Source organism: Streptomyces sp. R-07, from assembly GCF_049913175.1.
GTDB lineage: Bacteria > Actinomycetota > Actinomycetes > Streptomycetales > Streptomycetaceae > Streptomyces.
This window is the reverse complement of the sequence record NZ_CP183978.1, coordinates 7,343,893-7,571,165: the sequence shown is the minus strand read 5'-3', so window position 1 is coordinate 7,571,165 and position 227,273 is coordinate 7,343,893. Positions and strand designations below refer to the sequence as shown.

The 227,273-nt window shown below is 73.0% G+C and carries 189 protein-coding genes and 6 pseudogenes (2 of these 195 only partly in view); 103 read left to right on the top strand and 92 right to left on the bottom strand.

Going from position 1 to position 227,273, the window contains the following annotated elements; genetic code table 11:
* The 3 genes in view from ACN9M0_RS34520 to ACN9M0_RS34510 are tightly spaced (each overlapping or abutting the next) and all read right to left on the bottom strand, a layout consistent with a single transcriptional unit that may run on beyond the window.
* Positions 1-50, bottom strand: the 5' end (the start) of a protein-coding gene (locus ACN9M0_RS34520) for a TetR/AcrR family transcriptional regulator (protein WP_366041291.1). It extends 538 nt beyond the left edge of the window; only the first 50 of its 588 coding nucleotides appear in the window; the start codon lies at positions 48-50; its stop codon lies beyond the left edge, outside the window.
* Entirely contained in the window at positions 47-835 is a 789-nt protein-coding gene (locus ACN9M0_RS34515) for an SDR family oxidoreductase (protein WP_366041290.1), read from the bottom strand. The genes ACN9M0_RS34520 and ACN9M0_RS34515 overlap by 4 nt, the downstream gene beginning before the upstream one ends.
* Positions 832-1,998, bottom strand: a complete 1,167-nt coding sequence (locus ACN9M0_RS34510) for an acyl-CoA dehydrogenase family protein (protein WP_426404828.1) — start codon at positions 1,996-1,998, stop codon at positions 832-834. The genes ACN9M0_RS34515 and ACN9M0_RS34510 overlap by 4 nt, the downstream gene beginning before the upstream one ends.
* Before the next feature lie 45 nt (positions 1,999-2,043).
* On the opposite strand from ACN9M0_RS34510, the gene ACN9M0_RS34505 reads away from it, so the two are divergent.
* The 5 genes from ACN9M0_RS34505 to ACN9M0_RS34485 all read left to right on the top strand — a co-directional run bounded on the left by ACN9M0_RS34505 (position 2,044) and on the right by ACN9M0_RS34485 (position 7,672).
* A complete protein-coding gene (locus ACN9M0_RS34505; RefSeq protein WP_426404827.1) occupies positions 2,044-2,904 on the top strand; it encodes an enoyl-CoA hydratase in 861 nt (286 codons plus the stop codon).
* Complete coding sequence (locus tag ACN9M0_RS34500; RefSeq protein ID WP_426404826.1) at positions 2,904-4,073, top strand: acyl-CoA dehydrogenase family protein; 1,170 nt, start codon at positions 2,904-2,906, stop codon at positions 4,071-4,073. The genes ACN9M0_RS34505 and ACN9M0_RS34500 overlap by 1 nt, the downstream gene beginning before the upstream one ends.
* Positions 4,073-5,089, top strand: a complete 1,017-nt coding sequence (locus ACN9M0_RS34495) for an acyl-CoA dehydrogenase family protein (RefSeq protein ID WP_426405367.1) — start codon at positions 4,073-4,075, stop codon at positions 5,087-5,089. The genes ACN9M0_RS34500 and ACN9M0_RS34495 overlap by 1 nt, the downstream gene beginning before the upstream one ends.
* Positions 5,090-5,219: 130 nt before the next feature.
* Entirely contained in the window at positions 5,220-6,602 is a 1,383-nt protein-coding gene (locus ACN9M0_RS34490; protein WP_426404825.1) for an MFS transporter, read from the top strand.
* Positions 6,599-7,672 carry an acyl-CoA dehydrogenase family protein gene (locus tag ACN9M0_RS34485; protein WP_426404824.1) on the top strand — a complete coding sequence of 358 codons (1,074 nt, stop codon included), beginning with the start codon at positions 6,599-6,601 and terminating at the stop codon, positions 7,670-7,672. The genes ACN9M0_RS34490 and ACN9M0_RS34485 overlap by 4 nt, the downstream gene beginning before the upstream one ends.
* Positions 7,673-7,764: 92 nt before the next feature.
* Here the strand turns inward: ACN9M0_RS34485 and ACN9M0_RS34480 are convergent, their stop codons facing one another.
* Positions 7,765-8,976, bottom strand: coding sequence for a glycosyltransferase (locus ACN9M0_RS34480; protein ID WP_426404823.1), 1,212 nt, complete (start codon positions 8,974-8,976; stop codon positions 7,765-7,767).
* Positions 8,977-9,061: 85 nt separating this feature from the next.
* Here ACN9M0_RS34480 and ACN9M0_RS34475 point away from each other — a divergent pair, with 85 nt between their 5' ends.
* Positions 9,062-9,271 carry a hypothetical protein gene (locus tag ACN9M0_RS34475; RefSeq protein WP_426404822.1) on the top strand — a complete coding sequence of 70 codons (210 nt, stop codon included), beginning with the start codon at positions 9,062-9,064 and terminating at the stop codon, positions 9,269-9,271.
* A 17-nt stretch (positions 9,272-9,288) separates the two neighbouring features.
* Here ACN9M0_RS34475 and ACN9M0_RS34470 read toward each other — a convergent pair whose 3' ends face one another.
* A complete protein-coding gene (locus ACN9M0_RS34470; RefSeq protein WP_366041282.1) occupies positions 9,289-9,978 on the bottom strand; it encodes a class I SAM-dependent methyltransferase in 690 nt (229 codons plus the stop codon).
* 268 nt (positions 9,979-10,246) lie between these two features.
* Here ACN9M0_RS34470 and ACN9M0_RS34465 point away from each other — a divergent pair, with 268 nt between their 5' ends.
* Positions 10,247-11,842, top strand: coding sequence for a hypothetical protein (locus ACN9M0_RS34465; RefSeq protein WP_426404821.1), 1,596 nt, complete (start codon positions 10,247-10,249; stop codon positions 11,840-11,842).
* A gap of 100 nt (positions 11,843-11,942) precedes the next feature.
* Here the strand turns inward: ACN9M0_RS34465 and ACN9M0_RS34460 are convergent, their stop codons facing one another.
* Entirely contained in the window at positions 11,943-12,137 is a 195-nt protein-coding gene (locus ACN9M0_RS34460) for a hypothetical protein (protein WP_426404820.1), read from the bottom strand.
* A gap of 487 nt (positions 12,138-12,624) precedes the next feature.
* Here ACN9M0_RS34460 and ACN9M0_RS34455 point away from each other — a divergent pair, with 487 nt between their 5' ends.
* Together ACN9M0_RS34455 and ACN9M0_RS34450 are read left to right on the top strand one after the other, a co-directional pair.
* On the top strand, positions 12,625-15,987 hold the full coding sequence (locus tag ACN9M0_RS34455) for a S8 family peptidase (protein ID WP_366041279.1): 3,363 nt from the start codon (positions 12,625-12,627) through the stop codon (positions 15,985-15,987).
* 187 nt (positions 15,988-16,174) lie between these two features.
* Positions 16,175-16,345 (top strand): annotated as a pseudogene (locus ACN9M0_RS34450) (arginine deiminase family protein); the annotation flags it as partial.
* Between the two features lie 93 nt (positions 16,346-16,438).
* On the opposite strand, the gene ACN9M0_RS34445 reads toward ACN9M0_RS34450, so the two are convergent.
* Positions 16,439-16,939 carry a DUF1269 domain-containing protein gene (locus tag ACN9M0_RS34445; protein WP_366041278.1) on the bottom strand — a complete coding sequence of 167 codons (501 nt, stop codon included), beginning with the start codon at positions 16,937-16,939 and terminating at the stop codon, positions 16,439-16,441.
* A gap of 233 nt (positions 16,940-17,172) precedes the next feature.
* Positions 17,173-18,123, bottom strand: a complete 951-nt coding sequence (locus tag ACN9M0_RS34440) for a nucleoside hydrolase (RefSeq protein WP_366041277.1) — start codon at positions 18,121-18,123, stop codon at positions 17,173-17,175.
* A 301-nt stretch (positions 18,124-18,424) separates the two neighbouring features.
* On the opposite strand from ACN9M0_RS34440, the gene ACN9M0_RS34435 reads away from it, so the two are divergent.
* Entirely contained in the window at positions 18,425-19,816 is a 1,392-nt protein-coding gene (locus ACN9M0_RS34435) for a M1 family metallopeptidase (RefSeq protein ID WP_426404819.1), read from the top strand.
* Between the two features lie 80 nt (positions 19,817-19,896).
* Here ACN9M0_RS34435 and ACN9M0_RS34430 read toward each other — a convergent pair whose 3' ends face one another.
* The 4 genes from ACN9M0_RS34430 to ACN9M0_RS34415 form a co-directional block, all read right to left on the bottom strand.
* On the bottom strand, positions 19,897-21,087 hold the full coding sequence (locus ACN9M0_RS34430) for a cytochrome P450 (protein ID WP_366041275.1): 1,191 nt from the start codon (positions 21,085-21,087) through the stop codon (positions 19,897-19,899).
* Between the two features lie 183 nt (positions 21,088-21,270).
* Entirely contained in the window at positions 21,271-22,773 is a 1,503-nt protein-coding gene (locus tag ACN9M0_RS34425; RefSeq protein ID WP_426404818.1) for an APC family permease, read from the bottom strand.
* Positions 22,774-22,937: 164 nt separating this feature from the next.
* Entirely contained in the window at positions 22,938-24,290 is a 1,353-nt protein-coding gene (locus ACN9M0_RS34420) for an aspartate aminotransferase family protein (RefSeq protein WP_426404817.1), read from the bottom strand.
* A gap of 74 nt (positions 24,291-24,364) precedes the next feature.
* Positions 24,365-25,837: an aldehyde dehydrogenase gene (locus tag ACN9M0_RS34415; protein ID WP_426404816.1), complete on the bottom strand. Its 1,473-nt coding sequence runs from the start codon at positions 25,835-25,837 to the stop codon at positions 24,365-24,367.
* A gap of 244 nt (positions 25,838-26,081) precedes the next feature.
* Between ACN9M0_RS34415 and ACN9M0_RS34410 the strand changes: the two genes are divergently transcribed.
* Entirely contained in the window at positions 26,082-26,702 is a 621-nt protein-coding gene (locus ACN9M0_RS34410; RefSeq protein ID WP_426404815.1) for a TetR/AcrR family transcriptional regulator, read from the top strand.
* Between the two features lie 78 nt (positions 26,703-26,780).
* Here ACN9M0_RS34410 and ACN9M0_RS34405 read toward each other — a convergent pair whose 3' ends face one another.
* The 7 genes from ACN9M0_RS34405 to ACN9M0_RS34375 form a co-directional block, all read right to left on the bottom strand.
* A complete protein-coding gene (locus ACN9M0_RS34405) occupies positions 26,781-27,707 on the bottom strand; it encodes a LysR family transcriptional regulator (protein ID WP_426404814.1) in 927 nt (308 codons plus the stop codon).
* 79 nt (positions 27,708-27,786) lie between these two features.
* A complete protein-coding gene (locus ACN9M0_RS34400; RefSeq protein WP_426404813.1) occupies positions 27,787-28,053 on the bottom strand; it encodes a hypothetical protein in 267 nt (88 codons plus the stop codon).
* A 23-nt stretch (positions 28,054-28,076) separates the two neighbouring features.
* Positions 28,077-28,715 (bottom strand): lyase family protein, encoded by a 639-nt coding sequence (locus tag ACN9M0_RS34395; protein ID WP_426404812.1) that lies wholly within the window; start codon positions 28,713-28,715, stop codon positions 28,077-28,079.
* Positions 28,712-29,890, bottom strand: a complete 1,179-nt coding sequence (locus ACN9M0_RS34390) for a M20 family metallopeptidase (RefSeq protein ID WP_426404811.1) — start codon at positions 29,888-29,890, stop codon at positions 28,712-28,714. Before ACN9M0_RS34390 ends, ACN9M0_RS34395 begins: the two co-directional genes overlap by 4 nt.
* A complete protein-coding gene (locus ACN9M0_RS34385; RefSeq protein ID WP_426404810.1) occupies positions 29,887-30,561 on the bottom strand; it encodes a DUF1028 domain-containing protein in 675 nt (224 codons plus the stop codon). Before ACN9M0_RS34385 ends, ACN9M0_RS34390 begins: the two co-directional genes overlap by 4 nt.
* Positions 30,558-31,046 carry a RidA family protein gene (locus tag ACN9M0_RS34380; protein ID WP_426404809.1) on the bottom strand — a complete coding sequence of 163 codons (489 nt, stop codon included), beginning with the start codon at positions 31,044-31,046 and terminating at the stop codon, positions 30,558-30,560. The genes ACN9M0_RS34385 and ACN9M0_RS34380 overlap by 4 nt, the downstream gene beginning before the upstream one ends.
* The gene (locus tag ACN9M0_RS34375; protein WP_426404808.1) at positions 31,043-32,530 is read right to left on the bottom strand and encodes a flavin-containing monooxygenase; all 1,488 of its coding nucleotides are present in this window, start codon (positions 32,528-32,530) and stop codon (positions 31,043-31,045) included. Before ACN9M0_RS34375 ends, ACN9M0_RS34380 begins: the two co-directional genes overlap by 4 nt.
* Before the next feature lie 562 nt (positions 32,531-33,092).
* On the opposite strand from ACN9M0_RS34375, the gene ACN9M0_RS34370 reads away from it, so the two are divergent.
* From ACN9M0_RS34370 to xdhC, 3 genes are read left to right on the top strand one after another with little or no spacing between them, the layout of a single operon-like run.
* A complete protein-coding gene (locus tag ACN9M0_RS34370; protein WP_426404807.1) occupies positions 33,093-34,568 on the top strand; it encodes a xanthine dehydrogenase small subunit in 1,476 nt (491 codons plus the stop codon).
* On the top strand, positions 34,565-36,940 hold the full coding sequence (gene xdhB / locus ACN9M0_RS34365) for a xanthine dehydrogenase molybdopterin binding subunit (RefSeq protein WP_426404806.1): 2,376 nt from the start codon (positions 34,565-34,567) through the stop codon (positions 36,938-36,940). Before ACN9M0_RS34370 ends, xdhB begins: the two co-directional genes overlap by 4 nt.
* Before the next feature lies 1 nt (position 36,941).
* On the top strand, positions 36,942-37,751 hold the full coding sequence (xdhC, locus tag ACN9M0_RS34360) for a xanthine dehydrogenase accessory protein XdhC (RefSeq protein WP_426404805.1): 810 nt from the start codon (positions 36,942-36,944) through the stop codon (positions 37,749-37,751).
* 144 nt (positions 37,752-37,895) lie between these two features.
* Here xdhC and ACN9M0_RS34355 read toward each other — a convergent pair whose 3' ends face one another.
* Positions 37,896-40,739, bottom strand: coding sequence for an AfsR/SARP family transcriptional regulator (locus tag ACN9M0_RS34355; RefSeq protein ID WP_426404804.1), 2,844 nt, complete (start codon positions 40,737-40,739; stop codon positions 37,896-37,898).
* Positions 40,740-40,914: 175 nt separating this feature from the next.
* On the opposite strand from ACN9M0_RS34355, the pseudogene ACN9M0_RS34350 reads away from it, so the two are divergent.
* A pseudogene (locus ACN9M0_RS34350) lies at positions 40,915-41,391 on the top strand (IS630 family transposase); the annotation flags it as partial.
* 15 nt (positions 41,392-41,406) lie between these two features.
* On the opposite strand, the gene ACN9M0_RS34345 reads toward ACN9M0_RS34350, so the two are convergent.
* Positions 41,407-41,946 (bottom strand): hypothetical protein, encoded by a 540-nt coding sequence (locus tag ACN9M0_RS34345; protein ID WP_399697556.1) that lies wholly within the window; start codon positions 41,944-41,946, stop codon positions 41,407-41,409.
* 105 nt (positions 41,947-42,051) lie between these two features.
* Positions 42,052-42,150: pseudogene (locus ACN9M0_RS34340) on the bottom strand (transposase); the annotation flags it as partial.
* 499 nt (positions 42,151-42,649) lie between these two features.
* Here ACN9M0_RS34340 and ACN9M0_RS34335 point away from each other — a divergent pair.
* On the top strand, positions 42,650-43,564 hold the full coding sequence (locus ACN9M0_RS34335) for a DUF1684 domain-containing protein (protein WP_426404803.1): 915 nt from the start codon (positions 42,650-42,652) through the stop codon (positions 43,562-43,564).
* 172 nt (positions 43,565-43,736) lie between these two features.
* Positions 43,737-44,285 (top strand): annotated as a pseudogene (locus ACN9M0_RS34330) (rhodanese-like domain-containing protein).
* Between the two features lie 24 nt (positions 44,286-44,309).
* On the opposite strand, the gene ACN9M0_RS34325 reads toward ACN9M0_RS34330, so the two are convergent.
* Both ACN9M0_RS34325 and ACN9M0_RS34320 read right to left on the bottom strand, forming a co-directional pair.
* Entirely contained in the window at positions 44,310-45,665 is a 1,356-nt protein-coding gene (locus ACN9M0_RS34325) for a uracil-xanthine permease family protein (RefSeq protein ID WP_426404802.1), read from the bottom strand.
* Entirely contained in the window at positions 45,662-46,786 is a 1,125-nt protein-coding gene (locus ACN9M0_RS34320; RefSeq protein ID WP_366041649.1) for an aryl-sulfate sulfotransferase, read from the bottom strand. The genes ACN9M0_RS34325 and ACN9M0_RS34320 overlap by 4 nt, the downstream gene beginning before the upstream one ends.
* A 168-nt stretch (positions 46,787-46,954) precedes the next feature.
* Here ACN9M0_RS34320 and ACN9M0_RS34315 point away from each other — a divergent pair, with 168 nt between their 5' ends.
* Together ACN9M0_RS34315 and ACN9M0_RS34310 are read left to right on the top strand one after the other, a co-directional pair.
* The gene (locus ACN9M0_RS34315; RefSeq protein WP_366041650.1) at positions 46,955-47,512 is read left to right on the top strand and encodes a helix-turn-helix domain-containing protein; all 558 of its coding nucleotides are present in this window, start codon (positions 46,955-46,957) and stop codon (positions 47,510-47,512) included.
* Positions 47,509-48,039, top strand: a complete 531-nt coding sequence (locus ACN9M0_RS34310; protein WP_366041651.1) for a DinB family protein — start codon at positions 47,509-47,511, stop codon at positions 48,037-48,039. Before ACN9M0_RS34315 ends, ACN9M0_RS34310 begins: the two co-directional genes overlap by 4 nt.
* A 48-nt stretch (positions 48,040-48,087) precedes the next feature.
* Here ACN9M0_RS34310 and ACN9M0_RS34305 read toward each other — a convergent pair whose 3' ends face one another.
* The 6 genes from ACN9M0_RS34305 to ACN9M0_RS34280 form a co-directional block, all read right to left on the bottom strand.
* Complete coding sequence (locus ACN9M0_RS34305) at positions 48,088-49,974, bottom strand: AMP-dependent synthetase/ligase (protein ID WP_366041652.1); 1,887 nt, start codon at positions 49,972-49,974, stop codon at positions 48,088-48,090.
* A gap of 413 nt (positions 49,975-50,387) precedes the next feature.
* On the bottom strand, positions 50,388-51,002 hold the full coding sequence (locus tag ACN9M0_RS34300) for a hypothetical protein (RefSeq protein ID WP_399697310.1): 615 nt from the start codon (positions 51,000-51,002) through the stop codon (positions 50,388-50,390).
* Positions 51,003-51,154: 152 nt separating this feature from the next.
* Entirely contained in the window at positions 51,155-51,355 is a 201-nt protein-coding gene (locus ACN9M0_RS34295; RefSeq protein WP_366041654.1) for a hypothetical protein, read from the bottom strand.
* Between the two features lie 164 nt (positions 51,356-51,519).
* Positions 51,520-52,146, bottom strand: a complete 627-nt coding sequence (locus tag ACN9M0_RS34290) for a class I SAM-dependent methyltransferase (protein ID WP_366041655.1) — start codon at positions 52,144-52,146, stop codon at positions 51,520-51,522.
* 101 nt (positions 52,147-52,247) lie between these two features.
* Positions 52,248-53,540 carry a serine hydrolase domain-containing protein gene (locus ACN9M0_RS34285; RefSeq protein ID WP_426404801.1) on the bottom strand — a complete coding sequence of 431 codons (1,293 nt, stop codon included), beginning with the start codon at positions 53,538-53,540 and terminating at the stop codon, positions 52,248-52,250.
* Between the two features lie 223 nt (positions 53,541-53,763).
* The gene (locus ACN9M0_RS34280; RefSeq protein WP_426404800.1) at positions 53,764-55,215 is read right to left on the bottom strand and encodes an MFS transporter; all 1,452 of its coding nucleotides are present in this window, start codon (positions 55,213-55,215) and stop codon (positions 53,764-53,766) included.
* A gap of 92 nt (positions 55,216-55,307) precedes the next feature.
* On the opposite strand from ACN9M0_RS34280, the gene ACN9M0_RS34275 reads away from it, so the two are divergent.
* From ACN9M0_RS34275 to ACN9M0_RS34265, 3 genes are all read left to right on the top strand, one after another.
* Positions 55,308-56,234 carry a LysR family transcriptional regulator gene (locus ACN9M0_RS34275; protein ID WP_426404799.1) on the top strand — a complete coding sequence of 309 codons (927 nt, stop codon included), beginning with the start codon at positions 55,308-55,310 and terminating at the stop codon, positions 56,232-56,234.
* Positions 56,235-56,305: 71 nt separating this feature from the next.
* Positions 56,306-57,103 carry a VOC family protein gene (locus tag ACN9M0_RS34270; RefSeq protein ID WP_366041659.1) on the top strand — a complete coding sequence of 266 codons (798 nt, stop codon included), beginning with the start codon at positions 56,306-56,308 and terminating at the stop codon, positions 57,101-57,103.
* Positions 57,104-57,240: 137 nt separating this feature from the next.
* Entirely contained in the window at positions 57,241-58,038 is a 798-nt protein-coding gene (locus tag ACN9M0_RS34265; RefSeq protein WP_426404798.1) for a crotonase/enoyl-CoA hydratase family protein, read from the top strand.
* A 152-nt stretch (positions 58,039-58,190) separates the two neighbouring features.
* Here the strand turns inward: ACN9M0_RS34265 and ACN9M0_RS34260 are convergent, their stop codons facing one another.
* From ACN9M0_RS34260 to ACN9M0_RS34250, 3 genes and pseudogenes are all read right to left on the bottom strand, one after another.
* The gene (locus ACN9M0_RS34260; RefSeq protein ID WP_426404797.1) at positions 58,191-59,234 is read right to left on the bottom strand and encodes a 5-methyltetrahydropteroyltriglutamate--homocysteine methyltransferase; all 1,044 of its coding nucleotides are present in this window, start codon (positions 59,232-59,234) and stop codon (positions 58,191-58,193) included.
* A 206-nt stretch (positions 59,235-59,440) separates the two neighbouring features.
* Entirely contained in the window at positions 59,441-59,692 is a 252-nt protein-coding gene (locus tag ACN9M0_RS34255) for a PucR family transcriptional regulator (protein ID WP_426405366.1), read from the bottom strand.
* A 164-nt stretch (positions 59,693-59,856) separates the two neighbouring features.
* Positions 59,857-60,195, bottom strand: a pseudogene (locus tag ACN9M0_RS34250) (PucR family transcriptional regulator); the annotation flags it as partial.
* A gap of 519 nt (positions 60,196-60,714) precedes the next feature.
* Between ACN9M0_RS34250 and ACN9M0_RS34245 the strand changes: the two are divergent.
* Positions 60,715-60,996 (top strand): annotated as a pseudogene (locus ACN9M0_RS34245) (aldehyde oxidase); the annotation flags it as partial.
* A gap of 217 nt (positions 60,997-61,213) precedes the next feature.
* A complete protein-coding gene (locus ACN9M0_RS34240) occupies positions 61,214-61,675 on the top strand; it encodes a molybdopterin-dependent oxidoreductase (protein ID WP_366041677.1) in 462 nt (153 codons plus the stop codon).
* On the opposite strand, the gene ACN9M0_RS34235 is transcribed toward ACN9M0_RS34240, so the two are convergent.
* The 3 genes from ACN9M0_RS34235 to ACN9M0_RS34225 form a co-directional block, all read right to left on the bottom strand.
* Positions 61,650-61,823 (bottom strand): hypothetical protein, encoded by a 174-nt coding sequence (locus tag ACN9M0_RS34235; protein ID WP_366041662.1) that lies wholly within the window; start codon positions 61,821-61,823, stop codon positions 61,650-61,652. The two genes, ACN9M0_RS34240 and ACN9M0_RS34235, sit on opposite strands and share 26 nt — an antisense overlap.
* Positions 61,816-66,714, bottom strand: coding sequence for a DNA repair ATPase (locus tag ACN9M0_RS34230; protein ID WP_426404796.1), 4,899 nt, complete (start codon positions 66,712-66,714; stop codon positions 61,816-61,818). Before ACN9M0_RS34230 ends, ACN9M0_RS34235 begins: the two co-directional genes overlap by 8 nt.
* 97 nt (positions 66,715-66,811) lie before the next feature.
* Complete coding sequence (locus ACN9M0_RS34225; protein ID WP_366041664.1) at positions 66,812-68,869, bottom strand: flotillin family protein; 2,058 nt, start codon at positions 68,867-68,869, stop codon at positions 66,812-66,814.
* 219 nt (positions 68,870-69,088) lie between these two features.
* Between ACN9M0_RS34225 and ACN9M0_RS34220 the strand changes: the two genes are divergently transcribed.
* Positions 69,089-70,150: a PucR family transcriptional regulator gene (locus ACN9M0_RS34220; RefSeq protein WP_399697330.1), complete on the top strand. Its 1,062-nt coding sequence runs from the start codon at positions 69,089-69,091 to the stop codon at positions 70,148-70,150.
* A gap of 195 nt (positions 70,151-70,345) precedes the next feature.
* On the top strand, positions 70,346-71,377 hold the full coding sequence (locus ACN9M0_RS34215; protein ID WP_366041666.1) for a terpene synthase family protein: 1,032 nt from the start codon (positions 70,346-70,348) through the stop codon (positions 71,375-71,377).
* 27 nt (positions 71,378-71,404) lie between these two features.
* Here ACN9M0_RS34215 and ACN9M0_RS34210 read toward each other — a convergent pair whose 3' ends face one another.
* The 6 genes from ACN9M0_RS34210 to ACN9M0_RS34185 form a co-directional block, all read right to left on the bottom strand.
* Positions 71,405-72,877 carry a cytochrome P450 gene (locus ACN9M0_RS34210; protein ID WP_366041667.1) on the bottom strand — a complete coding sequence of 491 codons (1,473 nt, stop codon included), beginning with the start codon at positions 72,875-72,877 and terminating at the stop codon, positions 71,405-71,407.
* Positions 72,874-73,497, bottom strand: a complete 624-nt coding sequence (locus ACN9M0_RS34205) for a GTP-binding protein (protein ID WP_366041668.1) — start codon at positions 73,495-73,497, stop codon at positions 72,874-72,876. Before ACN9M0_RS34205 ends, ACN9M0_RS34210 begins: the two co-directional genes overlap by 4 nt.
* Positions 73,478-73,837 (bottom strand): DUF742 domain-containing protein, encoded by a 360-nt coding sequence (locus tag ACN9M0_RS34200; RefSeq protein ID WP_366041669.1) that lies wholly within the window; start codon positions 73,835-73,837, stop codon positions 73,478-73,480. The genes ACN9M0_RS34205 and ACN9M0_RS34200 overlap by 20 nt, the downstream gene beginning before the upstream one ends.
* The gene (locus ACN9M0_RS34195) at positions 73,834-74,241 is read right to left on the bottom strand and encodes a roadblock/LC7 domain-containing protein (RefSeq protein WP_366041670.1); all 408 of its coding nucleotides are present in this window, start codon (positions 74,239-74,241) and stop codon (positions 73,834-73,836) included. Before ACN9M0_RS34195 ends, ACN9M0_RS34200 begins: the two co-directional genes overlap by 4 nt.
* A 1-nt stretch (position 74,242) precedes the next feature.
* Positions 74,243-75,703, bottom strand: coding sequence for a sensor histidine kinase (locus tag ACN9M0_RS34190; RefSeq protein ID WP_366041671.1), 1,461 nt, complete (start codon positions 75,701-75,703; stop codon positions 74,243-74,245).
* Positions 75,704-76,167: 464 nt separating this feature from the next.
* The gene (locus ACN9M0_RS34185) at positions 76,168-76,743 is read right to left on the bottom strand and encodes a sortase (protein WP_366041672.1); all 576 of its coding nucleotides are present in this window, start codon (positions 76,741-76,743) and stop codon (positions 76,168-76,170) included.
* Between the two features lie 322 nt (positions 76,744-77,065).
* On the opposite strand from ACN9M0_RS34185, the gene ACN9M0_RS34180 reads away from it, so the two are divergent.
* Together ACN9M0_RS34180 and ACN9M0_RS34175 are read left to right on the top strand one after the other, a co-directional pair.
* Entirely contained in the window at positions 77,066-78,130 is a 1,065-nt protein-coding gene (locus ACN9M0_RS34180; RefSeq protein ID WP_366041673.1) for a right-handed parallel beta-helix repeat-containing protein, read from the top strand.
* A gap of 52 nt (positions 78,131-78,182) precedes the next feature.
* Positions 78,183-79,211: a methyltransferase gene (locus ACN9M0_RS34175; protein ID WP_366041674.1), complete on the top strand. Its 1,029-nt coding sequence runs from the start codon at positions 78,183-78,185 to the stop codon at positions 79,209-79,211.
* An 81-nt stretch (positions 79,212-79,292) separates the two neighbouring features.
* On the opposite strand, the gene ACN9M0_RS34170 is transcribed toward ACN9M0_RS34175, so the two are convergent.
* The 7 genes from ACN9M0_RS34170 to ACN9M0_RS34140 form a co-directional block, all read right to left on the bottom strand.
* Complete coding sequence (locus ACN9M0_RS34170; RefSeq protein WP_366042702.1) at positions 79,293-79,625, bottom strand: TcmI family type II polyketide cyclase; 333 nt, start codon at positions 79,623-79,625, stop codon at positions 79,293-79,295.
* A gap of 37 nt (positions 79,626-79,662) precedes the next feature.
* The gene (locus ACN9M0_RS34165) at positions 79,663-80,142 is read right to left on the bottom strand and encodes an SRPBCC family protein (RefSeq protein WP_366042703.1); all 480 of its coding nucleotides are present in this window, start codon (positions 80,140-80,142) and stop codon (positions 79,663-79,665) included.
* A gap of 1 nt (position 80,143) precedes the next feature.
* A complete protein-coding gene (locus ACN9M0_RS34160; protein ID WP_366042704.1) occupies positions 80,144-80,401 on the bottom strand; it encodes an acyl carrier protein in 258 nt (85 codons plus the stop codon).
* A 24-nt stretch (positions 80,402-80,425) separates the two neighbouring features.
* Positions 80,426-81,673: a ketosynthase chain-length factor gene (locus ACN9M0_RS34155; protein ID WP_366042705.1), complete on the bottom strand. Its 1,248-nt coding sequence runs from the start codon at positions 81,671-81,673 to the stop codon at positions 80,426-80,428.
* Positions 81,670-82,938 carry a beta-ketoacyl-[acyl-carrier-protein] synthase family protein gene (locus ACN9M0_RS34150; RefSeq protein WP_426404795.1) on the bottom strand — a complete coding sequence of 423 codons (1,269 nt, stop codon included), beginning with the start codon at positions 82,936-82,938 and terminating at the stop codon, positions 81,670-81,672. The genes ACN9M0_RS34155 and ACN9M0_RS34150 overlap by 4 nt, the downstream gene beginning before the upstream one ends.
* Positions 82,935-83,390, bottom strand: coding sequence for a cupin domain-containing protein (locus ACN9M0_RS34145; protein ID WP_366042707.1), 456 nt, complete (start codon positions 83,388-83,390; stop codon positions 82,935-82,937). Before ACN9M0_RS34145 ends, ACN9M0_RS34150 begins: the two co-directional genes overlap by 4 nt.
* Positions 83,391-83,494: 104 nt before the next feature.
* Complete coding sequence (locus ACN9M0_RS34140) at positions 83,495-84,616, bottom strand: SchA/CurD-like domain-containing protein (protein ID WP_426404794.1); 1,122 nt, start codon at positions 84,614-84,616, stop codon at positions 83,495-83,497.
* Between the two features lie 231 nt (positions 84,617-84,847).
* On the opposite strand from ACN9M0_RS34140, the gene ACN9M0_RS34135 reads away from it, so the two are divergent.
* On the top strand, positions 84,848-86,539 hold the full coding sequence (locus ACN9M0_RS34135) for an FAD-dependent oxidoreductase (RefSeq protein ID WP_399697343.1): 1,692 nt from the start codon (positions 84,848-84,850) through the stop codon (positions 86,537-86,539).
* A gap of 169 nt (positions 86,540-86,708) precedes the next feature.
* Positions 86,709-87,416: an adenosylcobinamide amidohydrolase gene (locus ACN9M0_RS34130; protein WP_426404793.1), complete on the top strand. Its 708-nt coding sequence runs from the start codon at positions 86,709-86,711 to the stop codon at positions 87,414-87,416.
* Between the two features lie 43 nt (positions 87,417-87,459).
* Here ACN9M0_RS34130 and ACN9M0_RS34125 read toward each other — a convergent pair whose 3' ends face one another.
* Positions 87,460-88,107 (bottom strand): alpha/beta hydrolase, encoded by a 648-nt coding sequence (locus ACN9M0_RS34125; RefSeq protein ID WP_366042710.1) that lies wholly within the window; start codon positions 88,105-88,107, stop codon positions 87,460-87,462.
* 499 nt (positions 88,108-88,606) lie between these two features.
* Between ACN9M0_RS34125 and ACN9M0_RS34120 the strand changes: the two genes are divergently transcribed.
* Positions 88,607-90,844, top strand: coding sequence for an alpha-N-acetylglucosaminidase (locus ACN9M0_RS34120; RefSeq protein WP_426404792.1), 2,238 nt, complete (start codon positions 88,607-88,609; stop codon positions 90,842-90,844).
* 55 nt (positions 90,845-90,899) lie between these two features.
* Here ACN9M0_RS34120 and ACN9M0_RS34115 read toward each other — a convergent pair whose 3' ends face one another.
* A complete protein-coding gene (locus ACN9M0_RS34115; RefSeq protein WP_426404791.1) occupies positions 90,900-92,462 on the bottom strand; it encodes a TerD family protein in 1,563 nt (520 codons plus the stop codon).
* A gap of 181 nt (positions 92,463-92,643) precedes the next feature.
* Between ACN9M0_RS34115 and ACN9M0_RS34110 the strand changes: the two genes are divergently transcribed.
* From ACN9M0_RS34110 to ACN9M0_RS34100, 3 genes are all read left to right on the top strand, one after another.
* Positions 92,644-94,701, top strand: a complete 2,058-nt coding sequence (locus ACN9M0_RS34110) for a DUF4139 domain-containing protein (protein ID WP_426404790.1) — start codon at positions 92,644-92,646, stop codon at positions 94,699-94,701.
* An 8-nt stretch (positions 94,702-94,709) separates the two neighbouring features.
* Complete coding sequence (locus ACN9M0_RS34105) at positions 94,710-96,272, top strand: mucoidy inhibitor MuiA family protein (RefSeq protein ID WP_426404789.1); 1,563 nt, start codon at positions 94,710-94,712, stop codon at positions 96,270-96,272.
* 91 nt (positions 96,273-96,363) lie between these two features.
* The gene (locus tag ACN9M0_RS34100) at positions 96,364-97,575 is read left to right on the top strand and encodes a nitric oxide synthase oxygenase (RefSeq protein WP_426405365.1); all 1,212 of its coding nucleotides are present in this window, start codon (positions 96,364-96,366) and stop codon (positions 97,573-97,575) included.
* Here ACN9M0_RS34100 and ACN9M0_RS34095 read toward each other — a convergent pair.
* Entirely contained in the window at positions 97,540-98,157 is a 618-nt protein-coding gene (locus tag ACN9M0_RS34095) for a helix-turn-helix domain-containing protein (RefSeq protein WP_426404788.1), read from the bottom strand. The genes ACN9M0_RS34100 and ACN9M0_RS34095 overlap by 36 nt on opposite strands.
* A 118-nt stretch (positions 98,158-98,275) precedes the next feature.
* Between ACN9M0_RS34095 and ACN9M0_RS34090 the strand changes: the two genes are divergently transcribed.
* From ACN9M0_RS34090 to ACN9M0_RS34080, 3 genes are all read left to right on the top strand, one after another.
* Positions 98,276-99,112, top strand: a complete 837-nt coding sequence (locus ACN9M0_RS34090; protein WP_426404787.1) for an EamA family transporter — start codon at positions 98,276-98,278, stop codon at positions 99,110-99,112.
* 38 nt (positions 99,113-99,150) lie between these two features.
* Positions 99,151-99,873, top strand: a complete 723-nt coding sequence (locus ACN9M0_RS34085; protein ID WP_399697357.1) for a B3/4 domain-containing protein — start codon at positions 99,151-99,153, stop codon at positions 99,871-99,873.
* 61 nt (positions 99,874-99,934) lie between these two features.
* Entirely contained in the window at positions 99,935-100,231 is a 297-nt protein-coding gene (locus tag ACN9M0_RS34080; protein WP_366042482.1) for a hypothetical protein, read from the top strand.
* Between the two features lie 100 nt (positions 100,232-100,331).
* On the opposite strand, the gene ACN9M0_RS34075 is transcribed toward ACN9M0_RS34080, so the two are convergent.
* The 4 genes from ACN9M0_RS34075 to ACN9M0_RS34060 form a co-directional block, all read right to left on the bottom strand.
* A complete protein-coding gene (locus tag ACN9M0_RS34075) occupies positions 100,332-100,679 on the bottom strand; it encodes a DUF190 domain-containing protein (RefSeq protein WP_366042483.1) in 348 nt (115 codons plus the stop codon).
* Positions 100,680-100,846: 167 nt separating this feature from the next.
* Complete coding sequence (locus tag ACN9M0_RS34070) at positions 100,847-100,972, bottom strand: ALQxL family class IV lanthipeptide (RefSeq protein WP_366042484.1); 126 nt, start codon at positions 100,970-100,972, stop codon at positions 100,847-100,849.
* A gap of 67 nt (positions 100,973-101,039) precedes the next feature.
* Positions 101,040-103,805 carry a class IV lanthionine synthetase LanL gene (lanL, locus tag ACN9M0_RS34065; RefSeq protein WP_426404786.1) on the bottom strand — a complete coding sequence of 922 codons (2,766 nt, stop codon included), beginning with the start codon at positions 103,803-103,805 and terminating at the stop codon, positions 101,040-101,042.
* Between the two features lie 132 nt (positions 103,806-103,937).
* Entirely contained in the window at positions 103,938-104,096 is a 159-nt protein-coding gene (locus tag ACN9M0_RS34060; protein WP_366042486.1) for a hypothetical protein, read from the bottom strand.
* A 220-nt stretch (positions 104,097-104,316) separates the two neighbouring features.
* Here ACN9M0_RS34060 and ACN9M0_RS34055 point away from each other — a divergent pair, with 220 nt between their 5' ends.
* The 10 genes from ACN9M0_RS34055 (at position 104,317) to ACN9M0_RS34010 (ending at position 115,026) form a co-directional block, all read left to right on the top strand.
* Positions 104,317-105,444, top strand: coding sequence for a hypothetical protein (locus ACN9M0_RS34055; RefSeq protein WP_426404785.1), 1,128 nt, complete (start codon positions 104,317-104,319; stop codon positions 105,442-105,444).
* 45 nt (positions 105,445-105,489) lie between these two features.
* Positions 105,490-107,370, top strand: a complete 1,881-nt coding sequence (locus tag ACN9M0_RS34050) for a serine/threonine-protein kinase (protein WP_426404784.1) — start codon at positions 105,490-105,492, stop codon at positions 107,368-107,370.
* A gap of 134 nt (positions 107,371-107,504) precedes the next feature.
* Positions 107,505-109,382, top strand: a complete 1,878-nt coding sequence (locus ACN9M0_RS34045; RefSeq protein ID WP_426404783.1) for an ATP-binding protein — start codon at positions 107,505-107,507, stop codon at positions 109,380-109,382.
* Complete coding sequence (locus tag ACN9M0_RS34040; RefSeq protein WP_365223493.1) at positions 109,379-109,780, top strand: roadblock/LC7 domain-containing protein; 402 nt, start codon at positions 109,379-109,381, stop codon at positions 109,778-109,780. Before ACN9M0_RS34045 ends, ACN9M0_RS34040 begins: the two co-directional genes overlap by 4 nt.
* Complete coding sequence (locus tag ACN9M0_RS34035) at positions 109,777-110,130, top strand: DUF742 domain-containing protein (RefSeq protein ID WP_030690507.1); 354 nt, start codon at positions 109,777-109,779, stop codon at positions 110,128-110,130. Before ACN9M0_RS34040 ends, ACN9M0_RS34035 begins: the two co-directional genes overlap by 4 nt.
* Complete coding sequence (locus tag ACN9M0_RS34030; protein ID WP_399697368.1) at positions 110,111-110,740, top strand: GTP-binding protein; 630 nt, start codon at positions 110,111-110,113, stop codon at positions 110,738-110,740. Before ACN9M0_RS34035 ends, ACN9M0_RS34030 begins: the two co-directional genes overlap by 20 nt.
* Positions 110,737-111,966: a cytochrome P450 gene (locus ACN9M0_RS34025; protein ID WP_366041837.1), complete on the top strand. Its 1,230-nt coding sequence runs from the start codon at positions 110,737-110,739 to the stop codon at positions 111,964-111,966. The genes ACN9M0_RS34030 and ACN9M0_RS34025 overlap by 4 nt, the downstream gene beginning before the upstream one ends.
* Positions 111,963-113,207, top strand: coding sequence for a cytochrome P450 family protein (locus ACN9M0_RS34020; protein ID WP_426404782.1), 1,245 nt, complete (start codon positions 111,963-111,965; stop codon positions 113,205-113,207). The genes ACN9M0_RS34025 and ACN9M0_RS34020 overlap by 4 nt, the downstream gene beginning before the upstream one ends.
* 204 nt (positions 113,208-113,411) lie before the next feature.
* The gene (gene trpS, locus ACN9M0_RS34015) at positions 113,412-114,533 is read left to right on the top strand and encodes a tryptophan--tRNA ligase (RefSeq protein ID WP_399697372.1); all 1,122 of its coding nucleotides are present in this window, start codon (positions 113,412-113,414) and stop codon (positions 114,531-114,533) included.
* 55 nt (positions 114,534-114,588) lie between these two features.
* Complete coding sequence (locus tag ACN9M0_RS34010; RefSeq protein ID WP_426405364.1) at positions 114,589-115,026, top strand: Lrp/AsnC family transcriptional regulator; 438 nt, start codon at positions 114,589-114,591, stop codon at positions 115,024-115,026.
* Positions 115,027-115,041: 15 nt separating this feature from the next.
* Here the strand turns inward: ACN9M0_RS34010 and ACN9M0_RS34005 are convergent, their stop codons facing one another.
* Entirely contained in the window at positions 115,042-115,494 is a 453-nt protein-coding gene (locus ACN9M0_RS34005; protein ID WP_366041834.1) for an SRPBCC family protein, read from the bottom strand.
* Between the two features lie 189 nt (positions 115,495-115,683).
* On the opposite strand from ACN9M0_RS34005, the gene ACN9M0_RS34000 reads away from it, so the two are divergent.
* The 5 genes from ACN9M0_RS34000 (at position 115,684) to ACN9M0_RS33980 (ending at position 120,388) form a co-directional block, all read left to right on the top strand.
* Positions 115,684-116,448 carry a hypothetical protein gene (locus tag ACN9M0_RS34000; RefSeq protein WP_366041833.1) on the top strand — a complete coding sequence of 255 codons (765 nt, stop codon included), beginning with the start codon at positions 115,684-115,686 and terminating at the stop codon, positions 116,446-116,448.
* 160 nt (positions 116,449-116,608) lie between these two features.
* Positions 116,609-117,697 (top strand): substrate-binding domain-containing protein, encoded by a 1,089-nt coding sequence (locus ACN9M0_RS33995; protein ID WP_366041832.1) that lies wholly within the window; start codon positions 116,609-116,611, stop codon positions 117,695-117,697.
* 72 nt (positions 117,698-117,769) lie between these two features.
* Entirely contained in the window at positions 117,770-118,552 is a 783-nt protein-coding gene (locus tag ACN9M0_RS33990; protein ID WP_366041831.1) for an ATP-binding cassette domain-containing protein, read from the top strand.
* Positions 118,549-119,823 (top strand): sugar ABC transporter permease, encoded by a 1,275-nt coding sequence (locus tag ACN9M0_RS33985; protein WP_366041830.1) that lies wholly within the window; start codon positions 118,549-118,551, stop codon positions 119,821-119,823. The genes ACN9M0_RS33990 and ACN9M0_RS33985 overlap by 4 nt, the downstream gene beginning before the upstream one ends.
* Positions 119,824-119,860: 37 nt before the next feature.
* Positions 119,861-120,388, top strand: a complete 528-nt coding sequence (locus ACN9M0_RS33980) for a DUF6328 family protein (protein ID WP_366041829.1) — start codon at positions 119,861-119,863, stop codon at positions 120,386-120,388.
* Between the two features lie 4 nt (positions 120,389-120,392).
* On the opposite strand, the gene ACN9M0_RS33975 is transcribed toward ACN9M0_RS33980, so the two are convergent.
* On the bottom strand, positions 120,393-122,126 hold the full coding sequence (locus tag ACN9M0_RS33975; protein WP_399697377.1) for a BCCT family transporter: 1,734 nt from the start codon (positions 122,124-122,126) through the stop codon (positions 120,393-120,395).
* Positions 122,127-122,225: 99 nt separating this feature from the next.
* Positions 122,226-123,233, bottom strand: coding sequence for an aminoglycoside phosphotransferase family protein (locus tag ACN9M0_RS33970; protein ID WP_426404781.1), 1,008 nt, complete (start codon positions 123,231-123,233; stop codon positions 122,226-122,228).
* A 231-nt stretch (positions 123,234-123,464) separates the two neighbouring features.
* Between ACN9M0_RS33970 and ACN9M0_RS33965 the strand changes: the two genes are divergently transcribed.
* Positions 123,465-124,748 carry an amidohydrolase family protein gene (locus tag ACN9M0_RS33965; RefSeq protein ID WP_426404780.1) on the top strand — a complete coding sequence of 428 codons (1,284 nt, stop codon included), beginning with the start codon at positions 123,465-123,467 and terminating at the stop codon, positions 124,746-124,748.
* Between the two features lie 77 nt (positions 124,749-124,825).
* Positions 124,826-125,467 carry an amidohydrolase family protein gene (locus tag ACN9M0_RS33960; RefSeq protein ID WP_426404779.1) on the top strand — a complete coding sequence of 214 codons (642 nt, stop codon included), beginning with the start codon at positions 124,826-124,828 and terminating at the stop codon, positions 125,465-125,467.
* 83 nt (positions 125,468-125,550) lie between these two features.
* On the opposite strand, the gene ACN9M0_RS33955 is transcribed toward ACN9M0_RS33960, so the two are convergent.
* The gene (locus ACN9M0_RS33955; RefSeq protein ID WP_399697384.1) at positions 125,551-125,925 is read right to left on the bottom strand and encodes a VOC family protein; all 375 of its coding nucleotides are present in this window, start codon (positions 125,923-125,925) and stop codon (positions 125,551-125,553) included.
* A 384-nt stretch (positions 125,926-126,309) separates the two neighbouring features.
* Between ACN9M0_RS33955 and ACN9M0_RS33950 the strand changes: the two genes are divergently transcribed.
* On the top strand, positions 126,310-127,869 hold the full coding sequence (locus tag ACN9M0_RS33950; protein ID WP_366041825.1) for a pectate lyase family protein: 1,560 nt from the start codon (positions 126,310-126,312) through the stop codon (positions 127,867-127,869).
* A 15-nt stretch (positions 127,870-127,884) separates the two neighbouring features.
* On the opposite strand, the gene ACN9M0_RS33945 is transcribed toward ACN9M0_RS33950, so the two are convergent.
* From ACN9M0_RS33945 to ACN9M0_RS33935, 3 genes are all read right to left on the bottom strand, one after another.
* Positions 127,885-128,571 carry a hypothetical protein gene (locus ACN9M0_RS33945; RefSeq protein WP_426404778.1) on the bottom strand — a complete coding sequence of 229 codons (687 nt, stop codon included), beginning with the start codon at positions 128,569-128,571 and terminating at the stop codon, positions 127,885-127,887.
* 107 nt (positions 128,572-128,678) lie between these two features.
* The gene (locus tag ACN9M0_RS33940; RefSeq protein ID WP_426404777.1) at positions 128,679-129,398 is read right to left on the bottom strand and encodes a TetR/AcrR family transcriptional regulator; all 720 of its coding nucleotides are present in this window, start codon (positions 129,396-129,398) and stop codon (positions 128,679-128,681) included.
* A 102-nt stretch (positions 129,399-129,500) separates the two neighbouring features.
* A complete protein-coding gene (locus tag ACN9M0_RS33935; protein ID WP_426404776.1) occupies positions 129,501-131,048 on the bottom strand; it encodes an FAD-dependent monooxygenase in 1,548 nt (515 codons plus the stop codon).
* Between the two features lie 156 nt (positions 131,049-131,204).
* Between ACN9M0_RS33935 and ACN9M0_RS33930 the strand changes: the two genes are divergently transcribed.
* Together ACN9M0_RS33930 and ACN9M0_RS33925 are read left to right on the top strand one after the other, a co-directional pair.
* Positions 131,205-131,909: a DUF6882 domain-containing protein gene (locus tag ACN9M0_RS33930; RefSeq protein ID WP_366041820.1), complete on the top strand. Its 705-nt coding sequence runs from the start codon at positions 131,205-131,207 to the stop codon at positions 131,907-131,909.
* 344 nt (positions 131,910-132,253) lie between these two features.
* Positions 132,254-132,976 (top strand): beta-glucanase, encoded by a 723-nt coding sequence (locus ACN9M0_RS33925; protein ID WP_399697394.1) that lies wholly within the window; start codon positions 132,254-132,256, stop codon positions 132,974-132,976.
* A 24-nt stretch (positions 132,977-133,000) separates the two neighbouring features.
* Here ACN9M0_RS33925 and ACN9M0_RS33920 read toward each other — a convergent pair whose 3' ends face one another.
* Both ACN9M0_RS33920 and ACN9M0_RS33915 read right to left on the bottom strand, forming a co-directional pair.
* The gene (locus tag ACN9M0_RS33920; protein WP_426404775.1) at positions 133,001-134,206 is read right to left on the bottom strand and encodes an aminotransferase class V-fold PLP-dependent enzyme; all 1,206 of its coding nucleotides are present in this window, start codon (positions 134,204-134,206) and stop codon (positions 133,001-133,003) included.
* Positions 134,203-136,164, bottom strand: a complete 1,962-nt coding sequence (locus ACN9M0_RS33915; RefSeq protein WP_426404774.1) for a hypothetical protein — start codon at positions 136,162-136,164, stop codon at positions 134,203-134,205. Before ACN9M0_RS33915 ends, ACN9M0_RS33920 begins: the two co-directional genes overlap by 4 nt.
* 211 nt (positions 136,165-136,375) lie before the next feature.
* Between ACN9M0_RS33915 and ACN9M0_RS33910 the strand changes: the two genes are divergently transcribed.
* The 9 genes from ACN9M0_RS33910 to ACN9M0_RS33870 all read left to right on the top strand — a co-directional run bounded on the left by ACN9M0_RS33910 (position 136,376) and on the right by ACN9M0_RS33870 (position 146,454).
* Positions 136,376-137,680 (top strand): ABC transporter substrate-binding protein, encoded by a 1,305-nt coding sequence (locus ACN9M0_RS33910; protein WP_426404773.1) that lies wholly within the window; start codon positions 136,376-136,378, stop codon positions 137,678-137,680.
* Positions 137,677-138,588, top strand: a complete 912-nt coding sequence (locus tag ACN9M0_RS33905; RefSeq protein ID WP_366041815.1) for a carbohydrate ABC transporter permease — start codon at positions 137,677-137,679, stop codon at positions 138,586-138,588. Before ACN9M0_RS33910 ends, ACN9M0_RS33905 begins: the two co-directional genes overlap by 4 nt.
* Positions 138,585-139,412 carry a carbohydrate ABC transporter permease gene (locus ACN9M0_RS33900; RefSeq protein ID WP_399697401.1) on the top strand — a complete coding sequence of 276 codons (828 nt, stop codon included), beginning with the start codon at positions 138,585-138,587 and terminating at the stop codon, positions 139,410-139,412. The genes ACN9M0_RS33905 and ACN9M0_RS33900 overlap by 4 nt, the downstream gene beginning before the upstream one ends.
* 8 nt (positions 139,413-139,420) lie before the next feature.
* Positions 139,421-141,223: a glycoside hydrolase family 36 protein gene (locus ACN9M0_RS33895; protein WP_399697403.1), complete on the top strand. Its 1,803-nt coding sequence runs from the start codon at positions 139,421-139,423 to the stop codon at positions 141,221-141,223.
* Entirely contained in the window at positions 141,220-142,215 is a 996-nt protein-coding gene (locus ACN9M0_RS33890) for a LacI family DNA-binding transcriptional regulator (RefSeq protein ID WP_366041812.1), read from the top strand. The genes ACN9M0_RS33895 and ACN9M0_RS33890 overlap by 4 nt, the downstream gene beginning before the upstream one ends.
* A gap of 130 nt (positions 142,216-142,345) precedes the next feature.
* Complete coding sequence (locus ACN9M0_RS33885) at positions 142,346-143,077, top strand: hypothetical protein (protein ID WP_366041811.1); 732 nt, start codon at positions 142,346-142,348, stop codon at positions 143,075-143,077.
* A 193-nt stretch (positions 143,078-143,270) separates the two neighbouring features.
* Entirely contained in the window at positions 143,271-144,323 is a 1,053-nt protein-coding gene (locus ACN9M0_RS33880) for an iron-siderophore ABC transporter substrate-binding protein (protein WP_366041810.1), read from the top strand.
* A gap of 14 nt (positions 144,324-144,337) precedes the next feature.
* On the top strand, positions 144,338-145,369 hold the full coding sequence (locus ACN9M0_RS33875; RefSeq protein WP_426404772.1) for a FecCD family ABC transporter permease: 1,032 nt from the start codon (positions 144,338-144,340) through the stop codon (positions 145,367-145,369).
* On the top strand, positions 145,366-146,454 hold the full coding sequence (locus tag ACN9M0_RS33870; RefSeq protein ID WP_426404771.1) for a FecCD family ABC transporter permease: 1,089 nt from the start codon (positions 145,366-145,368) through the stop codon (positions 146,452-146,454). The genes ACN9M0_RS33875 and ACN9M0_RS33870 overlap by 4 nt, the downstream gene beginning before the upstream one ends.
* A gap of 44 nt (positions 146,455-146,498) precedes the next feature.
* Here ACN9M0_RS33870 and ACN9M0_RS33865 read toward each other — a convergent pair whose 3' ends face one another.
* Entirely contained in the window at positions 146,499-147,074 is a 576-nt protein-coding gene (locus tag ACN9M0_RS33865; protein ID WP_366041394.1) for a histidine phosphatase family protein, read from the bottom strand.
* 305 nt (positions 147,075-147,379) lie between these two features.
* Between ACN9M0_RS33865 and ACN9M0_RS33860 the strand changes: the two genes are divergently transcribed.
* The 6 genes from ACN9M0_RS33860 to ACN9M0_RS33835 all read left to right on the top strand — a co-directional run bounded on the left by ACN9M0_RS33860 (position 147,380) and on the right by ACN9M0_RS33835 (position 154,525).
* A complete protein-coding gene (locus tag ACN9M0_RS33860) occupies positions 147,380-147,607 on the top strand; it encodes a CbtB domain-containing protein (protein ID WP_356904422.1) in 228 nt (75 codons plus the stop codon).
* A gap of 14 nt (positions 147,608-147,621) precedes the next feature.
* Positions 147,622-148,449, top strand: a complete 828-nt coding sequence (locus ACN9M0_RS33855; protein WP_366041395.1) for a CbtA family protein — start codon at positions 147,622-147,624, stop codon at positions 148,447-148,449.
* Positions 148,450-148,632: 183 nt separating this feature from the next.
* Positions 148,633-153,057, top strand: coding sequence for an SNF2-related protein (locus tag ACN9M0_RS33850; RefSeq protein WP_426404770.1), 4,425 nt, complete (start codon positions 148,633-148,635; stop codon positions 153,055-153,057).
* Complete coding sequence (locus tag ACN9M0_RS33845) at positions 153,054-153,710, top strand: hypothetical protein (protein WP_366041397.1); 657 nt, start codon at positions 153,054-153,056, stop codon at positions 153,708-153,710. The genes ACN9M0_RS33850 and ACN9M0_RS33845 overlap by 4 nt, the downstream gene beginning before the upstream one ends.
* Before the next feature lie 72 nt (positions 153,711-153,782).
* Positions 153,783-154,184: a VOC family protein gene (locus tag ACN9M0_RS33840; RefSeq protein WP_366041398.1), complete on the top strand. Its 402-nt coding sequence runs from the start codon at positions 153,783-153,785 to the stop codon at positions 154,182-154,184.
* Positions 154,181-154,525, top strand: coding sequence for a VOC family protein (locus ACN9M0_RS33835; RefSeq protein WP_366041399.1), 345 nt, complete (start codon positions 154,181-154,183; stop codon positions 154,523-154,525). Before ACN9M0_RS33840 ends, ACN9M0_RS33835 begins: the two co-directional genes overlap by 4 nt.
* Before the next feature lie 57 nt (positions 154,526-154,582).
* Here the strand turns inward: ACN9M0_RS33835 and ACN9M0_RS33830 are convergent, their stop codons facing one another.
* On the bottom strand, positions 154,583-159,397 hold the full coding sequence (locus ACN9M0_RS33830) for a hypothetical protein (protein ID WP_426404769.1): 4,815 nt from the start codon (positions 159,395-159,397) through the stop codon (positions 154,583-154,585).
* Between the two features lie 198 nt (positions 159,398-159,595).
* Between ACN9M0_RS33830 and ACN9M0_RS33825 the strand changes: the two genes are divergently transcribed.
* Complete coding sequence (locus ACN9M0_RS33825) at positions 159,596-160,621, top strand: LacI family DNA-binding transcriptional regulator (protein ID WP_366041401.1); 1,026 nt, start codon at positions 159,596-159,598, stop codon at positions 160,619-160,621.
* Positions 160,622-160,854: 233 nt separating this feature from the next.
* On the opposite strand, the gene ACN9M0_RS33820 is transcribed toward ACN9M0_RS33825, so the two are convergent.
* The gene (locus ACN9M0_RS33820; protein ID WP_366041402.1) at positions 160,855-161,589 is read right to left on the bottom strand and encodes a dienelactone hydrolase family protein; all 735 of its coding nucleotides are present in this window, start codon (positions 161,587-161,589) and stop codon (positions 160,855-160,857) included.
* Positions 161,590-161,983: 394 nt separating this feature from the next.
* Entirely contained in the window at positions 161,984-164,752 is a 2,769-nt protein-coding gene (locus tag ACN9M0_RS33815; RefSeq protein WP_426404768.1) for a glycosyl hydrolase, read from the bottom strand.
* 262 nt (positions 164,753-165,014) lie between these two features.
* Here ACN9M0_RS33815 and ACN9M0_RS33810 point away from each other — a divergent pair, with 262 nt between their 5' ends.
* The 4 genes from ACN9M0_RS33810 (at position 165,015) to ACN9M0_RS33795 (ending at position 169,747) form a co-directional block, all read left to right on the top strand.
* Positions 165,015-166,319 carry an extracellular solute-binding protein gene (locus ACN9M0_RS33810; protein WP_366041405.1) on the top strand — a complete coding sequence of 435 codons (1,305 nt, stop codon included), beginning with the start codon at positions 165,015-165,017 and terminating at the stop codon, positions 166,317-166,319.
* Between the two features lie 142 nt (positions 166,320-166,461).
* The gene (locus ACN9M0_RS33805) at positions 166,462-167,424 is read left to right on the top strand and encodes a carbohydrate ABC transporter permease (RefSeq protein ID WP_399697425.1); all 963 of its coding nucleotides are present in this window, start codon (positions 166,462-166,464) and stop codon (positions 167,422-167,424) included.
* Positions 167,421-168,287 (top strand): carbohydrate ABC transporter permease, encoded by an 867-nt coding sequence (locus ACN9M0_RS33800; protein ID WP_366041406.1) that lies wholly within the window; start codon positions 167,421-167,423, stop codon positions 168,285-168,287. The genes ACN9M0_RS33805 and ACN9M0_RS33800 overlap by 4 nt, the downstream gene beginning before the upstream one ends.
* Before the next feature lie 56 nt (positions 168,288-168,343).
* Positions 168,344-169,747 (top strand): GH1 family beta-glucosidase, encoded by a 1,404-nt coding sequence (locus tag ACN9M0_RS33795; protein WP_366041407.1) that lies wholly within the window; start codon positions 168,344-168,346, stop codon positions 169,745-169,747.
* A gap of 18 nt (positions 169,748-169,765) precedes the next feature.
* Here the strand turns inward: ACN9M0_RS33795 and ACN9M0_RS33790 are convergent, their stop codons facing one another.
* Together ACN9M0_RS33790 and ACN9M0_RS33785 are read right to left on the bottom strand one after the other, a co-directional pair.
* Positions 169,766-170,473, bottom strand: a complete 708-nt coding sequence (locus ACN9M0_RS33790; RefSeq protein ID WP_399697429.1) for a hypothetical protein — start codon at positions 170,471-170,473, stop codon at positions 169,766-169,768.
* Positions 170,474-170,505: 32 nt separating this feature from the next.
* Positions 170,506-171,423, bottom strand: coding sequence for a LysR family transcriptional regulator (locus tag ACN9M0_RS33785; protein WP_366041409.1), 918 nt, complete (start codon positions 171,421-171,423; stop codon positions 170,506-170,508).
* A gap of 62 nt (positions 171,424-171,485) precedes the next feature.
* Here ACN9M0_RS33785 and ACN9M0_RS33780 point away from each other — a divergent pair, with 62 nt between their 5' ends.
* Positions 171,486-171,836: a DoxX family protein gene (locus tag ACN9M0_RS33780; protein ID WP_366041410.1), complete on the top strand. Its 351-nt coding sequence runs from the start codon at positions 171,486-171,488 to the stop codon at positions 171,834-171,836.
* Positions 171,837-171,853: 17 nt separating this feature from the next.
* Here the strand turns inward: ACN9M0_RS33780 and ACN9M0_RS33775 are convergent, their stop codons facing one another.
* Positions 171,854-173,272 carry a chondroitinase-B domain-containing protein gene (locus tag ACN9M0_RS33775; RefSeq protein ID WP_426404767.1) on the bottom strand — a complete coding sequence of 473 codons (1,419 nt, stop codon included), beginning with the start codon at positions 173,270-173,272 and terminating at the stop codon, positions 171,854-171,856.
* A 521-nt stretch (positions 173,273-173,793) separates the two neighbouring features.
* Here ACN9M0_RS33775 and ACN9M0_RS33770 point away from each other — a divergent pair.
* Positions 173,794-177,552 (top strand): choice-of-anchor D domain-containing protein, encoded by a 3,759-nt coding sequence (locus ACN9M0_RS33770; protein ID WP_426404766.1) that lies wholly within the window; start codon positions 173,794-173,796, stop codon positions 177,550-177,552.
* A gap of 42 nt (positions 177,553-177,594) precedes the next feature.
* A complete protein-coding gene (locus ACN9M0_RS33765; RefSeq protein WP_426404765.1) occupies positions 177,595-178,950 on the top strand; it encodes a hypothetical protein in 1,356 nt (451 codons plus the stop codon).
* A gap of 18 nt (positions 178,951-178,968) precedes the next feature.
* Here the strand turns inward: ACN9M0_RS33765 and ACN9M0_RS33760 are convergent, their stop codons facing one another.
* The 3 genes from ACN9M0_RS33760 to ACN9M0_RS33750 form a co-directional block, all read right to left on the bottom strand.
* Positions 178,969-179,919 (bottom strand): DUF4232 domain-containing protein, encoded by a 951-nt coding sequence (locus ACN9M0_RS33760; RefSeq protein WP_426404764.1) that lies wholly within the window; start codon positions 179,917-179,919, stop codon positions 178,969-178,971.
* A gap of 707 nt (positions 179,920-180,626) precedes the next feature.
* Positions 180,627-182,018 carry an NAD(P)/FAD-dependent oxidoreductase gene (locus ACN9M0_RS33755; RefSeq protein WP_399697439.1) on the bottom strand — a complete coding sequence of 464 codons (1,392 nt, stop codon included), beginning with the start codon at positions 182,016-182,018 and terminating at the stop codon, positions 180,627-180,629.
* A gap of 140 nt (positions 182,019-182,158) precedes the next feature.
* Positions 182,159-183,010, bottom strand: coding sequence for a PaaX family transcriptional regulator (locus ACN9M0_RS33750; protein WP_366041419.1), 852 nt, complete (start codon positions 183,008-183,010; stop codon positions 182,159-182,161).
* Between the two features lie 156 nt (positions 183,011-183,166).
* Here ACN9M0_RS33750 and ACN9M0_RS33745 point away from each other — a divergent pair, with 156 nt between their 5' ends.
* From ACN9M0_RS33745 to ACN9M0_RS33730, 4 genes are read left to right on the top strand one after another with little or no spacing between them, the layout of a single operon-like run.
* Positions 183,167-184,078, top strand: coding sequence for an SDR family NAD(P)-dependent oxidoreductase (locus tag ACN9M0_RS33745; RefSeq protein WP_366041420.1), 912 nt, complete (start codon positions 183,167-183,169; stop codon positions 184,076-184,078).
* 14 nt (positions 184,079-184,092) lie between these two features.
* Positions 184,093-184,962, top strand: a complete 870-nt coding sequence (locus tag ACN9M0_RS33740; protein WP_399697443.1) for an amidohydrolase family protein — start codon at positions 184,093-184,095, stop codon at positions 184,960-184,962.
* Positions 184,963-184,972: 10 nt separating this feature from the next.
* Entirely contained in the window at positions 184,973-186,493 is a 1,521-nt protein-coding gene (locus tag ACN9M0_RS33735) for a long-chain fatty acid--CoA ligase (RefSeq protein WP_399697445.1), read from the top strand.
* 32 nt (positions 186,494-186,525) lie between these two features.
* Positions 186,526-186,981 (top strand): MaoC family dehydratase, encoded by a 456-nt coding sequence (locus ACN9M0_RS33730; RefSeq protein WP_366041422.1) that lies wholly within the window; start codon positions 186,526-186,528, stop codon positions 186,979-186,981.
* 67 nt (positions 186,982-187,048) lie between these two features.
* Here ACN9M0_RS33730 and ACN9M0_RS33725 read toward each other — a convergent pair whose 3' ends face one another.
* The 7 genes from ACN9M0_RS33725 to ACN9M0_RS33695 all read right to left on the bottom strand — a co-directional run bounded on the left by ACN9M0_RS33725 (position 187,049) and on the right by ACN9M0_RS33695 (position 193,989).
* A complete protein-coding gene (locus ACN9M0_RS33725; protein ID WP_366041423.1) occupies positions 187,049-188,230 on the bottom strand; it encodes a 4-hydroxybenzoate 3-monooxygenase in 1,182 nt (393 codons plus the stop codon).
* 47 nt (positions 188,231-188,277) lie between these two features.
* On the bottom strand, positions 188,278-189,417 hold the full coding sequence (gene pcaD / locus ACN9M0_RS33720) for a 3-oxoadipate enol-lactonase (protein ID WP_366041427.1): 1,140 nt from the start codon (positions 189,415-189,417) through the stop codon (positions 188,278-188,280).
* Between the two features lie 395 nt (positions 189,418-189,812).
* Positions 189,813-191,219, bottom strand: coding sequence for a 3-carboxy-cis,cis-muconate cycloisomerase (gene pcaB / locus ACN9M0_RS33715; RefSeq protein WP_399697451.1), 1,407 nt, complete (start codon positions 191,217-191,219; stop codon positions 189,813-189,815).
* Positions 191,206-191,781 carry a protocatechuate 3,4-dioxygenase subunit alpha gene (gene pcaG, locus ACN9M0_RS33710; RefSeq protein ID WP_366042863.1) on the bottom strand — a complete coding sequence of 192 codons (576 nt, stop codon included), beginning with the start codon at positions 191,779-191,781 and terminating at the stop codon, positions 191,206-191,208. The genes pcaB and pcaG overlap by 14 nt, the downstream gene beginning before the upstream one ends.
* Positions 191,778-192,533, bottom strand: coding sequence for a protocatechuate 3,4-dioxygenase subunit beta (pcaH, locus tag ACN9M0_RS33705; RefSeq protein ID WP_426404763.1), 756 nt, complete (start codon positions 192,531-192,533; stop codon positions 191,778-191,780). Before pcaH ends, pcaG begins: the two co-directional genes overlap by 4 nt.
* Positions 192,530-193,234: a CoA transferase subunit B gene (locus tag ACN9M0_RS33700; protein WP_399697453.1), complete on the bottom strand. Its 705-nt coding sequence runs from the start codon at positions 193,232-193,234 to the stop codon at positions 192,530-192,532. Before ACN9M0_RS33700 ends, pcaH begins: the two co-directional genes overlap by 4 nt.
* Positions 193,231-193,989: a CoA transferase subunit A gene (locus tag ACN9M0_RS33695; protein WP_366042861.1), complete on the bottom strand. Its 759-nt coding sequence runs from the start codon at positions 193,987-193,989 to the stop codon at positions 193,231-193,233. Before ACN9M0_RS33695 ends, ACN9M0_RS33700 begins: the two co-directional genes overlap by 4 nt.
* 181 nt (positions 193,990-194,170) lie before the next feature.
* On the opposite strand from ACN9M0_RS33695, the gene ACN9M0_RS33690 reads away from it, so the two are divergent.
* A complete protein-coding gene (locus tag ACN9M0_RS33690; RefSeq protein ID WP_426404762.1) occupies positions 194,171-196,012 on the top strand; it encodes an IclR family transcriptional regulator domain-containing protein in 1,842 nt (613 codons plus the stop codon).
* Positions 196,013-196,297: 285 nt separating this feature from the next.
* Here ACN9M0_RS33690 and ACN9M0_RS33685 read toward each other — a convergent pair whose 3' ends face one another.
* Positions 196,298-197,008 (bottom strand): TetR/AcrR family transcriptional regulator, encoded by a 711-nt coding sequence (locus ACN9M0_RS33685; RefSeq protein WP_366042140.1) that lies wholly within the window; start codon positions 197,006-197,008, stop codon positions 196,298-196,300.
* 95 nt (positions 197,009-197,103) lie between these two features.
* Here ACN9M0_RS33685 and ACN9M0_RS33680 point away from each other — a divergent pair, with 95 nt between their 5' ends.
* Positions 197,104-198,738: an amidohydrolase gene (locus tag ACN9M0_RS33680; protein ID WP_366042141.1), complete on the top strand. Its 1,635-nt coding sequence runs from the start codon at positions 197,104-197,106 to the stop codon at positions 198,736-198,738.
* Between the two features lie 7 nt (positions 198,739-198,745).
* On the opposite strand, the gene ACN9M0_RS33675 is transcribed toward ACN9M0_RS33680, so the two are convergent.
* A complete protein-coding gene (locus ACN9M0_RS33675) occupies positions 198,746-199,801 on the bottom strand; it encodes a LacI family DNA-binding transcriptional regulator (RefSeq protein ID WP_366042142.1) in 1,056 nt (351 codons plus the stop codon).
* A 131-nt stretch (positions 199,802-199,932) separates the two neighbouring features.
* On the opposite strand from ACN9M0_RS33675, the gene ACN9M0_RS33670 reads away from it, so the two are divergent.
* Genes ACN9M0_RS33670 through ACN9M0_RS33650 form a run of 5 tightly spaced genes read left to right on the top strand, consistent with a single transcriptional unit; the run spans position 199,933 to position 205,184 of the window.
* The gene (locus tag ACN9M0_RS33670) at positions 199,933-201,570 is read left to right on the top strand and encodes an ABC transporter substrate-binding protein (protein ID WP_366042143.1); all 1,638 of its coding nucleotides are present in this window, start codon (positions 199,933-199,935) and stop codon (positions 201,568-201,570) included.
* The gene (locus tag ACN9M0_RS33665) at positions 201,567-202,520 is read left to right on the top strand and encodes an ABC transporter permease (RefSeq protein WP_366042144.1); all 954 of its coding nucleotides are present in this window, start codon (positions 201,567-201,569) and stop codon (positions 202,518-202,520) included. Before ACN9M0_RS33670 ends, ACN9M0_RS33665 begins: the two co-directional genes overlap by 4 nt.
* On the top strand, positions 202,517-203,386 hold the full coding sequence (locus tag ACN9M0_RS33660; RefSeq protein ID WP_366042145.1) for an ABC transporter permease: 870 nt from the start codon (positions 202,517-202,519) through the stop codon (positions 203,384-203,386). Before ACN9M0_RS33665 ends, ACN9M0_RS33660 begins: the two co-directional genes overlap by 4 nt.
* Positions 203,387-203,391: 5 nt before the next feature.
* Positions 203,392-204,375 (top strand): ABC transporter ATP-binding protein, encoded by a 984-nt coding sequence (locus ACN9M0_RS33655; RefSeq protein WP_366042146.1) that lies wholly within the window; start codon positions 203,392-203,394, stop codon positions 204,373-204,375.
* A complete protein-coding gene (locus ACN9M0_RS33650) occupies positions 204,372-205,184 on the top strand; it encodes an ABC transporter ATP-binding protein (protein WP_426404761.1) in 813 nt (270 codons plus the stop codon). The genes ACN9M0_RS33655 and ACN9M0_RS33650 overlap by 4 nt, the downstream gene beginning before the upstream one ends.
* A 72-nt stretch (positions 205,185-205,256) precedes the next feature.
* Here ACN9M0_RS33650 and ACN9M0_RS33645 read toward each other — a convergent pair whose 3' ends face one another.
* Positions 205,257-206,756 carry an alpha/beta fold hydrolase gene (locus ACN9M0_RS33645; protein WP_426404760.1) on the bottom strand — a complete coding sequence of 500 codons (1,500 nt, stop codon included), beginning with the start codon at positions 206,754-206,756 and terminating at the stop codon, positions 205,257-205,259.
* Between the two features lie 151 nt (positions 206,757-206,907).
* On the opposite strand from ACN9M0_RS33645, the gene ACN9M0_RS33640 reads away from it, so the two are divergent.
* From ACN9M0_RS33640 to ACN9M0_RS33630, 3 genes are all read left to right on the top strand, one after another.
* Positions 206,908-207,840, top strand: coding sequence for a MerR family transcriptional regulator (locus ACN9M0_RS33640; RefSeq protein WP_366042149.1), 933 nt, complete (start codon positions 206,908-206,910; stop codon positions 207,838-207,840).
* A 143-nt stretch (positions 207,841-207,983) separates the two neighbouring features.
* Positions 207,984-208,805: a VOC family protein gene (locus ACN9M0_RS33635; protein WP_399697467.1), complete on the top strand. Its 822-nt coding sequence runs from the start codon at positions 207,984-207,986 to the stop codon at positions 208,803-208,805.
* 126 nt (positions 208,806-208,931) lie between these two features.
* Positions 208,932-209,888: an SMP-30/gluconolactonase/LRE family protein gene (locus ACN9M0_RS33630; RefSeq protein WP_426404759.1), complete on the top strand. Its 957-nt coding sequence runs from the start codon at positions 208,932-208,934 to the stop codon at positions 209,886-209,888.
* A 29-nt stretch (positions 209,889-209,917) separates the two neighbouring features.
* On the opposite strand, the gene ACN9M0_RS33625 is transcribed toward ACN9M0_RS33630, so the two are convergent.
* Positions 209,918-211,387 carry an MFS transporter gene (locus ACN9M0_RS33625; RefSeq protein WP_366042152.1) on the bottom strand — a complete coding sequence of 490 codons (1,470 nt, stop codon included), beginning with the start codon at positions 211,385-211,387 and terminating at the stop codon, positions 209,918-209,920.
* Positions 211,388-211,509: 122 nt separating this feature from the next.
* On the opposite strand from ACN9M0_RS33625, the gene ACN9M0_RS33620 reads away from it, so the two are divergent.
* A complete protein-coding gene (locus tag ACN9M0_RS33620) occupies positions 211,510-211,965 on the top strand; it encodes a MarR family winged helix-turn-helix transcriptional regulator (protein ID WP_366042154.1) in 456 nt (151 codons plus the stop codon).
* Between the two features lie 116 nt (positions 211,966-212,081).
* On the opposite strand, the gene ACN9M0_RS33615 is transcribed toward ACN9M0_RS33620, so the two are convergent.
* Positions 212,082-212,450 (bottom strand): YrdB family protein, encoded by a 369-nt coding sequence (locus tag ACN9M0_RS33615; protein ID WP_426404758.1) that lies wholly within the window; start codon positions 212,448-212,450, stop codon positions 212,082-212,084.
* Between the two features lie 203 nt (positions 212,451-212,653).
* Between ACN9M0_RS33615 and ACN9M0_RS33610 the strand changes: the two genes are divergently transcribed.
* Positions 212,654-215,632 (top strand): carbohydrate binding domain-containing protein, encoded by a 2,979-nt coding sequence (locus tag ACN9M0_RS33610; protein ID WP_366042156.1) that lies wholly within the window; start codon positions 212,654-212,656, stop codon positions 215,630-215,632.
* Between the two features lie 60 nt (positions 215,633-215,692).
* Here ACN9M0_RS33610 and ACN9M0_RS33605 read toward each other — a convergent pair whose 3' ends face one another.
* Entirely contained in the window at positions 215,693-216,268 is a 576-nt protein-coding gene (locus tag ACN9M0_RS33605) for a TetR/AcrR family transcriptional regulator (protein ID WP_366042158.1), read from the bottom strand.
* Positions 216,265-216,627 (bottom strand): DUF1304 domain-containing protein, encoded by a 363-nt coding sequence (locus tag ACN9M0_RS33600; protein ID WP_366042159.1) that lies wholly within the window; start codon positions 216,625-216,627, stop codon positions 216,265-216,267. The genes ACN9M0_RS33605 and ACN9M0_RS33600 overlap by 4 nt, the downstream gene beginning before the upstream one ends.
* 323 nt (positions 216,628-216,950) lie before the next feature.
* On the opposite strand from ACN9M0_RS33600, the gene ACN9M0_RS33595 reads away from it, so the two are divergent.
* From ACN9M0_RS33595 to ACN9M0_RS33585, 3 genes are all read left to right on the top strand, one after another.
* Positions 216,951-218,726, top strand: coding sequence for a S8 family serine peptidase (locus tag ACN9M0_RS33595; RefSeq protein ID WP_426404757.1), 1,776 nt, complete (start codon positions 216,951-216,953; stop codon positions 218,724-218,726).
* Between the two features lie 202 nt (positions 218,727-218,928).
* A complete protein-coding gene (locus ACN9M0_RS33590) occupies positions 218,929-219,831 on the top strand; it encodes an AurF N-oxygenase family protein (RefSeq protein ID WP_426404756.1) in 903 nt (300 codons plus the stop codon).
* A 33-nt stretch (positions 219,832-219,864) separates the two neighbouring features.
* Positions 219,865-221,526: an FAD-dependent oxidoreductase gene (locus tag ACN9M0_RS33585; protein WP_426404755.1), complete on the top strand. Its 1,662-nt coding sequence runs from the start codon at positions 219,865-219,867 to the stop codon at positions 221,524-221,526.
* 61 nt (positions 221,527-221,587) lie between these two features.
* Here ACN9M0_RS33585 and ACN9M0_RS33580 read toward each other — a convergent pair whose 3' ends face one another.
* Both ACN9M0_RS33580 and ACN9M0_RS33575 read right to left on the bottom strand, forming a co-directional pair.
* Positions 221,588-222,169, bottom strand: coding sequence for a Type-2Aa cytolytic delta-endotoxin (locus ACN9M0_RS33580; RefSeq protein WP_366042163.1), 582 nt, complete (start codon positions 222,167-222,169; stop codon positions 221,588-221,590).
* Between the two features lie 125 nt (positions 222,170-222,294).
* Positions 222,295-223,125, bottom strand: a complete 831-nt coding sequence (locus ACN9M0_RS33575; RefSeq protein WP_366042164.1) for a LysR family substrate-binding domain-containing protein — start codon at positions 223,123-223,125, stop codon at positions 222,295-222,297.
* A 64-nt stretch (positions 223,126-223,189) separates the two neighbouring features.
* Here ACN9M0_RS33575 and ACN9M0_RS33570 point away from each other — a divergent pair, with 64 nt between their 5' ends.
* The 4 genes from ACN9M0_RS33570 (at position 223,190) to ACN9M0_RS33555 (ending at position 226,322) form a co-directional block, all read left to right on the top strand.
* On the top strand, positions 223,190-223,588 hold the full coding sequence (locus ACN9M0_RS33570; protein ID WP_366042165.1) for a DUF5997 family protein: 399 nt from the start codon (positions 223,190-223,192) through the stop codon (positions 223,586-223,588).
* Positions 223,589-223,679: 91 nt separating this feature from the next.
* Positions 223,680-224,630 carry a universal stress protein gene (locus tag ACN9M0_RS33565; protein ID WP_366042919.1) on the top strand — a complete coding sequence of 317 codons (951 nt, stop codon included), beginning with the start codon at positions 223,680-223,682 and terminating at the stop codon, positions 224,628-224,630.
* A gap of 294 nt (positions 224,631-224,924) precedes the next feature.
* Positions 224,925-225,425, top strand: coding sequence for a nucleotide triphosphate diphosphatase NUDT15 (locus tag ACN9M0_RS33560; protein WP_366042918.1), 501 nt, complete (start codon positions 224,925-224,927; stop codon positions 225,423-225,425).
* 96 nt (positions 225,426-225,521) lie between these two features.
* Positions 225,522-226,322 (top strand): VOC family protein, encoded by an 801-nt coding sequence (locus ACN9M0_RS33555; RefSeq protein ID WP_399697484.1) that lies wholly within the window; start codon positions 225,522-225,524, stop codon positions 226,320-226,322.
* Positions 226,323-226,367: 45 nt separating this feature from the next.
* On the opposite strand, the gene ACN9M0_RS33550 is transcribed toward ACN9M0_RS33555, so the two are convergent.
* On the bottom strand, positions 226,368-227,273 hold the 3' portion of the coding sequence (locus tag ACN9M0_RS33550) for a hypothetical protein (protein ID WP_399697486.1). 684 nt of this gene lie beyond the right edge of the window; the window shows 906 of its 1,590 coding nt (coding positions 685-1,590); its start codon lies off the right edge, out of view — the gene reads right to left on this strand; its stop codon occupies positions 226,368-226,370.

Below are 227,273 nucleotides of genomic sequence, written 5' to 3'. Positions count from 1 at the left end.
TCGGCCGCCGTGTCCAGGATCTCGCGGCGCCGTTCCGGCGCCGGTCTCACGGGTGCTGGCTGCTGACGGAGAGGACCTCGCCCGTCAGGTACGAGGAGTAGCCGCTGGCCAGGAAGACGATCACGTTGGCCACCTCCCACGGCTCGGCGTAGCGCCCGAAGGCCTCGCGGGAGGTCAGTTCCTCCAGGAGTTCGGGGGTGGTGACCTTCACCAGGTGCGGGTGCATGGCCAGGCTCGGGGAGACGGCGTTGACTCGTACCCCGTAGTCGGCGGCCTCCAGGGCGGCGCAGCGGGTGAGGGCCATGACGCCGGCCTTGGCGGCGGCGTAGTGGGCCTGTCCCTTCTGGGCCCGCCAGCCGATCACCGAGGCGTTGTTGACGACGACGCCCCCGGCGCCCGCGTCCTTCATCCGGCGCAGCGCGGCCCGGGTGCAGCGGAAGGTGCCGTTGAGGGTGACGTCGAGGACCTTGTCCCACTGCTCGTCGGCCATGTCGACGAGGTCGGCGGTGCCGCCGAGGCCGGCGTTGTTGACGACTATGTCGAGGCGTCCGTGGCGTTCCACGGCAAGGTCGAAAAGTGCGGCGACCTGGGTCTCGTCGGTGACGTCGCAGGGCAGGGCGGCGACCCGGTCCGCGCCGAACTCCGCGGCCAGCTCGGCCTCGGTCTCCTTGAGTCTGCGGGCGTGGGCGTCCGAGACGACGACCCGCGCGCCTTCCTCCAGGAGCCGTCTGGCGGTCGCGCCACCGATGCCGGCGCCCGCGGCGGCGGTGACGACGGCGTCGCGGCCGGTGAGCAGACCGTGGCCCGGCACGTAGGGGGGTGGTGTGCCGGTCATGGGCGGACCTCCTTGGGCAGGCCGAGGACGCGCTCGGCGATAATGTTCCGCTGGATCTCGTTGGAGCCGGCATAGATGGTGTCGGAGCGGGAGAAGAGGTAGAGCCGCTGCCAGTCGGTGAGGTCGTACGGTTCGCCGTCGGCGAGCATCCCCGCGGCGCCGCAGACGTCCATGGCGAGTTCGCCGAGCTCCCGGTGCCAGGTGGCCCAGAAGATCTTCCCGATGGACGCCTCGGGGCCCGGGGCTCCGGCGGCGACGCCGTCGAGCATGCGCAGGGCGTTGAACCGGATGGTCTCCAGGCCGATCCAGGCGCGGGCGATGCGGTCGCGGATCAGCGGGTCGGCGGCGGCGCCGTTGCGCCGGGCCAGGTCGATGAGGGCTTCCAGCTCGCGGCGGAAGCCGACCTGCTGGCCGAGGGTGGACACGCCCCGCTCGAAGCCGAGGGTGGCCATGGCGATCCGCCAGCCGTCGCCGGGGGCGCCGACGACGTGGGAGGCGTGGGTGCGGGCTCCGTCGAAGAAGACCTCGTTGAATTCCGAGGTCCCGGTCAGCTGGACGATCGGCCGGATCTCCACGCCGGGCTGGTCCAGGGGGACGAGCAGGTAGGACAGGCCGCGGTGGCGGGCCGATCCGGGCTCGGTGCGGGCGACGACGAAGCACCAGTCGGCCTCGTGCGCGAGTGAGGTCCACACCTTCTGTCCGGTGACCACCCACTCGTCGCCCTCAGCCTCGGCGCGGGTCCGCACATTCGCCAGGTCCGAGCCGGCGTCCGGCTCGGAGTAGCCCTGGCACCACAGCTCCTCGACGGCGACGATCGGCGGGAGGAACCTCTCGCGCTGTTCGGGGGTGCCGAAGGCGATGAGGGTGGGGCCCAGGAGCTGTTCGCCGATGTGGCTGACGCGGGCGGGGGCTCCGGCGAGGGCGTACTCCTCGTGGAAGGCGACCTGCTGTTCGAGGGTCGCGCCCCGTCCGCCGTACTCCTTGGGCCAGCCGACGCAGGTCCATCCCCCGGCGGCCATGTGCCGTTCCCAGGCGAGGCGTTCGGCATGGGCCTCGTGTTCCCGTCCGGGGCCGCCGCGCCCGCGGAGGGCGGCGAACTCGCCCGTGAGGTTGGCGCGCAGCCAGCCGCGGACCTCTCTGCGGAACTCCTCGACGTCGCTCATGGCCGTACGTTAACCTACCAAACACTTGTTAGGGAAGGAGGGCGGATGTCCGCTGCCCGCACCGCATCCACCACGGAACCGGTCCGCTACGAACGACTCGGCCCGGTGGCCGTGGTCACGATGGACCGGCCCGATTACCGCAACGCCCAGAACTCCGCGATGACCTACGCCCTCGACCGCGCCTTCTACCGAGCGGCCGACGACGACGAGGTCAAGGTCGTCGTGCTCGCCGGAGCGGGGAAGCACTTCTCCGCCGGCCACGACATCGGCACCCCCGAGCGGGACGCCCACGTGCCGTTCGACCGGCGCGCCGGGCTCTGGTGGGACCACTCGGACAAGCGGGGCGCGGAGAGCCGCTTCGCCCGCGAGTCCGAGGTCTACCTCGGCATGTGCCGCCGCTGGCGCGAACTGCCCAAGCCCATGGTCGCGTCGGTGCAGGGCGCCTGCGTCGCGGGCGGCCTGATGCTCGCCTGGGTGTGCGACCTCATCGTCGCCGCCGAGGACGCCTTCTTCGCCGACCCCGTGGTCCGCATGGGCATCCCCGGCGTCGAGTACTTCGCCCACCCGTGGGTGATGCCGCCGCGCATCGCCAAGGAGTTCCTCTTCACCGGCGACCGGATGGACGCCCGGCGCGCCTACGACGTCGGCATGGTCAACCGGGTCGTCCCGCCACGCGAGTTGACGGATCGGACCATGGAACTCGCCGCCAGGATCGCCGAGATGCCCCGCATGGGCCTGGCGCTGACCAAGCGCGCCGTCAACCAGGCCGAGGACCTCCAGGGCCTGCACACCGGCATGGACTCGGTCTTCGGGCTTCACCACCTCGCGCACGCGCATAACGCCGAGACCGCGCCCGACGCGCTCGGCGGCATGGACATACGAGCAATGAAGGCGGCGGGAGCCTGATGGATCTCGACTTCTCCGCGGCGGAGGACGCCTTCCGGGCCGAGGCCCGCGCCTGGCTCACCGCCCACGTGCCCGACACCCCCCTGCCCTCGCTGGAGACGGAGGAGGGCTTCGCCGCCCACCGGGCGTGGGAGCGGACCCTGTCCGCCGACTGCTGGTCGGTGGTCTCCTGGCCCGAGGAGTACGGCGGCCGGGGCGCCTCCCTCCTCCAGTGGCTGGTCTTCGAGGAGGAGTACTACGCTGCCGGCGCCCCCGGCCGGGTCAGCCAGAACGGCATCAACCTCCTCGCCCCCACCCTCTTCGAGCACGGCACCGACGAGCAGCGCGCCCGCGTCCTGCCCCCCATGGCGAGCGGCGAGGTCATCTGGGCGCAGGCCTGGTCCGAACCCGAGTCCGGCTCCGACCTCGCCTCGCTGCGCTCCACGGCCGTACGGACCGACGGCGGCTGGCTCCTGCGCGGCCAGAAGACCTGGTCGTCCCGGGCGGCCTTCGCGGACCGCGCCTTCGGCCTGTTCCGCAGCGACCCCGACGCGGGAAAGCCGCACCAGGGCCTGACGTACCTGATGTTCCCGCTGGACGCCGACGGCGTGACCGTACGGCCCATCGGGCGACTCGACGGCAAGCCCGCCTTCGCCGAGCTCTTCCTCGACGACGTGTTCGTGGCCGACGAGGACGTGATCGGCGCGCCGGGACAGGGCTGGCGGGTCGCCATGAGCACCGCGGGCAACGAGCGGGGGCTCACCCTGCGCAGCCCGGGCCGGTTCACCGCCGCCGCCGAGCGGCTGACCGCGCTGTGGCGGGAGACCGCCGACCCCGCCGACTCCGCCACGCGCGACCGGGTCGCCGACGCGGTCATCGGCGCGCGTGCCTACCGCCTGTTCGCCTACGCGGGCGCCTCACGCCTCGCCGCCGGAGGCTCGATCGGCGCCGAGTCCAGCCTCAACAAGGTCTTCTGGTCCGAGCTGGACATCGCGCTCCACGAGACCGCCCTCGATCTGCTCGGGCCGTACGGCGAACTGTCCGACGCGGCCTCGGACGCACCCGCGCACGGCGGCTGGGCCGAAGGCTTCACGTTCTCCCTCGCCGGGCCCATCTACGCCGGCACCAACGAGATCCAGCGCGACATCATCGCCGAGCGGCTGCTCGGCCTCCCGAAGGGACGCCGGTGATGCGGTTCCTCCTCGACGACGAGCAGCGGGAGTTCGCCCGCTCCCTCGACGGCATGCTCACGGCGGCCGACACCCCCGCGGCCGTACGGGCCTGGGCTGCCGGGGACACCGCGCCCGGCCGCGCGCTCTGGTCACGGCTCGCGGAGGCGGGGGTCCTCGCCCTCGCCGTACCGGAGCGGCACGACGGCCTGGGTCCGCTGCCCGTCGAACTGACCGTCGCCTTCACCGAGTTGGGCCGCCACACCGTGCCCGGCCCGCTCGTGGAGACGGTCGCCGCGGCGGCGCTCCTCGACCGCCTCGGCGGCGCCGACGCCCTCGGCGGAGCTGACGCGGCGGAGGCCGCCGCGGTGCGGCTGCCGCAGATCGCCTCGGGGAAGGCGGTCGTCTCCCTGTGCGTGCCGGCCGCCGGGAGCCCCTACGCCCTGGACCCGGACGCCGCCGACGCCGTGCTCGTCGTCGAGGGCGACACCGTACGCCTGGCGGAGTCCGCCGGCCCCGTGCAGCCCTCGGCCGACCCCGCGCGCCGGCTGGCCCGGCCGCTCGGCGGAACCGTCCTGGCGCGCGGCCCGGCCGTGACGGCCGCCGCCGCGCACGCCTGCGAGGTCGCCGCGCTCGCCACCGCCGCCCAGTCCCTCGGACTCGGCCGCGCCCTGCTCGACCGGACGGTGGAGTACGTGAAGCAGCGCACCCAGTTCGGGGTCGCCATCGGCTCCTTCCAGGCGGTGAAGCACCGTCTCGCGGACACGCTCATCGCCCTGGAGTTCGCCCAGCCCCTGCTCCACTCGGCCGCCCTGGCCCTCGCGCAAGGGGCGGACCACAGCGCCGCCGAGATCGCCGCGGCGAAGGTCACGGCGGGCGAGGCAGCGTACGCCGCCGCCCGCACCGCCCTGCAACTGCACGGTGCCGTCGGCTACACCGAGGAGCTGGACCTCGCCCTGTGGATCCGCAAGGCCCGTCCCCTCCGCGACGCCTGGGGCACCCCCGCGGCCTGCCGCGCCCGCGTCCTCGGAGCCTGAAGCACCCGGAGCACAGAAACACCCTGAACGGGGCCCGCTGCCCCGGGCCGGGCAGCGGGCACCCGCTCCCCCTTCCGTCCCCGTACCGCTCAGCGGTCCCCAGCATCCCTACCGCACCTGGGAGTCAGCCGTGTCCCCCGCACCGTCCCCGCACGCCCCCGACAGACCCTCGGACCCCGCCCTGCTGCGCAGGGTGGCGCTGTCGAGCCTGCTCGGCACCGTCATCGAGTACTACGACTTCCTGCTCTACGGCACGATGGCCGCGCTCGTCTTCGGCGAGCTGTTCTTCCCCGAGACCGATCCCACCGTCGGCACGATCGCCGCCTTCGGGACACTCGCCGCCGGCTATGTGGCGCGCCCGCTCGGCGGCGCCGTCTTCGGACACTTCGGCGACCGGCTCGGCCGCAAGTCCATGCTCGTCCTCACCATGGCCCTCATGGGCGTGGCGAGTTTCCTGATCGGCGTCCTCCCGACGTACGGGACCATCGGCGTCGCCGCTCCCGTCCTCCTCGTGCTGTTCCGCGTCGTCCAGGGCCTCGCCATCGGCGGGGAATGGGCCGGTGCCACGCTCATGGTCGTCGAGCACGCCGACCCGCGCCGCCGCGGCCTGTGGAGCGGCGTGATGCAGATGGGCTCCCCGATCGGATTCCTGCTCTCCACGGTCGCGGTCACGCTCGTCTCGACGCTCCCCCGCGAGTCGTTCCTCGCCTGGGGCTGGCGCGTCCCGTTCCTGTTCAGCGCGGTGCTCCTCGGCGTCGGGCTCTACGTGCGCGTCAGCATCACGGAGAGCCCGCTGTTCCGGCAGGCGGCGCGGGCGGCGAGCGCCGGTGAGGCTCCCGGCGTGCCGCTGGCGCAGGTGCTGCGCGCACCCCGCAACCTCGTCCTCGCGTGTGCCGTCGGCATCGGCCCGTTCGCCCTGACGGCGCTGATCAGCACCTTCATGCTCACGTACGCCACGGCCATCGGCTACGCCACCTCCGAGGTGATGACCGGACTCCTCTTCACCTCGGTCGCGGGTCTCGCCTGCATCCCGCTCTTCTCCGCGCTCTCCGACCGCGTCGGCCGCCGGGCCGTCGTGATGGGCGGCGCGGCGGGCGTCGTCCTGCTCGCCTTCCCGGTCTACGCCCTGGTCGACGCGCGCTCCCCCGCGCTGCTGATCCTCGGCATGGTCCTCGGCCAGGTGGTGCAGTCCGCGATGTACGCGCCTCTGGGCCCGCTGCTCTCGGAGATGTTCGGCACGCGCGTCCGCTACACCGGCGCCTCGCTCGGCTACCAGCTGGCCGCCCTCATCGGGGGCGGATTCACCCCGATGTTCGCCGGCAGTCTGCTCTCCGCCTCCGACGACATCCGCAGCACACCCCTCGTGGTGCTCGCCGTCGTCTGCGGGCTCGTGACCGCGCTCGCCGTCTGGCGCACCGCCGAGACCCGGGGCCGGGACCTGTCTGCGGAGGACCCTGCGGCACCGGACGAGCAGCCCCGTACCCGTACGACATCGAGAGGAGCCCAGGCATGAGGCCGACGGAGGAACAGGAGGAACTGCGGTCCGCCGTACGGGCCGTGCTCGGGCGCCACCCGGGAGACACGGCCTGGCGGCCGCTGACCGAACAGATCGGCGTCGCGGGGCTCGCCGTTCCGGAGGAGTACGGCGGTGCCGGGTACGGGGCCCGGGAGGTCCACGTGGTGCTCGAGGAGCTGGGGCGGGAGCTGAGCCCCGTCCCGTACCTCGGCTCGGCGGTGCTCGCGGTGCGGGCGCTGCTCGCCTCGGGCGACCGTACGGCGTGCGAGCGGCTGCTGCCGGACCTGGCCTCGGGTGCCGTGGTGGGGGCCCTGGCGTGGGCCGAAGGCGGTTCCTGGGATCCGTCGGCCGTACGGGCCGAGGCCGCCGCGGGGCCCGGCGGGACGTGGCGGCTCACCGGGACCAAGGAGCACATCCTCGACGGTGCGCGAGCCGGCGTCCTGCTCGTCGCGGCCCGTTCGGGAGCGGGGGTCTCGCTCTTCGAGGTGCCGGCGGACGGCTCCGGCGTGGACCGTGAGGCGACGGTGACGATGGACTCCACCAGGACGCAGGCGCGGGTGGTGCTCGCGGAGGCGGAGGGCCGGCTCGTGGGCGCGGAGGGCGAGGGCTACCGGGTCCTTTCTCACGTACTGGACCTGGCCTGCACGGCGCTCGCCGCCGAACAGGTCGGCGCCGCCGCGCGCTGCCTCGAGCTCACGCTGGCCTACGCCAAGGAACGGGTCCAGTTCGGCCGGCCCATCGGCTCCTTCCAGGCGGTCAAGCACCGGCTCGCGGACGCGTACGTCCTGGTGGAGTCGGCGCGCTCGGTCGCGCTCGGCGCCTCCTTCGCCGCCGCGGCGGACGACCCGGAGCTGTCGCGGCACGCGGCCGCCGCCAAGTCCGCGTGCTCGGAGGCGTTCTCGGCGGTCGCGGGCGAGATGATCCAGCTGCACGGCGGCATCGGCATCACCTGGGAGCACGACGCCCACCGCTACTTCAAGCGGGCGCACGGCTCGGCCCAGCTCTTCGGCCCACCGGCCTGGCACCGCGCCCGCCTGGCGGCGGACCTGGGCCTGACCTCGGTCTGACGGCGCCCCTCGCCCCGCCTGGAAAGCCCGCCGGTCGTCCGGTCCGGCCCCTGACGCGTCTCGGGCCCGGCCGGGTTCCTCGTTCCGCCGGTTCACCCTTGTCCCGAGCCGATGTGGGCGAGAAGCGCGGCGGCTCCGTCCTCCGCGGCGAGTCCGTGGGCGAGTTCGGCCGCGCGACGGCGGTGGGAAGGCTGGGACAGGCAGGCCGTGATCGCGTCGCCGAGGGCTTCGGCGGTGAGGGCGTCGAACGGCACGGGCCGCGGGGCGACGCCCAGTGCGTGCAGCCGATCCGACCAGAACGGCTGGTCGTACATGACCGGTACGGCCACGGCGGGTACGCCGGCGCGCAGTCCGGCCGCGGTGGTGCCCGCGCCGGCGTGGTGGACGACGGCGGCGGTGCGCGGGAACAGCCAGTCGTGCGGGACGTCGCCGACGGCCAGGACGTCGGGGCCGCAGCCGGCCAGCTCGGCCCACCCCGCCTGCACCACCGCACGCACGCCCGCCCGCCGCACCGCCGCGGACACCAGTTCACCGAGCCGTTCCCCCTCCCCCACGGCCATGCTGCCGAACCCGATGAACACCGGGGGCGGACCGGCCTGGAGGAAGTCGGCCAGTTCGGCCGGGGGTTGCCAGCCGTCCGGACGCGCGGGCCACCAGTAACCCGTCACCTCGACCCCGGACGGCCAGTCCCCCGGGCGCGGCACCACCAGCGGGCTGTAGCCGTGGAAGGCCGGCCGGATGTCCTCCGCGGCCGAGGGCGTGCCGGCGGGAAGCCCGAGGCGTTCGCGCAGGCGGGTCACGGCGCCCGCGAAGACCCCTTCGGCGCGCCGCAGCACGTCCCGGCCCGCCGCGAGGTTGGCCTCCGGCCCCGTGCCGTCGGTGTTCCGGGCGTTGGGCAGCGGGAACTCCCGGGTGGCGAACGACGGTACGAGGTAGGTGCCGATGACGGGGATGCCGAACGCCGCGCCGGCCGTCCGGCTGAGCGGTGCCGGGCCGTGGGCGGTGAGCAGCAGGTCGGTTCCGCCCGCCACGGCCTCCGCCACCCCGTCGGCGAGCCCGTCCGCGTACGCCCGTGTCATCGCCTGGGCCTCCTCGCGCGAGGCCGCAGCGGCCCAGTCGCGGATCAGCTTCTGCGGGTCTCCCGGCACGGTCCGGAAGTCGAGACCGCACCCGCCGATGAGCGCGGCGAAGGACGGGTGGGCGGCCACGGCGACCTGATGGCCCGCGTCCAGCAGACGCCGACCGAGGCCGGTGAAGGGTGCGACGTCGCCCCGGGATCCGGCGGTGATGATCAGAATGCGCATGGAGGGATTCTCCCCGGCGCCTGCCGCGTCCGTCGGGCGACGGTCGTGCTCAGTACGTCTGATCGAAGGTCAGGACCGCCTTGGCGTGCAGGTCTCCGGAGGGGCGGGCGGCGCTGGCCGGCCGCCACCGCGGCTGATCACCCACCGCGGCCCGGCGGTCCAAGGGCGCTGCCACCCCGACGACGGCTGCGCCTCTGACGTCCCGTACCAGGGCCCGGACTTCGCCCATCTCGCCGCCAACGTGACCGAACGCGGCAGTACGACCCCGCTGTTCAAGGGGTACACGCGCTCGTGAATTCCCTGCCTGAGACGCTAGCTTTCGCCACCGGCAAGGCCGTCGGGTCGCTTGGCCATGACGACCACGCCGGGGCCGGTGTGTTCGTCCGCCGGGAGGCGGAGTTCGGCGACCGGGTGCAGGCCCGCCTGTTCGATCAGGTCCACGAGTTGTTCCGGCTGCCATTTGTGGGTCGTCCAGCGGACCGGTACGCCTCCGTACGCCTCGGTGCGCGCCAGGTCCTCGTCGCCGACGTGCGTCGCGGTGATGAAGTGTCCGCCCGGCTTCAGGGCGCGCGTGAACATGGCGAGGACCTGAGGGAGGACCTCGCGGGGGAGGTTGAACAGGGACCACCATCCGAGGACGCCGCCGAGGGACTCCTCGTCGAGGTCGAGTTCGGTGGCGGAGGCGACGCCGAAGCGGCACTGCGGGTGAAGGCGGCGCGCGTTCTCGATCATGCGGGGGGAGAGATCGACCCCGGACACGTCGAGTCCGCGTTCGGCGAGGTAGCCGGTCACCGTTCCGGGTCCGCAGCCGACGTCGAGGACGGGCCCGAGACCGCTCACGGTGTCGGCGAAGGCGTCGATCGACGCCTTGAGCCAGGGATGGCGGCGAATGTCACCGATCCCGGTCGTCAGCACCATGTGGGCGTAGTTGTCGGCGACCCGGTCATAGGACTCACGGACGACGTCGAGATCCGTCGGACGATCGATACGGTGCGCGCTCATCGGCCCATGCTAGGGCCCGCGGTCCGCCGTGTGGATCTCGTGGGGATCGGCGGCAGGTCTTGCACCGATCGACCCCCGGACCGTCGACTCCCGACCGTGCCGACCTCCGGACCCACGCCCGCCGCCGCCGTGCGATTCACCCATTTCGCCATCAACTACCGTACGTTCACGCCGTATTGGGGCTGATCGATCACGTTTGCCATTCGCTCCGGCGTTCTGGAACCCTCCGTTCAACTTGTCCACCCATCAGCAACGGAGGCAACCTTCCATGCCCTCACGGCGAATATGCCGCGCCTGGCTCACGGCAGCCGCCGCGGCCTCGCTCGCGTTCACCGGCCTCGCGGCTCCGGCCCAGGCCGAGGACGTCCCACGGGACGTCTCTGACCCCACGGTCCAGCAGCCCCTCACGACCGAAGCCGCCCCCTCGACGTTCGCCGCCACCGACTGGACCGGGCCCGGCGGCGCGGCCTCGCCCGGTGACTTCACGATGTCGCCCGGCGCCCTGAACTCCGAGACCACCACGCGGGTCAACCGCCTGGACTCGGTGCTCCCCAAGTCGGGTGTGCAGAACCTGCTGGCCGGCGCGAACCGCACCGTGACGCCGTGGTGCTCCCGCGACCCGTTCGGCACCGCCGCGGACCCCGACATCAAGTACTGCCTGCAGGACGACGACTCCACCTCGCGGGAGTGGGTGCCCCAGGGCTTCACCGGCGTCTCCGACGCCAAGGACAACGAGCTGTGGGGCGAGGCCGGGAACATCCAGCTGTTCGCCTCGTACGACGGCTGGGACCCGGGCCGGGAGGACGACCCGGACCCGGCGACCGGTGACTGCACCGAGGCCGAACTGGAGGCCGACGACGCCTGCAACCAGAAGGGCGTCCGGATCACCTTCGTACAGAGCCGGGTCAACCCGGCCTCCGGCATCTCCGAGACCAAGTACCGGCACGTCCTGCTGGGCTGGACCTACATCAACGCGGCCGACCACGTCTCCTTCGACGGGCTGCACGCCTCCGAGTACCCGATCCAGAAGGGCGTCCACGCCGGCGGCATCGTCTGGTACGGCAACTACCTGTACGTCGCCGACACCCGGAACGGCGTGCGTGTCTTCGACATGCGCTACATCATGGACCTGGACCCGGACGGCGACCCGAGCACGCACGACGCGATGGGTGCCGACACCGACGGCGTGCAGACCACCGCCGACACCCAGGACAAGACGAAGGTCGGCCGGCACGACAACGTCTGGTACAGCTTCGGCTACCGCTACGTGATGCCGCAGGTCGCCGCGTGGAAGTTCAAGGCGACGCAGAGCAACCCCGCGGGCTCCTACGCCTGCGTCCCCACCGGAGCCCCGAAGGCCTCCTACATCTCCCTGGACCGCAGCACCACCCCGGACCGGATGATCATGGGTGAGTACTGCCGTCCGGAGAGCGGCTACCCGTCTACGGGTCGCATCGCCTCGTACCCGATCGCGGACCTGGAGGGTCGGTCGGCGGACGTGGCCGCGGAAGGCTGGGCCAACTACCTGCCGTTGACGAACGGCGGCGCCCAGGGAGCGGCGGCCTACAACGGCACGCTGTACGTGAACGAGTCGAAGGGCACGGACGAGCCCGGCAACCTCTGGCGCTACAACTGGAGCAACGGCCAGCTGGTCCAGAACGGCCAGGCCGTCAAGACCGCCCGGGGCGCCGAGGATCTCTACGTGGAGCGCGGCACGGGCCGGTTGTGGTCGCTGTCCGAACACCGTCCGGGCTCGGCCTCCGACTGCACGTCGAACCGGGACGCCGCCGACCCGGTGGGCACGGACTACTGCCAGCGGGTGCTGTACGGGCACAAGCTGAGCTGGATCGACGGCCAGCCGTAGTGGCAGGAGGCGTCCCCGCCGGACGCGCCGGACATGTCCGGCGGGGACGCCTCGGGCCGCCGCGCCTCAGCCGGACGCCGATGCCAGGCCCGCCTCCGCCTCAGCCGGACGTCGATGCCAGGCCCGCCTCGTAGACGCGGGTGACGCTGGGCGCGATCAGTGCGTCGCCCCGCGATAGCCACGCGGCCTCGATGCCGTTCACGCCGGGCATGCGGATGTCCCTCACCACGACGTCGGGTGCGAGGTCCGCCGCGAGTTCGACCGCCTCCGGTACGTCGCCTACGGCGGCGCCCACACTCGCCGCCTGCGCCGTCGCGGTGACGGCCCTACGCCGCCGCGGCGACGGCCCCACGCCGCCGCGACGTCTGAGCCGACGGGTACCGGAGCGCGACCGTGCTCCGTGCGCGGACGGAGAGCCGTTCCCTCCGGGTGTGGATACGGCCAATCGGAGGGGCGTGCTCCGAGCGCGCGGGCGCCGGCGGCCGAAAAGGCCGCGAGGCCTGCCGCGGAGGGCGATCCGGCGGGCCCGACGTGGGCCGCTGTCGCGCAAGGATCTCCCCGCCGTCACGCGCTCGTCACAGTGCCATCGTCGTCCCATCAAACTCGCCGAGTTCAGGATGGCCGGAAACCATGTGATTCAACCTCCCGCGCGCCTACGGCCGTTGATCAGGCGTTTCTCCCCTCACATACTGCGCTGACCGGCGACGGGCGCCAAGGTGCCCCTGTCCGGAACCGACCACTCGACCTCATCCCAAGCTCCTGGGGGAGACTTGCGCGCACACGTGCAGAAAGCACGCGCCTTCAGCATCGCGGCAGCCACATCGGTGGCCCTCGTCGCAGGCATGACCGGCCCCACGACGGCGATCGCCGCGAACGTGGCGGCCGCTTCGGACACCACCACACGTATCGACGGCACCCAGCGGATCCCGCTCATCACGGGAGACCGCGTGGTCGTGAACGCCAAGGGCCGGATGGTGGGCTTCGAGTCCGCCCCGGGCCGTGAGCACATACCCGTACAGGTGCAGCGCACCGGGGACCACACGCTCGTGGTGCCCGCCGACGCGCAGCGCCTGATCGCCGCGGGCCGCCTCGACCAGCGGCTCTTCGACCTCGACGTGCTCACCGACCCGCGGCTGCGCAAGAGCCAGCGCGCGGGTCTCAAGCTGATCGTGCAGTACGAAGGGGGTGCCGGAGCCGCACGCGCCGAGGTGCGTGCGGCCGGTGACACCCAGTTGCGGCGCACGTTCCCGACGCTGAACGCCGACGCGATCCGTACGCCCCAGGACGACGTGGCCCAGGTGTGGGACGCGCTGACCAGCGGGCAGAACAGCTTCGCCCGTGCCACCGCCGCCGGCATCGGCAGGGTGTGGCTGGACGGGGTGCGCGGAGCGCGCCTGGACCGCAGCGTCCCGCAGATCGGCGCCGACAAGGCGTGGGAGTCCGGGTACGACGGCACGGGCGTGAAGATCGCCGTGCTCGACACCGGTGTCGACAAGACCCACGACGACCTCAGGACCCAGGTCGTCGGCGAGAAGAACTTCTCCACTTCCGCCGACGCCGTGGACCGCGTCGGGCACGGCACGCACGTCGCGTCGATCGCCGTCGGCACCGGCGCCAGGTCCGGCGGCCGGTACAAGGGCGTCGCCCCCGGCGCCAAGGTGATCAGCGGCAAGGTCCTCGACGACGAGGGTTACGGGGACGACTCCGCCGTCATCGCGGGCATGGAGTGGGCCGCCGCCGAAGGCGCGGACGTGGTCAACCTCAGCCTCGGCGGCCCCGACAGCCCCGGCGTGGACCCGCTGGAGGCGACGGTCGACCGGCTGACCGCCGAGAAGGGGATCCTGTTCGCCATCGCGGCGGGCAACGAGGGCGAGTCCGGTGCGTCGTCCGTCGGTTCGCCGGGCACCGCGGACTCCGCGCTGACCGTCGGCGCCGTCGACAAGGACGACAAGCTGGCGCCGTTCTCCAGCACCGGCCCGCGCGTCGGCGACGGCGCCGTCAAGCCGGACGTGACCGCGCCGGGCGTCGCCATCACCGCGGCCGCCGCCCCCGGCAGCCTCATCGACCTGCGCCCCGGCACCCCGCACCCGGCACCGGGCTACCTCCAGATCGACGGCACCTCCATGGCGACCCCGCACGTCGCCGGTGCGGCCGCGATCCTCAAGCAGAAGCACCCCGACTGGAAGTCCGCCGAGCTCAAGGGCGCGCTGACCGGGTCCACCAAGGGCGGCGACTACACCGCCTTCCAGCAGGGCTCCGGCCGGATCCAGGTCGACAGGGCGCTGGGCCAGAGCGTGATCGCCGAGCCGGTGTCGCTGAACTACGGCACGGCGCTGTGGCCGCACGCCGACGACAAGACCGTCACGAAGAAGCTCGTCTACCGCAACCTCGGGGCCACCGACGTCACGCTCGACCTGTCGGTGTCCACCCTGGACCCGGCGGGCAAGCCGGCTCCGGCGGGGTTCTTCACGCTCGGCGCCTCGAAGCTGACCGTGCCCGCCGGCGGCACCGCCGCGGTCGACCTCGTGGCCGACACCCGGATCGGCGACGCCGACGGCACCTATTCGGGTTACGTCACCGCCGCCGGCGCGGGCCAGTCCGTCCGCACGGCCGCGGTGGCCGTACGGGAGGCCGAGTCGTACGACCTGACCATCCGGACGCTCGGTCGCGACGGCACCGACGCGCAGAACTTCTCCAACACCCTGAACGGCGTCGGCGGCCCCGCCGCGGGCTTCGGGAGCCGCATCGACAACGAGCCGGGCGCCCACACGATCCGTGTCCCCAAGGGCACGTACACGCTCAACACGGCCGTCTACGAGGACCCGTCGGACTACACCAAGGGCACCGACTGGATCGCCCAGCCGAAGCTGGACGTCTCCGCCGACACCACGGTGACCGCCGACGCGCGCACCACCAAGCCGGTGGACCTCACGGTGCCCGGCATCGACAAGGCGGACTACGCGGGCACGTACTACGAGCTCGCCACCGAATCCGGTCGCATCGGCAACGGCTGGGTCCTGAGGGGCTTCACCGGATTCCGCACCGCCCACGCGGGTCCGGCCGTCACCGACGGCTCCCTCCTGCAGACCTGGGACGCGCACTTCCTGAAGGACGCCACCAGCCAGTACTCGGTGGCCTTCGGCGGCAAGGCGAGCACGGTCGCGACGGGCTACACCAGGCACGTGAAGGCGAGCGAGCTGGCCACGCTCAAGGTCGGTCTCGGCGCCTCCGTCCCCGGTAAGACCGCGCTGGCCTCCCCGTACGCCCATCTGCCGGGCGCGCCGGAGGGCAACGGGTTCTCCGCGCCGCAGCCGGTGCCGGGCACGCGCACCTTCTACGTCTCGACCGGCGACGGCGCCACGTGGCTCACCCGGTACAACCAGCTGGGCGACCCCGACCAGTGGGGCTACCCGGCCTTCGAAGGCGCCTGGGAGATGCTCCGGCCGAAGCGGTACGAGGCAGGCAGGACGTACCGGGAGACCTTCAACACCGGTGTCGCCGGCCCGCTCCTGGGCGAGGGCATGGGTGTCTTCCGCACCGCTCCCGACCCGGTCACCGGGGAGCAGCAGCTCGTCGGCGCCGTGCCGCTGTTCTCCGACGGCGCGGGTCACGCGGGGTCCGTCCCGGCCGGCTCGGCCACGTCCACGCTGTACCGCGACGGTGTCAAGGTCGCCGAGAACGACGACCCGCTGAGCGGCTCGCGGCCGTTCACGGTCGACGCGGCCGACGCGCAGTACCGGCTGACGACCTCGGTGGAACGCCCGGCGAAGGCCGCCGCGGCCTCCACCCGGATCGACGCCGAGTTCACGTTCCGTTCGCAGCAGGTCGCGGCGACCACGGCGCTGCCGGTGTCGACGGTCCGCTTCGCGGCCCCCGTCGACCTGGCCTCGCGCGTCCCGGAGCGCACGACGGTCCTGGTCCCGGTGACCGTGCAGGGCTCGGCGGCCGGGGCGAACCTCAAGTCGCTGACCGTGTCGGTGAGCTACGACGGCGGGAAGACCTGGCAGGCCGCGAAGGTCGTCGGCGGTCTGATGTCCGTGAAGAGCCCGGCGAAGGACAGCGGCATCTCCTTCTCCGCCAAGGTCACGGACAAGCAGGGCAACACCTCGGCGCTGACGATCCACAACGCGTGGCTCGGCAAGTGACGCCACTCCGGTAACCACTCCCCCCTCACGCGGCGTCACCACCTCTGGTGGTGACGCCGCTCTTCCTTCCCCCTCGCGCGGCCGGGTGTGCGAAGTTCTGGAGCGTGGACAGCGTGGACCACTTCAAAGAACAAATGTCCCATACCGGCATAGATTGCTGAACCAGTGGGCAGGCCGGTCCCCGGCGCCCGTCGTCGTCTTCGAACAGGGCCGCCATCCGGGGTCTTCTCCCTCCCGCGAGCTGCTGCGCAAGGCGGGTGACGAGGTCATCACCATCGTCGGCGCCGAGCCCGGCCGGGGTCGCCGCGGCGGCCACTGCATGACCTGCCCGCTGAGCCGCGACGCCGTCGGCTTCTGAACCGGCGGCTCCCGGGAGACAGCGAGGAGTGATGCGGCCCTTCTCCGGGGGGCGGCATCACTCCGCTGGGTACGAGGTCGAATCGTCCGCCCGTCAGCCCTCCGACGCCGGGCCGGCGAGCTGGTCGGCGAGCTCGCGTTCGCTCTCCTCCGAGAGCGAGGTCTTGAGCACCGTTCCGCCGTACTGCCCGATGGCCTCGGCGAACTTGTCCTCCGTGAGCTTGGACGCCATGATCACGACGGCTGCCGAGCCGGGACGGAGCAGTTCCTGCACCTTGCCGCGGAACTTGTTGTCGACACCCATCTGGTTCAGCTTGCCGATGAGGCCTCCGACGGCAGCGCCCACCACGCCCATGGCGGGGGTCAGGATCAGCATGCCGAAGACCATGCCCCAGAGAGCGCCGGCCGTGGCCGAGATCGCCACCTCCTCGCTCCGGGCCGGGGTGTCGACATGCGTCTTGCCGTCCTGGTCCACCGTGACGACGGCGAGTCCGCTGAGCTCCACGACGTGGTCGTCGCGCAGCTTCAGCACGGCCGCGAACGCCTTGTCGGCAACTGCCCGGTCCTCGTATCCGAGGACGATGAGTTCGGACATACGGGTTCTCCTTCGGTCTCCAGAGGTGTTGTCGGTAACGCTGTGCCTTGGTGAGCCGAACCGTCAGCACGGGCTCGGCGGGCCGACCGCTGGTGACCAGGGGCGGTGGCATCGGTCTTGTCGGGCCCACAAAACGCCATCCTGTCCCGATATACACAGCGTCGCGACTCGATGAACCCGGGAGCCGACCGGTTCGCCGCCGTCCGGCGGGCTGGTACGCCCGCCACCAGGTACTAGGCGGCGGTGCCCCCGAGCACGCGCACGGCCTCCACGATCAGTTCCCAGAACGCGTCCGTGTCGACCTCCATGCCGACCTCGGTGTCGGCGGGCCGGTCGGTCACCCCGTGCAGGTCGACCACCGTCGCGCCCCGGGTGTGCGTTCCGTTGAGCTCCACCCTCACCGCCGCCCGCACCAGGCTGACCAGCGAGGGGTTGATGAGGTGGGCGACCGTGAGCGGATCGTGCAGAGGGGGCGCGTCGAATCCGTACACCTCGCGGTAGGTGGACGCGAAGTAGGTCAGCAGGTCGACGCAGAGCGCGCTCAGCGGGGTGCCGAGCGCCGCGATCCGGGCGACGACCTCGGCGGTGGCCCGCACCTGATGCGTCGCGTTGAGGCCGAACATCGTCACCGGCAGACCGCTGCGGAAGACGATGTCCGCCGCCTCCGGATCGCACAGGACGTTGAACTCGGCCGCGGGTGTGGTGTTGCCCCGTCCCGTCGACCCGCCCATGAGCACGATCCGCTCGATCCGCCCGGTGAGCTCGGGGTGGGCGAGCAGGAAGACCGCGATGTTGGTGAGCGGCCCGGTCGGCACGAGGGTCACCGGCCACGGGTGCGCGAGCAGGGTGTCCCGGATGAGGGTGAGGGCGTCGCGCGGGTCCTGCGGCACGTCCGGCTCCCCCTCGCCGAAGCCGGGCCCGTCGAGTCCGGAGCCGCCGTGGATGTTCTCGGCGACCCGGGGCGGTCCGTGCAGCGGCCGGTCGCGGCCCGCCGCGATCGGGACGCCCCGGATCCCGGCCGCCGCACAGACCCGGCGGGCGTTGAGGGTGGTCTTCTCCAGCGTCTGGTTGCCCGCGACGGTGGTGATCGCGAGCAGGTCGATCGCGGGGTGCGCGGCGGCGAGCAGGATGTTGAAGGCGTCGTCGTGACCGGGATCGCAGTCGAGAATCACGGGGACCGGCATGGGTTCACCGTCCCACATCCGACCGCGCATGCGAAGGACGCGCGCTCCGGACCGCGGGCGTCGGGCGGTACGGCCGCACCACACCTGGCCACGCGCCTGGGTACGCGCCTGGGTACGCGCCTGGGTACGCGGTCACCTGGACCTGACCACCGACCGCCGGCGGTACGCGAGCACCGGACCTGACCACCGACCGCGGGCGACCGGCAGTACGCGAGCACCCGGACCTGACCACCCGCCACGGGTGCCCGGCAGTACGCGGAACGCACCCGTCCGGGCGTACGGGCGTTCTAGCGTGCCTGGCATGACCTCGCTCAGGTTTTGGCGTGCGCCGTTGCTCGCCCTCGTAGCGGTCCTGACGCTCCTCCCCCAGTCGGCCGCGGCGCGGGACCCCGCGGACGCCGCGGTCCCCGTACCGGCGGCGACACCGGATCACCCCTCGTACGACGTGTCTCTGCGGGCCGACGCCGACGGCTCGCACTGGACGGGCCGCCAGACGGTGTCCTTCCGCAACTCCGCCCGAACTCCCCTGCGTTCGGTCGACGTACGGCTCTGGGGCAACGGCGCCGACGGCTGCGGAGCCCCCGGCAAGCCGTCCCCGGTCCGGGTGAGCGGGGTCGCCGGAGGCACCCCGCGACCGCTCGCCGTCGGCTGCACAGCGCTGCAGATCGACCTGCCGAAGCCGCTGCCGTACCGGGCGCGTGCGAGCGTCTCCTTCGACGTCTCGATCACCGTCCCGGACCGCGTCCACCGCTTCGGACGGGACGGCGCGTACCGCTTCCTGGGCAACGCGCTGCCGCTGCTGTCCGTACGCGACGCCCAGGGCCGGCACCTCGACCCGGACGTCGGCTTCGGCGAGAGCTTCTACACCCTGACCGGCGACTTCCGGGTCGTGCTCGATCACCCGGACACGCTCGTCGTTCCCGCGACGGGCACCACGAGCCGGCACGCGGGCGCCCCCGGCCGGACGGTCAGCACGAGCGTCGCGCACGGGGTGCGGGACTTCGCGTGGGCGGCGGGCCCCTTCCGGTCGAGGACGGTGACGACGCCCGGCGGGGTACGGCTGAACGCGTACTGGACCGCTTCGACGTCGCCCGAGGGTGTCGCCGTCGACATGAAGAACGCCGTCGGCGCGGTGGACGAGTTCGGGCGGCGGTTCGGGCGCTATCCGTACGGCGAACTCGACCTCGTCATGAGCGACCACCTCGACGACTTCGGCAGCATGGAGTTCCCGGGCCTCGTACTGCTCTGGACCGAACCGGAGGGTTCGGCCGTCGTGCACGAGATCGCCCACCAGTGGTTCTACGGCATCGTCGGCAACGACGAGTTCACGTCGCCGTGGCTGGACGAGTCCTTCGCGCAGTACGCGAACCGGACGTACTACCGGGACGACACCGCCACCTGCTGGGAGGACGCGGGCGCGTGGCCCAGCGGTACGGCCGCCCTCACCCGGTCCATGGGGTACTACGGGGACGGCCACCGCTCCGAGTACGTCCGCGTCGTCTACATGCGCGGCTCCTGCGCCCTGCACGATCTGGAACGGGTCCTGGGCGGCCCGGCGATGGCGGCCGTGCTGCGCGGTTACGTGCGGGACCACTGGCTGGGCGTCGCCACCACCGCGGACTTCAAGCGCGCGGCGCAGGCGGCGACGGCGCAGGACCTCGGCCCGTTCTGGACGGAGCACAGGATCCTCTGACGGCGGGAACGACGGACGAGGCCGGGCACGCGTACATCAGGTACGCGTGCCCGGCGTGTTCCTTCCGGGCGGGTCCGCGGTCACACGTCCCAGGTGACCGGGAGGCTCTTCACCCCGTAGATGTCCGCGAGCTCCGGGCGCAGGGCGACCTTCTCGGCCGGCACGGCCAGGCGCAGCGTGGGAAAGCGCTCCAGCAGGGCGGCGAACGCGACCCGCATCTCGACGCGGGCCAGTTGCGCACCGAGGCACAGGTGGATGCCGTGGCCGAAGGCCAGGTGACCGGCGGGCTCCCTGCGGAGGTCGAGCTCATGGGGGTCGGTGAAGCGCTCGGGGTCGCGGTTGGCGGTGTTGTACGAGAGGACGACCGTGGTGCCGGCCTCGATGAGCTGTCCGCCCACCTCGACGTCCTCCAGCGCCGTCCGCATGAAGGACTTGGCGACGGTCAGATACCGCAGCAGTTCCTCGACGGCCCCGTCGGTGAGCGCGGGGTCGGCGCGCAGCGCGTCGAGCTGCTCCGGGTTCTGCAGCAGTGCGAAGGTGCCGAGCGAGAGCATGTTGGCGGTGGTGTCGAATCCGGCCGCGAGGAGGATCAGGCTGATCCCCTTCAGTTCCTCGTCGGTGAGGTCGCTGTCGGTGAGTTCGCTGAGCACGTCGTCGGTGGGGTTCGCCCGCTTGGCCTTCACCAGTCGGGCGAGGTACTCCTGGGTCGCGGTGTAGGCCGCGATCAGCTCCTCGTCGCTCACCTCCCCGCCCATGAACTTGTCGATCTGTTCCTGGAAGGAAGCGCGGTCCTCGTACGGCACCCCGAGGATCTCGCAGATCACGATGGTGGGGATGGGTTTGGCGAACGCGGTCACGAGGTCCGCCGACGGCCCGGCCGCCTCCATGGCGTCCAGGCAGTCGGCGGTGATCTCCTCGACGCGCTCGGCGAGCAGGCGCATCCGCCGCGCGGTGAACCTGCCGACGAGCGGCTTCCGGTAGCGGCTGTGCTGCGGCTCGTCCATGAGGAGGAACTCACCGGGCGGCGCCGGAGGAAGCTCGAAGTCGACCACGTTCATGAGGTCCTTGCGCGAACTGAACCGCGGGTCGGCCAGGACCGACTTCACCAGGTCGTATCCGGTGATCAGCCAGCCGGACTTCCCCCCGGGGTGGGTGTAGCGGCTGATCGGGCCGTGCCGGCGGGCGTCGATCAGCTCGGCCGGCGGGTCGAAGGGACAGCCGGAGGGACGCTCGGTCGGCAGCGTCGTGACGGTGTGGAGGGACTCGGTCATGGTCATCCTCAGCTCGCGACATCGGGTGTTGAAGTAATCCGAAAGCTACGTTGCGTTCAGACTTCCGTCAATCACCGAGGAGACATAACCACTGGTGAGCCTCGCTAAATTGATGCAATGACCCTGCGCTTGAATGCAACGTCGCGTTGCAATGAAGCTTGCCGGGGGAAACGCAACACCCGTCTAGGCGCCCGTTTCCGCCGCGGGGAGCGGCTCCGGCTTCTCCCGGCGGGCGATCCTCAGGCCGACGGCTCCGACCAGGAGCAGTACGGCGACCGTGCCGAGGGTGAAGGCCTCGAAGGCCGCCCGGGACATGCCCCACGTGTCGTCGAAGGCGTACTCGATGCCGAAGAGCGCTTCGAGGGTTCCGGGGAAGAGGGCGCACCAGGAGCCGACGAGGATCCAGGCGTAGACCAGCGCCGCGCAGGTCATGAAGCCGCGGCGTCCGAAGGGGACGCGGTAGGGACGTACGACATCGGGCCGGCGCAGGCGCAGCAGGACGAGGGCGGGGACGATCACCAGGTACGACAGCAGCAGGGTGGTGACCGCCACGGTGAGCACGACGGCGAACACCGCGCCCGCGTCGCCTTCCGCGACCCGCATGGCCACGATCATGAACACGGTGGCCACCGCTCCGGAGAGCAGGTTGGTGCGCACGGGCGTGCCGAGCCGGGGGTGGAAGGCACCGAGCTTGCGGGTGAAGGAGCCGCCGTCGGCGGCGGCCATCGCCTGCATGCGGTCGCTGACGATCATCCAGGCGCTGCCCTGGGTGAGGAGGGCGAAGACGAACATGACGGCGGTGAGTGTCAGGAGCGGGCCGCCTGCGGCGCCGTAGATGCCGAAGACGAGGCGGGCGCCCTCCATGAAGCCGCCGATGCCGGTGACCTGGTGGGCGGGGACGACGGCGAGCAGCGCGAGGACCGGCAGCAGGTAGCAGCAGGCCGCGACGCTCGCGGACCGTCCGAGTGCGGCGGGCACGTCGCGCTGCGGGTCGTGCATCTCCTCGCCGGCGGCGTTGGGGGCCTCGAAGCCGACGTACGCGAACAGCAGGATCGGGACGAGGCCGAGGAAGCCGGCGGTCGTCGGGGTGAAGTGGGCGTCCGTGAGGCCGTGGAAGCCGTGTTCCGTCCCGTAGAAGACGGCGGTCAGGGTGAACCCCGCGAGGGTGAGTACCTTCACCGCGGCGCCGAGCGTGGTGATCCATTTGCCGCGGCGCAGCGAGACGACGGCGGTGAGGATGGCCGTCCAGACGAACAGCAGCTTGAACGTGTAGTCGGCGAGGGTGCCCGAGCCCAGGGGGAGGACGAAGCCGTCCCAGGTCTCGGCGGCGAGGAAGACCAGGGAGCCGCCCAGCCAGATCGGGTTGGTCACCCAGTAGAGCAGCGTGGTGAGCGCGGCCGCCGAACGTCCGAGGGTGAGCTTGACCCATACGTACGGGCCGCCCTCCTGCGGGAACGCGGCCCCGGTCTCGGCGAACAGCAGGGCGTAGGGGACGAGGAAGAGGAGCGCGAGGGCCGCCGTCCAGGTGGCGGCCTCACCGCCACCGGTGGCGATCTGTCCGACGGTGTCGAAGGAGATGACGGCGGCGATGGCGAGGGCGGTGATGTCGAGGCGCTTCAGGCTGCGCCGCAGGACGGTCGTCGTGTGGGGAGCGCGCGAGTCGGTGGACGACAGGTGGGAGGACACGGGCAGTTCCTTGCGGGGAGAGGGGTACTGCGAGCAGGTGCGCGCGAGCGCGGTGACGGCGTGGCGTCCGTGTCGGGGAGGCCCGGCGGGGCTCCGTGCCTCCCTGGAGGGGCAGGGCCTGTCGGACCCTTCCCGCCGGCCCCGACGGGAAGGGTCCGACGGCCCTAGGCGGGGCGGATCTCGCCGGTGGGTCCGGTGCGCTCCAGGACGCCGCGCAGCGCGGTGGCCACTTCCTTGGCCTCGGTCTCCGTCATGACGAGCGGCGGGGACAGGACGAGGCTGTGGGCGGAGTCGCGTACGATCACGCCGGCTTCGCGGCGGATGACGTCGTGGGGCATGCGGTCGGGATCGAGGGGCAGGGGTGCGCGGGTGGCGCGGTCCTGGACCAGTTCGACGGCCAGCATCATGCCGACGGAGCGGATCTCGCCGACGATCGGCAGGTCGCCCAGCTGCGCCTGCAGTTCGCCGTGGAGGAAGGAGCCCAGGGTCGTGGCGCGGGCGAGCAGGCCTTCCCGTTCGATGATGTCGAGGTTGGCGGTGGCGACGGCGGTGGCGACGGGGTGGCCGTTGTAGGTGTAGCCCATGGGGAATCCGTGGTCGCGCAGGAGCACCTCGGCGAGGTGGTCGCTGACCAGGAGCGCTCCGAGCGGGACGTAGCCGGAGGTGATGCCCTTGGCGGTGACGATGATGTCCGGGGTGACGTCGAAGTACTGGGCGGCGAACCACTCGCCGACACGGCCGTACGCGGTGACGACCTCGTCGAAGATCAGCAGGATGCCGTGCCGGTCGAGGACCTCCCGCACCCGGGGCCAGTAGTCGGCCGGCGGCACGAGCATGCCGCCGACGCCCATGATGGGCTCGCCGATCATCGCGGCGATGTTCTCCGGGCCGATCTCGGCGATGCGCTCCTCGAGTTCGCGGATGAGGAAGTCGGCCGGGTCCTCGCCGCCGTAGAGCTCGCTGCGGTACGGCCACGGGGGCGTGAGGTGCGAGACGTGCGGCATCATCGGGGCGAAGCCCTCGTGGTACAGGGGGAAGCCGGTGGCCGAGCCGCCGCCGTAGCCGATGCCGTGGTACGCCTTGCTGCGCGCCAGGATCCAGGTCCGGCTGCCCTCGCCCCGCCGGTGGTGGTAGTAGCGGGCCATCTTGATGGCCGCCTCGTTGCCCTCCGAGCCGCCGGAGGTGAAGTAGACGTGGTTGAGCGGCTCGGGGGCGATGTCGGCGAGACGGGCGGCGAGTTCGATGGCCCGCTCGTTGGAGAACTCCCAGAAGCTGGTGAAGTACTCCAGCTTCTTCATCTGCTCGTGCGCGACGTCGGCCACCTCCGTGCGGCCGTGGCCGATCTGGGCGAGCCAGAGGCCGCCGGTGGCGTCCAGGTAGTCGCGGCCCTCGGTGTCGGTGAGCCGGCAGCCGGAACCGGAGGCCATGACGACGCGCTCGGTGGCGCCGCCCGGAAGGTAGGGGTGGATGATGTGCGCCCGGTCGAGGCGGACGAGGTCTTCGGTGCGGGTGGTCATCGTGGTGGGTCCCTTGTTCGGGTGAGGGTGTGGGGTCGGGTGAGGGGCCGGTGGCCTGTGCGCTGCCGGCACGGTCAGCCGTACGCGATCCAGGTCGTCTTCAGGCCGGTGTACTTGTCGAAGGCGTGCAGGGAGAGGTCCCGGCCGTGGCCGGACTGCTTGAAGCCGCCGAAGGGGGTGTACGGACTGAGCGCGTCGACGGTGTTGACGGACACGGTGCCCGCGCGCAGGACGTCGGCCACGCGGTGGGCGCGGCCGAGGTCCCGGGTCCATACGGAGGCGGCCAGGCCGTAGGCGGAGTCGTCGGCGAGGCGGATCGCCTCGGCCTCGTCCCGGAAGGGCAGCACCGTGAGGACGGGGCCGAAGAGTTCCTCCCGGACGAGCGGGGCGTCGGGGGCGAGGCCGGTGACGACGGTGGGGTCGAGGTAGGCGCCGTCCCGGTCGGGTCGTGTGCCGCCGCACACGAGCCTGCCGCCGGATGACCGCACGGCGTCGAGGACGCGTGCCACCTGGGCCTCGTCGACGAGCGGGCCGAGACGGGTCGCGGGGTCGAGCGGGTCGCCCGGCAGCCAGGTGCGGGCGTGTGCGGCGACGCGGGCCGTGAACTCCTCGGCGACGGAGGCCTCGACGAGCAGCCGTGTGTTGGCGGAGCACACCTGCCCGGCGTTGTAGACGAAGCCCCAGGCCGCGCGTTCCGCGGCCGTGTCCAGGTCGGCGTCGCCGAAGACCACGTTGGGGCTCTTCCCGCCGGCCTCGGGCCAGACCTGCTTCATGTTCGACTCGGCCGAGTAGGCGAGGAACCGCTTGGCCACGGCGGTGGACCCGGTGAAGACCAGGGTGTCCACGTCCGGGTGGAGGCCGAGAGCCCGTCCGGTGCTCTCGCCCGGGCCGGGGACGACGTTCAGCACGCCGTCGGGCAGGCCGGCCTCCGCGGCGAGTTCCGCGAGGAGCAGAGCGGAGAGCGGGGACTGCTCGGCGGGCTTCAGGACGACGCTGTTGCCGACGGCCAGGGCGGGCGCCAGCTTCCAGCTCGCGAGGTCGAGGGGGAAGTTCCAGGGCACCACCGCGCCCACGACGCCCAGCGGGGCGCGGCGCACGAGGGCGAGGTTGCCCGGCGGCGCCGGGGCGACCTCGTCGTAGAGCTTGTCGACGGCCTCGGCGTACCAGGCGAAGACGCCGGCCGCGCCGGGGACGTCGGTGCCGTGGGAGTCCGCGATGGGCTTGCCCATGTCGAGGGTGTCGCACAGGGCCAGCTCCTCGCCGCGCTCCTCGATGAGGCGGGCGAGGGCGAGCAGGACCCGCTTGCGCTCAGCGGGCACGGTGCGCGACCAGCGGCCGTCCTCGAAGGAGGTGCGGGCCGCCTTCACGGCCCGGTCGACGTCGGCGGCGGAGCCGGCCGCCACGTGGGCGGTGGTCTTTCCGGTCGCGGGGTTCACGGTCGGGATCCACCGGTCACCGGCGGGGTCGGTCCACGCTCCGTCGATGAACAGGCGTGTACGTGGGGTGAGTTCGGCGGCGCGCTGCCGCCAGTGGGCGTACGTCTGCATGGGGTGGCCTTCGAAGCGTCGTGGGACGTGGGCGAGCCGGTGCCGGGTCGGGCGGGGTGCGGCCCGGGCTGTGTCGGGGGTGTGCCGGCCGGATGCGGCGGGGCGACGAGGAGGGCGGGGCCCGCTGCTGGGCGTCCGTACCGAGTTCTTTGAGTCGGAATTCAAACAATAGGTGAACCAGCCGTCAATGCTCCCGGCGAGAACTTCTTGCACAACCTGAGACGGGCATCAGAGAATGGGGCTCATGATGAGGAAAGCCGGCAGACCACGCGACCAGACGGCACGCAGGGAGGCCCTCGTCTCGGCGGCGGGGCGGGCCATCGCGGAGCGCGGCCTCGAAGCCCTGCGCATCAAGGACATCGCGGAGGCCGCGGGCGTCTCCCAGGGCTCGGTCCTGTACTACTACCCCGAGCTCGACGACCTCGTCCTGGATGTGCACCGGGGTGCCGTGGAGAGCTACCTGGCCTCTCGGCAGCAGGCCTACGACGAGGCGCCCGCCGGCGATCCCGCCGCGCGGCTGCGGGCCCTCCTGAACAGCGGCCTGCCGAGCATGACGGACGATCCCGTCCACGGGCTGCTGTACGAACTGCACCGGCGCGCCGGCCGCAGCCCCGGCCACGCCGAACTGATGGCCTCGCTCTTCGCCCGGGAGGTCGCGCTCTACACCACCGCCCTCGCGGTGGGCGCCGCGACCGGCGGGTTCTCCCTCGCCGCGTCCGCGCCCGACCTGGCACACGGCCTGGTCGCCCTGGAGGACGGATACGGACTGCACATCGTCAGCCGCAACGCGGCACTGCGCCCCGACAGGGCCCGCGAGCTGGTCCTGGCCCATGCCCGGGCGGTGACGGGCCGCGCCGATCTGTAGCGCGTGCGGGTCGCCGTTCAGACCCCGCGGGGCCCGTCGGCGGCCGGCTCAAGCCTCGGCGGGCCCGAGCACGGCGGCTCAGGCCTCGGCGGGCCCGAGCGCGATCTCCCGCAGCACGTCCATCACCGCTCGGGCGCGGGCCGTCTGCGTCACGCCGCCCACCGAGGCGATCTTGACCTCGAGCGGCGGTCCGCCGTCCCTGAGCCTCAGTTCCGCGATCTCTCCCCCGCCGTACGTCTGGCTGGTCGCCGGCCGCTGGTTGAGCACGGAGTAGCCGAGTCCGCGTGCCACCAGGGAGCGCACGGTCTCGTAGCTCTGGGTGCGGTAGCGCACGTCGGGCGCGGTGCCGGTGGCGGCGACCAGCGAGCGGAAGTAGTCGCGGCTGTGGGGCAGGTCGAGGAGGACGAGCGGTTCCGCGGACAGTTCGGCCAGCTCCACGCCGTCCCGGCCGGCCAGGGGGTGGGCGGCCGGGACGATGACGTACGCGGGGGCGCGGGCGATCGTCTCCCCGTGCAGGTCCGGCTCGGCGGACAGGCCGAGGTCGTAGGTGAGCGCGAAGTCGACGCGTCCCGCCGTCAGGGCCCGCACGAGCTGGTCCGACTCCGCCTCCACGACGTCGAGCTCGATGCCCGGATGGCGCCGGGTGCACTCGCTGAACAGGGCCGGCAGGTAGTAGGGGGCCAGGGTCACGAAGCAGCCGACGGTGACCGGTCCGGTGAGGGACTCGCCCCCTCCCCGGGCCTCCTGCTCGATCTCGCGGGCGCGGGCGAGGAGTTCCCTCGCCTGCTGCCGGAGCCGCTCGCCGCCGGGGGTGAGGGTCAGCCCCCGGCCCCGGCGGCGGATGAACAACTGCACGCGCAGGTCCTGCTCCAGGTTGTGGACGGCCGTGGACACGGCGGACTGCGCGATGTGCAGCTCCGCCGCCGCCTCCGTCATCGATCCGCGTTCGGCGGCGACGAGGAAGTAGCGGAGCTGTACGAGTGTGAAACCCACTGGTGACGTCATGCGTGGCCCTCGCGCCTGGTGATCCGGTCGGTTCCGACCTTATGCGGCACGGGGCGGCGGGCCCGACGACACGGCGTGCTCAGAGCGCCGGCCGGCCGGTGAGGGCGGCGGGGCTGGTGAGCTCGCGGAGTTCGGCCTCCGTCAGCAGTTCCCGCTCACGTACGAGATCGAGCGCGGGCCTGCCGGTGTGGTGCGCCTCCAGCGCGAGGGCGCAGGCGGTCTCGTAGCCGAGTGCGGGTCCGAGCGCGGTGACCAGGCCGGTGGCGGCGGCCACGGTCTCCGCGAGCCGCGCCCGGTTGGCGGTGATGCCCCACACACAGTGTTCGGCGAGGATGGCGACGCCCACGGTGAGGTGGTCGAGGCCGGCGCTCAGACTCCGGTGGATGACCGGCCCGAAGGCGTTGAGCTGGAGCTGGCCGCCCTCGGCGGCACGGCCAGGGCGGCGAGCAGTTCGGCGAGGTGCGCGTCGAGGGCCAGCTTCAGGGCGATCGGATGGACGTCGTTGGTGCTCTGGCCGAGGTCGACGTGGTCGAGCGGGTGCAGGACCGCGTACTCGCCCCGGGAGCGGCCGAGCAGTTCCAGGGCGCGGTTGGCGATCACCTCGTTGGCGTTCATGTTGGTCGAGGTGCCCGCGCCGCCCTGGATGAGGTCGACCACGAACTGGTCCCGCAGCGCCCCGTCGCGTATCTCGGCGCAGGCGTGCGCGATCACCGAGGCGCGCGTGCCGTCCAGGGCGCCGACCTCGGCGTTGGCGCGGGCCGCGGCGCACTTGACCGCCGCCAGGGCGCGGATCATGTGCGGCCGGTCGGCGAGGGTCTCCCCGGTGAGGGGGAAGTTGGCCAGCGCTCGGGCGGTGTGCGCACCGTAGTAGGCGTCGGCCGGGACGTCGACGTCGCCGAGCATGTCGTGCTCCGTCCGGTGGCCGTGGTGGGTCGGGTGGGCGTGGTCCGGCGGCGACGGCGGGACGGCGCACCGGGGCCCCGGGGTCGGGGTCGGGGTCGGGGTCATCGGGGTCCTTCGGGGGTGGAGGGAATCACGGGCGCGGCGCGGTCCAGGCCGGTCCAGGCCAACGCGATCGCCCCGTCGAGCAGGGCCCGTTGCGCCGTGCCGCCCACGCAGTACGCGGCGAACTCGTGCTGGTGGTTGGTGGCGGGCAGCGAGCCGATGCCGATGTACGGGTGGATGGCCGGCACCACCTGCGAGACGTTGCCCATGTCGGTGGAGGCCCGGTTCATCCGTGCGGCCTGACCGGGCGGCGCGAACTCCCTGCCCAGGGCGAGGGCGTTCGCGCGGTAGTGGCCGAGGGCGGTCGCGTCCGTGCGGAACTCCGCGTACGGCCTGCTCTCCGGCTCGATCCGGAGGTCGCAGCCCGTGGCGAGGGCGCCGGCCTCGAAGGCCCGCATCACGCGTGGTTCGAGGACGGCCAGTTCGGCGAGCGTCTCCGCCCGGACGTACCACCGTCCGGTCGACCGCTCCGGGATGGCGTTGGGGGCGTCCCCGGCGTGGGTCACGACGCCGTGCACCCGGGCCGAGGCCGGCAGTTGCTGGCGGAGCAGACCGATCGCGACCTGGGCCACGGTGAAGGCGTCGGCGGCGTTGACCCCGGCTTCCGGATAGGCCGCGGCGTGCGCGGACTTCCCGGTGTACGAGATCCGGGAGTGGCTGACCGCGAACGGTCGGGCCTCGGCGACGTCGACCGGCGCCGGATGCACCATCATCGCGAGGTCCACCCCGGCGAAGGCGCCGCGGTCGAGCAGCTCGATCTTGCCGCCACCGCCCTCCTCGGCCGGGGTGCCGTAGACCTCGACGGTCAGGCCCGCGTCGTCGGCGACGGCCGCGAGACCGAGCGCGGCCCCGACGGAACTGGCCGCGATGAGGTTGTGCCCGCACGCGTGGCCGAGGCCGGGCAGCGCGTCGTACTCGGCGCACAGGGCGATCCGGACGGGCCCGCTGCCGAACCGGGCGTGGAACGCCGTCTCCAGACCCAGATAGGACGAGGTCACGTCGAATCCGGCCCGGTCGAGGAGTTCCGGCACGGCGGCCGCGGCCCGGTGCTCCTCCCAGGCGGTCTCCGGATCGGCGTGCAGCCGCTCGGAGAGGCCGATCAGTTCCTCGGCGTGACGGTCGACGGCCTGCCGGGCCGCCTTCTTCAGCGCGCCCGCTGCTTCCCGCGCGCCCCTCACAGGTCGCCCGGGACGCCGTACGAGGGTGCCGAGGCCGGGTCGATTCCGCGCCGCACGTAGTCGTCGCGCTGCGGCAGCCAGACGTCGAGGAGTTCGCCGAGCCGGTCCACGGGATCGTCGGCCCAGTCCACGCGCAGGTCGGTCACCCGCCACTCCACGTCCGCGACGACCGCCAGGCCCGCGGAGCGCAGCGGCCCCTCCTCGCCACCGGCCGCGACGGCGGCCTGCAGGGCGGCGAGGAGCCGCTCTTCGAGTGCTCCGCCGGCCGCGGCGTAGGCGTCGAGGAGAACACCGGGGATGTGCTTCCCGGACAGCATGTTGCCGGCGGCCACGGCGCCGTCGGCGGTGGCCGAGGCGTACGTGCCGAGCGTCCGCGCGCCGCTGTGCGCGAACCCCGCGCCGGTGCGGCCGAGGACGGTCAGCTGCCGGTACCCGATGGTGTCGGCGTTGCGGGCCGCGCCGGTGACGTCGGCGAGGGCGCGTTCGGCGTCCGAGTGGTCCGCGAGGCCGGCGAGGAGGCTAGTGCCGAGCGTGGGGTCGGTGATGTTCTGCGAGGTCGCCGCCCCGACCCCGGGCCGCAGATGGGCGACCCGGGCGAACACGGCCGGACTCGACGAACTCGCCACGACGCCGAACCGGTCACCGTCGCGTACGACGAGGGAGAAGGTCATGACGTTCCCTCCTCGGCGGGCCGGGGGATCACGGCGATCGCGTCGATCTCGCACAGCCACTCCGGGCGGGCGAGGGCGGAGACCACCAGGCCGGTGGAGATGGGGTGCACGCCCTCGGTCCAGCGGCCCACGGTCCGGTACACCGGCTCGCGGTAGCGCGGGTCGATCAGGTAGATCGTCAGCTTGACCAGGTGTTCCATCCGGCCGCCCGCTTCTTCCAGCAGCATCTTGATGTTGGCCATGGCCCGCTGGGCCTGGGCCTCGGCGTCGCCGATGCCGACGGACTCGCTGGTGTCGAGGTCCTGGCCGATCTGGCCCCGGACGTACACCGTGTTCCCGGCGACGACGGCCTGGCAGAGGTCGTTGTCGAGGCTCTGCTCGGGATAGGTCTCGCGGGTGTTGAACGGGCGGATCCGGGTGTGCCCGCCGACGACGATCGGGGCCTTCGCCCGGGCGCCGTCAGGGGTCGACGTCGTGGAGGTCATCGTCCGCTCCTCAGTTCTTCCGGCCCGCGGGCGCGGCGCCGGTCCAGTCGGTCGGTCGGGCCGGTCGGGCCGGTCGGATCGGTCGGGTCAGTCGGATCGGTCGGGTCAGTCGGATCGGTCGGGTCAGTCGGATCGGTCCGGTCAGTGGGGCCGGTCCGGTCAGTCGGGTCAGTCCGGTCAGTCGGGTCAGTCCGGTCAGTGGGGCCGGTCGGGCCGGCGGGGCCGGTGGGTTCGTACGCGAGGTAGCCCCGCTGTGTCGTGATGTGGTCGGCCACGTACCGGGCGTCGTGCCAGACGCCCCAGATGAAGCTCGACCCGCGCCGGGACTGCCAGGGCAGGCCCAGGAAGTACACGCCGGGCTCGGAGGACACCCCGCGTCGCTGGTCCGGCCGGCCGTCCTCGTCGAACGCCCCGACCTCCAGCCAGCTGTAGTCGGTCGCGTAACCCGTCGCCCAGAGGATGGAGGTGACACCGGCCGCGGCCAGGTCGAGTTCCGCGCGGGGGCTGGTCACGCAGTCGGGGTCCGGGCCGAGGACGTGGGCCTCCGGCTCCTCGGGGAGGTCGAGCCCGTTGCGCTCGACGTACGCGTCGGCGGCGCGGAGGAACTCCAGGTGCTGGGCGTCGCCGTGGGCGATGTTCGCTGCGAGGTCCGGCGCGAAGCGCAGGACGCCGCCGTCGTAGGACGTGGTCATGCCGACGAGTTCGACACCGGAGGCGGCCAGGTCCCGGAAGTCCACGGTGTGACCGCCGTGCGCGCCGCTGACGGCGATGGTGACGTGCTCGGCACCCTGGGGAGGGGTCTGCGCGTCCCAGATCCCGAGCACGCCGAGCCACCAGCAGAAGTCACGCCCGCGGTACGCGCGGGGCGGACGGTCGTGCGGTCCGACGGAGAGGAAGACCCGACGGCCGGACCGCCGCAGTTCGTCGGCGATCTGGACCCCCGAGGAACCGGCACCGACGACGAGCACCGCGCCCTCGGGCAGCTGCCGCGGGTTGCGGTATCCGCTGGAGTGGATCTGGGTGGGGACGGCGCCGTCCGGCACGACCGGCGGGATCACGGGCCGCTGGAACGGTCCGGTCGCGGCCACGACGAAGCGGGCGTCGATCGGGCCCGCGGACGTCTCGACGCGGAAGCCCGGCCGGCCGTCGTGCCTGCGGACCGAGGTCACCTCGACGCCGCTGCGGATCGGGGCGCCCATCTTCTCGGCGTACGCGACGAAGTAGTCGGCGACCCGCTCCTTCGACGCGAAGGCGTCGGGGGCGATGCCGGGGGCGACGTCGGAGAACTCGAGGCCGGGGAACCGGTCGTGCCACGCGGGCCCGTTGGCGACCAGGGAGTCCCACCGCTCGGAGCGCCACCGCTCGGCGATGCGGTGCCGCTCCAGGACGATGTGCGGGATGCCGTGGGAGCCCAGGTGCTCGCTCATCGCCACGCCTGCCTGGCCCGCCCCGACGACGACTACTTCGGTCTCTTCATGCGGCATGTGCGCCTCCACTCGGGCGGTAGGCCATCCCGGCGTCTCGTTGACCCGGCTACCGCACGGCCCATCCTTGGGCGCGCCCGCGAAACCGTCCAACAGATGTTTTCGTTGTGGGCGATCTGATTTTCAGATGCTCCAGCGCGAGACGCTCTTGACCTCTGCGAGGGCGGGCCACTAATTTGCGGTCAGCATCGACCTGTGACGACCGAGAGGAGGCGACCGCCGGATGAACACCAGCTCCGACCTGAGTCGCCTCGCCCACAGCACGGTCTGGGTTCCGGGTCGCATCGCCCACGGCTGCTGACGGCGCCGTTCGCCTGTGCCGTCCGAGGCACGTTCCCTGTTCAGTGTTCGTGCCCGTCCGAGGCACGTTCCCTGTTCAGGGTCCGTGCCCGTCCGAGGCCCGCTCCCGTTTCCGGGTTTCCCTTCACCACTTCCTGGCACGCCGTTGTCGCGTGCCCTTCTGCGCCCGTTTCTCTCATGTGGCGCGCCTGAACACAGAAAGCTGCCCGACATTGGCGAACATGATGAATCGACCCATCGCGCACCGAATCGAGGGCCCGTCATGGTAGCGGCGCGTATCACCGTCAACGGGAATGAAGCGCCGATCGCACCGGCCGCGCCCCACACCACGGTGCTGGACTTCCTGCGCGAGCGCGGTCTCACCGGCACCAAGGAGGGCTGCGCCGAGGGTGAGTGCGGCGCCTGTTCGGTGCTGGTGGCCCGGCCCGGGGTGAACAGGCCGACCGACTGGGTGGCGGTCAACGCCTGCCTGGTCCCGGTCGCGGCGCTCGACGGTCAGGAGATCGTCACCTCCGAAGGCCTCGCCACCCCCGGCGAACCCGGCAGGCCGCCCACCCTGCACCCGGTGCAGGAGGAGATGGCGGTCCGCGGCGGCTCCCAATGCGGTTACTGCACACCGGGGTTCATCTGCAGCATGGCCGCCGAGTACTACCGGCCGGACCGCTGCGCGCAGGCCGCCGATGAGGCGCGTACGGCCCCCGGCACCGACGCCGAGCACGGCCCCAACGGTTTCGATCTGCACGCGCTGAGCGGAAACCTGTGCCGCTGCACCGGCTACCGCCCCATCCGCGATGCCGCGTTCGCCGTCGGCGCGCCCACCGACGAGGACCCGCTGGCACGGCGTCGCGAGCAGACTCCGCCGGCACCGGTCGCCACCGCGTACGCCCAGGACGACAGCGTCTTCCTGCGGAAGAGCACCCTCGCCGAAACGCTGGGGGTACTGCGCGAGCGGCCCGACGCGGTGGTGGTCGCCGGCTCCACCGACTGGGGCGTGGAGGTGAACATCCGTTCCCGGCGGGCCGGTTGTGTGGTCGCCGTCGACCGTCTTCCCGAACTGCGGGAGCTGCGCGTCGAGTCCGGCCACATCGAGATCGGGGCGGCGCTGACCCTCACCGAGATCGAACGCCGCCTCGACGGCGAAGTCCCGCTCCTCGCGGAGCTGTTCCCCCAGTTCGCCTCCCGGCTCATCCGCAACGGTGCGACCCTCGGCGGCAATCTGGGCACCGGCTCCCCCATCGGCGACAGCCCGCCGGCCCTGCTCGCGCTCGACGCGTCGGTGGTGCTGGCCGACGCCGACGGTGAACGCGAGGTCCCCCTGGCGGACTACTTCACCGGCTACCGGCAGAGCGTGCGCCGCCCCGGCGAGCTGATCCGGGCGGTACGCGTCCCGCTGCCGCTGTCGCCGGTCGTGGCCTTCCACAAGATCGCCAAGCGGCGCTTCGACGACATCTCCAGCGTGGCGGTCGCCTTCGCGCTCGACGTCGACGGCGGCATCGTCCGCAAGGCGCGCATCGGCCTGGGCGGTGTCGCCGCCACCCCGATCCGCGCCCTCGCCACCGAGGCGGCCCTGGAGGGCAGGCCGTGGACGCCGGAGACCGTCGAGGCCGTGGCCGCGGTGCTGCGGGAGGAGGGCACGCCGATGGACGACCACCGCGCCAGCGCCGCCTACCGCTCCGCGATGCTCGGCCAGAGCCTGCTGAAGCTGTACACGCGAACCACCGAGGCGGTGTCGTCATGAGCCAGTTGTCCGAGCGTCCCGAGAAGTCCGTCGTCGGCCTCCCGCTGCCGCACGAGAGCGCCGCCCAGCACGTCACCGGCACCGCGCTCTACACCGACGACCTGGTCCACCGCACCAAGGACGTCCTGCACGCCTACCCGGTCCAGGTGATGAAGGCCCACGGCAGGATCACCGCTCTGCGCACCGGGCCCGCGCTCGCGGTGCCCGGTGTCGTCCGGGTGCTGACCGGTGCCGACGTGCCCGGCGCCAACGACGCCGGGATGAAGCACGACGAGCCGCTGTTCCCCGACGAGGTCATGTTCCACGGCCACGCGGTCGCCTGGGTGCTCGGCGAGACGCTGGAGGCGGCCCGGCTCGGCGCCGCGGCCGTCGAGGTGGAACTCGACGAACTGCCCTCCCTCATCACCCTGCGGGAAGCGATCGAGGCCGGCAGTTTCCACGGCGCCCGGCCCGCGATGCTGACCGGCGACGTCGACGCCGGCTTCGCCGACTCCGCGCACGTGTTCACCGGCGAGTTCCAGTTCTCCGACCAGGAGCACTTCTACCTGGAGACGCACGCGGCGCTGGCCTACGTCGACGAGGCCGAGCAGGTCTTCGTCCAGAGCAGCACCCAGCATCCTTCCGAGACCCAGGAGATCGTCGCCCACGTGCTCGGTCTGCACAGTCACGAGGTGACCGTGCAGTGCCTGCGGATGGGCGGGGGCTTCGGCGGCAAGGAGATGCAGCCGCACGGGTTCGCGGCCGTCGCCGCGCTCGGTGCCAGGCTGACCGGCCGGCCGGTCCGGCTGCGGCTCAACCGGACCCAGGACCTGACCATGTCCGGCAAGCGGCACGGGTTCCACGCCCGATGGCGGATCGGCTTCGACGCCGAGGGCCGCATCCAGGCCCTCGACGCGACCCTGACCGCGGACGGCGGCTGGAGCCTGGACCTGTCCGAGCCGGTGGTGGCCCGCGCGCTGTGCCACATCGACAACACGTACTGGATCCCCAACGCCCGCATCGAGGGGCGCATCGCCCGGACCAACAAGGTCTCCAACACCGCCTTCCGCGGCTTCGGCGGACCGCAGGGCATGCTGGTGATCGAGGACATCATGGGCCGGTGCGCGCCGCTGCTCGGCCTCGATCCGACGGAGCTGCGGGAGCGCAACTTCTACCGGCGGGGCCAGTCGACGCCGTACGGACAGCCGGTCGTCCAGCCGGAGCGGATCACGGCCGTCTGGGAGCAGGTCAAGGAGAACGGCGACATCGCCGGGCGGCTGCGTGAGATCGCCGCCTTCAACGCCGCGCATCCGCACACCAAGCGGGGCCTCGCGCTCACCGGCCTCAAGTTCGGCATCTCCTTCAACCTCACCGCCTTCAACCAGGGCGGCGCGCTCGTGCTGATCTACAAGGACGGCTCCGTCCTGATCAACCACGGCGGCACCGAGATGGGCCAGGGCCTGCACACCAAGATGCTGCAGGTGGCCGCGACCACGCTCGGCATCCCGCTGCACAAGGTGCGCCTCGCCCCGACGCGTACCGACAAGGTGCCCAACACCTCCGCCACCGCCGCCAGCGCGGGAACGGACCTCAACGGCGCGGCGGTGAAGAACGCCTGCGAGCAGCTGCGGGAACGGCTGCTTCAGGTGGCCGCCACCCAGCTCGGTACGAACGCCTCGGACGTACGCATCGTCGAGGGCGTCGCACGCGGCCTCGGCAGCGACAAGGAGCTGGCCTGGGACGACCTGGTGCGCACCGCGTACTTCCAGCGGGTGCAGCTGTCGGCGGCCGGTTTCTACCGGACCGAGGGCCTGCACTGGGACGCGAAGGCGTTCCACGGCTCGCCGTTCAAGTACTTCGCCCACGGCGCCGCCGCGGCCGAGGTGGAGGTGGACGGCTTCACCGGCGCGTACCGCATCCGGCGGGTCGACATCGTGCACGACGTCGGCGACAGCCTGTCCCCGATGATCGACATCGGTCAGGTCGAGGGTGGCTTCGTACAGGGCGCGGGCTGGCTGACCCTGGAGGACCTGCGCTGGGACGCGGGTGACGGGCCGCACCGCGGCCGGCTGCTCACGCAGGCGGCGAGCACGTACAAGCTGCCGAGCTTCTCGGAGATGCCCGAGGAGTTCCATGTGACGCTGCTCCAGAACGCGAGCGAGGAGGGCGCGGTCTACGGGTCCAAGGCGGTGGGCGAGCCCCCGCTGATGCTGGCGTTCTCGGTACGGGAAGCGCTGCGGCAGGCCGCCGCCGCGTTCGGTCCGGGCGGTGTCGGCGTCGAGCTGGCCTCGCCCGCGACGCCGGAGGCGGTGTACTGGGCGATCGAGGCGGCCCGCCGGGGCGGCGACGCCTCCGCCGTCGGGGCCGGCTCGGCAGCGTTGAGCGGTGCCTGACATGACGTGGTTCGCCGCGGTCGCGCGGCTGCGGGCACGCCGGGAGTCCGGCGTGCTCGTGACCGTCGCGACCGTGCGCGGCCACGCCCCGCGCGACGCCGGTGCGAAGCTCGTCGTCGGGCGGACCGAGACCTGGGGCTCGATCGGCGGCGGCAACGTGGAGGCCGTCGCGATCGACCGGGCCCGGGAGATGATCGCCGCGACCCGGCCGGAGCCGGAACTGATCGACTTCGCCCTGAACGACAAGGTGACCAACCGGCACGGCGTGCAGTGCTGCGGGGGCACGGTCTCGGTACTGCTCGAACCGCTGCCGGTGGTACGGGCGGTGGCCATCTTCGGCGTCGGACACGTCGGGCTCGAACTGGCGCGCATCCTGGCACGTCAGGACCTCGACCTCCATCTGATCGACAGCCGCTCCGACACCCTGGCCGAGCGGCGGCTCGGCGTGCTCGCGGACGCGGTGGCGCAGGTGCGGGTGCACCACACGCCGCTGCTGCCGGAGGAGGTCCTGGAGGAGCTGCCGCTCGGCACTCACGTCCTGATCATGACCCATGATCACGCGGAGGACGCCGCCCTGTGCGACGCCGCTCTGCGGACGAAGCATCTCGGCTCCATCGGCCTCATCGGGTCCGCGGCCAAGTGGGGGCGGTTCCGCAAGCGCCTCGCCGGCGAGGGCGGCCACGACGAGGCCACCATCGATCGGATCAAGACCCCGATCGGCCTGGCCGACATCACCGGCAAGGAACCCGCGACGATCGCCGTGAGCGTCGCCGCGGATCTGCTGCGCACCTTCGAGACCGAAGGCGCCTGAAGGCTGCCCCGCACGCGCGCGTGCGGGGCAGCCTCACGTCGGGGAGGCCGGCTGCGGTCTCGGCTGTCTGCGCGGCGTCGACCGTTCGGTCGAGGGTCACGATGCACGTCCCGAACGGGGCGGACTCCCCCGTGACATGGCGGCTCACCGGCCCAGCTTGCGACCGACCGCCTCGGCGTCGTCGTGCCGGAGCACGTCGAGCAGCTCCCAGGCCCCCTGCCAGGCCTCCCGGGCCCTTTCGGGCCGGCCGGCCGCCGACTCGACGTCGCCGAGGTGGTCGAGCGCGACGGCCTCGTGGTACGCGGCACCGACCTCGCGCAGCCCCGACGCAGAGACCCGGAAACAGTGCGCGGCCCGCTCCAGGTCGCCCGTCTCCTGGTGCACCACGCCCAGGCTGTCCCAGGTGAGGGCCAGGCTCCGCCGGTCCCCGAGCTCCTCGAAGACCAGCCGGGCGGCGTCGCACATGGCCAGGGCCTCGGCGTGGTTGCCGAGCAGGGCCTGGAAGTAGCCCACGTTGTTGAGGGCTTTGGCCTCGCCGCTCCGGTGCCCGAGGGCCCGGAAGAGGTCGAGCGCCCGCTGGTTGTGGTTCAGCGCCTCATCGGGGCGTTCCCGCTGCTCGTACCGGCCCGCGAGGTCGAGGTGGACGTCCGCCTGGCCGAGCAGGTCCTCCTCCGCGGAGAACAGGTCGAGCGCCCGGCGCAGATGCGTCCCGGCCTCGGGGTCCCGGGCGGTCCAGCGCAGGGCCGCGGCCAGACTGCGGTGCGCCCGTGCGCGGGCCGTCGCGTCGCCCATGCGCTCCGCCGCCTCCAGGGCGGCCGTCTGGACCTTCGCCCCGTCCGCCCAGTGCCCGCCCCAGGAGAGGTACGTCTTCAGTACGTAGGCCAGCTGCCAGCAGGCCAGGTCGAGACCGGCCGCGCCGGCCCGGACGACCGTCTCGACGAGGGCCGGGTGTTCGCCGGTGAACCACTCCCTGGCCTCGCCGATGTCCGCGAGGTGCTCGGGGTCCACTCCACGCCCCGCCTTCGGGGGCAGGCCGACGGGGGCCAGTTGGGGGTCCATGAGCAGCGCACCCCGCTGCGCGGTGTGGAGGTAGTGCTCGGTCATCCGTCGCAGGGCGGTGCGGCGGCTCGTCCCGGCGTCGGCCTGTTCGCCGAGTTCCACCGCGTAGGTGCGCAGGAGGTCGTGGAAGGCGTACCTGCCGTCGGCGCCCTCGGTGACCAGGTTGGCCTCGGCCAGCTCGGTCAGCAGGGCGTGCACCCGGGGCGACGGGAGCGCCGCGAGGCTGCCGGCCACGGACACGGTGATCGCGGGCCCGGGGTGGACGGCGAGCAGCCGGAAGAGGTGTGCGGCGTCGGTGCTCAGCGTCTCGTACGACCAGGAGAGCACCGCGCGGACGTCGCTCCAGGCGTCGCTGCCGGTGAAGGCGTCGAGACCGCGGGCGCGGCGCAGCCGCTCGACGAGCCGGGTCAGGCTCAGGGCGGGGGTGACCGCCGCCCGGGCGCCGACGACCGCGAGGGCCAGCGGGAGGCGGGCGGCCAGCTCGACGGCCTCGTCGACCGCGCCGGGGTCGGCGGCGACGCGGGCGTGGCCGACGCGGGCGGTGAGGAGTTCCCGGGCCTCGTCGGGTGACAGCACGTCGAGGGCCACCGGCTGGGCGTCCTCGACGGCGACGAGGCCGAGCAGCTGGTCCCTGCTCGTCACGACGGTCAGGCTGGTCGTGGAGCCGGTGAGCAGGGGCCGTACGTGTGCGGCGTCGCGGGCGTTGTCGAGGAGGATCAGGTAGCGGCGTCCGTCCGTCAACGTGCGGAAGAGAGCGGTCCGGGCCTCCTGGGACGCCGGGACGCGGGCGCGCGGCACGCCGAGGCCTTCGAGGAGGCTGCGGAGGGCGCCGTCCGGTGTGACGGCGGATCCGTCCGGTGCGAAGCCGCGCAGGTTGAGGTGGAGCTGGCCGTCGGGGAAGTCCGTGCGGACGCGGTGCGCCCAGTGGACCGCGAGGGTCGTCTTGCCCACGCCTCCGGGGCCTGAGACGACGATCGGTCCCGTGCCGGCGTGTCTGCGGGCGTCGTCGAGGAGCGCGTCGAGCCGGGCCAGCTCGGCCCGTCTGCCCGAGAAGTAGCGGGAGACGGGGGGAAGCTGGGCCGGTATGTGGCCCGTCGCGGGCGAGGCCGTACCGTCTCCCGCGGTCTGCGCGGTGGCCGGTGCGGGGGCGGGCGCGGAGGCCGGAGCCTCGCTCGTGGGCTCGCCGTGGCCCCGCAGGATGTCCGCCAGTGCCTCCTGCACGGCACGACCGGGTGAGACGCCGAGCTCGTCCGCCAGGATCCTCCGGAGCCGGTGGAAGACGGCCAGGGCCTCCGCCTGGCGGTCGGTGCGGTGCAGGGCCAACATCAGATGGCGGTGGAACCCCTCGCGCAGCGGATGCTGTTCGGTGAGCGCGTACAGCTCCGCGGCCAGTCCGTCGTACCGGCCGAGCCACAGGTCGGCCTCGCAGCGCCATTCGAGGGCGACGAGCCGGGCCTCGTCGAGGGCCTGGAGGCCCGGCCCGTACTGCAGGCTGTGGCCGAGTCCGGGAAGGTCCGCGAGCGGGCTGCCCCGCCAGAGCTCCAGGGCTGCCGCGCACGCGCGACGTACGGTGGGCCAGTCCTCGCGGAGCCGAGCGGTACGGGCGGTGCCGAGGAGTTCCTCGTGCCGGTCGCTGTCGAGCGCGCCGCGGTCCACGTCCAGGACGTATCCGGGTGGCACCGAGCGGAGGCGGGCGGCGCCCTCGGGGCCCAGCGTTCTGCGCAGGCGCGTCACGTGGTTGTGCAGGGAGCTGGAGGCCGTCGCGGGGAGGGCCGTTCCCCACAGGGCGGCCTTGAGGTCGTCGGAGGAGACCACCTGACCGCGTTTCAGGAGCAGGATGCCGAGCAGGATCCGGACCTTCGTGCTGCCGATGACGAGAGGGCCGGCGGCGTCCTGCGCCGTGAGAGGGCCGAGCAGACCGAAACGCATCTGTGTGACTCCAGGGCTCGGTGGTTCGGATGATCGCGTACGTCGGTGAACGGACTGGTCACAGGTTGTACGCCACACCACACGGCCCACGCGAACCGGACACGCGCTCACGCCTCAAGCGCACGTTCGGACAAGGGACTTCTACGTGCCGGTGCCCGGTTTCGGGTGAAACGCCTGGAAAGCCTCGCGCGACCCCGACTGCGCGGCCAAGAAGGCCCGTGTGGAGCACCTCTACGCCGTCGCCGACGGCGAGTGCCGGGGCGGGGCGGCAGGCAGGCAGGCAGGCAGTGGACCGAACGCGGCGCCAGGCGCAAGGAGCAGCTGCGCGAGCCCAGGCCGAGACGGCGGCCCCACGGGGTGAGGGACCTGTTCGCCGCCTACGACCTGGGCAAAGACCGGCCTTACGGTCATACCGAGAAGACCAGGAACCGCTCGAAGTTCCTGGAGTTCTGCCGCCGCCTGCGCTCACTGCATCCGGTCGAGAAGCGCATCGCGATCGTCTGCGACAACCACTCCCCACACCTGGCGACGAAGCGGTGTCAGAGGGTCGGGACCAGTTCACCGCCCGGCGCCACTTCGCCCTCGACGGCACCGACCCTCCAGCCACACAGTGCAAGGCAGCATGATCCGCCGCTCCATCATCTGGCGGAACACACGTTGCCTCATGCTAGGAACGGCCACCTGCGTCGACGGCGTGTTCCTTGAGGAAGACGCCCGCGTGGGCTGCGGCTTCTTCCGCGGTCGCGTAGCGCGTCCCCTCGGTGACCGCGGCGGATGCTCCATCAGCGCCCACGCCGGTCCAACTCCAGTCGCCGGAAGGCGCCTGCACGAGTTCGGCAGTCCCCCCGAAGAGTACGAGCGTGCTCCTGCCCGCCGTCGCGGGCACTGAGCGGCTGACGGCGTCGGGCCATTTCTTACGGGCACCCTGCCGGGTGATGCCCCAGACAGCCCCCATCTGCTCGTAACTGGCGCCGTAGGAGCCGGCGGTTGCTGCCGCGTGCGCGGTCAATCGCCTGACCTCGGCATCCATCACCTTCCAAGCGGCCAGGACGGACAGTGCCACTTCGATGGGGTGCGCTTCCCACATACGTTCCGCGGGCAGCCCGGTCTGTCGGGAGCGAATCGCCGAGGCCAGCGGATTCAAGGCGTCGTACAGCGCCTTGTCGAGTTCTGCCTGCTCTTCCGGGGTGATCTCAGAGACCATCATGCGACAACTATAGTTTACGAATCGCCATTCGTAAACCAAAGTTTCCATACCGTCTCGCTCGCGTCCCGGCCGCATCAGCGAGACAGGCCCTCCAGGGCCGTGCCAGGCGCCGTTCACCCCGGGGACGACTTGGCGGAGGCGTTCGTCGGCAGCGTGCTTGTTCCGCCAGATGATCTGGCGGCGGACCATGCTGCCCTGTTCCTCAGTGGGCGGGCTCGGCACCATGAAGGGCGAACGTTGCTCGATGGGGCCACGGTCGCGAACCCGGACGATCCGACCGGCCGCTGTACGGTGACGGCGTCCTGCCGCACCTGAGGCCCGTACGCCGGACGCCGCGGCCGTGGCGAACCTCGTCCGCGGCTTCCGCGAACGCATCCCTCACTGCGGGTATCCCTGGCGCCGTGCACGGGACTTGTGTTTTCCTGAGGTCATGAGCCTTCTCGTGATGCGTCGACACGTGGACTACGTGCGCGTCACGACCATGGCGTGTTCCCGCTGACACCGAGGCCTCGACCCGGCGTCCGGACCACACCGACGCACTCGCCCCGACGGCTCCTGGGCGCCTCCTGACGGCCTCGTCCTGCCCCGCGGTCCGCTTCGCCGCCTTCCTCCCGAACTCCTGCATCAGGTTCTCGGCTCCCCGGCGGCGGACAGGCGACCACGCGCGGCACACCACACCATCCACCGCAGCAGGAGGAGACGCATGAGCGTCCGTGGCATCCCCAGCACCCCCGAAGCCCCCGAAGCCCCCGAAGCTCCCGAGACCGTCGGCAGTGTTCTCGACGGCGGTCGAACCTACGGCCCCGGTGTTCCCGGTCCGCGGCGCTTCGCCGAGGAGTGGGAGGCGTGGCACCGGGACAAGGACGCCCGGCTCGCCTCGGAGCACGGCTTCCTCGCGATCACCGGTCTGCACTGGCTCTCCGCCGAGCCCCAAGCGTTCCCGGGCGTACCGGGCACCTGGTCGACGGGAGACGAAGGCGTCGTCGTGGAACTCGACGAGGACGTGGAACTCGTCGTCGACGGCGTGGTCGTACGAGGGAGGCACCTCTTCGGCGTCATTCCGGAGCGCGGCGGCGTCGACGCCGTCTGGGGCGACACCGTGATCGAGGTCGCCCGGCGCGGCGGCCACGACGTGGTGCGCCCGCGGGACCCCGGCCACCCGCTGCGGGTCGCCTTCACGGGTACGCCCGCGTACGCGCCCGATCCGCGCTGGGTGGTCACGGGCCGGTACGAGGCCTTCGACGAGCCGCGACCGACCACGGTCGGCGCCTCCGTCGAGGGCCTCCGGCACGTGTACGACGCTCCGGGCCGCGTCGTCTTCCGGCTCGACGGCCGGGAGCTGAGCCTGACCGCGTTCAACGGGCACGCGCCCGGCAGCCTCACGGTGCTGTTCACCGACGAGACCTCGGGCGTCACCACGTACGCGGCCAACCGCCATCTCGGTGTGGAGGCTCCCGGGCCCGGCGGCACGGTCGTCCTCGACTTCAACCGGGCGACCAATCTGCCCTGCGCCTACACCGACTTCGCGACCTGCCCGCTGCCGCCGGCCGAGAACCGGCTGCCCGTGGCGGTCGAGGCCGGGGAGAAGATCCCCCACGAGCGCGGCCCGGTCGCCTAGCGGTGCCTGCGGACGGCGCCTGCACGGTGTCGTCGCGGCGTGACGGCGTCGTGGCGACCCCGTGGCGATCCCGTCCGCCTCGTGGCGGCGCCGTCCGGTGTCGCCCAGTATCCGGGTGGACGGCCGTGCTGCTGCGGGGCCGTCTCCCGTCACTCGCAAGGACAGGTTCCTCATGGCGATTTCCAGCACTCTCACTGTCGACGAAGCGCTGCCACGTCTCGCCGGTCTCACCGTGGTCGACGTCCGCTCTCCCTGAGAGTTCGCCTCCGGCCGCCTGCCGGGTGCCGTCAACATTCCCCTGGACCGCGTCGACGGCAGCCTGGCGGAGCTCCGGCACGCCGCCGAGACCGGACCCCTGCTCGTCGTGTGCGCGTCCGGCGCCCGCTCCGGCAAGGGCGCGGCTGTCCTCGCCTCCCACGGGATCGCCGCCGCGAGCCTCACCGGCGGCACCCGCGCCTGGGCCGCCGCCGGTCACCCGCTCGAGTACCCGCCCGGCCCCGTACGCAGGGTCTGGGGGATGGAGCGTCAGGTGCGTTTCGCCGCGGGCGCCCTGGTGCTCCTCGGCCTGGTCCTCGGGCTGCTCGTGCATCCGGCGTTCCAGCTGCTTTCGGCGGCGATCGCCGGCGGCCTCGTCTTCTCGGCGCTCACCGACACCTGCGGCATGGCGGTCGTCCTCGGCCGGCTTCCCTTCAACCGGCGCGGCCCGGCGGATCGCGGGTGACCCGTGCCGCCGCTTGCCGCACGGTCATTCCCGCGCGGGCGGTCCCGACGGGGAGGGCGTACGGCTCCTCCGGCCGACCCGGCCGAGCAGCGCGGTGAGGAGTACGGCCGTCAGGGTGCCGGCGACGACGCCACTGCCCAGGATCGTCCGGGCCCAGCCAGGGAACCCGGCGTAGAGGTCGGGGCTGAGCAGCGGCAGCAGTCCCGCGGTGAGCGCGAGCGCGGCCGTCAGTGAGCCCGGTCCCGTGCCGGACAGATCGGCGCGGCGGAGCATCTCGACGCCCATGACGGCGATCACGGCGTAGACGACGAGGGCGGAGCCGCCCACGACGGCCTCGGGGATCCCGGCCAGCGCCCGCGAGACGGGCGTGGCCAGACCGAGGACGACGAGGAGCGCTCCGGCGCCGGCCGTCACGAAGCGGCTGCGCACCCCGGTGAGGCGGCCGATGCCGATGTTCTCGGCGCTGGTGACCATGAGGGAGGTGCCGAACAGTCCGCCGGCGAGGGACATCAGGGCATCGGCGCGGGCGACACGGGGAACGTCCCGCTCGGGGGCGGGAGTCCGCCCGACGGTCTCGCTGTTGAGCACGGTCTGGCCGGTGATCTCGGCCAGGGTGGTGAGGCTGAACACGAGGAGCGGGAGCGCGGCCACGAGGTCGAACCGCGGCGCGCCGAAGGGCAGGAACACGGGCAGCGCGAAGCCTCCGGCGGCCGCGGGGCCGAAGGACCCCAGGCCGGTCCCCACCGCGACGGCCGTTCCCGCCGCCATCCCGATGAGGACGGACGTCTGTCGCCAGACGCCGCGCAGGAACACGTACGCGGCGACGGTCGCCGCCACGGTGAGCGCGGCGAGGAGCACCGCGCGCGGCTCCCCCGTGCCGTCGGGCCCGGTGACGAGCCGGGCGGCGACCCGGATCATCGCGATCCCGATGAGCAGCACGGTCACGCCCATGACGAGCGGCGGGAAGAGCCGTACGACACGGGCGTACAGGGGCAGCACGGCGAGCAGCAGGCCGGCCGCCAGGAGGACGGCACCGGCGGCGGTCGGCGGCCCGTGTTCCTGGGCGATCTGGAGGAACAGCGCTGTCGCGGCGCCGCCGGGCAGCATCACGAACGGCAGGCGGCCGCCGATGCGCCACACGCCGAGGGACTGGAGGAGGGCGCCGGCTCCGCACAGCAGCAGGACGGTGCTGAGCAGCGAGGCCGTCGCACCGGGCGACATCTTCAGGGTCCCGGCGACGAGGAAGACGGTGGAGACCGGGGCGGCGATCATCGCCAGGACGTGCTGGGCCGCCAGCGGGAGGAGGCGGCGCGGCGGCACCCGGGCGTCGACGTCCTCGGTCACCGTCCCGCCGGTGGAGGTGGTGGTGATGGTCGTCATGCCCGGGCCTCCAGCCACGGGATGTCCGCCGCGGTGTAGCGGTAGGCGCGGAAGACGGCGTTGGGCTGGGACGGGAAGAGGCTGCGGACCTCGCTCTCGCCGTAGCCGGCGAAGTACGGGACGACGTACTCCCAGCACAGGTAGCCGTCCTTCGTCACCTCGAAGAGGCGCCCGGACGGAGAGTCGGTGACGAGTGTGTTGCCGTTCGGCAGGCGCTGCGCGGAGCCCATGAAGGGCGCGAAGAAGAACTCGCGGGCCGGGTCGTGGTACTCCCACACGATGTCGCCGTCGGTCCGGTCGATCTCGATGACGCGGGAGTACGGCACGTCGTGGCCGGGCCGGAAGACGCCGTTGTCGAAGACCAGCAGTCGGCCGTCGTCCAGTTCGGTGGGCGCGTGCTGCTGGCTGACGGTGCCGGGGCGGCTGCGCCAGAGGATCTCGCCGGTGTCCCGGCTGATGACGACGACGGCCGAGACGCTCCGCAGACTGGCCAGGATGTTGCCGTCCCGCAGGGGGCTGACGCTGTTGATCAGCGGCCAGTGCTCGCGGGCGTAGGCCTCGTGCAGCGCGAAGGAATCGCGGTCGAGGTGCTCCGCGGCCCGCCAGGACCAGAGGAGTTCGCCGTCCGGGCCGACCTCCTTGATGGTGTCGGCCCAGACCACGCCGCCCGCGGCTTCGGAGCCGGGCACTCCGCCGCGTACCGCGGCGGCCTCGGTCCCGGCGAGGGGTTCCAGGGCGGTGTAGAGGATGCGGCCGTCGTCGAGGTGGTGGGCGTCGTGGTGCTGGAGGGGGTCCCGGTGCTCCCGCAGCACGGTCCCGTCGGGTGCCGCGCGGAGCATGACGCCGCCCCGGTACTTGTGCCACATCGGGAAGAGGGCCTGTTCTCCCGGGAGTACGCCGTTGTAGGCGAGGGTGCCGTCGGCGAGCAGCCGGGCGTGGCGTCCGGGGCGGTAGGGGAGGTCCCACCGGTGGACGGTGCGGCCGTGGAGGTCGACGAGGTGGACCTCGCCGGTGCCGGTGAGCGGCGCGTAGAGGGTGTAGCCCTCGGACGCGGCGGTCTCGTCGAGGGCGATGAGGCCGGTGGGACGTCGGCGGCGTGAGTTCTGGTCGATCGCGGGCACGTCGGGACTCCTCCTTCAAACTTTCTTTGATGAGAACAACCGACTTTGACGTTAGGGACGTTGTGTGACGGGCGTGTGTCGGGCGTACGAAACCGTCTCGGGGCTCCGGCCGTGCGCCGCGTAAGGTGCGGTCATGCGCAGCGGGGCGGGGAAAGGACGGGACCATCCATGGAGACCGGGAACACACCGCGGGTGGGCGCGGCCGTGCGCCGCCGGCGACGGGCGCTCGATCTGACGCTCGCCGACGTGGCGCGGAGCAGCGGGCTCTCCTCCCCGTTCCTCAGTCAGATCGAGAACGACCGGGCGCGCCCCAGCATGCGTTCGCTGCAGCGGATCGCGGACGCCCTCGGCACCACGGCGGTGCAGCTGCTCGCGGCCTCCGACGAGACCCGCACGGTCGACGTGGTGCGCGCCGGCGACGACAGCGGCCTCGACCGGGAGGCGCGCGTGCGACCGGTGGTGCGCGGCCGCCATCAGCTGCACGCGCTGGAGTTCGTCGGCGCGCACGAGGCGGACCGCGAGTTCCGGCACCGCAACGACGAGCTGCTGTACGTGGCGGACGGCTCGGTGGAGGTGGAGGCCGACGGCCGGATCCACCGGCTGGGCCGCGGGGACACCCTCCTGCTGTCCGGCGGCGTCCGCCACCGCTGGCGCACCACCGAACCGGGCTCGCGGGTCCTGACCGTCGCGGTCGGCGACCACGTCGAAGTGCTGGAGACCTCATGACGTGGACGGCACCACCGGTGCAGCGCTCCCAACAGCTGGGGAGCCTGGGTACTGTGACCGAACGTCAGATGCTCGAGGGGTGGCTGACCTGGCACCGGGAGACGCTGCTGGCCAAGTGCGCCGGCCTGGAGGCGGACCAGTTGGCGCGCGCCACCGTGGAGCCGTCGGGCCTCAGCCTCCTCGGCCTGGTCCGGCACATGGCGGAGGTGGAGCGGTCATGGTTCCGGCGCGGCTTCGCGGGCGAGAGCGTCGGCAACGTCTTCACCGGCCCGTCGGACGGCGACGAGGGGCTCGACGGTGTCGAACCCGCCGATGCGGAGCGGGACTTCGGGCTCCTCCGGGCCGAGATCGAGGCCTGCGACGCGGCGGCGGCCGGGCACGGCCTCGACGAGACCTTCCTGTCCTCGCGCGGGGTCGCCCTCAGCCTGCGCTGGGTCTACATGGTGATGATCCAGGAGTACGCCCGCCACAACGGCCACGCCGACTTCCTGCGGGAGCGCACGGACGGGGTGACGGGGGACGAGTGAGGTCCGGTACGGCGCTGAGGGTGCCGTACCGGACGGAACGGGGCGATCTCAGGCCTCGCGGGCGCCCTCGTACATCGCCTCGACGACCTCCGCGTACTCGCGCTCCACGACCGGCCGCTTGACCTTGAGGCTCGGGGTCAGCTCGCCGTGCTCGACGTCGAGGTCGCGCGGCAGCAGTGAGAACTTCTTGATGGTCTGCCACCGCTGCAGGTCGCCGTTGACGCGCTGGACGAAGCCGTCGACCAGCGCGTGCACCTCCGGCGCGGCGACGACCTCGGCGTAGGTGCGGCCTCCGAGGCCGTTCGATGCCGCCCAGGGCATGATCACGCTCTCGTCGAGTGCGATCAGGGCGGTGCAGTAGTTGCGGCCGTTGCCGATGACCAGGATGTTGCTGACGAACGGGCAGACGGCCTTGAACCGGCCCTCGATCTCCGTCGGCGCCACGTACTTGCCGCCGGACGTCTTGAACAGGTCCTTCTTGCGATCGGTGATGCGGACGAAGCCCTCCTTGTCGACCTCGCCGATGTCACCGGTACGGAACCACCCGTCGCTCTCCAGGACTTCGGCGGTCTTCTCCGGAAGGTTGTGGTAGCCGCGCATGATGCCGGGCCCCCTCAGGAGGATCTCCCCGTCCTCGGCGATGCGGACCTCGGTGCCGGGCAGGGGCCTTCCGACCGTGCCCACCCGATAGTCGTCGACCGGGTTGACGGTGCAGGCCGCACTGGTCTCCGTCAGGCCGTAGCCCTCGAGGACGGGCACGCCCGCGCCGGCGAAGAAGTAGCCGATGTCGGGGGCGAGTGCGGCACTGCCCGAGGCGCTGCCCCGGAGTTCTCCTCCGAACGCCGCCCGGATCTTGCCGTAGACGAGCTTGTCGGCGAGGGCGTGCTGCACGGTGAGCCACAGGGGCACCGTGCGGCGTCCCGTCGCCACCATGCTCTCCTGCCCGGTCCTGGCGTAGTCGCGGGCGACCTGCGCCGCCCACCGGAAGATCCTGTACTTGGCGCCGCCCTCGGCCCTCGCCCTCGCCGCGATGCCGTTGTAGACCTTCTCGAAGACCCTCGGCGCCGACGCCATCACGGTGGGCTTGACGACGGGCAGGTTGGTGACGATGCGGTCGATGCGCCCGTCCACCGCCATCACGTGTCCGGTCTGCACCTGACCGGAGATCAGGGCCTTGCCGAAGACGTGGGACAGCGGAAGCCACAGGAACTGCACGTCGTCGGGTTGCAGCAGCCCGCTGACCTCCTGCGCGGCGCCCTGGTAGGACCAGCAGTCGTGCACCAGGCGCACCCCCTTGGGGCGGCCGGTCGTTCCGGAGGTGTAGATCAGGGTGGCGAGCTGATCCGGTTCGATGGCTCCGACGGTCGTGTCGATCGCCTCCGGGCGTTCCTGGAGGTACGCCTTTCCGCGCTTCTCCAGCTCGGCGAGGGTCAGCACGTCCAGCCCCTCGACCTGGGGAAGGTCCGGCTCCGGGTCGAAGAGGATCGCGTGGCCGAGGCCGGGCAGGCGGTCGGTGTGTTCGACGACCTTGGCCAGCTGGGCGGCGTTCTCGACGAAGATCGCCCGGCTGTCGGAGTCGGCGAGGATGTACGCCGTCTCATCGGCGTTCGTGCTCGGGTAGACGGCGGTCGCGGCGGCGCCCGCGCACATCACGCCCATGTCGGCGAAGATCCACTCGACCCGGGTCGAGGAGGAGATGGCCACCCGCTCCTCGGGCCGCAGCCCGAGGGCGAGCAGACCGGCCGCGATCGCCGTGACGCGCTCCGCGGCCTGGGCCCAGGTCAGCGAGCGCCACTCCTCGGCCCCGGGAGCGCCGTTGCCGGTCGCGACGGGGTAGCGGTAGGCCTCGCCGTCGGGTGTGGCCTCGACCCGCGAGAGGAACAGGTGCGCCACCGAGTGCGGCCGGTTTTCGAGCAGGTACTGCGCGGAACTCATGCGACCTCCGGGCCCAGTGCGGCCATCAACATGTATTGACCGGCGGGTAACTTACGAGTGGTGGTGTGAGGCTAAGGGGAAACCCACCGCTGCGTAAGGGGAGCCGGGGAGGAAAGTCCCCCACGCCGGCACGTACCGACGTGGGGAGTTGAGACTCCTGCCACCCGAGATCGTCGAGGACGGGGTAGAGCCCCCGGCCCTGATCCAGGCGTCATCCGGCACCCGGCACCCGGCATGCGGCACCCGGCACCCGGCACCCGGCACCCGGCACCCGGCACCCGGATCAGGCTCCGCGCCCCTACTCCGCCCACCGGCCGCGCCGCCCGGCCGGACGGCAGCCCGGGGTGACGTATCCGGGGTACGCGGCCCACCGGGCGTGGGAGCCTGAACTCCGGCCTGGCTGAAGGAGATCGTCAGACGCTCCAGATCTCCTTCATCGTCGCCACTTCGCCCTTGGCGTTCAGCGTGACCTCATAGATGTTGCCGAAGCAGCCGTAAGGCGCCTCCACCTTGGGGTAGTCCTCGGTGGGAGCCCCGATCTCCTCGGCCAGGCAGCGGTCGATGTGCAGCGCCAGCTGCTCGTGGTCGACCTGCTTCCACTGGCCGGGACCGGCAGCCAGGGCCAGCTCCGCCTTGACGCCCGCGGGAAGTACGTAGTGCTTGGTCGGATCCCCCTTCTCGGCGCCGTAGATCCAGTCGTTCGGCGTGCAGTGCGGCTTGGCCTCCGCGGCCTCGAAGCCGCCGGAGTCACGCATCAGCTCGACCTTCACCTTCAGGTGCCCGGCGGGCAGGGTCGGCGGCGCGCCGCAGTCACCGCCCTTTCCGTCACCATCGACGTCATCGGTCGGAGCGCTGCTGCCGGCCTCGCCGGGGTCCGACGTCTTGGAGGCCGTGGCCGACGGCGAGGTGCTGCTGCCGGAACCTCCGGTCACACCTTCGGCTTCGGAGCCGTCGGGACCGCAGGCGGCGACGCCGCTCAGGGCGGCGAGAAGCGCAATCGCGCTGAGAACACGGCGAGTTGAGGTCATTCTTCCATTCCCCCGAATGAGAGAGCTCTGTGACGTGATCATGATTGATCGACGGAGCTTTCTACACCACCGGGTCGTTGAAGGGCCAATTGCCCACGGCCTCATCCTCCCGTGTGACCTCGTAGCTCCCCGTCACGTCGCGCGTGTGGTGGCTACCGGGTGGTGGACTGTCCGATCGCACGGAGGACGTCGGCGAGCCAGACCAGGTGGTGGCCCACGGCCCGGTCCGGGTTGGCGACGAGGTCCTCAAGGTGCTCCCATGACTCGGAAAGCTGCCCGATGGTGATCGTTCTCGGCTCGTTGGGGGACGTCGTAGAGTTCGTCGCCCGGACAGACCAGAAGTAGTCGCTCATTGTGTCGATCAGGGGCCGTCAGACCGAAGCAGGAGTTCGGCAATGTCCAGGACCCAGCCTGGAGCGAGCGCCCGCGTGATCATCGGGGGCTGTGTGGACCAGCGGCAACCGCGACGACGTCACCCAGCCGCTACCGCTGGTCGACGCCGTCCCTTGCATCCGTGTCAAACGGCAGGGCGCCGAGCCCAGAACAGGACGTGGCCGCTGTCGCCCTCGGGGACGAACTCCTCGTGGACCACCTCGAAGCCGGCCTGTACAAGCCATGCGCGGTTCGTGGCAGCGTCGGAGTGACTCCACCACATCGCGGCTCCGCCACCGAGCCAGTTCTCATCGGTCCCGGTCCAAGCCCGATGCCCGGTGGTGCTCAGGAGCCAGCCTCCCGGCCGGAGCCAGGAAGCCATCCGTTCCAGCAGAGCCGGCTGTTCCTCCACGGGAACATGGATCAGGGCGTACAAGCAGACGATGCCGTCGAAGCTCCCCCGGGGGAGCTCCAGAGCCGTGGCATCAGCCCGGATGAAGTCGGCCCCCGGCACAAGCTCCCGGGCCCTGCGGATCTGGACCTCGCTGATGTCGACGCCCGTCACGCGGTGACCCGCCGCGACCAGGGAGCGCGCTACGGGAACACCGGTGCCGCAACCGATGTCCAGGACGGTGCCTGTCTCGGGGAGCCGACCGAGCAACTCCTCGATCCACGGCCCGTACTTCGTCTCGCTGCCGAACGCCCGCTCATAGTGCTCCGAGAGCACGTCATACCCGCGCCGGACCAGTTCCTTCGGATCTTCACCGCTCACGTGCGCACGCTACGGGCACGTCTGTCGGGCGCGCGACCGCTTTTCGCTCAGGGCTCCTGGCCGACACTCCACCCGGAGGAGGCTGCGTGTTCGCCTTGGTGTCAGCTCCTCCAAGGCCGCATCCCCCACGCTCCTGGGCCCCGGTCGTTCAGCAAGGCGCAGACGAAGTGCTCCTCCGTGGCGCGCAGGCGGGTCAGCAGTGCCGGGTTCGTCGAGACCTGGCTGGTGACGGACACGGTCACCGTGCGCCGGCCGTCCCGGGTGGCCGCGGCGAACTGCGTGTAGCCGGGGGTGTTGCCGGTGTGGCCCAGGACCGTGCCGCAGCGGGTGGTGTAGCGGAACAGGCCCAGGCCCGCCGCGTTGGCGCCGGGGCCGGCCGGTTCGGAATTGCCGCCGGGGAGGAAGTCCTGCTGGGCACGGCGGGTGGCGGGCGAGAGCAGCTCGGGGCCCGCGTAGCCGCCGATGAACCGGCTCAGGTCGGCCGGCGTGGATACGATGCCGCCCGACGCCCAGGCACCGGAGGCGCTGATCGCCTCGCTCACGTCCTCGGGCGGCTCCCCGGGGGCGGTGAAGTAGCCGTGCAGGAAGGGACGGGGAAGGCGGTAGCCCTGCGGGAGGCTGGTCGACGTCAGACCGAGCGGGCGGTCGACGAGCTGCCGCAGCAGCGACTCGTACGAACGGCCGGTGGCCTCCTCGGCCATCAGGGCGACCGCGATGTTGTCCGAGTTGGAGTAGGCGTAGCGGCTGCCCGGCGGGAAGACGAGCGGCCGGCCGGACACGAAGTCGAGGAGGCGGCGGGAGTCGAAGTGGTGGCGGGGATCGGCGCGGACGATGTCCTGGAACGCCTGGCTCTTGCTGAAGTCCGGAAGCCCGCTGGTGTGCTGGAGCAACTGACGAAGGGTCACCGCATGCCAGGCGGCGGGCAGATGGGGCAGCCGCCGGCCGATCGTGTCGTCCAGGTCCAGGGCGCGCCGGTCCACGAGGCTCAGCGCGACCGCACCGCTGAAGGCCTTGGCCACGCTGGCGACGCGCATGTGGTCACCCGGCCGGAGCGGGCGCCCCGTGCCCACCTCGGCCGTGCCGGCCCGGTAGACCTGCCGCATGCCGTCCCGGGTCAGGACCGCGATCGCTCCGGGCGGCCCGCCCGGAGCCGCCACCAGCTCGGCGAGGGCCCGCTGGAGCGCCGGGTCGCCGTGACCGGAGTCGTACGGCCCCGGACCCGGCGGAGCGGCGGCTGCGGCCGGTGCGGTCACGCCGCCGCTCAGGACGGCGGCGGCCACGGCCGCCCCGACGGCCGCCGCCCGGAATCGCCACCTCGGGCGAGGTCCGGTAGGGCCACAAGCGGGGCTCGTGGAACTCCGCCCGTCGTACGCGGCGGGCACTCGTCGGGGCATGCGCTACCTCCTCGGCTACGGGACCTGGAACGGCGGGCGGCGCTCACGGGGGTCCCGATCCGGCCGGCGCCGACCGTCCGGGCTGCGGCCGGCCACCCGACCGCCCAGTTCCAGGATTCGGCCACCGTCTCGCGGACCGGACTCCGCCGCGCGCCGCCTGCGCCATCCGGCCCATACACTCCCGGCGCGGGAGCGGGCGGACGTCCTCGGCCCCCCGCCGCGCTCAGCCGGTCGGCGCGGTCCCCGTCCCGGGTCGCCGCCCGGACGCGGTCCGGTATCCGACGGTGACCAGGACCGTGGCCACCAGGACGACCGCGCCCACCGTGCGCAGCGCCGGGCTCATCCCGTCGGCGAAGGACGCCGCACCGGCCTCGGCGTCGTGCAGGGCGAGTACGGTGCCGGTGACGGCCACGCCGAGAGCGGCGCCGATCTCCCGGGCCGAGGTGCCGAGACCGGAACCGAGACCGGCCTGGTGCGCGGGGAGGGCGGAGACGACGCCGACGGTCAGGGCCGGCATGCACAGACCGGTCCCCGCCGAGATGACCAGGAGCCCGCAGGCGTACAGCGCGTACGGCGTGCCCGGACCGGCGGTGGAGACCCCCAGGAGTCCGGCGCCGATCAGGAACAGCCCGGTGGTGACGGCGGGGCGCGGTCCGGAGGCGGCCTGCCAGCGGGTCGCGACCTTCGGGAAGACGGCCATGCCGATCGTGAGCGGGACGATGGCGAGTCCGGTGACGGCGGGCCCGTACCCCTTGACGTACTGCAGGTACTGCGAGTTGGCGTAGAAGAGCGAGAAGAGACCGAAGAACCCGGTGGCCGTGCCGAGGACGGCGGCGCGCAGCTGCCCGGAGCGGAAGACCCGCGGGTCGAACAGGGCGGCCGGCGAGCGCAGCGCGTACCGGGTGAACAGGCCGGTCAGCGCCGCGCCCACCGCGAAGAGGACGAGGATGCGGGGTGAGGTCCAGCCGTACGTCGGCCCTTCGATGATGCCCGCGAGGAGGGTGACCAGGGCCGCGACGAGCAGCAGGGTGCCGCGCGGGTCGGGGTGCCCGTGCGGGGAGCGCTCGGTGCGCGGAACGGTGACCGCGACCGTCCAGGCGAGGAGCGCGGCCAGGGGGACCATCAGCCAGAACAGGGCGCGCCAGGAGGCGAATTGACCGGCCGCTCCCCCACCGACGTTGCCGGCGAGTCCGCCCAGGCCGACGGCGAGGGTCCAGGAGGCCAGGGCCCTGGCCCGGTGTTCCGGTCCGGCGAGCCGCACGAGGATGGACATGGTCGCGGGCATGATGCAGGCGGCTCCTGCACCGGACACCCCGCGGCCGGCGATCAGCAGCGCGGGCGACGAGGCCATCGCGCTCAGCGCCGCCCCGGCGGCGAACAGCGCGAGGCCGGCGAGCAGCACGCCCTTGCGGCCCCGGCGGTCGCCCAGTGCTCCGGCGGGGATGAGCAGGCCGGCGAAGACGATGACGTACGCGTCGACGGTCCACAGCAGCTGGCTGGAGGACAACTCAAGGGAGGAGGTGGCCAGTTGGGGGATGAGCAGGTTGATCGCGGCGACCATGCCCTGCGCGACGAGAACGCAGGCGCACAGGGCGAGCAGCGTCCACCGCCTGAGCGGGCTCGGCGCGGGGCCGGCCGGGGCGGAGGGAGGCGGGGAGAGGGCAGCGGAAGACATGGCTCCTCCGGGGAGCGTCGTGGCGAGGGGGTGTGCGCTCACCGTAGGCTCAGCCGGTGGATTACTTCCAGTGCATCTTTTGCAAGGAGTGAGTGCGTGTGACGCAATCCGTGGACGCCACCGGCCTCGACCTCAACCTTCTCCTCGCCCTCGACGTCCTCCTGGAGGAACAGAGCGTGCGGGGAGCGGCCAGGCGCCTGCATCTGTCCGAGCCGGCCACCAGCCGCACCCTGGGCCGGATCCGCAAGGCGCTGGGCGATCCGATCCTGGTGCGCGCCGGACGTGCGATGGTCCCGACGCCGTACGCCCTGTCCGTACGGGCCGAGGTCGGCGCGGTCGTGGAGCGGGCCAGGGCGCTGTTCGCCGCCTCGGGACCCACCGATCTCCGCACCGTCACACGCACCTTCACGGTGCTCGGTCAGGACTCCCACCCCGCCCTGCTCGGCCCCGCCCTGCTCGCACGCGCCGGCCGCGAGGCCCCGCAGGTGCGGCTGCGGTTCCTGAACGAGAGCCACATCGACGCCCCGGCGCTGCGGGAAGGCGTCGCCGACCTGGAGATCGGTGTCATCGACACCGTCCATCCCGAGGTGCACACCGAACACCTCCTGGACGACCGCATGCTCGGGGTCGTGCGTGCGGGGCATCCGCTGCTCCAGGGGCGTCTGACACGGCGGAGGTTCGCGGCGGACGCGGACCACCTGGTCGTCTCGCGCCGGGGGCGGCTGCACGGCCCGATCGACACCGCACTGGCCGAGCACGGTCTGCGGCGACGGGTCGTCGCGGCCGTCGGCACGTACCCGGCGTCGCTGTTCGTCCTCCGCGACACCGACCTCGTCGGCCTGATCAGCGCACGCAGCCGCGCACTGGCCACGTCGCTCGGTCTGGTCACGTTCGACGTCCCCCTCGACCTGCCGCCGCTGCCGGTCGGCCTCGCCTGGCATCCGCGTCACGACGCCGACCCCGCGCACGCCTGGCTGCGTGGCTGCGTACGGGACCTGATGCGCGGCGCGGACGGGTGAACGGTCGACGGGCGCGCGGCGGTGCCCGGTGCCAGGCTGGTCGCGTACCGCATCCGCGAAAGGGAATCGCCATGCTCACCACCGCCTACGTGCCCGGCTCCCCCTGCTGGCTCGACCTCGGCGCGCCCGACGTGCCCGCCGCCGCGGCCTTCTACGGCACCGTGCTCGACTGGGAGTACGAGCCCATGGGCGAAGGACAGGACGCTGAAGGCGGGATGTTCCGGAAGGACGGGAAGGTCGTCGCGGGGCTCGGCAGGCTGACCGAGCAGGGTGCGCGCTCGGCCTGGATGATCTACTACTCCGTCGCCGACGCGGACGCCACGACCCAGGCGGTGGAGCGCGCGGGCGGCACGGTCCGGGTGGCCCCGAAGTCCTTCGGCGAGCAGGGCCGGATGGCTCAGTACAGCGACCCCCTGGGGGGACAGTTCGCCGTCTGGCAGCCGGGCGACATCAAGGGCGCCGAGCTGGTGCACGAAGCGGGCTCGCTGAACTGGACCGAGCTGTACACGACCGACGCGGCGGCCGCGAAGGAGTTCTACGGCGGCGTCCTCGGCTGGCGGTTCAGCGACATGGACCTGCCCGGCGACGCGGGCACGTACATCCTCATCACCCCCGCGGGACTTCCCGAGGAACGCATGCACGGCGGTCTCATGCAGGTGTCCGAGGCGGACCTCTCCCTGACGGACGGGCGGCCGTACTGGCACCCCGTCTTCGCCGTCGACGACTGCGACGCCACGGTCGCCAGGGTCACCCAGAACGGCGGCAGTGTGCAGATGGGGCCGGTGGACATGGAAGGGGTCGGCCGGATGGCCGTGTGCCTCGACCCGTCGAACGCCGACTTCGTGGTCCTCACCCCGCCCGCCGCCTGAACCGCCGGCGGGGTGGTCCGTGGCGCCCCGTCGCCGACCGAGCCGCCGGCGGGGTCCGCGGCCAGGTCGCCGACCGAGCCGCCGACGACGTGATCCGTGGCCTGGTCGCCGGACCGCGGTCACGTGAGAATGCCCCCATGACCGATGCAGCAGCGACACCGGCAGAGCAGTCCGTACGCGTCGAACGTGACGGCCCCGTGACCACGGTGGTCCTGTCACGGCCCGCCGCCCGCAACGCCGTGGACGGGCCGACGGCCAGCCAACTGGCCGACGCCTTCCGGGCGTTCGAGGCCGACGAGGAGGCCGCGGTCGCGGTGCTGTGGGGCGAGGGCGGCACGTTCTGCGCGGGCGCCGACCTCAAGGCCGTCGGGACCGAGCGGGGAAACCGGGTGGCACCCGACGGCGACGGCCCGATGGGGCCGACCCGGCTGCGGCTCACCAAGCCGGTCATCGCGGCCGTCAGCGGCCATGCCGTGGCCGGCGGCCTGGAGCTGGCCCTGTGGTGCGATCTGCGCGTGGTCGAGGAGGACGCGGTGCTCGGGGTGTTCTGCCGCCGGTGGGGCGTGCCCCTGATCGACGGCGGCACGGTCCGGCTGCCGCGGCTGATCGGCGAGAGCCGCGCCATGGACCTGATCCTGACCGGGCGGCCGGTCCCGGCGGCCGAGGCGTACGAGATCGGGCTCGCCAACCGTCTCGTACCGGCGGGCCGGGCCCGGGCGGCGGCGGAGGAACTCGCCCGGGAGATCGCCGGGTTCCCCCAGCTGTGTCTGCGCCACGACCGGCTGTCCGTACGGGAGCAGCACGGGCTGCCGGAGCCCGAGGCCCTGGCGGCCGAGCTGCGGCACGGCATGGTGCCGCTGTCGGCCGGGGAGACCCTCTCGGGCGCCGCGCGCTTCACGGCCGGGGCGGGACGGCACGGCTCCTTCGCCACCTGAGCGGTCCCGTCGCGGCGGGACGGGGCCTTTCGCCACTTGAGCCGTCCCGTCGCGACAGGACGGAACGGGACGACTCCTCGACGATCGTGCACGAACCGACCCGCCCCGTCCTCCCCCGACGATCGAGCGCGAACCGACCGCTTCGGGCGGGGCTACAGGCCGAGCGCCTCCGCGGCGAGTTCGGTCCCCCGCACGCGTGCCTCGATCTTGGCGAAGGCCGTCTCCCGCGAGGTGGAGGTGTCGTCGGCGAACGGAGCGAAGCCGGCGTCGTCGCAGGTCCCCAACTGGTCGACGGGGATGTGCCGGGCCGCCAGCAGGACCCGGTCCCGTACCTCCTCGGCGGTCTCGATCCGGGGGGCGAGCGGGTCAATGACGCCGACGAACACACGGCTCCCGGCAGGCAGGTACTCGGCGACGATCCGCAGGACGCGCTCGGGGTCGGACTCACTGGCCGTCTGCAGGTAGAAGTTGCGGGCCTTCAGCTGGAACAGCTTCGGCAGCAGCCCGGCGTAGTCGACGTCGAGGCTGTGGGTGGAGTCCATGTCGGCACCCGGGTCGGTATGGACGCCGAGACGGGCCCGCTCGTCCTCGGTGAACCGCTCCAGGACCCGGTTGTCGAGGGCGATGAACTCGTCGAGCAGGCCGCCGGACGGGTCGAGCTTCAGCGCGAGCCGGGCTTCGGTGAAGTCCAGCTGCACGCAGTGCGCGCCGGCGTCGAGGCAGGCGCGGATCTCGGCCTCGGACTGGGCGACGACGTCTTCCAGGAACGCCTGCCGGGGGTACCCGTCGATGCCTTGGGCCGGGTAGAGCAGGCTCAGCGCGGAGGGTGCGACGACGGACTGCTTGACGGGCAGGTCGGTGAGCTCGCGGGCCTGCTTGAGGTAGACGTCGGCGCGCACCTGGTGGCGGAACGGTCCTGACGTCAGACGGGGCAGTTGACGGGTGTGCCCGTCGGCGAAGGGGATGACGGCGCCGTCGGGAGCGGTCGCGAGCCCGGTGAGGGGGTACGTGATGGTGCTGGGCTTGGCCTGGTCTCCGTCGACCAGGACGGGGCTGCCCAGCTTCTCGAGCTGGGCCAGGGTGTCGGCGACGGCCCGGACCTGGATCTCGCTCAGCCCCGTGGCCTGCTCGGCCAGGGCGTCGAGGAGGGCGGGGGTACGGGGAAGGCTGCCGATCGGCTCGGTGGGGATGCTCATGTCCGGCACCCTAGGAGCCGCCCGGCACGTCTCCGGGCGGGCGTGAGGCCCAACCGGAGGGATTCGTTCCGTCAGGCGTGGGTGGCGCCAAGGGATGCGCGCCTCCGGCCACGGTGCGGAGGTTCACTCGATCGAGTCATCGGGTCCGTCACCTCGACATGATGAGCAGGCCCGGGACGTCGGCAGATCAGGACGCCCCGGGCCGGTCAGCGGCAGAGGAGTGCCGCGCGCAGGTCCGGTCTGTGGTCGAGGCGGGACAGGTCCCGGCCGGTGCGGAGCTCGACGCGCTCGACGCGGTAGTGGACGGTGTTGACGTGGAGGTGCAGGGCCTCGGCGGTCCTGGTCCAGGAGCAGTTGTGCGCCAGGAAGCCCTCCAGTGTCTCCAGGAGTACGGCGTTCGAGCCGCGTGCCTCGTCGAGGAGGGGGCCCAGGACCGTGTCCCGGTAGGCGGCCCGCACGTCGCCGGGGATCCCGGCGAGCAGGGTCCGCAGGCTGGAGAGCTCGCTGACGGCCGTGACGTGCGCGCTGCGCGGTGCGGCAGTGCGGCGGTACGGGTGGTCGCGGCGAGTGCGTAGCGGGCCTGGCCGACGGCCGCCCCCAGCGCACCGGCGGTGGTGACGGGTTCGCTCACTCCGGCGTGCAGGGCGCTGTCGGGCCGGCAGGCGTGGATCAGGGGCCAGACCTCCGCGAGGCGTTCCCTCAGGGGTTCGTCCGTACCGTCCTGGGCGACGATCGCGGTCGCCTCACCACGGGGCCGCTCGCCGACGCCGAAGGCGACCGGGGCGAGCTGGCCGAGTGCTTCGGCGAGTGCGGCCCGGCTGCCCGGGCCCTCCTCCAGGGGTCCGGGTGTCGGCGCCGACGCGACGACGACGGTGTACGGGCCCCGGTCGGCCAGGCCGCACGCGCTCAGTGCGTGTTCGAGGGCGTTGGTCTCGACGTACGGGACGTCGACGAGGCGCATCAGCTCCTGCTGCGCGGGCTCGTGTGCGGCCCGTCGGCGGTCGTGGCGGCGGCGCGAGCGGCCGAGGAGTTCGGCGATCTCGCGCAGGACCCGGGGCGGGACCTGCGCCTCCTCGGGCAGGTGGAGGTACCAGGCGTCGAAGACGGTGTCGTCGGCCTCGACGCGCAGGGCCGTGCCCGTCATGTCGCGCAGGCACTGCGAGGCCTGCGCTGCACCGAGTTCGGGGGCTCCGGCGGTGCGCGCGACCGTGCGGCCGCTGCCGGAGAGCAGGTAGCAGGCGGGGGTGCCGAGGTGGGCGAAGGCGCTGTCGAGGAGGTCGGCCGCGGACGCTCCTCGCTCCAGTTGCCGGCCGAGGTCGTCGCGTACGTTCTCCGGCAGCGCGTAGTGGTCGGTGGGCCGGCGGCTGAGCTCGCCCCACTGCCGGAGGTACACCGCTTCCGTGATCGCCCGGAAGCTGGTGTGCGCGGGGACGGCGAGCAGGGGGACGCGGTGCTTGCGGCAGGCGTCCGCCACTTCGCCGACACGTCCGCCGCCCTGCGCGTCCCGGGAGTGCACGCGGTCCTCACCCACGAGGACGCCCCGGCGACCCTGTACTCCAGCGCCCGTCACGAGCACCCCACGGAGGACCCCGACGACACCCGTGTACTCGACGACGTCGTGCGGTACGTCGGGCAGCGGATCGCCGCGGTCGTCGCCGACAGCGAGCAGGCCGCCGAGGAGGGGTGCCGCCGGGTCGAGGTGACGTACCAGGAACTGCCGCACGTCACCGACCCGGAGGCCGCGATGCGGCCGGGCGCGCCCCGGCACGTGCGTATCGACGAGCGGGGCGAGGTCACCACGGCGGCGTTCCGCCGCTACCGGCTCCCCCAGTACGCCGACGTGCCCCGCACCGAGGTCCACTTCTCCGAGACGTCCGACGCCATCGGCCCGCTCGGCGCCAAGTCCATGAGCGAGAGCCCCTTCAACCCCGTCGCCCCCGCCTTCGCCATATGAGTCGCCGTACGGGAACCTTCGCCATCTGGGGGACGTGGCCCTCCCGGCCACGCTCACCGTCGCGGACCTGCGCAGGGAGTGGACCCGGCATCGGGCCGAGGTCGTCTTCGACTGCGCGACGGCCGGTCCGCAGCGCCACACCTTCGAGGGCCCCCTGCTGCCCGAGGTGGTGGCGGTGACGCGCCCGGGGTTCGATCCGGCGCGCCGCAAGGAGCGCTCCCGTTTCCTGCTCACCGTGAGCGGCGGCGACGGGCATCATGCCCTGATGTCCTGGGCGGAGATCGACTCCGACTTCGGCGGCGCGCCCGTCCTCCTTGCGACGCGCATGGACGAGGAGGCGCCCGACATGCCGGGGACGCAGCTCGTGGTCCCCTCCGACCGCTGCGGCGCCCGGTACGTGAGCGCCGTCACCGACATCTGGATCGGCTCCTTCCGGTCGCCGCGCTCCCCGGAGACCGGAGTCACTCACGTATCCGGTAGAGCCTGATGTCGCGGTTGACGAAGAGGTGGACGTAGCCGCACGTCCAGCAGATCAGGCCGGTGGCCGACTCGTTCGCCCACGCCATGTTGAAGAACTCCATCCCCGTGCTGTTCAGTTTCACCTCCCGCTCGCGGAACGTGTCGTTGTCACACATCTGGCACAGGATCGGCTTCTCCCCGATCGCCGCGTGCACCGGCTTGGCCATGCTGGCTCTCGCTTCCTCCGCCGGACGGGGCGGTGTTCCGGGACGGGTGGCGCGCGTCGCTCGCGCGGGTGATCGCCGTCTCGACGGCCATGATGCCGTCGGCGAGCAGGGCGAGGGCGGCGACCGCCCGTGCCAGCGGGTCGTCGCCAGAGCCCCCGAGTGTACGGGCGCGGGTGTGGGCGGCGATCAGCGACGCCCGGCGTGCGGACTGCGCCGGGGTGAGGGTGCCGCGCAGGTCGGCGAGCCTGAGGAGGTTGGCCTCGGCCTCGGTGGTGAGGGTCTGGGCCTCGGCGGTGTAGTGGTCGTCGAGCAGGGCGGCGAGTTCGGCGTCGTCCATGACGGGCGAGATGCGGGCCGCGATCCGGTTCATCGTGCGGTACGAGCCCTGGAGCCGGAACGGCGGTTCGGTGCGGGCCTCGTCGGCGACGGCGGCGGAGGCGATGTACTCCTCGTTGACGGCGAGGACCGTCTCCCGGGCGGTGAGGAGATGGCGGAGGACGGCCAGGACCTGGTCGAGTTCGGCCGGGGTGCAGGGGTGGGTGAGCCGGTCGCGGCGCGCGGCCGGGTCCCCGGCCGCGAGGCGGGTGAGCAGCTCCAGGTCGGCGCGGTCGCGGCCGGCGAGCGGGGCGAGGACGGGGTGGGAGGTGAGGGCGTTCTCGACGAAGCTGAACGCGAAGGCCTCCTCCTTGCCGGTGAGCACGTCGCCGAGGTTCCACACGTCGGCCCGGTTGGCGAGCATGTCCGGCAGGCGGAAGGCCCGTCCGGACTCGGTGTACGGGTTGCCGGCCATGCAGACGGCGAAGCGCTTTCCGCGCAGGTCGTGCCCGTTCAGGGTCCGGGTGGCGTCGCAGAGGGGGGTGAACTTCTGCAGGAACTCGGGCGAGGTGTGCTGGACGTCGTCCACGTACAGCAGGACGTTGTTGGCGGCGGCCAGCGCGAAGGCGATCTTCTCCAGCTCCCGGCGGGCGGTGGCGTCGGGCGCCGCGGCGGGGTCGAGGGAGGTCGTCCGCTGTCCGAGGGCGGGGCCGTCGACCTTGACGAGGAGCAGGCCGAGGCGTTCCGCGACGTACTCGATGAGGGTGGTCTTGCCGTAGCCGGGCGGGGAGAGGAGCAGCAGCAGTCCGTGGGAGTCGCTGCGCTTGGCGTCCCCGGCCGCGCCGAGCTGCTTGGCCAGGTTGTCGCCGACGAGCGGGAGGTAGACCTCGTCGACGAGCCGGTTGCGGACGAAGGAGGACATGACGCGGGGGCGGTACTCGTCGACGCGGAGCCGGGCGCGCTCGGTGGCGACGAGTTCCGCCCGCTGCCGCTGGTAGGCGCGGAAGGCGGGCACGTCCCGGGCGGCGAACTCCCGTGTCCTGGCCAGGAACTCGTCGAGCCGGAGCTCCATCGACCGTGCCCGGACCCGGGGGTGGGCGCCCAGGAGTCCGGTGACCGTCGCCGTGGTCGGGGCGGCGACCTCGTAGCGGTCGAGCCCGGGGCACAGTTCGACGGCGACGGCCTCGGCGAGCACGCCCCCGTCGTGCGGCTCACCGGACACGGAGGCGTACGAGGTGAGCCAGGCCTCGACGAGCTGACGCCGTGCACCGGGCTCGGTGACGCCGGCGAGGGCGTCGTCGTAGGCGGAGGAGCCGACGGTGCGGCGGAACTTGTCGAGGAGCGTGCGCGCCGCGCCGGAGACGGCGAAGCCCGGTGTCCCGGAGGCGAGTTCGGCGATCAGGTACGCGGCCGCCGCCGGGTCACCGACCTCCTCGGCCAGCTCCTTCCGCAGCCCGTCGAGGGCGGAGTCGGTGCCGAAGAGGTCGCGGGCCCTGGTGAGCGCGATCGCGCGGTGGGTCCACTGCTCCCGGGCCTCGGCGGTGGTGGAGTGCGCCCAGAAGAGCTGGGCGGCCGCGCGGGCCGCCCCGGGGTGGCGCAGCAGTCCGGCGCCGTCGCCCAGCGCCAGGAGCGCTTCGAGGATGAGCGCCGCGTCGTGGTCGTGGACACCGCGCTCGTGGCCCTCGTCGTAGGCGGCCTCGGCGGCCTGCCGGGCGAGGGCGCCGAGGTCCGCGCCGGCCAGGCCCGCCGCGCCGTGCTCGGCCAGGAGGCGGGCGGCGAGGTGTTCGGCCCGGTAGACCTCCGGCGACTCGGAGGGCAGGGTCCGGCCCCAGAGCGGGCGGGTCGCGGCGAACGCCGGGTCGGTGACGGGCGCGCGGTAGTCGGTGCCGGTCAGGGCGAGGGCAAGGGTGTCCCCGTCCGCGTCCTCGTACGGTACGAGGGTCAGCTCGGGGGCCTGCCGGGTGACGGCGAACCGGTGCCGGCCGAGCCGGATCGTGTCGCCCCCGTCGGAGAACAGTTCGGTCCGGTCCCGCAGGGCCCGCCCGGCCTCCTGCCGGGCGGCGACCAGCCGGCTCTCCAGCTCCTCCGCCCTTACCTGGTCGCCGAGTTCGCGCAGCTCGGCTGCGGTGCGCCGGACCCTGGCGACCATGGGGTCGGAGGCGAACCAGGTGTGCACCTCGTCCAGGCCGGTGAGGCTCGCGGCCCGCCGGGCGACGGCTCCCAGGACCCGGCCGGCCGCGTCGGCGAGGCGCTCGGCGCGGCGGGCGCGGGCGTCCTGGAGGGACTGCCTGCGCGCGGTGAAGGTCTCGTGGATCTCGGTGCGCCGTTCGGCGACGCCGTCGAGGAAGCCGTCGTGTTCCGCGAAGCGGGACTCCAGGCCGTCCAGCTGGAGCAGGAGCCGGCCGAGCTGCTCCTCGCAGCGGTCGGGGGTGTCGGCGGCGGCCAGCGCGCCCGTGACGGCCTGGCCGAGCAGGGCGAGTTCGGCGGCGAACTCGGCCCGGCCCTCCTGGTCCAGGAGTTCGGCGCGCCGGGCGGCGAGGAGGGCGCGGGCGCGGTTGAGCGCGCCCAGGACGTCGGCGATCCGGGCCAGGATCGAGGCGCGGACGGTGGCGTCGCCGATGTCGAGGCCGATGACGACCTCGCTCAGCGTCCGGAGTTCTTCGGTGTGGGCGTCGAGCCGTTCGCGGGCCGGGCCCGTTCCGGCGACGGTGGTCAGGGCCCCGGCCTCGGTGGCGAGCCGTTCCGCCTCGGCGTGGTGGGCGGCGAAGGCGTCCTCGCGCCCGAGGAAGGTGACGGCCCGCCGCGCGGCCGCGAGGATGTCGGCCTCGACGTCGGCGGCGAGGGCGTCGATGCCGTCGGTGTCGGCGTACCGCATGTCCCTCAGGGTGACCAGGTGCCCCTGGGCCCGGCGGAGTTCGGTGATCCGGGAGATCCACTCGCCGGCCGTGGCGGGTGCCTCGCCCCGGATGCGCCGGACGAGACGGCTGATGTCCTGGGCGGACTCCGCGAGGGCCTCGGCGGCCTGCCGGGTGAGCGCGGTCACGGTGCCGAACTCGTCGAGGACCTGCGCGGCGGTGGCCCGCAGCTCGGACAGCGGTGCGCCCAGGTCTCCGGCTTCCGGATCTCCCAGCCAGTGGTGGACGTCGCCCGCGCGCACGCAGGCGGCGACGAGCGCCTCGTACAGTTCTCCGGCGGGCGCCGGTTCGGTGGCCTGGCGTGCGATCGACAGGCAGTCGGCGATCCCCCGGACGAGGTCCGCGTTGCCGATGCGGGCCAGCGGGCCGTCCCCCTCGGGCCGGACGTGGGTGTCGGAGACGTACGGCGTGCGCCAGAGCTGCACCGGGTGGACCCGGCCGGGCTCGCCGGACTCGCCGCGGAGGACGGCCATCGTCCCGTCGTCGAGCAGCGCGTAGCCGCGGCAGACGACCGGGTTCGCGATCTCCTTGCCGATCAGGTGGTACGGGAGGAGCAGGGTGCGGCCCTCCGTGCGGGCCCGGAAGACGAAGAGGAGGTCCTCCCCGTCGGGCGAGCGGACCGCCCGGTCGAAGGCCAGCCCCGTCGTGTCGGTGCCGAAGGTCTTCACGGCGCCGGAGGCGAGGCAGTATCCGCCGGGGAACACGATCCCCTCGTCCTCGGGCAGCCGCAGACACGCCTGTCCGATGCCGTCGAGCCTGACGACGGTGCCGGTGAGGGTGTTGAAGACGAGGTGGCGGCGGATCTCCTCCTTGTACGGGCGGACGCGCACCAGGATCAGGGCGCCCACGGTCGCGTACGCCACCTCGGCGTCGGCGAGGGACTGCAGCGGTTCGTCGACCGGCTCCGTGTGGAGGCCTCCGGCCGTCTCGGTGTCGTCGTCCGTCCTGACCGTGAGGGTGCCGCCGGCCGTGGAGACGAACAGGCGGCCGCCGAGCGAGAGGTGCGGGTGCCGGCCCGGCACGTGGTCGTCGCGGGTCGTCTCCACCCACTCGATGTCGTGGGAGGGAGGGAAGACGTGGTCGCGCTCGCCCTGGGCGTCGAGGAAGCGGAGGTCGCCGGAGGGACCGACGGACCAGCGCAGGACCCGCAGGTCGTCGCCCTGCTCGCCGGTCCGGAAGACGGCGAGGATCCGGCCCTCGACCCGCCGCAGCCGGAGCAGGCGCGCGCCCCGGTAGTAGCGGTGCAGCGCGGCGAACTCCCGGACGAAGCCGGGGTCGTCGAGCAGTCCGGGCACCGCCCGCTCGGGCAGGACGTTCAGGTCGCGGTCGTAGAGGGTGAAGACGTCGGCGACCGAGATCTCGGCGAGTTCCGTGCCGGACGGCTGGGAGCCGAGGAGCAGCAGGTCGTCACCGACGGGGACGAGGTCCTGGGGCACGCAGGCGCGCTCGGTGCCGATGCGGCGCGTGCCGGTGAGTGCGAGCTCCCCGGAGCCGAAGGCCGCGATCCGGGCCTCGTTGAGGGCGTCGGCCCGCCGGGCCAGCTCGGCGGCCTGCGCGGCGAGCCGGTCGCGCAACACCGTGTACGTGTCCTGGTCGATTCCGGCACCCATCTCGTCCCGCTCCTTGTACGGTGGTGTACGGGTCCGGTGCCGCCAACTCCCCCGTTTGCCGGCACCGGACCCTCTGTGACCGCTCCCCCCGGGGCGGTCAGCTCTTGGCGGCGCCGTTCAGCGCCGCGGTCTCGGCCGGCGCCGCCGGAGACGGACCGGGGACCTGCGCGTCCAGCACACCGGACCGCAGGAGCTTCGCGAGGAGCGCGGAACCACTGAGGTTCTGCAGGTCGTTCGTGGACAGCGAGCCGAGCACCGTGGTCAGGTCCTCGGTGAAGGACGCCGAACCGTTCAGCCACGGCCCGGCCAGCGCCTGCGCGGTCCGGGAGTGGTCCACGAAGCCGTCGACGGACTTGCCGAGCGAGATCGACTGGACCAGCCGGTCGAGGAAGACCGACTCCCCGCCCACGATGTTGATGTCGGCGTGCTCCAGACCGGTCGCGAGGACCGTGGCCTGCGCCTCGGCGACCTGCCGCTGGACGTCGAGCCCGGCGAGCCGGATCTCCTTCTCGGCCGCCAGCCGCAGCCGGTACTCCTCGTGGGTGCGGGACGCCTCGTCGAGCGCGGCCATCGCGGCCGCCTTCTCGGTCAGACCGGCCGCCTCGGCCTTGAGCTTCTCGCCGATCGCCGTCGCCTCGGCCAGCGCCTTCTCCCGGGTGCCGGCCGCGTCGGACAGCCCCTTCTCGCGGGCACCGGCCGCTTCCGCGCGCAGCCGGGCCTCGGTGGCCTCCGCCTCGGCGCGGCCGGCCTTCGCGATGACGTCGGCCTCCATGTCGCGCACCCGCACGGCCGCGAGCCCTTCGGCGGCGGCCTCGGCCTGGACACCCTCGGCGAGGCGGATCTTGGCACGGGCGTCCAGGTCGGCCGCCTTGTTGCGGGCCTCGGCCAGGGTGACCTCCTCCGCGGCCCGGTGGACGGCGGCCTGCTCGGCCGCCTCCGCCGCCTTGATGTCCTTGACCAGCCGCTCCTGCGCCTCGGCCTCGGCCGCGATGACGACGGCCTGCCGGGTCCGTTCGGCCTCCTCGACCACGCGGAGCCGCTTGATGGACTCCTCCTGCTCCGCGACCGTACGGTCCACCGCGACCCGCTCCCGGATCACTTCGGCGATGTCCCGGCGCTCGGCCTCGACCTCCTTGTCGGCCGCGATCCGGGTGAGCTCGGTCTCCCGCTCGCGGGCGATGACCTCCAGGAGGCGGTCCTTCTCGATCCGCTCGTTCTCGACGGCGATGACCCGCTCGCGGTTCTTCTGCGCGACCGCCACCTCGCGGGCCTGGTTCTCGCGCTGGACGCCGAGCTGCTCCTCGGTCCTGAGGAAGGCGCTCTGCGCCCGCAGCCGCTCCTCCTCCACCACCCGCGCGGTCTCCGCCTCCTCGCGCGCCCGCGAGGTGTCGATCTCCCGCTTCTGCTTGATCTCCGCGTCCGCCTGGCGCCGCTCCAGCTCCAGGATGGCTTCGCGGGCGTCGACGTTCTGCCGGGTGATCTCCTTCTGCTCGTTCTTCCGGTACTCGTTCGTCCGGACGTTCTCCGCGGCGGTCAGCTCGGTGATCTTGCGGATGCCCTGCGCGTCCAGGATGTTGCCGGGGTCGAGCTGGCTGAGCGGCGTCTGCTCGACGTGGTCGATGGCGGCGTCCTCCAGGTGGTAGCCGTTGAGGTCGATGCCGATGAGCTCGATGATCCGGAACCGCAGTTCCTCGCGCTTGGTGTAGAGGTCGGTGAAGTCGAGCTGCTTGCCGACGGTCTTGACGGCCTCGGAGAACTTGGCGTGGAACAGCTCCTCCAGGGTCTCCTGGTGGCTGGCCCGGGCGGTTCCGATGGCCTGCGCGACCTTGATGACGTCCTCGACGGTCTTGTTGACCCGTACGAAGAACGAGATCCGGATGTCGGCGCGGATGTTGTCCCGGCAGATCAGCCCGTCCCGGCCCATCCGGGAGATCTCGAAGGTCTTCACCGAGATGTCCATGACCTCGGCCTTGTGCAGGACGGGCAGGACGATCTGTCCCGTGAAGGTGACGTCGACCTTGCGCGTCTTGGAGACGATCAGCGCCTTGCCCTGCTCCACCTTGCGGAACAGCCGGCCGGCCACGAGGAGCAGGGCGACGGCGGCGAGCAGGACCACGGCGACCAGCACGCCGACGCCCCCGGTGATGGCATCCATGAGAATCCCCGTCTGTTTTCTTTCTCCCGGCATCGGGCCGACGCCCGTGCACTCCCGTGGCGCCATCCTGAGGCAGGATCACTCGCCCGGCATTGCCGTGATCCGGCAGTCTTTGACGCCTCCTTGATGCCGGTTGCGCACCCCGCCGAGCGGCGTGTCACCCTTGATCACCGCGCGTCAAGAACTCGTCAGAGACGCGTCAGGAACGGGGGAGGAACCATGACGGAGAGGGAGCCGGCCGCGGAGTACCTGGAGGGGTACGCCGACATCCTGGCGGCCGTGTGCCTGACCCGTCGCAGGCTCACCCGCGAGGAACGCGAAGCCCTGGGTGCGCTCGGTGAGCGGGCCGCCGAGGCCGGTTTCGGACTGCGGACCCTCGTCCGAGCCCACCTCACCGCCGCCCGCCGGATCGGCCCCGACCTGCCGAAGGCCGCCGCCGACCACCTGCTGAGCGCCGTCGAGCAGGCCGTCGACGCCTTCGCCGAGGGGTACGAGCGGGCCCAGCACCTGGCGATGCGCCAGGAGGAGGCGGCCCGGCGGGAGTTCATCGACGACCTGCTCTACGGCCGGAGCGACCTCGGCCGTCTGGCGGAGCGCGCCGAACGCTTCGGACTGCTCCTCTCCCCCGCCCACTCCGTGGCCGTGGCCCAGGGCCCGGAGCCGTACAGCGACGGCTACGCCGTCACCCGTACCGTCGAGGCCGCGCTCGTCGCCCGCTTCGGCAACCGCCGCATCCTGCTCACCACCAAGGACGGGCGGCTGATCTGCGTCGCGCCGGCCGACGAGCCCGAGGTGCTCGCCCACTTCGCCAAGCAGGCGTACGCGGCGACCGACGGCGGCCAGGTGGCCATCGGCCGCCCGCACCCCGGGGCGGGCGGCGTCGTCCACTCGTACGAGGAGGCCCTCAACGCCCTCGCCCTCGCGGCCCGCATGAACCTCCACGACCCGGTCCTGCACGCGGCCGACCTCCTCGTCTACCCCGTCCTCACCCGCGACCGGCAGGCCATGGCCGACCTCGTCCGCACCGTGCTCGGCCCGCTCCACCAGGCCCGCGGCGGCGCGAGGCCCCTCCTGGACACGCTCACCGCGTACTTCGACACCGGCTGCGTCACCGCCCAGGCGGCGCGCTGCCTCAGCCTCAGCGTGCGGGCCATGACGTACCGTCTCGACCGCATCCACCGCCTGACCGGCGCGGACCCCGGCGATCCCGTCCAGCGCTACACCCTCCAGACGGCCGTCATCGGCGCCCGCCTCCTGGACTGGCCCGAACAGCCGCTGTGACGGACGCACAGACCTGCGGAATGTGCGCCGCACGGATCGTTCCGCTCCGGGAGTGATGCGAACTGATCGCGGACCGTGGAGAGTTGTGCGGTTTCCGGTCGTCCGTGGCGGGCAGGTTTGGAGAGCCGCAGGCCGGGCAACGTCCGGCCTCGCGGCAGTCCGGTGCGGGCCGAGGACAGAAGGAGGTCGGTCCCCATGACCGTGCGTGCCGTCGAAGTGCCCCTGCTGTGGATGCCCTACGCGCTGAGGGTGAATCCGCATCTGCCGGCCCTGCACGAGGAGAGCGAGTCCTGGGCGCGCGCCATGGGCATGCTCGACGGCCACCGGGGGCCGTCGGCCCGCCCCGCGATATGGACCCGGTCCAAGTTCCACGCCATGACGGTCGACCAGCTGACCGCCTGGACGCTCCCCGACGCCTCGCTCGCCGACCTCCGACTCAACCACCGGTTCAACATCTGGGCGCTGGCCTGGGACGACTACTTCGCCTCCGCCTTCAAGCAGACCGGAGACCTTCCCGGCGCACGGGCCTTCACCGCCCGGCTGCACGCCTTCCTGAGGCCCGAGCGCGGCGCCCGCCTGCCGGAACCGACGAATGCCGTCGAGCGGGGAATCGCCGATCTTCAGCACCAGCTCTTCCCGCCGAGACTGGCGCACTGGCGAGCGGAGTTCAACCGGGCCCTGGCCCGGTACATCGACGCGGGCGTCGAGGAACTGGCCAACAGCCGGACCGGCCGCATTCCCCACCTGATCGATTACGCCCCGTTCCGCCGGGAGAGCTTCGCCGCCTACACCGCCCCCTATTCGGTCGAATTGGCGACCGGCGCGCGCATACCCGAGCAGATACGACACAGCCGGACCGTCCGCGCCTTACTCGACGCCTTCATGGATTTCATGGGGCTGGCGAACGACATCGCCTCCTACGAAAGGGAGGTGCACGAGGAGAAGGACGTCAACAACCTGGTTCTGGTCGTCGGAACGTCCCTGGGAATCACCCTCCGCGACGCCGTACCCGCCGCTCTGCACCTCGTGAACGCCCGGCTGCGGGACTTCGAGCACCTCAGACAGAGCGAACTGCCGCTGCTCGTCCGGCGGTCCGGCCTCGACCGCGACGAACGGGCCGAGCTGGAGACCTGGCTCCGGGGGGCCTGCGGATTCCTCTCCGGCCTCCACGCCTGGTACACCGGAGCGCCCCGCTACGCCTCCTCCGACGTCTCCTTCCCGGAGTGAGGGCAGCGGGGTCGCCCCGGCGCGCGGCTAGCCTCTGCGCAGGAAGCGCCTGACGCGCGTCAGCCACGAGGCACGGGGCGCGGGCCGTGCCGTGCCGGCGTCCGTCCCCGGCCACTCGGCCGCCGCGGGGCCGGTCACCGGCCGAGGCGTCGCCACGGGCATGCCGTCGCTCTGGGCCGGCGGGGCCGGGAGCGGGGCCGGCACGTCGTCGGCCCGCGGCGGGCGTGCGGCGAAGTCCACCGGCAGGGCGGTGAGATGCCGGGCCCAGGTGGAGGAACGCCAGCTCAGGCTCTCCTCGGGGACGGCCAGGGCGATGTCGGGGAGCCGGGTGAGCAGGATGTCGATGCCCGCGTCGGCGATGATGCGGCCGATGTCCTGGCCGGGGCACTCGTGCGTGCCGGCGCTGAAGGACAGGTGCGCGCGGTTGTGGTGCACGGGGGTGGCGGAATCCTGGCGGATGGCCTGGTCGACGTTGCCCGCGGCCAGACCGAGCAGGAGCATGTCCCCCGCCTTGATCTGCTGTCCCCCGAGGGTGGTGTCACCGTTGGCCCAGCGGCCCGGGCACACCATCAGCGGCGGCTCGTCCCAGAGGACCTGCTCCACCGCCTCGGGCAGGGTCATCTGGCCGCCCGCCAGCGAACCGCGGAACCGGGGGTCGGTGACGACCATGCGCAGGACGTTGGACATGAGGTTGGCGGTCGTCTCGTACCCGGCGAGCAGGATGAGCCGCAGGTGGTGCTGGACCTCCTCGTCCGTGAGGCCCGCGGGATGGGCCAACAGCGCCGAGGCGATGTCCTGGCCCGGGCGGGAGCGCTTCTCGACGACGAGCTGTTCGAGGCACTCCAGCACAAAGGCGTTGCTGGCGAGCGAGGTCTCGGTGGCCTTGAAGAGGTCGCGGGCGGCCCGCACGAGCTCCGGGGCGGACTCGTCCGACATCCCGAGCAGATGGGTGAGGGTGAGCATGGGCACGGCCTCGGTGAACTGCTCGACCAGCTCCGCCTCACCGTTCTCGCAGAAGGTGTCGATCACCTGGTGGGCGAAGCGGGTGATGTGGCGCCGGAGGCCGCGGTGGTCGAACTGGCTGAGGCCGGCCGTGACCGCGCCGCGCAGCCGCTGGTGCTCCTCGCCGTCCGCGCAGACGCAGTCGGGGCGCCAGCCGATCATCGGTACGAGCGGGGAGGTGGCGGGGTCGATCTCCCCGCTCCGCCAGCCGTGCCAGACGCGCGGGTCGCGGGAGAACTGGGTCGGGCGGCTGGCCACGTCACGGTTCTCCAGGTACCCCAGGACGAGCCAGGCGCGGACGTCGCCGTCGAGCAGGACGGGCGCCACCGGGCCGTGGGCGGCGCGCAGCTCCTCGTACAGACCCATCGGGTCCGTCGCCGCGGCGGGGCCGTAGAGCCGGGTGGCTCCGCCGGGTCCGTTCGCGATGTGGGCCGGGCAGCCCGGGGGCGGGACCGCCCCGGTCTCGGCGGTGGCGTGTTCGGTGGGTGGGACGGTCATGCGGTCTCCTGGGCGGCGGCGAGGGTGCACAGGTAGTCCATCAGGGAGAGCAGGGCGTCGCGGCAGGACGCCCGGTTCCGTGCGTCACAGGTGACGATGGGCACGGAATCGCTGAGGGCCAGAGCGGTGCGCAGATCTGCTAGGGGGTACTGCGGAGCCTCCGGGAAGGCGTTGACGGCGACGACGAACGGGACGCGGCGGTCCTCGAGACGGGTGATGACCTCGAAGGAGACCTCGATCCTGCGGGTGTCGACGAGGACCACGGCGCCGAGCGCGCCCTCGAAGATGCCGTTCCACAGGAACCAGAAGCGCTCCTGTCCGGGAGTCCCGAACAGATAGAGGATCAGCTCCTCGTTGATGCTGATCCGTCCGAAGTCCATCGCGACGGTCGTGGTCTTCTTGCCTTTGGCGCCGGGGTTGTGGTCGATCCCGACGCCCGCCTGCGTCATGGTCTCCTCGGTGGTCAGGGGCGGGATCTCGCTCACCGCCCCGACCATGGTCGTCTTGCCGACTCCGAAGCCGCCGACGATCACGACCTTGACTCCCCTGGCGCCGTGGGGAAGCAGCAGGTCGGCGTCGCGCCGGCCGGCATCGACCACCTCAGAGTTTGCGTAGTCCATGGATCACCGCCTCCAGTAGGCCGCGTTCGGGGTATGCCGCCACGGGCACGGGTGCGATGGCCTCGACCGCCTCGTCCTCGACGAGTTTGGAGAGCAGCACGGTGACGACGCTGAACGGAAGACTGAGATACGCCGAGACCTCGGCCACCGAGAGCGGATAGGCGCACAGGGAGAGGATGGCCGCGTGTTCGGGCTGCATGGCCGGGTCGGGCTCGGACCGGGTCGCGATGAGGGTGACCAGGTTGAAGGTGCCGGCCGCCGAGGATTCCGGGCCACCGGTAATGACGTAGAGCGGGACGGGTGTGCCTTCATTCCAGGGGTCCTGGTTCTCCGATGTCACATCGCCTGCCCGACGTCCTCACGGGGCGGGCTGGTCATGTGCTGACCGATCCGGATCACCAGCGTCCGCATGCGGTCGCCGAGGAGTCCGGCGTCCACCTCCTGGTCGGCGAGGACCGCGAGATAGGCGCCGGGACCGGCCGCCATCAGGGAGAAGTACCCGCCGTCGGCCTCGATCCCGACCATGTGCGTCGAGCCGTCGCCCTGCGGGAACATCTGCGCGATGGCCCGCGCCAGGCTCTGGATGCCGGAGCAGGCGGCGGCGATCGCGTCGGCGGTGTCGGGGGCCGTGTTCGCCTGCCCGATGCACAGGCCGTCCGACGACAGGACGACCACGTGTCGCACGTACGGAACACCGCCCACGAGCTCCGTGAGCATCCAGTCCATGTTCGGCAGTGGCTGCATGTTACTCGTCCTCATCTGACGGCTCGCTGGGGGAAGGGGAGGGTTCGGCGACCGGGCTCCTGTCGCCTCTCTTGTCGCCGTTGAACGCCTCCCACATCAGACCCGGCTGGCGGGAACCGCCGGAGGTGCCCCGGGAGGCCGCCGGATCGGCGGAGGGCGTGGGACCCGTCTGGACGACCGGGGTGGGGACGGGCGACTCGCGCCGTCGCTGCGGAAGCACGGGCGACTCCCGTCGTCGTTGCGGGAGGCCGTTGGCGGTCTTCCTGACCTCGACGGATTCCTGCCTGGCATCGGGCGCGGGCGTCGGCCGGGGCAGGATCGGACCGCCGGCCGCACGCCGCCGGATGTGGTCCGGGATCCGCAGCGCGGACTGCGGCACCGTGGTGATCAGACGGCGGGGGACGAGCACCACGGCCCGTACGCCTCCGTAGGCGGACGTGCGGAGGTCGACCTCGCAGCCGTGCTCGCGGGCCAGCCGGCTGACGACCGGGAGGCCGAGCTGTGTGAGCTCGCCCAGGCCCGACAGATTGATCGAGTCCCGGGACTGCGCCATGACGCGCTCGACGCGCTGCCGGACCTCTTCGGTGAGTCCGACCCCGCGGTCCTCGATCTCGATCGCGATGCCGGAAGGCACCTCGCTCGCGGTCACCTCCACGGGGGTGTGCGGCGGCGAGAACGTCGTGGCGTTGTCGAGGAGCTCGGCGAGCAGATGGATCAGCGGCTCGGCGCCGGGGCCGATCACCGCCACCTCCGTCACCGACTGCAGCTTCACGCGGGGGTAGTCGACGATGCGGGACATGGCCCCGCGCAGGACGTCGTAGAGCGGGATCGCCTTCGACCACTGACGCCCGGGCCGGGCGTCGCCGAGGACGGCGATGCTGGCCGCGAGGCGGCCGATCAGGGCGTTGCGGTGGTCGACGCCCTGCAGACCGCGGGAGACCACGAGGTCCGTGCCGTGGAGGATCTGCATGGCGTGGAGGTCCTTGGCGAGCTGGTGCACGATCGCCTGGACCCTGCGCGCGACCGCCACGAGGGCTCGCTGCGAGGCGTCCCGGGTGTGCTCCTCGGCCTCCACGGCTTCGAGGAACGTCCGCAGCGTGTCCTTGAGCGCCTCGGTGTAGTCGGGGTCGAGGTGCTTCCCGAACCTGACGGCGTGCAGGATCTCCGAGGAGGGGTCGCCCTTCCGCAGCCGGGCGACGGCCGCGGGGAGCAGCTCCTCGGCGAGCCAGACGACGGTGGCCCGCTGATCGGCGAGGCGCCCGAGCAGGGCGGCCTCGCGCTGCGCGTGGTGCTCCGCCGCCTCGGCGCGCGCCCGGGTGTGACGGGCCGCCTCCACCGCGCGTGTTCGGCGCGCGGCCGCGGCCGAGGTGGCGACCGTCAGGAGGACCGCGGCAAGTCCGCACCAGGCGACCGGAGTCCGTATCTGCTCGGGAGAGAAGAGCAACGCTATTGCGGAGGCCACGGCCAGAACTCCCGGAGGGAGGAGCCATACCCGGGCGACCGCAGTCGGCCGGGTTCTGGAAATTGAACCTGCACGAACCATCAAGGGGTCCCTAAACCGTCTGAAATGAACGGACTGAGGTGATGCGATGCGCCGACGGGTCGCTTCGAGATCGCGCCGATGGACGTTTCCCTTTGCAGCCGCGGTCCGTCCGCGCGCTCCCAGCGTTCATGACTCGCTGTGAGCGCGCCGCAACACATCGGGGAGCATAGTCAGTTCGGGTTCGCCATGTGACCTTGCTGGAAGGACAGCCTCCAGCGGTCATTCCGGGCTCATAAAACGACCAATCGCCGAACTGAAAAGCAACAAAACGATCGGGTTGTGGCGACCGCGCACATGGGTCTGCCCCCGGCCCGCCGCACGGTGCGACGAGGTCGGGGGCAGGGGGCGCCTCTGGGCGGGGCGAGCAGGTTCCCTGGTGTCCGTCAGACCGAGGTGCGGGCTCCCCTCGTGCGCCGGCGCAGGTGGATCGCGCCGCCGGCGACGGCGCCGACGAGCGCCAGGCCTCCCAGGCCACCCAGGGCGAGCGGGATGGCCGACGTGTCCGTCGCGGGTTCCGCCGCGATCCCGGCGGGGCCCGCGGCACCGGCGGCACCGGCGGCGCCGGCAGGACCGGCGGCCCAGCCGAAGCCGGCCTCGACGCCGCCGTGGGGGCGCCGGGAGATGTGGTAGGTGACGGTCTGCTTGATCCGCGGCGGGCACTTCAGGGTGACCGTGTCCGTGCCGGACGCGGCGCCGTCCGGGACCTGGAACTCACCCACCAGAACGCCCTGCCGGCTGCCCGGCAGGAGGTGGAACTTGCCACCGACCTCCGACTCCCCCTTGCCGTAGGTCTCCTTGCCGCACGCGGTGGTGCTGACGGTGACCGTCGTGCCGGGGGCCGCGTTCAGCGGGGTGATCCGGACGTCGGGGTCACCGGGGGCGGCGAGGGCCGTGGGGGCGGACAGGACGACGGCGCCGACGATCAGGCTGACCTGCAGACCGGTACGTGCGCGACGCATACTTATCTCCTTAGGTGGAGCTTTCCGGCCGGCTCCATCGCGCGGCACCTGTGCTGTTGCTCCGTGCACGAGGCAAATCCCGCCAGGTGGTCCCCGCAACACGGGGAGCACGTTCGGCCGTCCTCCGGTCGGGCTCACGGCCGCCACCGCCCGGGCCCGTCACAGCAGGTCACCGCCGTGGGGTGCCGCCCCACGGGTGATCTCGCCCCGCACGCGAACGGACCAGTGCCCGGACACCCGATCCCCAGGGCCCCCGGTCGGCCCCGGCCCGGCCGGGGGATCAGCGGTGGCGGGCCGGAAGGCGCGCTCATAACTTCGCGATATGACGAAACGACAGATCGCCCTCCTGGCGTGCACCGCTGCCCTCACGGCCTCGGGGCTCGGTGCCGCCGCGCCGTCGGCCGACAGCCGCTCGGTGCACCGGGTGAAGCCGGGCGAATCGATCCAGCAGGCCGTCGACTCCGCACGCCCCGGCGACACGGTCCTGCTCGCCCCGGGCACGTACCACGAGAGCGTCCGCATCACCACGCCGAACCTGACGCTCCGTGGTTCGACCGTCTTCCCCACCGTCATCGTGCCGGCCGCCACCCCCGGCGCCGACGCCTGCGCCCAGGCGGGCAACGGCATCTGCGTGACCGGCACCGAGGACCGGCCCGTCAAGCGCGTGACCGTGCGCTCGCTGACCCTCAGGGGCTTCGCCAAGAACGGCCTGTGGGCCAGGTGGACCGACCGCCTGGAGGTCCAGCGGGTCACCGCCGAGTCCAACGGCACCTGGGGCATCGCCCAAGAGCGGTCCGTACGCGCAGTGTTGCGCCACAACACCGCCAGGGACAACGGGGACGCCGGACTGTTCCTGGCCAACACCGTCACCGAGGAGGGAGGAGCGACCGACACCCACGGCACCGTCGTCAGCGGCAACCGCGTGTCCGGCAACCGGATCGGCATCACGGTGCGGCGCCTGCGGAACCTGACCGTCGACCACAACGAGGCGACGGGCAACTGCGCCGCCGTGTTCGTCGTGGGCGACGAGTCCACGCCGCGCGCCGGGGCGATGACCGTGCGCCGGAACCACATCCACGGCAACAACAAGCTCTGCCCGAAGACCCCGCGCCTGCCCGCCCTCCAGGGCTCGGGCATCGTGCTCACCGGCGCCGAGGACACGGTCGTCGCGCACAACAGGGTCGAGGACAACGTGGGCGGCTCGCCGCTGTCGGGCGGCATCGTGCTGTTCAAGAGCTTCGTGGGCGTCCCCAACGAACGCATCGAGATCCGCGACAACGTGGCGCTGCGCAACGGCACCGCCGACCTGGCCGACCGCGACACCGGCAGGACCAACACCTTCCGCGGCAACACCTGCGGCGTCTCCGAGCCCGCGGGCATGTGCTGACCCCCTCCCTCCCCCACTCGTACGGCACGACAGCAAAGGCAAGGCGACACAGATGACGACCGTCGATTCCGCTCCCCCGCCGCCCATGCGACTGAGAGAACTCGTCTTCGGGGCGGCCTGCGCCGCCGCCGTGCGCGCGGCCGCCCGCCTCGGCGTCGCCGACGCACTGGGCGACACACCCATGACCGCGGAGGACCTCGCGGCCGCGGTGAAGACCGAACCCCGCACCCTGCGGCGGCTGTTGCGCGCCCTGTCCTGCCAGGGCGTCTTCACCGAGCAGCCCGACGGCACCTTCGCCCACACGGAGATGTCCCGCCTGCTGCGGGAGGACGACCCGCACAGCCTGCGCTACATCGCGCTGTGGTGCACCGAGCCCTGGACGTGGGACGTCTGGCCCAAGCTCGACGAGGCGGTGCGCTCCGGCCGCAACGTCTTCGAGGACGTGTACGAACGGGAGTTCTTCTCGTACCTCAACGAGGAGGCACCCGAGTCCGCGTACGTCTTCAACCGGGCCATGACCACGTCGAGCAGGCAGTCCGCCGAGGACGTCGCCGAGCTGCTCGACCTGCGCGGGGCGTCCTCCGTCGCGGACATCGGCGGCGGTCAGGGCCACGTCCTGGCGAGTCTGCTGGAGAAGCACCCGGCGATGCACGGCACGCTCCTCGACCTGCCGGCCGTGGTCGGCAACGCCGATCCGCGGCTGCGGGAGGGCGGCTCGCTGGCCTCCCGGGTGCGGATCGAGCCCGGCGACTGCCGCGAGGCCATCCCGGTCCGGGCCGACGTCTACGTCATCAAGAACATCCTGGAGTGGGACGACGACAGCACCCGCAGGACGCTGGCGAACGTCCGGAAGGCGGCGCTGCCCGGCGCCCGCGTCGTCGTCATCGAGAACCTCGTGGACGACACCCCGTCGATGAGGTTCACGACGGCCATGGACCTGCTGCTGCTGCTCAACGTCGGCGGCGCGAAGCACACCCGGCAGAGCATGGTGGAGCGGCTCACGGACGCCGGTCTCGTCATCGGCGAGATCCGTCCGGTCAACGCGTACCTCCACGCCTTCGAGTGCACCGTGCCCGGCTGATCCGTCCGCCCGGAAACCCGAGGCCGCCCGCTCCGCGTCTGTCGCGGGGCGGGCGGCCTCGGGTTTCACCGGGTTCCCGGCTCAGGAGCCGGCGTCCCGCTCCCAGCGGTAGAAGCAGTGCGCCATGGCGTCCTTGGGGCTGCGCCAGGTCGTCGGGTCGTACGCGCTGACGTACGCCGAGAGCCGCTCGCTGACGCCGCGGAACTCGGGGTGTCCGGCCAGCCTGGCGACCTGGGGCGCCGGGTCCTGCTCCGACTCGATGAGGTGCAGGTAGACGTCGCCGAACTGGAACAGGCTGCGCCGGGCGACCCCCACCAGGTGCGGCAGCTCGCCGCGGTCGGAGTCGGCGAACACGTCCGCGATCGCGGGCGCCGAGCCGGGCGCCATACGGGCGACGATCAGTGCGTGGTGCATCGTTTTCCTTTCTGGGACTGACTCTCCCGGGGACCCGTCAGGCGGGCGTGACCGGCGCGTTCTGGCACGCGCGGGCGGCCTCGACGATCTGGTCCCGGATGAGGGCCATCTGGGTGCGGGAGTTGCGGTTGATGTTCTCCGTCATCCACGCGTCGTCGACGGGCGCGTCGGGCTTCATCGCGAAGTCCTGGACCCAGCGCATCTGGACGCCGCCGGGCAGCTCCACGTACTCCCAGGCGATGTTCATGTGCGCGAACGGTCCGGTCTCGACGCGGCGGGCCCGGACGGTCCGGTTCTCGCGGTCCAGCGTGCGCTCCGACACCCAGCTCCAGACCTTCCCGTTCTCGTCCGGGTGCATGGTCAGGCGGAAGGTGGTGGAGTCGCCCTCTCGCTTCAGGATCTCGACGGAGGCGTACTCGCTGAAGAGCCGGGGCCAGTTCTCGATGTCGTTGGTCATGTCCCAGACCAGGTCGAGAGGGGCGTCGATGGTGATGCTGTTGTCGGTGTGTCCGGACACGTCAGACTCCTGCCAGGGCGTTGTTGACGAGGGCGATGAACTCGGCCGGCGTCTTGCAGCGCTCGGCGTCGGTGGGAAGCGCCACGCTGTGCCGGTTCTCCAGCTCCCCGACGATGCCGAGCAGGCCGAGCGAGTCGACGCCGAGGCCGCTGAAGGGGGTCTCGGGGGCCTCTTCGAGCCGTGCCGGGTCCACGGTGACGCCCGCCGACTGCTTCATCAGCGTGGCCAGGTCGTCGAAGGTGAGTTCCTGGGTGATCATGTGTTTCTCCTTCCCCGCCCGGTCCTACCGGGCGAGTCCGCCACCGCGGCGCACGACGAGCGCCGCGTTGGATCCCATGAGTCCCCTGCTGAGGACGAGGGCCGTGCGCAGCTCGGCGGGCCGAGCGCGGGACATGACCACGTCGAGGTCGCAGTCGATGTCGAACACGTTGGGGGTCGGGGGCACCAGGCCGTGTTCCATGGCGAGCACGGCTGCCGCGGTGTCGAGGACGGGTGCCCCGCAGTAGGCCCGGCCGTAGCCGGTCTTGGGCGCCGTCACGGGGACGCGCGTGGCGTGCGCGCCCAGGACGTCGGCGATCGCCAGGACCTCGGCGCGGTCCGCCTCCGGTACGCCGAGGGCGTCGGGGAAGACGACGTCGATCTCCTCCGGGGCGCAGCCGGCCTCGTCGAGGGCGACCCGGATGGCGCGGGCGAGTCCCTCCCGGGACTCCTTCCAGCGGGAGGCGCCGGTGAAGGTGGCGCCGTGGCCGGCGATGGTGGCCCGGACGGTCGCGCCCCGGTCGAGGGCGCGGGTCTCGTCCTCGACGACGAGCATGGCGCCGCCCTCGGCGGGGACGAAGCCGCAGGCCTTCGCCGTGAAGGGGCGGTAGGCGCGGGCCGGGTCGTCGACGGTGCTGAGCTCCGGGTAGCCGAGCTGGCACACCATCGAGTACGGGGCGAGCGGCGCCTCGGCGGCTCCGACGACCACCGCGCCGGTCCCCCGCCGGACGGCGCGGGCGGCGTGGGCGAGGGAGTCCAGGCCGCCGGCCTCGTCGCTGGCGACCACCCCGCACGGGCCCTTGAAGCCGTGCCGGATGGAGATCTGGCCGGTGCTCGCGGCGTAGAACCAGGCGATGGACTGGTACGGGCCGACGAACTTGGAGCCCTGTCCCCACAGCTTCTGCAGCTCGCGCTGGCCGAACTCGCCGCCGCCCGACCCGGCGGCGGTGACGACGCCGATGGAGAAGGGCTCCTCGGGGTCGTCGTGGCCGAGGCCGGCCTCGTCGAGGGCGAGCGCGGCCGCCGCCATGGCGTAGTGGGTGAACCGGTCGGTCTGGACGAGGAAGCGCTCGTCGATGAGGGCCGAGGCGTCGAAGCCCTCGACCTGGCCCGCCACCTTCAGGGGCAGGTCCTCGCAGCCCTCGCGGGTGATCCGGTCGAGGACGCCGAGGCCTTCCCGTACGGACTTCCAGTAGGCGTCGGAGCGCAATCCGTTGGGGGCGATCACACCGATCCCGGTGACGGCCGCCCGCGCTGGCCGCTGTGTGCTCATCGTGTCCTCCCACCCGGCCCTGTCAGGAGCACGGCGGACTGGAAGCCGCCGAAGCCGCTGCCGACGGAGAGCACGTTCCTCAGCTTCCGGGGGCGGGCGGTGCGCGGCACGTAGTCCAGGTCGCACTCGGGGTCGGGGACCTCGTAGTTGGCGGTCGGGGGCACCACCTGGTGCTTCAGGGCGAGCACGCAGGCGGCGACCTCTATCGCGCCGATCGCGCCGAGCGAGTGGCCCACCATGGATTTGATGGAGCTCATGGGCGTGTCGTACGCGTGGGCGCCCAGGGACCGCTTGACGGCGGCGGTCTCGTGCCGGTCGTTCTGGCGGGTGCCCGAGCCGTGCGCGTTGACGTAGTCGATGGACGTGGGGTCGAGCCGGGCCTGGTCGAGCGCGGTGTCGATCGCCCGGGCCATCTCCAGTCCCTCTCCGGTCAGACCGGTCATGTGGTAGGCGTTGCCGTAGGTGGCGTAGCCGCTGATCTCGCAGTAGATGTGCGCGTCGCGGGCCCGGGCGTGCTCGTAGTCCTCCAGGACGAGGACCGCCGCGCCCTCTCCCATGACGAAGCCGTTGCGGCGGTTGTCGAAGGGCTTGGAGGCGTGCTCGGGGTCGTCGTTGTCGGGGGAGGTGGCCTTGATGGCGTCGAAGCAGGCCATCGTGATCGGGGAGATCGGCGAGTCCGACGCGCCGGCTATGACGACGTCCGCCCGCCCTTCCTCGATGGTGTGGAAGGCGTAGCCGACGGCGTCGAGGCCGGAGGTGCAGCCGGTGGAGACGGTCTGCACCGGGCCGCGGGCCCCGAACTGTTCGGCGACCACCGAGGCGAGCGTGCTGGGCGAGAACGCCAGGTGCAGCTTCGGGTCGGCGGCCCGGTGGTCCACGTCCCAGCGCCGGCCGCGTCCGCTGACCAGGACGTAGTCGTGCTCCAGGCGGGTGGTGCCGCCGACGGCGCTGCCGAGGCTGACGCCGACGCGCCAGGGATCCTCGGTGGCGCTGTCGAGCCCGGAGTCGCGTACGGCTTCTCCCGCGGCGACGACGGCGAACTGGACGTAGCGGTCGGTGTGTTCGCCCAGTTCCGGGGAGAGGCCGTGGGCGTACGGGTCGAAGTCGCACTCGGCGGCGATGCGGGAGCGCAGCCCCGCGGGGTCGAACAGGGTGATGCCACGGGTCGCCGTGCGCCCCTGCGCGAGGAGGTCCCAGAAGGCCGCCGCTCCGGTGCCGCCCGGGGCGACCACCCCGATGCCGGTGACGGCCACGCGCCGGGTCACTCGAGCGCCCCCTCCCGCTCGAGCGCGCGTCCATGGTCGCCGTGGGAGGAGCACGGTGCCGTCGCGGCCGTGTCCTCGGTGTCGACGTGGCCGAGGCTCGGGTGCGGGGCGAGCGGCCCCAGGTGGAAGACCATGCGGGCCTCCTCGTCGCCGACGTTGCGGAACCGGTGCCGGACGTCGATCGGGATCAGCAGCCCCTGGTCCGGCCGGAGCGTGTGCGTCTCACCGTCGAGGTCCACTTCGAGCAGGCCCTGGACGACGTACACGAACTCCTCGGAGTACGGGTGGTAGTGCTCGCCGATGCGGTCGCCCGGCTGGACGATGGCCAGCCCCATGAAGCCGCTGGTGGAGCCCACCGTGGCCGGCGTGAGCATGGCCCGCAGGTCACCCCCGCGTCTGCGGTTGGGTTCCGTGTCGCTCAGGTTCACGATGCGCGGACGCTGCTGGAGCATGGTTGATACCTCCGGGTGTGACGATGACGGGTGACGGACGGCGGGGCCGCTGACCGGGCCGTCCTCGCGGGAACGGCCGGGGCCGGTGGCCCGGCGCCGTTCTCTCAGGAGTCGCCCGAGCTGCGGTCGGTGACGGGCAGCATGTCGGCGTGCGACAGGAGGCGGTTGAGGTTGCGCTCGCTCTCCAGGGACCCCTCGACGCCGATCGCGGCCCCGTCGAGGAGACGCTCCAGCACCTTCGCCTTCCTGGCGCCCGTGACGCCGAGGGCGGCGACGGGGTCGAGGTCGAGGTCTCCCTCGACGTCGATGAGGCGCACCACGACGTCGTCGCGCTGGAAGACGGTGCTGCCGTACACGGGGCTGTCGGGGTCGTCCGCCGCCTCCGCGTCCTGCTGGGCGAGGAGCCGGGCCAGATCCGTGCCCCGGCCCTCCTTGGCCGGGTAGTACAGGGCGTGCCGCCGGAGCTCGGCCGGCTCGGGGCGGGCGGAGACCACGTGGTGCACGGCCGGGAGCGCCGCCCGGGTGAAGAAGACGCGGGCCGACTCGGGGTCGGTGAGGTCCCGGTCCTGCTCCAGGTAGGGGTTGATGGCCTCCTCGACCGCCCGGACGCCGGGTTGCCGGGCGACGTGCCGGAGTGCGGTGAGGAGGTCGCCCTCCACCTCGACGGCCCGCACGACGCGGTTGCCGTGCATGAAGAGCGAGGTGCGGCGCAGGCGCGTGTTCTCGTCGACCTGGGCCTTGGGCGACTCGTAGCCGGCGAGGAGCTCCGCGACCTTGGACTCGGAGCCGGGCTTGACGGTGAAGGTGAGCGCGTGGCGCGTCACGCCGTCGCCCACGCGGGCCGCGACCTGCTCGGCCGAGGCGGTCTCCGGGGTGGTCGGCCGCTGGGCGCCGGTCTCCCGGAGGATGCTGTAGCGCATGGACCGGGTGTCCCGGACGCAGCTGTGCATCGGCTTGACCATCTCGACGTGTTCCTCGCTGTTCACCCAGGCGAGGAAGGGCGGGGCGCTCTCCCATTCGCTGGTGATGAGCCACTGCGAGGGGTTCTCGATGGACTGGCAGAGCTGGTCGCTGACGTGACCGGGGACGCCGGCCACCTGCTTGCGCATGACCTCGTACGCTTCGAGGAACTGCTGCTGGGCTCCGTCGTACAGGTCGAGCAGCAGGATCACCCGCAGCCTGGACCCGTCGAACACCGACTGCGATATGCGTGCCGCACTGGTCATCGGGCGCACCTCTTTCTCGTCTGCGAGAGCGGGAGGGACCGCCTGGCCGTCAAGGCCGGGGTCGTCATGTACCGAACCTTCACGCGGGCCCGACATCCACGCGAGCCCCACGGGGCGGATGAGTGAACCGCGCGTCATTCGGGTGGCCCGCGCGCACGGTCCCGGGCTCAGCAGGGCAGGCATCTGCATCCCATCCCCGACCCGCGTCACCGGTGACGCTGGAGGCCATCGATGAACCGAAGCGAAGCGACCGGTGAGATCGGACACCGCACGCCCGTCCTGATCGTGGGCGGCTCCCTGGTGGGCCTGTCCACCTCGCTCTTCCTGGGGCGTCTCGGCGTGCCGCACACGCTCGTCGAGCGCCATGCGGGCACCTCGATCCACCCGCGCGGACGCGGGAACAACGTGCGCACGATGGAGGTCTTCCGCGGCGCGGGTGTCCGGGAGCGCATCCACGAGGCCGCGCGGGTCCTGTCGGCGAACAACGGCATCCTGCAGGCGCCCGACCTGGTGGGCGATGCCGGTGAGTGGCTGTTCAGGGAGATCGACCCCGGCGGCGGTCTCGCCCGGTTCAGTCCCGCGGAATGGTGCCTGTGCAGCCAGAACGACCTCGAACCGGTGCTTCTGGAGAGCGCGCGGGATCTCGGCGGTGATCTGCGGTACTCGACCGAGCTGATGTCGTTCGAGCAGGACGCCGAAGGGGTGACCGCGCGGATCAAGAGCCGGGAGACCGGCGAGCACACCACGATCCGGGCGGACTACCTCGTCGCGGCGGACGGTCCGCGCAGCCCCGTCCGTGAGCAGCTCGGCATCGGGCAGACCGGTCCGGGCGACCTGTTCCACAACGTGAGCATCACCTTCAGGTCCCGCGATCTCGCGGCCGTCGTCGGCGACCGGCGCTTCATCGTCTGCTACCTCACGGACCCGGAGGGCGACGGGGCTCTCCTGCCGGTGGACAACGGCGAGCGGTGGGTGTTCCACGCCCCCTGGCATCCCGAACACGGGGAGACCCTGGAGGAGTTCACCGACGAGCGGTGCAGGGAACACATCCGGCGCGCCGTGGGCGTACCGGATCTGCACGTGGAGATCACGGGCAGGGCGCCGTGGCACGCGGCCGAGCGGATCGCCGAACGGTACGCGGACGGGCGGGTGTTCCTCGTCGGCGACGCGGCCCACGAGATGCCGCCCACGGGGGCCTTCGGCTCCAACACCGGTATCCAGGACGCGCACAACCTCGCCTGGAAGCTGTCGGCGGTACTGGGCGGCTGGGCCGGCCCCGGTCTGCTCGGGTCCTACGACGCGGAGCGCCGGCCGGTCGCGGAGGCGACGAGCGCCCGCGCCTCGTCGCGTTCGGTCGAGCACAGCCACCCCGGCTACGCCCCCGAGCCGGGGGCGGGCGGCCCGGGCCGGAAGCGGGGCGGGATCCTCAACGTCGCGCTGGGCTACCGCTATCCGCGCGGCGCGGTCCTGGGCGCGGACCCGTCGGTGCCGGTCGTGCCGGACGGGCTCCGGCTGACGGGCGAGCCGGGCAGCCGGGCGCCGCACCTGTGGCTGGACCGCGCGGGTGACCGGATCTCCACCCTGGACCTCTACGAGCGGTCCCTCGTGCTGCTGAGTTCGGCGGGGGCCGTCACCGGGTGGCACACCGCGGCGGCGCACGTCGCCGAGCGCCTCGCGGTGCCCCTGGTCGCGTACCGGATCGGCGACGGTCCGGACGCGGAGCTCTCCACGGAGGGCGGCGAGGACTGGGCGGAGGCCCATGGCGTCACCGTGGACGGCGCGGTACTGGTCCGCCCGGACGGATTCGTCGCCTGGCGGTCCGAGGGCGCGTCGGAGGACCCGGAGTCGGCGCTGCGGGCCGCCCTCACGGCCGTACTCGACCGGGACGCCCGGCCCGGTCCGCACGGCCACGACGCCCACTGAGACGAGCGGGGGCGGTCCGCGAACCCTCCGGGAGCGGACCGCCCCCGTCGGTGTCCGGGGGACGGCGTACGGGACAGATCCCGAGGCAGGCGGGACGAGCCCTTGCCTGCCGAGACCGCCGACCGGGGCCCGACCGGGCCCGCTGCGAGGCCGCGCGTTAGGGTGCGGGGTGCTTCCGCGAACCCTCCTCACCGGCCCTTCGCTCGCCGACGCCGCTCTCCTCGGCCACCGGGAGCAGGGCCGGGATTGGCCGCTCCTCGTGTGGGCCCCGGGGCCGGGGGTGCGCATGGTGTCGAGCGCCGTCCTCGGCGGAGGCATCGGGGAACGGCAGTGGGTCGTGAACGCCCAGGTCCCACCCGGCTATGCCCGGCTCGACCCCGTCGCCCACCTCCGTGACCTGGCCTCCGGGGCGGGACTCGAAGGCCCGGGGGTGGGGCTCATGACCGCGGCGTCGGTCGCGGACCGGCGGCACGCCGTGGACGGCGGCGCGCAGGCCGTGGTCACCGCCGGGATCGGGGTACGGGGCTGGGCCGCCGCTCCGGGAGCCGGCGGCCTCGCGGCCCCGCGCCCCGGAACGATCAACATCATCGTGTCCCTGCCGGTGCCGCTCACGGACGGCGCGCTCGTGAACGCGGTCGCCACCGCCACCGAGGCCAAGGTGCAGGCCCTCGTCGAACTGGGCGCCGACGCCTCCGGGACGCCGACGGACGCGGTCTGCGTGGCCGCGCCCTCACCCGCCGGGGATGCCGGGGGCGGCACCGCCGAGTCGTTCGCCGGGCCGCGCTCGCGGTGGGGCGCGCGGCTCGCCCGCGCCGTGCACGCGGCGACCCGGGCCGCCTGTGCGGAGCTCCTCGCACCCCACGCCCTCCCCCGCTGATCCCCGGCGCGTCTCGGCGGAACCCAGCCGGTCTCAGCCGGTCTCAGCCGTGCGAGAGCAGCGCCGCGGCGAGTTCGGCCGCGCGCCGGTGCCAGAGGTTCGCGCCCCGGATCATGGCATGGCCACCCGTCGGCATGGGAATGCCCGCCGCGTCGGCGCCGGCCGCCCTTGCCCGGCGGACGAACTCCCAGGACTGACGTGCCGAGGTGACACGGTCGGTCTCGTCGTGGAGCAGATAGAGGCGCCGGCCGCCGAGGTGGTCCACTGGCTCGTCGGCGGGGCACCACGGGGCGAGCGCGACGACCCCGCGGACGGCGGGGTCGCCCGCCGCGCGGAGGGCGGCCCGGCCGCCCATGGAGTGGCCCAGGAGCACGACGGGCACGGGCCCGGCCTGCTCCCGGAGCCGTCCGAGCGCGACCTCGGCGTCCCGGGCCGCGTCGGCGCTCGAACCGTTCCAGCCGCGGTGGCGGTAGCGCACCTCGGCGATCAGCACCCCGCGGCCCCTGACGGCCCGGGCCACGGCGCCGACGAAGGGGCGCATGCGCAGCGCGGGCAGGTTGAGGACGGGCGGCGGCTCGGCCCCTTCGGCGCGACCGCCGTGGAGCAGCAGCACGGCGGCCGTGGGCACGGCCGGCGCGCTGCGGACGACGAGCGCGGTCGGATCGGCGCGCCGCGTGGGGCACGGGGTCATCGCGTGGCCTTCCCGCTCGGGCACCGGCGCGATGGCCGGGGAACGTACCCGAGCGTGCCGGCCGCGTGACCGGGCCGCTGCGCCATGGGGCCTCCAGGAGTCGCTTGCCGTCTCCCCGGACGAGCGGGCCACTCATCACAGGGTGGGACGACGGTTGAGGGGCGAAGTCTGCCAGGCCGCCCGGGCCTCCAGGTACACCGCGATCCGATCGGGGTCCCCTCCTCGGCCTCCGCGCCCCTCCGCCGGTGGTCGAACCCCGCCCGGTCCACCGCCTGGTGGCGTACGCACGGCGGCACGGTCGCCCGCGCCGCTCCGTTCCGTCACCGCGGGTCGGGGCAGCCCCTCACACGGAACCCGGCCCGGCTCGCACCCCCGGCTCGAACACGCGCACCCGCAAGGATGAGCACCGTCGGTCTCTCGGCTCCGCTTGCGCGGCGGGAGGCGGGGGGCGTCGGAGAGTGGTCGCCCGAGCCGTCGTCCCCTTCGAGCAGGGAGCCTGATGGGCAGCCGCCTGATCCGTCGTTGCCGTAACACCCTCGTCGTCGCGGTGGTCGCCGTCGTGACCGCCGCCGCGCCCGGCTTGCCGTCCCCGCCGGGCACCGCCTCCGCCGCAGCGCCCGCCTTCGACCCGGGGCCGGCCCGGGCGGCCCTGGAGCGCCTGCTGCCCTCCCGGTCCGGGCAGTTCGCCCTGATCCCCGTCGCGGAACCCGACACAGGGGACTACTTCTCGGTCTCCGGCGGGGCGGGCGCGATCCAGGTGCGGGGCACCTCGCCGGCCACCCTGCTCACCGGAGTGGGCTGGTATCTGGAGCGGGTCGCGGGGGTCGACATCGGCTGGCCCGGCGACAGCGTCGGCCGGCTGCCGGCCAGGCTCCCCGCCGTCTCCGGAACGATCACCCGGTCGGCGGCCGTGCCCCACCGCTACGCCCTGAACGACACCGACGAGGGCTACTCGGGCGCGTACCGGGACTTCCCCTCGTACCAGCGCGACGTCGACCTGATGGCGCTGCACGGCGTGAACGAGGTCTTCGTGCCGACCGGGGCCGAATACTCGTACTACCGGGCCCTCCAGGGGTTCGGCTACGACGCGGCGGAGTTGCGTGCGTGGATCCCCGGGCCCGCGCACCAGGCCTGGTGGCTGCTGCAGAACATGTCGGGCTTCGGGGGACCGGTGTCCGAGGGGCTGATCGAGGCACGGGCGGCGCTGGGGAGCCGGATCGCCGGACATCTCCGCGCGTTGGGGATGACCCCCGTGCTGCCGGGCTTCTTCGGCACGGTGCCACCGGACTTCGCCGCCCGGAACCCGGGCGCGGTCACCGTCCCGCAGGGCAGGTGGGTGGGCTTCGCCCGGCCAGACTGGCTGGATCCGACCGGCCCCGTCTTCGCCGAACTGGCCGCCGCCTACTACCGGGTGCAGCGGCACCGGTTCGGGGACAGCGACATGTTCAAGATGGACCTGCTGCACGAGGGCGGCACCCCGGGGACGGTTGACGTCACGCGCGCGGCGGAGGCCGTCCAGCGGGCCCTGGACACGGCACGCCCCGGCGCCACCTGGGTCATGCTCGGCTGGCAGAAGAACCCCTCCGCGACCCTCCTGAACGGCGTGGACCGGCGGCGGGTGCTGATCGTCGACGGTCTCTCCGACCGTTACGAGGGACTCGACCGCGAGACGCAGTGGGGCGGTGCGCCCTACGCGTTCGGCTCTATCGCCAACTTCGGCGGGCACACCAGCCTGGGCGCCAACACGGGTGTGTGGCCGGACCGTTTCCACGCGTGGCTGACCAGGTCCGACAGCGCGCTGCGCGGCATCGCCTACCTCCCGGAGGGCACCGGCGGGAACCCCGCCGCGTTCGACCTGTTCACCGAACTCGCCTGGGAGCCGGGGCCGGTCGACCAGCGCGCCTGGTTCACCGCGTACGCGGCCCGGCGCTACGGCGGCGCCGACCCGCACGCGGCCGCCGCGTGGGAGCAGCTGCGCCTCGGGCCGTACAGCGGCGCGTCCGGTACGTGGAGCGAGCCGCAGGACAGCCTGTTCACCGCGCGGCCGAGCCTGACGGCGGCCAGGGCGGCCCGCTGGAGCCCCACCGCCATGCGGTACGACTCCGGCACGGTGGAGCGCGCGCTGGCGGAGCTGCTCCGGGTGGCCCCGGAGCTGCGGTCCTCGGACGCGTACCGCTTCGACGTGGTGGACGTGGCGCGCCAGGCGCTCACCAACCGCGGCCGCCTGCTGCTGCCGCGCATCAAGGCCGCGTACGACGCCGAGGATCTCGACGGCTTCCGGGAGCTGGTGCGCGAGTGGAACGCCGACGAGGAGCTGCTCGGACGCCTCGTCGCCTCCGACCGTCGCTTCCTGCTCGGTCCATGGCTCGCCGACGCCCGCTCCTGGGGGTCCGACGCGGGCGAGCGCGACCGGCTGGAGTACGACGCCCGCTCGATCCTCACCACCTGGGCCGACCGGGGCCCGAGCGACAGCGGCGGCCTGCACGACTACGCCAACCGCGAGTGGGCCGGTCTCGTCCAGGACGTGTACGCGCCGCGCTGGGCCGCGTACTTCGAGAGTCTCGACACCGCTCTCGTACGGGGCACGGCGCCGGTCGCCATCGACTGGTTCGCCGGGGACGACGCCTGGGCGCACGAGCAGAAGGCCTACCCGACGGCGCCGGCCGGCGACCCCGTCGCCCTGGCGGGCGAGGTCGGAGCGTCCCTGGCTCTCGTGTCCACGGCCGCGCGGCGCTGAGGCGCGCGGCCGTGGACAGTCGAGGGGCTGCTGACCGACGGCGGTGTCCCGGCGGTCACCCCCGGCCGCGCGAGAACCAGTTCTTCCGCGGGGCGGGCTCGGCCTGCTTGTCCGGCCAGGTCGGATCGCCGGGGGCGGCGAACGGGACGGGTGCCGCCGCGCCCGGCGGGGCCTGCGGGAGCGGCCGGGTCGGCGGCTGGAGACGCTTCAGCCGTGCCCGCCACGGGCCGTCCGCCATCTCGAACTGGACGACGAGGGGCCCCTCGGGCAGCGGAACGGTCTCGCGCCGCTTGCCGATCTCGTTGACCACGTTGTCGTACTGCGGCAGCGCCGTGTGGTCGTCGTGGCCCGCGAGTTCGTAGACGTGGACGATGAGGTTGTCGTCGCCTCGGTAGTGGATGGCCATGTCGGCCACGCCTCCCGTGTGCAGCAGGACCTCCGGGCCGCGGAACTCCGCCTCCTCCTCCGTCAGGCGACGGGCCGCCGCCAAGGGCGACACCTGGATCTGCCAGGGCCCCTCGGCCTGCAGCTTCAGGCGCAGGGTCCCGTTCGCCGGGACCGTGGCGAGCAGGCGGCCCCGGAAGTCCTCCTCCGTGCTGTTGACGAGGTTGTCCTCCTCCTTGTTCCGCCGGTTGAGCACCCAGAGTCCCGTGTACCCGTCACCCCTGACGTCGAGCTGGACGACGACCGGGCCCGGCGGGAGGCCGCTCACGGTGATCACGTCGTTGTCCCGGCCGGTCTCCGTGTACGGCTCGAAGACGGGCCCGTACGTCCACCAGTCGGCGGTGACGGGAGGGACCGGCAGCACGGGCGGGACCACCGCGGGAGGAACCGCGACGGCCGGAACCGCCGCCGGAGGGGCCGCGACGGGAGGGACCGCCGCCGGAGGAACCGGGACCGGAGGAACCGCTGCGGGCGGCGGTGCGAAGGCCGGGACCGCTGCCTGGGCAACCGCCGCGGGCGGCGGTGCGAAGGCCGGGACCGCTGCCTGGGCAACCGCCGCGGGCGGCGGCGCGAATGCAGGCGCAGGCGCAGGCGGCACCGGGGCCGGCGCCGGCGTCACGGCCGACGGCGCCCCGCCTCCGCCGGGCGGCACGCCTTCGCCTCCGGAGTCGGCCACGTCCACGCCGTGATCCGTGGCCAGACCGGCGAGACCGTCCACATAACCCTGGCCCACGGCACGGAACTTCCATCCGCCCGCCCGCCGGTAGAGCTCGGCGAGCACCATCGCCGTCTCCCCGGCGGCGTCCGTGACGTCGTAGCGCGCCACCGAGGTGCCGTCGGGTGCGAAGGCCTCCACCGACAGTCCCGCGGCGTCCCGCATCGCGCCACGCTCCGTCGAACCGACCAGCAGCACGCGGGCGATCTGCTCCTCCACGGCGGCGAGGCCGACCTCCAGCCACGCCGTGCCGGCCGCCGGCCCCGCGGCCGGCCCCGGCGCCGCCTCCGTCAGCCGGACGGCTCCGGAGGGATGCACCGGTGCGCCGTGGAAGACGACGTCTCCGTCGCCCCTCACCTTTCCGGCCTCGCCGAGCAGCAGCGCCATGGCGTCCACACCACCGCGCACGGCGATCCTCAACGGCACCGACGGAACGAATCCGTTGCTTCCCTTGGTCATCTCCCCCACGACACACCGGCCTTTCCTTCTCTGTTCCCACCCGAGTCCCTCACAAAGAGGATCTTGCAGCCGTCGCCGCTCCCGGACAACCTCTCGGCCCTGCGCCGCGTCAGGTACTCCGGGACCGAGCGGACCGGTCCGGCGTAGGCTTCGCCCGACACGGACGGAGCAAGGGGGGCGCATGACGGTCGGTTCGGGGCAGAGGTGGGGTTCGGCCCTCGACTCGGTGGTGGTGTACGCCCAGGGCGCGCTCTGCCGGCGTCTCGCCCGGGGCGCCGTGCCGGCGGACGGCCGGGTGCGGGTGACGGGGCTGCCCCGCTCGGTGGACCCCGGTTCGCTGCGGGCCCGGGTCCTCGGCGCCTCCGGTGGGCGTGTCACCGAGGCGCGCGTGGAGGTCGAGGCGGAGCCGCAGGGCACGGGCGTGCCCGAGGGCGCACGGCACGAGGTCGACCGGCTGAGTGAGGCCTACGCGGCGGCGCGGGCGCGCCGCGACCGGCAACAGGGCCTGATCGAACAGGTCGCGGGCCTGCGCCCGGTTCCGCCGGCCCGCAAGCGCGAGGACCCGCACCGCCGCACCCCGGTCGACGCGTGGCTGGAGCTCGCCGACTTCGTCGACGAGCGTCTGGCGGTTCTCCACGCCCGCCTCGTCGAGCTCGACGCGGAGGTCCTGCGTGTCGAGCACGAGATGGACCTCGCCGTGGACAGGCTCGACCGCGCCTCCACCGACGCGCCGTCACCGCACGTCGGGACGACGGTCTGCGCCGTACTGACCCTCGACGGCACCGGTGACGCCGAGGAGGTGGAACTGGAGCTGGAGTACGGCGTGCCGGGTGCCGTCTGGGTCCCGACGTACCGCCTCACCCACCGTCAGGGCGACGGCAGCGGCCGACTGGTGCTGCGCGCCTCGGTCGCCCAGCGCACCGGCGAGGACTGGACCGGGGTACGCATCGCCCTGGCCACCGCCGACCTGCGGCGCCGCACCGACCTGCCGGCGCTGCGCTCGATCCGCATCGGCCGCCGCCAGTCCGCGCCCGCGCCCTCCGGCTGGCGCGAACCGCCGGCGGGGCTGGCCGACCTGTTCACCGGGTACGCGGCGGCCGGCCCGGCGCCCTTCCGGGCCGGTTCCGCCGTCGGGGGCAGCGCGGGTGGCGCCGTGGCCCTTCCCGTGGCGGCGCCCGCCCCCGTACCGGCACCGGGGCCGCCCCCGCCGCCGAGTGTCGGCGGATCGTTCACCGGACCTCCGCAGCCCGGTGCCGCGTACGGCTCCGCCCCGGAGGCCTTCGGGGGCGGACGGCCCGCGGCCCCGCAAGCACCCGGCAGGCCCCGCGGCGGCGGTGCGGCCTTCACGGCCCCCGCGGCCCAGGCGACCCCTGCGGCGGCGCCGCCGCCACCGCAGGCGGGCCCGCCACAGCCGAGCGGCGCCGAGCTCGACTACGCCGCCCTCGTCCTCTCCGGCCCCGAGGAGCCGGGCGGTCGCCGGGGCCGGCTGTTCCCGGGCTCCTCGTTCGACGCGGTGGCGGCCGAGTACCGCCGCCGCGCCGAGGCGGTGGCCGCGCTGCCGCTGCCCGAGCACGCCGTGCGCCCCCGCGAGTCGGCGGGCTCCTTCGACCACCGCTTCGACGCCGCCGCCCGCGCCGACGTCCCCTCGGACGGCACCTGGCACACCGTCACCGTCGGCGAGATCCCGGTCGGTCTGCGCGCCGAGCACCTCTGCGTGCCGTCCGTGGAGCAGACCGTGTACGCGACGCTCGCGGTCTCCAACGCAACCGATCAGGCGCTGCTCGCCGGTCCGGTGGAGGTCACCGTCGACGAGGACTTCCTGCTGACGGCCGCCCTGCCCACGCTCGCGCCCGGTGGGGTCCGCCGGCTGGGCCTCGGGCCGGCCGAGGGCATCCGCGTCACCCGCCGCACGCACCTGAAGGAGTCGACCGCGGGCCTGCGCAACAACGTCACCGTGCTCGACCACCGCGTCCACGTCGAACTGGCGAACCGCCTGGCGGGGCCCGCCACCGTCGAGGTCCACGAGCGGGTGCCCGTCTCCTCCGAGCCGGACGTCCGCATCGAGGAACGCGCCGACTGGACGGCACCCGACGACGGCGCCGCACCGGAGCGCCACGCCCCCGGCACCCGCGTCTGGCGGGTGGAGCTGCCCGCCGGTGGCACCGCCGCCTTCGAGGGCGGCTACGAGATCCGCATCCCGGCCGGCAAGGCCCTGGTCGACGGCAACCGCAGGAGCTGACACACGCCATGTCCACGGACCCGAAGCCGATCCCCCTCCCCGTCACCGCCGTCACCTGTCTGGAGGACCGCGCCCACGTCGAGCGCACCGCCGTGCTCGACCTGGAGGCCGGCGTCCAGCGTCTGCGTCTCGGACCGGTCAGCGCGCTCGCCGTCGACCGCTCTCTCCACGCCGAGCTGACCTCCGGCCATCCGGCCACCGTGCTCGACGTGCGGATCGTCCGCGCCTGGACGCCGCGCGGACCGGTGCCGCCGGCCGAGGACGACTCCGCCCTCCGCCACCGCGTCCACGCCCTCGAAGAGGAGCGGCTCGCCCTGGAGCAGCGCCGCGACCGGCTGCGGGCCCGCCTCGACCTGCTCGGGCGGCTCACCGCCGACCTGCTGCGGGAGATCGGCGAGGGCGCCGGTCTCGGAGAGTCCGAGGGGCCCCGCTGGGGACGCGAACTCGACCGCGTGGACGCCGAGGGAGACACGTACGGCGAGGAACTCCGCACCACAGAGGCGCGGTTGACCGCACTCACCGCCGAACTCGCCGAGCTCCGGCGAGCCGTGGAGCTGGCGGAGGAGGAGCCCGCCGAGCTGGTCGGCCATGTCGAGCTGACCGTGGAGGCCGCGTCCGCCGGGCCGGCGACGCTGCGCCTGAGCCACCTCACCCCGTGCGCGCTGTGGAGGCCCGCCTACCGGGCCGTGCTCGACGGGGACTCCCTGACCCTGGAGACCGACGCCATGGTCTGGCAGCGCACCGGCGAGGACTGGTCGGACGTACGACTGACGCTGTCGACCGCCCGGTCGGCGCAGGCCACCGAGCCGCCGCGGCTCGTCGAGGACCGGCTGACGCTGAAGGACCGCACCGCGGCGGAGCGCCGCACGATCGACGTCGAGCTGCGCGAGGAGGAGAGCCCGACGCTCGGACCGGCGGCGGTGCTCGGCCTGCCGGGCGTGGACGACGGCGGCGAGGCGCGGGTCCTGCACGCCCCCGCGCCGGTCTCCGTGCCCGGGGACGGGCGGGCCCACCGGGTGCCGGTCTCCTCGTTCACGACGGCCGCGCGCAGCGAGTACGCCTGCTCGCCCGAACTGTCCCCGCTGGTCACGCAGGTGGTGCGGTGCGACAACCTGTCGGGGCACGCGCTGCTCGCCGGGCCCGTGGACCTGGTCCGGGGCAGCGGGTTCACCGGCCGCGGCACGCTGGACTTCACGGCGCCCGGCGCCGCCGTCGAGCTCCCCTTCGGCAGCCGCGACGACCATCGGGTGGTCCGGCGGGCCGAGGAGTCCCGCGAGACCACCGGACTCACGCAGCGGACGGTGGTCACCCGCACGGTCCGGCTGCACCTCTCCCGGTTCTCGCCGCCCGGGGAGACGGGCGAGCGGGTGGTGGCCCTGCGGGAGCGGATCCCCGTCTCCGAGGTCTCGGCGGTGGAGGTGCGCCTGCGCAAGGAGGCCTGCTCACCGGCGCCCGACGCGGTCGACGCCGAGGGCATCGTCCGCTGGGACGTCTCCCTGCCGCCCGGCGGCCGCCGTACGGTGACCCTGGTCTACGAGCTCTCGGCGACGGCCAAGGTCGCGGGGCTCTGAGCACTCGGCGCCGCGCACCCTACCAGCGCGGCGCCTTCCGCATGCCGAACTCCCCCTACTCTCCACAACCGGGCGAATGCGTGCGGTAGTCATGGGGGCGGGAGGGAACACCTTGGTCTTCAGTCTGGGTCGCCGCCGCAAGGCCGCCACTGTCAGCGCCTGTCCGTACACGTCCACACCCACGCCCCCGCCCGGTGCGTGGCCGCGCCCACCGGTACCGGAGGTCACGGACCGCCGGGAGGCGGAGAGCTTCCTCCGGCAGTTCCATCACGAGCAGCCCGACGCCGGGGACGTGGAGCACAGGGTCCGCGAGGTGCTCGCCGAGATCGACCGGACCGGTACGTACGAACACACCCCGGCCGAGCTCTCCTTCGGCGCCCGTGTCGCGTGGCGCAACGCGGCCCGGTGCATCGGCCGGCTCTACTGGCGCAGCCTCGTGGTGCGCGACCTGCGGCACGTGTCGTCGGCCGACGACATCGCCGCCCACTGCTTCGAGCACCTGCGGCTCGCCGGGAACGGCGGGCGGATCCGCCCGGTGATCTCGGTGTTCACCCCGGACCGGCCGGGCCGTCTTGCGCCGCGGATCGTCAACGACCAGTTGGTCCGCTACGCGGGGCACCGCGCCTCCGAGGGCCGCTGGATCGGCGACCCGCGCGGCGAGGCGTCGACCGCCCGCGCCCTGGCTTTGGGGTGGAAGCGGGACGAAGAGCCGTTCCAGGTGCTGCCGTTGATGGTCGAGGAGCGTCCGGGCGCGCGGCCGGAGTGGTACGAGCTGCCGGACGGTGCCGTCATGGAGGTGCCGCTCCGGCACCCGGACCACGGGTGGTTCGCGGAGCTGGGGCTGCGCTGGTACGCGGTGCCGGCGATCAGCGACATGACGCTCGAGATCGGCGGGGTGCGGTATCCGGCGGCGCCGTTCAACGGCTGGTACATGGGGACGGAGATAGGCGCCCGCAATCTCGCCGACGCCGAGCGCTACGACCTCCTCCCGGTGGTCGCCGACCGCCTGGGCCTGGACCGCTCCTCGGCGCGCACGCTGTGGCGGGACCGGGCGCTCGTCGAGCTCAACGTGGCGGTGCTGCACTCCTTCCAGGAGGCCGGGGTGACGATGGCGGACCATCACACCGAGTCCGAGCGGTTCCTGCGGCACATCGCGCAGGAGAGCCGGCACGGCAGGCCCACGCCCGCCGACTGGAGCTGGATCGTCCCGCCCGTGTCCGGCTCCACCACCGCGGTCTTCCACCGGTACTACGACCCGGTGGACACGTCACTGCGGCCCGCGTTCCTCGCCAGGGAGGGCTGAGGGCGCGGCCGCGGGGCCGGGCGGCAGGTGGACCGTCATGATCAGGTGGCAGGTCGTCCCGCCCGCGCCGCGGTAGGCGTGGGCGGCGTCGCCCTCGAAGGTGGCGGTCTGTCCGGCCTCGACGGTGTGCTCCGCGCCGTCGACGACCAGGACCATCCGGCCGGCGGTGACGCTCACGGTCTCCACGACGCCGGCCTGGTGGGGGTGGCTGGGGTACTCCTCGCCCGGTTCCAGCGTCCAGCGCCAGACCTCGACCGGTGCCTGGCCCGAGGTCGTCAGCATGAGCCGGGCCTCGCTGCCCAGTCTCCCCGTCCAGAGCGGTGCGACGGCGTCGGCGGTCACGACGCGCACGCGGCCTTCGGCCGGCCCCTCCATCAGGGCGGACACGGACACGCCGAGGGTGTCGGCGAGGCGGACGAGGGTGGCGAAGTTCGGGTTGCCCTGGGCCTTCTCCAGGCCCACCAGGGCGCCCTTGCTGACCTGGGCCCGCCTGCCGAGTTCGTCCAGCGAGAGGCCGGCCCGGTTGCGGGCCGCCCTCACGTTGCGGGCGAGGATCCGCAGGGCTGCGTCTGTCTCGGCCATCCGTTCACCGTTCTCGCGCGTGGACCAGTGGAATGCACCGTGCGGTCGTTTGGTTGACACAACCCGGTCGGTCCGTTGTACGGTCTAGTCGTTCCATTGAGATACTAAGGGATGCACCGTGATCGCTCTGCTGCTGGCCCTGGGCAGCTCACTCGCCTATGGGTGCGCCGACTTCTTCGGCGGCCTCGGAGCCCGCAAGGCCCATGTGCTGCGGACCGTGATGATCGCGGCCCCGGCCTCGCTCGCGGTGGAGCTGCTCCTGTGGCCCTTCCTCGGCGCCTCGTTCGACACCGGGGCCCTGACCTGGGGTGCGGCGTCCGGAGTCGCCTCGGCCGCCGCCTTCGCGCTGCTCTACCGGACCCTGGCGATCGGACCGATGAACGTCCTGTCGCCCGTGACCGCACTCGTCTCCGCGATGCTGCCGGTCGGGGTGGGCCTGCTGCAGGGCGAGCGGCTGGGAGTCACCGGCCTCATCGGCCTGCCGCTGGCGCTCGCGGCGGTGGTCCTCGTGAGCGCCGGACACGACTCCGGTACGGAGCGCCCGTCCCGTACCGCGCTGCTGCTCGCCCTCGGGGCGGGCGCCGCCATCGCCCTCCAGCTGGTCTGCCTGCACCAGGCGCCCCCGGACAGCGGGGTGGCGCCGCTCATCGTGGGCCGGGCCGTCTCCTCGGCCGTGACCCTCGCCGCGGCGGCGGTGATGTACCGCCGGCTGGGTTCCGAGCGGCCCGCGTACGGGCTGTCGGCGGCCGCGGGAGTGCTGGACTCCGTGGCGAACCTGCTCTTCCTGCTCGCCGCCCGCGGAGGCGACCTCGCCGTCGTCGCCGTGATCACCGCCCTCTACCCGGCCGGCACGGTCCTGCTCGCCCGCAGCGTGCTCGCCGAACGCATCCACCGCGGCCAGCTCGTCGGCCTGGGGACGGCGGCCGTGGCCGTCAGTCTCCTGGCGCTGACCTGAGCGCCCCCTCTCGTCCGCACGCACGAACGGAAGTCCCCATGACCGCCTTCCACCTCGCCCCCGCCGTCGCGGAGGCCTTCCCCGACACCCTCATCGCCCTGGTCACGGCCACCGGCCTGCGGGGCCGCGAGCCCTGGCCCCGGACCACGGCCGCCGTGGCGGAGCTGGAGCGGGAGCTCGCCGCCGGCACCTGGCTCCCCGCCGACGAGACCGACCCCCGCATCGAGGCGTGGCACACCGCGTACCGCTCCTTCGGCACCAACCCGCGCCGTGTCCGCCCCAGCGTCGACGCGCTCGGCCGCCGCCTCGCGAAGAAGGGCGCCCTGCCGCGCATCAACCCGGCCGTCGACTCCTACAACGCCGTGTCCGTCCGCCACGGCCTGCCGGCCGGCGCCTTCGACCTGGACCACGTCACCGGCGAGGTCGTCATCCGCCCCGCGGACGGCACCGAGGCCTTCACCCCGCTCGGCGAGCCGGACACCGTCGAGAACCCCCGGCCGGGCGAGATCGTCTACGCCGACACCACGGGCGTCCTGACCCGCCACTGGAACCACCGCGACGCGCACCGCACCCGCGTCACCGAGGACTCCACCCGCGTCACCTTCGTCCTCGAAACCCTCCACGCCGGCCGCGACGGCCACCTCCTGAAGACCGCCGCGACCGAACTCCAGGACCTCCTGGCCCCGCACGCCGACGGGACGACGGTCCGCTACCTCGACCCGAGTGGAACCTCCGGCGGGGTAGGAGGACGCTGGAACTGAGCGCGTCCGGGGTCCCGGGCGTCCCGAACGGAGCGCCCGCCCGGTCGGGAAAGGCCGTGCCATGCGCATGCTGCTGAAGGTTCAGATGGACACCCCGGCCTCCAACGAGGCCATCAAGCAGGGCAAGCTCCTGGAGCTCATGGAATCCGCGATGAAGCAACTCCAGCCCGAGGCCGCGTACTTCACCGTCGACAACGGTTGTCGGACCGCCTTCCTCTTCTTCGACCTGGCCGACCCCTCCATGATGCCGAAGATCTCGGAGCCGTTCTTCATGGAGATCGGCGCCAAGATCCACTACTCGCCGGTCATGAACCCGGAGGACCTCCGCAAGGGCCTCGCGGCGGTCATGCCCTCGTGAATCCGGGACGGGACGGCGCATCGGGCGGCGCAGGGGCCCGGCCACACGGCCCGGGCCCGGCTCGACGGTCCAGGAAGACCGGCTCCGTGGTGAAACGGGCTCAGGCGGGCTTCTCCCGGCCCACGTAGCGGATGACCTCGCAGTCGTCGAGGATCACCAGGCCCTCGCCGACCAGCTCGTCGAGCTGGGGCAGGAAGGCGCGGACCTTCTCCTCCGTGTCGACGATGACCACGGCCACCGGAAGGTCCTCGCTCAGCGACAGCAGTCGCTGGGTGTGGATCAGCGAGGAGGCACCGAAACCCTCGATGCCGCGGAACACGCTGGCTCCCGCGAGACCGGCCTCGCGCGCCCGGCCGACGATCTGGGTGTACAGCGGCTTGTGGTGCCACAGGTCGGTCTCCCCCACGAAGACCGTCACCCGCAGGGCCCTGCCCGTCAGCCTGGTCATCGCCGCCTCCACGCCGTACGCGGCGGGTCGCCCGTCACCGGGTGCGGCGAGGCAGGCCCGCACTTCGAGTCTACGGTCGTACCTCCGGGCCGAGGGGGTGTCTTGTCGGCAAGACACCCCCAAGGGGCCGGCGGGACGCCGGCCCCCTCCCCCGGGCGGTCGGTCCGTCAGCAGCCGCTCGTGAGCCAGCGGCAGGCGGTGATCAGCGCGGCGGCGTGCTCCTCGCCGCGGGCGTCCTCCGTGCGGACCTCCTCCGGCAGGACCTGCAGGGCATCGATGTCGAACTCCATCATGACGGTCTCCTTCTTCGGGTGAATCGGATATTCGGTGGGACGCCGGTGGCCGGTGGCCACCGGACACTCAGGGGTGGGCCGGCCCGTCCTCCGGCAGCCAGGCCCGGGGCCCTCCGCCGCGCATCCGCAGCAGCAGGGAGAGGCTCCCGGCGAGGCCGGTGGCGTACTCGGCGAGCACGGTCCTGCGGTTCTCGTCGGGCACGAGGAGGCGTCCGTCGCGCAGCACGGCCTGGGCGGCCAAATGCTCGACGAGCAGTTCGGCGGCGGCCCGGTACTCCTCCTCGCCGGTCAGCGCCGCGGCGTCGAGGAGGAACTCGGCGTTCCCCGCGAGCCCGTGGCAGGTGGCCGGCGAGTCGGTCACCCGGCCCGCCCGCACCGCGCGGGCCGCACCGTCCACCAGGTCGCGGACCGGCTTGTCGGACGCTCCCGTCGACGCCCACAGCCGGACGAGGAAGGTGCCCACGCCGGAGGAGCCGCTGCACCAGTGCCGCGCGAGATCCGGGGAGTCGGAGAGGTGGCGGGCCCGGTCGACGGGCCAGAGCGCACCGGCCGGTCCGCTGCGGGCGGCGGCCACGAGGGTGGCCCCGGCCTCGGTGGCCGCGTCGAGGAACCGTCCGTCGCCGGTGGCCTCCGCCGCGAGCAGGAGGAAGGTGCCGACCCCGGCCACGCCGTGCGCGAAGCCGTAGTGCCAGGCTCCGGCGAGCGCCGACCCGAAGTCCTCCGGCACCGGCCAGAAGACCCCCTCGGGGGTGCGCCGCGCGGTGTCGAGCAGGCCGTCGGCGACCTCGGCGGCGCGGTCGAGGAACCGCGGGTCCCCGGTGGTGCGCCAGAAGTGAAGCTGCGTCAGGCCGGAGCCGGCCACGCCGTGGCAGACGTCGGGGTTGGGCGCGCGGACGGGCAGGCCGAGGGCCAGGGTGACGGCCCGGTCCTCCAGGGTGGTGTCGTCGAGGGCCCGCGCGGCGTCGAGGAGCGCCCAGGCGGTGCCCGAACGGCCGAAGTGCAGCCCCGGGGGGTCGCTCGGCAGCGTCACCTGTCGCGCCGCCGTCCAGTGGGCGGCCGTGCGGAGGCCTTCGGCCAGCGCCTCGCGGGTCACGGGCGGTACGGAACCGGTCCGCGGGAGGCGGAGTCCGGCGTCCCAGTGGCCGAGGGCCCGGGCGAGGACGGCGACGCCGCCCGCCGATCCGTGCTGCACGGCCACGGGGTCGCAGGTCTCGCCGAACGAGTCGGAGACCCACAGCCGTTCGGGGTCGTGCGGACGCATCGTGGCCAGCAGGTGGGAGAGGCCGTCGTGCAGGAGGCGTGCCCGGGTCGCCGTCGCGTCCGGGTGTTCCCCGGCGGACGGAGCCGCATCCGGTCGCGCCGTCGGTTCCCCTCGGCCTCCCACCAGGAACTCCCGTGCTCGGTCCAGGGTCCAGCGGTCTTCGGGCGCGTCCCGCGTCAGGCCCAGGATCAGCGGCGCGAAGCGTCGTACGGGCGCGTGGTCACGGGCCAGGAGGTCCACGAGGTCCGCGAGGCGCCGTTCGTCCGGCCGGGCCGTGTCGCGCGGCAGGTCCTCGGCGAAGACCGGGTCGGCGCCGCTCAGGGCGTGCAGGACGGTGGCGCCGAGGGCGTACAGGTCGACGCTCGGCGGCAGGGCGGGGGCCACCTGTTCGGCGGCCCGCAGCTCGGGGGCGGTGTAGCCCGGGGTGGCGCCGAGGACCCAGCGCTCCCCTTCGCGGGCCGCCATCTCCAGGTCGATGAGGACGAGCCGTCCGTCCGGGGTGACCATGACGTTGTTGGGGTTGAAGTCGTGCAGGGTGAAGCCCAGTTCATGGGCGGCGGCGACGAGCTCGACGAGCTGCCCGACCAGCGCGTCGGCCGTACGGTCGTCGGGGCTGCCGCCGCCGTCCCCCACCAGGCGCTCGGCGACGGTGCGCCGCAGCGTCGCCCCCGCGACCGATTCCGTGGCCAGGAACACGCTGCCCTGCTGTTCGAACACCTCGACGAGCCCGGGGACCCGGTCGGGGCGCGCGTGCCCGAACCGTTCGAGCAGGGCGGCCTCGCGGCGCAGCAGGTCCCGGACGTCCAGGCCTTCGAGTCCGGCTCCCACGTGGGGCCGCGCCTGCTTGACGACGACCTGGGCGCCGGTGCGGGTGTCCTCGGCGCGGAACACCCCGCCCTTGTTGGAGTGCTGGATCGCTCCCCGTACGAGGAAGCGGTCGCCGAGCAGCACGGGCTTGGCCGTGGCGGTGCTGCGGGCGGGCGCGGCGGGACGGTCGGGGAACGGGTCGCCGGCCCAGGCCGGGGGGCTGAACCAGGCGTTGCGCTCGTCCGCGACCGGCCGGCCCTCGGGGTCGGTGAGACGGGCGGCGAATGCGCCGTCGGGCGTCAGTTCCCGGACGCCCTTGAACACGCCGTACCGGTAGAAGACCTGGCTGTCGGGGCGGTAGCGCCGGTCGGAGAGGACGGCGGGGCCCGGAAGTCCCTCCGTGGCCCGGTGGAGTTCCTCCGCGAGCCGCCGGAACTGCGCGTCGTCGGCGGGGTACACGGTCAGGAACTTGCCGCCGCCACCGCGTGCGAAGCGCCCGGACACCAGCGCGGCCACATCGGCCGGGCTCGCGGCGAACTTGAAGGCCGCCCGGTGGGCGACGAGCACCTCGGCGGACCGGGCGAGGACCAGGGGGGCCGAGAGCGGGGTGGCCGGGACGTGGAGCTTCCAGCCTTGGGCACGCCCGACGGCCCTTCCGGGCACGACGTGGCACCAGAACGCGCCCGGTTCGACGCTCCAGTCCGCCGTGCCGGGTTCCGCCGCCGGTGCGTGCCGGGCGATCACGGCGCGCACGATGTCGGGCAACAGGGCCCGGTCGGCGGGGCTTTCGGTACGTGTCCGGCGGGGTCCGGGGCCGGAGGGGGAATGCGCGGTGGGTGACGACACGCTCTTCGTCCTCGCGTTTCGCAGGGGTGGCGAGCAGGGGGCCGAGCGGTCCTACTGAAGAGGCCGGTCGTAGTCGTCTCCCCAGCTGGTGTCCATGGGGCTCCCGGCGACCGTCCGCGTCGTCTCCGGCGTGCCGTCCTTCGCGGCGACGGAGGCTCCGCCGGCGAGCAGGACGGCGAGGAGAAGAAGGCAGCGGACGGCGACGGACATGGTGCGGCTCCTGGTTCGGGAGGGTGAGAGGGCGGGCGGGAAGCTCCGTGTCTGGCGGGTTCACGCCGTATGTCGGCCTGATGGGGTTTCCCTCGGCCGGACACCACCAGTCCATCCCGGCGAGCCCGCTTGGTCCAGCGCCATGACCTGGCAATACCCTGCATGGCACGGAAGTAGCAGGGCCGCATCACGGGGGAAACGTGTGACTACTGGGGTGGATGTGGACGGAATACCTCGGCTGGACGCCGAGGCCGTCGCCGTCTTCGCGTACGTACTGGAGCACGGGAGTCTCGCGAACCCGACGGCGGACGGGCTTTCGGACGGGGTTGCGGACGGGGATGCGCACGGGCTTGCGCACAGACTTCCGGACGGGGTTCCGGACGGACTTGCGCACGGGCTTCCGGCCCTCGGGCTGAGCCCGGAGCAGGTCGAGGCGGCCTGCCGCACCCTGCGACAGCTCCGTCTGCTCCGCCCGGCGCCCGGCCGGCCCGGGGAGCTGATCCCGGTGAACCCGGACGCCGCCGCCGCGGAGGTGGTCGGCCCCCTGGAGGCGGAGCTCGCGCGGGCCGCCGCGCACGCCCAGTCCCTGCGCGACGATCTGCACTCCCTGATGCCGCGGTACCGGGCCGCGCGGCGCGAACAGGGCCGCCGGGAGGGCTTCGACGTGCTGCCCGACATGGCGTCCGCCTCCGCGATGCTCACCGAGGAGTCGGCCCGCTGCCGGGAGGAGGTGTTCAGCATCCAGCCGGGCGGCGGGCGGGCGGCGCACCGCCTCGGGGACTCCGTCGAGCGGGACGTGGCGATGCTCGGGCGCGGGGTGCGGATGCGCACGCTGTACCAGCACTCGGCGCGCTCCAGCCTGTCCACCCAGGGGTACGTGGAGCGGCTCACCGAGGCAGGCGCCGAGTACCGGACCGCCGCCGAACTCCCCGACCGGGCCGTGGTCTTCGACCGGGCCGTGGCCTTCCTGCCCCGGCGCGCCGACGGTGGTGCGGGCGAGGGCGCGGTCCTCGTCCGGGACCCCGACGTGGTGGCGTACCTCTGCCGGGTGTTCGAGCAGCACTGGTCCGGCGCGGTCCCGTTCCGGGGCACCAGCGAGGCCGCGTACAAGGAGGTCGGTCCCAGTCTGCGGCGGGCGCTCGTGGTGCTGCTCGCGGAGGGGGCCAAGGACGAGGTGATCGCCCGCCGCATGGGGATGTCGCTGCGCACCTGCCGCCGTCACATCGCCGACCTGATGGAGGAATTGGGGGCGGAGAGCCGCTTTCAGGGCGGTGCGCTCGCGGAGCGCGCCGGGCTCACCGGCACGGAGGTCACGACGGAGTCGGCCGAGGGCACGGCCCACCGGTAGGGTGCCCTCCGGCAAACAGTGTTCTGCGTGGGGAGACATGGGTTCATGGGCGGTCAGCAAGCGGACCGGAGCGGCTCCGAAGTGTTCCAGTCACTGGCGGCGGACGACCCGACGACGGTCGCCGGATACCGGCTCGCCGCACGGCTCGGCGCCGGCGGCATGGGCAAGGTGTATCTGTCGTACACGCCCGGCGGCCGGCCGGTGGCGATCAAGCTGATCCGTCCCGAGTTCGGCGAGGACGCGGAGTTCCGCCGCCGCTTCGCCCAGGAGGTGCGCTCCGCGCAGCGCGTCCAGGGGCTGTTCACCGCGCCCGTCATCGACGCGGACCCCGAGGGCGCGCAGCCGTGGCTGGCCACCGCGTACGTCCCGGGTCCCTCGCTCGCCGACGCGGTCGTACGGCACGGCGCGCTGCCCGTGGAGACGGTGCTGCTGCTCGTCGCGGGCATGGCCGAGGCCCTGCACGTCATCCACGGCGCGGGCATCGTGCACCGCGACCTCAAGCCGTCCAACGTGCTGCTCGCCTCCGACGGGCCCCGCGTCATCGACTTCGGCATCGCGCACGCCGCCGACGCGACGTCCCTGACGGGCAGTGGAGTCACCATCGGGACCCCGTCGTTCATGGCGCCCGAGCAGGCGGCGGGACGGCGGGTCACCCCGGCCACGGACGTGTTCGCGCTCGGTCAGGTCGCGGCGTACGCGGCGACGGGCGTCCCGGCCTTCGGCGAGGGGACGGGGCACGGGGTCCTGTACCGGATCGTGCACGAGCAGCCGGATCTGAGCGGCGTTCCCGAGCGGCTCACCGAGCTCGTCACGCGGTGCCTCTCGAAGGAGCCCGAGGCCCGGCCCACGCTCGCCGAGATCATCCAGCTCTGCCAGGCCGCGAACGCGGCGACGGTGCTGCGCCGTCCCGAGGACTGGCTGCCGGGCGCGGTCTCCGCCGAGATCACGGCCCGGGCGGCGGCTCCCGCGCCCCCGCAGACGCCCCCGCCGCCGACGACCGTCCCGTCGGCCGCGCCGGTGGGGTACTCCCCGACGGCGCCGGCCGCGCCCTCGACCCCGCCGCCCGGATTCGGCCCGCCGCCGCAGACGGTCACCGCCGCTCAGTCGGCCCCCGCCGCCCCGTCGACCCCGGCCGGTCCCCCGGCCGGCGTCGCCCCGGCGCCCGCCTTCCCGTACGCGCCGACGCAGGGCCCCGGCGGTCCCACGTACCCGCAACAGCCCTACCCCGGGCGTCCGATGCCGACCGGCTACCACCCGCAGCAGGCGCCCCAGCAGCAGAAGAAGCGCGGCGGGCGCGGTCTGGTCATCGCCGTCGCCGCCGTCGTCGCCTTCGCCGTGGCGGGCGGCACGACCGCGTACGTCCTGCTGAAGGACAAGGACGGACAGACGACGACGGACGCCGGCGGGAAGCCCAACGGGAAGGGCTCGGCGAGCACGCCGAGCAGCGGTGGCACAGGGACCGGAACCGGGACCGGGACCGGGACCGGGACCGGGAGCGCCACCCCGAAGCCCTCGACGGCGCCGGCCCCGGAGGGCGCCACGTACGAGAACATCAACCTCACGGCCGGCTACCACCTGACCCTCGGGGACGACCCCGTGCGCCCCCAGGACGGCGAGGACGGCGGGTACGAACTCTCCTACGACACCGGCGGCTACCTCGACGCGGAGAGCACCGGCGGCAATCTGGTGCTGCTCGACCCGGGCCAGGAGGGCACCCTCGAAGCGTGCCGCGCGGAGACCCGGTTCACCGAGAACATCGCTGTGAGCAAGCTGTCTCAGGGCCGTCAGGTCTGCGTCACGACGGGCACGGGCCATCTCGGCCTGGTCACCGTCAAGGGCTTCTCCTCGGAGGACTCGCCGAGCACCTACATGACCCTCGATCTGACGGTCTGGCGCAACGCGGCACCTTCGTCGTCGACGAGCTGATCGCCTTTGGTGACATATTCCGTGACCTGAATACCGATCCGATCAAGAGAGGTTCCGAACCGATCAAGATCGGATCTATAGTGCCGACGTTACGACTCCCCACCCCCGCGTGCCTGTTCTCGAGAGTCTGGTTGATGTCGGCGCCGTCCACCCCCTTCCGCCCTGCCCTGCTCGCCTCGTTGCTGACAGCCGCCGTGGGTGGTGCGCTCGCCGTCGCGGCGACCGCCGCGGCGCCGGCCGAGGTCCGTCCCGCACTCGGCTGGTTCACCGGCGGCGGTGTCCTCCTGCTGGCCGCCGCGACCTGCGCGGTCACCTGGTACGGGCGGACCTCGCGCTCCCTGAGCCGGAGCGTCGAGGCCCTCACCGCCGAACTGGCCTCCCGGGAGGCCCAGGCCGCCCGGCTCACGGCCGACTCCGCACGCGAGACGGCGGCGTCGAGGGAGCGGTACGAGGCACAGGCCGCCGCCTCGGAGGCGGCCCACGCGGCACGGACCGAGGAGCTGGTCCGCAGCCACACGGCCCGCACCGAAGAACTCGTCGCCGCCCACGCGGCCCGGACCGCCGAGCTGACCGGGGCTCAAGCCGCCGAAGTGCAGCGGCTCGAAGCCCAGCTGCGCCGCGCCGAGTCCGGCCGGTCCGCCGCCATGGCCGCCGCGGCCAACGCGGCCGGCCGCATGCAGGCCCTCGCCACGAGCATGCTGGCCGACCTGCGGGAGATGGAGCACCGGCACGCCGACGAGGACGTCCTCGCCGATCTGCTCCACCTCGACCACCGCACCGCCCAGGCCGGGCGCCTCGCCGACTCCGTCGCCGTACTCACCGGGGCCCGGTCCGGCCGGCGCTGGGCCCGCCCCATCGTCATGGAGTCGATCCTGCGCGGTGCCATGGGACGGATCGGCGGCTACCAGCGGGTGCGGCTGCACTCCAGCAGCGACGCGGCCGTCGCGGGGCACGCGGCCGAGGGCGTCATGCACGCCCTGGCCGAACTCATGGACAACGCCGCGAACTTCTCGCCGCCCACCGCCGAGGTCCACGTCTACGTGGAGGAGGTCCCGGCCGGGGTCGTCATCGCGGTCGAGGACAGCGGCCTGGTCATGAGCGACGTGCAGCTGCGCCGCGCGGAGGCCGCGGTCGGCTCGACGGCGCAGGACCTGGCCGGCCTCTCCGGCACCCGGCTCGGCCTGGCCGTCGTCGGCCGGCTGGCCCGCAAGCACGGACTGACCGTGTCGTTCCGCCCCTCGGCGCGCGGCGGCACCGGCGCGCTGCTGATGCTGCCTCAGGACCTGATCAGCCACACGCCGGTCGAGCCACCGACCGCCCCCGCCACCGTCCTGCCGCCCGTGACGGGCCGCGGCCTGACGGCGCCGGCACCGGCGCCGGTCCCGGGCAAGGTGACGGCGCTGGTCGAGGGCGAGGCCACGGCGCCGGTCGAGAGCGAGGCGACGCCGTCGGTCCCGGGCGAGGCGACGCCGTCGGTCCCGGGCGAGGCCACGGCGCCGGTCTCGGGCGAGGCCACGGCGCCGGTCTCGGCCGAGGCCACGGCGCCGGTCACCGACGGTCCGGCGGCCGTCCCCGCTCCGGCCCCCGAGCCCGAGACGACCCACGACACCGCGGCCGAAAGCACCGGTGAGCACCCGCGGTTCGGCGAGAGCGGCCTGCCGCGCCGCCGGCGCGGCCGGGCGATGGCCGCCGCCCACCCCGAGGGCCCCGAGGCCGCCGGAAAGCCGCGCGCGGAGGGCCCGCGCACCGGTGCTGCGGCCGGGGCGGCGACCCGCTTCGGCACCTTCCGCCAGGCCGTGCGCGGCACGGGCGCCGCAACACCCGAGGCGCGGACGACGACCGACGGCCATCCGGCCGCCGAGCGTCCCACCGCCGGATCCGGCGGCGCCGAGCCGGCCGCCGAGGCGGCCACCCCTCTCGTACCGTCCGACCCCGCCGACGGCCGGCCTTCCGCTCCGCGGACCTCGCCGCCGTCCTCGAACTCCCCGCACCCGGAAGGCACCCCGTCATGACCGGCACCACCACCGACGAGAAGCTCAGCTGGCTCCTGGAGGGCCTGCTCGAACGCACCCCGGGCACCCGTCACGCCCTGGTGCTCTCCCGTGACGGCCTCAAGCTCTGCCGTACCCCCGAGCTCTCCGTCGACCAGGCCGACCAGCTCGCCGCGATCGCCGCCGGCATCCAGAGCCTGTCGCACGGTGCCTCCGTGGAGTTCGGCGACGGCACGGGCGGGGTCCGCTCCGCGATGGCCGAGTTCTACGGCGGCATCCTGTTCATCGTGGAGGCGGGCGAGGGCGCCCATCTCGCGCTCGTCGCCGACGAGGACGCCGACGCCGGGCTCGTGGGCCACAACATGTCCGAGCTGGTGGAGCAGTTGAGCGAGTACCTGGTCGCGAGGCCCCGGGGATGAGCCGCGGCAGGCCGGGCCGGGACGACTCACCCGACCGGCTCTACACCCTGACCGGCGGCCGCAGCCGCGCCGGGTCCGACGCCTTCGACCTGGTGACGCTCGTGGTCTCCGAGAGCGATCCGGTCGCCGGCATGCAGTCCGAGCACGCCGCGATCCTGCGCATGTGCCGGTTCCCCACGGCCGTGGTGGAGGTGGCGGCGGGGCTCGGGCTGCCGGTGTCGATCACGCGGATCCTCCTCGCCGACCTGCACGACACCGGCCGGATCAGCGCACGGCACCCCCGCGCCTCGTACCGCCTTCCCGATCACGACATCCTGGAGCAGGTGCTCGTTGGACTCCGTAACCTCTGAACAGCGCCAGACCCTGCACAGCACCGCCGACAACGGACTGAAGATCGTCGTCGTCGGCGGTTTCGGAGTCGGCAAGACCACCCTGGTCCGCTCGGTCAGCGAGATCCGTCCGCTGAACACCGAGGAGACCATGACCCAGGCCGGCGAGGGGGTCGACGACACCGTCGGCGTCGCCGCGAAGACGGCCACCACGGTCGCCTTCGACTTCGGCCGGATCTCACTGGACGCGCACAACGTCCTGTACCTGTTCGGGGCGCCGGGCCAGGAGCGCTTCTGGTTCCTCTGGGACCGGCTGTTCTCCGGGACGCTCGGCGCGGTCGTCCTCGTCGACACCCGGCGGCTCGCCGACTCCTGGTACGCGATCGACCGCCTGGAGCACCACGGCACGCCGTTCGTCGTCGCGTGCAACGACTTCGGCGGCCCGGCCCACACCCCCGCCCAGATCCGCGAGGCCCTCGACCTCGCCGACGAGGTGCCGCTGGTCCTCTGCGACGCCCGGTCGCGCGAGTCCAGCAAGCAGGTGCTGATCGCGCTCGTGGAACACCTGCGGACCGTCGTCGCCGCGGCCTCGCGGCCGACCCCCCACCCCCTCCCGGAGCCCACCCCGTGACCCTCCCCGAGCCCCAGCCGGTCCCGCTGAGCGGGCCCCGGTTCCAGACCGACCCCACCGAGCTGTACCGGCAGATACGACGCGAGCACGGGGCCGTCGCCCCGGTGGTGCTCGACGGGGACATACCCGCCTGGCTGGTCCTCGGCTACCGCGAGCTGCACCAGGTCACCAGCGACCCGGTCCTCTTCTCCCGCGACTCCGAGCTGTGGAACCAGTGGGACGCCGTCCCGGCGGACTGGCCGCTGCTGCCCATGATCGGCCGCAAGCAGCCGTCGATCCTCTACACCGTGGGCGAGCGGCACCGCGAGCGGGCGGGGGTCGTCTCCGACGCCCTGGAGGCGATCGACCCGTTCGTCCTGCGGGAGCGTGCCGAGCGCTTCGCGGACGAGCTCATCGACGGCCTGTGCGGCAAGGGCGCCTGCGACATCATCGCCGAGTACGCGATGCTGCTGCCGGTGCGTGTCCTCGCCAGCTGCTACGGCTTCGCCGACGAGCAGGGTCCGGGGCTCGTCACCGCCATGAACGACATGATCAACGGCCAGGAGGGCGCGCTCGACGGCCAGCGCCACCTGGCCGGGTCGATGTTCGCGCTGCTCGCCGCCAAGGCCGAGACGCCGGGTGACGACGTCGCCTCCCGGATGCTCGCCAACACCGCCGGGTTCACCGTCGAGGAGGTCGCCCAGGACCTCATGGTGATGATGGCCGCGGGCCACCAGCCGACCGCCGACTGGATCGGCAACTCGCTGCGCCTGATGCTCACCGACGACCGGTTCGCGGCCTCGCTCGCCGGCGGCCGGCACAGCGTCGGCGAGGCGATGAACGAGGTCCTGTGGGAGGACACCCCGACCCAGAACGTCGCCGGACGGTGGGCCTCGCGCGACACCCACCTCGGCGGGCGCCGGATCGGCCGCGGCGACCTGCTGCTGCTCGGTCTGGCCGCCGCCAACTCCGACCCGCACGTGCGCACCGACTCCGGTGCGTTCACCGGCGGCAACAACGCCCACCTCTCCTTCGGCCACGGCGAGCACCGCTGCCCGTTCCCCGCCCAGGAGGTCGCCGAGACCATCGCCCGGACGGGGATCGAGGTGCTGCTCGACCGGCTGCCGGACGTGGATCTCGCGGTCGCCGAGGGCGCCCTCGCCCGCCGCCCCTCCCCCTGGCTGCGCGGCCTGACCGCGCTCCCCGTGACGTACACCCCGACCCCCGCCCTTGGAGCCCTCGGATGAGCTGCCCGTACGACCACACCGCCGCGACCGGCACCGATGTGATCACCCTCGACCCCTTCGTCGCCGACCTCGACGGCGAGAGCGCCCGGCTGCGCGCCGCCGGCCCGCTGGCCCGCGTCGTGCTGCCCGGCGGGGTGGCCTGCTGGGCCGTCACCCGGCACGCCGAGGCGCGCAAGCTGCTCACCGACTCCCGGCTCGTCAAGGACATCGACGTCTGGGGTGCGTGGCAGCGCGGCGAGATACCCCTGGACTGGCCGCTGATCGGTCTCGCGAACCCCGGCCGGTCGATGCTGACCGTCGACGGCGACGAGCACCGGCGGCTGCGCACGCTGGTCGCGCAGGCGCTCACGGCGCGCCGGGTGGAGCGGCTGCGCGCGGGCATCGAGTCCCTGACCACGGGGATGCTGGACCGGCTCGCCGAGCGCCCGTCCGGGGAGGTCGTGGACCTGAAGGCGGAGTTCGCGTACCCGTTGCCGATGAACGTGGTGGGCGAGCTGATGGGCGTCGACCCGTCCGACCACCCGCGGATGAAGGCGCTGTTCGACAAGTTCTTCTCGACGCAGACGCCGCCCGAGGAGGTGCCGCAGATGATGGCGGACCTGGGCGCGCTGTTCGCGGGGATCGTGGCGGGCAAGGCGGAGAAGCCCGGCGACGACCTCACGAGCGCGCTGATCGAGGCCTCGGAGGGCGGCGACCGGCTGACCACGGAGGAGATCACCAACACCCTCCAGCTGATGGTGGCGGCCGGGCACGAGACGACGATCAGCCTGATCGTGAACGCCGTGGTCGCCCTGGAGACCCACCCCGAGCAGCGTGCCCTGGTGCTCAAGGGCGAGGTGCCGTGGGAGAACGTCATCGAGGAGACCCTGCGCTGGTCGACGCCCACCTCGCACGTCCTCATCCGGTTCGCCGCGGAGGACATCGAGGTCGGTGACCGGATCCTGCCGAAGGGCGAGGCCCTGATCGTGTCGTTCGGCGCGATCGGCCGGGACGAGGAGCAGCACGGTCCGACGGCCGGCGACTTCGACGTGACCCGGACGCCGAACCGGCACATCTCCTTCGGCCACGGCCCGCACGTGTGCCCGGGTGCGGCGCTGTCCCGCCTGGAGGCCTCGGTGGCGCTCCCCGCCCTGTACGAGCGCTTCCCCGAGCTGCGCCTCGCGGTGCCCCGCGAGGAGCTCCGGAACAAGCCGGTCGTCACGCAGAACGACCTCTTCGACCTCCCGGTCGTGCTGGCCTGACCGGAGAAGCGCTCCGTGGTTCCGGCCACGGGGCGCTACGATGTGTCCATGCATCTGTCGTCGTGCCTCAGCTGGTGGCGCTCCTCCTAGGAGCGGCCACTCATCACGCACGACCGGGCCGTTCGGACGAACGGCCCTTTTGCGTTTCCTGGCTCACGGGTCCAGTCGTCCTGACGGCTCCACCGACCCACACCAGGAGACCTCGTGAGCACCGTCACCACCACCGCCCCGTCCGCTCCCTCCCCCGCCGCCCCCTCGGCTCCCTCCGCCGACGCGCTCGGTACGACCGCCGCACGGACGCGCAGCGCGGTCCTGGAGCAGCAGATCCTCGAAGATCCGGGGCGGTTCCGCATCCTGACCGGCGACCGCCCCACCGGGCGGCTGCACCTGGGGCACTACTTCGGCACCCTGCACAACCGGGTCCGGCTCCAGAACCTCGGCGCGGAGCTGTTCGTGATCATCGCGGACTACCAGGTTCTGACCGACCGCGACGTGGCGGACAACCTCACCGAGCACGTCGAGGAGCTGGTGCTCGACCACCTCGCCATCGGTGTGGACCCGGAGCGCAGCACGGTCTTCACCCACAGCGCCGTCCCCGCCCTGAACCAGCTGCTGCTGCCGTTCCTCAGTCTCGTGTCCGTGGCAGAGCTGAACCGCAACCCCACCGTCAAGGACGAGATCGCCCACTCCCGGCAGTCCGCCGTCAGCGGCCTGATGTTCACCTATCCCGTCCACCAGGCCGCCGACATCCTCTTCTGCAAGGCCAACCTGGTCCCCGTCGGCCAGGACCAGCTCCCGCACCTGGAGATCACCCGGACCGTCGCCCGCCGGTTCAACGACCGCTACGGCAGCGGCGCCACCGTCTTCCCCGAGCCCGACGCCCTGCTGTCCGAGGCACCGCTGCTGCTGGGCACGGACGGCACCAAGATGAGCAAGAGCCGCGGCAACGCCATCGCCCTGGCCGCCGATGCCGACGAGACCGCCCGGCTGCTCAAGGGCGCGAAGACCGACGCCGACCGGCACATCGCCTACGACCCGGCCGGCCGGCCCGGGGTGTCGTCCCTGCTGCTGCTCGCGGCGCTCTGTCAGGGCCGTACCCCCGAGGAGGTCGCCGCGGACATCGGCTCCGCGGGAGCCGCCGCGCTGAAGCGGACCGTGACGGAGGCGGTCAACGAGTACCTGGCGCCGATCCGGTCCCGCCGTGCGGAGTACGCGCAGGACCGGACGTACCTCCGCCGGGTCCTGCGCGAGGGGAACGAGCGGGCCCGCGCCGTGGCCGACGCGACCCTCGCCGAGGTGCGGACGGCGATGAACAGTCTGTACTGACGTATGTTTCCGGCATGGGAATGCGGGAGGGGATCGGGGAATGACGGAGGGGACTCTGGACGCCATCGACCGGGCGCTGCTCGCCGAGCTCCAGCGGGACGCCACGCAGGCGTACGCGGCGCTGGGCCGGGCGGTCGGCCTGTCGGCGGGCGCCGCGCACGAGCGGGTGCGGAAGCTGCGGGAGCGCGGCGTCATCCGCCGCACCACCGTGGACGTCGATCCCGCGGCCCTCGGGCAGGACGTGCTCGCCTTCGTCATGGTCGACTCGTCCGCCTGGATCGGGGATTCGGCGGCGGCGTTCGCCGCGATCCCCGAGATCCAGGAGGCGCACGTCATCGCCGGCAGTGCCTCGGTCCTGGTGAAGGTGCGCACCGCGACCACGGTGCAACTGCAGGACGTGCTGCGCCGGTTGTACGCGATCAAGGGCGTGAGCGGCACGCAGGCGACGGTGTCCCTGGAGACCTTCTTCGAGCGGCCGGTCTCCACGGACTGAGCTTCCGTCGGTCCGTCAGCCGGCCGTGCCGCTCTCCAGGATGCCCTTGAGGGTCAGTTCGTCCCTCGGCATCTCCTTGCGCACATGGGGGCGGACGACGAGCGGGACGAGTGCCTTGCCGATGCCGTGCCCCTCGAAGTCGAGGGAGAGCGTCAGGCGGGAGCGCTCGCCGTCGTCCAGCGGCTCGATGGTCCCCTGGACGTCGCCGCGTACGGGGCCGTCGATGCCGTGCACGTGCCAGTGCCTCGGCGGCTCCAACTCGATGACCTGCATGGTCGAGGTGAACTCCCGCTTGCCGAGCCGCCGCGTGACGGCGACCTTGGAGCCGACCGCGAGGGGTGTGTCGCCGATCCTGCGCACCGAGACGGCGCTCTCCTGCCACTCGGGCAGATGCGTCGGGTCGGTCACGTAGGAGAAGACCTCGTCGGGCTTGCGGGAGATGTCGATGGTTTCCGTGATGGGAGGCATGTCGCCCCCTTCGTGCGACGGGAGACCTCGCCGGAACCCGGTGCGCCGACGCGGGCTCGTTGGCGCTTCGCACAAATCCTCCCACTCCGGGCGGCGCCCCGCCAGCCTCGATCTGAGTAGCGGTACTCATGCAGGCATCCGGCGCCAGCGGGAGCATGACATCAGGCGGGCGGGTTCGGAGGGGGCGGCATGAGCAAGGTCGTGGGCGGTTTCCTGGTCGCGGGACTCGCGGTGGGGGCTCTGGTGCTCGCGTACGCGGTGGGGGCGCCGCCCGGGACGGTGCTCGCGGTGGGCGCGGGCGTCCTGGGGCTGCTCTGGCTCCTGCTGCTCCTCACGGCCCCGTGGAACCTGTACTTCCGGGCCCACGCGGTGCTCGCGGAGATCACGGTCAGCCGGGAGAAGGGCCTCGTCGTCTCCGAGCAGCGGGACACCGAGGCGCGGCGGATCGCGCGGGTGATGCTGCGGGTCGCCGTCGCCGGGCACGTGGCGACGGCCGGTGCGGCGCTCGCCGTGGCCGCCGCGACCGGCCGCGGAGCCGGGTACTGGTGGGCCGGGTTCTTCCTGCTCAGCACGGCCTTCCGGCCGGCCGGAGCGTACTTCGGGCAACTGCGCCGGCGGCTCGGTCTGCTGCTGCGGGAGGTGACGTATCCGCGCGACGACGTGGTGGCGCTGCGCGAGCGGGTCGCCGCGCTGGAGAACGGTGCGACGGTGCTCGACGGCAAGGCGGAGGAGCAGTACCGGGCCCTCGCCGAGCTGCGCCGCACGGTCGACGCGGTCGGCCTCGCCGCGCACGACCGCGCGGAGGCGACCGACCGGCGGATCGCCGCGCTGGCCCGGGAGTTCGAGGCGACGGTGAACCGGCTCACCGACAACGAGGAGATCATCACCGGCCTCAAGGCCTTCCTGCGCCTCCTGCGCGCCACGGACGGCGCGGCGGGCCCCACCCCCTCCTGAGCGCCGGCCGACGCGCTGCGACATGTCGCCGTCACGGAGGGCGACCCATCCGCTTGCCGGTCCTCAGGTTGCGGCTAATGTCGATATATAGGCCACATGTGCATCCTCGTTCCCACGCTCACGAGGTGAGGGATCAGGGGGCGTACGAAAGGAGCCTCCCATGACCCGTACATTGCGGAGCGCGATAGCCCTGGCCGGAGCCGCGGCCCTCTCCCTCGGAGTGGTGGCCACGAGTGCGTCGGCCCTGGGCGCGGGAAGCGAGAAACAGGGGGACGTCAGGATCGGACTGCTGCTACCGGAGAGCAAGACCACGCGGTACGAGAAGTTCGACCGGCCCTACATCGAGGCGAAGATCCAGGAACTGGCGCCCGGGGCCCACGTCGACTACTACAACGCCGCGCAGAACGCGACCACCCAGCAGCAGCAGGTCAACACCGCGCTCGCCAAGGGCGACAAGGTCATCATCCTGGATGCCGTGGACGCCAAGTCCATCCAGTCCTCCGTGCAGAAGGCCCATGACGCGGGCGTCAAGGTCGTCGCGTACGACCGCCTCGCGCAGGGCCCCGTCGACGCCTACGTCTCGTACGACAACCACAAGGTGGGCGAGCTCCAGGGCAAGGCGCTCCTCGCCGCGCTCGGCGACAAGGCCAAGAGCGGAGAGATCGTGATGCACAACGGGTCGCCGACCGACCCGAACGCGGCCGAGTTCAAGGCCGGTGCGCACTCCGTCCTCGACGGCAAGGTGAAGATCGGCAAGGAGTACGACACCCCCGACTGGGACCCGAACAACGCCAACCAGCAGATGTCCGGAGCCATCAGCTCCCTCGGCAAGGACAAGATCGTCGGTGTCTACTCGGCCAATGACGGACTGGCCGCCGGTATCGCCACCGCCCTCAAGGCCGCCGGCATGAACGTGCCGCTGTCCGGCCAGGACGCCCAACTCGACGCGATCCAGCGGATCCTGATCGGTACTCAGACCTTCACCGTCGAGAAGCCGTACAAGCCCGAGGCCGACATCGCCGCCACCATGGCCGTCAACCTGGCCGAGGGCAAGAAGCTGTCGTCCGACCTGGTGCCCACCACGGTCACCAGCGGCAGTGACCACAAGGTCGCGGCCACGCTGCTCACGCCGGTCGTGGTGAACAAGGACAACATCAAGGACACCGTCGTCAAGGACGGGCTCTACACCGTCCAGGAGATCTGCACCCCGACCTATGCGGCGGCCTGCAAGGACGCCGGTCTCGAATAGGACGCCGGTCTCGGACGCGATCAGGACGCCGGTCTCGAAAAGGACGCCGGTCTCGAAGAGGAGGCGGTTCCCTTGCCGGAGCCAACCGTGCTCACCCTGCGGGGGATCTCCAAACGGTTCGGCGCGGTCCAGGCGTTGAAGGACTTCGATCTCGAGGTCCACGCCGGCGAGGTCGTCGCCCTCGTCGGCGACAACGGCGCCGGCAAGTCCACCGCCGTCAAGTCGATCGCCGGAGTGAACCCGCCCGACGAGGGCGTCATCGAATGGCAGGGGCGGGCCGTCAGCATCAACCGGCCCCACGACGCCCAGAACCTCGGCATCGCCACCGTCTACCAGGACCTCGCCCTGTGCGACAACCTCGACGTGGTCGGCAATCTCTTCCTCGGCCGCGAACTGCGCCGCTTCGGCGTCCTGGACGAGGTCCGGATGGAACAGCGCTCGCGCGAACTGCTCGACACCCTCTCCATCCGCATCCCCAGCGTCCGGATCCCGGTCGCCTCCCTCTCCGGCGGCCAGCGCCAGACCGTCGCGATCGCCCGCTCCCTGATCGGCGATCCGAAGGTCGTCATCCTGGACGAGCCCACCGCCGCCCTGGGCGTGGAGCAGACCGCCGAGGTCCTCGACCTGGTCGAGCGGCTCCGCGAGCACGGTCTCGGCACGATTCTCATCAGCCACAACATGGTGGACGTGATGGCGGTCGCCGACCGGATCGCCGTCATGCGCCTCGGCCGGAACAACGGCTTCTTCGACAAGCGCTCCACGACCACCGAGGAGATCATCTCCGCCATCACCGGAGCCACGGACAGCGCCGTCACCCGCCGCCAGGCCCGCAAGCGGCAGGAGGAGCAGCAATGAGACGGGACCGAGCCCCCGACAACTCCGCGCAGGAACCGGCGCCCGAGGCCATGCCGGCGGTCGACACCCGGCTGCTCGTCCGCGAGCAGGGCCTGAAGGGATACCTCGGGGAGTTCCGCCGCAAGCTGCGCAGCGGGGAGCTGGGGTCACTGCCCGTCGTCGTGGCCGTGATCATCATCTGGACGGTGTTCGGCAGCCTCGACAGCACGTTCCTCTCGGCCCAGAACCTCTCCGACCTCAGTCAGCAGATCGTCGGCACCGGCATGATCGCCGTCGGGATCGTCTTCGTCCTGCTGCTCGGCGAGATCGACCTGTCCGTCGGCTCCGTCAGCGGCCTGTGCGCCGCCATCTTCGCCGTGCTCAACGTCCTGAACGGCATGAACCAGTGGCTGGCGCTGCTCGTCGCCCTCGCGGGCGGAGCGGCCGTCGGGCTCATCCACGGCTTCTTCTTCGCGAAAGTCGGCGTGCCGGCGTTCGTGGTGACCCTGGCGGGCAACCTGTTCTGGAACGGCCTGATGCTCCAGATCCTGGGCGCCAACGGCACGGTCAACATCCCGAGCGAGAGCATCGTCTCCAAGCTCTACTCGACGATCTTCCACAGCCCCGCCACGGCCTACGTGACCGCGGCCGTGGGGGTCGGGCTCTTCCTCACGGCCTCGCTCCTGGACGCAAGACGGCGCCAGGCCGCCCGGGTACCGTTCCGTCCGGTCGCCGAGATCGTGCTGCGTACGGTCGTCATCGCCGCGATCGCGTTCGCCGCGGCGTACATCCTCAACCAGTACCAGGGGCTCCCCCTCGCGCTCCTCATCTTCCTGATCGTGCTGGTGCTCCTGGACTTCGTGCTGCGCCGTACGACGTACGGGCGGCGGATCTTCGCCGTCGGCGGCAACATCGAGGGCGCGCGCCGGGCCGGCATCAGCGTGCCGTTCGTCCGCATGACCGTCTTCTCGATCTCCGGGCTCATGGCGGCGGTCGGCGGCATCTTCCTGGCCGGGCAGATCCAGTCCGCGAGCCAGACCTCCGGTGGCGGCAACCTGCTGATGAACGTCATCGCCGCGGCCGTCATCGGCGGCACGAGCCTGTTCGGCGGGCGCGGTTCGGTCTGGTCCGCCCTCCTCGGCGCGCTGGTGATCGGGTCCATCCAGTCGGGCATGAACATCATGGGTGTCAGCAACGCCGTCCAGTTCATGATCACCGGTGCGGTCCTGCTGGCCGCCGTGGTCGTCGACTCGCTGTCCCGCCGGAGCCAGAAGGCCGCGGGCCGCGCCTGATCCACCTGGCTCATCGGGCCCGGGGAAGGAGACCTTCATGCAGGACGACCCGAGGCCGCCGGACGGGCCTCGGAAGGGGCCGGAGGACGGGGTGCGTCACGGCCGGAACGAGACCGAGGAGGAGCGTGCCGACCGGCGCTGGCAGGAGCTCATCCAGGAGATCCGGGTGGCGCAGACCGGCGTGCAGATCCTCCTCGGCTTCCTCCTCACCGTGGTGTTCACCCCGCACTTCCAGGGCCTCCAGCAGACCGACAAGACGACCTACATCGTCACGGTCGTCCTCGGATCGCTCGCGACGGGCGCGCTCATCGGCCCCGTCTCCCTCCACCGGATCGTGGCGGGCCGCCGGGTCAAACCCCGGGCGGTCACCTGGGCCTCACGCATGACCTTCGTCGGTCTGATCCTGCTCCTGGCGACCCTGACGTCGGCCCTCTTCCTGGTCCTGCGGGTGGTCACGCACGACGCGTACGTGCCCTGGCTGGTCGGCGGCGTACTCGCCTGGTACCTGGTGTGCTGGTTCGCGCTGCCCCTGTGGATCCGTTCCCGTCACACCAGCGGCGAGTGAGTCGTCAGGTGTCGGTGTCCGACGTGCCGGGGCCGATCCTCAGCTCGAAGTCCCCGTCGTACTTCTCGTGGCCGGCGATCACGGCGAGTTCGACGGCCTCCTCCCCCCGCTCGCCCCGGACGATGAGCGGGTCCTTGCGCAGATCCCTCATGAGCGCCACGCACATGCCGATCATCACGAGCACGAACGGCGCCGCCACCAGGATGGTGAGGTTCTGCAGGCCGGCGAGCGCGTCGCCCTGCCCGTCGCCGATGAGCAGCATGATCGCGGCGACCGCACCGGTCACCACGCCCCAGAAGATCACCACGGGGCGGGTGGGTTCGAAGGCGCCGCGCTGCGAGAGCGTGCCCATGACGATGGAGGCGGCGTCCGCGCCCGAGACGAAGAAGATGCCCACCAGGACCATCACGAGCAGGCTCATCGCGCCCGCGGCCGGGAACTCCTGGAGGACACCGAAGAGTTGCCCCTCGGGCGTGGTCTCCCCCGCGAGGTCGCCCTGCTCGCTGAGCTTCATCGCCGTGCCGCCGAAGACGGCGAACCAGACGAGGCTGACGGCGCTGGGGACCAGGATGACTCCGCCGACGAACTGCCGGATGGTCCGGCCCCGGCTGATGCGGGCGATGAACATGCCGACGAAGGGCGTCCAGGAGATCCACCACGCCCAGTAGAAGACGGTCCAGCTGCCCAGCCAGTCATGGATCTTGGCGCCGCTGGTGGCCTCGGTGCGGCCGGCCAGCTGCGGCAGGTCGCCGAAGTAGGCGGCGAGCGAGGTGGGCAGCAGGTCGAGCACGATGATGGTGGGGCCGGCCACGAAGACGAAGACGGCGAGCACGGCGGCGAGCACCATGTTGGTGTTGGAGAGCCACTGGATGCCCTTCTCCACACCGGAGACGGCGGACAGGACGAAGGCCACCGTCAGGACGGCGATGATGGCGACGAGCAGCCCGGTGCCGGTCTTCTCCATCCAGCCCAGTTCCTCGAAGCCGCTGCCGATCTGGAGCGCGCCGAGGCCGAGCGAGGCGGCGGAGCCGAAGAGGGTGGCGAAGATGGCCAGGATGTCGATGAAGCGGCCCGGACCGCCGTACGCCCGCTTCTCGCCCATCAGCGGGACGAAGACCGCGCTGATGGTCTGGCGGCGCCGGCGCCGGAACGTCGAGTACGCGATGGCGAGTCCGACGACGGCGTAGATCGCCCACGGGTGGAGCGTCCAGTGGAAGAGCGTGGTGGCCATGGCGGTCTGCATCCGCTCCGCCGAGTCGACGGGGTGGGTGCCGGGCGGTGGGGTGGCGTAGTGGGCGAGCGGTTCGCTCACGCCGTAGAACATCAGGCCGATGCCCATGCCGGCGCTGAACATCATGGCGATCCACGACACGGTACGGAACTCGGGGCCCTCGTTCTCCTGGCCGAGCGTGATCCGGCCGTAGCGACTGACGGCGAGCCACAGCGCGAAGACGACGAAGCCGGAGGCGGCCAGCATGAACGCCCAGCCGCCGTTGCGGATCAGCCCGTCGAGAAGGGTGGTGGAGGCGTCCTCCAGGCTCTCGGTGGCGGTGGCTCCCCAGACGACGAAGGCCACGGTGAGGACGGCGGTGACACCGAACACGATCCGGTCGGTGCGGGCGCGGTGGTGGTGCTCGGGGCGGCCGGGAAGGTCCGCCGTCACCGGCAGCAGCCCTTCCCGGCCGGTCCGTTCGGCGCCCGCTCGACGGCCTTCCGACCTCTGATCTTCCTGTGACACAGGCGGCACCTTTCACGGCATTACGGAACAAACAGACAATGTCTCCGTAAGGCAGTACCACAAGGGCGGCCCAGGACCGTGGATTCAGCGGCGGTGGATTCAGAACACCTCGGACTCGGTGAAGAGTTCGTTCACCCACTGGGCGCTCGCCTCGGCGCACCCCGTGGTCGGGGTCCCGGGGAAGAGGCGGAACCACGAGACGGCCCGGCCCAGTGCGCCGAGCCGGGTGGCAAGCGCCGCGGCACGGCGGAGCTCCGGGAGGCTCGGCCCCAGGTCGGTCCAGGGTTCCAGATACGCGTCGCGCAGCCGGTGCGCATGCTCGGGGCCGTGACGTTCCCGGACGGCGCGGGCGGGGACCAGGAGGCTGGTGAAGGGGTGGGCGATGTTGGCGTCGCCCCAGTCGAAGAAGGTGAAGCGGCCGGCGGCGGGGGCGAGGAGCTGGGCGTCGTGCAGGTCGCAGTGGTCGAGCGAGTCCGGGATGCCGTACGCGTCGAGCTCCTCGCACCAGTCGAGGAGCCGGGGCCGCCGGCCCCGGAGGGCACGGCGGGTGTCCGGGTCCAGGGCGGCGTTGCCCTCGACGAGTCCGTCGAAGACACGGGGCAGTTCTCCGGTGCGGCCGCCGGGCACACCGAGGGCGGCCATCCGTTCCGTGTACGGGGTCAGGGCGCGCTGCATCCGCGCGTACTGGCCGAGTGCCACAGCCCAGGACTCCGGCCCGGCGTCGCCGGCGTCGAGCACGTGCCGGAAGAGGGGCCCGCCGTCGGGGAGGAGCGACCAGCCCCGCGCGGCGTCGACCGCGAGCGGGGTCACGACGTGCTCGGGCACCCAGTCGGCGAGCGCACCGCCGAGGGCGGCCTCGAAGGCGGCGTCCGGGGCGCTCGCCTTGAACCACACCACCTCGCGCTCCCCGGCTCCGGTCCGGAAGCGCACGAGGATCGACCAGGGCCGGACCCTGACCTCACGGGGGCCCGCCTCCGCCAGACCGTGCCGGGCGAGCTCCCGCTCCGACCAGCCGAGGGCGGCGGCCTGCCAGGCCTCTTCCTCCCAGGGGGTGACCGCATCCGCGAACCGCCCGCGGTCGACCGTCATGGATATCGCTTGTCCCATCGGGCGATTCCACCACCGGGAGGCGTTCGGCGCACCCGAAATACCCGTGGGGCCCGCCCGAGACACAGAACAGCCTTAGAGATATTCGTATACCAAACCAGCGAGCGAGACCACCCCCACTTGGGCATGCGACGGGCCTTAACCGCACCTCCCGATCTCCACCCTTGTCCGACCCTCGCCGCTTGGTATACAAAACTGGGAGTCGTCGGCCACTCCCGCAAGGAGCACCACATGTGCCTCGAAGCCACCCCGCCGCCCTCCCCCTCGGTGACCCGCCGCGGCGTCCTCGCGGGTGCGGCCGCGCTCGCCGGCACCGTGGCCGTGTCCGGCACCGCGGCGGCCGCCTCGCCCGGGACAGGCGCGGACCGGAGCTCCGGAACCCCCGCCGGGGGCGACCTCGTGATCCGGGGCGGCACCCTCCTGGACCCGGCCACCGGCGAGGTCACCGAGAACGCCGTCGTCGTCATCGAGGGCGGAACCGTGCGCGCGGCGGGCCGCGAGGGTGTCGTCACCGTGCCGAAGGGCGTCGAGGTCCTCGACGCCCACGGCCGCTGGGTCCTGCCGGGCCTGGTGGACGCACACATCCACCTCAGCACCGCTGCCGAGGCCCGCGACGCCGTCCGCCAGGGCGCGACCAGCGCGCGCAGCGGATCGACCACCTTCTACCAGGACATCGCCGTCCGCGAACTCGCCCGGCACAGCCCCGCGCTCGCACCCCGCCTGACGGCCGCCGGCGTGTTCGTCACCCCGGACCTCGGCGACACCGTCCTCGCCGACCCCGACCTCACCCCGCTCGTACGCCTCAAGGACGGCGTGCGCTCGGCCGAGGCGCTGCGCCGCGTCGTCGAGGTCAACCTCGCCCGAGGCGCGGACGTCATCAAGACGCGCGTGAACGAGCGCGCCGGAGTCCCGGAACAGGACCCGCTGGCCCAGGTCTACTCGTACGAGCAGCTCGCCGAGATCGTCGCCGCCGCCCGGCGGCGCGGCAAGGGCGTCCTCTGCCACAGCTACAGCGAGCAGGGCTGCCACGACGCCGTCACGGCCGGCATCCGCTCCCTGGAACACGGCGCGTTCGTCGGCGAGCGCACCCTGCGCGAGATGCGTCGCAGGGGTACGTACTTCACCCCCACCCTCTCCGCCATCGCCGGCATGATCGACTCCCCGAACCCGATCCTCGCCGAGCGCGGCCGCACCTACCTCCCCGTGCTGAAGCGGGCCGTCCTCGCCGCGCACGAACTCGGCGTCCCGCTCGCCGCCGGCACCGACTCGTCGGGCGGCACCGTTCGCCCGATCGGCCGCGAGGTCGAACTCATGCGTGCCGCGGGACTGTCCGCGCTCGACGCCCTCCGCACCGCGACCACCGGCGCCGCCCGCCTCCTCGGCGTGCAGCACAAGGTGGGCCGCCTCACCCGGGGCTTCACGGGCGACGCGATCCTCGTGACCGGCGACCCGCTCACGGACGTGACGGTCCTCAAGCAACCGGTGCGCGTGGTACGGGCGGGCATCGCGCTCTGACAACGCCCCGCCGGACCGGGCCGGGTCCGCGGGACGGTGCCCGCGCCCGTCGGGGCGGCACCCGAGCAACGGCCGGCGTGACCGGCGCCCACGCCCTCGACGAGCAGCTCGACACGGTCTTCGGCATCGCGGACCGGCACGGCGTGGGCGTGGACATCCACCTCCACGACCGTGGCGAGAAGGGCATGCAGGCGATGCGCGGGATCGTCGAGCGCACCCGCGCCCTGTCGCTCGCCGGCAAGGTCACCGTCAGCCACGTCTTCTGCCTGCCGGGTCTGACGGACCGTGAACTTGGCATGATCGCCACCGACTTGGGCGAGCAGGACATCGCCCTGACCACGGTCGCACCGTCCGACTCCCTGGTGCTGCCGATCGCCCGGCTGCGCGAGCACGGCGTGCGGGTCGGGCTCGGTTCCGACGGTGTGCGTGACTCCTGGAGCCCGTTCGGGGACGCCGACATGATGCACCGCGCGCACATCCTCGGGTGGGTGACGGACGTGCGTCTCGACGACGAGCTGAACGAGTGCTACCGCGTGGCGACCCACGGCGGCGCGGACGTCATGGGCCTGGCGCACGCCGACTTCAGGCCCGGCGCGCCGGCGGACTTCGTCCTGGTGCGCGGCGAGTGCCTGCCGCAGGTCGTCGTCGACATGCCGCGCCGGGACATGGTGGTCCACGGCGGTGTGGTCGTGGCCCTCGACGGGGAGTTCCTCGCCTGAGAACGAGGGACCACGCCCCTTGACCGACGGTCGGGCACTCCGCTCGGGTGCCCGACCGTCTCCCGTTCAGAAACCCTCGGCTCCTACAGGTACGGGCGCGTGATCAGCTCGAACGCGTGCCCGGCGGGGTCCTTGAAGTAGACGCCGCGGCCGCCGTGTTCGGTGTTGGTCTCGCCGGGCCGCTTCATCTGCGGATCGGCCCAGTGCTCGACGCCCTGGTCGCACAGCCGCGCGTACGCCCGGTCGAAGAGCTCGTCGTCGACGAGGAACGCGTAGTGCTGCATCTGGATCTCGACCGGGGGCTCGGCGAACTGGATCAGTACACCGTCGGCGAGCTGGACGTTGAGGAAGGGACCCCAGGACGGCGCCTCGGGGAGTTCCAGCAACTCCCGGAAGAAGCGCGCCGATTCGTCGCGGTTCTTGGCGGCGATGATGGTGTGGTTGAACGTGACTGCCATGTGGATGACCTCGCTGTGGGTTCGGCACGAAGAAGGATGGACTCGCAGTGCTCGAGCACTGGGGAGGTCCGCGTGCCGGTCCCCGGGGGTGCTGGTGTCGCACCCGCCGAGCGGTCAGTCGTCCACCGGATGGCCCGTCTGTGTGTGGCGTCGCAGCGCCGGTCCGGTGTTCACGTCGAGCGACGGTACTTGATCGATCCTGTCGTGGCAAGGCCGGATCCGTGCGTGCCCGGAGCCTTGCCACGCCGCGGGGGTCACCCTATCGTCCCGGACAGAAAGCGCTTTCCATCCCTTGGGGGGCGGCTCCCCGAGGGCTGCCCACCGACGGTTTCTTCCGAACTGTCGGACTGTTCGAGGACGAGAAGGACGAGAAGGACGGCGAGCATGAGACGACCCATCGCACTTCGGCTCCAAGCGGCACTGACGACACTGGCCCTGGCGGCCGCCACCGCGGCGGTCCTGTCACTGCCCGAGGCGGCGGCGGCGACCGGCGGCGCCACCGGCTACGCGACCCAGAACGGCGGGACCACCGGCGGCGCGGGCGGGCAGACGGTACGGGCCACCACGGGAACCGCGATCCACGCCGCGCTCTGCGCCCGGGCGAGCAGCAGCACACCGCTCACCATCGAGGTCGAGGGCACGATCGACCACTCCAACACCGCCAAGGTGTCCGGCCCGAGCTGCAACACCGCCGACGGGGTGATCGAGCTCAAACAGATCAGCAACGTCACGCTCGTCGGCGTCGGCAGCGGTGCCGTCTTCGACCAACTCGGCATCCACATCCGCGAGTCGAGCAACATCATCGTCCAGAACGTGACCGTCCGGAACGTCAAGAAGTCGGGCTCCCCCACCTCCAACGGCGGTGACGCCATCGGCATGGAGAGCGACGTCCGGAACGTCTGGGTCGACCACGTCACCCTGGAGGCGTCGGGCGGGGAGTCGGAGGGCTACGACGGCCTGTTCGACATGAAGGACAACACCCGATACGTGACGCTGTCCTACAGCATCCTGCGCAACTCCGGCCGCGGCGGGCTCGTCGGCTCCAGCGAGACGGAGCTCTCGAACGGCTTCATCACGTACCACCACAACCTGTACGAGAACATCGACTCCCGCGTGCCCCTGCTGCGCGGCGGGACCGCCCACATGTACGACAACCACTATCTGCACCTGAACGAGTCCGGCATCAACTCCCGCGCGGGTGCGCACGCCAGGGTGGACAACAACTACTTCGAGGACTCCAAGGACGTCCTCGGCACCTTCTACACCGACGCGGCCGGGTACTGGCAGGTCGGCGGCAACGTCTTCGACAACGTGACCTGGTCGAGCCCCGCGAGCGAGTACCACCCGGCGGGGCCGAACCCGCAGTCGAACACCACGGTGAGCATCCCGTACGCCTTCACCCTCGACGACGCGGCCTGTGTGCCGAGCGTCGTGAGCCGTACGGCGGGCGCCGGCAAGGGCCTCCAGGTGTCGGACGGCAGCTGCTCGCCCCAGACACCGACGCCCACGCCCACGCCGACCCCCACGCCGACCGCGACAGCCACCCCCACCCCCACGCCGTCACCCACCCCGCCCGGCGGGACGAACCTCAGCATCGGGGCGGGCTCGGACGGCTCCAGCAAGGCCACCGGGACGAGCTACGGCAACGTCCGGGACGGCGACATGAGCACCTACTGGTCCCCGGCCGGCACGACCGGCTCCGTGTCCATCAAGTGGGGCACCGCCACCGCCGTCTCCGCGATCGACATCCGGGAGACGGCGGGGACCACGGGCCGCATCGGGTCCTGGCGGGTCGTCGACGGCGACACGGGCACCGTCCTGGCCTCCGGCAGCGGGGCGGGCGCCATCAGCTTCCCCCGGACCTCGCTGACCAAGGTCACCTTCGAGATCACCGGCGCGAACGGGACGCCGCAGGTGGCCGAGTTCGAGACGTACGCCGGGTAGCCCCGCCGCCTCGGCTCACTCCGCCCCGGTCACGAACTCCCGGTCGCCGTACCGCACCTGCGCCTGGTCCCAGTCGGCGCCGAGGGCGGTCGTGAACCTGCGGACCAGCGGCAGGTCGTCGACCCGGGCGACGAGGACGAGCCGGCCGTCGAGGGTGACGGAACCGCCACCGAGCTTGTCGCGGGCCTCCGGGTCCGCGACGAGCGCTTCGCGCAGGCTACTGACGCCGACACCGGGGACCTCGATCTCGACCGCGTCGGTCTCCGGTGCCGCGCGCGGCAGGCAGCGGAAGGTGAGGACCGCCTCCTGGAGGTACTGCTTGGCGATGACGCCGGCGATGTGGTGAAGGCCGTCGCGGCCGACCCGCTCGACGTCGAACTCCCGGGAACGCTCGTACGTCGCCTGCTTCAGCTCGTCGGACCAGAAGACGCCGTCGAGGAGCTCCGAGGCGCCCGGCCGTGCGCCGTTGGCGCGGATGATCTGCCGTACCTCGTGACCGAAGCGGGTGAGGCGGGTGTCCAGCCGGGGGTCGTCGGGGTCGGTGATGATCGCGGTGTTGTCGGTCGCGAAGATCTCCGCCGCCGGGCAGTCCTGGGCGGCGGGGCTCGCGTACGCGCCGGGAGCACTCCCGATGCCCAGCAGCAGGGCGGTGACGGTCGAGGCGAGAAGGCGGGCGCGGCGGCCGGTGGTCAGGTTCCTCATGGCGTGATCAACGAGTCGGGGTGAAGATCGTTGCGACACGGGACCACCCACCCGCGGCCCCGCGCGACCATGCCGGACGCCGGGACACTCGCCCGGCGCGTGGATGATCAGGCAGGCACGAGCTGGGCCAGGCCCAGGACGAGGAGGGTGAGACCGAAGGTGAACTCCTCGTCCTGGGAGACGGACGTGAGGCTTCGGGCGGTCCGGAGCAGGGCGGGGTAGCCGGCCGGGTCGAGTCCCCGGTAGAAGGCGGCGAGTTCCGCGCCGTTGTCGGGGGCGGCGGCCGGGCCGTGCTGCTGGGCGGTGAAGCCGATGACGTAGTGCGTGACGGCGGTGAAGGCGCGGGCGGCGAGGTCGGCAGGCAGACCGTGGTCCAGGAGGGCCGCGAGGACGCGTTCGCGCTGGGCGAGTCCGTGGGGGCCGACCGGTACGTGGGCGATGAGCAGCGGCAGGGTGTGGGGGTGGCGGCGCAGGGTGTCGTGGAACCGGTGGGCGGTGACCGTGAGGACCTCCCGCCAGTCGGCCGGGGCGGCGGCGAGGCCGTCGAGGTCGGCCTTGCCCAGGACGCAGTCGACGACGTACGCCATGATCTCGTCCTTGCCGTCGAAGTGACGGTAGAGCGTGGCGGTACTGGAGTTCAGGGCCTCGGCCAGCATGCGCAGGGAGAACGCCTGGACGCCGTGCTCGTCGACCAGGCGCAGGGCGGTGTCGACGATCCGCGCGGTGTCGAGCGAGGGTCGGCCGCGCCGGGGCCCGGCCGAGGGCGTGGGCGCGGGGCGCGCGGCCCACCAGGCCGGGCTGCCGGGGATTGGCGGGGTGGCGGGCATGACGGCGGGCTCTCTCTCGCTGTGCGTGGTCGCCGGGGGCCACCGGCGACCGTCGGCGGGTGCGTGGCCACCGTACCCGCCGAGCGCGCGCCCCGAGCGGCGTCAGCCGACGGGGAGGCCGCCGGTCAGCGCGCCGATGGCGGGGAGCGCATCCGCGATGTCGTCGTCGGCCGGGGCGGAGACGTGGCCGATGTGGCCGTCCGGGCGGATGAGCAGGAGCGTGTCCTCGGTGATTCCGTACGCGCTGAGCAGCATCGCTTCCCGTGGGGTACGGGGCGTGGTGTGCGGCAGCGCGGTGTGGCGGCGCAGGGGGACGCCGGTGCTCGGCCAGGGGGGGCGGCGCGCGGCGGCGGCCGCGCGGGCGCCGAAGGCGAGGGCGGTGAAGTGCGGGCCCCGGTAGAGGTCGAAGAGCCTGGTGGCCGCGGCGGTGGGGTCGGGCAGCGGGGCGTCGGGGGCGCGGTCGCCGCAGCGCAGGGTCGCGGTGCGGGGTGCGTCCGCAGGGGCGAGCGGGCCGCCGAAGTAGGAGATGTCCAGCTGGTGTTCGCCCGGGCCGCGGGTGAGCCGGCCGGGGCGGGTGCGGCGCAGCCCCTCGTAGAGTTCGGTGGAGCGGCCGAGGACCCGGGCGGCGACGGGGCGCCGCTCGTCCTCGTAGCTGTCCAGGAGTGAGGCACCGGCGCCGGCGAGGGCCTGGTGGAGTTTCCAGCCGAGGTTGTACGCGTCCTGGACGCCGGTGTTGAGGCCCTGCGCTCCGGCGGGGGTGTGGACGTGCGCGGCGTCGCCGCACAGCAGGAGCCGGCCGTCGCGGTAGCGCTCGGCGAGGCGGACGTTGGGGCGGAAGACGGAGGTCCAGCTGACGTCGCGGAGGGTGAGGGAGCGGCCGGCCCGGCGTCGGACCAGTTCGGCGAGGTGGGTCTCGGTGGGGGCGGAGGTCTCGGCGGGGTCTCCGGGCCGCGTTCTGATCATGATCTGGAAGCGGCCGTCACCGCCGGGCAGGGGGCATGCCGCGACGCCGCGGCCGCCGGTGCGGGGCCAGATGTGCCAGTGGTCGCGGGAGAGTCCGTCGACGGCGGCGTCGACGAGGATCATCCGGTCGGCCTCGTCGGTGGCGCCCTCGAAGGCGATGCCCGCGGCCTTGCGCACGGTGCTGGAGCCGCCGTCGGCACCCACGACGTACCGGGCCGTCAGGAGGCGGCCGTCGTCGAGGCGTACGGCACACGTCTCGGCGTCCTGGGTGATCTCCTCGGCCCGGACGCCGAACTCGACACGCACGCCCAGGCGTTCGACGGCGTCGTGGAGGAGGGCCGTGGTGGCGTACTGAGGGAGGAGCAGGACGTCGGGGTAGGGCGTACCCGCGCTGCCGGGTGCGGTGGCGTGCATGCGCCAGGACTTCGTGAAGGGGCCGAGGTGCAGTCCCATCGGCGGGTAGGGACCGCCGGCCGCGAGGGCGGCGTCGGCCAGGCCGAAGTCGTCGAGCACTTCCAGGGTGCGCGGCTGGACGCCTTTGGCGCGCGAGCCCTCGAACCGTTTCCCCTCCTGCTCCACGAGCCGGACCGCGAGCCCCCGGCGGACCAGGTCGAGGGTGAGGGCGAGCCCCACGGGACCCGCGCCGATGACGAGGACGTCGACCGTCGCCGTACCTGTGTCGTCCATGTCTGCCGCTCCTCGTCGATCCCGTGACTCCGGCCGCACAGCATTTAACGGCTACAGTGTATCCATAAATAATGCTCCTGAAGAGCCGCCGCCTGTCCACCATCACGACGCCACCCCCGTCCCCGCCCAACGGCCGTGGCACATAGGGTCGGACGCATGGTGAGTGAATTCAGTGAGGCGTTCCTTCTGGAGGCCGAGCGGCATGCCGCCTGGGGCGCGGCCCAGCTCGAGGTCCTGGGCTCCTTCCTGCCCGACGGGCCGTGGACCGCGGACCTGTCGTCCTGCGTCTACCGGCAGGGCGGACTGGAACTGCGCGTGGCCGTACTCGGCACGTACGACACGGAGGAGCGGTCCTGGATGTGGGGCTGGGCGAATCCGGGGCTCCGGGACACCGAGGTGGTGGAGCTGCCCGCCGCGATCGCCCGTTACGGACAGGCGCACGGCATCCGCGAGCTGACCGAGGAGGTCCTCGACCTCTCCGGCTTCGACGACCCCCGGCGCGCCGCGGAGACGCTGGCGTTCACCGGGATGGGAGTGGCGGACACCCACGGGTACATCGGCGTGCCCGCCGGCCCCGGGACCCGGATCTACTTCCTGCCGGACGACGCCCGGGTGCCGCGCGCCGAGCTCGAACCGGTCTCGCTCCCCCGGATGCTGCTCACGGGCGCCGGGCTGATCGGGCACTCGCCGCGTCAGGTCGTCGGCGGCTACTTCGACCATCACGGGGTGCCCCAGCGCGTCGAGGACGACCGGATCGTCGCCGAACTCCCGGCCGGCAACGTCGCCGAGGTCCACTTCGACGAGCTCGGGCGCATCGCGGGCATCGACGTCAAGGTGCTCCCTTCGGGGTCGCGCGCCTGAACGTCCCGCCGACTCCCGCCGCGGGCCGCGCCTGAACGTCCGGCCGACTCCCGCCGCCAGTCACCGCCTGAACGTCCGGCCGACTCCCCGCGCCGGGCCGCACCGGGTCACACCGAGCGCGCGCCCGGCGGCGCTCACAACTCCTTGCCTGAAGGAGTGCCTGCCCGGGCCAGGCCCCGCATCAGGGACGGTTATATGCGCCGTACACCTATCAACGTCCCGGTGGGGCATTCAGCTATCCGGTGACGACTTGTCGCCAAAGGGTCACCCTTCATGTCCACGCGGTGCAAGGTGGGACAGATCGCCTGCGGGCCGGCGGAGGCCCGCGCGAGAGGAGTGGTGCCGTGCTGAACGACTTCTTCGACCGCCTCCGGCGGAGCGGCAACGGCGCGGGTGGGCGCGGTCCGGCGTCGACCCCCGCGAATCTCGTCCTCGACGCGGACTTCTCCTCTACCGAGCAGTGGGTCGCGGGCCGCTCGTGGGCCTATCCCGACGGCGGCCCGACCAACCCCGGCGACAACAAGCTCGACCACCTGGTGGAGGACCCCGCGTACAGCCGGACGGGGACCTTCCGGGCCACCCGCAGGACCGACGGTCTCTGGGACGCCGGGCTGCTGACGACGGAGGGCAGCGAGGAGGGATTCCTGGTGCGGACGGGCGACGTCCTGGAGGCCCGGGTGCGGCTGCCCGTGGAGACGGGAGCCTGGCCGGCGATCTGGACCTGGCGCGACGGCGGCCAGGAGATCGACGTCTTCGAGTACCACCCCGACAACCCGGACCTCCTGGAGCTGTCGAACCGGGTGCGGGGCAGGTACCTCTACTTCCGGGACCCGGCGGTCCAGCCCGGGGCCTGGGTCGACCTCCGGGTGGAGTTCGGGGCGCGCTCCGTGGTGTGGTGGGTCAACGGCGCCCGCGTCTTCGCCGACCGGCGCGGGGTGGGGCGTTCGTGGCGGGCCCACCTCATCGTGAACCTCTCGGTCTGCGCGGGCCAGTACCACCCGGCGCCCGACCCGGAGGCGTCGGAGATGTCGTACGAGGTGGCGGAGTTGCGCGTGTACCGGGACTGAACACCCGCCCCTCCCCCCCTTCCTTCAGCGGTCCGCGAGCAGCGTGCGCAGGCCGGCGGCGAGGCACTCGTACTCCTCGGCCCGGTTGTAGATCTGCCCGGAGATCCGGATGCCGCCTCCGTCGGGCCAGGCCCAGATCAGCACCCGGCAGCCGAGCCGGGCGGCGATCTCCTCGCGCAGCGCGGCGGCCTCCCCCTGTGTGCGGGCGAGACCGCGGGGCAGGCGCAGCGACCTCATCGCGAGGCCCTCGGTGTACGGCAGCGGGGTCAGGCCGGGGACGCCGGCCAGCGACTCGGCTCCGTGGCGTACGAGTGCGCTGTTGTGGGCGCGGACGCGTTCGGCACCGAGCCCGGCGATCAGGTCCAGTCCCTCGGGGGCGGCGAGCCAGCCGGTGTAGTCGGCGGTGGCCCGGTACTCGACGGCGCGCGGGAAGCCCCGGTCGTCCTCCCAGGAGGGCACGGGCGCGGGCACCCGGGCCCGGTGGGCGGGGGCCACCGCGAGGACGGCGCTGCCCGGCGGGGCGTACGCCCATTTGTGCAGGTTGCCGAACCAGAAGTCGGGGCGGCCCGCGAGCGGTTCGGCGAGCATGCCGGGTGCGTGGGCGCCGTCGACCACCGTGGTGACTCCCCGCTCGCGCAGCTCGGCCAGCAGCCGGGGTCCGGCGACGGTCCGGGCGGTGGGTGAGCTGATCTGGTCGAGGAGCGCCACCTTGGTCCGGGGCGTGAGCCCGGCGATCACCGTCTCGCGCACCGCGTCCTCGTCCGGCAGGGCGGGGTCGAGGGCGACGGTGACCGTCCGGGCCCGGCGGGCCGCCGACGCGACGACCGTGCCGTAGCCGTGGTCGGTGACCAGCACCTCGTCGTCGGCGTCCAGACGCAGGGCGTCGAGGGCGAGTCCGGCGGCCTCGGTGGCGTTCGTGACGAAGGCGATGCCCTCGGGGTCGGCGCCCAGGTGGGCGGCGACGCGTCCGCGGGCCTCGGCGACGCGGTCGGGGACGCCGAGGAAGAAGGCGTCGGGGTCGGCCGCCGCCTCGGCCGCGAGCTCCCGGTGGGCCCGGGCGACCGGGAGCGGTACGGCGCCGAAGGAGCCGTGGTTGAGGTGGGCGGGTTCCGGGGCGAGCCGGAAGAGTTCCGGCCCGCCCGGGAAGTCGGCAGGCGCCACGCCCGGCCGGTCCCCGGCCACGCCCGGCCGGCCTCCCGGCGCGCTCGCCGTACCTCCGAGCGTGCTCATCGGACCTCGACGGTGACGGTCCGGCCGGGGGCGACCCGGGTACGGACGACGGTGTAGGTCGCTCCGTCGACGACCTCGGTACGGGCCGGGCGGCGGACTCCGTCGACGGCGACGGTGTCGTGGGCGCCCGGGAAGCGCGCCTCCCAGGTGTAGGCCTCGTTGCCCGTGGTGTGGGTGAGGGTCGAGCGGCGGTCCGTGTCGTGCCGGAGGGTGAAGGCGGAGTCCCCGACCCGCAGGTCCTCGATGCTGAGCCATTCCATGCCGGAGGGCAGTCGCGGCTGGGTGGTGAGCGTGCGGGCGGGGGCGTTCGGGGTGACACCCATGAGCCCCTGGACGGTCTGGGCGACGAGGGTGAAGGAGACCTCGGGGTAGTCGCCGTTGGTGCCCTGGCGGGTGTTGACGTGCTGGACGTCCTTCTGGGCGTAGACGTGGCGCATCCACTTCCAGGCGGTGTCGGCGCGGTTGCCGGTGAGGAAGGTGTCCGGGAGGTAGGTGAGCGCCTCGATGTTGTCGGGGCGTCCGGCGCCTTCGGCCTGGGCGTCGATGTAGTCGAGGTACGCCTCGCGGCGGGCGCCGGGATCGATGATCCCCTTCATCGGCATGAACCAGCTGTTCTCCTTGCCCCAGCCGGTGAGGGCGCGCCCGTCGGTGGTGTAGCCGCGGACCATGTCGGCGCCCGAACCGGTGCCGCTCCAGGTGGAGTTGAAGTACGCCCTGAGGTCGCGGGCGCGGCGCTCGAAGCGGGCGGCCGTCGTGTGTTGGCCCTTGGCGCGGGCGAGGGAGGCCATCGCGCGGTAGGCCTGGTACTGGGAGCCGATGGCGTCGCCCGCCTCGGTGAGCGGTTCGTCGCTCTGCTCGTTGTAGCTGGCGGTGCCCTGGAAGATGCCGTGGCCGGTGCCTTCGGCGACCTGGACGGGGCCGTTGTCCTTCTGTCCGTCGTGGAGGGTGACGAACTCCTCGGTGGTGTGCCGGTAGAACGCCCACAGGGCGGGGTCGTCGAGGTAGGCGGGGTCGCCGCTCCAGCGGTAGGCCTCCTCGGCCTTCTGGACCAGTTCGAAGGGCGCGGGCACCTCGCGGACGAAGAGGCTCGGGCCCCGGTAGTCGATGGAGAGGGGGGTGCGGTTGTCGAAGTTGAGGGCCCACACCGGGTAGTAGGCGTGCTCCGCGGTGGCGGTGGCCGCGAAGGCGCGCAGCATCTCCTTGTTCTCGGCGTGCAGGCCGAGGACCCCGGCGCCGGCGAGCTGGTGGGCCGCGTCGCGGGAGTAGTAGCCGCTGCGGTTGGCGTAACCGGCCCAGTAGGAGGGGGCGTAGACGCCGGTGCCGGTGCCGCCGGTCTGCCGTTCGTCGGCGTCGAGGGGGCCCTGGGTGCCGGGGAGGTGGACCCAGCTGTTGGCCTTGCCCTTGGCCCAGTCGAACATGGCGACGACCTCGGGGTCGCTGGAGGTGACCCGCGGGTCGGCGGGGGCCGCCGGGGAGACCATGACGTCGTCGACGTTGATCCAGCCCTGGCCCGACGCGAAGGCGATCTCCAGGCGGTCGCCCGGGACGAGCGCGATCCGGCCGAGGGTGTGGCGGCGGTAGTTCGCGGCGGCGGGCAGGGTGCGTTCGGCGACGGCGGCGCCGTTGATCCGGAGGGTGTAGCGGCCGCCGGGGCCGCCGGTGGCGATCCAGGCGGAGACGAGATAGCTGCCGTGGCCGGTGGCCGTGACGGTCTGGGAGACCTTCATGCCGCTGCCGGCGTCGAGGTACGCGAGACGGCTCCCGGCGTGCGGGTTGTTGACCGCGACTCCGGTGCCGTCGGTGAACTCCCAGCCGGTGCCGCCCTGTTCGAAGCCGGGGTCGGTCACGGTCAGCAGGGCCGGGGCGGCCGGAGGGGCGGGGTCGGCGTGGGCCGCGGTGAGCGGGGCGAGGAACGCGAGGGCGGCGGCGAGCAGCAGCGTCGTACGGGAACGCGTCATGAGGGTCTCTCCCGGATCGGGTGATCGGTCGGCGCGCGGCACGCTAACAACCCCTCCCGAAGACTTGCAAGAGATTCGACAATCATCAGCAGCCTGTCCAACTGAAAGTTTTCAATGATGGATTGCAACTCTGATCGGTCCGCTTGTAGTGTCCCGCCCCATGACAGACAGAGACCCCGGAAGACGACCGGCACGGCGACACGTCCTTCGCATGGGAGGCGGCGCCCTGGCGCTCGCCCTCACCGGCTGCTCGGGAAGCGGCGCCGGCCCGAGCGGCGGCGCCGCCGGAGACCCGCGCAAGGGCCGGATCACGGTCTGGTCCTGGCAGGGCCCGGCGGCCGAACTCAAGGCCCTGATACCGGAGTTCAACAAGGCATATCCGGACATCCAGGTCACCGTGGAGGACATCGGCAACCCGGCGATCTGGGACAAGATCACGGCCGGCCTGGCCGCCGGCGGGCAGGGTCTCGCCGATGTCCTGCACATCGGCGTCGACTATCTCCCGGGGTACGTCGAGCACTTCCCCGGCGCCTTCGCCGACCTCGCCCCGCTGGGCGCGACCGCCCACAAGGACGCCTTCGCCCCCGGCCTCTGGCAGACCGTCTCGCCCGACGGGAAGCGGGTCGACGCCCTTCCCTGGGAGGCGAACTCGGCCGGCTTCTACTACCGGGCCGACCTCTTCGAACGCGCCGGTGTCGACGTCGAGGCCCTGCAGACCTGGGACGAGACCATCGAGGCCGGCAGACGCCTCAAGGCGAAGACCGGCGCCCATCTCCTCGGCATCGACAAGCCGGCCTCACAGCCCGACGCCGCCAACTTCTTCCAGATGCTGCTCCAGCTCCAGGGCGCCTTCTACTTCGATCTGGGGGGCCGCATCACCCTGGACTCCCCCGAGGCCGTCCGCGCCATGACGCTCATCAAGACGATGAACGACGCCGGGCTCGTCAGCGATCTCGCCGGCGGGTGGAACGCCCTCATGAGCTCCCTGAAGCGGGGCACCGCGGCCGTGCTGCCCTGGCCCACCTGGTTCGGCGGAATCATCGAGGAGCAGGTGCCCGGCGAGGCCGGCAAGTGGAAGGTCCGGCTGCCCCCGGCCGTCCGCCGCGGCGGCGCCACCGCGGCCACGGTGAACTCCACCCACCTAGCCGTCGCCGGCAGCAGCACGCAGCAGGCCGCCGCCTGGTCCTTCGTCGAGTTCGCGCTGACCCGTCCCGCCTCCCAGGTGCGGATCTACCGCGGCAAGGGCATCGCGCCCGCCCTCCTCAAGGCGTACGAGGACCCCGTCTTCCACCAGCCGTCGGCCTTCTTCAGCGGGCAGCGCAAGGGCGAGGTCTTCCTCGCCGCGCTCAAGGCCCCCAGCCCCGCCGTGAACTACACCTCCGACTACGCCCGGGCCCTGAAGCTCGTCACCGACGCCCAGTCCAAGGTGCTGCTCGGCGGCGCCGACCCGGCGAAGGTGCTGACCGAGGCGGCCCGCGAACTGGCCCGCCAGACCGGCCGGAAGGCCGCCCGATGACGGTCACCACCCCGGTGGCCCGGTCCGCGCCGGCCGTCGTGCGCCACCGGCGGCGGCGCGGCCGGGCCGCCCCGTACCTCTTCGTCCTGCCCGCCGTGCTGCTCTTCGCCGTGTTCAAGCTGTACCCCATCGGCCGGTCCTTCCTGCTCAGCCTGCACCGCACGGTCGGCGGCACCGAGACCTTCGTGGGTGCCGACAACTATGTACGCCTCGCCGACGACCCGCTGTTCTGGACCGCGCTGCGCAACACGGGGGTGATCCTCGCCGTCCAGGTGCCGCTGATGCTGGCGCTCGCCACCGCGCTCGCGGTCGCGCTCGACTCCACGCTCCTGCGCGGCCGGCCGGTCTTCCGGCTCGGCTTCTTCCTGCCGATGGTCACCGGCCTCGTCGCGTACGGCATCGTCTTCTCGGTCCTCCTCAACAAGGACTACGGGCTCGTCAACTGGCTCCTCGGGCTGTTCGGAGCGGACCCGGTGCCCTGGCTGACCGACCCGCTGTGGGCGCGGATCTCCCTGGGCCTGGCACTGACCTGGCACTACACCGGCTACAACGCCGTGATCCTGCTGGCCCGGCTGCAGACCGTCCCGCGCGAGCTCTACGACGCGGCCGCCGTGGACGGCGCCGGGGCACTGGGCGCGTTCCGGCACGTCACCCTGCCGGGGCTGCGCCCCGCACTGCTGCTCACCACCGTCCTGTCCACCATCGGCACGCTCCAGCTCTTCGACGAGCCGTACGTCCTCACCGGCGGCGGGCCGGACAACGCGACCCTGACCATCGGCGTGTACCTCTACCAGAACGCCTTCAAGTACTTCGACTTCGGCTACGCCTCGGCCGTGGCGTACGCCCTCACCGTCCTCGTCGGACTGCTCGGCCTGATCCAGTTCCGCCTCCTCGGGGAGAAGTCGTGACCAGCCGCCACCCGGGCCGGAGCATCCTGCTCACCTCCGGGCTCGCCCTCGCCCTGGCCGCCGTCGCGGTCCCCTTCTACTGGCTGGCCGTCGGCGCCACCCACAGCTCGCGGGAGATCTTCGACAGCCCGCCGCCCCTGCTGCCCGGCGGGCACCTCGCGGAGAACCTCGCCACCCTCCAGGAGACGGCGGACTTCGGCCGGGTCGTCCTCAACTCCCTGGGCATCGCCCTCGTCTACACGGTCCTCGCCGGCACGGTGTGCACCCTCGCCGGATACGGCTTCGCCACCTACCGCTTCCGCGGCCGCGAGGCCCTCTTCGGGCTCCTCATGCTCGGTCTGGTCGTGCCCGCGCAGATCACCCTCGTGCCGCTCTTCACGATGATGGCCGAGCTGCGGTGGCTGGACACCTACCAGGCGGTGATCGCCCCGAACCTGGCCCTGCCCTTCGGCATCTTCCTGATGCGCCAGTCGATGGCCGCGCTCCCGACGGAACTCCTGGACTCCGGCCGGATGGACGGCTGCGGAGAGCTCCGGCTCCTGTGGCGGGTCGCCCTGCCCCCGATGCGCCCCGCCCTCGCGGCGCTCGCCCTGTTCCTCTTCCTGTACCAGTGGAACGACTTCGTCTGGCCGCTGATCGTGCTGCGCGACGACAGCACGTTCACCATCCCGGTGGCGCTCGCCTCCCTCCAGGGCCTGGACGAGACCGACTACGGCGCCATCCTCGCCGGCACCGCCGTCGCCGCCGTCCCCATGGCGGTGGTGTTCCTCGCCCTCCAGCGCCACTTCGTCTCCGGCCTCCTCGCGGGCGCCGTGAAGGAATGAACAAGCCGATGCAGACACAGCAGACACAGCAGCACACCGACCACCCCCGTCCGGCCGTCCCGGTGACCACCGCGCACGCCGCCCCGGCCCCCGCCGAGCCGCTGCTCGACGACGTGTCGGTCGCCGTCCTCGCCCCTGGCCATCCCGAGGTGACCCCCTCGTGGGAACTGACCGTCCTCGCGGACGGGCTGCGGATGCTCGCCGTCCACGCGGACGGCGTCCCCGTCGAGATCCGCCTCTCGGTGCCGCTCGGCGACGCGGCGGGCTACTGGCATCCGCAAGCCGGCTGGCGGCGCACCCTGGTCGCCGACTGGGAGGGCCGCGGTCGCGTCAGCCTGGTCGACGGGGCTCCCGTCGGCTGTCTGTACGCGCACTCCGGCGCCACCCTCCTCACCTTCGCCGTCGCCGACCCGGTCCCCGAGGCGGACATCCGCTTCGGGGTCTCGGAGGAGAACGACACCCACGTCGTCCATCTGAGCCTCCCCGCCTCCGCGGAGCCGCACCGGCTGCTGCTCGTGCCGCGCGCGCCGTCGGTCGCGTCCGCCCTCCGGCCGCTGCGCGCGTGGTTCGCCGCCGCCCACCCGCCGATGCCGGTGCCGGACGCGGCCCGGCTCCCGGTGTACTCGACCTGGTACGCCTTCAACCAGGACGTCTCCGCCGCCGCCGTCGAGGCGCAGGCCCGCCGCGCCGCCGAACTGGGCTGCGGAGCGCTGATCCTCGACGACGGCTGGCAGCGCTTCGGCAACGGCCGGGGCTACGCCGGCTGCGGCGACTGGCAGCCGGACCCGGCCAAGTTCCCCGACCTGGCCGGGCACGTGGCACGGGTGCGCGCCGAGGGACTGCGCTATCTGCTCTGGGTCGCGCCCCTCCTCATCGGGCCCGGGGCCGACTGCCACGACCGCTGGGCCGCGTCGGCGCCCGCCCCGGCCACCGTCCCCGGCGCCCGGGTGCTCGACCCGCGCCTCCCCGGGGTCCGCCGGCACGTCGTCGAGCTGTGCGTCTCCCTCGTCCGCACGTACGGACTCGACGGGCTCAAGCTGGACTTCCTCGACGAGGCGGCGGTGTACGCGGGCGACGGCGCGGGGGACGTGGGCCTGGCGATGACCGGGCTCCTCGCCGAGCTGCGCCGGGCCCTGGAAGCCGTACGGCCCGAGGTGCTGCTCGAACTGCGCCAGCCGTACACGGGCCCCGGCATGGCGCCGTACGGGAACATGCTGCGCTCCCTCGACTGCCCCGCGGACGCGACCGCCAACCGGGTGCAGACCCTCGACACCGCGCTGCTCGCCGTGGGCGGGGCCGTCCACTCCGACATGCTGATGTGGTCCCGCTCCGCGCCGGTCGAGGCGGTGGCCCGGCAGCTGATCGGCGCGCTCCACGCGGTGCCGCAGCTCTCCGTACGCCTGGACGAGGTGCCGCCCGAGCACCTCGCGGCCGTACGGTTCTGGCTCGGGCGCTGGCGGCTCCACCGGGAGCTGCTCCTCGACGGGGCCGTGGAGCCGGGGCGGCCGGACGAGCTGTACCCGGTGGTGGTCGCGTCCCGTGGCGACGAGTGCCTGATGAGCGTCCACGGCGACCGGGTCGCGGTGCTCGACTTCGCCGCGTACCGCCGCATCCACCTGGTCAACGGCTCCGACCGGGACCGGCTGATGGTGGAGGTGACCGGGGGCGGCGGCCGGGTGACCGCCCGGGTCCACGGGCCGGACGGCCGTATGATGGCTGATCCGCCCGCGCACCTGCCGGAAGGGCCCCGCCCGCTGGCCGTACCGCGCGGCGGTCTGGTTTCGCTCGTACTCACGGAAGGACCGCGATGAAGGTCGGCATCACCGACGTCGCAGCCCACGCACAGGTCAGCGAGGCCACCGTCAGCCGGGTGATCAACCGGCGGCAGGGCGTCTCGCGGAAGACCCGCGAGGCCGTCGAGCGGGCGATGGCCGAGCTCGGCTACGAGCGCCCGACCCAGGGCCAGCTGGTCGCGGTCGTCACCGAGTTCGTGTCGAACCCCTTCTTCGCGGACGTCGCCGAGCGCATCGAGTCGGCGCTCGCCCCGCACGGCCTGAAGACGGTGCTCTGCCCCGTCTTCGCCGGCGGGGTGCAGGAGCTGGACTACCTCACCTCCCTCGTCGACAAGGGCATCGCGGCCGTCGTCTTCCTCTCCTCCTCCAACACCGTCGAGGGCGCGGACACCGACGGCTACGAGCTGCTGCGCCAGCGCCGTGTGCCGTACGTCGGGATCAACGGCGAGTTCGCCGACGGCGTGCCCGCCCCGGTCTTCTCCACCGACGACGCACTCGCGGCGGAGCTGGCCGTGGACCACCTCCACCGGCTGGGGCACCGGCGCATCGGCATGGCCTCGGGCCCCTCGGGGAACCGGCCGGCCGACCGGCGGGTCCGGGGCTTCGTCGAGGCGATGGCCCGGCGCGGCATCGACGACGCGGCGCGCTGGGTGGTGCGCCAGTCGTACAGCGTGGAGGGCGGCCAGGCCGCGGCCGCGGCCCTGGTCGGGCTCGGCGCCACCGCGATCGTCGCGGCCAGCGACTTCATGGCGCTCGGCGCCGTCCGGGGCATCCGCCGGCAGGGTCTGTCCGTGCCGGACGACGTCTCGGTGGTCGGCTACGACGGCTCGTCCGTCACCGAGTTCACCGACCCGGCCCTCACCACGGTCCGTCAGCCCGCCGACCGGCTCGCCCTGGAGGTGGGCCGCAGCGTCCTGGCGCTGGTCGGCAACCGCGAGGTCCCCACGGGCGAGCTCCTCTTCGATCCGGAACTGGTCATCCGCGCCTCGACGGGCCCGGCCGCCCGATAGTTCATCTCCCCGACGCGCGCGCCGCAGGGGGGAAGGGTGCGTCGTGGCCAGGGGCGTTGCGTAGGCTCGAACGGAGCGTTCCGCGTACCCGAGAGAACCGCGCCGCCGTCCCGACGCCGAGGAGGACCCTGTGAGCACCGCCGGAGAAGGACGGCAGCAGCTGGACGAGGCCAGCGTCCTCAACGCGAAGAGGACGCTCCTCGGGCTGCTCGCCCGGGCGGGGGTCTGGTCCGGCGACGCGGAGGAGCTGATCGCGCTCGTCGAGGCGGGCGCGCTCGCGCTGGCGCACGAGGAGGTCGGCGGGCGCGAGCGTACGGCCCCGGCGGAGAAGGGCGAGCTGTACGCGTCCGGCTGGCTCGACGGGGCGCGGGCCGTCGCCGAGGAGCTCGGCGCGGTCTCCGAGCGGGCGCTGCGTCACGTCGTGGCCACCGGCTCCTCGGCCGAGTCCCCGGACGAGCGGCCCCCGGTCGGCCGGACGGAGCTGGAGCGCACCAATGTGGCCGTCACTCCCCTCTACCTCTCCTTCACCGATGTCTCGGACCTCGACCCCGAGGTCACCGAGCAGGTGCTCCGGGCCGTCCTCGGCACCATGAGCTCGCGTCAGCGGGCGGGGTACGCGGGTCGGCTCACGGAGTTCACCTCGGCCCACCGCGCCCGCCTGGACCGGCTGTACGCCGAGTACGGGCCCGGCAGCGCGATCGCGATCCACGGCCGGTACTCCCTCATCCACTCCCCCACCAGCGTCGCCGTACTGGAGCGGCTCGCCACGGCGTCGGCGGACCTGCACGAGGAGTGGGACGCCGCCGAGCTGCCGCCGGCGTGGCTGGACGGCCTGACGACGGCGTGGGAGGCCTCGGTCTGACGTCGCCTCACGGGCCGGGCCGGCTCTTCCGGGCGGCGAGGGGTCGGACGGGCCCTGGCGCCCCCGGCAGCCACGGGATAGGTTAGGCTCACCTAACAAGCGCCTCGCGATGGCTGCTGCCTCGACATCCCCATGTCTGGAGGAGCGCCGGACGAGTCGTCAGCACACCTCTGCCCGGAGACAAGGATCCGCCATGCCTTCTGTGTTCACCCCCCTTCGCCGCCGCGTTCTCGTGGCGGGTGCCGCCGCGGTCTCGCTCGGCCTCATGGTGACCGGGTGCGGCTCGGACGACAAAAAGGACGACGCGAAGGACTCGGCGGCCAAGGCTCCGGCGGGCGCGTTCCCCGTCACCATCAAGAGCGCCCTCGGCGAGGCCGTCATCAAGGACAAGCCGAAGCGCGTCGTCACCCTCGGCCAGGGCTCCGCCGAGACCGCCATCGCGCTGGGCAACGTCCCCGTCGGCATCGAGAGCTACCCCTGGGGCAGCGACAAGACGGGCTACCTGCCCTGGATCCACGACGCGGTGAAGAAGTCCGGCGCCACGCTCCCCAAGCAGTTCGACGGCGGCGAGGAGCTCGACATCGAGGCCATCACCGAGCTCGAGCCCGACGTCATCCTCGCCCCCTGGTCGGGCATCACGCAGAAGCAGTACGACCTCCTCAAGGACATCGCGCCGACCGTCGCCTACCCCGACAAGGCGTGGAGCACCGACTGGGACCAGCAGATCGATATCGTCGCCAAGGCGCTCGGACAGCCGGAGAAGGCCAAGGAGCTGACCGACAAGATCGACAAGCAGCTCGCCGACGCCGCCGCCACGCGCCCGAACTACAAGAACGTGACGTTCTCGTACATCTACAACACCGGCCCCGGCACCCTCGGCGTCTTCAAGCCCGAGGAGCAGCGCGTCGCGATGGTCTCCAAGCTGGGCCTCAGGGTCGACCCGGTCGTGAACACCTTCAAGGAGACCGAGGGCACCGACTCCGCCCTCATCGGCCTGGAGAACGCCAACAAGCTCTCCAAGAGCGACATCGCCTTCACCTTCTACATGGACGACAAGTCCCGCAAGGAGATCGAGGCGCAGCCGCTGTACGCGGCCATCCCCGCGGTCAAGAAGGGCGCCCTCGTCTACAGCAACGACCAGCCCTTCGTCACCGCCTCGTCGATGATCAACCCGCTGACGGTCCCGTACAGCATCGAGCGCTACCTCCCGATGATCGACAAGGCCGTCGCCAAGGCCGGGAAGTAGCAGCGGGTCCCGGCGTGACCACTCTCTCCCGGATCGGGCAGGGCCCCGCCGTACGGCGGGGCCCTGCCCGGCACTTCGCAGCCGCCGCCCTGTGCCTGATCCTGCTCGCCCTCGCGGTCCTCGCCAGCGTGATGTTCGGCAGCAAGCCGACGTCCGCGGCCGACGTCCTCCGGGTCGTCACCGGTGACGGCGACGGCTACCTCCGTACGGTCGTCGAGAGCCGCTATCCGCGCACCGCGCTCGGCCTGCTCGCGGGCCTCTGCCTCGGGGTCGCCGGCACGCTGATGCAGGGCATCACCCGTAATCCGCTCGCCGAGCCGGGACTTCTCGGCATCAACGCGGGCGCGTCCGCCGCCATCGTCGCCGCGACCGCCTTCCTCGGCGCCTCCGGGCAGCGCGAGAACATCTGGTGGGCCCTCGCCGGAGCCCTGGCCACCGGTCTGGTCGTCCACCTCATCGGCACGACCCGCGGCGGCGGCGGACCGGTGCGCCTGGTGCTCGCCGGGGCGGTGCTGTCCGCCGTCCTCGCCGCGTTCATCCAGGCCGTCGCGCTGTCCCGGCCGCAGGTCTTCGACACGTACCGCTACTGGGTGGTGGGCTCGCTCGGCGGGCGCGGCTTCGACGCCTTCTGGGCGGTCCTGCCTTTCGCCGCCGTGGGGTTCGTCCTGGCCGTACTCCTCGCGCCGGGGCTCAACGCCATGGCGATGGGCGACGACAAGGCCGCCTCCCTCGGCATCAGCCCCGCGCGCGTGAAGGGCGCCGGTCTGCTCGCGGCGACGCTCCTCAGCGCCGCCGCGACCGCCGCCGTGGGCCCCATCGCCTTCGTCGGGCTCGCCGTCCCGCACCTCGTCCGGGTGCTCGTCGGCGCCGACTTCCGCCTGCAGATCCTCTTCACCTCGCTCGCGGGGCCCACGCTGCTGCTGTTCGCCGACGTCATCGGCCGGGTGCTGCTCCGCCCGCAGGAGCTCATGGTCGGCGTCGTCACCGCCTTCGTGGGCGCACCAGCGCTGCTCTTCGCCGTCCGTCGCATGAGGGGAGCGGTATGAAGACCGCCGAGCTGACCGACCCCCCGGCCGTGACGGCGTCGCGGCCCGTACGGCCCGCGGGCCGGAGCCTCCTGCGGATCGGGCCGTGGGTCGCGATCCCCGTACGACGCCCCACCGTGATCGCCGCCGCGGTGACCCTGCTGCTGCTCCTCGGGGCGGCCGTGGCGACCCTGTCGATGGGCAGGCTCGGCATCGATCCGGCCGACCTCCCGTCGGCGCTCATGGGCGAGGCCACGGGCAAGAACGCCTTCGTACTGAACCGGCTGCGCGGCCCGCGGCTCGTCGTCGCCACCGCCACCGGCGCCGCCTTCGGCCTGTCCGGGGTGCTCTTCCAGTCGGTCACCCGCAACCCGCTGGGCAGTCCCGACGTGATCGGGCTCGGCGCCGGCTCCGGAGCGGGTGCGGCGGCCGCCGCGCTGTTCTTCCCGGACGTCGTGCCCGTGCCCGTCGGCGCGCTGCTCGGCGCGGTCCTCGCCATGGCGGTCGTCTACCTCTCCACGGGGACGGGATTCCGCAACCCGGGTCGCCTGGTCGTGGCCGGCATCGGCGTGGCCGCGATGTCGACGGCCCTCACCCAGTACGTCGTCTACGCCGTGGAGCGCGACAAGGCGAGCGCGCTGACCGCCTACATCAACGGCAGCCTCGCCGCCCGCTCCTGGGACGACGCGGCGACGATCTGGCTGGTGCTGCTCGTCTGCCTGCCGCTCGCGGCGCTCCTCGCGCGGCCGCTGAGCATCGGGGAGATGGGCGACGACCTGTCGACCGGTCTGGGCGCCCGCCCGGCCCGTACGGCGACCGCCGCGGTGACGCTGTCGATCGTCCTGTCCGCCGGCGCCGTCAGCGTCGCCGGACCGATCGCCTTCATCTCCCTGACGGCCCCGCAGATCGCCAAGCGGGTCACCCGCGGCGGCGGCCCCCACCTGGTCATGTCGACCCTGCTGGGCGCCCTGCTCCTGGTCCTGGCCGATCTCACCGCCCAGCAGCTGCCGCTCTTCGACAACCTGCCGGTCGGCCTGTACACGATGGCCGTCGGCGGGACGTACCTCGGCTACCTCCTGCTGCGGGAGTGGAAGCGCCCGGCCTGATCCGTACGTGTGTCGCCGGGTAGGGGGACCGCTGTGCGGTCCCCCTACCGCTGTCCTCCCAGCGGTTCTCCCGCGCGCAGGTTCCAGCGGCCGGCGCGGCCGCTGAGGTGGACGGCGGTCAGCGGGCGGACGTCCAGGCGCCAGGCCGTCGCGTCCGGTGCGCCGAGGGCGTGGACCGTCGCGGCGCGGATCACGTCCGGTTCGACGACCGCGGTGACACGTCCGGAGCCGTCCCGGAGACCGTCGAGCCAGGTGCCGACCCTGAGGCGCAGGTCGCGCAGGGACTCCCCGCCGTGCGGGGCCGCCGTCGGGTCGGACAGCCAGGCGGAGACCCCGGCCTCCTCGGCGGCTGCCACGGCTGCCAGGGTCTGTCCGCGCCACCGGCCCATGGCGCAGCCCGCGAGTTCGTCCAGGGGTTCCGCGCGCAGGCCCAGGGCCTCCGCCGTGCGGCGGCAGCGCCGGGACGGCGAGGCGTACGCGCGGGGGGACGGGTCGACGGCGGACGCGACGGCCTCGGCGCGGGCGATGCCCGCCGGGTCGAGAGGACCGTCGTCGTCGAACCGGACCTCGCGCAGCGCCTCGCTCGTCGCGGGCGAGATCAGCGTCAACCGGACTGTCATCAGGCTCCTTTGCGGCGCGCGGGACGGAAGGTGCGGGTGTGGCGGGGGTGGTGCGAGGGACTTTACCCGGGGGCGTACGAAGGTGATCCAGGCCTCACGCCCTTGGCGACGGCTCCCGCGCGCGGTACCGTCAGGCGACATTTGAACAGCGTGACGACGGCGATACGGAAGCCCGGTGAGAAGCCGGCACGGTCGCGCCACTGTAAGCCGCGGCGTCCCCCAGGGGGATGTCACGGTGAGTCAGACCCGTGGACCGTCGTCCTGCACCACCGACTGGGACGCGAGTTCCCGCAGGAGGTTCCATCATGGCCGAGGCCGTCGTCTCCGCTGCCGTCTCCACCCCTTCCGTCGCCGTACCGGCTCCGCTGCCCGTGCGCGCGGTGCTGCCCTGGGCCTTCTTCGTCGGCCTCCTCGCGCTGATCGCGCTGTACTTCGTCGGCGCCGAGCAGGGCGCGACCTCCCTCATCGCGGGCACCGACGTGCACGAGTGGGTGCACGACGGGCGCCACCTGCTCGGTTTCCCCTGCCACTGAGGGGCGACCGGCACATGCACGCCTCAACTGTCAGATCCCTGCTGGTCCGCGGCATGCTCGCGGGCCTGATCGCCGGGCTGTTCGCCTTCGCCGTCGCCTACGCGGTGGGTGAGCCGCCCGTGAACGGCGCGATCGCCGTGGAGGAGGCCCAGGCCGCCCGGGAAGCAGCCCCGGCCGCCCACGGGGCGCACGCCGGCCACGGTGGCACGGCCGCCGCGGAGTCCGCCGAGGAAGAGGAGGGGATCAGCCGCTCCGTCCAGTCGACCGTCGGCCTCGCCACCGGCGTCCTCGTCTACGGGGTGGCGCTCGGCGGCATCGCCTCGCTGGCCTTCTCCTTCGTGCTGGGCCGCGTCGGCAGGTTCAGCCCCCGGGCGACGGCGGCGCTCACCGCCACCGCCGCGTTCACCACCGTCTACCTGGTGCCGTTCCTCAAGTACCCGGCGACCCCTCCGGCCGTCGGCAACCCGGACACCATCGGGAAGCGCACCACCCTGTTCTTCCTGATGATCCTGCTCAGCGTGCTCCTGGGGATCGCCGCCGTGATCGCCGGACGCCGGCTCGCGCCGCGCCTGGGCAACTGGAACGCGACCCTGGCGGCCGCCGCCGGGTTCGTCGTCGTGACGGCGGTCGCCTTCGCCGTCCTGCCGGACAACGAGGACGCCGTCGCGGCGGGCTTCCCGGCCGGGCTCCTCTGGGACTTCAGGCTCGCCTCTCTGGGCATCCAGGCCGTGCTGTGGGCGGTGTTCGGGGTGGTCTTCGGCGTCCTCGCGCAGAAGGCGCTGGCGACTCGAACGGCCGCCGCCGACACGGACGTTCAGCTCGGAACCTCCGCCGTCGGCTGACCCGCGAACCTTCCGACGACGCTGCCCCGCACACCCCGGTGTGCGGGGCGGCGTCGTGCCGGCCGTCGGTGCCCTGCCCGCAAGTGGGGCCGGGACGCCGACCGTTGGGCCCGCACGAACCCCCCTGCGTCCGTATACTGAACGCGCACGTGTCGTCACGTTCCGCGTACGGAGAGTCTCCTCTTGGCAGGTCGTTCTCAGCTGGTCGACGGCGTCCGGCGGTCCACGGGTCCCGTGGGGGCCGACGGGCGGCCGGCGTGGCACGAGCGGGCCCGACGGTCCGTCACCGCGGGCCGCGCGGAGCCCGGGATCGTGGCCGAGGCGGAGAGCCTGGCGCGCGCCGGACGGCTGACACCACGCGACCTTCGTCTGCTGCTGCTCGTCACCGACGACGACCCGGTGTGGCTCACGGCCCGCCGCCTCGCCGTCGCGTCGCTCGGGAGCACACCGCAGCGGGCGCAGGAGGTCCTCACGGCGCACGTCCAGCTCGAGGTCTGGCCGCCGCTCGCGTACGAGGAGACAGCCGAGCACCTGCCGGACGGGCGCGTGCTGCACACCGTGGCGGTACGGATCGGCCCGGCGGACGAGTCGGTGACGGGCCCGGAGCGCAGCGGCCCTTCGCTGTCGCGGGCCCGCCGCGCGGCGGACCTCGCGCTGCTCCACCGGCTGGCCGGGACGGACGGGAGGGAGGCACCGGAGGGCGAGGCCCCGGCCCCCCGGCTGAGGCTGCCGGGGATGGGAACGGAGGCCTTCGAGACCCTGCTCCACGTCCGGGCGCAGGCGGCCGCCGGCCCCGGCCCCGACCTCGCCGCCGAGGTCGGACGGAGGGTCGGATCGGCCCGGCTGCGGCACCGCGACGTCCTGCTCCTGCTGTTCGGCACCCGGGGTCCCGAGTGGCACGCCCTGCGCCTGCTCGCCCTCGACCACATGGCCCGCATGCAGTCGGCGGCGGCGACGCTGCTGCGCTGGCACGCGGACGCGCGGGGCGCCGAGCCCCTGCACGCCGTCGCCCCGTCCGCCGAGGGGTTCTCCTGCCGATGGACCTGGCAGGGCGGTGACGGTCCCACCGTCGAGGGCCCCGAGCGCACGGCACGCGATCGCCGCCAGGCCGTGCACCTCGGCGCGGTCGCGCTCCTGGCCCGGCTCGCCGAGCTCCCCGAGCCCGAGGAGGAGCGGGCCCCGGACGGCGGCGCCGCCCGGCAGACGGCCCGGATCCAGCCGGTGCCCCCGGGCCTGGACGCGGTGAAGTACCTGAACAAGTACACCCAGTTGGATGTGATCTCCAAGCCGGTGTCGTCGTTCACGAACGCGCCGAACAGCGTCTCCTGCTCCTACAGCTGCGTCCTCGTGCGCACCGGAGCCGAAGCCCTCGCCACCGGGAGGGGGAAGACGAGGACGGACGCCCGGCGGGTCGCCGCGGCGGCGCTGATGGAACGGCTGGTCGCACTCGACGCCGAGGAGACACCGCGGGACCGCCTGACGCCGGTCCGTCCGGAGCCGACGGCCGGGGCCGGAGCCGTCCTGGAGCCCCGGTCCGGAGCCGGGGGCGGGGCCGGAGCCATGCCGGAGCCCCGATCCGGAGCCGGGGGCGGGGCCGGAGCCACAGGCTGGGCCGGCGAGCGGCCCGGGACGCCGGCCGGTGCCGTGGAGCGCGGCGGGGGCGAGCCCCGTCGCGTACCCCTGCCCGGGCCGCGCCCCTCCCCCGTACCCCTGCCCCCGCCCTCGCCCCCGCCCGCGTCGGGGTTCTCGGTCGCCGACGCCCTTCGGGAGGCGCTCGCGGCCGGGTGCGCCGTCTCGTTCCTTCCGGGCGACGGGGAGCCCGCCGGGCTCCTCGTCCACCGCGCCGACGGCGGCCGGATGCCGGACGCGGACCTGCCGACGCCGCTGGCGGTCTGGCGCGGTCCCCTCCTGGTGCCCCCGGCTCCCGGGCCTGTTCCGGTGGTGGGGTGGCGGGTTCCCCTGGCCCATGCCGTGCCCGCACTCCTGCGGCGGGACCGGAGCGCCGGGTGGCACCGGACCGCGCGGGAGTGGGAGGACGCGGCCCGGCTCGGACTCCGGGCCGTCGCCGCGGGGCTCGTCCACCCCGCGCTCACCGTGGACGGCGTGGACCGGTGGCGCATCGGGCCGCTGCCGGACGCCACCGCCCGTGCCGCGGAGGAGCTCGCGCGTCGCATGTCCCCGCAGGCCCAAGCCGTGGCCGGGGAGGGCCGGTACGTGACGGCGCGGGAGGCCCTTCCGGCGTTCCTCGACGCGCTGACCGACACGATGCTGCGCTCCCCCGCCGCGGCCCTCTTCGGCACGGGGCCGTTCCTCGGCCCGTCCGGGCGCGCCCTGCCAGTGGCTGACGCCGCGGTCGTACGGCCATGGCTCGACGCGGTCGAGGACCGGCTGTACGACGGTCCGCCGCCCGGTCTGGCCGTCGAGATCGCGGATCCCTCCGAGGAGGAGGCGGCCGCCGGACGGTTGACCGGCCGTCTGCTCCTGGCCGTCGGCCCCGAGCGGCCGGACGACGAGATCGCCGCCCACGAGCTGTGGGCCGGCCGGGCCGCCGTGCCCGGCGTCGAGCCGTACCGGCTCCGCGTACGGTCCCTCCGCCGCCTTGAACGCCTGGCCCGCCACTGCGCCGCCCTGTCCGGGCTGCTCGTCTCGCCCGGACGGCTGGTGCTGGACGCGGAGGCGATCGCGCGGCTGCTCGAAGCCGAACCCGCCCTGGCCGCCGAAGGCCTGGTGCTGCGCTGGCCCTCCCGGCTCCGCGAGCGGCTCTCCGCGCACACCGTCGTCGGCGAACAGGCGGGCGCGGACACCGCGCGTCCCGGAGAAGGGACGCGTACGGCCGGAGGCGCGCCCAAGTTCAGTCTGCAGACCCTCCTCGACTTCCGGTGGCAGCTCGCGCTCGGCGGCGACGCGCTGAGCGAGGCCGAGATGGACGAACTCGCCGAGGCCGCCCGCCCCCTGGTCCGGGTGCGCGGCCAGTGGGTGCTGCTCGATCCCGGGACGGCCGCGCGGGTGCGCCGCCGGGACCTCGGCCCCCTGGCCGGCATCGACGCGCTGACCGCAGCGCTCACCGGCACCGTGCGCGTCGACGGCCTGACGGTGGAGTGCCGGGCGGGCGGGAGCCTCGCCGAGGTCGTCGCCGTCCTGCGGAAGGGCGAGCACGCCGCCCCGGTGCCGGCGCCCGCCCGGCTCGACGCCGTGCTGCGCGCGTACCAGGAACGGGCGCTGGCCTGGCTCGCGCACACCGGGGAGACCGGCTTCGGCGCGGTCCTCGCCGACGACATGGGTCTCGGCAAGACCCTCACGGCGATCGCCTACGTCCTGCACCGGCACGAGACGGGGCACCGCGGCCCGGTCCTCGTGGTGTGCCCGTCGTCGCTCGTGACCAACTGGGAGCGGGAGATCCGCCGGTTCGCCCCGCACCTCGACGTGACCGTCTACCACGGCACCCGGCGGAGCCTCGACGCCGGCGCCGGGCCCACCGTCGTCCTCACCACGTACGGCGTCCTGCGCCGCGATCCCGGACTCGCGTCGGCCACCTGGGACCTGGTCATCGCCGACGAGGCCCAGCACGCCAAGAACCACGCCTCCTCCACCGCCCGGTGTCTGCGCTCCCTCACCTCCACGGCACGACTCGCCCTGTCGGGCACTCCCGTGGAGAACAACCTCTCCGAACTGTGGACCCTCCTCGACTGGGTCAACCCCGGGCTCTTCGGCACGCTCAAGGCCTTCCGGTCCCGCTACGCGGCCGCCGCCGAACGCGAACCGGACGGTCCCGCCGCGCACGCCCTCGCCCGCCTGGTCGCGCCGTTCCTCCTGCGCCGCCGCAAGACCGACCCCCAGGTGGCCCCCGAACTGCCCGCGAAGGTCGAGTCCCGGCGGATCGTCGAGCTCACGCCCGAACAGGTCGCGCTGTACGAGGCGCTGGTCCGCGAGACGATGGAGCAGCTCGCGCACTCCCCCGTCCTCGCCCGGTCCGGCCTCGTGTTCAAGCTGATCACCGCCCTGAAGCAGATCACCAACCATCCCGCCCACTACTGGGGCGAGGAGCATCCGGGCAAGGCGCGGGTAAGGGAGTTCACGGCCCGGTCGGCGAAGCTCGCGGCCCTGGCCGAGCTGGTCGAGAGCATCACCGGACGCGGCGAGGCGGCCCTCGTGTTCACCAGCTACGTGACCATGGGCCGGCTCCTGGTGGAGCACCTCACCCACCTCGGCCACCGCCCGTTGTTCCTCCACGGCGGCCTGGACACCCGGCAGCGGCAGGAGCTCGTCGACGCCTTCCAGGCCGGCCGCTCTCCACTGTTCGTGCTGTCCGTCAAGGCGGGCGGCACCGGCCTCAACCTGACCCGGGCCAGCCACGTCGTGCACTTCGACCGCAGCTGGAACGCGGCGGTCGAGGACCAGGCCTCCGACCGGGCGCACCGGATCGGGCAGCGGCGGACCGTGACCGTCCACCGGCTGATCACACGGGGCACGATCGAGGACCGGATCGACCAGCTCCTCACGCACAAGCGGGCCCTCCAGGACACGGTGCTCGCCTCGGGCGACAGCGGCCTCGCCCGGCTCTCGGACCGCGACCTCGCCGACCTCGTCAGCCTGGGAGACCCCACGTGACCGCCGCGCCCGGGGACGACGCGCCGACTCCCGTACTGGACAGGCTCACCGAGCAACCACCGCCTCCGCTGCCCGGTCTGGAGGTCTTGCGCGCACTGACCGCCGACGCGGCGCGACGCGCGGCCGCCCTCCTCGCCGCCTCGGGGGCCGGAGACCTGGAGGGCTCCGGATCGGGGACCGCCACGCCGGCGCCCGGCGTCCCCGACGGCACCCCGGGCGGCCTCGCCGCCGGCCTCACCGCCGACCTCGCACGCTTCGTTGCCGAGACGGGGGACACGCATACGGAGGCCGCGGCCGTCCATCTCGGCCTGTCCGTGGCGGAGATGCGCCGACTGGCGGCGGCGCACCGCTTCGGCGGCCCGTCCGGCGTCGCCACCTGTCTCGGCCCGCTGCCGGCCGATCCCGAGGTCCTGGCCTCCGCCGAACACGCCGTGCAGCGCCTGCGTCCGGCCCCGACCGCCCCCGTGGAACGGCACCACAACCACCTCACCGACGCGCCCGCGCGCGTGCAGCTGCGGTACGGCCCCGACGGCCTCTGGCACCCGTACGCCGAGCGCTACGGCACCTGGCACCCGGCCGGCCCGCCCCACCCGGACCCCGCCGTCGCGTACACGTCCGCCCGGACCGCCCTCCGAGGCCCGGCGGGACGGTGATTCGCCGGTCCGTCACATTCCCCCGTCGGGATACGTCAGTGAGGCAGGACCGAAGAATGGAAGGACATCACCATGCTGAAGAACATCATGTACGTGACGGTCTACGTCACTGATCAGGAACGCGCGCTGAGGTTCTACACGGAGCAGCTCGGCCTGGAGAAGCGCATCGACTACCCCGGGGCCGAGGGGCGTTTCCTCACCGTCGCCGTCCCCGGCAGTCCGCTCGAGATCGTCCTCTGGCCGCACGCCGCGTCCGCGGGGCAGCCCGCCGAGGCGGAGCCGGGCACCGCGCCCGGTCCGCTGTTCCTCGAATCGGACGATCTGCGGGCGGACTTCAAGGTGCTGCGCGACCGCGGGGTGACCTTCGACCAGCCCGAGCCGGAGGACTACGGGTTCGGGATCCGTATCGAGGCGGTCGATCCGGACGGCAACCGGATCTCGCTGCGTCAGCGCCCGGAGGTCAAGGCGTCGTGATCCGCTCGGTGATCGCGCGACAGCGCGTCGACGACCTGGAAGCAGCCGTCACCTTCTACGAGCGGCTGACCGGCCGAACGGCCGAGCGCTTCGCGTTCGCCGGCGTGCACCTGGCGAGCGTCGGGCCCTTCCTCCTGTTCAGCGGCCCGGACGAGGCGGTTCAGAGGGTCGCCGGAGTCGGTGCGACCCTGACCGTCGCGGATGTGGCCGCCGCCGTGGAGGAGGCGGTGGCGGCCGGTGCCACGGTCGTGATGCCGGCTCAGGCCACCCCCAACGGCAGGCGAGCGGTGCTGCGGCACCCGCACGGCGGCGTGTACGAATACGTCGGCCCCGGCGAGTGAGACACGTCCGGGGCGCTGCCTCTCCTGAGCGCAGCGCCCCGGACGCGGGACCGGGACCTAGCCGGAGATGCGCTCCCACGCCTCCTCGAACATCTCGTGGAGCGGGGCCGTCGGCAGTATCCGTACGAACGGGGAGCGGATGCGGTTGTCCCACATCGGCCGCACCAGGTGGCTCGCCAGTTTCACGGTCTCCAACGGCAGGTGCGGGGCCTTGAGTTCGGTCCAGTCGCCGGGCAGGAACAGGGTCCGTCCGGCCCGTGCCCGCTTGGCCTCCAGGACCGCGCCGGTGGCGAGGAGTTCCGCCCGGACCTCCGCGTGCCGCTTGGTCGACCAGCCGTTCCACCGCCGTACGTTCCGGTCGGTGGGCGCGGCGAGGGTCGCGAGCTGGAGGTACAGGGCCGCCGCGTCCGCGCCCGCGCCGAGCTTCGCCGCGACCCGGGCGACGAGCTCCGGGCAGGACTGGCGCGGATCCGCCTCGTACGCGCCGGACGGTACGGCTCCCGACCGGGCGCGGCGCATCATCCGGGCGAGTCCGCCGCCGGCGAGGAGCGGCGCCGCGCGGTCCAGTTCCTCGGCGAGGTCGGTGAGTTCGCGGACCTCCTGCCAGGTCCCGCGGTCGGTGACGGCCGCGGGGCGCAGGAAGGCCTTGCCGCCGGGGGCGCACACGACGAGCGGTCCCGAGTCGTACGCGCTCACCGGATCGGGGCGGTCCTCCGCCTGCCCGGCGACCGGCAGCAGCCGGGGCCCGAAGCGCTCGGCGATCCGTGCCGACGTGTCCTGGATCCGGCCGCCGGCGAGGTCGAGCAGCAGTTCCGGACGGTCCAGTTCGGCGCGCAGCCGCTCGTACAGGGCGGGCGCGCCGGCCACCGCCGGATCGCCGACGGGCCGGTCGGTCCACGCCCACACCAGGGCGCTCGCGATCTCCGTGAGCGCGAGCCCCACCGGGGTGCGGTAGGGCAGCTCGGGTCCGGCCGGGGGCACGGCCCTGACCTCCGCTCCCCCGCTGTACGGCGTCGCCGTCAGCTCCCAGCCGGCGGCGGGCACGGTCGCGTCCTCGGCGGCCTCGTAGCCCCCGGCGAGGCGCCGGGCCCACACCTCGGCGAGGCCCAGCTCGGCCTCCAGGGCGTCGGCCGTCTCGTCGTCCACGGCGGGCTGCGCCCCGAGGAGCTCCCGCCACACTCCGGCCATCCGTTCCACGGCCGCGTCGATCCCGCCCGGCTGCCACAGCTCGGCCGGGTCGTCGGGCAGGGCGGCGGCCAGGACGGCCCGCCTGCCCGCGCCGTCGAGCCGGGTGCGCAGCCGTTCGTACGACTCGGCCGTCATCGGGCTCGCCTTGTAGGGGGCCTTGCGCACCAGGGCCCGGTGCTCCTCCCGGTCGGCCCGGCCGACGAGACCGGCGAGGACGAGCCGGGCCACGGACCGTCGTACGCCCGTCAGTTCGGCGAAGCGCTCGGCCGCCGACTCCGGTACCGGGACGGGTCCGTGGGTGTCGACCGCCGCCACGAGGGCGCGCAGCCGCGCGGCGTCGTCCCGGTCGACGCGCACATGCCGTACCTGCGTGGCCACGCCCGGGACCGGGTCCGCGTGCGGGTTCTCGGCGAGGGGTGCCACGAACCAGCACTCGGCCCCGCCGTCCCGTACGCCCGCGGACGCGATGGCCGTGCCGCCGGCGCGCATGAGGTCCACGGCCCCGGGGCCCCACGTCCTCCCCGCCCACCAGCGGCTGCCCGCGCGGGCGAACGGCTGGTCGGCCCAGACGTCCAGGAGCGCGAGGAGAGCGGCCCGGTCCGCGTCCGGGGTCGGTGCCACCGCCGCGCGCCAGGCGACGGAGTCGATCGTGCCGAGGAGCTGCGACCAGTCGTGCGGCGGTGCGGGCGGCGAGAGCCGGCGCACCTCCTCGACGATGGTCCCTGCCAGGCAGGCGCCGTCGGCGGCGAGCGCGGTCAGCGTGGCCGGCAGGGCCACGTCGGGGGTCCGCCGCCACTGGTCGGGCTCGCCGCCGTCGACGAGGCCGTGCAGCGCGGGAACGAGTGCGGTGTCCGGTGCGGACCGGCGGAGCCGTACGGGCGGCGCCTCGGTGAGCAGGGTGACGCGCCGGTGCAGGGCGCGCCGCCGCTCCTCCACCCGGGCGGCCCGCCCGGCCACCGCGACGACGGCCTCGACGAGGACGGGATCGGTGACGTCCGGAAGCTCCCGTGCCACGGCGTCACGGAGCGCCGCCGTGCCGTCGGACGCGGCCGCGAGGAGTGCGTCCGCCGTCTCGCGGCTCACGGTCCGCAGCGCCCGGGACCCTGCCGCGTCCCGGGTCCTGAGCAGGTACCAGAAGGCCGGGGGCAGGGCCACGCCCGTGGACGGGGTGACGCTCCGGGCCGGCCGCACCCGGGCGTTCCGGCGCGAGTGGTACCCGTCCTGCTCCCACATCAGGACGCCGTCGGAGGTGTACGCGCGCACGCCCGTCCAGGTCTCGGCGTCGGCGAGGACCAGGTCCTCCGCGCCCTCGGGCGGCGCCCACAGCGCCCACGGCTTCTGGCCCTGCCGGTCGATGTCGAACCGGGCCGTGCGCCCGTCGATGCTCTCCAGCAGGTAGTGGTCGGGCGCGGGGTCGCGGTGCGGGGTACGGAACAGGATCCGGGTCCCGACGAGACCGTCCCGGCTGCCGAGCGGGGAGGCGGTCAGACCGGCGGGCAGCGGCGCGAGATGGAGGGCCCCCTGGGCCAGGGCCATGCCCGCCTCGGACGGTTCCGTCGCAGGGTCGGCGCTCGCGGGGCGACCGGGGAAGTCGGGCAGCTCGGCGCCGCCGACCGGCTCCCCGGTGACCGGGTCGACCGCCTCCCACGGGCGCCCGTCGTACACGCCGTCGGTCCAGATCCGGGAGCCGTCACCGAGCTGCAGTTCGTACCCGTCGATGCCCTCCGTGCCGCCCGGCCGCAGCGCGCGCCTGCCGCCGTGCCGTCCTCCCCCGTCGGCGGTCTCGAACTGGAAGCCGTAGGCCCCGTCCAGCGCCCCGCCGAACGGCACGAGGCCACCCTGATCGTCCGGCGTGAACGGCTCGTCGGGCCGGTCCGCCCAGTGGGCGGTGTCGCAGAGGTGGGGGTCGGGCTTGACCGTCCAGCTGACGTGGAAGGAGCCGCCGACGTAGTGGACGGCATGCATCGTCGTGTCCTCGGGCACGGTGAACCGGCAGGAGGCGCGGACCCCGTCCGGGGCGACGGCGACGGCACGGTCGGCCCCGAAGACGGTGAGCACGGGCCAGGTGCTGGTCACTCCGACGACACCGGGCATGCCGGACACGATTCCGTCGGCGGTCTCGCCGGCTTCGTCGTCCCCTTCGGACTCGGCTCCAGGGTCGGCTTCCCCTTCCGCCCCGGCTTCTGCTTCTGCTTCTGCTTCTGCTTCTGCCGCGAACTCGGCGTACACCGACTCCAGGGCGGGCCAGGCCAGTTCCTCCGGAAGGCCGGCCGCGAGCGAGCGGCGCAGGGCGCCCGCCGCGCTCGTCGCGCCGAGGGCGTCGCCGATCCCGCCGAGCGCCGCCACGGTCGGCCGGTCGAGGAGGGTCTCCAGCTCGGCCACGGACTCCTCGGCGCCCGCCATGCCGCCGCCCCCGACGGTGTCGACGAGCTTGCCGACCCGTCCGGCCACCTCGTGGGCGATGCCTTCGTTGCCCGGGAGCAGCGTCACCGCCGATCCGGGCTGCCGCCGGCTTCCCATGGGCCAGCTGGGCAGCAGGTCGGCGTGCACGGTCCCTTCCAGGCGGGGGCCGAACACGGGGTCGGCGGCCAGCGCGCCGAGGTCGCGCCGGGACTGCTCGCCCCAGAAGCGCATCCGGACGTCGGGCCCCGGGTCGGCGACCGCGACCCCGGCCGCAAGGCAGGCGTCGAGGACGTCCGCGTCGAAGCCCTGGTAGTGGTGGCGGGTGACGTGCAGGGTCACCGGTGCGCCCTCGGCCCGCAGTCGGGGCCCCAGCCGGCCGATCAGGTCGAGGAGTTCCGCCGGCAGGGGCTGCCGGGCGACCCCGCCGCCGGACTGCAGGGCGTACTGGTACATGCGGACGAACTCGCCGACCCAGTGGTGCAGCCCGCCCTCCGGTACGATCCGTCCGGCCTCCATCGCCCCGGTCGCGCCGCAGCCGATCAGCATCCGCAGCCACGCGCCGCCGTCGGTGACCCCGTCCGGGAAGACCTCCACGAGTCCGGCCGCGACCTCGTCCGCCGGCGGATGGGCCGTCAGAATCGGCTCGGCCGCCGTCAGCAGGGCGTCCGGCACCGTCTTCTTCCGGGTGACCGACAGGATCGCGCCGACGAGCCGGGCGACCTCCGCGTCGCCGAGTCCGGCCGTCTTCGCGGAGGCCCGGACCCGGCGCACCAGATCCGCCGGCAGGTCCGCGGGCGAGCCCGCCCACGCGGTCAGGAACGCCTCCAGTGCCGTGTGCGCTTCCGCGGGTTCCAGCGTCTCGGCGAGGAACCGCTGGTGGGCGCCGAACTCCTTGGCGGGCATGGCCCCGCCCTTGGCGAACAGCAGCCCGTTCGCCCGGCGGTAGGCGGGATCCACCGGCAGCCCGTGCTGGGCCTCGGCGGCCCGCGCCGCCACGTAGGCCCGTCCGCCGGGCCTGCTCCCGTATCCGATCAGCCGGTGGCCCACGGTGTCCCAGAACCACGGCAGGTGCGCCGGGGGCAGCTGTCGCGCCCGCCGCGCCATCGCGTCGACGAACGCCCCGGGCTTCGTCCACGAACGGTTGAGCTCGGCCCCCATGTCCTGGACCAGCGCTCGCGCACCCTCGACCGCGTCCGGGTCGTGGGCGGCGGCCCAGTCGGCATAGGTGGTCGACACGTGCGTACCGGCGGCGGGCAGCAGGGCATCCAGCGAGACGATCATGCCTTGGATCGTCGCACGGCCCACTGACACCGCCCCAGGCGGCGGGTGTTCGCCTGTCAGGCGTCACGAAAGCAGCTTGGGAGCGCTCTCAAAGGGTGCGGGTTACAGATACCCTGGTCCGCGCAGGACCGCACACCACCCATCGGACACGCACACCGCACACCCCGTCCAGCCCGACGCAGCCGAGGAGCGCACGCCTTGCCCGAGCAGACCACGGGGCCTCGCCCCACGCTGGAAGCCGTCGCCGCACGCGCCGGCGTCTCGCGCGCCACGGCCTCCCGGGTCGTCAACGGGGGCGCGGGGGTGCGTGCTCCGCTGGTGGAGAAGGTGCTCAGGGCCGTCGAGGAGCTCGGTTACGTCCCGAACCACGCGGCCCGCACGCTGGTCACCCGGCGCAACGGCGCCGTGGCCGTGATCATCGCGGAGCCCGAGTTCCGGATCTTCTCGGATCCGTTCTTCGAGCAGCAGGTACGGGGCATCAGCCGGGAACTGACGGCGTACGACGCCCAGTTGGTGCTGCTGTGGGTGGAGGATCCGGGGGACCACGAGCGGATCTCCCGCTATCTCGGCGGCGGGCACGTCGACGGCGCGCTGGCGTTCTCGCTGCACAGCGACGACGCGCTGCCGTCGGTGATCGAGCGGGCCCGGATCCCGGTGGTCCTCGGCGGGCGGCCCGGCCCCGGCACCGACCCGACGGTGCCCTTCGTCGACTGCGACAACCGGGGCGGGGCCCGGGAGGCGGTGCGGCACCTGGTGGGTCTCGGACGGAAGAACATCGCGCACATCTCCGGTCCCGCCGACCAGACGTCCGCGATCGACCGGATCCACGGCTATCGGGACGTCCTCCTCGACGCCGACCCCGCGCTGCTGTGCCGGGGCGACTTCACGGAGGAGAGCGGAGCCCGTGCGATGGCGGAGCTCCTCGGCCGGCGGCCGGACGTCGACGGGGTGTTCGTCGCCAACGACCTGATGGCCTCCGGGGCCCTGCGGACCCTGCGGGAGCGCGGGGTGCGAGTGCCGGAGGACGTCGCGGTCGTGGGCTTCGACGACATGGCCTCGGTGGTCGACAGGACCGTCCCGGCCCTGACCACCGTGCACCAGGACATCGAGGGGATGGGCCGGCTGATGGTGAAGCTGCTGATGCGGCTGCTCGACGGGACCGGCCCCGAGATCCCGGCCTCCGTGATCACCCCGACCTCGCTGGTCCGCCGCGCCTCCGCCTGACGGCGTGCGGAAGGTGGCGGGCCCTGAGGACGTGGCGCCCCCTGCCGCCGCGGGTGACCGCGGCGACGAAACGGGCGAGCCGCCCCCGCACCGGCGGGGGCGGCCCTGCGACTGCGGTGGGTCACCGGTCGCCCTCGATGCGGGTGCGGCCCCAGGAGACGTTGGCCGGCAGCCGCGGAACCGCGTGTTTCAGGCCTGGTGTCCGGGCCGAAGACTCAGCCGCTGCCGCCGCCTCAGCCGCTGCCCAGGGTGCGGCCCAGGAGAGGGAGCAGGCGGTCCCAGTGGCGCTTCAGCCCGGAGACGCTGAAAGCGTCGGTGTCGGACATGGTGAAGCCGTGGATGGTGCCGGGGTAGATCTCGGAGGTGTGGCCGACACCTGCGGCGTCCAGGGCCCGGTTGAGCTCGGCGAGGCCCTCGGGTGTCATGTCTCCTTCGGCGTGGCCGAGGTGGACCTGGGCGGTGACCTTGGCGAAGAGGTCGGGCCCGTCGACGCCCACGGGGCCGTGGAACGCGGCGACGGCGGCCACCTCGTCGGGGTGGGCCGCGGCGGTGCGCATCGCCAGGAGACCGCCGATGCAGTAGCCGGTCACCGCGACCGGACCGGCGCCGACCTCGGGCTGGGCGGTGAGGAACCTGAGGTAGGCGTCGGCGTCGCGCAGGACGCGTTCGGTGGTGTGCGCCTCGATCAAGGGCATCAGCCGGGCGAAGACCGCGGGCCGGGCCTCTTCTCCGATGTGCTCGGGAAGCTCGACCACCGGTGCCGGACCGTGCCGGTAGAAGAGGTTCGGGACGAGCACGTAGTACCCGTGCCCGGCCAGTTCACGGGCCATCTCCCGCAGCACGGGCCGGATGCCGAAGCCGTCGGCGTACATCAGCACCCCCGGGTGCCGCTCGCCGTGCTCGGGGACGGCCGCGAAGGCGTCGGCCCGGCCGTCCGGGGTGGGAATCTGCAACGTCTTGATGGGCATGGATGCTCCTGTCGTGGTCGATGTGTCGAGCATGTGATCAACACGACGGAGGCGGAGCCCGCGCGGCGGCGCGAGATCCTCGATCGAACAGCGGGCCCCCACCGGCCCGTACGGCGCTCAGGAGAGCACCGGGTCACCGATCCGTGTGTGGCGCAAGGCCGTCCCGGTAGTCATCCCCCCAACATAGTCCACGGCCAAGAGCATCCGGTGCGACACCATGACTGCGTGGGGAAGTGGAGCGCGACGGCCGTCACGCCCTCCGCGCCGAGCGGAGGTGAAGGCCCCGGCCGCTCGCGAACGCGGCCGGCACGGCGTGAGCCCGGACACGCGCCAGGGTTTCGAGTCCGACTCGTCGCCCTTTGACGCGTGTCCGGGTCATGCCCCTACGCGGAGGTCAGTCGTACGGGATGACGACGACGGAGCGGTCCGTGCCCGTCTGGAGGCGTGAGTCGCCGTTCCCGATCGCGCTCCACACCTCCAGTCGGACCGTACCGCCGCGCAGGTCGCCGAGCGCGCCGGTGGCGGACTTCAGGCCGCGTGCCTGGTTGTACTCCTCCCAGCCGGTGACCGGGTCCGTCGCGAAGTACTGGTAGGTCTCCGTCCGGTCGAAGGTGCCGTCACCGGTGAGGTCGTAGCTGATCCGGGCCTGCTGGCCGAGGCCGACCAGGGTGCCGGCGTCCACCTGGAGCCGGAAGGCGGTCGAACCACCGCTCCTGAGCGTGCCGTTGACGTTCCTGATCTCGTAGACGAGCGGCTGGTTCGGCGTGCCGTCGTGGTTGGCGCCCTGCGCCGAGGCGATGGTGTCGCTGCCGGCCGTGGCTCCGGTGGCCGTGGTGAGGGCGCCGCCGGTGCGGAGCTGGAAGGTGCTGCCCGTGGAGGGCTCGGGGTCGGGGTCGGTGCTTCCTGTCCCCGTGCCGGTCGCGGTGGAACGGGCGGGCACCGTCAGGGACTTGCCGTCGGAGAAGGTGACCGTGCGGGCGGTGGTGCCGTAATTGTGGGCCACGTAGGTGCGGGTGGTGCCCTTGGTGAAGACGGCGGAGGTGGGGATCGAGCCGGTGACCGTGGCGTCGGGCGCGCCGAGCGTGTCGAGTGCGGTGATCCAGTGGTAGGTGTGGGCCTTGGACTCGCCCGCCTCCGGTGTGTATCCGGCGTATCCGGCGTCCCACTTGGCCTTGGCGGCGCCGGGGTCGGCCAGGGACTGGAACTCCCAGAGGATGTCGCGCCATTCGACGGCGGGTCCGCCGTTCTCGCTTTCCATCTCGGCGAGGTTGCGCCGGACGGCGTCCTTGTGTCCGCCGAGCTGGAGCGAACCACCGGTCACCGGAAGGACGTTGATTCCGTGGATCTCCTCCGGGTTCGCGGTCCACCAGGTGGAGTACGCGGCGCCGCTGCCCCACACCATGCCGGCGGTGTCGTGCTGGAAGGCTGCGGGAAAGACCTGCTGGTCGGCGTCGAACCAGTACTGGGCGACGGCCTCGCCCTCGGTCGTCAGGAGGTAGGTGCCGAGGTCGCGGAGTCGGGTGTCGCCGGTGGCCGAGCCCCAGAGGACGAGGGCGGCGCTGAGGTTGGTCGACTCCGAGGAGGACTCCTGGTTGTTGCCGGCGGCGAAGCCCTGGTGGCCGCTGGCCCAGCTGTGTCCGGCGTAGACGTCGAAGCCGCGCAGGAAGGGGAAGGCGGAGTCGGTGCGGCTGGGGTTGGCGGTGTCCCCGACCAGGGTCTTGACCATGGCGCCCCAGGCCGAGTCGGCGGCCCAGCCCGGGTCGTACTGGGCGACGATCGCGGCCGCGTACACGTAGTAGCCGTAGTGGAAGTGGTGGTCGTTGAGTTCGGTGTCGCTGCCGTAGGAGGCCGGATAGCCGGTGAGCGTCTTCCAGGCCTGGTCGTACGAGAACTCGTTGGCGCCGCCGGCCGTGAACCAGTCCTGGAGACGGCCCTTGATCAGTCCGAGGAGCTTGTCGCGGATCGCGCCCTCGCCGATCTGGTCCGCGAGCGGGACCAGTTGGGCGAGCTTGCCGAGGGCCTTGCCGGTCCAGTACGTGTCGACGGCGCCGGAGAAGGGGTCGGCCGAGTTCGCGACCTCGTTCAGGTAGCCGCGCAGCCGGGCGGTGTCCACGCCGGCGCCCGGGAGCGCGGGCAGGGTGGCGGCGGCCCGCTGGGAGGTCGTGAAGGAGGCGGACTCGCGCACCTTCATGGTGCCGCGGGGCGAGACGTAGGTGTACGGGGTGAGCGGGTCGGCGGTGTGCAGCCACTGGTGGCGGTAGAGGGCCTGGAGCGTGCCCCGTTCGGTGCCCTCCTTCGCCTCGGTGGTGAGGGTGTACGTGGCGCGGACCGTCCCCGCGTCGTAGGTCCAGTTCACGGTGGAGCCGGTGACGAAGCTGTACGCGTACTTCCGGTAGGTGGCGAGGGCGTCGGTGGAGGGCAGGACGGCGACGGAGAAGTAGTCCTTGCCGCCGAGGCCGGCGGTGAGGGTCGAGCCGGAGACGTTCCAGTCGGTGCCGGTGGGCGCGAAGAGGGCGTAGTGGTGGCCGGCGACGGTGATGCCGAGGACGTTGCCCTGGTCGGCGAAGACGGTGGGCGCCTCGGCGGTGGTGATCCGGGCGTCGCCGCCGGTGCCCCTGGCGTACACGAAGGGCAGGCCGTGGCCGATGGTGGTGCGGAGGGTGCGGGAGCCGTCGGACCAGGAGGGGGTGACGGTCCAGTCGGACCAGGCGTCGGCCCTGGTGTCGGGCGAGTTGAGCCCGGTGAGGCCGAGGGTGAGGTCGCGCTTGTGGGGGAACTCGTACTGGCGCCCGTCGCCGACGATCGCGGGGCTGGTCGGGTAGCCGATCTCCAGGCCGCCGGCGACGGCCTGGTAGGTGAGCGGGTGGCCGTACATGGGGGTGGAGTACGGGTTGTCCCCGTACCGCTGGAAGGCGAGGGAGGACCACCAGTCGTTGGTGGGGACCGGTTTGCCCTGGGCGGCGGGGGTGACCTTGGGGATGACCGGTGTGCCGGTGTTGGTGGTGGGTCCGGACGTCCCGGCGGGGCGGGTGTCGGAGTAACTTCCGGCGCCCACCGGGACGGTGGCCGCCGCCGCGGGACCGGCGGCGGGGCCGATTCCCAGGGCGGCGAGGGCGGAGACCAGGACCAGCACTGCGGCCGGCCTGCTGCGGGGGGCTGGCATGAAGGTGCACCTCATGTCGTCGCGGCGGATGGAGGGGTACGCGGGCGGAGGGCAGAGGTGAGAGCGCTCTCAGATCGCCGGAAACGTAAAACCCGCGAAACGACTGTGTCAATAGATTGAACACAGACGGGAATTGAGCCTCTGTCTCGTCCGATACGCCTTCGAGCCTTGACGGACCGGCCTCTCCACGGGCACGCTCCCCCCGCAAGCTTGAGAGCGCTCTCAACCGCTCTCGCTCGTTCCGGAGCCAAGGAGGCTTCCCATGCCCATCGCCCGAGCCGCCAGAAGAACCGCCGCCCGCCTGGGGGCGGTCGTGCTCACCGGGGCACTGCTCGCCGCCTGCGGAAGTTCGACGGACGGCGCGTCCGGGGACGGCGCCGGGGGCGAGGTCACGATCACCGTGGACCTGTTCGGCTCCTTCGGATACAAGGAGGCCGGCCTGTACGCGGAGTACGAGAAGCTCCACCCCGGCGTCACGATCAAGCAGACGGACACGGAGGACGAGGCCGACTACTGGAAGTCCCTCCAGACCCGCCTCGCCGGGAACGGCGGCCTCGCCGACGTGCAGGGCATCGAGGTGGGCCGGATCGCCTCCGTCACCCAGCAGCAGGCCGACCGCTTCGAGGACCTCAAGAAGTACGGGGCGGACGCGCTCCAGGACCAGTTCGCCCCCGCCAAGTGGGCCGCCGCCACCGGCAAGGGCGGCGAGGTCCTCGGCCTCGGCACCGACGTCGGCCCCGAGGCCCTCTGCTACCGCGCGGACCTGTTCAAGCAGGCCGGACTGCCGACCGACCGCGAGGTACTGGCCAAGAAGTGGGCCACCTGGGACGGCTACCTGGAGCTCGGCAAGCAGTACAAGGCGAAGGCCCCCGGCAGGAGCGCGTGGATCGACAGCGTCGGCAGCCTGTACTCGATCATGATCGGCCAGGAGAAGGAGCGGTACTACGACGCCTCCGGCAAGCTGATCTGGGAGGACAACCCCGCCGTGCGCACCGCCTGGGACCACTCCGTCACGGCCGCGCAGGGCGGGCTGAGCGCCAAGCTCGACCAGTGGTCCCCTCAGTGGAACCAGGCCTTCGCCGCCGGCTCCTTCGCCACGATCCCCTGCCCCGCCTGGATGCTCGGGTACATCAAGGGCCAGGCCGGTGAGGCCGGCAAGGGCAAGTGGGACGTGGCCGCGCTCCCCGGCGGCGCCGGGAACTGGGGCGGCTCCTACCTGGCCGTGCCCAAGGCCGCGCGGCACAAGAAGGAGGCGTACGAGCTGATCAAGTGGCTCACCGCCCCCGAGCAGCAGACCCGGCTCTTCGAGAAGCAGGGCAACTTCCCCTCCGCCACCGGAGCGATCGAGAAGGTCGCCGGCGCGAAGGACCCGTTCTTCTCCGGAGCCCCGATCGGGAAGATCTTCGGCGACGCGGCGAAGGCCGCCCCCGTCCAGGTCCTCGGCGTGCACGACCAGAACATCGCCCAGCAGATCACCAACGCGCTGAGCGAGGTCGAGCGCAAGGGCACCTCGCCCGAGAAGGCCTGGTCGAACGCCGAGAAGGGCGTCGAGAACACCATCGGCTGACGCGAGCGGCCGGGCTCGCGCCCGGCGCCCGCCCCGTAGTCCCGCCCTGCTCCCTCACGGAGGCGCCGCCCCGCACCCCCGCCCCGCTCCCACCCGGGGGCCGCTCCGTACCCCCGCCGCTCACTCACCGAAGGGCCGCTCCGTGACCCTCACCGCACCCCCGGCGCCGGCCCCGCCGCGCGCCCTCCCGCCGCCCCGGCCGGGGCCCGCCCGGCGGGCCTGGCGGACGGTCTCGCCGTACGCCTATCTCGCCCCGTTCTTCACCCTGTTCGCCGCCTTCGGCCTCTTCCCGCTGCTCTACACGGCCTTCGTCTCGCTGTACCGCGTGGAGCTCCAGGCTCCCGGCGACATGGAGTGGCGCGGGCTCGGCAACTACACCGCGCTCCTCGGCGACGAGTACTTCTGGGCCGCGCTGCGCAACACCTTCACGATCGGCGTCCTCTCCACCGTTCCGCAGCTGGTCATGGCCCTCGGGCTAGCGCACCTGCTCAACTACCGGATGCGCGGCCGCACTTTCCTGCGGACGGCGGTCCTGCTGCCGTACGCGACCTCGGTCGCCGCCGCCACCCTGGTCTTCGCGCAGCTCTTCGGCCGGGACTTCGGGCTGATCAACTACGGTCTCGGTCTGATCGGCATCGACCCCGTCGACTGGCAGAACGGCACGGTCGCCTCGCAGATCGCGGTGTCCACGGTCGTCATCTGGCGGTGGACCGGCTACAACGCGCTGATCTACCTGGCCGGCATGCAGTCCATCCCCGACGAGCTGTACGAGGCGGCCGCGATGGACGGGGCCTCGCGGTGGCGCCAGTTCTTCCACGTCACCCTGCCGGGGCTGCGGCCGACCATCCTCTTCACCGTCGTCGTCTCCACGATCGGCGCGACCCAGCTGTTCGGTGAGCCGCTGCTCCTCGAAGGCTCGGTCTCGGGCGGCATCTCGCACCAGTACCAGACGCTCGGCCTCTACATGTACGAGCAGGGCTGGGGCTTCTTCCACCTGGGGCGGGCCGCCGCCATCGCCTGGGTGATGTTCCTGCTCATCGTGGTGCTCGTCGGGCTCAACGCCCTGATCGCGCGCCGCCGTTCCCGTAAGGAGGCCGACCGATGACCGCGCCCGTCCTCACCGTGCGGCGAGGCTCCGCGCGGGCGGGTCGCACCCTTCACGCCGGGCCACTCGCCTACGCGATCCTCGTCGTCGCCGTGCTGTTCTCGGCCTTCCCCTTGTACTGGACGGTCGTCGCCGCGAGCCGCTCCAACGCCGACCTGGCGAAGGTCCCGCCGGCGCTGCTGCCGGGGCCGCACCTGATGCGCAACTTCGAGGCGGTCCTCGAAGAGGCCGACATCGGCAAGGCGCTGCTGAACTCGCTGCTCGTCTCCGGGTCGATCACCCTCGGCACCGTCCTGTGCTGCACGCTCGCCGGTTTCGCCTTCGCGAAGCTCCGCTTCCGGGGCCGGGGCGCGCTGCTCGCGGTCACGGTGGGCACCATGATGATCCCGCCGCAGCTGGGGGTGATCCCGCTGTTCATGCTGATCGCCGAGCTCGGCTGGGTGAACCAGCTCCAGTCGGTGATCCTGCCGGGCCTCGTGTCGGCCTTCGGGGTGTTCTTCATGCGGCAGTACCTGGTGCAGTCGCTGCCGGACGAGCTGATCGAGGCGGCCCGGGTCGACGGCGCGTCCACGGCCAGGATCTTCTGGTCGATCGTGGTGCCGATCGCCCGGCCCGGCATGGCCGTGCTCGGCCTGCTGACCTTCATGGCCGCGTGGAACGACTTCTTCTGGCCGGTCGTCGCGCTCTCCTCCTCCGAGCCCACCGTCCAGGTCGCGCTGCGCCAGCTCGGCGGCGGCTACGTCCACGACCAGTCCGTGATCATGGCGGGCACCCTGCTGGGGACCCTGCCGGTGCTGCTCGTCTTCGGCCTCCTCGGCCGGCAGATCGTCGGAGGGATCATGCAGGGCGCGGTCAAGGGCTGACGCCCGCCCCACCTCCTTTCTCCTACCGTCCCCTCATTCAAGGGAGTCACCGTTCCATGACCGCTCTCGACGCCCGCTCCGGCCTCACGACCGCGCTCCGCTTCCCCGAGGGCTTCCGCTGGGGCACGGCCACGGCCGCGTACCAGATCGAGGGGGCCGCGGCCGAGGACGGCCGCACCCCCTCCATCTGGGACACCTTCAGCCGTACGCCCGGCAAGGTGCGCAACGGCGACACCGGTGACATCGCCGCCGACCACTACCACCGGGTCGACGAGGACGTCGCCCTGATGCGGCGGCTCGGGGTGACCGACTACCGCTTCTCGATCGCCTGGCCACGGGTCCAGCCCACCGGGCGCGGTCCGGCCGTCCGCAAGGGCCTGGACTTCTACCGGCGGCTCGCCGACTCGCTTCTGGAGGCCGGCATCAGGCCGGTGGCGACGCTCTACCACTGGGACCTGCCGCAGGAGTTGGAGGAGGCGGGCGGCTGGCCGCACCGGGAGACCGCGTACCGGTTCGCCGAGTACGCGGGGCTGATGGCCGAGGCCCTCGGTGACCGGGTGGCGACCTGGACCACGCTCAACGAGCCCTGGTGCGCGGCCTTCCTCGGCTACGGCAGCGGCGTGCACGCCCCGGGGCGCACCAGCGACCTCGCCGCGCTGCGCGCCGCGCACCACCTCAATCTGGCGCACGGCCTCGCGGCCCGGGCGCTGCGCGGTGCGCTGCCCGGCTCGGCGGAGGTGTCCCTGACCCTCAACCTCCATGCCGTACGGGCCCGTTCGGAGGCCCCGGAGGACCTGGACGCGGCACGCCGGATCGACGCGGTCGGCAACCGGATCTTTCTCGACCCGGTCTTCCACGGGCGGCTCCCCGAGGACCTGGTCCGCGACACGGCGTCCGTCACGGACTGGTCCTTCGTCGAGGACGGTGACCTGGCGACGGCGGCGGCGCCGATCGACTCGCTGGGCATCAACTACTACTCCCCCGCGGTCGTCGCGGCAGGCTCCTCCGAGTCGCCCTCGCCGTGGGCGGGCGCCGAGCGGCACGTACGGTTCGAGCCGGTGCCCGGGCCGCGCACGGCCATGGACTGGCCGGTGGACGCGGACGGACTGCACGAGCTCCTGGTCCGGCTGCGGGACGAACTGCCGGGCGTGCCGCTGGTCATCACCGAGAACGGCGCGGCGTACGACGACTACGCCGACCCGTCGGGGAACGTGAAGGACCCGGAGCGGGTGGCGTACCTGCACGCGCACCTGGCGGCGGTGCACCGGGCGCTCGCGGACGGCGCCGACGTGCGCGGCTACTTCCTGTGGTCGCTGCTCGACAACTTCGAGTGGGCGTACGGCTACAGCAAGCGGTTCGGCATCGTCCACGTGGACTTCGCGACGCAGCGCCGGACCCTCAAGGACAGCGCGCGCTGGTACGCGGAGGTGATCGCCAGGGGCGGTCTCGGGGAGGCCTGAGACCGCCCGGGCGGGTTCCTACTTCTTGAGGGAGCCGGCGACGAAGGCCCGCGTCTGCGCGGCGGCCGAGTCGAGGGGGATGTACTGGTCGTCGAAGGGGAAGAAGTCGAGGACTCCGGCCGCTCCGTAGTTCGCCCAGAGGCAGGTCGTCATCGGGAAGGTGTCGGTGACGTTCTGCCGGCACTTCACGACGAGGGAGCTGCTGGTGACGGTCTTGCCGGTGCCGTTGAAGTCGCGGCCGTAGTCCGTCGCCAGCTTCGTGGAGGCGTCGAAGATGCGGTTCAGCGCGGCGGTGGGGTCCGTCACGTTCTCGTACAGGTTGGTCCTGGCGGTGAAGACGGGCGCCGAGGCGGACATGGTGCCCTTGCGGAGGACGTTGCGCGGGCTGCCGAAGCAGGACACCTCGTCGGTGAGGTCCTCGTCCTCGATCTCCTTCAGGCCGTCGTCACCGGTGATGCTCATGTCGAGGTCGCTGCCGAAGTGGAAGCCGCCGTCGCCCTCGTCGCAGACGAGGCCTTCCATGGTCGGCACGGCGAGGGTGGTGTAGCGGATGCCGGGGTCGGCGGCGAGCTTCTCCGTCCCGGTCTGCTCCGCGCCCGCGGTGGTGGGCGCGGCTGCCGCCGGGTTGTCCGCGGACCGCGTGCCGCCGGCCGTCTCCCCGGATCCGCAGCCCGTCACCGCCGACGCCAGAACGACCGCGGCGACGACTGTCCTCAACCTGGTCACGTGCCCGTTCCCCCGAGATATCGCAAAGTTGATCATGATCTCGGTGATGATACGGGGGGACGGTCCCTGATGTGCGCGCAGCAGCGGACGAAGTCCCGTACGACGGGGTCGGTGTCCGCGGCCACCGTCCGGGCGACGCCGACCCGGCTCGGTGCGATGCCGGTGACGGGACGGTAGACGATGCCCGGGCGGGCGTAGAACCGCGCGGCCGACTCCGGGGCGAGGGCGATGCCGAGCCCCTGGTCGATCGCGCCGAGCCAGTCGTCGGGCTGGTCGACGACGGCCCCGATGCGGACGGGGCGGCCCTCGCGCGCTTCGGTCGCGAGCCAGAAGTCCCGCCATGCACCCGTCTCGGCGGGAGCGGCCACGAACGGCTCGTCCAGGAGATCCCGGAAGGCGATCGCGTCGCGGCCGGCGAGCGAATGGTCCGCGGGGAGCGCGACCCAGCGGGGCTCGGAGAACAGGACGTCCACCCGCAGGTCGTCCTGGCCGGGGAAGGGAAGCCGGACGAGGGCGACGTCGACGTCCCCGGTGGCGAGTCCGGCGGTGGGGTCGGACCAGGACGACTGCCGCATCGCCACCCGCCAGTCGGGCCTGCGGCGCCCGAACTCCTCGACGATGGGGCGGGTGTCCTCGTTGGCCGCGCTCGCCAGGTAACCGACCCGCAGGACGCGTTCCTCCCGGCCCGCGGCGGCCTTCACCTCCTGGAGCGTGCGGCTCAGGGCGGCGAGCAGCTCGGTCGTCCGCCCGGCGAGCACCCGGCCGGGTTCGGTGAGGGTCATGCCGGCCTTGGACCGGGTGAAGAGCCGCGCCCCGAGCTGCGCTTCCAGGTGCTTGATCTGTTTGGTCAGCGCGGGCTGCGAGACGTAGAGCCGTTCCGCCGCGCGCGTCAGGCTGCCTTCCTCCGCCACGGCGACGAAGTACCGCAGAAGCCGGGTGTCCACATCCATGCCGCCAGGTTATGGATACGGGTATTGGACGCCAAGACCGGCGCGCGACGAGGCTTGACCGCATGTCCCTCACCTACACCCTTGTCACCTCGATCACCGTCGTCGCCAACGCGGGCATCGCCGTCGCGGACTTCGCGCGGGCGCGCTTCGTCCTCGCCAACTCGGCCGCGGTGGGCGTGCCCGCGACCTGGATCCCCTGGCTCGCCGCGCTGAAGGCCGCGGGCGCCGCCGGGCTCCTGCTCGGCCTGCTGGGCGCGCGGCTCGTCGGCGTCGCCGCCGCCGTCGGGCTCGTCCTGTTCTTCATCGGCGCTGTCGTCGTGCACGTCCGGGCCCGCGTCCTCCGCAACATCGCCGTCCCCGCGCTCTTCCTGGCCCTGGCCGCCGGTTCCCTCGTCGGCGCCGCCACGAGTTAGGGGCCGCGGACGGGTGGTCAGGAGGCGTTCGGGCCCACGTCCGTGGGGGTGAGGGGGCGGCGGACCGGGGCCAGAGTGCTGTACTCGTCGGAGCCGATGTCGCGCGCGGTGCCGCGGGCGTGGCCGTCGATGTCCTCGGGGACGGGCGTCGTGCCGAGCGTCGCCGCGCCGATCGCGGGGCTGTCCACCGCGAGGCGGAAGACGCCGTCGGAGGACTGCGTCAGGCGGGGGTCCACGCGGATGCGTCCGGCCGGGGGGATCGTGCCGTCGGCGGCCGCGCCCCAGAGGATGTTGCTCTGCCAGGTGAAGCCGGTGGTCGCCCCCATCGCGACCAGGCTGCCGCTGTCCCCGACGAGGACGTTGTCGGCGACGACCACGTCGCGCGGTTCGTAGGTACGGGTCTCGCCCGAGAGTGAACTCTTGTTGGCCCGCAGGGTGTTGTGCACGATCACCGCGCGGTCGCAGGCGTCGTTGCCGCGCCGCTCCTCGGTGGTCTCGCCCTCGTGGTGGTCGCGCGTGGTGCCGCTGCCGATCACCAGCGCCCGGCCGGTGAGGCCGGCGAGGTGGTTGTTGACGACCAGGTGGTCGTTGCCGTAGAGGCGGATTCCCTCCTTGCCGCCGAGCAGCCAGTTGCCCTCGACGGTGGAGCCGTTGCCGTGGCGCAGCACGATGCCGCCCTGGCTGTCGCGGATCGTGTTGTACCGGACGGTGTTGCCGGAGGACTTCACGGAGATGGCCTCGGGGTCTCCGTCGCACCGCTCGAACAGGTTGTACTCGACGACCGCGTCGGCGGTGGAGAGCGCCCGGCTGCTGACGCCGAGGCGGATCGACTCGCCGCCGTTGGCGCCCGTGTAGCCGTGGTCGGAGAAGTGGTTCTTGAAGACGTACAGGCGCTGGGCGATGGCGGTCGTGCCGGGGCCGTCGACGACGACGAAGATGCCCTGGGTGGTCCGGTCGTGGAAGTGGTTCCGGTCGATCTTGGCGTCGTCGCCCTCGACGAGGACCCAGTCGAGGCCGTCGACGTCCGCGAACCGGATGTCGTTACGGGTGAGCCTGACGCCCGTGCTGTCGGCCGGGATCTCCAGGGTGCCGCTCTGCCGGAGCGAGAAGCCGCTGATGGTGACCGAGCTCGATCCGTCGAGGACGAAGCTGCGCGGGCCGAGCAGGACGGCGCCGCCCCGGGTCTGCGAGACGATGGTGATGCCGCTGCGCCCCGAGACGTCGATGGCGCCGCCCGAGGGGACGGTGTACGTGCCGTCGGCGACGACGATCCGGTCGCCGGGGACCGCGCGGTCGATCGCGCTCTGCAGCGCGCTCAGGGAGGTGACCGGTGCCGGTTCGGCCGCCGAGGCGCCGGTGGTGAGCAGTGTGTCGAGCGGGACGGCGGTGGCCGCCGCGCCGAGCAGCGAGCCCTTGAGGAAGGTACGTCGTCGCATGATGCCTCCTGGAGGAAGGGGAAGTCGTCGCCCGGTCACGGGCACGCCGAGGCGGCCCTGACCCGCCGGGGCCCGGGGCGGGCCCCCACGGCCCGCCCCGGGTCCTGACCGGTCAGGGCCGGTTTCGGACGCCGCCTCCCCGGCGGCATCGGCACGTCCTGGCCGGTGCCGCCCCCACGACGGCACCCGTCAGGACGACGACCGCCCACGGCGCCGGCCTCGGTCCTGCTCGTTCCGGTCCGTTCCCCGGAACGCGCCGACGGGCGTGCCGGGCGGATGGTCGTCCCGCCCTGGCCTGCCGACCCGCACCACCTTGCTCCGCGCCGCTCACGTCTCGCTCACGTTCCGCTAACGCCCGGGGAGGAGACGGAACTGCTCGAACGGCCGTCACGGCGCCCGCCGATCGGGTAGACCTGGGCGACGGGACCGGGCAACGGGGCGTTCGCGCGCGTTGGCCGGTTCACGATGATGGCGGCGGAGCGCCCTTGTCTTCGTCCTCGTGCGTCCATGAAGGTGGAGAGATGGCCGGCCGACGCAGGGCGATCGCCCGACTCCTGACGATGTCTCTGACCGCCGGTGTCCTCGGCGGCACGGTCGCCGGGACCGCCGTCCCCGCCACCCCTCCGGGCCCCTCCGCTCCCGCCGCCGTCGCACCCGCCCTCCCCGGCGCCCCCGCCGCCGACCAGACGACGATCTCCCACGACGACCTGCGCACCGGCTGGGACCGGGACGAGCCGGGGCTCGCCCCCGAGCAGGTGTCCAGCCCGGACTTCGGGCAGCAGTTCTCCACCACGGTCGACGGCCAGGTCTACGCCCAGCCGCTGGTCGTCGGGCGCACGCTGGTGGCGGCCACCGAGAACAACAAGGTGTACGGGATCGACGCGGCCACCGGTGCCATCGGCTGGACGAAGGACTTCGGCGCCCCCTGGCCCGCCTCCGCCATCACCTGCGGGGACCTGGTGCCGAACATCGGGGTCACCTCGACGCCGGTGTACGACCCGGCGAGCAACGCCGTGTACCTCACGGCCAAGGTGAACGACGGCCCGGACGTCCAGCACCCCAACTGGTATGTGCACGCGCTCGACCCGGCGACGGGCGCCGAGCGATCGGGCTGGCCGGTGAAGGTGACGGGCGCGCCGGTGAACGATCCGGGCCGGGCGTTCAACCCGTACACCGCCGGTCAGCGGCCGGGGCTGCTGCTGATGGGCGGTTCGGTGTACGCGGCGTTCGCCTCGCACTGCGACCGGGGGCCGTACGTCGGCTACGTCCTGGGCGTGAGCACCTCGACGCGGAAGACGACGCTGTGGGCCACCGAGGACTCCTCCGCGAACGGCATGGCGGGGGTGTGGATGAGCGGGGGCGGTCTGGTCTCCGACGGTCCGGGCCGGATCCTCTTCTCGACGGGCAACGGGGTCTCCCCCGCGCCGGGCCCCGGCAACCGGCCGCCCGGCCAGCTCGCGGAGTCGGTGGTCCGGCTCGGGGTGAACAGCGACGGCACGATGTCGGCACAGGACTTCTTCAGCCCCTCCGACGCGCCGCTGCTCGACCAGAACGACACCGACCTGGGCTCCGGCGGCCCGGTCGCCCTCCCCGAGCCGGCCTTCGGGACCAGCGCCCATCCGCGGCTGCTCGTCCAGATCGGCAAGGACGGGCGGCTGTTCCTCCTCGACCGGGACGACCTCGGCGGCCGGAGCCAGGGGCCCGGCGGCACCGACAAGGTGCTCGGCACCTTCGGCCCGTACGAGGGGGTGTGGGGGCATCCCGCGGTGTACGGCGGGCAGGGAGGTTACGTGTACACCGTCGGCAGCCGGGGACCGCTGCGGGCGTTCGCGTACGGCCTCACCGGTTCGGGCATGCCGGGGCTCACCAACACCGGCAGCAGCACGCAGCAGTTCGGCTACACCTCGGGTTCGCCGGTGGTGACGTCCACGGGGACGAACCCGGGCTCGGCGCTGGTGTGGGCCGTCGCGGCGGACGGCGCGAACGGTGCCAACGGGCAGCTCCGCGCGTACGACGCGGTGCCCGTGAACGGGGCGCTGCGGCTGCGCTGGTCGGCGCCGATCGGTGTGGCCTCGAAGTTCTCCGTGCCCGCCACCGACGGCGGGCGGATCTACGTGGGGACGCGGGACGGGCACGTGATCGCCTTCGGCCGTCCCGCCAACTCGGCGCTGACGGGTGACCCGGTGGACGCCGGCGAGGTCGCGGTCGGGGCGACCGGGACGGCGACGGCCACTGTCACGGCGACCCGGGACGTGACGATCACCGGGGTGAGCACACCGGCGGGCAGCGCGTTCTCTGTGTCCTCGGCGGGTCTGCCCCGTACGCTGCGGGCCGGCGAGACCCACACCGCACAGGTGTCGTTCTCGCCGGCCGCGCCCGGTCCCGACACCTCGGCGCTGACCTTCGCCACCGATCTCGGCGAGAGCGCGCTCGGCCTGACCGGGTACGGGACCCGGCCCGGCCTCGTCGCGTCCCCGGCCGCGCTCGACTTCGGGACGGTGGCCACGACGACGCGCAAGGCGCTCGGTGTCACCTTCACCAACACCGGGACGGGCGACGAGACGATCTCCTCGGTGTCCCTGCCCGCCAGCCCGTTCACCGCGTCCGATCCGCCGGCCGCCGGCACGGTCGTCCCGCCGAGGCAGTCCGTCACCGTGCAGGTGGCGTACGCGCCGACCGCCGCCGGCCAGCACACCGGGACGCTCGCCGTCACCGGGACGAACGGCACGGTGTCCGTCGCCCTGAGCGGCACCGCCGTGACCGGCCGGGCGCAGCTCACCATCACGCCCACGTCGACGGACTTCGGGCAGGTGAAGATCGGCGAATCCGTGACGAAGACCTTCGACATCAGCAACACCGGCAACATCCCCCTCACCATCACCAAGGCGAAGCCTCCGGCGGCTCCCTTCCAGGTCACCAACCCGATCAGCGAGGGCCAGGTCCTCGGCCCTGAGGACGTCGTCCACCAGGCCGTCACCTTCTCCCCCACGTCCATCGGCACGGCGACGGCCGCGTACGAGCTGACCTCCGACGACGGGAGCGGTCCCCACAACGAGGCGCTGACCGGGTCCGGTGTCGCCGGGACCACCGTCACCGTGCCCACACCCGGCGCGGGCGGCTGGAAACTGAACGGCTCCGCGCGGATCTCCGGCAACGACCTCCAGCTCACCCAGGCGACCGCCTCCCAGCGGGGTTCCGCCGTCTGGCCCGTGCCGGTGCTGACCGACGGCCTCAAGGCCTCGTTCACCACGGTGATCGGCGGGGGCACCGGCGCCGACGGCCTCACCTTCTCCCTGCTCGACCCGGCGAGGACCACGCCCTCCGCGCTCGGCGGCGTCGGCGGCGGTCTCGGCTACGTCGGACTGCCGGGCGTGGCCGTCGCCTTCGACACGTTCAAGAACCCGGGCGATCCGTCCGCCAACTTCGTCGGCATCGCCACCGGCGGCAGCGGCTCCGCCCTGACCTACGCGTCGACGACGTCGAGCGTGCCCGACCTGCGGTCGGGGACCCACACGGTCGCCGTCTCGGTCACGGGCAAGACCGTCACGCTCTCCGTGGACGGCACGCAGCGGCTGCGGACCACGGTCGCCGCGCTCACCCCGACCGCCCTCCTGGCGTTCACCGGCGGCTCGGGCAGCATCACCGACATCCACGCCGTGCGGGGCGCGTCGATCACCGCCGCCTCGTACGCCGTGCCGCCGCCCGGCCCCAACGGCTGGAAGTACAACGGCAGCGCCGCTCTGTCGGGCACCACGCTGGTCCTGACCCCGGCCCAGGCCTACCTGAAGGGTTCGGCGATCCAGGCCACCGCCGTACCCTCCGCCCGGCTGCGGGCCCGGTTCACCGCCACGATCTCGGGCGGCACCGGAGCCGACGGCCTCGCGCTGATGCTCCTCGACGCGACCCGGACGACGACCACCGCACTCGGCGGCGGAGGCGGCGCCCTCGGCTTCGGCGGCCTGACCGGAGTGGCGGTCACCCTGGACACGTACCGCAACCCCGGGGAACCGTCGTCGAACTTCGTGGGCGTCGCGACCGGCGGCACGAGCTCCACCCTCCGGTACGCGGCCACCTCGACGGCCGTGCCCGCGCTGCGCACGGGCAGCCATGTGATCGACGTCAACGTGACGGCCGCCGGTCGCCTCCTCGTCCTGGTCGACGGGGCCCAGGTCATCGACGTGGCGATGACGCTGCCCAAGAACGTCCTGGTCGGATTCTCCGGCGGCACGGGCGGATTGACGGACCGTCACGCCGTCACGGGAGTACGGATCGGGTACTGAGGTAATCTGCTCGCCCTTCGGAGCACGTACCCGATCTCTTCCATGAAGCGAGCGATACAGATGACCGAACTGAGCCGGATATACGTGGACGAGTGCCTGCGCGGTGACGGCGGCCTCGCGGCGGCCGTCGCCCGGGCGGAGCTGCCTCCGGCCTTCGAGGAGGCCTGGCGCCCGCACCTGCTGCCCCGGCCCTGGTTCGTCCGGGCCTCGGAGACGGCCGCGTTCGCACGGGACCTGGAGGGCCTCTTCGACCTTCTCGTGTCGCTGCCGGAGCGGCTCTTCGACGGGGACGTCGAGCGGTACGCGGCGGAGATCGGGCTCGGTCCGGCGCTGGTGGCGCTGCTCCGCCGGGCCGGGTCCGGCGTACCCGCGAAGTTCGGCCGCGCCGACGCGTACCACGACGGCACCGCGTACAAGCTCCTGGAGTTCAACCTCGGCAGCGAGGTCGGCGGCCTCGACATGGACGTCTTCAACCAGGGGCTGCTGGGGGTCCCCGAGTTCGCCGGCTTCGCGCGCGAGCACGGCCTCGGCCATGTGGACATCGCCGCCCGGATGGCCGGCGTCCTGCGCGACCGGGCCCGGCCCGTGCTGTCCGGCTCCTCGGAACCGGTGATCGGCCTGATCGAGGGGCGCGGCGGCGTCGGCCCGTACGGACGGCTGATGCGCGCCACCCAGGAGGCGATGGCCGAGCAGGGCCTGGACCTGAGGATCGGCGAGATCGGCGACGTACGCGCGCGTGCAGACGGAAAACTCACCCTGGACGGCACCCCGCTCGACCTCGTGCTGCGGAACTTCGCGGCGAGCCAGCTCCTCGACGACCCGGAGGGCCCGGCGGTGGCGGAGCCGTTCTTCCGCGCCCACGAGGCGGGCAGGACCGTGCTGTTCACGTCCCTGGAGAGCGGTCTCTACTCGAACAAGAGCGCCCTCGCCCTGCTCTCGGACCCGCGGTGGAGCAGCGCCTTCGACGCCGACGAGCGGGCTCTGGCGGACCGGGTCCTGCCGTGGAGCCGGACGCTGCGCGCCTCAGGGCCGGCGGAGCTGATCGACCTCTGCCGGGAGCGGCGGGAACGGCTCATCCTCAAGCCCGGGGCCGGGTACGGCGGTCTGGACACGTTCGTCGGCTGGGAGTGCACCGACGCCGACTGGCACAAGGCCCTGGAGCTCGCGGTCCAGCGCGGCGGCTACGTGGCGCAGGAACGGGTCGTGCCGCACCCCGAGCCCGTGTACGACCCGGCGACGGGAACCGTGGACGACTGGATCGCCGCGTTGGGGTTCTTCCTCACCGACGACGGCTACGCGGGCGCGCACGCGCGGGTCAACCGTGCCGACGGCGGCGCGATCGTCGGGATGAGCAGCAACCCGGACACCCGCATGGTGGGGGTGTTCACGCACGCCTGAGGGGACCCAGGAGAGGGGTCAGCCCCTCTCCTCCTTCTTCCAGGGGCCGACGCCCAGCTTGCCCGTCGTGCCGAGGTCGAGTTCGGGGATCACCGTCACCGGGGCGGCGCCGGGCTTCGCCCACACGCGCGCGTAGGGGGCGTTCACGGCGGCTCCGCCCGCGACGGTGTTGCGCCAGACGAGGCCCGCGTACGCCCGCTCGCCGGGCTTCAGCGCCAGCTCTCGCGCCGGGCCCTCGGCCCCGGTGCCCCCGGCGATGGCGTCACCGCCCCGGAGGACCGCCACGCCCTCGACGCGCTCGTGGTCCTCGTCCCGGAGCTCGACGCGGGGGTAGCCCTGGAGCCGGTACGTGCCGGTGCCGCAGTTCTCCAGGTGGAGGCCGACGACGCGCAGGCCCATGGCCGCGTCGCCCTCGTCGGCGTACACGCGCACGCCCGTGGACGGACAGGCGCCGCCTTCGGAGGGCGCCTCGGCGGTCGGGACGCTACGCACCTTCATGACCTTCACGCGCGCGTTCCCGGCGGAATCCGGGGGGAGGTCGCCCGCGGTGACGGTGCGCCGCACGGTCGCCCCGGGGGCGACGGCCGGGACGGTGTCCTCGACGCCCGTCAGCGCCTGCCCCGCCTCCGAGAGGAACTCGAAGGTGACGGTGTAGGTGAAGGGCTCGGTCTCGCGGCTGGTGAGGGAGTAGGCGGCGCAGGGGCGGGGGCCGCCCCCTGGGCCCGTGGTCGCATCCCGGCCGCCGGTCATGCCCGTGCCCGTGATCGTGACGCCGTCCTCGGCCGGTGACGCGGAGGCGGTCGGGGGCTCGGAAGCGTCCTGCGGTCCGGAAGGCTCCGCTCCCCCGCCGCATCCCGCCGTCGCGGTGGCGCCGCCACCTCCGGCGGGTCCCTGGTGCTCGGTTCCGCAGGCCGTGAAGAGCAGGAGGCCTGCGAGGGCGGCGGGAAGGGCGAGGCGGGTACGGCGCATGGGAACAGTTCACCAGGCCGCGCCACCCCGCGAGGAAGGCGGGGGGTGGATGCGGGGCGGGTGGATGCGGGGGGGCGGGTGGACGCGGGGACGGGTGGTGTGGAGCAGGGCCGCCCGAGCGCCTGCCTGACGGGATGGCGGTTGCGGTCGCCAGCGTGGGGCCATGCAGCGACACCGAAGGCGCGACCGGCGCCCCGCCTCTCGGCCTCGAAGGGCGGGGGGTCCGCCACCGCGCGTCCCCGTGCCGGTCGTCGCGGGGGCCGATGTCGTCCTCGTCGGGTACTTCTCCGCCAAGCAGAAGGACTTCGCCGCTCTCATGGACGCGGCGGCCGCCGACCTGACGGCGCACGGTGTCCGGGTGGTGGCGCGGGCCGTGCAGCGCCGTGGTGTCTCCGACGGCGGGGCGCGGAAGATGAGCCTGCCGTTCTCCTCGCGAACCCTCCTGAGGGAGGGAAAGCTCCGTGAGGTGGCCGGGATCGATGCCCATGTAGAGCATGTACATGGCGGCGTTGGCCACCGTGAGCATGGGCATCAGGCGCAGCAGGGCGCCTCGGCCGGCGGCCGGGCCGGGAGGCGGCGCATCCGACTCCGCCGGGTCGGCCGGCCGGACTTCGGTTGCGTTCATGTCGGGTCTCCTCGGCCGCGGCCCCCGGGAGGCGGGCGGTGCGGCGGGTCGTGCGTGAGCGGGAGGGGAGGTGCGGGGTGGGTCAGCTGTCGAAGCCGAGGCCGAAGCGGTCGAGGGTGCGCAGCCAGAGGTTGCGGCGTCCCTCGTTCCGGTCGGCGCGCGCCATGGCCCACTTGGTGATGTTGATGCCGATCGAGCGGACGGGCTCCGGCGGGAACGGCAGCGGCTTGCGGCGTACGAGTTCCAGGCCGGTCCGTTCGGTGTACTCGCCGGCCAGGAGGTCGAGCATCACCTCGGCGCCGAAGCGGGTGGCTCCGACGCCCAGGCCGGTGAAGCCGGCGGCGTAGGCGACCTTGCCTTGGTGACACGTGTCAAAGAAGACGCAGAAACGGGTGCTGGTGTCAATGGCCCCGCCCCAGGCGTGACTGAACCGAACCCCTTCCAGCTGCGGGAACGTCGTGAAGAAATGTTCGGCGAGGGTCGCGTACGTCGCGGGCCGGCGGTCGTGCTCGGCGCGGACCGGGCCGCCGTGGTAGACCGCGTCGTAACCGCCCCAGAGGATGCGGTTGTCGGCGGAGAGCCGCACGTAGTGGAACTGGTTCGCGCAGTCCGCGAAGCCCTGGCGGCGGGTCCAGCCGACGGAGGCGAGCTGCTCCTCGGTGAGCGGCTCGGTCATCAGCGCGTAGTCGTACACGGGGACGGTGTACGGGCGGTGGCGCCGGACGAGCGAGGGGTAGGCGTTGGTGGCGAGCGCGACGCGCCGGGCGGTGATGCGGCCGTAGGGCGTGCCTACGCTCACCACCGCGCCGCGTTCGTCGAGCGAGAGCGCGGGGGTGTGTTCGTGGATGCGGACGCCGAGGTCGAGACAGGCCCGCTTGAGGCCCCAGGCGAGCCGGGCCGGGTTGACCATGGCGACGTCGTCCTGGTTCCACAGCCCGCCGAGGAAGGTCGGGGAGTCGATCTCGGCGCGGACCGCTTCGGCGTCGAGGAGGAGGGGCTTGCCTCCGTAGCGGGCGGCGGCCTCGGCCTCCTCCGCGAGGCCGTCGAGCTGGTACTGCTCGGTGGCGACGACGAGGGAACCGGTGCGCTCCCAGTCGCAGTCGATGCCGTAGCGCTCGATGGCGTCCTCGATGGCCTGGAGGTTCTCGCGGCCGAGGCGCTCCAGGAGGCCGATCTCCTCGGGCCAGCGCTGGAGGCCGTTGGCCAGGCCGTGGGTGAGGCTGGCCTCGCAGAATCCGCCGTTGCGGCCGGAGGCGGCGCCGCCGGCCTCGTCGGCCTCGACGAGCACCACGTCGGCGGAGGGGTCGCGCTCCTTGGCGACGAGGGCGGTCCACAGTCCGGCGTAGCCGCCGCCGACCACGAGGAGGTCGCAGGTGGTGCCGCCGACGAGGGCGGGCTCGGGCTGCGGCCGCCGGGGGTCGTCGAGCCAGAACGGGGTGTGGTCGACGTCCCGGAGCGAGCTGAGGTGGTCCATGGGTGTTCCTTCGGGGTCGCGGAGACGCCCGAGCAGGGGATGTCTCCGAAGTGCCGCCATGAGACTCCGCCGCGCACGACAAGGTCAATGGTGTTGACGTAAGGACCCCGAGCGCGGCCGGCACCCGGACGCCCCGCAGGTCACCCCTCCGGTTCCCAGCGGTCCAGGATCTCGTCCGCGATCCGCCGGGCCCCCGGCTCGTAGCGTGCGGAGAGCTCGCGGAAGAGCGTCTCGGCACCCTCGGCCGGCCAGTCGGCGGGCAGGTGCTCGGCGGGGAGGTGCGGGTCGCGGCGGACCAGGTCGAGCCAGTCGGTGTGGAGCAGGAGCAGCCGGCCCAGGTCGTCGCGCGCCTCGGCGGGAGCGGCGCCGGAGCCCCAGCGGGTCAGGAAGGCGCGGTAGCCGTCGGCGATCGCGTCCACGTCGAAGGCGGTACGGAGCAGGGGGCCGGCCTCGGTGGGTGCGGCGGCCTCGCCGTGGAAGGCCCTGATACGGTCCCCGAACTCGGCCGCGATGGGGGTGACGTCCACACGCCCGGGGGCCACCCAGAGGCCGCTCTGCAGTGGGCCGAAGCCCGCCCAGACGAGGCGGGAGCGCAGGTCGTGGCGTTCCCGGCGCCAGGATTCGGGCAGCGAGAAGCCGACCAGGGTCCAGGTGCCGTCCCAGGCGCGGTTGACGGCGCCGGTGCGATGGATGCGCTCCTCGCCGTCGGCGAGGACCTCCGCGGCGCGCGGCGTGAGCGAGAAGTACATCCGGCGGCCGCGCCGGTGCCGTTCGAGGAGCCCCCGGCCGACCATGCGGGTCAGGGTCGAGCGGACGGCGTCCTCGCCGACGTCCACGCGGGCGAAGGCGTCGATCACGCTCGCCGAGGACAGGGCGGTCCCGGTGCGGAGGACGTGGATGCCGAAGAAGCTCAGCATCAGGGACTGGGGGCGGGGCGGAGATCCGGGTTCGGGGAGGGGTCCGGTCTCGGCGGTCGGGGCGGGCTGCGTCACGGGGACAGCGTAGGGCGGGTTCCGGGGATCCACCCTCAATATTCGGCAATTCATTGACGGCCGACACGAGAATGCCTAACTTGTTCGCTCGACGGTGCGTGCCCGGTCGCGATTCCCCGCGCCCCGCACCGCGTTCACGGGAAAGGACCCCCGTTCATGACTCATGTGGATCTCTCCGGCAAGGTCGCCGTCGTCACCGGCAGCGGCCGCGGACTCGGCCTCGCCTACGCCCGCTCGCTCGCCGCCGCCGGCGCCGCGGTGGTGATCAACGACGTGGACACCGAGGCCGCCGCCGAGGCCGTGCGCCTGATCACCGCCGAGGGCGGGCAGGCCGTCGCCGAGGTGGTCCCGGTCGGCTCCACCGAGGCCGCCGAGGCCCTCGTCGCCCGCGCCGTCGACAGCTACGGCCGGCTCGACGTCATGGTCACCAACGCCGGCATCCTGCGGGATCGCGTGCTGTGGAAGATGACCGACGAGGACTTCGACACCGTCGTCGAGGTGCACCTGCGCGGCACCTTCACCTGCGTGCGCGCCGCCGTCGAGCGGATGCGCGCCCAGGGCGAGGGCGGCCGGATCGTGGTCGCCGGCTCCCCCGCCGGGCAGCGCGGCAACTTCGGACAGACCAACTACGCCGCGGCCAAGGCCGGGATCGCCGCCATGGTGCGCACCTGGGGCATGGAGCTGGCGAAGGCCGGCATCACCGCGAACGCCGTCATCCCGGTCGCCGCGACCGCGATGACCAAGACGATCCCCGTCTTCGCCCCGCACGTCGAGGCCCTGGAGCGGGACGGCATCGCGTTCCCCGACAGCCTGCGCAAGGGCGAGGGCTTCGGCACTCCCGAGGACGTCGCGGGTCTGGTGACCTTCCTCGCCTCGGACGCCTCCGCCGGAGTGACCGGCCAGTGCGTCGGCATCGGCGGCGACAAGCTCTCGCTGTGGTCGCACCCGCAGGAGGTGTCGGTGGCGTACGCCGACGGGGGCTGGAGCGCGGACGCGATCGCGGCCTCCTGGCCTGTGACCGTGGGCCGCACCCCCGAGACCTTCGGCATCCCGGCGCCGCAGCTGTGAGCGGCCGCGGCCCGATGGACGTCCACGCGCTCGTCGCCATCGACATGCACACCCACGCCGAGGTGTCCGAGAAGGGCGGGGCGTCGCTCTCCGCCGAGCTCGACGCCGCCGCCGGCGCGTACTTCAAGGCGGAGCACCGCCATCCCACGCTGCCCGAGATCGCCACGTACTACCGCGAGCGGCGGATGGCCTGCGTGGTGTTCACGGTGGACGCGGAGTCGGCTACCGGCACCCCGCCGGTGCCGAACGAGGAGATCGCCGAGGCCGCGCTCGCGAACCCGGACGTGATCATCCCGTTCGCCGGTGTCGATCCGTACAAGGGAAAGGCGGCGGTCCGTCAGATCCGGCGGCTCGTCGAGGAGTTCGGGGTCAAGGGCTTCAAGTTCCACCCGAACATCCAGGCCTTCCACCCCAACGACCGGATGGCGTATCCGCTGTACGAGGCGATCGAGGAGGCCGGCGCGATCGCGGTCTTCCACACCGGGCAGACGGGCATCGGCGCGGGCGCTCCCGGCGGCGGGGGCATCCGGCTGAAGTACTCGAACCCGATGGACGTGGACGACGTCGCCGCGGACTTCCCCGGGATGAGGATCGTCCTCGCCCACCCGTCCTTCCCCTGGCAGGACGAGGCACTCGCGGTGGCCACCCACAAGCCGCAGGTGTACATCGACCTGTCGGGCTGGTCGCCGAAGTACTTTCCGCCGCAGCTGGTCCGGTACGCCAACAGCCTCCTGAAGGACAAGGTGCTGTTCGGCTCCGACTTCCCGCTGCTCGCCCCGGACCGCTGGCTGGCCGACTTCGCGGAGCTCCCGATCAAGGACGAGGTCCGTCCGAAGATCCTCAAGGAGAACGCGGCCGCGCTGCTCGGTCTCACCGGACGCTGAGGGGTACCCCATGCGCAACCAGGGCATCGGCTCCTGGCCCGCCCGCCGCAACCGCAAATCGCCCCGGCGCACCGCGCTCCTGCACGAGGGCCGGGCGATCGAATACGCCGAACTCCACGACCGCTGCACCCGGTTGGCCCACGCCCTGCGAGGTGCCGGGGTCGGGCGAGGTGACCGGGTGGCGTATCTCGGCCCCAACCATCCGGCGTACCTGGAGACGCTCTTCGCGACCGGTCTCCTCGGTGCGGTGTTCGTCCCGCTCAACACCCGGCTCGCCGTACCCGAGTTGCTCCACCAGCTGACCGACTCGGGCAGCGGCGTCCTGGTGCACGCCGGACAGCCGGCCGAGCGGGTGACGGAGCTGGCCGCGGGAGCGGCCGTCGCCACCGTCCTCGCCGTGGACGGCGGGCCGGGCGCCTCCTACGAGGAGCGGCTCGCGGCCGCGTCGGCGGAGCCGGTCGACGAGGAGGTGGGCCACGAGGACGTCTGCCTCATCATGTACACCTCGGGGACCACGGGCCGCTCCAAGGGCGCCGTCCTCACCCACGGCAACGTCGTCTGGAACAGCCTCAACGTCCTCGTGGACACCGATCTCGCCGGCGACGAGGTGGCCCTGGTCTCCGCGCCGCTGTTCCACACGGCGGCCCTCAACATGAGCTGCCTGCCGACCCTGCTCAAGGGCGGCACGGTCCTCCTGGAGTCCTCCTTCGACCCGGACCGCACCCTGCGGCTGATCGAACGGCACCGGGTGACCTGCATGTTCGGCGTACCGACGATGTACGACGCGATGGCGGCGGCCCCCGGCTGGACGGACGCGGACCTGACCAGTCTGCGCAACCTGCTGTGCGGCGGCGCGCCGGTGCCGAGCCGCACCGCGCGCGCCTATCTCGACCGGGACCTCGCCTTCGTCCAGGGGTACGGCATGACGGAGACCGCGCCGGGAGCCCTGATCCTGGACCGGGCGGACTCGCTCACCCGGGCCGGTTCGGCGGGCGTCCCGCACTTCTTCACCGACGTACGGGTGCTGCTGCCGTCCGGCGAGGAGGCGGCGCCCGGCGAGAAGGGCGAGGTCGTCGTCGCGGGACCGAACGTCACCCCGGGCTACTGGAACCTCCCGGAGGCGACCGCCGCGGCCTTCCGCGACGGGGGGCGCTTTCGGTCGGGCGACGTGGCCACCGTCGACGAGGACGGCTACGTACGGCTCGTCGACCGCCTCAAGGACATGATCATCTCGGGCGGGGAGAACATCTACCCGGCCGAGGTCGAGGACGCACTGCTCGGGCACCCGGACGTCGCCGAGGCGGCCGTCATCGGCGTGCCCGACGCCCGCTGGGGCGAGGTGGGACGCGCCGTCGTCGTCACCCGCGCCGGGGCGACCGTCACGGAAGGGGAGCTGATCGCCCACCTGGAGGGCCGGCTCGCCCGCTACAAGATCCCGCGGAGCGTCGTCCTCGTTCCCGAACTCCCCCGCAACGCCGCCGGAAAGCTGCTCAAGGCCCCCATCCGGGCCCGCTACGGCGCCGACCTCTGAACATCCCCTCCATCCCCATGAGGAGTACCACCATGGCTCTCACCGTGCACGGCATCGACGGGATCAAGGCCCAGGCCGGGGCCGACCTCGGACACAGCTCCTGGGTCGAGATCGCCCAGCCCCGCGTCGACACCTTCGCCGACGCCACCGACGACCACCAGTGGATCCACGTCGACACCGAGCGCGCCGCCGCGGGCCCCTTCGGCGGCACCATCGCCCACGGCTACCTGACGCTCTCGCTGCTCATCCCGATGTGGAGCGAGCTGCTCCAGGTCGAGGGCGTGTCGATGGCCGTCAACTACGGCCTGAACAAGGTCCGTTTCCCCTCCCCCGTGCGCGTCGGTTCGAAGATCCGCACGCACGGCCGCGTGGTGTCCGTGGAGGACGTCAAGGGCGGTGTCGAGGTCGTCGTGGACCTGACCGTGGAGATCGACGGCGTCGCCAAGCCGGCGTGCGTCGCCCAGGCGGTGTACCGCTTCTTCGCCTGACCTTGCCCGTACGCGGAAGGGGGCGTCTGCTTCGCGCAGCCGCCCCCTTCCGCGTACCGACGATCCGTCAGTCCGTCCTGAAACCCACGTAGTTCTCGGCGAGGGAGGCCGAGGCGGCCTCCGAACCCGCCAGGTAGCGCAGGTGCGAGAGGCGCAGTTCGCGGTCGAAGCCGGACTCCGCGGGGTCGGCGTGGAGCAGGGTCGTCATCGTGTACGAGAAGTGCTCGGCCCGCCAGATCCGGCGCAGCGCGGTCTCCGAGTACGCGTCGACGGCCGTCTCGTCCCCGTCCCTGTGATGGCGGGTGAGGGCCTGGGCGAGCAGCGTGACGTCGGCGACGGCGAGGTTGAGGCCCTTGGCACCGGTCGGCGGCACGATGTGGGCGGCGTCGCCGGCGAGGAACAGGCGGCCGTGGCGCAGGGGTTCGGCGACGAAGCTGCGCATCGGGGTGATGCTCTTCTCGGTGATCGGGCCGCGCCGCAGCGACCAGTCGCCGTCGACGGCGAAGCGGGTGTCCAGCTCGTCCCAGATCCGCTCGTCGGACCAGTTGTCGACGCTGTCGTCCGGGTCCACCTGGAGGTAGAGCCGGCTGACCTGCGGCGAGCGCATGCTGTGCAGGGCGAAGCCGCGCTCGTGGTGGGCGTAGATCAGCTCGTCGCAGGAGGGCGGGACGTCGGCGAGGATGCCCAGCCAGGAGAACGGGTACGTGCGCTCGACCACGGTGAGCAGGTCCTCGGGGAGGGACCGGCGGCCGATGCCGTGGAAGCCGTCGCAGGCGACGACGTACGCGCACTCCAGGATCGATTCCGTGCCCTCGTGGCGGTAGCGGATGGTGGGCCGGTCGGTCTCGGCACCGTCCACGGAGAGGGCCTCGGCCTCGAAGAGGACCGTTCCGCCGTCCTTCAGGCGCAGTTCGATGAGGTCCTTCACGACCTCGGTCTGGGCGTAGACCATGACGGAGCGGCCGCCGGTCAGGGACGGGAAGTCGATGCGGTGGGAGCGGCGGTCGAAGCGGAGCTCGATGCCGTGGTGCTCCAGGCCCTGGCGGTCCATCCGGGCGCCGGCGCCGGAGGCGCGCAGCACGTCGACGGTGTCCTGTTCGAGGATGCCGGCGCGCTGGCGGCGCTCGACGTACTGCCGGTCGCGCAGTTCGAGGACGACGCTGTCGATGCCCTGCTGGTGGAGCAGGTGGGAGAGGAGGAGACCGGCGGGACCGGCTCCGATGATGCCGACGGTGGTGGTGCGGGGCATGGGTGGCTCCGTGAAGGGTCGGTGGAGACAGGGGCAGGAGGAGGGCGCTAGGCGGAGGGCGCGTCCTCGGCGAGGACGCGCTGGGCCGTGGCGAACGCGGCGTTGGCCGCGGGGACACCGCAGTAGACGGCGGAGTGCAGCAGGACCTCCCCGATGTCCTCGGGGGTGAGTCCGTTGCGCACGGCGGCCCGGACGTGCAGGGCCAGCTCCTCCAGGTGACCGTGGGCGACCAGGGCGGTGAGGGTGATGCAGCTGCGGGTGCGGCGGTCGAGTCCCGGACGGGTCCAGATCTCTCCCCAGGCGCAGCGGGTGATGTAGTCCTGGAAGTCCGCGGTGAGCGCCGTCGTCCGGGCGACGGCCCGGTCGACGTGCGCGTCGCCGAGGACCGCGCGGCGGACGGCCATGCCCTGGGCGTGCCGGCTGCCGTCGTCGGCGGGTGCGCCGAAGTGGCCGAGGAGCGCGGTGAGGACGGCCTGCGGGCGTTCGGCGGGGGCCAGGTGGGAGGCGCCGGCGAGTTCGAGGAGGCCCGCGTCGGGGATGGCGTCGGCGAGCTCGCGGGAGTGGGCGGGCGGCGTGGCCGGGTCGGCCCGGCCGGCGACGACCAGGGTCGGGGCGGTGATCCGGCCCAGCGCCTCGCGAAGGTCGTACGTGGCGAGGGCGTCGCAGCAGGCCGCGTAGCCGGCCGGGTCGGCGGCCCTCAGGTCGGCGAGGAGCCGGTCGGCGGTCCGGGTGGAGGCGAAGCCGGGCGTGAACCAGCGGGCGGCCATCGTCTCGGCCAGGGGTGCGGTGCCCTCGGCCCGGACGAGCGCGGCGCGCTCGCGCCAGGCCTCCGGCGCGCCGAAGCGGGCCGAGGAGCAGACGACGGCGAGACCGGTGACCCGCTCGGGGTGGTGGACGGCGAGGTGGGTGCCGACGGCGCCGCCGAGGGAGATGCCCGCGTAGCCGAAGCGCTCGGCGCCGAGGTGGTCGGCGAGTTCGAGGACGAGGGCGGCGAGACCGGCGACGGTCGCGGCCCCGGGGGCGGTGTCGGGGAGGGCGTCGGCCGGGGTGCCGCCGTGCCCGGGGAGGTCCCAGCGGACCACCCGGTGGTGCCGGGCGAGGGCGGCGGTCTGCGCGTCCCAGACGGAGAGGGAGGTGCCGAGGGAGGGCCCGAGAATGAGGACGGGGGCGTCGGCGGGGCCGTCGATGCGGTGGTGAAGGGCGGGGGCACGGCGGACGGCTCGCGGCTCGGCGGTGCCGGGGGCGCCGGTCGCGGCTGTGGTGGCGGTCGCCTCCGTGGCGCCGGTCGCGGCCGTGGGGGCGGTCGCCTCCGTGGTGCTCGCCTGCGCGGTGGCGGACGCGTACGTGGTGGCGGACGCGCCCGCAGGGCCGGTGGCCTCCGTGGCGCCGGTCGCGGCCGTGGGGGCGGTCGCCTCCGTGGTGCTCGCCTGCGCGGTGGCGGACGCGTACGTGGTGGCGGACGCGCCCGCAGGGCCGGTGGCCTCCGTGGCGCCGGTCGCGGCCGTGGGGGCGGTGGCCTCCGTGGCGCCGGTCGCGGCCGTGGGGCCGGGTCCGCCGGGCGTGTTCGTGGTCGTGTCGGTTGTCATGCCGGGCCTTCCCGGTCGGTGGAGGGGTTTCTCCGGAGGGCGTGGTCGACGAGTCGGGGCGCTGCGCCGGTCGCGGTGGCCGGGTCCGTCAGGGACTTGAGGCGGTCCGGAGTGACCACATCGGCGAGTTCCGGGGCCACGGCGAGGACGTCCGCGAGGTGGCGGCGCTCCGTGAGGGCACGGTGGGCTGCCCCGTCGAGGAGTCGCCGGGCGGCGGCGCGGCCGAGGAGCCCGGCGAGCTCCGCGGCGAGGCGTTCGCTCGCCACCAGGCCCCGCGTCCGCTGCAGGTTCTCCCGCATCCGGCCGGGGAAGACCCGGAGGCCCTCGGCGAGCGCCGCCATGTGGTGGGCGGAGCCGCCGGCGAGGCGGAGGAGTTCGCGCAGGGTCTGCCATTCGGCGTGCCAGGCGCCGGCCGGGCGCTCGTCCTCGGCGACGAGCGAGCCGAGGAGGACGGCGGCGAGCGCGGGCGCCTGCCGGGCGGCAGCGGCGACGAGGGTGGCGTGGACGGGGTTGTTCTTGTGGGGCATCGCGGAGGACCCGCCGCCCTCGCCCTCGGCGAGTTCACCGGTCTCGGTGCGGCTGAGCAGCAGCACGTCGGCGGCCGGCTTGCCGAGCGCGGCCGCGGTGAAGGCGAGCGCGGTGCCGAGGTCGGCGACGGGGGTGCGCAGGGTGTGCCACGGCAGGGCCGGCGCTGCGAGGCCGAGTTCCCGCGCGTAGGCCTCGGCGAGGGCGGGCCCGCTGCCCGGCGCCCCGGCCAGCTGCTCGAACGCCGCCAAGGTCCCCGCCGCGCCGCCGAGTTGGGCCGGGAGTGTGAGGGCGCTGAGCCGGTCGGCCGCGTCGAGGACGAGGCTGCGCCAGCCCGCCGCCTTGAGCCCGAAGGTCGTGGGGACGGCGTGCTGGGTGAGGGTGCGGCCGGCCATCGGGGTGTCGCGGTGCTCGGCGGCGAGTCTCCCGAGGGCGGCGGCGGCGCGGTGCAGCGGGGCCGTGACGAGGGGCAGGGCGCGGGCCGCGACGAGCATCGCGGCCGTGTCCATGATGTCCTGGCTGGTCGCGCCCCGGTGGACGTAGGGGGCGGCCTCCTCCGGCACGGCGGCGGTCAGTTCGGCGACGAGGGGGATGACGGGGTTGCCGCCGCTCCGGGCACGGAGGGCGAGCGCGCGGAGGTCGTACCGGTCGGTGCGGGACGCGGCCTCGGTGACGGCGGCGGCGGCCTCGGCGGGTGCGTGGCCGAGGGCGGCCTGGGCGCGGGTGAGCGCTGCCTCCGCGTCCAGCATGGCCCGGAGGAACGCGCGGTCGCCGGTGGCCGCCTCGGCGTCGCTGCCGGCGCGGACGGGGGCGAGGAGCCCGACGTCGTACGGTTCCTCCTCCTCGTACCGCCGCTCCGGGATGTCAGCGGAAGTCAAGGAACACCGTCTCCTCCGGGCCCTGGAGGCGGACGTCGAAGCGCAGGGTGCGGGGTCCGGTCTCGGTCGCGAGCAGGGTGGCTCGCCGCTCGGGCGGGAGCGAGGCGAGCAGCGGGTCGCCCTCGGCGGCCGGGCCCGGGAGGTAGACGCGGGTGAAGAGGTGGTGCAGGAGGCCGCGGGCGAAGACGCAGACGGAGAGGTACGGCGCTCCGGCGGGCGGCAGGGTGCGGACCGCCCACCGGCCGTCGGCGTCGGTGGCGACCCGGCCGAAGCCGGTGAAGGTGACGCCGTCGCGCCCTGCGTGGCCGCCGGTGACGGGGTCCTTGCGGAGGGAGCCGGGGGCGCCGGTCCGGTCGCCGTCGGGTCCGGGCTGCCAGATCTCCAGGAGCGCGTCGGGGACGGGGGCGCCGGCTCCGTCGTACACGCGGCCGTGGACGGTGAGCGTGTCCGGGTGCCCGGCGGGGGCGATGTCGGGGCCGCCGGGGAAGGGCAGCGCGTAGCCGTAGAAGGGGCCGACGGTCTGGGAGGGCGTCGGGGACGCGGGGCTGGGCGTGCCGGTCATCGGCCTTCCTCCATCCAGGTCGCGGCGGGTCCGTCGAGGACGATGTCCCAGCGGTAGCCGAGGGCGTGTTCGGGGGTGGTGAGGCCGTGGTCGTAGCCGGCGACGAGGCGGTCGCGGGCGGAGTCGTCGGTGACCGACTGGAGGATGGGATCGTAGGCGAAGAGCGGGTCGCCGGGGAAGTACATCTGGGTGACGAGCCGCTGGGTGAACGCGCTGCCGAAGAAGGAGAAGTGGATGTGCGCGGGGCGCCAGGCGTTGGAGTGGTTGCGCCAGGGGTAGGCGCCGGGGCGGATCGTGGTGAAGCGGTACGTGCCCCGGTCGTCGGTCAGGCAGCGGCCGGCGCCGGTGAAGTGGGGGTCGAGCGGGGCCGGGTGCTGGTCGAGCTGGTGGGCGTAGCGTCCGGCGGCGTTGGCCTGCCAGATCTCGACGAGCTGTCCGCGCACGGGGCGGCCGGCGCGGTCGAGGACCTGTCCGGTGATGGTCATCCGCTCGCCGAGGGGTTCGCCGGTGGCGCCGAGGGTGAGGTCGGCGTCGAGCGCGGTGACGTCGGTGACGCCGAAGACCGGCCCGGAGAGTTCGACGGCCTCGGGGTCGCGGACGGCGATCAGGGGGTGGTGCGGGTGGCGCAGCGCGCTGCTGCGGTAGGGCGGGTAGTCGCGGGCGGGGTGGTGCCGGGTCTCGCCGGCGCGACGGTACTCCTCCCGCTGGGTCGCTATCTCCTGGGAGATGTCGTGCTGGGTCGGGGTGGTCACGCGATGTCCTCCTTCACGGGAGCCGCCGTCGGGCGGATGTCTGCCTTCACCGGGTCCGCCGTCGGGCGGAGGTCTGCCTGCACGGGTGCCGCCGTCAGGCGGACGAGGTCCTCGGGGGTGACTCCGGGGGCGGTCTCGACGAGCCGGAGTCCGTCCTCGGTGACGTCCAGGACGCCGAGGTCGGTGATGATCCGGTCGACGCAGCCCCGGCCGGTGAGCGGCAGGGAGCACTCCTCGACGATCTTGGGGGTGCCGTCCTTGGCGGTGTGCTCCATGAGGACGACGACCCGGCGGGCTCCGTGGACGAGGTCCATGGCGCCGCCCATGCCCTTGACCATGCGGCCGGGGATCATCCAGTTGGCGAGGTCGCCGCGGGCGGAGACCTGCATGGCGCCGAGGATCGCGGTGTCGATGTGTCCGCCGCGGATCATGCCGAAGGAGAGCGCGGAGTCGAAGAACGCGGCGCCGGGCAGGACGGTGACCGTCTCCTTGCCCGCGTTGATGAGGTCGGGGTCGACCTCGTCCTCGTAGGGGTAGGGGCCGACGCCGAGGAGTCCGTTCTCCGAGTGGAGGACGACGTCGACGCCGTCGGGGAGGAAGTTCGGTACGCGGGTGGGCAGCCCGATGCCGAGGTTGACGTACGAACCGTCCGTCAGCTCGCGGGCGGCGCGGGCCGCCATCTCGTCCCTGGTCCAGCTCATCGGGTGCGTACCGTCCTTCGTTCGATGCCCTTGTCGGCGGCCTGGGCGGGGGTGAGCGCCAGGACCCGCTGGACGAAGACGCCCGGCAGGTGGACCTGGTCGGGGTCGAGCTCGCCGGGTTCGACGAGCTCCTCGACCTCGGCGACGGTGATCCGGCCGGCCATGGCGGCGAGCGGGTTGAAGTTGCGGGCGGCGCGGGCGAAGACGAGGTTGCCGTGGCGGTCGCCGCGGGCCGCGCGGACCAGGGCGAAGTCGGTGGTGATCCCGTGTTCGAGGACGTACGGGCGTCCGTCGTACTGGCGGGTCTCCTTGGGCGGGGAGGCGACGGCGACGGTTCCGTCCTCCGCGTACCGCCAGGGCAGTCCGCCGTCGGCGGCCTGGGTGCCGACGCCGGCCGGGGTGAAGAAGGCGGGGATGCCGCAGCCGCCGGCGCGCAGCCGTTCGGCCAGGGTGCCTTGGGGGGTGAGTTCCAGCTCCAGTTCGCCGCCCAGGTAGCGGCGGGCGAACTCCTTGTTGTCGCCGATGTAGGAGCCGGTGACGCGGCTGATCCGGCCGGCGGCGAGGAGGATGCCCAGGCCTCCGCCGTCGACGCCGCAGTTGTTGGAGACCACGGAGAGGTCTCCGGGGCCGCGGGCGTGCAGGGCGCGGATGAGCACGTCCGGTACGCCGCTCAGCCCGAAGCCTCCGACGGCGAGTGAGGCGCCGTCCTCGATGTCCGCCACCGCTTCGGCGGCACTGGCGACCACTTTGTCCATGTAACGACCCGTTTCACTGAGGATTGACGCTGCGGGTGTTCGCCTGCTGAACTTGCGTTCAGAAATTTGGCGGGGGTGAGTGTCCATCCGCGCCAGGGGCCGTGTCAACGGCGCGGGTACGGTTTCCCCGCGCCTTCGCCGCGCCCCGACCGACCCGCCACCGCCCCGAGGAGTCCGGACGATGCCGCAGCCCACCGAGGCCACGGGCGCACCCGACGAACTGGTCGCCGCCGCGCCGGTCGCGCCCGAACCCGACGAGCCGGCCGCTGCCGACCCGCCGGTCGCGCCCGACGAGTTGCGCGCCGCTCACGCACCGGTCGCGCCCGACGAGCTGGTCGGGCCGCTCGAACGCGGGCTCTCCGTGCTCCGCGTCATGGCCGCGGGACCCGACGTCCGCCACCGCCCCGGCGACCTCGCCCGGACGACCGGGCTCGCCCGCTCCACGATCGACCGGGTCGCGACGACCCTCGTCCGCCTCGGCGTGCTGAGGACCGAGGGCCGCGACCTGCTGCTCGCCCCCGGAGCCGCCCGGCTCGGCAACGCCTATCTGGCCTCCTGCGGGCTGCCGGAGCTCCTCGGGCCGCATGCCGTCGCCCTCGCCGACGCGCTCGACGAGTCGGTGTCCCTGGCCGTCCCCGACGGCGACGGCGTCCGCTTCCTCGCCCAGGCCACCCGCCGCCGGGCGATGGCGATCTCCTTCCGGACCGGGGACCTCCTGCCCGCCGAACGGTGCGCCCCCGGCGCCCTGTTCGCCGCCCGGTGGGACGCGGCGGACCACGAGCGGTGGCGGGCCCGGCGCGCGAAGGACCCGCGGGACGCCGGCTTCCCCTCCGTACCGCCCCGGCCGTCCGGCACGGCGCCCACGCCCGAGGAGGTCGAGACCGAGTTCCTCGACCGGGTACGGGAGGCCCGCCAGACCGGGATCGCGGTGGACGACCAGCTGATCGAACCGGGGCTGCTCGCCGTCGCCCTGCCCGTACGGGGACCGGATGGCGCGGTGGTCTGCGCGGTCAGCGTGGTCAGCCACACCAGCCGGCACAGCGCGCTGTCCCTCCGGGAGCAGGCACTGCCGCCGCTCCGCCGCGCGGTCACGGCGATGGAGACGGCGCTCGCGTCGGCCACGACGACCGGGGCCGCGCCCGAGGCCGAACCCGCGGCGGCGGGGGCCGCGCTCGAAGCCGAACCCGCGCCCGAAGGCGCACCGGTGGTGGTGGCCGGCACCGCGCTCAAGGAGGAGCTCGGCTCGGGCTTCCTCCAGTCGCTCGCGCGCGGTCTCGACGTCCTGCACGCCTTCGGCTCCGTCCGGGGTCCCGCCCGGCTCACCGAACTCGCCCGGCTGACCGGTCTCCCCCGCGCGACCGCCCGCCGGTCGCTGATCACCCTGCGCCACCTGGGGTACGTACGGGAGGAGGCCGACGGGTTCCTCGTACTCCCCCGGGTCCTGGAGCTCGGCTACGCCCGCCTCTCCGGTCTGAGCCTGCCGGAGATCGCCACCCCGCACCTCGTCGCCCTCGTGCTGCGCGTCCACGAGTCCGCGTCCGTCGCCGTCCTCGACGGGGACGACATCCGGTACGCCGCCCGGGTCGCCAGCACCCGCATCATGCACATCGACATCACGGTGGGCACCCGGCTGCCCGCGTACGCGACCTCCATGGGCCGCGTCCTCATCGGCGCCCTGCCGCCGGCGGAGCGCGCGGCGCACCTCGGCCGGATCACGCCGGAGGCGCTCACCCCGCACACGGTGACCACCCGCGAGGGGCTCGACGAGGCCGTGGCGGCGACCGTCGCGCGCGGCTACGGGTGGGTGGAAGAGGAGCTGGAGGAGGGGCTCCGCTCGCTCGCGGTGCCGGTCACGGACGGCGCGGGCCGGGTGGTCGCCGCCGTCAACGTCGCCCTGCACGCGGGGCGGGCCACGCCGGAGGAGAGCCTGGCCGCGCTGCTGCCGCCGCTGCGCGAGACGGCGTCGGCGATCAGCGCGGACCTCGCCGCCGTGGGGCGGTTCGCCCGCGTGGCGACGGGCTGACGGAAGCCCGTTGTGGGCACAACGGAACGGCCCCGTTGTGGGCATGCGTTCCGCCGGGGCGGAACGGGTGGGCACAACGGAACGGCGCCCTTGCCGGCGCCAGAGGCTCCCGCGCCTGAAACCCGCACCTGCTGGTGCAGCACTCGTGGTGCGGGTCAAGGCGCGGAACGCGGAGGCGACGCTCAGGGCGCCGTCCCGTGTGCCCACCCTCCCCCAAGCTCTCGGCTTCGCTCGAGCAGGGGGGACCCCCAGGGACGATTGCCCACACGGGCGGTGGCGGTGGGCTCAGCCGGCGGGCTCCGGCGGCCGTAGCGCCGCCACCGCGGCCAGCATCAGTTCCAGGGCGAACGGGTAGCCGCTGTCGCGCATGTCGGCGGCGAGGAGGGGGAAGGTCGCGGCGATGTGCGGGTGGGTGTCGGGCGACAGCCTGCCGTAGACCGCGTGCCAGACCTCCGCCTCCTTCTCCTGCGCGGCGGGCGGCAGGGCGAGCGCGGCGGCGTCCTGGGCGGCGAAGGCGAGGGCCTGGTCGACGAAGGCGTGGTAGATCCGCACTGCGAGGCCGTCCGGGAAGCCGGCGGTGCGCAGGACGCCGAGGATCCGCTCGACGGCGCGGGTCTCGTACGGCCGCCCGGTGGTGCGGTGGGCCGCGAGGGCCGCCGCCTGCGGGTAGGCCGTGTAGCAGCCGTGGATGCGAAGACCCAGGTCACGGAGGTCCGCCCGCCAGTCGCCGGTGGCCTTCCAGCCGTCCTGCGCGCGGCCGATCATCTCGTCGGCGACGGCGAGGAGCAGGCCGTCGGTGTTCCGGAAGTAGCGGTAGAGGGCCGTGGGGTCGGCGCCGAGCGCGGCGCCCAGCCTCCGTACCGAGAGGGCTTCGGCTCCGTGCTGTGCGATCAGGCGCAGCGCGGTCTCGACGATGAGCCGCTCCGAGAGGACGGCGCCCTGCTTGGTGGGGCGGCGGCGCTGCCGCCTGCCTTCGGGGACCACGCGTTCGGACATGGCCGGAACCTTACGTCAACACCATTGACGTGTAAACGGCCACACCGCTTCCATAGCGCCCACCAACCCGTCACCACATGTTCCTGGAGCGCCCTATGACCACGGCCGATCTGGTCTTCACCCGCGGAGCCGTCTTCACGGCCGACGCGGCCCGCACCCGGGCGACCTCGCTAGCCGTCGTCGGCGAGCGGATCGTGGCCGTCGGTCACGACGAGGTGCGGGAGCTCGTCGGCCCCGGTACGGAGGTCGTGGACCTGACGGGGAAGCTGCTGCTGCCGGGGTTCCAGGACGCCCACATCCACGCCGTCGGCGGCGGCAAGGAGCTGGCCGAATGCGATCTGACCGGCACGGTCGGCGTCGCCGAGTACCTGGAGCGGATCCGTGAGTACGCGGACGCCCACCCGGAGAAGGCCTGGATCACCGGCGGCGGCTGGTCGATGGAGAGCTTCGACGGCGGGCTGCCGACCCGGCAGCTGCTCGACTCCGTCGTCCCCGACCGTCCGGTCCTGCTGTCGAACCGGGACCATCACGGCGCCTGGGCCAACTCGCGCGCCCTCGAGCTCGCCGGCCTCACGGCCGACACCCCCGACCCGGCCGACGGCCGGATCGAGCGGGAGGCGGACGGCACTCCGAGCGGCACGCTCCAGGAGGGCGCGATCGGACTGGTCGCCCGGCTGGTGCCGGAGGCCACCGCCGAGGACCGTCTCGCCGGTCTGCTGCGCGCCCAGAAGCTGCTGCACTCGCTCGGCATCACCGCCTGGCAGGACGCGCTGCTCGGTTCGTTCGGCGGCATGGCCGACCCGTCGGAGGCGTACATGACCGCCGCCCTCGACGGTTCGCTGACCGCCCGGGTGACCGGGGCGCTCTGGTGGGACCGTGAGCGGGGCGCCGAGCAGATCCCCGAACTGGTCGCCCGCCGCGAGAAGTTGAGCGCCGGCCGGTTCCGCGCGGGCTCGATCAAGATCATGCAGGACGGCATCGCGGAGAACTTCACGGCCGCCATGACCACCCCGTACCTGGACGGCTGCGGCTGCGCCACCGCCAACAGCGGGCTGAGCTTCGTCGATCCCGAGGCGCTGCGCGGGTACGTGACCGAGCTGGACGCGCTCGACTTCCAGGTCCACTTCCACGCCCTGGGCGACCGGGCCGTCCGGGAGGCCCTGGACGCCCTGGAGGCCGCGATCGCCGCCAACGGGCGCCGCGGCAACCGCCATCACCTCGCCCACCTCCAGGTCGTCCACCCCGACGACCTGACCCGCTTCGCCGCGCTCGGCGCCATCGCGAACATCCAGCCGCTGTGGGCCGCGCACGAGCCGCAGATGGACGAGCTGACCATCCCGTTCCTGGGTGCCGAACGCGCCGCGTGGCAGTACCCGTTCGGCGATCTGGTACGGGCCGGGGCCACCCTCGCCGCCGGCAGCGACTGGCCGGTGAGCAGCCCGGACCCGATCGAGGGCATCCACGTCGCCGTCAACCGGCGCGACCCCGAGGCGACCGACGACCGGGTCTTCTACGCCGAGCAGCGCCTCGACCTCCCCACGGCCCTGGCCGCCTACACGGCGGGCACCGCGCACGTGAACGGTCTCGACGACACCGGCAGCCTGCGCCCGGGCCACCTGGCCGACCTGGTCGTCCTGGACCGCGACATCCTCACCGGCCCGCCGGAGGAGATCGCCGAGGCCCGGGTGGAGCGGACCTACGTCGGCGGCCGGCTGGTCCACGCGGTCTGACCGGTCCCTATTCCGGCGGCCTCACCGAGGACGCCCGGACGTCGAGACGCGTCGGTACGAGCGTCCCGGCGGACTCCCGCAGGCCGTGCTCAAGGACCGCGACGAGGTGCTCCATCCCGGCCTCCGCGACCGCCTCGGGCCGCAGGCTCAGGGTGGTGACCGGCGGATCCGTGTGGAGGGCCGTGGCGTCCTCGCTGACCAGGACGACCAGCAGGTCGTCCGGGACCTCGTACCCGTGGCGGCGCGCCGCCTCCAGGACGAGGGGCGGACTCGCCTCGGCCACCACGAGGAGGGCGTCGGGACGCTCCTGCCCGTCACCGGTGAGGGCGGTCTCGACGGCGCGCACCACCGGCCCGTTGCCGGCCTCCCCGACGCGTACCAGCCGTTCCGGCAGGTCGTGGGCGGCGCACCACTCCCGGTGGGCTGCGAACACCTCGGTGTGGAACCGGGTGGTGCTGTCCGGCACCACGAGGACGGGCCTCCGGGCCCCCTGCTCGCGGAGGTGGTCGAGGGCCTCGCGGACGGCGGCGCCCGCGTCGACGTCCACCCAGTACGCCCCGGGCAGTCCCTCGACGGAACGGTCCGTGAAGACGGGGATGCCGGCCGCGAGGAGGCCCTCGACGACCGGGTCGTCGGCGACGGGGTCGGCGACGACCACCGCGTCGAGGGACAGGTCGGCCCACTCGCTCTGCAGGGAGCCCGCGGGCAGCAGCACCACGGCGTAGCCGCGGCGCAGCGCGGTGGCCGCGGTGGCCCCCGTGAGCCTCGCGAAGTACGGCGACTCGAGAAAGGTCCAGGGAGTGGCGGCGAACTCGCCGACCACGTATCCGATCAGCCGGGCCCGTCCCGCGCGCAGGTGGCGCGCGGTGGCGTTGGGCCGGTAGCCCATTCTGCGCGCGGTCTCGCGGGCCTTCTCCCGTACCTCGGGGGAGAGTCTGCCGGTGCCGTTGAGCGCCGCCGAGACGGTCGTCTTGGACAGGCCCGCCTCGCGGGCCACGTCGACGAGGCGGACGCGCGGGATGGGCGGCGAGGGCTGCCCGCCGTGCCGTGAAGCTTCGGTCATGGGGGTGATGGTGCCACCCTCGCGACCTCTGCAAAACCGTTCCCGCAAAGCCTTGTGCGGGAACGTTCCCGCACCAATACTCGCTCCATCCCCCCGAGCCCGTCACTACACCCGTAAAGGGGTGGGTCTCCATGCGCATGCCCAGAGCCATCGCGCTTCTCGCCTGTACCGCCGCGCTCGCGGCCACCACCGGTGCCTGCTCCGGCGCCACGAACCCGCCCGCGGCCGGCGGCGGCACGAACTACAAGGTCAGCCCGACCTCACCGCCCGCGCAGGGCCCGCTGGACTCCTTCACGTGGTCCCTCTACGCCGAGCCGTACACGCTCGACTACGCCCTCGCGTACGACTACCCGCCGAACACGGTCCTGGCCAACGTGTGCGAGCAGCTGCTGCGGGTCACGCCCGACATGAAGATCGTGCCCGGCCTCGCCGTGAAGTGGGCGCAGCCCGACCCGCGCACCCTCGTCTACACCCTGCGTCCCGGGGTGAGGTTCCACGACGGCACCACCATGACCGCCGACGACGTGGTCGCCTCCCTCAAGCGCCAGATGGACCCGAAGACCGGGTCCCCCTGGGGTTCCGCCTTCAAGACCGTCGACTCCATCGAGAAGACCGGCCCGCTGGAGGTGACCATCCGCCTCGGCAAGGCCGACGTCCTCTTCCACGAGCTGATGGCCGCGTCCCCCGGCACGATCGTGAGCGCCGCCTCCCTCGCCAAGGAGGGCAAGGACTACGGCACCCCCAAGGGCAAGCTGAACTGCACCGGTCCGTACGCCCTCGACAGCTGGGCCCAGGGCGACAGCATCACCCTGAAGAAGCACGCGGCCTACTGGGACAAGACGCTCGCCCCCAAGTCCGAGAAGGTGAAGTTCACCTTCATCGAGGACGCGGCGGCCCGCTCCAACGCCTTCCTGTCCGGCACGGCCGACGGCGGCTACCTGGTCCCGTCCTCCTCCTTCGCCCAGCTGCGTGCGGGAAACAAGGGCACGCTCCTCTTCGGCCCCAACACCGCCGCCGCGAACCTCGCGGTCCTCGACTTCCACGGCGCGCTCGGCAACCTCAAGGTCCGCAAGGCCCTGTCGATGGCCCTCGACCGGAAGAACATCATCAAGGCCGCGGCCGGCGGCGTCGGCGTCCCCGCCAAGGCCCCCGCCGCGCGCGGCGCCTGGGCGCTGGCCCCGGAGAAGACGGCGGAGCTCTTCGACACGCTGCCCGAGCCCGCGTACGACATCGAGGGCGCGAAGAAGCTCGTCCAGGAGGCCCACGCGAGCGGCCGGACGATCACCATCGTCACCAGCACCCTCGCACCCGAGATCAGCGTCGTCGCCAACGCCGTACAGGCCGCGGGCCGCCAGATCGGCCTCAACGTCGTGCTGAAGCCGGTCTCGCCCGACGCGTACAGCAGCATCTTCGTCGACCCGGACGCGCGCGACGGCCTCGACCTGGTCATCACCAACGGCTACGACAACACGCCCGACCCGCTGGAGTTCTACCAGTACCTGCGCACCGGCGACTTCGGGAACTACGGCCGCTGGTCGAACGCCGAGTTCGACGTCGCCTTCGACCGGGCCAACTCCGAGCCCGACCCGGCCAAGCGCGCCGAGCTCACCGCGAAGCTGCAGAAGATCGCGCTGGACGAGCTGCCGGTCATCCCCGTGTACGAGGCGCCCTACTCGGTCTTCCTCGGCAAGCGGATCACCGGCGCCCCGACCGGCATCGCCCAGCTCTACTTCCCGTGGGCCGCGACGATCGGGGCCTCCAAGCGATGACGCGCTACCTCGTCGGACGGCTCCTCGGCCTGGCGGCGGTGCTGTTCGTGACCTCGCTCGTGGTCTTCGGCTCCGTCCACCTGGCCCCCGGCGACCCGGTGTCGTTCCTCCTGCACGGCCGCCCCGCGACCCCCGCGGCCGTGGCGGCCCTGCGGGCGGAGCACCACCTCGACGACCCGCTGGTCACCCAGTACGCGAAGTGGCTCGGCGGCGTGCTGAGCGGCGACTTCGGCCGCTCGGCCCAGTACCACCAGGACGTGGCCTCGCTCATCGGCTCCCGCCTTCCCGGCACCGCCCTGCTCGTCGGCTACGCCGCCGTGCTCGTCGCGGTGCTCGGGGTCGCGGCCGGCATCCTCGGCGCGCTGCGCCCCGGCCTCCCGGACCGCGCGGTGCTCATCGGCACCGGTGTCGCCACCGCCACGCCCTCGTTCGTGACGGCCATCGCGCTCGTCTCGCTCTTCTCCGTCCAGCTCGGCTGGTTCCCGGGACCGGGCGGCGGCACGCCGGCCGCCCTCTCCGACCGGCTCCACCAGCTGACCCTGCCGGCCTTCGCCCTGGCGCTGTCCTTCGCGGGACTCCTCGCCCGGGTGACCCGCTCGTCGATGCTCGACGAACTCGGGCGCGAGCACGTCGAGGTGGCGCGGGCCCGGGGCGTCGCGGGCCGCTCCGTGGTCCGCCGGCACGTGCTGCGGAACGCGCTCGGCCCCGTCGTCACCGTCGGCGGCACGATGCTCGCCGGCCTCCTCATCAGCACCTCGATCGTCGAGACCGCCTTCGACGTCCCCGGGCTCGGCTCGCTGCTCGTGCAGTCGGTCACCGCGAAGGACTTCGCCGTCGTGCAGGCGATCACCCTGCTCAGCGTGGCGGCCTTCGTCCTCGTCAACCTCGTCGTCGACCTGCTCGCCCCGCTCATCGACCCCCGTCTCTCCCTCGGGGAAGGCTCCTCATGACCTCCACCACCTCCGCGGTGCCGTACCGCAGGCCGGGGCTGCGCGCCCTGCGCCTGTTCGGCCAGGGACCGCTCTTCGCGGTCTCGGTCGCGGTGCTCGCCGTGCTCGTCCTGGTCGCCCTGTTCGCGCCCGTCCTCGCCCCGTACGACCCCGAGTCGCTCGACCTGTCGGCGAGCCTCGTCGGCACCAGCGGCGACCATCTGCTCGGCACGGACCAGTCGGGCCGCGACATCCTGTCCCGGCTGCTGACCGGCGCCCGCACCGGGCTGCTCGGACCGCTGCTCGTCGTCGGCGTCTCCACCCTGCTCGGCACCCTGATCGGCGTGGTGGCGGCCTGGCGCGGCGGCTGGGTGGACACGGTCCTGTCCCGGTCGATGGACCTCGTCTTCGCGATCCCCGGTCTGCTGCTCGCGATCCTCCTCGTGTCGGTCGTCGGCGAGGGGCTCACCGCGCCCGTGATCGCCATGTCCGTCGCCTACACCCCGTACGTGGGCCGGCTCGTCCGCGGCATCGCGCGGCAGGAGAAGGCGCGGCCGTACATCGAGGCGTACCGGGTGCAGGGCTGGTCCGGCTGGACCGTCAGCGTGCGCCATCTGCTGCCCAACATCGCGCCGACGGTCTTCGCTCAGTCCGCGATGAACTTCGGTTACGCGCTGATGGACCTGGCGGCGCTGTCCTTCCTCGGCTTCGGGGTGCAGCCGCCGGCCGCCGACTGGGGCGCCATGATCAACGAGGGGCAGGCGGCCGTCCTGCAGGGGGCGATGCTGCCGGCCCTCGCGCCCTCCGCGTGCATCGTGCTCGCTGTGGTGGCGTTCGGCATCGTCGGCGAGGGGCTCGCCGACCGGATCGCGAAGCGGGAACGGTGAACGCGATGAGTACGGAGGCGACCACACCGGTCCTGGAGATCGAGGGCCTCGGCGTCCGTCTGTCCGGCGACCGGGCCGCCCGGCCGATCCTGGACGGGGTCGGCCTGACGGTGCGGCCCGGGGAGACGGTCGGCCTCGTCGGCGAGTCAGGATCCGGCAAGTCGGTGGCCTGCCGCAGCGTCCTCGGGCTGCTGCCCGCGGGCGCCCGCACCGACGGAGAGGTCCGGGTCGCCGGGCGGAACGTCCTCGCGATGAACCGCGCCGAGCTCACCGCGCTGCGCGCCCGGCAGGTCTCGATGGTCTTCCAGGACCCGCGTGCCTCCGTCAACCCGCTGCGCCGGGTGGGCGACTTCCTCACCGAGGGCCTCCGCGCGGCCGGTACGCCCGCCGCCGCGGCGACCGCCCGCGCCGAGGAACTCCTCGACGCGGTCGGCATCCGCGACCCGCGCGGCGCCCTGCGCCGTCATCCGCACCAGTTCTCCGGCGGCATGCTCCAGCGGGTCGTCATCGCGGCGGCCCTCGCGAGCGAGCCGGCCCTCCTCGTCGCCGACGAGCCGACGACCGCGCTCGACGTCACCACCCAGGCCGAGGTCATCTCGATCCTGGCCCGGCTGCGGGCCGAGCGGGGCACGGGCATGCTGTTCGTCACCCACGACCTCGAACTGGCCTCCGCCATCTGCGACCGCGTGTACGTCATGTACGCGGGCCGGATCGTGGAGACCCGGTCCACGGACGAACTGTTCGACCGGCCCCGCCACCCGTACACGGCCGGCCTGCTCGCCTGCACCCCGCGTCTCGAAGCGGGCGCGCCGGCTCCCCGGCCCATCCCGGGCCGCCCCGTCTCGCTCTCCGAGGCGCCGCCCGGCTGCGCCTTCGCCGCGCGCTGCGTCCACGCGCTGCCGCGCTGCACCGAGGAGACGCCCGCGCTCGTACGCCACGGCGAGGGGCTCGCCGCCTGCCACCGTGCCGAAGAAGGGATCACGCTGTGAACGCCGCGACGAAGGCCACGGCCGTCCCGGTCAGGGAGGGTCTCGTCGTCGAGGGCCTGCGCAAGCGGTACGGGGACCACACGGCCGTCGACGGGGTGTCCTTCGCGCTGACGCCCGGGTCCTCCCTCGCGCTCGTCGGCGAGTCCGGCAGCGGGAAGACGACCACCGTGCGGATGCTCGTCGGTCTGGAGCGCCGGGACGGCGGCACGGTCCGCCTCGACGGCCGCGACCGCTCCACCCGCCCCCGGGGCCGGGCCGAACGGCTCTCCAGGGCCCGGGAGATCCAGATGGTCTTCCAGGACCCGTACCTCTCGCTCGACCCGCGGATCACCGTCTCGGGCTGCCTGGACGAGGTCCTGCGCCTGCACACCGCTCTCGATCAGGCGGGCCGCCGGGCCCGGGTCGCCGAGCTCCTCGACCAGGTCGGTCTCGGCGCGCGCGAGGCCTCGGCCCTCCCCCGGGGTCTGTCCGGCGGGCAGCGCCAGCGCGTGGCGATCGCCCGCGCGCTCGCCGTGGAGCCCCGGGTCCTCGTCCTCGACGAGGCGGTCGCCGCGCTCGACGTGTCGATCCAGGCGCAGATCCTCGAACTCCTCGGCGCGATCCGCCGCGAGTCGGGCATCAGCTACCTGTTCGTCACCCATGACCTGGCCGTCGTCCGGCACATCGCGGACGAGGTCCTGGTGCTGAAGTCCGGCCAGGTCGTGGAGACGGGCCCGACCGCGCGTGTCCTGGACACGCCGGAACACCCGTACACCCGGCTCCTCCTGGACTCCGTACCCCGACGGGGGTGGCGGCCGGGAGGACGGTGACGTACGGCCGGGCCGCGGGGCGGTGACCGTACGGCGAACCGCTCGGTTCGGGGGGACCGGGCGGTACGTCCCTCAGCGGGCCAGGTGTGCCAGGACCGCTCGCATCGACCGCTCCAGGACCGCCCGGGACTCGTCCGTGGGATCGACCAGTTCGAAGCCGTGGTGGGCGTGCGGTGCGTCGATGATCTCGACGTCGGCCCCGCGCTTCTCGGCGGCGGCCAGGAACTCCTCGACGGTCGCCGCGATCGCCTCGTGTTCCAGACCGGCGCGGGTCAGGACGAACGGCGGCCCGTCCGCCGTGCCCACGGTGGCCACCGGGGTGAAGCGGGGTTCCACCGCCTTCCAGCCGGGCAGCGGCGCCAGGGCGGGATAGTTCGCCGCCACGCACCGCAGCCACGACGGGGGCGCGGCGAGCCAGTCCGCGGCGAGCAGCCCGCCGGTGGAGAAGAACCAGATCGCGATCCGGTCCCCGTCGACGCGCGGGTCGGCGCGGACCTGCTCGACGGCATCGGCGAGGTCCTGGGCGGCCTGCGGGTAGTCGGCGAGGCCGTGGAGCCGGAGGTCCGCGGTGACTCCGACGACGCCCGCGCCCGCCGCGTAGCGGCCGTATCCCAGGAAGAACGGCGAGTCCCGCGGAGTGGGCCGCCGGTCCGGCTCGATGGGGCCGCCGTGGACGAAGACGACCGCGGGCCGGGGTCCGTCGGCGTCCGGGAGGTGGAGGTCGACGCGTCCGACGCGGTCGCGCGGCCGCTCGGGCACGTCGACGAGGAAGGGCAGCAGGTGGGACGGCTGCTCGTGGTCGCTCTCGGGCGCCGTCACCCGGTGGCCCTCGCCGGCGGCCGCGCGGAGCAGCGCCTCGGCCAGTTCCCCGGGCGCGGAGAGCATCGGCCAGTGGCCGGTGGCCAGTTCGAGGAAGCGGAAGCGGTCTTCGGTGAACACGCGGAACTGGGGCGGGCCCGCTGCCACCGCCATCTCGACCATGGCGATGCTCTGCCCGTTGGCGGTGCACAGGACGCCGGTGGTCGGCAGGGTGGAGGCGATGCCGGTCAGGTGGAGCGGCTCGGTGAGCGTACGGACCGGCTGCGGCGCGGCCTCGCGCTCCAGGCGTGCGAGGGCGTCCGCGGGGATTCCCTCGACGCTGCCCCATCGCGCCCAGGTTCCCGGCGCGGGCGGCGGGACCGCCGCGTCGGGTCGTTCGGAGAGCAGCTCCCGGACGTCGGGGTCGGGTACGGAGCGAACGGCGCCCTCGCCGCCCTGCGGGGGGCCCGTGTCCACGGAGACGATCCGGGCGACCCGTCCGGCCCGCCGGTCGGCGGCGCCGAACACCGGGTACAGGCCGTAGCCGTGCCCGACGAGGACGACCTCGGTCGCGGTGATCCCGTCGACCAGCCCGACGAGCTCCTCGATGTGCGTCTCCAGGCCGGTCCCGGGACCGGCCTCGGTGCGCCGGTCGCCCATTCCTCTCAGGGTCACCGGGTACGCCTCCGCTCCCGCCTCCCGCAGCCTGGCCGCGGTCTCCTCCCACACCCAGCCACCGGTGAAGGTGTCCGACACCAGCACGAACGCCGTCATGAACGTCTCCTCGTCACTCCTGGGGTTGCTTCGCCGTCAGGCTAGGAACTCCCCCTGCGGGAGATTCAAGGACCTGTTCGGGTGTGGTCGACAGGGCGTCAGAATGGGCGTGCCCGAGAATGATCGGATCCCGCCCAAGGAGGTTCACCTCGTGTCGTCCGACGGTCTGTGGAGCATCGGAGAGCTGGCCGATCGGGCGGGTGTGACCGTCAAGACCGTACGGTTCTACTCCGATCGCGGTCTGCTGCCCGAGGCGGCCCGCAGCTCCGGTGGCCACCGCAGGTACGGGGCGGAGGCCCTCGACCGGCTGCGGTTCATCCGGTCCCTGCGCGCCCTCGACCTGCCGGTCCCCGAGGTGGAGCGGGTACTGGAGAGGGACGGGGCCGACGCGGCCCTCGAGGAGGCCGTCGCCGGGCAGTTGCGGGACGTGGGCTCCCAACTCGTGGCGCTGCGCTGGAAGGAGGCCTCCCTGCGGCTGCTCCAGGAGTGCGCCGCCGGGGAACGCGCGGACCGCCTGCGGCTGCTGGGTGCGCTGCCGGCCCCGCCCGACACGGACGCCCTGGCCCGCTTCTGGCGCCGCTCGCTGCCGGCGCGGTTGCCCGGGCGGGTGGTGTCCATGGTCCTCGACGCGGTGGTGCCGAGGCCTCCGGAGGAGCCGGAACCCGACCACGTCCTCGCGTTCGCCCGGCTCCACGCGCTCGTCACCGACCCGCGCCTCGAACGGCCGGAGTTCCGGCCCTCACCGCCGCTGCCGGCCGGTGAGTACCGTCCGGCCGTGCTCTACGAGGGCCTCGCGGAGGCCTATGCGCTCGCCTCGGCCGCGATGCGTGCCGGGCGGGCGCCGCAGGACGGCGGAGCCCTGGACTGCTTCGTCGAGGCGTACGCCCACGCGCGCGGGGAGCCGGACACACCGGCCTTCCGGCGCCGGCTCCTCGGTCTGCTCGCGCTGGACGACAGTGCCGTGCTCCCGCGGTACTGGAAGCTCGCCGCCGGCCTCTTCGCCCCGGACCAGCCGGTCCTCGGACTCGTGCACCACCACCTCTCGGTCGCCCTCCACACCGAGGTCCACGGCCGGGCGGCCTGACGCCTCCCCCATCGTGGGCGTCGGGGTCGCCGACCCGCCGTCGCGTGCACCCGGGCGTGTGGTGATCGGCGGCACGTGGGTGAGTGCGCGCATGCGGGGCGGCGGGGCGGGGAAGGGGCGCACGGACTCATGACGAAGAGGAGGTGGTGCCGGTGTCGGGGCCGACGACCGGGGACGCGATGGGAGCGCCGTGCTGGCTGAATCTGTCCGCACGCGATCTGCAGGCGGCGGAACGCTTCTACGGGGCCGTGCTCGGCTGGACGTTCCGGCGGGGTGCCCTCGGAGACGCGTTCGCGGTGGGTGAGCGGGACGGCGTGCCGGTGGCCGGGATCGCGGCGGTGGCCGCCGAGCTGGAGATGCCGGTGGCCTGGACGGTGTTCTTCGCCGTCGACGACGCCGACGCGGCGGTGGCGCGGATCCGGGAGCGGGGCGGCACGGTGGGCGTGGGGCCGATGGCGTATCCGCCCCGGGGCCGCGCGGCGCTCGCGACGGACCTGGAGGGCGCGGTGTTCGGCGTGTGGGAGGGGCGGCTGATCTCGCGCTGGCACGTCGGCGAGCGGCAGGCCCCGGCCTGGCTGGAGCTGCACACCCGCGACGCCTTCGACGCGGCCGTGTTCTACGGCGGGGTGCTGCGCTGGGCGGACGGGAGCCCGGGCTGCTGCGAGGTGTCGTACGAGCACGACCAGGTGGTGCTGCGGCGGGACGGCGAGGCGGTCGCCCGGCTGAACAGCGGTCCGGTCGAGTCCGCCTCGCCCCGGCCGCAGTCGAGGCCGCGCTGGCTGGTCCGCTTCCGGGTGCGCGATCTGGAGGCGGCGCGGGCGGCGGTCCTGGCGCACGGCGGTTCGGTGGTGCCGGGCGGCGAGTGGGCCGTGGTGCGGCCGTCGGGCGGCGACGACGAGCGCCGGGTGGTGGTGCGGGACCCCGACGGGGCGCTGTTCGCCGTGGAGGCGGAGGACGCGGGGTGACCGAGGCCGTGTGATCCACAGCTCTCCGTTCGAAAGTTCCTTGTGTGCACCGTAGATGATCCTGCAATCTTCATCTCGGACAGGATCTGGTTCGGCACACAAGGGCAGTTGGAAGGGAAGGGCTCCATGAGCGGCGAGCGCCCCGAGCTGTACGAGAAGTTCGACGAGCGGTTCCTCACAGGCCGGTGCATGTTCGGTGACGACGCGCTGGAGGTCCTCTACACGGGCTGCCGCTGGGCCGAGGGGCCGATCTACCTGCCCGCCTGGCGGCAGCTGATCTGGAGCGACATCCCCAACGACCGGATGCTGCGCTGGGACGAGGAGACGGGAGCCGTCGGCGTCTTCCGCCGCTCCGCCGGGCACACCAACGGCAACACCCTGGACCTTCAGGGCCGGTTGATCACGTGCGAGCAGGGCAACCGCCGCGTCACGCGCACCGAACACGACGGCACGGTCACCGTGCTCGCGGACCGGTGGCAGGGCAAGCGCCTGAACAGTCCGAACGACGCGGCGGTGAAGTCCGACGGGTCGATCTGGTTCTCCGACCCGGACTTCGGCATCACCAGCGACTACGAGGGCTACCGCGCGGAGAGCGAGATCGGCGCCAACAACGTCTACCGGATCGATCCGGGCAGCGGCGAAGTACGCCTGGTCGCGGACGAGTTCGCCGCTCCGAACGGGCTCGTCTTCTCCCACGACGAGCGGCAGCTGTTCGTCTCCGACACCCGGGCGGGCTTCATCCGCGTCTTCGACGTGCGCGAGGACGGCACCCTCTCCGAGGGCAAGGTCTTCGCCGACGCGTCGACCCGCGAGAAGGCCCGCTTCGACAACCTCCGCTTCGACGCCGACGGCCGCCTCTGGGCCGCCGCGATGAACGACGGGGTGCACTGCTACGACCCCGACGGCACCCTGATCGGGCGGCTGAACGTCCCCGAGGCGGTCGCCAACATCTCCTGGGGCGGCGCCAAGCGCAACCGCCTGTTCATCGCCGCCGAGACCAGCCTGTACTCGGTGGTCATGAGCGCCACGGGCACCCACCCGACCGGCCCCGGCCGCCGGCCCTGGCTGGGCACGGCGGCCTGAGACATCTCATCGGAACGCCCGCGCCGCCGTCAGGCGGCGCCGGCCTGCGAGGTGGCTCGCGGGCCGGTCCCGGGCTCGGTGCCCCGGTCGTCGCCGGAGGCCGGCGCCGCGGTCTTCGCGGGGATCAGCGCGGCGACGACCGCGGCCACGAGGCCGACCCCGCAGCCGATGAGCATCGCGGCGCGGAAGCCGTCCTCGGACGGCAGCGCGTGGCCGCCGAGGGTGGTGGTCATCTGGGCGAGGACGACACCGATGACGGCGGCCGAGACGGAGGTGCCGATGGAGCGCATCAGGGTGTTGAAGCTGTTGGCCGAGGCGGTCTCCTCCTGCGGTACGGCGCCCATGATGAGGGCCGGCATGGCCCCGTAGGCGAGGCCGACGCCCGTGTTGCAGATGAGGGTCACGGTGAGCAGGCCCCAGGTGGAGCCCATCAGGGCGAGGGACGAGCCGTAACCGGCGGAGATGACGAGCGCGCCGACGGAGAGCGTGACCTTGGGGCCGCGGGCGGCCGACAGCTTGGCGCCGAGGGGTGCCAGGATCATCATCATCAGGCCCGCCGGGGCCATCCAGAGGCCCATGGCCATCATCGACTGGCCGAGGCCGTAGCCGGTCGCCTCGGGCAGCTGGAACAGCTGGGGCACGACCAGGGACTGCGCGTACATGGCGAACCCGACCAGGACCGAGGCCGCGTTGGTCATCAGGACGACCGGGCGGGCGGTGACGCGCAGGTCGACGAGCGGGTCGCCGGTCCGCAGCTCCCAGACACCCCAGCCGAGCAGGACGACGGCCGCGACGGCGAAGAGGCCGAGGGTGGTGCCGCTCCCCCAGCCCCAGGTGGCTCCCTTGGACACGGCGAGCAGCAGGGCGACGAGTCCGACGCCGAGGCCGAGCGCGCCCGCCAGGTCGAAGCGGCCGGGGGCGGCGGCGCGCCGGCCGTCGGGGACGACGCGCCAGATGAGGCCGCCGACCAGGACGCTCAGTCCGGCGGCGACCCAGAAGAGCACGCGCCAGCTGGCGTTCTCGGCGACGGCGGCGGAGAACGGCAGGCCGAGGGCGCCGCCGACGCCCATGGAGGCGCTCATCAGGGCGATGGAGCCGCCGAGCCTCTCGGGCGGGAGGAGGTCGCGGAGCAGGCTGATGCCGAGGGGGACGACGCCCATGCCGAGGCCCTGGAGTCCGCGTCCGACGATCATCGGGACGACGGAGGAGGCGAGCGCGCAGACGACCGAGCCGGCGACGAGCGGGATCACGGAGGCGAGCAGCACGCGCCGCTTGCCGAGGGTGTCGCCGAGCCGGCCGGCGACGGGGGTGGCGACGGCGCCGGCGAGGAGGGTGGCGGTGATCACCCAGGAGGCGTCGGACGGGCTGGTGCCGAGCAGCTTCGGGAGGTCGCCGATGAGCGGCACCACCAGGGTCTGCATGAGTGCGGCCACGATGCCGGCCATGGCGAGGACGCCGACGACGCCGCCGGGGCGGGCGTCGGGCTTGGAGCCGTCCACGGGTTCTCCCTCGGTACTTTCTTCGGTTTTCCAGGAACAGTCATGTGCATCATGCACAGCGATTGCATCCTGCACAAGTTGTGCAGGATGCACATGGTCTGGCGACAGGAGAGAATGCCCTCATGGACAAGCCCACCCACCTGGTCGAGTTCGAGAGCATGCTGCTCGGACGGCACGCCCACCTGTACGGGCCCCGCTCCCGGGCGGGCGGCGACCACCTCGACCGCAGCGCGTACGTCCTCCTCACCCGCATCCGGATGCACGGGCCGATGTCCATCGGGCAGCTCAGCGAGGCCTTCGGCCTCGACGCCTCCACCCTCAACCGGCAGACCGCCGCGATGCTGCGCGCCGGAGTGGTGGAGCGCATCCCGGATCCGGACGGCGGCATCGCCCGCAAGTTCCGCATCACGGAGGAGGGCGAACGCCGCCTGGAAGCCGACCGGACCTACAACGTCGAGGGCCTCGAGCGGGTGATGGAGGACTGGTCACCCGAGGACGTGGCCCGCTTCGCCGCCTACCTCGAACGCTTCAACCGGGACATCGAGCGACTCGAAGGCCGCCCCTGGCCCCGGCCGTGACCAACTGTGGCGCCCGGCCCGGCCGTAACCATCCGAGGCGCCCGGCCCGGCCGTGAACCCGGTGCGACACCGGCCGGGCCGCAATCCGCCACGGCGCCTGCCCGGCCGTGAACTCCTCAGGCGCCGCGGTGCATCGCGGCCTGCCGGTCCACCGTCGCCAGGGCGGTGTTGACGAGCGCCACGGCGGCGAAGGCGACGGCCCATCCCGGCCGGTCGAGGGCGTACAGCGCGACCGCCGCCGCGCCGAACACCAGGGCCTTCACCAGCAGAACGCCCGCGAGCGGCACCCGGAACCGGGCCCTGGGGGCGGCGAACAGGCCCCACACGACGGCCGCGACGGCGGGCGCGGCGACCGCGAGCAGTAGCCGGAGCGCCACGTTCTCCGCACTCTCCCACCCCCACCAGGCCAGCACGGCCAGCGCGGCGACTTCGAGCACGAACGCCAGCCCCTCGTTGAGGACATGCAGCGGCCCGGGCAGCTTCATCGGGAACCTCTCGACATCGATCAGGCGTGCGGTCGCCCCGAGCGTAGACGCCGCTTCCGTCAGAAGTCTTTACCTCCGGGTCCCCGCGGCGGTAACTTCCGCCCGACGCAAGACGTTTCAGAAACTTTCCGACTGAGTTTCCAACGGCGCCGATCCCCATCCGCCAACCGGCCCGTACGGAACGCCCCCGCCTGGAGCATCAGATGAGCCGCATCCCCACCCGTCCGCCCGGACGCCCGCTGGCCGTCCTGGCCGTGGCCGCCGGCCTGCTCGGCCTGCTCGCCGCACCACCCGACGACCCCGAGCCCCGGACCACCCCGGCCGCGGCCGTCGCGGAGAACACGGCGACGGTCTTCTACTGGACGAAGACGAAGAACTGGGCCGCCTACAACCTGCATTACGCCCCCGACGGCGGCTCCTGGACCACCGTCCCCGGCGTCGGCATGGAGCCCGCCTGCACGGACTGGGTGAAGAAGACCGTCACCCTCGGCACGGCCGCCGGACTCCAGGCCACCTTCAACAACGGCAGCGGCACCTGGGACAACAACGGCGGCAGGAACTACGCCCTGGGCACGGGGAACATCACCGTGAAGGACGGGGTCGTCGCCCACTCCGACCCCTGCGCGGACACCCCGCCCACACCCGCCGGCACGGCGACGGTCTACTACTCCACCGAGGCGCTCGGCTGGACCACCGCCAACCTCCACTACCAGCCCGCGGGCGGCGCCTGGACCGCCGTCCCCGGCGTCGGCATGCAGGCCGCCTGCGCCGGCTGGTGGAAGCGGGAGGTCGACCTCGGGACGGCCACCTCCCTCAAGGCCGCCTTCAACAACGGCAACGGCACCTGGGACAACAACGGCGGCTCCGACTACACCATCGGCACGGGCGTCTCCACCGTGCGGAACCGGGCGGTGACGGCGAACGCCACCGATCCGTGCGCCGCCACCCCGCCCGACACCCAGGCCCCGACCGCCCCGGCCCGGGTGACCGCGGCCGCCGACGGCGTGTCCGTGCTGCTCACCTGGGACCCCGCCACCGACGACCGGGGCGTCACGAAGTACCAGGTCACCCGTACCGGCGGCAGCGCCGGCACGGTCGTGACCGACGTCGGCTCGACGGTGTACTCCGACACCGGCCTCGCCGAACGGACCGCGTACACCTACACGGTGAAGGCCGTGGACGCCGCCGGGAACGTCTCCGCCGCCTCGGCCGCCGCGAGCGCCACCACCGGCGACAAGCCGGCCACGCCCGCGACCGGGAAGCCGCTCGGCACCGACCCGCGTAAGGACCCCATCTACTTCGTCCTCACCGCCCGCTTCAACGACGGCGACCCGACGAACAACCGGGGCGGCAGCCAGCACACCAAGTCGGGCAACGCGGCCAACGACGATCCCATGTTCCGGGGCGACTTCAAGGGCCTCATCCAGAAGCTGGACTACGTCAAGGGCCTCGGGTTCTCGGCGATATGGGTCACCCCGGTGGTCCTCAACCGCTCGGACTACGACTACCACGGCTACCACGGCTGGGACTTCTACAAGGTCGACCCGCGCCTGGAGTCCGCCGGCGCCTCCTACCAGGACCTGATCGACGCCGCCCACGCCAAGGGCATGAAGATCTACCAGGACGTCGTCTACAACCACTCCTCCCGCTGGGGCGCCAAGGGCCTCTTCGTCCCCACCGTGTACGGCGTGCGGGACAGCCAGTGGAGCTGGTACTACGACGAGAAGCAGCCCGGCTTCGAGTACGACGGCCTGACGATCGACGCGAAGACCGGCAAGTCGTACTACAACGGCGACCTGTGGTCGACGGCCGAACCCGCCGGCAACACCTGCGTCAACTGGGGCAAGCCGACCGGCGGCAAGAGCGCCGAGGGCTACACGGTCTACAACTGCCAGTGGCCGAGCCCCACTTCGGGCATGTTCCCGAAGGAGCTCTACCACCAGTGCTGGATCGGCAACTGGGAGGGCGAGGACTCGCGTTCCTGCTGGCTGCACGAGGACCTGGCCGACTTCAACACCGAGAACCCGACGGTCCAGAACTACCTGATCGGCGCGTACGACAAGTACATCGACATGGGCGTCGACGGCTTCCGCGTCGACACGGCCGTGCACATCCCGCGCACCACGTGGAACCGCCGCTTCCTGCCGGCCATCCAGGAGCGGGTCACCCGGAGCCACGGCGCCGAGGCGGCGCAGAACTTCTTCGTCTTCGGCGAGGTCGCCGCCTTCGTCAACGACAAGTGGAACCGCGGCTCGGTGAACCACTCGGCGCAGTTCTACACCTGGAAGGAGCGCAAGGAGTACGACGCCGACGACACAAAGGCCGCCCTGGAGATGTACGACTACGAGCAGCAGCAGGGCACCGGCAACCAGCCCACCTCCACCAACGCCTTCCTGGCCGGGAACAGCTACCACACCCCCGACCACAGCCGGTTCTCCGGCATGAACGTCATCGACATGCGCATGCACATGAACTTCGGTGACGCGCAGAACGCGTTCTCCAACGGCAAGGACTCCGACGACAGTTACAACGACGCCACGTACAACGTCGTCTACGTCGACAGCCACGACTACGGCCCCAACAAGTCCAGCGAGCGGTACGCGGGCGGCACCGACGCCTGGGCCGAGAACATGTCCCTGATGTGGACCTTCCGCGGCATCCCGACGCTGTACTACGGCTCCGAGATCGAGTTCCAGAAGGGGCAGAAGATCGACTGCGGGCCGACCTGCCCGCTCGCCACCACCGGCCGCGCCTACTACGGCGACCACGTCGCCGGATCCGTCACGGCCTCCGACTTCTCCCAGGTCTCCTCGGCCTCCGGCGCCGTCGCCACCACCCTCCAGCAGCCCCTGGTACAGCACGTGCAGCGGCTCAACCTGATCCGCCGGGCGATCCCCGCGCTCCAGATGGGCCAGTACTCCACCGAGGGCATCTCGGGCGGCATGGCGTTCAAGCGCCGTTACACGAGCGGCTCGACGGACAGCTTCGCGCTCGTCACGGTCTCCGGCGGCGCCACCTTCACGGGCGTCCCGAACGGCACGTACACCGACGCCGTCACGGGCGACGTGAAGACCGTCACCAACGGCGCCCTCACGGTCGCCGCACCCGGCAAGGGCAACCTGCGGGTGTACGTCCTGAACGGCCCCGGCAGGATCGGCACGGCCGGCCCGTACCTCAAGTAGGGGTGCCCGTACGGGGCGGGCGCCACCCGCCCCGTACGGCCGGGCCGGACCGGACCGACGCTACGACAGCCGGGCGCGGTGCAGGGTGATGAGCAGCCGCCAGACCTGGTGGGCGACGCGGTCCGAGGTGCCTTCGACGAGGCCGTGCAACCAGTCGGCGAGCACTCCCGCGAAGGTCGCGGCCACCGCCGAGGCGATCAGTTCGGGCTCCGGGGCACCGACCAGGGCGCGTTCGGCGAGGCTGCGGGCGCGCAGGTCCTGGTGGAGCACGAGGCCCAGCGGTCCGCCGCCGCCCGGGCGCAGCAGGGTCCGGTAGAGGGCGGCGTGCGGGGTCAGCCCGGCGAAGAAGTCGAGGAGCGCGGGCGGCGGGGACGCCGGGTCGGGGGTGCCGCGCCAGGCGTGCAGGGCGTCCACGGCGTCGCGTACCACGTCGGCGCAGGCGTCGACGGCGAGCGCCTCCAGGTCGCCGTAGTGGAGGTAGAAGGTGGCGCGGCCGACGCCGGCCCTGCGGACCAGGGCGGCGATGCTCACCTCCGCCAGCGGGCGGTCCGCGCATGCGTCGAGGAGGGCCTGTCGGAGCTTGGCCCGTGTCCTGGCGGCCCGGGGGTCTTCCGCCGTCGGGTTCGCCGGGGTCACCGGCTGACGAGGACGGCGGCGAGGGCCAGCGCACCGGGCAGGGCCTGGGCGAACAGGATGCGGCGGTTCGCGGTGGCGGCGCCGTAGAGTCCGGCGACCACCACGCAGCCGAGGAAGAAGATCTGGACGCGGTATCCCGTCGGGTCCTCCGCGATCAGGCCCCAGACGAGTCCCGCGGCCAGGAAGCCGTTGTAGAGGCCCTGGTTGGCGGCCAGCGGTGCGGTGGCTCGGGCCATGTCGGCGTCGAAGCCCGAGAGTCCCCGCCCCGGCTTCTTCTCCCACAGGAACATCTCCAGAACCAGGATGTACGCGTGCAGGGCGGCCACCAGGCCCACCAGCACGTTCGCCACCGTCTCCATCGCCGTCTCCCTCACCGTCTATTTTCTGGACAGGTGTCCACTATACATGGACGGTCGTCCAGGACCCTCTCCCCGTTCCGGGCGCGCGGTCGATCCGGACGCGGGTGCCGGGAACGAAGGGGGCGGATCAGGGGATACGCCCCCCTTCCTGGCGTGGACAGATCAATACTGCGTAACGCGAACCGGCTTCTCGGACAGAACACTTCCTTCCGCCCCGTCCGTCTGGGATCTTGCGTCCACCCCACACATCACAGGGCCCGGCCGGCGCCACCCGCGCCACCGGGTCATCGGAGGACGCATTGTTTTCCCAGATATCCGGCCGGATGAGACTCTCGGCCCTCGCGCTCGGCACGACGCTGGCGCTCGGCACGACCATCGGCCTCGCGCAGGCCGCCCCCCTGGACAACGAGCCCCTCGCGGCCCGTTCGGCCGGCCCCGCCGCCGCTCCCGCGATCGCCGCGGCGCCCGCCGCCTGGGCCGCGGGCACCCGCGCCTACCTGGTCATCACGACCCCGGGCGACACCACCGCCGTCCGCACCGCCGTCGCGAGCAACGGCGGCTCGGTCTTCGCCTCGTACGACGCGATCGGCGTGATCGTCGCGCACTCGACCTCCGCCTCCTTCGCCGCCACCATGCGCGGCGTCTCCGGCGTCCAGAAGGTCGGCGCGACCCGCACCTCCGACGTCCCCGCCGACGCCTACAACCCGGCGCTCCCGGCCAACCCGGCGCAGGCCACCGCGCCCACGACGGAGCCCGTCCGCTCGGACATGGCCCAGATCAAGGCCGACCAGGCCTGGGCCGTCAACCCGGGCTCCACCTCGGTCAAGGTCGGCATCCTGGACACCGGCGTCGACGACCAGCACCAGGACCTGGCGCCGAACTTCAACGCCGCCGACTCGGTCTCCTGCGCCTACGGCAAGGCGGACACGCGCGTCGGCGCCTGGCGCGACGTCGACCAGCACGGCACCCACGTCGCCGGCACGGTCGCGGCCGCCAAGAACGGCAAGGGCGCCATCGGCGTCGCGCCGGGCGTGAAGATCTCCTCGGTGCGCATCGCCGAGCCCGGCACCACGCTGTTCTTCGCGGAGAACACCGTCTGCGGCCTCGTGTGGGCCGGTGACCACGGCTTCAAGGTCACCAACAACAGCTACTACACCGACCCGTGGCAGTTCAACTGCCCGAACGACCTCGACCAGGCGGCCATCCTGGAGGGCGTGGGCCGCGCCCAGGCGTACGCCGAGAGCAAGGGCTCCCTCCAGGTCGCGGCGGCCGGCAACTCCAACGTCGACCTCGCCAACAAGACCACCGACTCGTCGAGCCCCAACGACTCGACGCCGGTGACCCGGACCCTCACCAACGACTGCCTCGACATCCCGGCCGAGCTGCCGGGCGTGATCACGGTCGCCGCCAACGGCACCAGCGGCACTTCCAAGGCGTCGTTCTCCAACTACGGCCGTGACGTCATCGAGGTCTCGGCCCCCGGCGAGTCCGTCTACAGCACCGCCCCCGGCGGCAAGTACGCCACGCTGAGCGGCACCTCGATGGCCTCCCCGCACGTCGCGGGCGTGGCCGCGCTGCTCGCCAGCGCCAACCCGGCGTACACCCCGGCGGACATCCGGGCGAAGCTCGGCGAGCAGGCCACCGACCTGGCCTGCCCCTCCGACAGCCGCTGCACCGGCACCACGGCGAAGAACAGCTTCTTCGGCGAGGGCCGCGTGGACGCCCTGAAGGCCGTCGGCGGCTCCACCCCGCCGGCCGGCGCGTACTTCGAGAACCTCACGGACTACGCGATCGCGGACAACTCCACGGTCGAGAGCCCGATCACGGTCAGCGGCGTGACGGGCAACGCGCCGGCCACCCTCAAGGTGGGCGTCGACATCAAGCACACCTACATCGGTGACCTCAAGGTCGACCTGATCGCCCCCGACGGCTCGGTCTACAACCTGCACAACCGGACCGGCAGCGGCACGGACAACATCGCCCAGACGTACACGGTCGACGCCTCCTCCGAGGTGGCGAACGGCGTCTGGAAGCTGCGCGTGAACGACAACGCGAGCCAGGACACGGGCAGGATCGACGCCTGGAACCTGACCTTCTAGCACTTCCCGACCCGGGGAACGGGGCCGGAGCCGCCATGGCTCCGGCCCCGTTTGCGTACCCCGGGTAACTCCGGTGGAAGAAAGTCCGCACCGAGGGGTAGGCCTCCCCCGGGCCCTTGCTATACGTTCCGTCTAACAAGCTTGCTAGACGCTCCGTCTAACAAGCGCCCGAGCCGCTCGAGCGACCCCGAGGAGCCGCACCATGGCAAGCAGCACCGTTCGCCCGGACAACGAAGGCCACGACATCGCCGCGCGGTTGCTCCTGTCCGCCGCGAGGCTCTCCTACGACCCCGCCGCCGAGGTCGACTGGGACACCCCCCTCGACAAGGACTTCCACGGCCAGAGCCCGGAGTGGAACAGCCTCTACGGGACCGCCTACTGGAACGAGATGAGCGAGGAGCAGCGCAAGGAGCTGACCCGTCAGGAGTCGGCCTCGGTCGCCAGCACCGGCATCTGGTTCGAGATGATCCTCCAGCAGATGGTGCTGCGCGACATGTACGCCAAGGACCCCACCGACCCCCGGTTCCAGTGGGCCCTCACCGAGATCGCCGACGAGTGCCGGCACTCCATCATGTTCGCCCGGGGCGCCCAGAAGCTCGGCGCCCCCGCCTACCGGCCCAAGCGGGCGGTGCTCGAACTCGGCAGGGCCTTCAAGACGGTCGGCTTCGGCGAGGCCGCCTACGCCGGCATCCTCGTCGCCGAGGAGGTCCTCGACGTCATGCAGCGCGACTGGATGCGCGACGAGCGGGTCGTCCCCTTCGTCCGCACCATCAACAACATCCATGTCGTCGAGGAGTCCCGGCACATGAAGTTCGCCCGGGACGAGACGCTCCGGCGCCTGGAGCACGCCGGCCGGGCCCGCCGCGGTTTCCACGCCCTGGTCGTCGCCATCGCCTCGTACTACATCGTCACCAGCCTGGTCAGCCCCGACGTGTACGTGAAGGCCGGCCTCGACCCGGTGCGCGCCCGCCGCGAGGCCGCCGCCAACGAGCACTACAAGGCACAGATGCGGGCCAGCTGCGCCGGACTCATGGAGTTCCTGGCCACGGCCCGGCTGCTGACCCGGCCCGCGCTCTTCTTCTACAAGCGCGCGAACCTCATCTGACCCCCTCCCCCGGACCCGAGCTGAGCCGACGACATGACCTACGCCATCACCCAGACCTGCTGCAACGACGCCACCTGCGTCGCCGTCTGCCCGGTCAACTGCATCCACCCGACGCCGGACGAACCGGACTTCGGCACCACCGAGATGCTGTACATCGATCCGAAGAGCTGCATCGACTGCGGGGCCTGCGCCGACGCCTGCCCCGTCGACGCGATCTTCCCGGCCGACCGGCTCACCGAACGGCTGCGGGAGTACGAGGGGATCAACGCCGCCTACTACGCGGACCGCGAGCCCGCGCCGGTCCTCGCCTCGCCCAACTTCCACACCTGGGGCGAACCGGCCTTCGACCGCTCGATCCCCGCCGACTTCGCGCCCATCCGGGTCGCGATCGTCGGCACGGGACCGGCCGGCATGTACGCCGCCGAGGACCTCCTCCTGCACACCAACGCCGAGGTGACGCTGATCGACCGGCTGCCGGTCGCCGGCGGACTCCTCCGCCACGGCGTGGCACCGGACCACCCGGCGACCAAGGGCGCCGGGGAGACCTTCGCCCGCTTCCACACCCACCCCCGGGTCCGCATGCGGCTCGGCGTCGCCATCGGCGAGGACGTCACCCCCGAGGAGCTCGCCGCCCACCACGACGCGGTGGTCTACGCGGTGGGCGCACCCTCCGACCGGCGTCTCGGCATCCCCGGCGAGGACCTGCCGGGCAGCGTCCCGGCCACCTCCGTCGTCTCCTGGTACAACGCGCAGCCGGAGACCGGCGCGGACGCCGTCCGGCTCGCCGCCGAGCGGGTCGTCGTCGTCGGCAACGGCAACGTGGCGCTCGACGTCGCCCGCGTCCTCGTCACGGACCCCGACGCCCTCGCCCGTACGGACATCGCCGACCACGCCCTCGCCGCCCTGCGCGACGCGCGGGTCCGCGAGGTGGTGCTCCTCGGCCGCCGGGGCCCCGAGCACGCCGCGTACACCACCTCCGAACTGCTCGCCCTGAAGCACCTGCCCGGCGTCGACCTGGTCGTCGACGACACCGATCCGCGCACCGGCGCCACGATCGACGCGGCGGAGCCCGGGACGAAGGCCGCGCTCCTGCGGGGCGTGGACCGGGAGGCGGCGGACTGGACGCGGGCCCCCGCCCGGGACCGGCGCCGGATCGTGCTGCGCTTCCACTCCGCCCCGGTCGAGGCGCTCGGCACGGACGCCGTGCGGGCGGTCCGGGTGACGGAGGACGGAGTGCCGTCCGGTACGGAGATCGGGGCGGGGCTCCTCGTCCGGGCCATCGGTTACCGCGGTGTCCCGCTCGCGGGGCTGCCGTTCGACGAGACGACCGGTACGGTGCCGCACGAGGCCGGCCGGGTGAAGGGGCTGCCGGGCAGCTATGTCGTCGGCTGGATCAAGCGCGGGCCCTCCGGGGGCATCGGGGCCAACCGGGCATGCGCCGAGGAGACGGTCGGGACGCTGCTCGCGGACGCGGTCGCCGGGGCGCTGCCGAAGCCGACGGGCACCTCCCGGGAGTTCCGCCGCCTCGCGCGGAGCCGCAGCGGACGGGGGCTCGTCGACGCGCGCGGTCTCGCCTCCATCGACCGGGCGGAGCGGGCGCGGGGCCGGGACGCGGGGCGTCCCCGGATCAAGCTCGCCACGGTGCCGGAGCTCGTCGCGGCGGCACGGGGAGGCCGGCTGCGTCTGCCGCGCTGAGGACGTCCGCGGTCCTCGGATCCGGCCCGGGACGGCGGGCCGGTACGGGTCGGACGTCGGGTCAGACGGAGACCGCGCTGAGGGCCTGGCGGACCACGATCGCGTTGAGCCGCACCGCGAAGGGCACGATGTCGGTCAGGTCGAGCGCGAGGGTCTCGGCCTTCGGCAGCTCGACCGTCACGTCGACGCAGAAGGCCAGGGCGTACATGTCGTCGCCGGTCTCCTCGTCCTGGAGGGCGAAGAACAGGTCCCGGTAGAAACGGGTGCGGTCCCCGGACTCCTCGTAGAAGGAGAGTCCGGGCTGCCCCTCCTGCGCGGCGAGCCCGGTGAAGGCCTGGACGAGCTCCCGCTCGACCGTGGCCCAGAATCCGGCCTCCGCGCACTCCTGCGGCAGCGCCTGGCGGACCGCCTCCTTGAGGGAGAGGACCATGACGAGGACGGGGGCGTGCTCCTGGAGCCCCCAGCCCCGGACCATCTTGACGACGTCGCTGTCCGGGACGGCGGAGGCCGCCCGGTGGATCGCCTCGAAGTCGAAGTTGACGGTCGCCGGGGCGATCGCCTCCTGGAACACCCGGTCGATGGACCGGGCCTGTGCGAGGTGGTCCGGTCCCACCTCGACGACGGTCCTGAAACTGGCGGCCAAAGCTCCTCCTGGATGATCTCGGTGATCAGGAGGGGTCAGTATGCCGAGGCTCCCCCGCCCCGGCACCGGGCGTCCGCCGTGCGGACGGTTCGGCCCCTGCGCAGGGTTCGGCCTCGGAGGACGCGTCAGCCTCGGCCGCGGCGCGGCTTCCCGGACCGGCCGGAGCCCGCGCCGCCCTTGCGGGACGCCGAGGGCCGGCCGGCCGTACGGACTCCGCCGCCCGGCTTCCCGGACCTCGCCGGCTTCGCGGCCTTCTGCTCCCTGGGCTGCTTCTGGCCCTTCTTCTCCTCGGCGCGACGGCCCCGGGTGCTGTTCACGGTGCGGCCGCGCACGATGCCGATGAACTCCTCCACCAGGTCGGGCGCCTCGTCCGCCGCCGGCCACGACAGGGCCACCCGCGACTGCGGGACGTCGACCAGGGTCCGGTAGGTGAGGTCCTTGCGGTGGTGCAGCCGGGCCAGCGACTGCGGGACGGCGAGCACGCCGACACCCGCGGCGACCAGCTCGATCGCGTCGGCGGTCGTCTCCGGCCGCTCCATGGCGGGGCGGCCCGGCGGCTGCTCCCAGCCGAGGGTGTCGTCGAGGGGGTGCAGGACGAGCTCCTCGGCGAGGTCCCCCGCCGACACCTCCTCCACCGCCGCGAACAGGTGGTCCTTGGGGACGACGACGACCGTCGCCTCCGTGTAGAGCGGGATCGCGCTGAGGTCGTCCCCGTCGACGGGGAGCCGGACGAGGCCCGCGTCCGCGGCGCCCTCCCGGAGCGCACCGAAGGCCTCGGCCGGTGTCACGGCGTGGAGGGTCAGCGGGACGTCGGGCAGGCGCTCGTTCCAGATCCGCACCCACTTCGAGGGCGTCACTCCCGGGACGTACGCGAGCCGGAACGAGGGGGCGTCCGCAGGGGAATCCGAGGGGGAATCCGTCCGGGGGTCCGAGGGGGAAGCGTCCGTGCCTGTCACCCCGCCAGGTTACCGGTAGCTGCCGTGGTCGGAGGTCGCCCGCATGCTCGATACCCTTGACCCCATGACGTCGCACCAGAGCACCCAGACGATGAAGCCCGCGACCGCGGCGAAGAAGCTGGGTGTGTACCTCGAGGCCACCCCCGCAGAGTTCCAGGAGGGTGTCGTCTCGCGCACCGAGCTGAACGAGCTCCAGGCCAACCCGCCGGCCTGGCTCCAGGAGCTGCGCGAGAACGGACCGCACCCCCGCCCGGTCGTCGCCAACAAGCTCGGCATCTCCATCGCCGGTCTCGCGCGCGGCGGGATCACCGAGCCGCTCACCACCGAGCAGATCGAGGCGATCAAGCAAGAGCTCCCCGAGTGGCTGAAGAAGGAGCGCGCCACCCTGTCGGAGGTCCGCAAGGAGACCGTCCGCATCAAGGAGCGCGACGCCGAGCGGGCGCGCCGCAGCCAGGGCGCCTGATCCCACTCCGGTGGACGCCACGCCGGTCCGGTCCGAAGTGCTTCGGACCGGACCGGCGTGGCGTTTCCGCGTGTGCGGGAGTCATTCCCTCATGAGTGACACCAGCACCGCGTACGAGCCGCCGGTCGTCGTCGGCGTGGACGGGTCCGAGCACAGTCTCCGGGCCCTGGAGTGGGCGCTGAGCGCCGCGGAGGGTCTGGGCGCGCCGCTGGTGGTGGCGCATGTGCGTTCCGAGGCCCTCCAGCTCGGCGCCGCCCGTATCGCCTCGCTCGGTACGGCACCGGAGCTTCCCGACGCGGTCGCGCGGGGCGTACGGACGGTGGTCGAGGAGCGCGGGCACCGGATTCCCGTGCGGTACGACTCGCTGGACGGGTCCGTGACGGACGCCCTGCCGGCGGCGGCGCGGGGCGCGCGGCTCCTGGTGACCGGCTCCCGGGGGCACGGCGGCTTCGCGAGTCTGCTCCTCGGCTCCACCAGCCGGACTCTGGCCATGACGGCGCCCTGCCCGCTGGTCGTCGTCCCGCACGAGGCGCGCGCCGCCGCGCTCGAGGGCGGGGCGGAGGCGGGCCGCGTGCTGCTCGGGCTGCACCCGGAGGAGACGTCGGACGAGGTGGTGGGCTTCGCCTTCGAGGCGGCTCATCACCGGGGCGTACCGCTGGAGGCGGTCACCGCGCTCCGGCTGCCCGCGCCGCAGGGCGCGCTCCTCGCCGCTCCGTCGCCCGCGCTCCAGGTGCCGCCGCCGCTGCCCCTCGCGGACGACGCGGAGGGGCTGATGAAGGAGGCCGAGCGGGAGCAGGAGGAGCGGCTGCGGCCGTTCGCCGCGCGGTGGCCGGGGGTGGAGCTGGTCCCGGTGGTGGTGCCGGGGGACGCGGCGGGCCGGCTCGTGGAGGGTTCACAGGACGCCGGTCTGGTGGTCGTGGGACGGCATCACCGGCACCGCTTCGGCTCGCTGCTCATCGGTTCGGTCGCCCACGCGGTGCTGCATCACGCGCGGTGTCCTGTGGCGGTGGTGCCGCCCGCCGCCGCGGAGTCCCGGGCCTGAGTCGCGGGCCTGAGTCGCGGGGCCCCGGGCATGACAGTCCCCGGCGGTCCGGGTCGGTTCGCGCGGTCGTCGGCCGTCGCCGACGGCTCCGTGCCCGACCGGCCCCGCCGGGGGCCTGGCCAGAGCCGAGATCAGGGTCACGCGGGCCTTCGGACGTCTCCGTCGGCGGGTGCGGCTCTTTCCGGTTGTCCGGTGTAAGAAAGAGTTTCCTCCCTTTTTCGCCCTTTTCAAGAGGTTTCCGGCTTTTTTTACGTGAGGGGCGTGCGTGTCGGAGGCGCCTGGTAGACAGGGCGCATGACGACCGCAGACCACGCCGCCAAGGCCCTCCGCAACGTCCAGCCGCCGCCCGCCCGGGCCTCGCTCGGGGCGGGGGTCGTGGTGTCCGACGATTCCGGCCGTGTCCTCCTGGGCCTGCACCGCTCCGGGGTGTGGGAGCTGCCGGGCGGCATGGTCGAGCCGGGCGAGTCGATCGAGGCCGCGGCGGTCCGCGAGCTCGCCGAGGAGACGACGCTGCTCGCGGACGCCGCCGACGTCGAGGTCCTCGGGCTGCTCCTGGACTCCGTCACCTCGGCGGAGCTGACCCGGATGACCGCGGCCACGGCGGTGCGCGGCTTCCGGGGCGCACCCGCCGTGGCGGAGCCGGACAAGATCGAGCGCTGGGAGTGGACGGACCCGGACCGCCTGCCGGAGGCCCTGTTCCTGCCGTCGGCGCAGGTGCTGAAGGTGTGGCGGCCCGGGCTCCCGATCCCCGACGGCCCGTTCCACCGCTACGGCCTGGGCCGGCTGCCCGGCTGAAGCCGGGGCTCCCGGTGCGTCACCGCGCGGGCCCCCGCGACCGTGGCTAGCGTGGCACAGGAACACGTCATCGAATCGGAAGTGGGAGTCACCGTCATGGCCGCACGACCTGAAGGCACGCCGGTCTGGACCGACGCGATGTTCACCGACGTCGAGGGCGCCAAGACGTTCTACGGCGATGTGCTCGGCTGGGACTTCGGCGAGGCCTCCTCGGAATTCGGCAACTACACGCAGGCGTACAAGAGCGGCAAGGCGGTCGCGGCGGTCGTCCCGCCGATGCCGGGCCAGGACGGGGAGCCGCAGTCGGCCTGGTGTCTGTACTTCGCCTCGCCGGACGTCGCGGCGACGGCGGAGAAGATCCGGGGCGCGGGCGGCGCCGTCCTGATGGAACCGATGCAGGTCGGCGACTTCGGCTCGATGTGCATCGCGCAGGACCCCGCCGGCGTCACGTTCGGCGTCTGGCAGGCCGGTGCGCACGAGGGCTTCGAGCGGCAGAGCGAGCCCGGCTCGTACGCCTGGGCGGAGGTCTTCACCCGTGAGCCGGCGAAGTCCGACACCTTCTTCACCGAGGTCTTCGGCTTCGGCTCCAAGAAGATCAAGGACGAGCACATGGACTACCGGGTCTTCGACCTCGGTGGCGAGCGGCCCGTCCTGGGCCGGATGAAGATGACGGCGGAGGACTTCCCGGCGGAGATCCCCTCGTACGTGCAGATCTACTTCGCCGTCGACAATTGCGACCTGGCCGTCGAGCGGGCCGAAGCGCTGGGCGGACGGAAGGTGTTCGGGCCGATGGACAGCCCGTTCGGCCGGTTCGCGGCGATCGTGGACCCGCAGGGTGCCGCCTTCGCGGTGATCGACGAGAAGACGACCGTGGGCGACATGCCCGAGATGGAGTGAGCGGCGCGGCGCGGCGCCACGGGGCGCCGCGCCGCGCGCCGGGCGTCAGGCGCGGTCGCGGACGGCGACGATGCCGTTGAAGACGCCCACGTACGCGGTGCCGTCGGGGCCGATGGTGATCGGTGCCCAGTTGTTGTCGTAGGACAGCCCGGTTCCGGTGAAGCGGGAGAAGGCGCGCTGTCCGGTGCGGAAGTCGACGGCCGTGAGGTACCAGGCGTCGATGCCCCAGGAGTTGGGGCGCTTCTCGTAGAAGTAGAGCAGTCCGTTGGCGGTGGAGAGCTTCGGGACCGTGGACGGCGAGCGGACGTCGCTCTCCCAGACGGTGTCGCAGCCGCTGCCGTCGGCCCGGACGTCGATCCGGGTCGCGCCGCCGACGACGCTCCGGCCGAGGAGCAGCGAACTCGGGTTCTCGTAGCCGTAGTTGTTCTCTACGACGAGGCTGTCGCCCCAGCTGATCAGGGAGTTGTCGGTGGTGGAGGCGCCGCTGCCGAAGACCGGCACCTTGCAGACGAGCCGCTCGGCGGCGGGCACGTCCGCGCCCCTGCGGTAGACGAGGACGTTCATCCGGTCGTCGGCGTTGTCGGTGATGGCGACGTACTGGTCCCGGGTGCCGAAGAGATCGGGGGTGGTGCCCGAACCCTGGTTCACCGACCCGGGCTTGGTACCCGTGCCCCGGTCGTACGTCTCGCGCCACCGGACGCGGGGGACGCCGTCGGCGTCGGCGCGGAAGCTGTACAGGGCGTGGTCGGTGACGACGGATACGCCGTCCTCGGCGACGGAGAAGGAGTTCTGGATCTCCTCGCCGTCGAGCCGGATCACGCGCAGCGCGCCCGTCGCGGGGTCGACGGTTCCGACGCGGCCGAGGCGGGTGACCCACCAGATGCGGCCGTCCCAGTCCGGCATGACGGAGGTGACGGGGTCGCAGACGCCACTGGGGAAGAGGTTCGTCCA

Excerpts from the sequence above, each read along its gene's own strand:
- ACN9M0_RS33785 (WP_366041409.1), bottom strand. The coding sequence starts at position 171,423 with ATGGATGTGGACACCCGGCTTCTGCGGTACTTCGTCGCCGTGGCGGAG.
- ACN9M0_RS34440 (WP_366041277.1), bottom strand. The coding sequence starts at position 18,123 with ATGCCGGTCCCCGTGATTCTCGACTGCGATCCCGGTCACGACGACGCC.
- ACN9M0_RS33675 (WP_366042142.1), bottom strand. The coding sequence starts at position 199,801 with ATGACCGAAGCTTCACGGCACGGCGGGCAGCCCTCGCCGCCCATCCCG.
- ACN9M0_RS34145 (WP_366042707.1), bottom strand. The coding sequence starts at position 83,390 with ATGCTCCAGCAGCGTCCGCGCATCGTGAACCTGAGCGACACGGAACCC.
- ACN9M0_RS33610 (WP_366042156.1), top strand. The coding sequence starts at position 212,654 with ATGAGCCGCATCCCCACCCGTCCGCCCGGACGCCCGCTGGCCGTCCTG.
- ACN9M0_RS34295 (WP_366041654.1), bottom strand. The coding sequence starts at position 51,355 with ATGAGCGACTACTTCTGGTCTGTCCGGGCGACGAACTCTACGACGTCC.
- ACN9M0_RS34270 (WP_366041659.1), top strand. The coding sequence starts at position 56,306 with ATGCTCACCACCGCCTACGTGCCCGGCTCCCCCTGCTGGCTCGACCTC.
- ACN9M0_RS33870 (WP_426404771.1), top strand. The coding sequence starts at position 145,366 with ATGAAGACCGCCGAGCTGACCGACCCCCCGGCCGTGACGGCGTCGCGG.
- ACN9M0_RS33890 (WP_366041812.1), top strand. The coding sequence starts at position 141,220 with ATGAAGGTCGGCATCACCGACGTCGCAGCCCACGCACAGGTCAGCGAG.
- ACN9M0_RS33615 (WP_426404758.1), bottom strand. The coding sequence starts at position 212,450 with ATGAAGCTGCCCGGGCCGCTGCATGTCCTCAACGAGGGGCTGGCGTTC.
- ACN9M0_RS33760 (WP_426404764.1), bottom strand. The coding sequence starts at position 179,919 with ATGCGCCGTACCCGCCTCGCCCTTCCCGCCGCCCTCGCAGGCCTCCTG.
- ACN9M0_RS34170 (WP_366042702.1), bottom strand. The coding sequence starts at position 79,625 with ATGCACCACGCACTGATCGTCGCCCGTATGGCGCCCGGCTCGGCGCCC.
- ACN9M0_RS34285 (WP_426404801.1), bottom strand. The coding sequence starts at position 53,540 with ATGCCCCGACGAGTGCCCGCCGCGTACGACGGGCGGAGTTCCACGAGC.
- ACN9M0_RS33645 (WP_426404760.1), bottom strand. The coding sequence starts at position 206,756 with ATGACGGCGTTCGTGCTGGTGTCGGACACCTTCACCGGTGGCTGGGTG.
- ACN9M0_RS34100 (WP_426405365.1), top strand. The coding sequence starts at position 96,364 with ATGGGGGCGGGAGGGAACACCTTGGTCTTCAGTCTGGGTCGCCGCCGC.
- ACN9M0_RS33685 (WP_366042140.1), bottom strand. The coding sequence starts at position 197,008 with ATGTCCGAACGCGTGGTCCCCGAAGGCAGGCGGCAGCGCCGCCGCCCC.
- ACN9M0_RS34215 (WP_366041666.1), top strand. The coding sequence starts at position 70,346 with ATGACCGTGCGTGCCGTCGAAGTGCCCCTGCTGTGGATGCCCTACGCG.
- ACN9M0_RS34445 (WP_366041278.1), bottom strand. The coding sequence starts at position 16,939 with ATGTCCGAACTCATCGTCCTCGGATACGAGGACCGGGCAGTTGCCGAC.
- ACN9M0_RS33745 (WP_366041420.1), top strand. The coding sequence starts at position 183,167 with ATGACTCATGTGGATCTCTCCGGCAAGGTCGCCGTCGTCACCGGCAGC.
- ACN9M0_RS33595 (WP_426404757.1), top strand. The coding sequence starts at position 216,951 with ATGAGACTCTCGGCCCTCGCGCTCGGCACGACGCTGGCGCTCGGCACG.
- ACN9M0_RS34385 (WP_426404810.1), bottom strand. The coding sequence starts at position 30,561 with ATGACCTTCTCCCTCGTCGTACGCGACGGTGACCGGTTCGGCGTCGTG.
- ACN9M0_RS33860 (WP_356904422.1), top strand. The coding sequence starts at position 147,380 with ATGGCCGAGGCCGTCGTCTCCGCTGCCGTCTCCACCCCTTCCGTCGCC.
- ACN9M0_RS33980 (WP_366041829.1), top strand. The coding sequence starts at position 119,861 with ATGCAGGACGACCCGAGGCCGCCGGACGGGCCTCGGAAGGGGCCGGAG.
- ACN9M0_RS34185 (WP_366041672.1), bottom strand. The coding sequence starts at position 76,743 with ATGCGTCGCGCACGTACCGGTCTGCAGGTCAGCCTGATCGTCGGCGCC.
- ACN9M0_RS34415 (WP_426404816.1), bottom strand. The coding sequence starts at position 25,837 with ATGCAGACGTACGCCCACTGGCGGCAGCGCGCCGCCGAACTCACCCCA.
- ACN9M0_RS33680 (WP_366042141.1), top strand. The coding sequence starts at position 197,104 with ATGACCACGGCCGATCTGGTCTTCACCCGCGGAGCCGTCTTCACGGCC.
- ACN9M0_RS33770 (WP_426404766.1), top strand. The coding sequence starts at position 173,794 with ATGGCCGGCCGACGCAGGGCGATCGCCCGACTCCTGACGATGTCTCTG.
- ACN9M0_RS33905 (WP_366041815.1), top strand. The coding sequence starts at position 137,677 with ATGACGGTCACCACCCCGGTGGCCCGGTCCGCGCCGGCCGTCGTGCGC.
- ACN9M0_RS34335 (WP_426404803.1), top strand. The coding sequence starts at position 42,650 with ATGAGCGTCCGTGGCATCCCCAGCACCCCCGAAGCCCCCGAAGCCCCC.
- ACN9M0_RS34160 (WP_366042704.1), bottom strand. The coding sequence starts at position 80,401 with ATGATCACCCAGGAACTCACCTTCGACGACCTGGCCACGCTGATGAAG.
- ACN9M0_RS33740 (WP_399697443.1), top strand. The coding sequence starts at position 184,093 with ATGGACGTCCACGCGCTCGTCGCCATCGACATGCACACCCACGCCGAG.
- ACN9M0_RS33945 (WP_426404778.1), bottom strand. The coding sequence starts at position 128,571 with ATGAGGAACCTGACCACCGGCCGCCGCGCCCGCCTTCTCGCCTCGACC.
- ACN9M0_RS33815 (WP_426404768.1), bottom strand. The coding sequence starts at position 164,752 with ATGCCAGCCCCCCGCAGCAGGCCGGCCGCAGTGCTGGTCCTGGTCTCC.
- ACN9M0_RS34070 (WP_366042484.1), bottom strand. The coding sequence starts at position 100,972 with ATGATGGAGTTCGACATCGATGCCCTGCAGGTCCTGCCGGAGGAGGTC.
- ACN9M0_RS33950 (WP_366041825.1), top strand. The coding sequence starts at position 126,310 with ATGAGACGACCCATCGCACTTCGGCTCCAAGCGGCACTGACGACACTG.
- ACN9M0_RS33560 (WP_366042918.1), top strand. The coding sequence starts at position 224,925 with ATGACGACCGCAGACCACGCCGCCAAGGCCCTCCGCAACGTCCAGCCG.
- ACN9M0_RS34470 (WP_366041282.1), bottom strand. The coding sequence starts at position 9,978 with ATGAGCGCGCACCGTATCGATCGTCCGACGGATCTCGACGTCGTCCGT.
- xdhB (WP_426404806.1), top strand. The coding sequence starts at position 34,565 with ATGAGCCAGTTGTCCGAGCGTCCCGAGAAGTCCGTCGTCGGCCTCCCG.
- ACN9M0_RS34480 (WP_426404823.1), bottom strand. The coding sequence starts at position 8,976 with ATGCGCATTCTGATCATCACCGCCGGATCCCGGGGCGACGTCGCACCC.
- ACN9M0_RS34510 (WP_426404828.1), bottom strand. The coding sequence starts at position 1,998 with ATGAGCGACGTCGAGGAGTTCCGCAGAGAGGTCCGCGGCTGGCTGCGC.
- ACN9M0_RS34495 (WP_426405367.1), top strand. The coding sequence starts at position 4,073 with ATGCGGTTCCTCCTCGACGACGAGCAGCGGGAGTTCGCCCGCTCCCTC.
- ACN9M0_RS33855 (WP_366041395.1), top strand. The coding sequence starts at position 147,622 with ATGCACGCCTCAACTGTCAGATCCCTGCTGGTCCGCGGCATGCTCGCG.
- ACN9M0_RS33565 (WP_366042919.1), top strand. The coding sequence starts at position 223,680 with ATGAGTGACACCAGCACCGCGTACGAGCCGCCGGTCGTCGTCGGCGTG.
- ACN9M0_RS33660 (WP_366042145.1), top strand. The coding sequence starts at position 202,517 with ATGACCTCCACCACCTCCGCGGTGCCGTACCGCAGGCCGGGGCTGCGC.
- ACN9M0_RS34040 (WP_365223493.1), top strand. The coding sequence starts at position 109,379 with ATGACCGGCACCACCACCGACGAGAAGCTCAGCTGGCTCCTGGAGGGC.
- ACN9M0_RS34280 (WP_426404800.1), bottom strand. The coding sequence starts at position 55,215 with ATGTCTTCCGCTGCCCTCTCCCCGCCTCCCTCCGCCCCGGCCGGCCCC.
- ACN9M0_RS34050 (WP_426404784.1), top strand. The coding sequence starts at position 105,490 with ATGGGCGGTCAGCAAGCGGACCGGAGCGGCTCCGAAGTGTTCCAGTCA.
- ACN9M0_RS33735 (WP_399697445.1), top strand. The coding sequence starts at position 184,973 with ATGCGCAACCAGGGCATCGGCTCCTGGCCCGCCCGCCGCAACCGCAAA.
- ACN9M0_RS33555 (WP_399697484.1), top strand. The coding sequence starts at position 225,522 with ATGGCCGCACGACCTGAAGGCACGCCGGTCTGGACCGACGCGATGTTC.
- ACN9M0_RS34075 (WP_366042483.1), bottom strand. The coding sequence starts at position 100,679 with ATGACCAGGCTGACGGGCAGGGCCCTGCGGGTGACGGTCTTCGTGGGG.
- ACN9M0_RS34085 (WP_399697357.1), top strand. The coding sequence starts at position 99,151 with ATGACCGCCTTCCACCTCGCCCCCGCCGTCGCGGAGGCCTTCCCCGAC.
- ACN9M0_RS33920 (WP_426404775.1), bottom strand. The coding sequence starts at position 134,206 with ATGAGCACGCTCGGAGGTACGGCGAGCGCGCCGGGAGGCCGGCCGGGC.
- ACN9M0_RS33655 (WP_366042146.1), top strand. The coding sequence starts at position 203,392 with ATGAGTACGGAGGCGACCACACCGGTCCTGGAGATCGAGGGCCTCGGC.
- ACN9M0_RS33590 (WP_426404756.1), top strand. The coding sequence starts at position 218,929 with ATGGCAAGCAGCACCGTTCGCCCGGACAACGAAGGCCACGACATCGCC.
- ACN9M0_RS33620 (WP_366042154.1), top strand. The coding sequence starts at position 211,510 with ATGGACAAGCCCACCCACCTGGTCGAGTTCGAGAGCATGCTGCTCGGA.
- ACN9M0_RS34465 (WP_426404821.1), top strand. The coding sequence starts at position 10,247 with ATGCCCTCACGGCGAATATGCCGCGCCTGGCTCACGGCAGCCGCCGCG.
- ACN9M0_RS34265 (WP_426404798.1), top strand. The coding sequence starts at position 57,241 with ATGACCGATGCAGCAGCGACACCGGCAGAGCAGTCCGTACGCGTCGAA.
- ACN9M0_RS33935 (WP_426404776.1), bottom strand. The coding sequence starts at position 131,048 with ATGGACGACACAGGTACGGCGACGGTCGACGTCCTCGTCATCGGCGCG.
- ACN9M0_RS33820 (WP_366041402.1), bottom strand. The coding sequence starts at position 161,589 with ATGCCCATCAAGACGTTGCAGATTCCCACCCCGGACGGCCGGGCCGAC.
- ACN9M0_RS34515 (WP_366041290.1), bottom strand. The coding sequence starts at position 835 with ATGACCGGCACACCACCCCCCTACGTGCCGGGCCACGGTCTGCTCACC.
- ACN9M0_RS34485 (WP_426404824.1), top strand. The coding sequence starts at position 6,599 with ATGAGGCCGACGGAGGAACAGGAGGAACTGCGGTCCGCCGTACGGGCC.
- ACN9M0_RS33780 (WP_366041410.1), top strand. The coding sequence starts at position 171,486 with ATGTCCCTCACCTACACCCTTGTCACCTCGATCACCGTCGTCGCCAAC.
- ACN9M0_RS33670 (WP_366042143.1), top strand. The coding sequence starts at position 199,933 with ATGCGCATGCCCAGAGCCATCGCGCTTCTCGCCTGTACCGCCGCGCTC.
- ACN9M0_RS34045 (WP_426404783.1), top strand. The coding sequence starts at position 107,505 with ATGTCGGCGCCGTCCACCCCCTTCCGCCCTGCCCTGCTCGCCTCGTTG.
- ACN9M0_RS33910 (WP_426404773.1), top strand. The coding sequence starts at position 136,376 with ATGGGAGGCGGCGCCCTGGCGCTCGCCCTCACCGGCTGCTCGGGAAGC.
- ACN9M0_RS33765 (WP_426404765.1), top strand. The coding sequence starts at position 177,595 with ATGAAGCGAGCGATACAGATGACCGAACTGAGCCGGATATACGTGGAC.
- ACN9M0_RS33630 (WP_426404759.1), top strand. The coding sequence starts at position 208,932 with ATGAGCGGCGAGCGCCCCGAGCTGTACGAGAAGTTCGACGAGCGGTTC.
- ACN9M0_RS33665 (WP_366042144.1), top strand. The coding sequence starts at position 201,567 with ATGACGCGCTACCTCGTCGGACGGCTCCTCGGCCTGGCGGCGGTGCTG.
- ACN9M0_RS33700 (WP_399697453.1), bottom strand. The coding sequence starts at position 193,234 with ATGAGCTGGACCAGGGACGAGATGGCGGCCCGCGCCGCCCGCGAGCTG.
- ACN9M0_RS34225 (WP_366041664.1), bottom strand. The coding sequence starts at position 68,869 with ATGGATGCCATCACCGGGGGCGTCGGCGTGCTGGTCGCCGTGGTCCTG.
- ACN9M0_RS33995 (WP_366041832.1), top strand. The coding sequence starts at position 116,609 with ATGACCCGTACATTGCGGAGCGCGATAGCCCTGGCCGGAGCCGCGGCC.
- ACN9M0_RS34325 (WP_426404802.1), bottom strand. The coding sequence starts at position 45,665 with ATGACGACCATCACCACCACCTCCACCGGCGGGACGGTGACCGAGGAC.
- ACN9M0_RS34195 (WP_366041670.1), bottom strand. The coding sequence starts at position 74,241 with ATGCAGCCACTGCCGAACATGGACTGGATGCTCACGGAGCTCGTGGGC.
- ACN9M0_RS34060 (WP_366042486.1), bottom strand. The coding sequence starts at position 104,096 with ATGTCCGTCGCCGTCCGCTGCCTTCTTCTCCTCGCCGTCCTGCTCGCC.
- ACN9M0_RS34230 (WP_426404796.1), bottom strand. The coding sequence starts at position 66,714 with ATGGGTGCCGGAATCGACCAGGACACGTACACGGTGTTGCGCGACCGG.
- ACN9M0_RS34395 (WP_426404812.1), bottom strand. The coding sequence starts at position 28,715 with ATGACCCCGACCCCGACCCCGACCCCGGGGCCCCGGTGCGCCGTCCCG.
- ACN9M0_RS34305 (WP_366041652.1), bottom strand. The coding sequence starts at position 49,974 with ATGAGTTCCGCGCAGTACCTGCTCGAAAACCGGCCGCACTCGGTGGCG.
- ACN9M0_RS34135 (WP_399697343.1), top strand. The coding sequence starts at position 84,848 with ATGAACCGAAGCGAAGCGACCGGTGAGATCGGACACCGCACGCCCGTC.
- ACN9M0_RS33810 (WP_366041405.1), top strand. The coding sequence starts at position 165,015 with ATGCCCATCGCCCGAGCCGCCAGAAGAACCGCCGCCCGCCTGGGGGCG.
- ACN9M0_RS34430 (WP_366041275.1), bottom strand. The coding sequence starts at position 21,087 with ATGACCGAGTCCCTCCACACCGTCACGACGCTGCCGACCGAGCGTCCC.
- ACN9M0_RS34405 (WP_426404814.1), bottom strand. The coding sequence starts at position 27,707 with ATGACGTCACCAGTGGGTTTCACACTCGTACAGCTCCGCTACTTCCTC.
- ACN9M0_RS34120 (WP_426404792.1), top strand. The coding sequence starts at position 88,607 with ATGGGCAGCCGCCTGATCCGTCGTTGCCGTAACACCCTCGTCGTCGCG.
- ACN9M0_RS33730 (WP_366041422.1), top strand. The coding sequence starts at position 186,526 with ATGGCTCTCACCGTGCACGGCATCGACGGGATCAAGGCCCAGGCCGGG.
- ACN9M0_RS34205 (WP_366041668.1), bottom strand. The coding sequence starts at position 73,497 with ATGGACTACGCAAACTCTGAGGTGGTCGATGCCGGCCGGCGCGACGCC.
- ACN9M0_RS33800 (WP_366041406.1), top strand. The coding sequence starts at position 167,421 with ATGACCGCGCCCGTCCTCACCGTGCGGCGAGGCTCCGCGCGGGCGGGT.
- ACN9M0_RS33930 (WP_366041820.1), top strand. The coding sequence starts at position 131,205 with ATGGTGAGTGAATTCAGTGAGGCGTTCCTTCTGGAGGCCGAGCGGCAT.
- ACN9M0_RS33695 (WP_366042861.1), bottom strand. The coding sequence starts at position 193,989 with ATGGACAAAGTGGTCGCCAGTGCCGCCGAAGCGGTGGCGGACATCGAG.
- ACN9M0_RS33795 (WP_366041407.1), top strand. The coding sequence starts at position 168,344 with ATGACCGCTCTCGACGCCCGCTCCGGCCTCACGACCGCGCTCCGCTTC.
- ACN9M0_RS33690 (WP_426404762.1), top strand. The coding sequence starts at position 194,171 with ATGCCGCAGCCCACCGAGGCCACGGGCGCACCCGACGAACTGGTCGCC.
- ACN9M0_RS33865 (WP_366041394.1), bottom strand. The coding sequence starts at position 147,074 with ATGACAGTCCGGTTGACGCTGATCTCGCCCGCGACGAGCGAGGCGCTG.
- ACN9M0_RS34435 (WP_426404819.1), top strand. The coding sequence starts at position 18,425 with ATGACCTCGCTCAGGTTTTGGCGTGCGCCGTTGCTCGCCCTCGTAGCG.
- ACN9M0_RS33970 (WP_426404781.1), bottom strand. The coding sequence starts at position 123,233 with ATGGGACAAGCGATATCCATGACGGTCGACCGCGGGCGGTTCGCGGAT.
- ACN9M0_RS34420 (WP_426404817.1), bottom strand. The coding sequence starts at position 24,290 with ATGACCACCCGCACCGAAGACCTCGTCCGCCTCGACCGGGCGCACATC.
- xdhC (WP_426404805.1), top strand. The coding sequence starts at position 36,942 with ATGACGTGGTTCGCCGCGGTCGCGCGGCTGCGGGCACGCCGGGAGTCC.
- ACN9M0_RS34410 (WP_426404815.1), top strand. The coding sequence starts at position 26,082 with ATGATGAGGAAAGCCGGCAGACCACGCGACCAGACGGCACGCAGGGAG.
- ACN9M0_RS34110 (WP_426404790.1), top strand. The coding sequence starts at position 92,644 with ATGACGGTCGGTTCGGGGCAGAGGTGGGGTTCGGCCCTCGACTCGGTG.
- ACN9M0_RS33940 (WP_426404777.1), bottom strand. The coding sequence starts at position 129,398 with ATGCCCGCCACCCCGCCAATCCCCGGCAGCCCGGCCTGGTGGGCCGCG.
- ACN9M0_RS34355 (WP_426404804.1), bottom strand. The coding sequence starts at position 40,739 with ATGCGTTTCGGTCTGCTCGGCCCTCTCACGGCGCAGGACGCCGCCGGC.
- ACN9M0_RS34500 (WP_426404826.1), top strand. The coding sequence starts at position 2,904 with ATGGATCTCGACTTCTCCGCGGCGGAGGACGCCTTCCGGGCCGAGGCC.
- ACN9M0_RS34020 (WP_426404782.1), top strand. The coding sequence starts at position 111,963 with ATGAGCTGCCCGTACGACCACACCGCCGCGACCGGCACCGATGTGATC.
- ACN9M0_RS34095 (WP_426404788.1), bottom strand. The coding sequence starts at position 98,157 with ATGGCCGAGACAGACGCAGCCCTGCGGATCCTCGCCCGCAACGTGAGG.
- ACN9M0_RS34370 (WP_426404807.1), top strand. The coding sequence starts at position 33,093 with ATGGTAGCGGCGCGTATCACCGTCAACGGGAATGAAGCGCCGATCGCA.
- ACN9M0_RS33915 (WP_426404774.1), bottom strand. The coding sequence starts at position 136,164 with ATGACGCGTTCCCGTACGACGCTGCTGCTCGCCGCCGCCCTCGCGTTC.
- ACN9M0_RS33985 (WP_366041830.1), top strand. The coding sequence starts at position 118,549 with ATGAGACGGGACCGAGCCCCCGACAACTCCGCGCAGGAACCGGCGCCC.
- ACN9M0_RS34235 (WP_366041662.1), bottom strand. The coding sequence starts at position 61,823 with ATGTGTGACAACGACACGTTCCGCGAGCGGGAGGTGAAACTGAACAGC.
- ACN9M0_RS33600 (WP_366042159.1), bottom strand. The coding sequence starts at position 216,627 with ATGGAGACGGTGGCGAACGTGCTGGTGGGCCTGGTGGCCGCCCTGCAC.
- ACN9M0_RS33585 (WP_426404755.1), top strand. The coding sequence starts at position 219,865 with ATGACCTACGCCATCACCCAGACCTGCTGCAACGACGCCACCTGCGTC.
- pcaG (WP_366042863.1), bottom strand. The coding sequence starts at position 191,781 with ATGACCGGCACGCCCAGCCCCGCGTCCCCGACGCCCTCCCAGACCGTC.
- ACN9M0_RS33895 (WP_399697403.1), top strand. The coding sequence starts at position 139,421 with ATGCAGACACAGCAGACACAGCAGCACACCGACCACCCCCGTCCGGCC.
- ACN9M0_RS33570 (WP_366042165.1), top strand. The coding sequence starts at position 223,190 with ATGACGTCGCACCAGAGCACCCAGACGATGAAGCCCGCGACCGCGGCG.
- ACN9M0_RS33830 (WP_426404769.1), bottom strand. The coding sequence starts at position 159,397 with ATGATCGTCTCGCTGGATGCCCTGCTGCCCGCCGCCGGTACGCACGTG.
- ACN9M0_RS34105 (WP_426404789.1), top strand. The coding sequence starts at position 94,710 with ATGTCCACGGACCCGAAGCCGATCCCCCTCCCCGTCACCGCCGTCACC.
- ACN9M0_RS33840 (WP_366041398.1), top strand. The coding sequence starts at position 153,783 with ATGCTGAAGAACATCATGTACGTGACGGTCTACGTCACTGATCAGGAA.
- ACN9M0_RS34175 (WP_366041674.1), top strand. The coding sequence starts at position 78,183 with ATGACGACCGTCGATTCCGCTCCCCCGCCGCCCATGCGACTGAGAGAA.
- ACN9M0_RS34115 (WP_426404791.1), bottom strand. The coding sequence starts at position 92,462 with ATGACCAAGGGAAGCAACGGATTCGTTCCGTCGGTGCCGTTGAGGATC.
- ACN9M0_RS34315 (WP_366041650.1), top strand. The coding sequence starts at position 46,955 with ATGGAGACCGGGAACACACCGCGGGTGGGCGCGGCCGTGCGCCGCCGG.
- ACN9M0_RS34300 (WP_399697310.1), bottom strand. The coding sequence starts at position 51,002 with ATGACCTCAACTCGCCGTGTTCTCAGCGCGATTGCGCTTCTCGCCGCC.
- ACN9M0_RS34155 (WP_366042705.1), bottom strand. The coding sequence starts at position 81,673 with ATGAGCACACAGCGGCCAGCGCGGGCGGCCGTCACCGGGATCGGTGTG.
- ACN9M0_RS33880 (WP_366041810.1), top strand. The coding sequence starts at position 143,271 with ATGCCTTCTGTGTTCACCCCCCTTCGCCGCCGCGTTCTCGTGGCGGGT.
- ACN9M0_RS34080 (WP_366042482.1), top strand. The coding sequence starts at position 99,935 with ATGCGCATGCTGCTGAAGGTTCAGATGGACACCCCGGCCTCCAACGAG.
- ACN9M0_RS34180 (WP_366041673.1), top strand. The coding sequence starts at position 77,066 with ATGACGAAACGACAGATCGCCCTCCTGGCGTGCACCGCTGCCCTCACG.
- ACN9M0_RS34505 (WP_426404827.1), top strand. The coding sequence starts at position 2,044 with ATGTCCGCTGCCCGCACCGCATCCACCACGGAACCGGTCCGCTACGAA.
- ACN9M0_RS34310 (WP_366041651.1), top strand. The coding sequence starts at position 47,509 with ATGACGTGGACGGCACCACCGGTGCAGCGCTCCCAACAGCTGGGGAGC.
- ACN9M0_RS34380 (WP_426404809.1), bottom strand. The coding sequence starts at position 31,046 with ATGACCTCCACGACGTCGACCCCTGACGGCGCCCGGGCGAAGGCCCCG.
- ACN9M0_RS34035 (WP_030690507.1), top strand. The coding sequence starts at position 109,777 with ATGAGCCGCGGCAGGCCGGGCCGGGACGACTCACCCGACCGGCTCTAC.
- ACN9M0_RS34210 (WP_366041667.1), bottom strand. The coding sequence starts at position 72,877 with ATGACCGTCCCACCCACCGAACACGCCACCGCCGAGACCGGGGCGGTC.
- ACN9M0_RS33955 (WP_399697384.1), bottom strand. The coding sequence starts at position 125,925 with ATGGCAGTCACGTTCAACCACACCATCATCGCCGCCAAGAACCGCGAC.
- ACN9M0_RS34005 (WP_366041834.1), bottom strand. The coding sequence starts at position 115,494 with ATGCCTCCCATCACGGAAACCATCGACATCTCCCGCAAGCCCGACGAG.
- ACN9M0_RS34375 (WP_426404808.1), bottom strand. The coding sequence starts at position 32,530 with ATGCCGCATGAAGAGACCGAAGTAGTCGTCGTCGGGGCGGGCCAGGCA.
- ACN9M0_RS33775 (WP_426404767.1), bottom strand. The coding sequence starts at position 173,272 with ATGCGACGACGTACCTTCCTCAAGGGCTCGCTGCTCGGCGCGGCGGCC.
- ACN9M0_RS34125 (WP_366042710.1), bottom strand. The coding sequence starts at position 88,107 with ATGACCCCGTGCCCCACGCGGCGCGCCGATCCGACCGCGCTCGTCGTC.
- ACN9M0_RS34000 (WP_366041833.1), top strand. The coding sequence starts at position 115,684 with ATGAGCAAGGTCGTGGGCGGTTTCCTGGTCGCGGGACTCGCGGTGGGG.
- ACN9M0_RS34220 (WP_399697330.1), top strand. The coding sequence starts at position 69,089 with ATGACGGAGAGGGAGCCGGCCGCGGAGTACCTGGAGGGGTACGCCGAC.
- ACN9M0_RS34140 (WP_426404794.1), bottom strand. The coding sequence starts at position 84,616 with ATGACCAGTGCGGCACGCATATCGCAGTCGGTGTTCGACGGGTCCAGG.
- ACN9M0_RS33725 (WP_366041423.1), bottom strand. The coding sequence starts at position 188,230 with ATGCCCCGCACCACCACCGTCGGCATCATCGGAGCCGGTCCCGCCGGT.
- ACN9M0_RS34345 (WP_399697556.1), bottom strand. The coding sequence starts at position 41,946 with ATGATGGTCTCTGAGATCACCCCGGAAGAGCAGGCAGAACTCGACAAG.
- ACN9M0_RS33755 (WP_399697439.1), bottom strand. The coding sequence starts at position 182,018 with ATGGACCACCTCAGCTCGCTCCGGGACGTCGACCACACCCCGTTCTGG.
- ACN9M0_RS33965 (WP_426404780.1), top strand. The coding sequence starts at position 123,465 with ATGTGCCTCGAAGCCACCCCGCCGCCCTCCCCCTCGGTGACCCGCCGC.
- ACN9M0_RS34260 (WP_426404797.1), bottom strand. The coding sequence starts at position 59,234 with ATGAGCATCCCCACCGAGCCGATCGGCAGCCTTCCCCGTACCCCCGCC.